The sequence below is a fragment of the Rhodomicrobium lacus genome (assembly GCF_003992725.1).
In the GTDB taxonomy this organism is placed as follows: domain Bacteria; phylum Pseudomonadota; class Alphaproteobacteria; order Rhizobiales; family Rhodomicrobiaceae; genus Rhodomicrobium; species Rhodomicrobium lacus.
In genome coordinates, this window is the sequence record NZ_RZNF01000012.1 from 227,399 (window position 1) to 458,084 (window position 230,686).

207 protein-coding genes and 3 tRNA genes (2 of these 210 cut by a window edge) are annotated in these 230,686 nt (G+C 63.0%); 91 read left to right on the forward strand and 119 right to left on the reverse strand.

Translation table 11 applies throughout. The features are described from left to right. From pufL to EK416_RS10525, 9 genes are all read right to left on the reverse strand, one after another. Positions 1-549 carry the 5' portion of a photosynthetic reaction center subunit L gene (pufL, locus tag EK416_RS10485; protein ID WP_127077443.1) on the reverse strand. Its footprint begins 276 nt before the window's first position, so 549 of the gene's 825 nt are visible here — the first part of the coding sequence; its start codon is at positions 547-549; its stop codon lies off the left edge, out of view. A 113-nt stretch (positions 550-662) separates the two neighbouring features. Next, positions 663-839 (reverse strand): light-harvesting antenna LH1, alpha subunit, encoded by a 177-nt coding sequence (gene pufA / locus EK416_RS10490; protein WP_127077444.1) that lies wholly within the window; start codon positions 837-839, stop codon positions 663-665. A 19-nt stretch (positions 840-858) separates the two neighbouring features. Then, entirely contained in the window at positions 859-1,077 is a 219-nt protein-coding gene (gene pufB, locus EK416_RS10495) for a light-harvesting antenna LH1, beta subunit (protein ID WP_127077445.1), read from the reverse strand. Between the two features lie 120 nt (positions 1,078-1,197). Continuing rightward, positions 1,198-1,473, reverse strand: a complete 276-nt coding sequence (locus EK416_RS10500; protein WP_245434117.1) for a hypothetical protein — start codon at positions 1,471-1,473, stop codon at positions 1,198-1,200. Then, positions 1,470-2,921, reverse strand: coding sequence for a chlorophyllide a reductase subunit Z (gene bchZ, locus EK416_RS10505; RefSeq protein WP_127077446.1), 1,452 nt, complete (start codon positions 2,919-2,921; stop codon positions 1,470-1,472). Before bchZ ends, EK416_RS10500 begins: the two co-directional genes overlap by 4 nt. Further along, positions 2,915-4,510 carry a chlorophyllide a reductase subunit Y gene (bchY, locus tag EK416_RS10510; protein WP_127077447.1) on the reverse strand — a complete coding sequence of 532 codons (1,596 nt, stop codon included), beginning with the start codon at positions 4,508-4,510 and terminating at the stop codon, positions 2,915-2,917. The genes bchZ and bchY overlap by 7 nt, the downstream gene beginning before the upstream one ends. A 19-nt stretch (positions 4,511-4,529) precedes the next feature. Continuing rightward, a complete protein-coding gene (locus EK416_RS10515) occupies positions 4,530-5,540 on the reverse strand; it encodes a chlorophyllide a reductase iron protein subunit X (RefSeq protein ID WP_127077448.1) in 1,011 nt (336 codons plus the stop codon). After that, positions 5,537-6,478, reverse strand: a complete 942-nt coding sequence (bchC, locus tag EK416_RS10520) for a chlorophyll synthesis pathway protein BchC (protein WP_210211013.1) — start codon at positions 6,476-6,478, stop codon at positions 5,537-5,539. The genes EK416_RS10515 and bchC overlap by 4 nt, the downstream gene beginning before the upstream one ends. Positions 6,479-6,607: 129 nt before the next feature. Continuing rightward, positions 6,608-7,759, reverse strand: coding sequence for a methyltransferase (locus tag EK416_RS10525; RefSeq protein ID WP_127077450.1), 1,152 nt, complete (start codon positions 7,757-7,759; stop codon positions 6,608-6,610). Between the two features lie 127 nt (positions 7,760-7,886). On the opposite strand from EK416_RS10525, the gene crtD reads away from it, so the two are divergent. Together crtD and EK416_RS10535 are read left to right on the forward strand one after the other, a co-directional pair. After that, positions 7,887-9,455, forward strand: a complete 1,569-nt coding sequence (gene crtD, locus EK416_RS10530; protein ID WP_127077451.1) for a 1-hydroxycarotenoid 3,4-desaturase CrtD — start codon at positions 7,887-7,889, stop codon at positions 9,453-9,455. Positions 9,456-9,586: 131 nt separating this feature from the next. Then, entirely contained in the window at positions 9,587-10,348 is a 762-nt protein-coding gene (locus EK416_RS10535; protein WP_245434020.1) for a carotenoid 1,2-hydratase, read from the forward strand. A gap of 329 nt (positions 10,349-10,677) precedes the next feature. On the opposite strand, the gene EK416_RS10545 is transcribed toward EK416_RS10535, so the two are convergent. After that, a complete protein-coding gene (locus tag EK416_RS10545) occupies positions 10,678-11,622 on the reverse strand; it encodes a fumarylacetoacetate hydrolase family protein (protein WP_127077452.1) in 945 nt (314 codons plus the stop codon). Between the two features lie 204 nt (positions 11,623-11,826). On the opposite strand from EK416_RS10545, the gene EK416_RS10550 reads away from it, so the two are divergent. Continuing rightward, entirely contained in the window at positions 11,827-12,216 is a 390-nt protein-coding gene (locus EK416_RS10550; RefSeq protein ID WP_127077453.1) for a hypothetical protein, read from the forward strand. Here the strand turns inward: EK416_RS10550 and EK416_RS10555 are convergent. The 8 genes from EK416_RS10555 to EK416_RS10590 form a co-directional block, all read right to left on the reverse strand. After that, positions 12,174-13,109 carry a DnaJ C-terminal domain-containing protein gene (locus EK416_RS10555; RefSeq protein ID WP_127077454.1) on the reverse strand — a complete coding sequence of 312 codons (936 nt, stop codon included), beginning with the start codon at positions 13,107-13,109 and terminating at the stop codon, positions 12,174-12,176. The two genes, EK416_RS10550 and EK416_RS10555, sit on opposite strands and share 43 nt — an antisense overlap. A gap of 115 nt (positions 13,110-13,224) precedes the next feature. Further along, positions 13,225-14,793: a Ppx/GppA phosphatase family protein gene (locus tag EK416_RS10560; protein ID WP_127077455.1), complete on the reverse strand. Its 1,569-nt coding sequence runs from the start codon at positions 14,791-14,793 to the stop codon at positions 13,225-13,227. 162 nt (positions 14,794-14,955) lie between these two features. Next, positions 14,956-17,181 (reverse strand): RNA degradosome polyphosphate kinase, encoded by a 2,226-nt coding sequence (locus EK416_RS10565; RefSeq protein WP_127077456.1) that lies wholly within the window; start codon positions 17,179-17,181, stop codon positions 14,956-14,958. Between the two features lie 301 nt (positions 17,182-17,482). After that, complete coding sequence (locus EK416_RS10570; RefSeq protein ID WP_127077457.1) at positions 17,483-18,184, reverse strand: HdaA/DnaA family protein; 702 nt, start codon at positions 18,182-18,184, stop codon at positions 17,483-17,485. Positions 18,185-18,193: 9 nt separating this feature from the next. Beyond that, entirely contained in the window at positions 18,194-19,330 is a 1,137-nt protein-coding gene (locus EK416_RS10575) for an AI-2E family transporter (RefSeq protein ID WP_127077458.1), read from the reverse strand. A 301-nt stretch (positions 19,331-19,631) separates the two neighbouring features. Next, positions 19,632-20,024, reverse strand: coding sequence for an MAPEG family protein (locus EK416_RS10580; RefSeq protein WP_127077459.1), 393 nt, complete (start codon positions 20,022-20,024; stop codon positions 19,632-19,634). A gap of 56 nt (positions 20,025-20,080) precedes the next feature. Next, a complete protein-coding gene (locus EK416_RS10585) occupies positions 20,081-21,145 on the reverse strand; it encodes a glycosyltransferase family 4 protein (RefSeq protein WP_127077460.1) in 1,065 nt (354 codons plus the stop codon). A 63-nt stretch (positions 21,146-21,208) separates the two neighbouring features. Further along, positions 21,209-22,588 (reverse strand): glycoside hydrolase family 3 protein, encoded by a 1,380-nt coding sequence (locus tag EK416_RS10590; protein WP_164729983.1) that lies wholly within the window; start codon positions 22,586-22,588, stop codon positions 21,209-21,211. A 126-nt stretch (positions 22,589-22,714) separates the two neighbouring features. Between EK416_RS10590 and EK416_RS10595 the strand changes: the two genes are divergently transcribed. Together EK416_RS10595 and EK416_RS10600 are read left to right on the forward strand one after the other, a co-directional pair. Next, positions 22,715-24,352, forward strand: coding sequence for a tetratricopeptide repeat protein (locus tag EK416_RS10595; protein WP_164729984.1), 1,638 nt, complete (start codon positions 22,715-22,717; stop codon positions 24,350-24,352). A gap of 20 nt (positions 24,353-24,372) precedes the next feature. Further along, the gene (locus EK416_RS10600) at positions 24,373-25,398 is read left to right on the forward strand and encodes an extracellular catalytic domain type 2 short-chain-length polyhydroxyalkanoate depolymerase (RefSeq protein WP_127077463.1); all 1,026 of its coding nucleotides are present in this window, start codon (positions 24,373-24,375) and stop codon (positions 25,396-25,398) included. Between the two features lie 24 nt (positions 25,399-25,422). Here the strand turns inward: EK416_RS10600 and EK416_RS10605 are convergent, their stop codons facing one another. After that, the gene (locus EK416_RS10605; RefSeq protein WP_127077464.1) at positions 25,423-25,971 is read right to left on the reverse strand and encodes a cupin domain-containing protein; all 549 of its coding nucleotides are present in this window, start codon (positions 25,969-25,971) and stop codon (positions 25,423-25,425) included. Beyond that, positions 25,968-27,077: a RuBisCO large subunit C-terminal-like domain-containing protein gene (locus EK416_RS10610; protein WP_127077465.1), complete on the reverse strand. Its 1,110-nt coding sequence runs from the start codon at positions 27,075-27,077 to the stop codon at positions 25,968-25,970. Before EK416_RS10610 ends, EK416_RS10605 begins: the two co-directional genes overlap by 4 nt. A 288-nt stretch (positions 27,078-27,365) precedes the next feature. On the opposite strand from EK416_RS10610, the gene EK416_RS10615 reads away from it, so the two are divergent. The 5 genes from EK416_RS10615 (at position 27,366) to EK416_RS10635 (ending at position 31,564) form a co-directional block, all read left to right on the forward strand. Then, complete coding sequence (locus EK416_RS10615) at positions 27,366-27,947, forward strand: YqaA family protein (RefSeq protein WP_127077466.1); 582 nt, start codon at positions 27,366-27,368, stop codon at positions 27,945-27,947. Next, positions 27,937-28,449, forward strand: coding sequence for a disulfide bond formation protein B (locus EK416_RS10620; protein ID WP_127077467.1), 513 nt, complete (start codon positions 27,937-27,939; stop codon positions 28,447-28,449). Before EK416_RS10615 ends, EK416_RS10620 begins: the two co-directional genes overlap by 11 nt. Before the next feature lie 780 nt (positions 28,450-29,229). Further along, a complete protein-coding gene (locus EK416_RS10625; protein WP_127077468.1) occupies positions 29,230-29,814 on the forward strand; it encodes a hypothetical protein in 585 nt (194 codons plus the stop codon). Positions 29,815-29,912: 98 nt separating this feature from the next. Next, on the forward strand, positions 29,913-31,007 hold the full coding sequence (locus EK416_RS10630; RefSeq protein WP_127077469.1) for a DUF2252 family protein: 1,095 nt from the start codon (positions 29,913-29,915) through the stop codon (positions 31,005-31,007). Beyond that, positions 31,004-31,564 (forward strand): flavin reductase family protein, encoded by a 561-nt coding sequence (locus EK416_RS10635; RefSeq protein WP_127077470.1) that lies wholly within the window; start codon positions 31,004-31,006, stop codon positions 31,562-31,564. Before EK416_RS10630 ends, EK416_RS10635 begins: the two co-directional genes overlap by 4 nt. Before the next feature lie 37 nt (positions 31,565-31,601). Here EK416_RS10635 and EK416_RS10640 read toward each other — a convergent pair whose 3' ends face one another. Next, on the reverse strand, positions 31,602-32,375 hold the full coding sequence (locus tag EK416_RS10640) for a PadR family transcriptional regulator (protein WP_127077471.1): 774 nt from the start codon (positions 32,373-32,375) through the stop codon (positions 31,602-31,604). A 157-nt stretch (positions 32,376-32,532) separates the two neighbouring features. Further along, positions 32,533-33,507 carry an NAD-dependent epimerase gene (locus EK416_RS10645; RefSeq protein WP_127077472.1) on the reverse strand — a complete coding sequence of 325 codons (975 nt, stop codon included), beginning with the start codon at positions 33,505-33,507 and terminating at the stop codon, positions 32,533-32,535. An 86-nt stretch (positions 33,508-33,593) separates the two neighbouring features. Between EK416_RS10645 and EK416_RS10650 the strand changes: the two genes are divergently transcribed. Further along, positions 33,594-33,899 (forward strand): ETC complex I subunit, encoded by a 306-nt coding sequence (locus tag EK416_RS10650; protein ID WP_127077473.1) that lies wholly within the window; start codon positions 33,594-33,596, stop codon positions 33,897-33,899. 28 nt (positions 33,900-33,927) lie between these two features. On the opposite strand, the gene EK416_RS10655 is transcribed toward EK416_RS10650, so the two are convergent. Then, complete coding sequence (locus tag EK416_RS10655; protein ID WP_127077474.1) at positions 33,928-35,118, reverse strand: molybdopterin molybdotransferase MoeA; 1,191 nt, start codon at positions 35,116-35,118, stop codon at positions 33,928-33,930. A 264-nt stretch (positions 35,119-35,382) separates the two neighbouring features. Here EK416_RS10655 and trxA point away from each other — a divergent pair, with 264 nt between their 5' ends. The 4 genes from trxA (at position 35,383) to EK416_RS10675 (ending at position 40,377) form a co-directional block, all read left to right on the forward strand. After that, positions 35,383-35,712: a thioredoxin gene (trxA, locus tag EK416_RS10660; RefSeq protein ID WP_127077475.1), complete on the forward strand. Its 330-nt coding sequence runs from the start codon at positions 35,383-35,385 to the stop codon at positions 35,710-35,712. A gap of 305 nt (positions 35,713-36,017) precedes the next feature. Then, positions 36,018-37,610: a Do family serine endopeptidase gene (locus EK416_RS10665; RefSeq protein WP_127077476.1), complete on the forward strand. Its 1,593-nt coding sequence runs from the start codon at positions 36,018-36,020 to the stop codon at positions 37,608-37,610. 279 nt (positions 37,611-37,889) lie between these two features. Continuing rightward, on the forward strand, positions 37,890-38,870 hold the full coding sequence (htpX, locus tag EK416_RS10670) for a zinc metalloprotease HtpX (RefSeq protein ID WP_127077477.1): 981 nt from the start codon (positions 37,890-37,892) through the stop codon (positions 38,868-38,870). Positions 38,871-39,099: 229 nt separating this feature from the next. Then, positions 39,100-40,377, forward strand: coding sequence for an RsmB/NOP family class I SAM-dependent RNA methyltransferase (locus EK416_RS10675; protein WP_127079721.1), 1,278 nt, complete (start codon positions 39,100-39,102; stop codon positions 40,375-40,377). Between the two features lie 28 nt (positions 40,378-40,405). On the opposite strand, the gene kdsA is transcribed toward EK416_RS10675, so the two are convergent. The 3 genes from kdsA to secG all read right to left on the reverse strand — a co-directional run bounded on the left by kdsA (position 40,406) and on the right by secG (position 43,472). Further along, positions 40,406-41,242, reverse strand: a complete 837-nt coding sequence (gene kdsA, locus EK416_RS10680; protein WP_127077478.1) for a 3-deoxy-8-phosphooctulonate synthase — start codon at positions 41,240-41,242, stop codon at positions 40,406-40,408. 134 nt (positions 41,243-41,376) lie between these two features. Continuing rightward, on the reverse strand, positions 41,377-43,005 hold the full coding sequence (locus EK416_RS10685; RefSeq protein ID WP_127077479.1) for a CTP synthase: 1,629 nt from the start codon (positions 43,003-43,005) through the stop codon (positions 41,377-41,379). 116 nt (positions 43,006-43,121) lie between these two features. Continuing rightward, positions 43,122-43,472, reverse strand: coding sequence for a preprotein translocase subunit SecG (gene secG, locus EK416_RS10690; protein WP_127077480.1), 351 nt, complete (start codon positions 43,470-43,472; stop codon positions 43,122-43,124). 223 nt (positions 43,473-43,695) lie between these two features. On the opposite strand from secG, the gene EK416_RS10695 reads away from it, so the two are divergent. Further along, on the forward strand, positions 43,696-44,415 hold the full coding sequence (locus tag EK416_RS10695) for an isochorismatase family protein (protein WP_127077481.1): 720 nt from the start codon (positions 43,696-43,698) through the stop codon (positions 44,413-44,415). Positions 44,416-44,438: 23 nt separating this feature from the next. Here EK416_RS10695 and EK416_RS10700 read toward each other — a convergent pair whose 3' ends face one another. After that, entirely contained in the window at positions 44,439-44,984 is a 546-nt protein-coding gene (locus EK416_RS10700; protein ID WP_127077482.1) for a hypothetical protein, read from the reverse strand. 37 nt (positions 44,985-45,021) lie between these two features. Continuing rightward, positions 45,022-45,813: a triose-phosphate isomerase gene (tpiA, locus tag EK416_RS10705; RefSeq protein WP_127077483.1), complete on the reverse strand. Its 792-nt coding sequence runs from the start codon at positions 45,811-45,813 to the stop codon at positions 45,022-45,024. A gap of 177 nt (positions 45,814-45,990) precedes the next feature. Here tpiA and EK416_RS10710 point away from each other — a divergent pair, with 177 nt between their 5' ends. From EK416_RS10710 to moaC, 7 genes are all read left to right on the forward strand, one after another. Next, positions 45,991-47,892 carry a peptidyl-prolyl cis-trans isomerase gene (locus tag EK416_RS10710; protein ID WP_127077484.1) on the forward strand — a complete coding sequence of 634 codons (1,902 nt, stop codon included), beginning with the start codon at positions 45,991-45,993 and terminating at the stop codon, positions 47,890-47,892. A gap of 69 nt (positions 47,893-47,961) precedes the next feature. Beyond that, positions 47,962-49,479 (forward strand): anthranilate synthase component I, encoded by a 1,518-nt coding sequence (trpE, locus tag EK416_RS10715; RefSeq protein WP_127077485.1) that lies wholly within the window; start codon positions 47,962-47,964, stop codon positions 49,477-49,479. A gap of 24 nt (positions 49,480-49,503) precedes the next feature. Beyond that, on the forward strand, positions 49,504-50,070 hold the full coding sequence (locus tag EK416_RS10720) for a SixA phosphatase family protein (RefSeq protein ID WP_127077486.1): 567 nt from the start codon (positions 49,504-49,506) through the stop codon (positions 50,068-50,070). Then, entirely contained in the window at positions 50,070-50,702 is a 633-nt protein-coding gene (locus EK416_RS10725; protein ID WP_127077487.1) for an anthranilate synthase component II, read from the forward strand. Before EK416_RS10720 ends, EK416_RS10725 begins: the two co-directional genes overlap by 1 nt. A gap of 8 nt (positions 50,703-50,710) precedes the next feature. Continuing rightward, positions 50,711-51,817, forward strand: coding sequence for an anthranilate phosphoribosyltransferase (trpD, locus tag EK416_RS10730; protein WP_127077488.1), 1,107 nt, complete (start codon positions 50,711-50,713; stop codon positions 51,815-51,817). Positions 51,818-51,820: 3 nt separating this feature from the next. Then, on the forward strand, positions 51,821-52,639 hold the full coding sequence (gene trpC / locus EK416_RS10735; RefSeq protein ID WP_127077489.1) for an indole-3-glycerol phosphate synthase TrpC: 819 nt from the start codon (positions 51,821-51,823) through the stop codon (positions 52,637-52,639). Continuing rightward, positions 52,636-53,118 carry a cyclic pyranopterin monophosphate synthase MoaC gene (gene moaC / locus EK416_RS10740; RefSeq protein ID WP_127077490.1) on the forward strand — a complete coding sequence of 161 codons (483 nt, stop codon included), beginning with the start codon at positions 52,636-52,638 and terminating at the stop codon, positions 53,116-53,118. The genes trpC and moaC overlap by 4 nt, the downstream gene beginning before the upstream one ends. A gap of 203 nt (positions 53,119-53,321) precedes the next feature. Here moaC and EK416_RS10745 read toward each other — a convergent pair whose 3' ends face one another. The 7 genes from EK416_RS10745 to clpS all read right to left on the reverse strand — a co-directional run bounded on the left by EK416_RS10745 (position 53,322) and on the right by clpS (position 65,789). Continuing rightward, on the reverse strand, positions 53,322-55,502 hold the full coding sequence (locus EK416_RS10745; protein WP_127077491.1) for a L,D-transpeptidase family protein: 2,181 nt from the start codon (positions 55,500-55,502) through the stop codon (positions 53,322-53,324). 276 nt (positions 55,503-55,778) lie between these two features. Next, positions 55,779-56,165, reverse strand: a complete 387-nt coding sequence (locus tag EK416_RS10750; protein WP_127077492.1) for a Rid family detoxifying hydrolase — start codon at positions 56,163-56,165, stop codon at positions 55,779-55,781. Between the two features lie 87 nt (positions 56,166-56,252). Next, positions 56,253-61,061, reverse strand: coding sequence for an NAD-glutamate dehydrogenase (locus EK416_RS10755; protein ID WP_164729985.1), 4,809 nt, complete (start codon positions 61,059-61,061; stop codon positions 56,253-56,255). Between the two features lie 166 nt (positions 61,062-61,227). Continuing rightward, complete coding sequence (locus tag EK416_RS10760) at positions 61,228-61,566, reverse strand: AzlD domain-containing protein (RefSeq protein ID WP_127077494.1); 339 nt, start codon at positions 61,564-61,566, stop codon at positions 61,228-61,230. Between the two features lie 11 nt (positions 61,567-61,577). Beyond that, the gene (locus EK416_RS10765) at positions 61,578-62,294 is read right to left on the reverse strand and encodes an AzlC family ABC transporter permease (protein ID WP_127077495.1); all 717 of its coding nucleotides are present in this window, start codon (positions 62,292-62,294) and stop codon (positions 61,578-61,580) included. A 787-nt stretch (positions 62,295-63,081) separates the two neighbouring features. Further along, a complete protein-coding gene (clpA, locus tag EK416_RS10770; RefSeq protein WP_127077496.1) occupies positions 63,082-65,439 on the reverse strand; it encodes an ATP-dependent Clp protease ATP-binding subunit ClpA in 2,358 nt (785 codons plus the stop codon). An 8-nt stretch (positions 65,440-65,447) separates the two neighbouring features. Beyond that, the gene (gene clpS, locus EK416_RS10775; protein WP_245434022.1) at positions 65,448-65,789 is read right to left on the reverse strand and encodes an ATP-dependent Clp protease adapter ClpS; all 342 of its coding nucleotides are present in this window, start codon (positions 65,787-65,789) and stop codon (positions 65,448-65,450) included. Positions 65,790-66,263: 474 nt separating this feature from the next. Between clpS and EK416_RS10780 the strand changes: the two genes are divergently transcribed. Then, complete coding sequence (locus EK416_RS10780) at positions 66,264-68,057, forward strand: D-alanyl-D-alanine carboxypeptidase (RefSeq protein ID WP_127077497.1); 1,794 nt, start codon at positions 66,264-66,266, stop codon at positions 68,055-68,057. A 498-nt stretch (positions 68,058-68,555) separates the two neighbouring features. On the opposite strand, the gene EK416_RS10785 is transcribed toward EK416_RS10780, so the two are convergent. Together EK416_RS10785 and EK416_RS10790 are read right to left on the reverse strand one after the other, a co-directional pair. Next, positions 68,556-69,164 carry a hypothetical protein gene (locus tag EK416_RS10785; protein WP_127077498.1) on the reverse strand — a complete coding sequence of 203 codons (609 nt, stop codon included), beginning with the start codon at positions 69,162-69,164 and terminating at the stop codon, positions 68,556-68,558. 163 nt (positions 69,165-69,327) lie between these two features. Continuing rightward, positions 69,328-69,744, reverse strand: coding sequence for an SET domain-containing protein (locus tag EK416_RS10790; RefSeq protein WP_127077499.1), 417 nt, complete (start codon positions 69,742-69,744; stop codon positions 69,328-69,330). A 200-nt stretch (positions 69,745-69,944) separates the two neighbouring features. Here EK416_RS10790 and EK416_RS10795 point away from each other — a divergent pair, with 200 nt between their 5' ends. Both EK416_RS10795 and EK416_RS10800 read left to right on the forward strand, forming a co-directional pair. Beyond that, the gene (locus tag EK416_RS10795) at positions 69,945-70,745 is read left to right on the forward strand and encodes a TlyA family RNA methyltransferase (protein ID WP_127077500.1); all 801 of its coding nucleotides are present in this window, start codon (positions 69,945-69,947) and stop codon (positions 70,743-70,745) included. Beyond that, a complete protein-coding gene (locus EK416_RS10800; RefSeq protein ID WP_127077501.1) occupies positions 70,708-72,039 on the forward strand; it encodes a class I SAM-dependent RNA methyltransferase in 1,332 nt (443 codons plus the stop codon). The genes EK416_RS10795 and EK416_RS10800 overlap by 38 nt, the downstream gene beginning before the upstream one ends. Before the next feature lie 22 nt (positions 72,040-72,061). On the opposite strand, the gene EK416_RS10805 is transcribed toward EK416_RS10800, so the two are convergent. After that, on the reverse strand, positions 72,062-72,541 hold the full coding sequence (locus tag EK416_RS10805) for an Hsp20 family protein (protein WP_127077502.1): 480 nt from the start codon (positions 72,539-72,541) through the stop codon (positions 72,062-72,064). 178 nt (positions 72,542-72,719) lie between these two features. Between EK416_RS10805 and EK416_RS10810 the strand changes: the two genes are divergently transcribed. Continuing rightward, positions 72,720-73,730 carry an alpha/beta fold hydrolase gene (locus EK416_RS10810; protein WP_127077503.1) on the forward strand — a complete coding sequence of 337 codons (1,011 nt, stop codon included), beginning with the start codon at positions 72,720-72,722 and terminating at the stop codon, positions 73,728-73,730. Between the two features lie 54 nt (positions 73,731-73,784). Next, positions 73,785-74,273 (forward strand): cupin domain-containing protein, encoded by a 489-nt coding sequence (locus tag EK416_RS10815; RefSeq protein ID WP_245434096.1) that lies wholly within the window; start codon positions 73,785-73,787, stop codon positions 74,271-74,273. A gap of 74 nt (positions 74,274-74,347) precedes the next feature. Here EK416_RS10815 and lon read toward each other — a convergent pair whose 3' ends face one another. The 4 genes from lon to tig form a co-directional block, all read right to left on the reverse strand. Beyond that, positions 74,348-76,783 carry an endopeptidase La gene (lon, locus tag EK416_RS10820; RefSeq protein WP_127077505.1) on the reverse strand — a complete coding sequence of 812 codons (2,436 nt, stop codon included), beginning with the start codon at positions 76,781-76,783 and terminating at the stop codon, positions 74,348-74,350. Positions 76,784-77,041: 258 nt separating this feature from the next. Next, positions 77,042-78,307: an ATP-dependent Clp protease ATP-binding subunit ClpX gene (gene clpX / locus EK416_RS10825; protein ID WP_127077506.1), complete on the reverse strand. Its 1,266-nt coding sequence runs from the start codon at positions 78,305-78,307 to the stop codon at positions 77,042-77,044. A gap of 279 nt (positions 78,308-78,586) precedes the next feature. Then, positions 78,587-79,231, reverse strand: a complete 645-nt coding sequence (locus EK416_RS10830; RefSeq protein WP_127077507.1) for an ATP-dependent Clp protease proteolytic subunit — start codon at positions 79,229-79,231, stop codon at positions 78,587-78,589. A 260-nt stretch (positions 79,232-79,491) separates the two neighbouring features. Next, a complete protein-coding gene (tig, locus tag EK416_RS10835; protein ID WP_127077508.1) occupies positions 79,492-80,952 on the reverse strand; it encodes a trigger factor in 1,461 nt (486 codons plus the stop codon). Positions 80,953-81,233: 281 nt separating this feature from the next. On the opposite strand from tig, the gene EK416_RS10840 reads away from it, so the two are divergent. Continuing rightward, on the forward strand, positions 81,234-82,190 hold the full coding sequence (locus tag EK416_RS10840; protein ID WP_127077509.1) for an oxygenase MpaB family protein: 957 nt from the start codon (positions 81,234-81,236) through the stop codon (positions 82,188-82,190). Between the two features lie 2 nt (positions 82,191-82,192). Here the strand turns inward: EK416_RS10840 and EK416_RS10845 are convergent, their stop codons facing one another. Beyond that, entirely contained in the window at positions 82,193-82,882 is a 690-nt protein-coding gene (locus tag EK416_RS10845) for a TetR/AcrR family transcriptional regulator (RefSeq protein WP_164729987.1), read from the reverse strand. Positions 82,883-83,028: 146 nt separating this feature from the next. Between EK416_RS10845 and EK416_RS10850 the strand changes: the two genes are divergently transcribed. The 4 genes from EK416_RS10850 to EK416_RS10865 all read left to right on the forward strand — a co-directional run bounded on the left by EK416_RS10850 (position 83,029) and on the right by EK416_RS10865 (position 86,314). Beyond that, the gene (locus EK416_RS10850; RefSeq protein WP_127077511.1) at positions 83,029-83,586 is read left to right on the forward strand and encodes an NAD(P)H-dependent oxidoreductase; all 558 of its coding nucleotides are present in this window, start codon (positions 83,029-83,031) and stop codon (positions 83,584-83,586) included. A gap of 64 nt (positions 83,587-83,650) precedes the next feature. Beyond that, a complete protein-coding gene (locus EK416_RS10855; protein WP_127077512.1) occupies positions 83,651-84,079 on the forward strand; it encodes a DMT family transporter in 429 nt (142 codons plus the stop codon). Then, the gene (locus tag EK416_RS10860; protein ID WP_127077513.1) at positions 84,076-84,408 is read left to right on the forward strand and encodes an SMR family transporter; all 333 of its coding nucleotides are present in this window, start codon (positions 84,076-84,078) and stop codon (positions 84,406-84,408) included. The genes EK416_RS10855 and EK416_RS10860 overlap by 4 nt, the downstream gene beginning before the upstream one ends. A 388-nt stretch (positions 84,409-84,796) precedes the next feature. Next, the gene (locus EK416_RS10865; protein WP_127077514.1) at positions 84,797-86,314 is read left to right on the forward strand and encodes a malonate--CoA ligase; all 1,518 of its coding nucleotides are present in this window, start codon (positions 84,797-84,799) and stop codon (positions 86,312-86,314) included. 234 nt (positions 86,315-86,548) lie between these two features. Here EK416_RS10865 and EK416_RS10870 read toward each other — a convergent pair whose 3' ends face one another. The 4 genes from EK416_RS10870 to surE form a co-directional block, all read right to left on the reverse strand. Continuing rightward, entirely contained in the window at positions 86,549-88,426 is a 1,878-nt protein-coding gene (locus EK416_RS10870; protein WP_164729988.1) for a LysM peptidoglycan-binding domain-containing M23 family metallopeptidase, read from the reverse strand. 183 nt (positions 88,427-88,609) lie between these two features. Then, positions 88,610-89,407: a TSUP family transporter gene (locus EK416_RS10875; protein ID WP_127077516.1), complete on the reverse strand. Its 798-nt coding sequence runs from the start codon at positions 89,405-89,407 to the stop codon at positions 88,610-88,612. 92 nt (positions 89,408-89,499) lie between these two features. After that, positions 89,500-90,117, reverse strand: a complete 618-nt coding sequence (locus EK416_RS10880) for a protein-L-isoaspartate(D-aspartate) O-methyltransferase (RefSeq protein ID WP_127077517.1) — start codon at positions 90,115-90,117, stop codon at positions 89,500-89,502. A gap of 32 nt (positions 90,118-90,149) precedes the next feature. Further along, positions 90,150-90,914, reverse strand: coding sequence for a 5'/3'-nucleotidase SurE (surE, locus tag EK416_RS10885; protein WP_127077518.1), 765 nt, complete (start codon positions 90,912-90,914; stop codon positions 90,150-90,152). A 181-nt stretch (positions 90,915-91,095) separates the two neighbouring features. On the opposite strand from surE, the gene EK416_RS10890 reads away from it, so the two are divergent. Then, positions 91,096-92,697: a carboxylesterase/lipase family protein gene (locus tag EK416_RS10890; RefSeq protein ID WP_164729989.1), complete on the forward strand. Its 1,602-nt coding sequence runs from the start codon at positions 91,096-91,098 to the stop codon at positions 92,695-92,697. 19 nt (positions 92,698-92,716) lie between these two features. Here the strand turns inward: EK416_RS10890 and EK416_RS10895 are convergent, their stop codons facing one another. After that, positions 92,717-93,259 (reverse strand): hypothetical protein, encoded by a 543-nt coding sequence (locus EK416_RS10895; protein ID WP_127077520.1) that lies wholly within the window; start codon positions 93,257-93,259, stop codon positions 92,717-92,719. Positions 93,260-93,662: 403 nt separating this feature from the next. Here EK416_RS10895 and EK416_RS10900 point away from each other — a divergent pair, with 403 nt between their 5' ends. Then, positions 93,663-94,100: a cysteine rich repeat-containing protein gene (locus EK416_RS10900; RefSeq protein WP_127077521.1), complete on the forward strand. Its 438-nt coding sequence runs from the start codon at positions 93,663-93,665 to the stop codon at positions 94,098-94,100. 113 nt (positions 94,101-94,213) lie between these two features. Here the strand turns inward: EK416_RS10900 and EK416_RS10905 are convergent, their stop codons facing one another. Beyond that, the gene (locus EK416_RS10905) at positions 94,214-95,410 is read right to left on the reverse strand and encodes a pyridoxal phosphate-dependent aminotransferase (protein ID WP_127077522.1); all 1,197 of its coding nucleotides are present in this window, start codon (positions 95,408-95,410) and stop codon (positions 94,214-94,216) included. A 175-nt stretch (positions 95,411-95,585) separates the two neighbouring features. Here EK416_RS10905 and EK416_RS10910 point away from each other — a divergent pair, with 175 nt between their 5' ends. The 6 genes from EK416_RS10910 to aat all read left to right on the forward strand — a co-directional run bounded on the left by EK416_RS10910 (position 95,586) and on the right by aat (position 100,958). After that, positions 95,586-96,959 (forward strand): M48 family metalloprotease, encoded by a 1,374-nt coding sequence (locus EK416_RS10910; protein WP_127077523.1) that lies wholly within the window; start codon positions 95,586-95,588, stop codon positions 96,957-96,959. Between the two features lie 46 nt (positions 96,960-97,005). Continuing rightward, complete coding sequence (locus EK416_RS10915; RefSeq protein ID WP_127077524.1) at positions 97,006-97,833, forward strand: DsbA family protein; 828 nt, start codon at positions 97,006-97,008, stop codon at positions 97,831-97,833. 97 nt (positions 97,834-97,930) lie between these two features. Next, positions 97,931-98,398, forward strand: a complete 468-nt coding sequence (gene aroQ, locus EK416_RS10920) for a type II 3-dehydroquinate dehydratase (protein ID WP_127077525.1) — start codon at positions 97,931-97,933, stop codon at positions 98,396-98,398. Continuing rightward, entirely contained in the window at positions 98,391-98,864 is a 474-nt protein-coding gene (accB, locus tag EK416_RS10925) for an acetyl-CoA carboxylase biotin carboxyl carrier protein (RefSeq protein WP_127077526.1), read from the forward strand. The genes aroQ and accB overlap by 8 nt, the downstream gene beginning before the upstream one ends. Before the next feature lie 12 nt (positions 98,865-98,876). Next, positions 98,877-100,217 (forward strand): acetyl-CoA carboxylase biotin carboxylase subunit, encoded by a 1,341-nt coding sequence (accC, locus tag EK416_RS10930; RefSeq protein WP_127077527.1) that lies wholly within the window; start codon positions 98,877-98,879, stop codon positions 100,215-100,217. Positions 100,218-100,265: 48 nt separating this feature from the next. Beyond that, positions 100,266-100,958, forward strand: a complete 693-nt coding sequence (gene aat / locus EK416_RS10935) for a leucyl/phenylalanyl-tRNA--protein transferase (RefSeq protein WP_127077528.1) — start codon at positions 100,266-100,268, stop codon at positions 100,956-100,958. Here the strand turns inward: aat and EK416_RS10940 are convergent. The 9 genes from EK416_RS10940 to EK416_RS10980 form a co-directional block, all read right to left on the reverse strand. Further along, a complete protein-coding gene (locus EK416_RS10940) occupies positions 100,856-101,287 on the reverse strand; it encodes a DUF2155 domain-containing protein (protein WP_245434024.1) in 432 nt (143 codons plus the stop codon). The genes aat and EK416_RS10940 overlap by 103 nt on opposite strands. A gap of 366 nt (positions 101,288-101,653) precedes the next feature. Beyond that, entirely contained in the window at positions 101,654-102,445 is a 792-nt protein-coding gene (locus tag EK416_RS10945) for a class I SAM-dependent methyltransferase (RefSeq protein WP_127077530.1), read from the reverse strand. Beyond that, complete coding sequence (locus EK416_RS10950) at positions 102,435-102,833, reverse strand: NADH:ubiquinone oxidoreductase subunit NDUFA12 (RefSeq protein ID WP_127077531.1); 399 nt, start codon at positions 102,831-102,833, stop codon at positions 102,435-102,437. Before EK416_RS10950 ends, EK416_RS10945 begins: the two co-directional genes overlap by 11 nt. Positions 102,834-102,921: 88 nt before the next feature. After that, positions 102,922-103,896, reverse strand: a complete 975-nt coding sequence (gene mmsB / locus EK416_RS10955) for a 3-hydroxyisobutyrate dehydrogenase (RefSeq protein ID WP_245434025.1) — start codon at positions 103,894-103,896, stop codon at positions 102,922-102,924. After that, positions 103,853-105,361, reverse strand: a complete 1,509-nt coding sequence (locus EK416_RS10960) for a CoA-acylating methylmalonate-semialdehyde dehydrogenase (protein WP_127077533.1) — start codon at positions 105,359-105,361, stop codon at positions 103,853-103,855. Before EK416_RS10960 ends, mmsB begins: the two co-directional genes overlap by 44 nt. Positions 105,362-105,551: 190 nt before the next feature. After that, positions 105,552-106,256 carry a Crp/Fnr family transcriptional regulator gene (locus tag EK416_RS10965; RefSeq protein WP_127077534.1) on the reverse strand — a complete coding sequence of 235 codons (705 nt, stop codon included), beginning with the start codon at positions 106,254-106,256 and terminating at the stop codon, positions 105,552-105,554. Positions 106,257-106,406: 150 nt separating this feature from the next. Continuing rightward, on the reverse strand, positions 106,407-108,020 hold the full coding sequence (locus EK416_RS10970) for an AMP-binding protein (protein WP_127077535.1): 1,614 nt from the start codon (positions 108,018-108,020) through the stop codon (positions 106,407-106,409). Between the two features lie 2 nt (positions 108,021-108,022). Next, entirely contained in the window at positions 108,023-108,646 is a 624-nt protein-coding gene (locus tag EK416_RS10975; protein WP_127077536.1) for a 2-oxoacid:acceptor oxidoreductase family protein, read from the reverse strand. Next, positions 108,646-110,505 carry a thiamine pyrophosphate-dependent enzyme gene (locus EK416_RS10980; RefSeq protein ID WP_127077537.1) on the reverse strand — a complete coding sequence of 620 codons (1,860 nt, stop codon included), beginning with the start codon at positions 110,503-110,505 and terminating at the stop codon, positions 108,646-108,648. The genes EK416_RS10975 and EK416_RS10980 overlap by 1 nt, the downstream gene beginning before the upstream one ends. A gap of 163 nt (positions 110,506-110,668) precedes the next feature. On the opposite strand from EK416_RS10980, the gene EK416_RS10985 reads away from it, so the two are divergent. From EK416_RS10985 to EK416_RS11000, 4 genes are read left to right on the forward strand one after another with little or no spacing between them, the layout of a single operon-like run. After that, the gene (locus EK416_RS10985) at positions 110,669-111,772 is read left to right on the forward strand and encodes an ABC transporter substrate-binding protein (protein WP_164729990.1); all 1,104 of its coding nucleotides are present in this window, start codon (positions 110,669-110,671) and stop codon (positions 111,770-111,772) included. Between the two features lie 33 nt (positions 111,773-111,805). After that, positions 111,806-112,699 (forward strand): branched-chain amino acid ABC transporter permease, encoded by an 894-nt coding sequence (locus EK416_RS10990; RefSeq protein ID WP_127077539.1) that lies wholly within the window; start codon positions 111,806-111,808, stop codon positions 112,697-112,699. Between the two features lie 2 nt (positions 112,700-112,701). After that, positions 112,702-114,486 carry a branched-chain amino acid ABC transporter ATP-binding protein/permease gene (locus EK416_RS10995; RefSeq protein ID WP_127077540.1) on the forward strand — a complete coding sequence of 595 codons (1,785 nt, stop codon included), beginning with the start codon at positions 112,702-112,704 and terminating at the stop codon, positions 114,484-114,486. Beyond that, positions 114,483-115,190, forward strand: a complete 708-nt coding sequence (locus tag EK416_RS11000) for a branched-chain amino acid ABC transporter ATP-binding protein (protein WP_127077541.1) — start codon at positions 114,483-114,485, stop codon at positions 115,188-115,190. Before EK416_RS10995 ends, EK416_RS11000 begins: the two co-directional genes overlap by 4 nt. Before the next feature lie 371 nt (positions 115,191-115,561). Here EK416_RS11000 and EK416_RS11005 read toward each other — a convergent pair. Together EK416_RS11005 and EK416_RS11010 are read right to left on the reverse strand one after the other, a co-directional pair. Beyond that, a tRNA-Gln gene (locus EK416_RS11005) sits at positions 115,562-115,636 on the reverse strand. A 515-nt stretch (positions 115,637-116,151) separates the two neighbouring features. Continuing rightward, a complete protein-coding gene (locus tag EK416_RS11010; protein WP_127077542.1) occupies positions 116,152-116,859 on the reverse strand; it encodes a DUF8198 family protein in 708 nt (235 codons plus the stop codon). A gap of 126 nt (positions 116,860-116,985) precedes the next feature. Between EK416_RS11010 and EK416_RS11015 the strand changes: the two genes are divergently transcribed. Next, positions 116,986-119,214 carry a wax ester/triacylglycerol synthase family O-acyltransferase gene (locus tag EK416_RS11015; RefSeq protein ID WP_127077543.1) on the forward strand — a complete coding sequence of 743 codons (2,229 nt, stop codon included), beginning with the start codon at positions 116,986-116,988 and terminating at the stop codon, positions 119,212-119,214. 395 nt (positions 119,215-119,609) lie between these two features. Here the strand turns inward: EK416_RS11015 and mepA are convergent, their stop codons facing one another. The 11 genes from mepA to EK416_RS11065 all read right to left on the reverse strand — a co-directional run bounded on the left by mepA (position 119,610) and on the right by EK416_RS11065 (position 131,619). Further along, a complete protein-coding gene (gene mepA / locus EK416_RS11020; protein WP_164729991.1) occupies positions 119,610-120,476 on the reverse strand; it encodes a penicillin-insensitive murein endopeptidase in 867 nt (288 codons plus the stop codon). A gap of 79 nt (positions 120,477-120,555) precedes the next feature. After that, entirely contained in the window at positions 120,556-121,293 is a 738-nt protein-coding gene (locus tag EK416_RS17755) for a hypothetical protein (protein ID WP_164729992.1), read from the reverse strand. A gap of 163 nt (positions 121,294-121,456) precedes the next feature. Then, entirely contained in the window at positions 121,457-122,089 is a 633-nt protein-coding gene (locus EK416_RS11025; protein ID WP_127077545.1) for a hypothetical protein, read from the reverse strand. 203 nt (positions 122,090-122,292) lie between these two features. After that, complete coding sequence (locus EK416_RS11030) at positions 122,293-123,903, reverse strand: hypothetical protein (RefSeq protein ID WP_127077546.1); 1,611 nt, start codon at positions 123,901-123,903, stop codon at positions 122,293-122,295. Between the two features lie 402 nt (positions 123,904-124,305). Continuing rightward, positions 124,306-124,950 carry a ribosome biogenesis GTP-binding protein YihA/YsxC gene (gene yihA / locus EK416_RS11035; RefSeq protein WP_127077547.1) on the reverse strand — a complete coding sequence of 215 codons (645 nt, stop codon included), beginning with the start codon at positions 124,948-124,950 and terminating at the stop codon, positions 124,306-124,308. Positions 124,951-124,956: 6 nt separating this feature from the next. After that, positions 124,957-127,092, reverse strand: coding sequence for a membrane protein insertase YidC (yidC, locus tag EK416_RS11040; protein WP_127077548.1), 2,136 nt, complete (start codon positions 127,090-127,092; stop codon positions 124,957-124,959). A gap of 129 nt (positions 127,093-127,221) precedes the next feature. Further along, complete coding sequence (gene rnpA / locus EK416_RS11045; RefSeq protein ID WP_127077549.1) at positions 127,222-127,620, reverse strand: ribonuclease P protein component; 399 nt, start codon at positions 127,618-127,620, stop codon at positions 127,222-127,224. A 22-nt stretch (positions 127,621-127,642) separates the two neighbouring features. Beyond that, positions 127,643-127,780, reverse strand: coding sequence for a 50S ribosomal protein L34 (gene rpmH / locus EK416_RS11050; protein WP_127077550.1), 138 nt, complete (start codon positions 127,778-127,780; stop codon positions 127,643-127,645). 146 nt (positions 127,781-127,926) lie between these two features. Further along, the gene (locus EK416_RS11055; RefSeq protein ID WP_127079725.1) at positions 127,927-129,231 is read right to left on the reverse strand and encodes a PQQ-dependent sugar dehydrogenase; all 1,305 of its coding nucleotides are present in this window, start codon (positions 129,229-129,231) and stop codon (positions 127,927-127,929) included. An 83-nt stretch (positions 129,232-129,314) separates the two neighbouring features. Beyond that, positions 129,315-130,544, reverse strand: coding sequence for a BaiN/RdsA family NAD(P)/FAD-dependent oxidoreductase (locus tag EK416_RS11060; RefSeq protein WP_127077551.1), 1,230 nt, complete (start codon positions 130,542-130,544; stop codon positions 129,315-129,317). Beyond that, positions 130,537-131,619 carry an AbrB family transcriptional regulator gene (locus tag EK416_RS11065; protein WP_127077552.1) on the reverse strand — a complete coding sequence of 361 codons (1,083 nt, stop codon included), beginning with the start codon at positions 131,617-131,619 and terminating at the stop codon, positions 130,537-130,539. Before EK416_RS11065 ends, EK416_RS11060 begins: the two co-directional genes overlap by 8 nt. A gap of 375 nt (positions 131,620-131,994) precedes the next feature. Between EK416_RS11065 and EK416_RS11070 the strand changes: the two genes are divergently transcribed. Continuing rightward, on the forward strand, positions 131,995-133,005 hold the full coding sequence (locus tag EK416_RS11070; protein WP_127077553.1) for an alpha/beta fold hydrolase: 1,011 nt from the start codon (positions 131,995-131,997) through the stop codon (positions 133,003-133,005). Between the two features lie 156 nt (positions 133,006-133,161). On the opposite strand, the gene EK416_RS11075 is transcribed toward EK416_RS11070, so the two are convergent. The 4 genes from EK416_RS11075 to mntR all read right to left on the reverse strand — a co-directional run bounded on the left by EK416_RS11075 (position 133,162) and on the right by mntR (position 136,424). Continuing rightward, positions 133,162-133,833, reverse strand: a complete 672-nt coding sequence (locus EK416_RS11075; RefSeq protein WP_127077554.1) for a hypothetical protein — start codon at positions 133,831-133,833, stop codon at positions 133,162-133,164. A gap of 276 nt (positions 133,834-134,109) precedes the next feature. Next, on the reverse strand, positions 134,110-134,910 hold the full coding sequence (locus tag EK416_RS11080; protein WP_245434027.1) for a polysaccharide biosynthesis/export family protein: 801 nt from the start codon (positions 134,908-134,910) through the stop codon (positions 134,110-134,112). After that, positions 134,825-135,667 (reverse strand): tyrosine-protein phosphatase, encoded by an 843-nt coding sequence (locus tag EK416_RS11085; protein WP_127077555.1) that lies wholly within the window; start codon positions 135,665-135,667, stop codon positions 134,825-134,827. The genes EK416_RS11080 and EK416_RS11085 overlap by 86 nt, the downstream gene beginning before the upstream one ends. A 307-nt stretch (positions 135,668-135,974) precedes the next feature. Then, positions 135,975-136,424, reverse strand: a complete 450-nt coding sequence (mntR, locus tag EK416_RS11090; RefSeq protein WP_127077556.1) for a manganese-binding transcriptional regulator MntR — start codon at positions 136,422-136,424, stop codon at positions 135,975-135,977. A 242-nt stretch (positions 136,425-136,666) separates the two neighbouring features. On the opposite strand from mntR, the gene EK416_RS11095 reads away from it, so the two are divergent. Both EK416_RS11095 and EK416_RS11100 read left to right on the forward strand, forming a co-directional pair. After that, positions 136,667-137,971 carry an Nramp family divalent metal transporter gene (locus EK416_RS11095; protein WP_127077557.1) on the forward strand — a complete coding sequence of 435 codons (1,305 nt, stop codon included), beginning with the start codon at positions 136,667-136,669 and terminating at the stop codon, positions 137,969-137,971. A 126-nt stretch (positions 137,972-138,097) separates the two neighbouring features. Next, positions 138,098-138,172: transfer RNA gene (locus EK416_RS11100), tRNA-Val, on the forward strand. 56 nt (positions 138,173-138,228) lie between these two features. Here the strand turns inward: EK416_RS11100 and EK416_RS11105 are convergent. From EK416_RS11105 to EK416_RS11130, 6 genes are all read right to left on the reverse strand, one after another. Beyond that, entirely contained in the window at positions 138,229-139,290 is a 1,062-nt protein-coding gene (locus EK416_RS11105) for a glycosyltransferase (RefSeq protein WP_127077558.1), read from the reverse strand. A 20-nt stretch (positions 139,291-139,310) separates the two neighbouring features. Beyond that, positions 139,311-140,507: a lipid-A-disaccharide synthase gene (gene lpxB / locus EK416_RS11110; RefSeq protein ID WP_127077559.1), complete on the reverse strand. Its 1,197-nt coding sequence runs from the start codon at positions 140,505-140,507 to the stop codon at positions 139,311-139,313. Between the two features lie 135 nt (positions 140,508-140,642). Then, positions 140,643-141,482, reverse strand: a complete 840-nt coding sequence (locus EK416_RS11115) for a tetratricopeptide repeat protein (RefSeq protein ID WP_127077560.1) — start codon at positions 141,480-141,482, stop codon at positions 140,643-140,645. Next, positions 141,448-142,140, reverse strand: coding sequence for a TetR/AcrR family transcriptional regulator (locus EK416_RS11120; protein ID WP_127077561.1), 693 nt, complete (start codon positions 142,138-142,140; stop codon positions 141,448-141,450). Before EK416_RS11120 ends, EK416_RS11115 begins: the two co-directional genes overlap by 35 nt. 12 nt (positions 142,141-142,152) lie before the next feature. After that, complete coding sequence (locus EK416_RS11125) at positions 142,153-143,373, reverse strand: patatin-like phospholipase family protein (protein ID WP_127077562.1); 1,221 nt, start codon at positions 143,371-143,373, stop codon at positions 142,153-142,155. Between the two features lie 6 nt (positions 143,374-143,379). Then, entirely contained in the window at positions 143,380-143,856 is a 477-nt protein-coding gene (locus EK416_RS11130; protein WP_127077563.1) for a phasin family protein, read from the reverse strand. A 170-nt stretch (positions 143,857-144,026) separates the two neighbouring features. On the opposite strand from EK416_RS11130, the gene EK416_RS11135 reads away from it, so the two are divergent. Then, positions 144,027-146,024 carry an SDR family oxidoreductase gene (locus tag EK416_RS11135; RefSeq protein ID WP_127077564.1) on the forward strand — a complete coding sequence of 666 codons (1,998 nt, stop codon included), beginning with the start codon at positions 144,027-144,029 and terminating at the stop codon, positions 146,022-146,024. Positions 146,025-146,215: 191 nt separating this feature from the next. On the opposite strand, the gene EK416_RS11140 is transcribed toward EK416_RS11135, so the two are convergent. Further along, a complete protein-coding gene (locus tag EK416_RS11140; RefSeq protein ID WP_127077565.1) occupies positions 146,216-147,169 on the reverse strand; it encodes an outer membrane protein in 954 nt (317 codons plus the stop codon). A gap of 717 nt (positions 147,170-147,886) precedes the next feature. Between EK416_RS11140 and EK416_RS11145 the strand changes: the two genes are divergently transcribed. Further along, positions 147,887-148,237 carry a hypothetical protein gene (locus EK416_RS11145; protein ID WP_127077566.1) on the forward strand — a complete coding sequence of 117 codons (351 nt, stop codon included), beginning with the start codon at positions 147,887-147,889 and terminating at the stop codon, positions 148,235-148,237. Positions 148,238-148,308: 71 nt separating this feature from the next. On the opposite strand, the gene ahpD is transcribed toward EK416_RS11145, so the two are convergent. From ahpD to EK416_RS11160, 3 genes are all read right to left on the reverse strand, one after another. After that, positions 148,309-148,842 (reverse strand): alkylhydroperoxidase, AhpD family, encoded by a 534-nt coding sequence (ahpD, locus tag EK416_RS11150; RefSeq protein WP_127077567.1) that lies wholly within the window; start codon positions 148,840-148,842, stop codon positions 148,309-148,311. 106 nt (positions 148,843-148,948) lie between these two features. Beyond that, positions 148,949-149,503 carry a peroxiredoxin gene (locus EK416_RS11155; protein ID WP_127077568.1) on the reverse strand — a complete coding sequence of 185 codons (555 nt, stop codon included), beginning with the start codon at positions 149,501-149,503 and terminating at the stop codon, positions 148,949-148,951. Positions 149,504-149,831: 328 nt separating this feature from the next. Next, positions 149,832-149,915 (reverse strand) — tRNA-Leu (locus EK416_RS11160). 163 nt (positions 149,916-150,078) lie between these two features. On the opposite strand from EK416_RS11160, the gene EK416_RS11165 reads away from it, so the two are divergent. Both EK416_RS11165 and EK416_RS11170 read left to right on the forward strand, forming a co-directional pair. Continuing rightward, positions 150,079-151,611 (forward strand): acyl-CoA carboxylase subunit beta, encoded by a 1,533-nt coding sequence (locus EK416_RS11165; protein ID WP_127077569.1) that lies wholly within the window; start codon positions 150,079-150,081, stop codon positions 151,609-151,611. After that, complete coding sequence (locus EK416_RS11170; RefSeq protein ID WP_127077570.1) at positions 151,581-152,582, forward strand: WlaTC/HtrL family glycosyltransferase; 1,002 nt, start codon at positions 151,581-151,583, stop codon at positions 152,580-152,582. The genes EK416_RS11165 and EK416_RS11170 overlap by 31 nt, the downstream gene beginning before the upstream one ends. 58 nt (positions 152,583-152,640) lie before the next feature. On the opposite strand, the gene EK416_RS11175 is transcribed toward EK416_RS11170, so the two are convergent. From EK416_RS11175 to ccmA, 5 genes are read right to left on the reverse strand one after another with little or no spacing between them, the layout of a single operon-like run. Further along, positions 152,641-153,237 carry a DsbE family thiol:disulfide interchange protein gene (locus EK416_RS11175; RefSeq protein ID WP_127077571.1) on the reverse strand — a complete coding sequence of 199 codons (597 nt, stop codon included), beginning with the start codon at positions 153,235-153,237 and terminating at the stop codon, positions 152,641-152,643. Beyond that, positions 153,234-153,413 carry a heme exporter protein CcmD gene (ccmD, locus tag EK416_RS11180; protein ID WP_127077572.1) on the reverse strand — a complete coding sequence of 60 codons (180 nt, stop codon included), beginning with the start codon at positions 153,411-153,413 and terminating at the stop codon, positions 153,234-153,236. The genes EK416_RS11175 and ccmD overlap by 4 nt, the downstream gene beginning before the upstream one ends. Further along, positions 153,406-154,203, reverse strand: a complete 798-nt coding sequence (locus EK416_RS11185) for a heme ABC transporter permease (protein ID WP_127077573.1) — start codon at positions 154,201-154,203, stop codon at positions 153,406-153,408. The genes ccmD and EK416_RS11185 overlap by 8 nt, the downstream gene beginning before the upstream one ends. A gap of 34 nt (positions 154,204-154,237) precedes the next feature. Beyond that, complete coding sequence (gene ccmB / locus EK416_RS11190; RefSeq protein ID WP_127077574.1) at positions 154,238-154,897, reverse strand: heme exporter protein CcmB; 660 nt, start codon at positions 154,895-154,897, stop codon at positions 154,238-154,240. After that, on the reverse strand, positions 154,894-155,577 hold the full coding sequence (gene ccmA / locus EK416_RS11195; protein WP_245434029.1) for a heme ABC exporter ATP-binding protein CcmA: 684 nt from the start codon (positions 155,575-155,577) through the stop codon (positions 154,894-154,896). The genes ccmB and ccmA overlap by 4 nt, the downstream gene beginning before the upstream one ends. A gap of 96 nt (positions 155,578-155,673) precedes the next feature. Here ccmA and acnA point away from each other — a divergent pair, with 96 nt between their 5' ends. Both acnA and EK416_RS11205 read left to right on the forward strand, forming a co-directional pair. Then, positions 155,674-158,424 carry an aconitate hydratase AcnA gene (acnA, locus tag EK416_RS11200; protein WP_127077575.1) on the forward strand — a complete coding sequence of 917 codons (2,751 nt, stop codon included), beginning with the start codon at positions 155,674-155,676 and terminating at the stop codon, positions 158,422-158,424. Positions 158,425-158,750: 326 nt separating this feature from the next. After that, positions 158,751-159,005 carry a hypothetical protein gene (locus EK416_RS11205; protein WP_127077576.1) on the forward strand — a complete coding sequence of 85 codons (255 nt, stop codon included), beginning with the start codon at positions 158,751-158,753 and terminating at the stop codon, positions 159,003-159,005. A gap of 181 nt (positions 159,006-159,186) precedes the next feature. Here EK416_RS11205 and EK416_RS11210 read toward each other — a convergent pair whose 3' ends face one another. Further along, positions 159,187-160,308, reverse strand: a complete 1,122-nt coding sequence (locus tag EK416_RS11210; protein WP_127077577.1) for a site-specific DNA-methyltransferase — start codon at positions 160,306-160,308, stop codon at positions 159,187-159,189. Between the two features lie 221 nt (positions 160,309-160,529). Here EK416_RS11210 and EK416_RS11215 point away from each other — a divergent pair, with 221 nt between their 5' ends. Beyond that, positions 160,530-161,264: a uracil-DNA glycosylase family protein gene (locus EK416_RS11215; RefSeq protein ID WP_127077578.1), complete on the forward strand. Its 735-nt coding sequence runs from the start codon at positions 160,530-160,532 to the stop codon at positions 161,262-161,264. 104 nt (positions 161,265-161,368) lie between these two features. On the opposite strand, the gene rimK is transcribed toward EK416_RS11215, so the two are convergent. Then, positions 161,369-162,751, reverse strand: a complete 1,383-nt coding sequence (gene rimK / locus EK416_RS11220; RefSeq protein ID WP_127077579.1) for a 30S ribosomal protein S6--L-glutamate ligase — start codon at positions 162,749-162,751, stop codon at positions 161,369-161,371. Positions 162,752-163,218: 467 nt separating this feature from the next. Between rimK and EK416_RS11225 the strand changes: the two genes are divergently transcribed. The 6 genes from EK416_RS11225 (at position 163,219) to EK416_RS11250 (ending at position 169,143) form a co-directional block, all read left to right on the forward strand. After that, positions 163,219-163,938, forward strand: coding sequence for a response regulator (locus EK416_RS11225; protein ID WP_127077580.1), 720 nt, complete (start codon positions 163,219-163,221; stop codon positions 163,936-163,938). Next, positions 163,938-165,383, forward strand: a complete 1,446-nt coding sequence (locus tag EK416_RS11230; protein ID WP_127077581.1) for an ATP-binding protein — start codon at positions 163,938-163,940, stop codon at positions 165,381-165,383. Before EK416_RS11225 ends, EK416_RS11230 begins: the two co-directional genes overlap by 1 nt. A 172-nt stretch (positions 165,384-165,555) precedes the next feature. Further along, the gene (locus EK416_RS11235) at positions 165,556-165,876 is read left to right on the forward strand and encodes a hypothetical protein (RefSeq protein WP_127077582.1); all 321 of its coding nucleotides are present in this window, start codon (positions 165,556-165,558) and stop codon (positions 165,874-165,876) included. Further along, on the forward strand, positions 165,873-166,358 hold the full coding sequence (locus EK416_RS11240) for a hypothetical protein (protein ID WP_127077583.1): 486 nt from the start codon (positions 165,873-165,875) through the stop codon (positions 166,356-166,358). The genes EK416_RS11235 and EK416_RS11240 overlap by 4 nt, the downstream gene beginning before the upstream one ends. Before the next feature lie 227 nt (positions 166,359-166,585). Continuing rightward, positions 166,586-168,373 carry a tetratricopeptide repeat protein gene (locus EK416_RS11245; RefSeq protein WP_164729993.1) on the forward strand — a complete coding sequence of 596 codons (1,788 nt, stop codon included), beginning with the start codon at positions 166,586-166,588 and terminating at the stop codon, positions 168,371-168,373. A 71-nt stretch (positions 168,374-168,444) separates the two neighbouring features. After that, on the forward strand, positions 168,445-169,143 hold the full coding sequence (locus EK416_RS11250; protein ID WP_127077585.1) for a Crp/Fnr family transcriptional regulator: 699 nt from the start codon (positions 168,445-168,447) through the stop codon (positions 169,141-169,143). Positions 169,144-169,252: 109 nt separating this feature from the next. On the opposite strand, the gene EK416_RS11255 is transcribed toward EK416_RS11250, so the two are convergent. Then, entirely contained in the window at positions 169,253-169,795 is a 543-nt protein-coding gene (locus EK416_RS11255) for an adenine phosphoribosyltransferase (protein ID WP_127077586.1), read from the reverse strand. Between the two features lie 342 nt (positions 169,796-170,137). On the opposite strand from EK416_RS11255, the gene EK416_RS11260 reads away from it, so the two are divergent. The 14 genes from EK416_RS11260 to EK416_RS11325 all read left to right on the forward strand — a co-directional run bounded on the left by EK416_RS11260 (position 170,138) and on the right by EK416_RS11325 (position 181,753). After that, positions 170,138-170,641: a TspO/MBR family protein gene (locus EK416_RS11260; protein WP_127077587.1), complete on the forward strand. Its 504-nt coding sequence runs from the start codon at positions 170,138-170,140 to the stop codon at positions 170,639-170,641. 122 nt (positions 170,642-170,763) lie between these two features. Beyond that, positions 170,764-171,555 carry an RNA methyltransferase gene (locus tag EK416_RS11265; protein WP_127077588.1) on the forward strand — a complete coding sequence of 264 codons (792 nt, stop codon included), beginning with the start codon at positions 170,764-170,766 and terminating at the stop codon, positions 171,553-171,555. A 122-nt stretch (positions 171,556-171,677) separates the two neighbouring features. After that, positions 171,678-172,238: a hypothetical protein gene (locus tag EK416_RS11270; RefSeq protein WP_127077589.1), complete on the forward strand. Its 561-nt coding sequence runs from the start codon at positions 171,678-171,680 to the stop codon at positions 172,236-172,238. A gap of 179 nt (positions 172,239-172,417) precedes the next feature. Further along, positions 172,418-173,455 carry a tryptophan--tRNA ligase gene (gene trpS / locus EK416_RS11275; protein WP_127079731.1) on the forward strand — a complete coding sequence of 346 codons (1,038 nt, stop codon included), beginning with the start codon at positions 172,418-172,420 and terminating at the stop codon, positions 173,453-173,455. A 174-nt stretch (positions 173,456-173,629) separates the two neighbouring features. Continuing rightward, a complete protein-coding gene (locus EK416_RS11280) occupies positions 173,630-174,136 on the forward strand; it encodes a universal stress protein (RefSeq protein ID WP_127077590.1) in 507 nt (168 codons plus the stop codon). Between the two features lie 117 nt (positions 174,137-174,253). Next, complete coding sequence (locus tag EK416_RS11285) at positions 174,254-174,808, forward strand: NifU family protein (RefSeq protein ID WP_127077591.1); 555 nt, start codon at positions 174,254-174,256, stop codon at positions 174,806-174,808. Positions 174,809-174,875: 67 nt separating this feature from the next. After that, positions 174,876-175,469, forward strand: a complete 594-nt coding sequence (locus EK416_RS11290; protein WP_127077592.1) for a malonic semialdehyde reductase — start codon at positions 174,876-174,878, stop codon at positions 175,467-175,469. 60 nt (positions 175,470-175,529) lie between these two features. Continuing rightward, positions 175,530-176,213 carry a tRNA (adenosine(37)-N6)-threonylcarbamoyltransferase complex dimerization subunit type 1 TsaB gene (tsaB, locus tag EK416_RS11295; protein WP_281023881.1) on the forward strand — a complete coding sequence of 228 codons (684 nt, stop codon included), beginning with the start codon at positions 175,530-175,532 and terminating at the stop codon, positions 176,211-176,213. Beyond that, on the forward strand, positions 176,206-176,703 hold the full coding sequence (rimI, locus tag EK416_RS11300) for a ribosomal protein S18-alanine N-acetyltransferase (RefSeq protein ID WP_164729994.1): 498 nt from the start codon (positions 176,206-176,208) through the stop codon (positions 176,701-176,703). Before tsaB ends, rimI begins: the two co-directional genes overlap by 8 nt. Positions 176,704-176,741: 38 nt before the next feature. Beyond that, complete coding sequence (olsA, locus tag EK416_RS11305; RefSeq protein ID WP_245434030.1) at positions 176,742-177,584, forward strand: lyso-ornithine lipid O-acyltransferase; 843 nt, start codon at positions 176,742-176,744, stop codon at positions 177,582-177,584. 2 nt (positions 177,585-177,586) lie between these two features. After that, entirely contained in the window at positions 177,587-178,993 is a 1,407-nt protein-coding gene (gene miaB / locus EK416_RS11310) for a tRNA (N6-isopentenyl adenosine(37)-C2)-methylthiotransferase MiaB (RefSeq protein WP_127079733.1), read from the forward strand. Between the two features lie 85 nt (positions 178,994-179,078). Further along, positions 179,079-180,104, forward strand: a complete 1,026-nt coding sequence (locus tag EK416_RS11315) for a PhoH family protein (protein ID WP_127077596.1) — start codon at positions 179,079-179,081, stop codon at positions 180,102-180,104. A gap of 12 nt (positions 180,105-180,116) precedes the next feature. Continuing rightward, positions 180,117-180,698 carry an rRNA maturation RNase YbeY gene (ybeY, locus tag EK416_RS11320; protein WP_127077597.1) on the forward strand — a complete coding sequence of 194 codons (582 nt, stop codon included), beginning with the start codon at positions 180,117-180,119 and terminating at the stop codon, positions 180,696-180,698. Between the two features lie 95 nt (positions 180,699-180,793). Further along, the gene (locus tag EK416_RS11325; protein ID WP_164729995.1) at positions 180,794-181,753 is read left to right on the forward strand and encodes a hemolysin family protein; all 960 of its coding nucleotides are present in this window, start codon (positions 180,794-180,796) and stop codon (positions 181,751-181,753) included. Positions 181,754-181,841: 88 nt separating this feature from the next. On the opposite strand, the gene EK416_RS11330 is transcribed toward EK416_RS11325, so the two are convergent. Beyond that, positions 181,842-182,861 carry a glycosyltransferase gene (locus EK416_RS11330; RefSeq protein WP_164729996.1) on the reverse strand — a complete coding sequence of 340 codons (1,020 nt, stop codon included), beginning with the start codon at positions 182,859-182,861 and terminating at the stop codon, positions 181,842-181,844. Positions 182,862-183,083: 222 nt separating this feature from the next. Between EK416_RS11330 and EK416_RS11335 the strand changes: the two genes are divergently transcribed. Next, the gene (locus EK416_RS11335) at positions 183,084-183,905 is read left to right on the forward strand and encodes a glycosyltransferase family 25 protein (RefSeq protein ID WP_127077600.1); all 822 of its coding nucleotides are present in this window, start codon (positions 183,084-183,086) and stop codon (positions 183,903-183,905) included. Between the two features lie 56 nt (positions 183,906-183,961). Here the strand turns inward: EK416_RS11335 and EK416_RS11340 are convergent, their stop codons facing one another. The 5 genes from EK416_RS11340 to EK416_RS11360 are packed head-to-tail and all read right to left on the reverse strand — an operon-like array spanning position 183,962 to position 189,776. Then, positions 183,962-185,074 carry an ABC transporter permease gene (locus tag EK416_RS11340; RefSeq protein ID WP_210210996.1) on the reverse strand — a complete coding sequence of 371 codons (1,113 nt, stop codon included), beginning with the start codon at positions 185,072-185,074 and terminating at the stop codon, positions 183,962-183,964. Between the two features lies 1 nt (position 185,075). Further along, positions 185,076-186,275, reverse strand: coding sequence for an ABC transporter permease (locus tag EK416_RS11345; protein ID WP_127077601.1), 1,200 nt, complete (start codon positions 186,273-186,275; stop codon positions 185,076-185,078). After that, positions 186,272-188,056 (reverse strand): ATP-binding cassette domain-containing protein, encoded by a 1,785-nt coding sequence (locus tag EK416_RS11350; protein ID WP_425376125.1) that lies wholly within the window; start codon positions 188,054-188,056, stop codon positions 186,272-186,274. Before EK416_RS11350 ends, EK416_RS11345 begins: the two co-directional genes overlap by 4 nt. Positions 188,057-188,070: 14 nt before the next feature. Next, the gene (gene hlyD / locus EK416_RS11355) at positions 188,071-189,084 is read right to left on the reverse strand and encodes a secretion protein HlyD (RefSeq protein WP_127077602.1); all 1,014 of its coding nucleotides are present in this window, start codon (positions 189,082-189,084) and stop codon (positions 188,071-188,073) included. Beyond that, entirely contained in the window at positions 189,081-189,776 is a 696-nt protein-coding gene (locus EK416_RS11360; protein WP_127077603.1) for a TetR/AcrR family transcriptional regulator, read from the reverse strand. Before EK416_RS11360 ends, hlyD begins: the two co-directional genes overlap by 4 nt. A gap of 181 nt (positions 189,777-189,957) precedes the next feature. Between EK416_RS11360 and putA the strand changes: the two genes are divergently transcribed. The 3 genes from putA to EK416_RS11375 all read left to right on the forward strand — a co-directional run bounded on the left by putA (position 189,958) and on the right by EK416_RS11375 (position 195,463). Continuing rightward, on the forward strand, positions 189,958-193,596 hold the full coding sequence (gene putA / locus EK416_RS11365; RefSeq protein WP_127077604.1) for a bifunctional proline dehydrogenase/L-glutamate gamma-semialdehyde dehydrogenase PutA: 3,639 nt from the start codon (positions 189,958-189,960) through the stop codon (positions 193,594-193,596). A gap of 98 nt (positions 193,597-193,694) precedes the next feature. Then, positions 193,695-194,858 (forward strand): linear amide C-N hydrolase, encoded by a 1,164-nt coding sequence (locus tag EK416_RS11370; protein WP_127077605.1) that lies wholly within the window; start codon positions 193,695-193,697, stop codon positions 194,856-194,858. 173 nt (positions 194,859-195,031) lie between these two features. Then, positions 195,032-195,463 (forward strand): hypothetical protein, encoded by a 432-nt coding sequence (locus EK416_RS11375; RefSeq protein WP_127077606.1) that lies wholly within the window; start codon positions 195,032-195,034, stop codon positions 195,461-195,463. Between the two features lie 68 nt (positions 195,464-195,531). Here EK416_RS11375 and EK416_RS11380 read toward each other — a convergent pair whose 3' ends face one another. Beyond that, positions 195,532-196,122 (reverse strand): hypothetical protein, encoded by a 591-nt coding sequence (locus tag EK416_RS11380; protein ID WP_164729997.1) that lies wholly within the window; start codon positions 196,120-196,122, stop codon positions 195,532-195,534. A gap of 191 nt (positions 196,123-196,313) precedes the next feature. Here EK416_RS11380 and EK416_RS11385 point away from each other — a divergent pair, with 191 nt between their 5' ends. From EK416_RS11385 to EK416_RS11405, 5 genes are all read left to right on the forward strand, one after another. After that, a complete protein-coding gene (locus tag EK416_RS11385; protein WP_127077608.1) occupies positions 196,314-197,108 on the forward strand; it encodes a LysE family translocator in 795 nt (264 codons plus the stop codon). A 203-nt stretch (positions 197,109-197,311) separates the two neighbouring features. After that, positions 197,312-199,057 (forward strand): heparinase II/III family protein, encoded by a 1,746-nt coding sequence (locus EK416_RS11390; RefSeq protein ID WP_127077609.1) that lies wholly within the window; start codon positions 197,312-197,314, stop codon positions 199,055-199,057. Positions 199,058-199,093: 36 nt separating this feature from the next. Next, a complete protein-coding gene (gene purH / locus EK416_RS11395; RefSeq protein ID WP_127077610.1) occupies positions 199,094-200,701 on the forward strand; it encodes a bifunctional phosphoribosylaminoimidazolecarboxamide formyltransferase/IMP cyclohydrolase in 1,608 nt (535 codons plus the stop codon). 286 nt (positions 200,702-200,987) lie between these two features. Continuing rightward, on the forward strand, positions 200,988-201,638 hold the full coding sequence (locus EK416_RS11400) for a helix-turn-helix transcriptional regulator (protein ID WP_127077611.1): 651 nt from the start codon (positions 200,988-200,990) through the stop codon (positions 201,636-201,638). Positions 201,639-201,889: 251 nt separating this feature from the next. Next, on the forward strand, positions 201,890-202,753 hold the full coding sequence (locus EK416_RS11405; protein WP_127077612.1) for an outer membrane protein: 864 nt from the start codon (positions 201,890-201,892) through the stop codon (positions 202,751-202,753). 113 nt (positions 202,754-202,866) lie between these two features. On the opposite strand, the gene EK416_RS17760 is transcribed toward EK416_RS11405, so the two are convergent. Continuing rightward, positions 202,867-203,385, reverse strand: coding sequence for a hypothetical protein (locus tag EK416_RS17760; RefSeq protein WP_164729998.1), 519 nt, complete (start codon positions 203,383-203,385; stop codon positions 202,867-202,869). Beyond that, complete coding sequence (locus EK416_RS17765; protein ID WP_164729999.1) at positions 203,337-203,507, reverse strand: hypothetical protein; 171 nt, start codon at positions 203,505-203,507, stop codon at positions 203,337-203,339. Before EK416_RS17765 ends, EK416_RS17760 begins: the two co-directional genes overlap by 49 nt. Before the next feature lie 221 nt (positions 203,508-203,728). On the opposite strand from EK416_RS17765, the gene EK416_RS11415 reads away from it, so the two are divergent. After that, entirely contained in the window at positions 203,729-204,046 is a 318-nt protein-coding gene (locus tag EK416_RS11415) for a hypothetical protein (protein ID WP_127077614.1), read from the forward strand. Between the two features lie 148 nt (positions 204,047-204,194). On the opposite strand, the gene EK416_RS11420 is transcribed toward EK416_RS11415, so the two are convergent. The 11 genes from EK416_RS11420 to EK416_RS11470 all read right to left on the reverse strand — a co-directional run bounded on the left by EK416_RS11420 (position 204,195) and on the right by EK416_RS11470 (position 217,490). After that, positions 204,195-205,085: an ATP-binding response regulator gene (locus EK416_RS11420; RefSeq protein ID WP_127077615.1), complete on the reverse strand. Its 891-nt coding sequence runs from the start codon at positions 205,083-205,085 to the stop codon at positions 204,195-204,197. Between the two features lie 413 nt (positions 205,086-205,498). Further along, complete coding sequence (locus EK416_RS11425) at positions 205,499-207,325, reverse strand: cache domain-containing sensor histidine kinase (RefSeq protein WP_164730000.1); 1,827 nt, start codon at positions 207,323-207,325, stop codon at positions 205,499-205,501. Between the two features lie 840 nt (positions 207,326-208,165). Further along, on the reverse strand, positions 208,166-208,567 hold the full coding sequence (locus EK416_RS11430; RefSeq protein WP_127077617.1) for a F0F1 ATP synthase subunit epsilon: 402 nt from the start codon (positions 208,565-208,567) through the stop codon (positions 208,166-208,168). Between the two features lie 90 nt (positions 208,568-208,657). Next, entirely contained in the window at positions 208,658-210,091 is a 1,434-nt protein-coding gene (gene atpD, locus EK416_RS11435) for a F0F1 ATP synthase subunit beta (protein WP_127077618.1), read from the reverse strand. Between the two features lie 313 nt (positions 210,092-210,404). After that, positions 210,405-211,265, reverse strand: coding sequence for a F0F1 ATP synthase subunit gamma (locus EK416_RS11440; RefSeq protein ID WP_127077619.1), 861 nt, complete (start codon positions 211,263-211,265; stop codon positions 210,405-210,407). Between the two features lie 21 nt (positions 211,266-211,286). Beyond that, positions 211,287-212,828: a F0F1 ATP synthase subunit alpha gene (gene atpA / locus EK416_RS11445; RefSeq protein ID WP_127077620.1), complete on the reverse strand. Its 1,542-nt coding sequence runs from the start codon at positions 212,826-212,828 to the stop codon at positions 211,287-211,289. Next, the gene (locus tag EK416_RS11450) at positions 212,828-213,385 is read right to left on the reverse strand and encodes a F0F1 ATP synthase subunit delta (RefSeq protein ID WP_127077621.1); all 558 of its coding nucleotides are present in this window, start codon (positions 213,383-213,385) and stop codon (positions 212,828-212,830) included. Before EK416_RS11450 ends, atpA begins: the two co-directional genes overlap by 1 nt. 191 nt (positions 213,386-213,576) lie before the next feature. Further along, positions 213,577-214,077: an RNA pyrophosphohydrolase gene (locus tag EK416_RS11455; protein WP_127077622.1), complete on the reverse strand. Its 501-nt coding sequence runs from the start codon at positions 214,075-214,077 to the stop codon at positions 213,577-213,579. A gap of 235 nt (positions 214,078-214,312) precedes the next feature. Then, positions 214,313-214,609, reverse strand: a complete 297-nt coding sequence (locus EK416_RS11460; RefSeq protein WP_127077623.1) for a hypothetical protein — start codon at positions 214,607-214,609, stop codon at positions 214,313-214,315. Between the two features lie 91 nt (positions 214,610-214,700). After that, complete coding sequence (locus tag EK416_RS11465) at positions 214,701-216,059, reverse strand: S41 family peptidase (RefSeq protein WP_127077624.1); 1,359 nt, start codon at positions 216,057-216,059, stop codon at positions 214,701-214,703. A gap of 6 nt (positions 216,060-216,065) precedes the next feature. After that, positions 216,066-217,490 (reverse strand): murein hydrolase activator EnvC family protein, encoded by a 1,425-nt coding sequence (locus EK416_RS11470; protein ID WP_127077625.1) that lies wholly within the window; start codon positions 217,488-217,490, stop codon positions 216,066-216,068. Between the two features lie 322 nt (positions 217,491-217,812). On the opposite strand from EK416_RS11470, the gene EK416_RS11475 reads away from it, so the two are divergent. Further along, positions 217,813-218,298: a peroxiredoxin gene (locus EK416_RS11475; protein WP_127077626.1), complete on the forward strand. Its 486-nt coding sequence runs from the start codon at positions 217,813-217,815 to the stop codon at positions 218,296-218,298. Positions 218,299-218,329: 31 nt separating this feature from the next. Here the strand turns inward: EK416_RS11475 and rnhA are convergent, their stop codons facing one another. From rnhA to ispH, 3 genes are read right to left on the reverse strand one after another with little or no spacing between them, the layout of a single operon-like run. Then, a complete protein-coding gene (rnhA, locus tag EK416_RS11480) occupies positions 218,330-218,860 on the reverse strand; it encodes a ribonuclease HI (RefSeq protein WP_127077627.1) in 531 nt (176 codons plus the stop codon). Beyond that, the gene (gene thrB / locus EK416_RS11485; protein WP_127077628.1) at positions 218,850-219,809 is read right to left on the reverse strand and encodes a homoserine kinase; all 960 of its coding nucleotides are present in this window, start codon (positions 219,807-219,809) and stop codon (positions 218,850-218,852) included. Before thrB ends, rnhA begins: the two co-directional genes overlap by 11 nt. A gap of 21 nt (positions 219,810-219,830) precedes the next feature. Next, complete coding sequence (ispH, locus tag EK416_RS11490; protein WP_210210997.1) at positions 219,831-220,802, reverse strand: 4-hydroxy-3-methylbut-2-enyl diphosphate reductase; 972 nt, start codon at positions 220,800-220,802, stop codon at positions 219,831-219,833. Between the two features lie 246 nt (positions 220,803-221,048). Between ispH and EK416_RS11495 the strand changes: the two genes are divergently transcribed. Beyond that, positions 221,049-221,687: a hypothetical protein gene (locus EK416_RS11495; RefSeq protein ID WP_127077630.1), complete on the forward strand. Its 639-nt coding sequence runs from the start codon at positions 221,049-221,051 to the stop codon at positions 221,685-221,687. A gap of 493 nt (positions 221,688-222,180) precedes the next feature. Continuing rightward, positions 222,181-222,363, forward strand: a complete 183-nt coding sequence (locus EK416_RS11500; RefSeq protein ID WP_127077631.1) for a hypothetical protein — start codon at positions 222,181-222,183, stop codon at positions 222,361-222,363. Positions 222,364-222,456: 93 nt separating this feature from the next. Here the strand turns inward: EK416_RS11500 and EK416_RS17830 are convergent, their stop codons facing one another. After that, positions 222,457-224,106: a porin family protein gene (locus EK416_RS17830; protein WP_181952139.1), complete on the reverse strand. Its 1,650-nt coding sequence runs from the start codon at positions 224,104-224,106 to the stop codon at positions 222,457-222,459. 543 nt (positions 224,107-224,649) lie between these two features. On the opposite strand from EK416_RS17830, the gene EK416_RS11510 reads away from it, so the two are divergent. After that, a complete protein-coding gene (locus tag EK416_RS11510; RefSeq protein WP_127077632.1) occupies positions 224,650-225,843 on the forward strand; it encodes an FAD-dependent monooxygenase in 1,194 nt (397 codons plus the stop codon). A gap of 63 nt (positions 225,844-225,906) precedes the next feature. Next, a complete protein-coding gene (locus EK416_RS11515; RefSeq protein ID WP_127077633.1) occupies positions 225,907-226,815 on the forward strand; it encodes a lysophospholipid acyltransferase family protein in 909 nt (302 codons plus the stop codon). A gap of 47 nt (positions 226,816-226,862) precedes the next feature. On the opposite strand, the gene EK416_RS11520 is transcribed toward EK416_RS11515, so the two are convergent. Beyond that, entirely contained in the window at positions 226,863-230,036 is a 3,174-nt protein-coding gene (locus tag EK416_RS11520; protein ID WP_127077634.1) for an efflux RND transporter permease subunit, read from the reverse strand. After that, a protein-coding gene (locus EK416_RS11525) for an efflux RND transporter periplasmic adaptor subunit (RefSeq protein ID WP_127077635.1) crosses the window boundary here: on the reverse strand, positions 230,033-230,686 show its 3' portion. The gene runs 732 nt beyond the window's last position; the window shows 654 of its 1,386 coding nt (coding positions 733-1,386); the start codon falls outside the window, past its right edge; the stop codon is at positions 230,033-230,035. Before EK416_RS11525 ends, EK416_RS11520 begins: the two co-directional genes overlap by 4 nt.

Genomic DNA, 230,686 nt, shown 5'->3' on the forward strand with positions numbered 1-230,686 from the left:
CAGGAAGAAGAACGAAATCGCGAGCATGTGGGCAGGGTTGTAGTGGAAGTGCAGATATTGATATCCGGTGTTGGATACCCAATCTAGGTGACTGAGGATGCCATAGGGAAAGCCAAAGCCCCAGGCGCCCAGGAGAACCGGACGGATGACGACAAGGGTGAGATACGCAAAGATCGCGACGCTGAAGACGATCGGCACGTGATACCCGATGCCCAGCTTGCGGCAGATTTCAACCTCGCGCAGCGCCCATGAGATGAACGCGCCGGTGGCACAGATCGTGATGAGCTGCCACAGACCGCCCTTTGCAAGGGGAGCCACACCCAAACCGTAACTGAGGTCTGGAGGAGCGATGTTGATTTTCCAGATATTGAGAGTATGCCCTTGGGCAGCCCCCCAAACGATCAAAGCCGTTCCAAGGATAGCAAAGAACAGCGTGGTGACCCCGAAAAATCCGACATAGAATGGGCCCACCCAGAAGTCGAAAAGGTCGCCCCCTACGAGGGTGCCACCTCGAACACGGTATTTTTTTTCATAACTGAGCAATGCCATCGCTCACCTCCAATTAGGAGGCGAGCCGCCGCTCGACCTCCCTTTGAAAAAGTCCCAAGAAAGCGGATGAGGCGCGACTATCCTCATCCGCCATTCTGTGTGGTCCCAACCGCTCAGCGAGCCGGAAGGGCGGAGTTCTGAGCAGCCGCAGCCGGAGCGGGAGTGTCGATCCAGTTGTAGCGGGTGGTGCTGAGGAGGATGAAGTGGATCAGGAGACCCAGGACAACCAGGAACGCGAACAGCGCGACCAGAACCCGGCGGGGATCAAAAAGAAGCCAAATGCGCCACATGTGATTTTCTCCTTATGAATTAGGCGAGATACTGGACGATGGTCAGGGCCGCGGTCTGCACGCCGTCGCCGAGGTCGGCGAGCGGGCGAGCCCAAGGACGCCAGTTCCAAGCAAGAACGTGAGCGATGATCGCAACGATGCTGAAGCCGATGAAGCTAGCAACAAAGATGCTGTGAAATTCCTTCGCCTCGCCTTCGGTCAGCCCGGTGAGCGAGACATCCCTTTCTTCTTGAGCCATAAGCTTGATCTCCGCTAAAGTGGACTCTTGCAGTTACCGCGCATTGCCCTCGCGGCCGGGTCGCCATGGCGTTCTCCGCCATGGAGTTCTTGTTGCCCGAATTCCGGGCGAAACCTTTTCCTATCGCATGAAAGCGAATGGAATACACGTATTGGCAGCCGCGCGGGCTTCAGCGAAGACGGATTTCCGCCGCGCGGCACCGCGTCGCGGGGAAACTGCACGCTTCACCAGCCCTGCCGCCAGAAAAAGCGGAAAAGTGGCGATAAACATCAGCCGAAACTCCTGCGCCTCCCGCGCCCGGATGCGGGCGTGCGTATGGCAGCCTTGAGCGGTCAGGGAAGACACGGTCTTCGTATCCTTCTCAGTCTTGCCCGATTCGAGATCCGCAGCCGTCATGCGGCCCTCCCATCGACAGCCAGTGCGCTCGTCTGGCCGAGGCGCGCCACTGTAACCCTCACTTCCCCCGCATCGCGCGCGGATTTCTCCGCTGCGTCCCTCAGCCGCTTTGCCGCCGAGATACGAACGAGCACCGGCTGCGCTTCGACGATTTCGTCGAAAAGTGCCTTGGCGTCCTCGTCCCAGGGGAGCTGGCGCACCAGGCGAGAAGGCGTCGCCTCGATCCGGTCCAGATCTTTCCCCAAGGGCAGAATATTGAAAAGTGCGTCGAACAATGCGTTGCAGACTTCCTGCACGAGGTAGGTAGCGCCAGCGTAGCCCATAAAGGGCGTTCCTGTATGGCGGCGAATGATCGCGCCCGGAAAAGAAGCGGGGATATACATCGAACGTCCGCCCGCTTCGGCCAGATACATGCGTTCGTTATACGAGCCGAACAGCACCAGCGGCGGCTTTTCGCGGATCAGTCGGCGCACTTCGTCGTTGTCGGTCTTCGCTCCCGTGCGCCGGGATACTGCGAAAGTACAAGGCAGACCCAGTTCATCCTCTAGGAAATGGCGGACGCCGCGCGCATATGTCTCGTTCGCAACGATGGCGAAGCTTGCCGTTCCGAAGAAGTCCTGCGTCACCGACCGCCAGAGATCCCAGAGCGGCTTGATGGTCGTCTGCTTCTCCCGCTCGATGAACGGTTCAGGATCGAGGCCGAGCGTCTCGCCGAGCGCGCGCAGGAACTTCGTCGTCGAGTGCAGCCCGATCGGCGCCTGCAGATAGGGCTTGTCGAGCGCCTCGCACAAGAGGCGGCCAAATTCGCGATAAAGGCAGATATTCGCATCGGCGTCGGCGAGGCGCGGAACGTCGTTGAGGTGCGTCCCCTGCGGGAAGACGAGGTTGACCTCGGCGCCGATCCCTTCCACCAGGCGGCGGATCTCGGCGAGGTCGGACGGCGTATTGAAGACGCCGTAGCTCGGCCCGATGATGTTCACGCTCGGCTTGGAGTCGGCCGCCTTCGGCCTCGCCTTGGCCTTCTTCTTGACGCCGTATTCCTTCCAGAGCCAGACGAGCGCACGGTCGGCGCTCTGCCACTGGTCTTCGTCGATCGTGCGCGGAAGGAAGCGCTGGATGTTCATGCCCTCGGGCGTGACACCGCCGCCGATCATCTCCGCGATGGAGCCCGTGACGACGACGCTCGGCATCCTGGGATCGAGAACCTTGTGGGCGCGTCTCATGGCGCCCTCGGTCCCGGTCTTGCCGAGTTCTTCCTCGGAAAGCCCCGTGACGACGATGGGAAGCTCGTGCGGGGGCAGCGCGTTGGTGTAATGCAGCACCGCCGTCACCGGCAGGTTTTCGCAGCCCACGGGGCCGTCGATGATGACCTGAAGCCCTTTGACGGCCGTGAAGACGTAAACCGCGCCCCAATAGCCGCCAGCCCTGTCGAGATCGGCGATCAGCATCCGATGGCCTCCTTCGGAAGATCGGTTGCCGACGATTTTTTCAACGGCAGTTCCTTGACCTTCGCGGGCTCTTTCGGAGCCTCATCGAACACACCGGCCTGGTAGCCCGTGCCGACGCTGCCGAAGAATGCCTTCATTTCCTCGAAGCGGGCCTTGCTGGCGATGGCCGCGTTGACCACCTGCGCGAGAGAGCCCGCGCCCGCGACGCCCATGAGCGGTCGCGCGGAAATGAGGTTGGTGAAATAGAGGCCGGGGATCGCATTCGCTTTCGCGTGCTGCACGACCGGCGTGGTGCCGATGGCGAGGTCGGGATGGAACTCGTCCACCGCAGCGATGTCCTGTTCGAGCGAGGCGCGGTATTGGACGCGAACACCCTTCGCTTCCAGCCATTCGCGGTCTGAGTCCGACCAGCGAGTCTTTGGGCAAGCCGTGCCGACATAGGGCACATCCGCGCCACTTTCGATCAGCAGGCGCGCAACCAGCAGCTCAGACCCTTCATAGCCGGAAACGACGATGCGGCCTTTTACCGGGGCTTTCGCGAGCGCGGTGCGGACGGCGGGCAGAATGCGGTTCAGCGCGGTGTCGACCTTGTCGCGCGCGATGCCGCAAAGCTCACCGATGGCTAGAAGCCACGCAGCCGTGCCGTCATACCCGACGGGCGCCGAGCCCGCGATCGAGCGGCCAGCCGCCTCGAATTCGCGGAACGACGCGGTGTAGAAGGGGTGGATCGCCGCGACGGCGGCGCAGTCGAGCGCGGAATAAAGTTCGCGCCACTCGCGCGTCGGCACGACCGGCCCGGCGGCGAGGCCGAGCGGCTCAAGCATCATGCCGATGGTGACGGGGTCGGCCGGAAACATCTCGCCGACGAGCGTGATGGTCGGCTTTTCGGAGCGTCCGCCGCGCGGCGCCTGCACGGGACCCGCTTCGGCCTCGCCGCGCGCATAGCGCAGCATCGCGCCGGAAAGCACGTCCTTCGCCTCCGCATGCGTCGGCACGCCGAAGCCCGGGACGTCGATGCCGACCACGCGAACGCCGTTGATCTCCTTCGGCAGGAGACGCAGCGGAACGCCGGAGGCGGACGGAACGCAGAGATTGGTGACGACGATAGCGTCGTACTGATCCGGGTCCGCGAGCTTGTGAACGGCCTCGCGGATGTCTTCGAAGAGCTTGCCGGTGACGAGCGTTTCCGAACTGAAGGGGACGTAGCCGACGGTGCGTTTCGCGCCGTAGAAATGAGAGGTGAAGGTCAGGCCGTAGACGCAGCAGGCGGAGCCGGAAAGAACGGTTGCCGTGCGCCGCATGCGAAGCCCGATGCGCAGCGACCCGAAGGCCGGACACATGGTCTGCGGCTGGTCGTGCGGCCCTTGCGGATAATCCTTCGCCAACTTCTCCAGAAGCTCGCTCTGGCCGGCGGCGGCGGCGGCCTTCTTCATTTCCGCGGCGCCCGCATGACAGCCGACGCCCGCGATACCGTCGACGCCCGCTTCAGTCTTGACGGCCGATGTCTCCGCAGCCGCGATCCGTCCGGCGTCGTCGTGAACGACTTCGCCGGCCGCGGCTTGTGAGGAATGGCGTTCAAGTGCTGTCATGGGAACTCGCAAAACTGCTTCAGGCTACGTCGTAGACGATTTCGAGGGAGGGCTTCTCGACGATCTCATGGCCGCGCATGTCGGCCTGCGATGCCGGTTCGAGCACGATTCCACGGCCCACCGCATCCCCTTTGAACAAATTCAGCAGACCGTCCTGCGAAAGGGGCTTCGGACGCACCGGCGGCGCTTCGGCCACGTTGGTGGCGAGCGTCTCGAAGGTCGGCCCCCAGGTGGTGCCGGGTATCGCCACGATCTGATAATTCGCGCTCTTGCGGCGCAGTTCTTCGTGCTGCGGAATCGCCGACAGGATCGGGATGCCGACCGCTTCGGCGAACGCCTGCGCTTCGCCCGTGCCGTCGTCCTTGTTGATGACGATACCGGCGACGCCCACATTGCCGCCGAGCTTGCGGAAATATTCCACAGCCGAGCAGACGTTGTTCGCCACGTAAAGCGACTGGAGGTCGTTCGAGCCGACGATGATCACCTTCTGGCACATGTCGCGCGCGATCGGCAGACCGAAGCCGCCGCACACCACGTCGCCCAGAAAGTCGAGCAGCACGTAGTCGAAGCCCCATTCGTGGAAGCCGAGCTTTTCCAGCGTCTCGAAGCCGTGGATGATGCCGCGACCGCCGCAGCCGCGCCCGACTTCCGGGCCGCCAAGTTCCATCGCGAAAACGCCGTCGCGCTTGAAGCAGACGTCCTCGATGCGCAGTTCCTCGCCGGCGGCCTTCTTCTTCGACGACGTCTCGATGATGGTCGGGGTGGCGCGTCCGCCGAACAGGAGCGACGTGGTGTCGCTCTTGGGGTCGCAGCCGATGAGAAGCACGCGTTTGCCCTGCTGGGCCATCATGTAGGAGAGGTTCGAGAGCGTGAAGCTCTTGCCGATGCCGCCCTTGCCGTAGATCGCGATGATCTGCGTTTCTTTCTTCGCCTCGCCCGAAGGCGGAGCGGCGGGTTCTTCATGGGCCTCGGCGCGAAGCTGCGCCGCTTGCCGTTCGAGGGCGTTGGCTTCGTTGGCGTCAAGGCTCATGCTAACGTTCTCCAATCTAATACCATCTTGAGACAGGCCGGATCTTCGAACGCCGTGCGATATGCGGCAGGCGCATTGTCGGCAGAAACGCGATGTGTGATCAGCCCGTCAAACGACAAAAGGCCGCTGTCCACGAGTTTCGACACGGACGCGATGTCGGCCTTCTGCCACTGTGCGGCGACCCTGAACCGCGCTTCCTTCATGAAGGCGGGCGGGAAGCTGAAGGAGAGCCGGTCGGCATAGAAACCGGCGAGGATGATTTCGCCGCCGGGCGCGAGCCGCGCCACCAGCGTGTCGATGATGCCTGAGTCTCCGCTCACGTCGCAGATGACCCGATAATCGCGGCGCGGATCCTGTTCGGGATCGAGCACCGTATATCCTTGCGCGCCATCGAAACGCGCCGGGTTCTTTTCCCAAACCGTCGGCGCCGGAGCACCGCTCGCGACCACGATCCGCGCGATGAGACGACCAAGAACGCCATGGCCGATGATGAGGTCGGCGGGAACGCCCTTGTCCGAGAACGCCGCGTGATGCGCGGTCGCCGAGAGCGCGAAAAGAATGCCCTGCTCGCCCAGGCTTTCGGCAATCGGAATGGCGCGTGCGCCCGGCATCACGATGCGTGACGCCGTGCCGCCGAAGAGCCCGCGAATTTCGCCGTAACAGTTTGCACCGGGAATGAAAACGCGCTCGCCGACCGCGATCCCGGCAGCCGGACCCGCCCATGAAATGCGGCCTACGGACTCGTAGCCCGGCACCAGCGGATAGCCCATGCCCGGAAAATGCGGCATGCGCCCGGTATAAAGAAGGCGTTCCGTGCCCGTGCTGATGCCGCTCCATTCGACGTCGACGACGACATCGGCATCCCCCGGAGATGGAAGCGCAAGCCGCCGCAGGCCGAGCTTTTCGGGCTCTTCCAGAACGACTGCGATCGTCTCGATTGGGAACTCTTGAAGGAGGGCCATTGCGCAACTAGTCTCTTCGGAAGCCGTGTCATCCTAGCTTGACCGACTTATATGTCAATTCAAACTTACACTCGTTCTAGATGTCAGAATGAGGCTTCCTAGATGTCAGAATGAGGCTTCGAGCACGCGAACGAGCAGGGGTTGATGAGTGCCGCGCCGCCTGACAGAGGTGAAACCGGCGCGCCGCAGCAGGTCGCGAAGCTGCGCTTCGGTGCGGGGTCTGCCGCGTCCCATTGCCATCAGATAGAAACTGAAATAGGCCGCGACCTTTTCAGCGCCACGCGTTCCCGCCATCGGTTCGGCCACCACCAGCACGCCGCCTTGCGGCAACGCGGCGCGGACGGATGTGAGGATTTTCAGCGCCGTGTCGTCGTCATGGTCGAGCAGCACGCGAACGAGCGTCACGACGTCCGCCCCCTTCGGCAATTCCTTCGTGAAATCGCCGCCCGCCGCTTTCGCCCGGTGAGCGAGGTTCGCCGCCTTGAATTTCGCATTGGCGAGATCGGCCACGGCGGGCACGTCGAACAGCACGAGGTCGAGGCCGGGCACGCGCCTTGCCGCCGCGCGCAGGAACGTGCCGTCGCCGCCGCCGACATCCATCAGGCAGCGATGGCGCCTGAAATCGTAGGCGTCGAGCACTTCCTCGGCGATGGCGGGCTGCGTCGCCGCCATCAGCGCCGTATAGGCTGAAACCGCGTCGAGATCCGCGCTCGTGTCGCCCTCGGCATAGGGCCAGTAGGAGGCGAGATGCGTGCCCCTGTCCGCCGTCGGCTCGCCCGCGCCATGCGCCTTCGCTTCGCCGCGCAGAAGCGCGACCGGATCGGTCAGATCGCGATAAACGAGGCCGTGATGCTCCACCATCGCGGTGAGGCCCGGACTCGCGAGTACCGCCGCGCCGAGCCGCCCGAGGCCATGACGCCCGCCGCTTCGCTCCTCCACGAGCCGCAGGGCGACCGCCGCCGTCAGAAGCCGCGCCGTGGCATCCTCGCCAAGCCCGAGCCGCCGCGCGATTTCGTCCCGCGCCAAAGGTCCGTCGCGCAGATGATCGAACAGGCCGAGCCGCACGCACGAAAGCAGCACCTGCGAATAGATGAAGCCGGAGCAGAGATCGAACAGCGCCCCCGCCTCGCGCCGCGCAATCGGGCGGGTCAGCGGAAATGTTTCGGCGAAGCGGATGAAGCGCGGGCTCGACAGCACCCGGTCGCGGAACGCAAACGCGCGATCCAGCAGCGCGGTAAAGTTGCTTCGTTTATCCAATTTTGCGATATTTCGAGAGAGAGTCACCGCGCGTGGCCTGTTCGTTCTGCTTTTTGTCCCAAGCCCTGCCGTCACTCTTGGACGGTCACCGGTCGGCGTGTCAACGCCGTTCTTGCGGGAGATACATTTGCCGGAGACTCGTGTCGTCATCGTCGGTGCGGGCATAGGCGGGCTGTCCGCCGCTGTCAGTCTCGCCGCAGAAGGTCTGGCCGTCACCGTTGTCGAGAAATTCGACAAGCCGGGCGGCAAGATGCGCGAAGTCGACGCAGGCGGAGTGGCCATCGACGCCGGTCCGACCGTCTTTACCATGCGCGACGTCTTCGAGGCGATTTTCGAAAAGGCGGGCGCCTCGCTTTCGGATTATCTCACCGTCACGCCCGCGGAAATCATTGCGCGCCACGCGTGGGAAGACGGAAGCACGCTCGACCTCTTCGCGGACGAAGGGCGCAGCTTCGACGCGATCGCGGGGTTCGCAGGGCTTGAGAACGCGAAAGGCTACCGCGCCTTCTGCCGTGAGGCAGCCGAAATCTATCACATCCTCGACCGCTCGTTCATCCGGGCGCAGAAGCCGAGCCTGCCGAAACTGATCTGGCGCGTCGGCCCCCTCGCCTTCTCCGATCTCTGGCGCATGAACCCTTACGAGACCTTCTGGAACGCCGTTTGCCGCCACATGAGCGATGCGCGGCTGCGCCAGCTTTTCGCGCGCTACTCCACCTACTGCGGTGCCTCGCCTTTCGCCTCGCCCGCGACGCTGATGCTCGTGGCGCATGTCGAGCAGCAGGGCGTGTGGCTCGTGAACGGCGGCATGCACAAGATCGCCCGCGCGCTCGAAGCGCTCGGGCGAAGGCTCGGCGTCGTCTACCGCTACGGCATGGAAGTGGCGGAAGTGACCGCCGAATTCGGCCGGGCTTCGGGCGTTCGCCTCGCGAGTGGCGAGCATGTCGCCGCCGAAGCCGTGGTGCTCAACGCCGACCCCTCTCCCGTCGCGGCGGGCCACCTGGGCCGCGATGCCGCGAACGCCACCCGCCGCGTTCCGCCTCGCCGACGTTCGCTGTCGGCGCTGACGCTCGCCTTTCAGGCGGACGTTTCGGGCTTGCCTCTGGCGCGGCATACTGTCTTCTTTCCAGCCGCACCTTATAGCTCGGAATTTGACGCTATATTCCGGCAGCGAAAACTTCCGGCCGCGCCAACTGTTTATCTGTGCGCGCAGGATCGCGACGGAAGCGGGGAGCGAAGCGGAAACGGCGCCGAACGCTTCCTGACCGTCGTCAACGCGCCTGCCCTTGTCAATGGTTCCGGCCTCAGCCTAGCGGAGATCGAAGAATGCGAGACGAAGACTTTCCGGCTGATGGAAACATGCGGCCTCACGCTTCGCCCGCTGCCGGGAGCGATGGTGAGAGCCGCGCCGCAGGATTTCGAGACGCTGCTGCCGGGGACGGGGGGCGCGATCTACGGCCGGGCCTCGCACGGGTGGATGGCTTCGTTCCAGAGACAGGGGACGCGCTCGGCGATGCCGGGCCTCTATTTCGCGGGGGGGAGCGTCCATCCGGGGCCGGGCATTCCGATGGCGGCGCTGTCTGGCGCTCTCGCATCGGAGGCGCTACTTTCGGACCTCGCTTTGCCGAGACTGTTGCGCCGAATGGCTACGCCTGGTGGTATGTCGATGCGTTCAGTTCAGACCATCGCTACGGACTGACGATCATCGCCTTCATCGGCAGCGTTTTCTCGCCGTATTATGCGAAGGAACGCCGCCGCGCGCTCATCGACCCAACGCAACATTGCTCCATCAATGTTGCGGTTTACGGGCGGGGCGCTGCGCGCTGGGCCATGACCGAACGATGCCGCCACGCGCTCGGCGCGACGCCTGAATTGCTGGCCATCGGACCGTCGAGCCTCTCGTGGGACGGAACGCGCCTCACCGTGAACATCGACGAGAAGGCTCCGGTGACGGGGCTTCCCGTGCGAGGCGTCGTCACGCTCGAACCCGAAATACGCAGCGATTTCGCCACCGACTTCGGCACGAGCGGCCGCCATCTGTGGGCGCCGATCGCACCGCGCGCCCGCGTGGAGGCGCGGTTCGACGCGCCCGCCGTATCATGGACCGGCACCGGCTATTTCGACACCAATCGCGGCGACGAGCCGCTGGAGGACGGTTTCTCTTACTGGAACTGGTCGCGCGCCGCCCTCTCGGACAGCGCGGTAATGCTCTATGAGGGCATCCGGCAGAACGGCGCGAGGTTCAACATGGGTGTCAGGATCGCGGCCGATGGAAGCGTCGGCCCGGTAGAGCTTCGCGAGCGTTGTGACCTTCCGCTGACGCGCTACTGGAAGATGCCGCGAGAAACCCGGATCGACGCAGGGCACACGGCGAACGTGCTTCAAACGCTCGAAGACACGCCGTTCTATTCGCGCTCCATGATCGCCACGCATCTTCTCGGCGAGCCCGCGCACGCAATGCACGAGAGCGTTTCCCTCGACAGGTTCCGCAAGCGCTGGGTTCAGTCGCTGCTCGGCTGGCGCATGCCGCGCGTCACGTTGCAGGGGAGTTCACGCGGCGTTTTTGGAGTGGGCCGCGATCAGGTCGAATAAAATCGGCCTGCACTGAATAATTGTGGAAACAAATCGCCGTCATTTGTTTCTACGATACGAATCGGGCTCACGATTCAATGTCCGAAACATATTGCTAGAGGCAATAAGACGATGGCGAAGAAACCAGCAGCTCCGAAACCAGCCGAGAAGCCGGCGACAGCCAAGGCCGCCGCCGCTCCGGCGAAGCCCGCTCCGAAGGCGAAGAAGGGCAAGTAAGCTCGGTTCCGATTTCGGTCGAAAGGCGGGGCGCGAGAAATCGCGCTCCGTTTCGTTTGAGGTTTCGGCCATCGTCGTCCCGCCGATTTTCCGCGAAACCGCAGCGCTCGGCATCAAGCCTCGCGGATGACGTTCCGCATCCTGCCGATACCCTCGATCTCCGTTTCCAGCACGTCGCCGGGCTTCAGCCACTCGGGCGGGGTGCGGCCCATGCCGACGCCGGACGGTGTGCCGGTGGAGATGACGTCGCCCGGCTGAAGCGTCATGCCCCGCGAAAGCTCCGCGATGATGCGCGGGATCTTGAAATACATGTCGCGCGTGTTTCCGTCCTGCTTCACGACCCCGTTGACGCGGGTCACGATCCGCACAGCGCTCGCGTCGAACTCGCCCGCGGGCACGATCCAGGGTCCCATCGGCGCGGTGCCGTCGAGGCTCTTGCCCTTGAGCCACTGACCGCCATGGCGGGTTTTCTGAAGATCGCGCGCGGATACGTCGTTGATGGCAGTGTAGCCGAACACGTAATCCAGCGCCTCGAACTCGGTAATGTTCTTGCCGCGCTTGCCGATCACGACGCCGAGTTCGGCCTCCCAGTCGATCTGGGCCGAAATTTCGGCATCGTAGGGGATCGGATCGAACGGCCCGTTCAGCGCCGCAACACCCTTCGAGAAGAACACCGGATGCTCGGGCAGCTTCTGGTTCGGATCGCGGAAGGCAGCGCCCTCGCTGAAGTGCTCCAGATAATTCCAGCCCACGCAAAAGATGTTGCCGTTCAGGCGCGGCAGCGGGGGAAGGACGCGCAAATCCGATACATTGAAACCGCCACGCGCCTCGATCGCCGCAAGCTCGCGCACTTCCGCCAGCGCTTCCGCGCCGCCCTCGATGAGCGCGCGCATGGATGTGCCGTCGAAACCGAGCGAGCGGCCTGCCTTGCGCGCCGCTTCGGCGACATCGGTCACGTGGCCGTCCGGTCGAACGATGCCGAGCCTCACGGCTCCGTTCTCATTCGCGAAGGTGAGCAGCCTCAATTTCGAATCGAGCGGCACCTCGATGTTGGTCATCTCTGTTTCTCCTCTCGTCCGGAGATTGGCGCGGCGGGTCCGCGCTATCGCTTCCAGACTTCGCGTATCGTCTGATTTTTCCTTGCACCCTCCATTTGGGGCCGAGCGGAAGCTCGTGCAATCGGGAACGAAAACGGTCGGGCCTACGCAAGACGCGCAAATTAGAGTATGTAAAGGTTCGGCTCGCCGGATTAGGGACAGCCCATGCGCGCCTTTCGTTTGCTGATGCTCCTCTTCGTTTTTCTGTGCCTCGTGCCAATTCTGGCATTGGTGGGCGCGGGAGCGGCAGCGCGTGTCGCCGGATGCGATCTCGATCCCGGGCAGCCGCTGCCCTGCCCGGTCGCTGGCGGCGACTATGGAGACGAGCTGTTTTCGGTGCTGAATTTCGGAATGCACACGGTCGAAGCGATCGCCGTCCTTGGCGCACTCATTGCAGTGTGGGTGATCGTGGAAATCGTGGCGGCTATCGGCCGTACCCCAAGAGGTCCGAGACCATCGGAACAGGACCGCGACAGCAAGGCCTCGCCGCGCCGATGGCGGAAAGGTGCCGCTCAGACCCCCGCCGCTTCGCGGAAGCGTGCACGCGGATCGTAGGGGTGCTTCTTCGCCCACTCCTGCATGAAGCGCTCAAGCTCGGGGTCTATCGCGGGCGGCAACATGATCTTCAGTGTGATGAGCTGATCGCCATGCGTGCCGGTACGCGCGTTTGTGACACCCTTGCCGCGAAGCCGCAGCACCTGACCGCTCGACGCGCCCTTCGGGATCGCGACCGTCACGCGCCCGCCGATGGTCGGAACCTCGACACGACTGCCAAGCACCGCCTCATGAAGCGAAACCGGCAGTTCCAGCGTGATGTTGTCGCCGTCGCGCGCAAACAGCGGATGGGGCTGTATCTTCAGTTCGATGAGCGCGTCGCCGGGCTCGCCGCGCCCGGCGCCCGGGCCCCCCTTGTGGCGAAGCCTGAGCGTCTGCCCGCTCTCGACACCCGCCGGCACCGTGATGTCGAGCGTCTCGTTATCGGGAAACTGCACGCGCTTCTTCACGCCGTTGACGGCTTCGAGAAAGCTGATTTCGAGGTTGTAGCGGTAGTCCATGCCGCGCATGGTGAAGGCGCCGGACGGTCCGCGTCTGCCGAACAGGTCGCCGAAGATGTCCGAGAAATCTCCGCCGCCCGCGCCGCCGTTCTGATAGCCGCCGAAGCCTTCGTATTCGCGTCCTCCGCCGCCCGCGCCGTAATCGCGGTAGAACTGGTGAGCGCGTTCATTGCCCATCGAGTCGATCTCGCCGGCGTCGTAACGCTTGCGTTTCTCCGGGCTCCCAAGCACGGCGAAGGCCGCCGACACGCGCTTGAACTTCTCCTCGGAGACCGGATCTCCCTTGTTCTGATCCGGATGCAGGTCCTTGGCGAGCTTGCGGTACGCCCGACGGATCTCGTCGTTCGTCGCGGTGCGCTTCAGCCCTAGAACAGCGTAAAGATCTTGATCCATGGAACGTCGGGTGCAGGAGTGTGTCAGCGTTGCGAACTATGCAAAGACCGTTACAGAGCGACGGGAGTCAAGCTTAACTTATCCCCGCCGGGGCCGTCCTCAACGCGGACGCGCATTATCCCCCGAACAACCCCCCGAAAAATGTCTGTTTCACATGTTTAGACACAACCACCTCCGGTTGCAACGCCATCTCGCGCGCGACGGAGCGCAGGCGCCGGCGTAATTGCTCGCCGTCGAGCGATTCGAGCTTCGTCGGCAAGGACAGCACAAGCTTGCCCTGCTCACAAAGAAGTGTCGTCTGCGGGAGCAGGCCCTTCATTCCCGCCGTCAGCGTATGGGCGAGGCGAACCGTTTGCCCGATGATCAGCGCGCGCTTCTGAAGCGGTCGCGGCAGAAGATGTGCAAGTTTCGGCATCAGCTCGCCTTGAAGCTTCCGCTCGTAGCGATGGTAGACGCACAGCGCAAGGAAGGCGCGGCCAGGGTGATCGATCCCCGCGAACGCCGATTGCGAGATGAGAACAGCGCTCTGCTCGCCCCGGTAATCGGGATGCGCGCGCCAGGAAATGTCCGACAGAAGGCAGGCCGCGTGGCGCAGGCGGCGCTCGTCCGCATGTTCGTGCTCGTTGGAACGCGCGAAGAGACCGTCCGTCCATTCGATCAGCTCGCGCCCGTGCTGGAGTGAGCGCGCGCGCATCGCCGCAACCGTTTCGCACGCCGAGAGCAGAGGATCTTCGGCGCGCTCCGCCTCGCTGAGAAGCCGGTAGATCGTGCCTTCGCGCACGCCGAACGCCGAGAAGATCACGTCGGAAGGCTGCATCTTGCGGATCAGCGAATTGAGCAGCAACGCGCCAAACGGCACCGTTTCCTCGCGTCCCGCCGACATGCCCGCGAGCCGCTTCAGCCCCGTCGGCGAGTTGTTGGCGTAGCGCGCGGTGATTTGCAGCGCCTTCCGTGCATCCATCTTGTAGCCGTGCACGGCGGAAAGCGGATAGTTCGTCTGGGCCATATGCAGCTTGGCGAGCGCACGCCACGTGCCGCCGATCGCATAGAAATTTTCGCCGCGCACATGGTTCAGCCACTCCACCGAGGCAAGCGCATCCTCGATGATGGGAATGGCTTCGGTCTTCTCGCCACGGGTTCTCTCGGCCAGCGACAAACTCCCGAGCGGCAGGGAAATCTTGTCGGACAGCGTTTCGCCATCGATGCGCACAAGCTCCATGCTCCCGCCGCCGAGGTCGCCGACGATGCCGCGCGGATTCACGAACCCCGCGCGAACGCCCGTGGCGGCAAGCTCCGCCTCTTCGGCGTTGCCGATCACGCGGATCGGGACGCCGCAGGCCTCCTCCGCCTTCGCGAGAAATTCCGGGCCGTCTTCAGCCCAGCGGACCGCTGCTGTCGCGAACGGATGAATGTCGCGCTCGCGAACGCCACAGATGTCGGCGAGCTTGCGGAAGCGCGCCAGCGAGGCGAGCGCGCTTGGCACCGTTTCGGGATTGAGGCGCTTCAGCTCGTTGAGATAGCGGCCGAGCCCGCACATCGCCTTTTCCTGAAAAAGGGGAGTTGGAGCGCGGGTGAGCCTTTCATACACGACAAGGCGGATGGAGTTCGAACCGATGTCGATGACGGCCACCGGGCGCGCGCCAGGCAACCGCCCACTTATCGAACCGAGCGTCGAATTATCCACAAATCATCCTCGTGCGCTGGGGCATGGGTTTGCTTGACATTGCTGCCCGCCTTCAAGCAGGCGCGTGCGCTTCACCCATGACACTTGTTGAAGCCCGTGAAGGCTGGAGTTTTACATTTGATCCGGCTGCCGCAGCCGGTGGCTCGATGTAAATTCTCTGCGTCAGGCATGCGGCGCCGATGCGACCGCGAAACGTCGCGGGAAATTCTGCTTGAGTGCGCCGCCGCGCCCGGAAAGGCTGGGATTGGTCATGAAATACTCATGCGCGCTGAAGGGTTCCTCGCCGGGCTTCAGATGAAAGCGCTGGGAGCTGCCATCGCTCTCGATTTTCCAGCTCTGGAGATTATCCTTCAGATTGGCGATCATGATCTGGTCGAGAACCTGTTCGTGGACGGTTGAATTCGTTATCGCGGTCATGGCCTCGACGCGCCGCTCAAGGTTGCGCGGCATCATGTCGGCGGAACTGATATACACATGCGCATCCTCGGATGGCAATCCGTGCCCTGCCCCGAAACAATAGATGCGTGAATGTTCCAGAAATCGTCCGATGATGCTTTTCGCGCGGATGTTTTCGGAAAGTCCGCGAATGCCGGGCTTGAGGCAGCAGATGCCGCGGATGACGAGGTCGACGGGTACGCCTGACAGACTCGCCTCATACAGCGCATCGATCACCTCGGGATCGACGAGCGCGTTGAGCTTCATCCAGATCGCGGCGGGGCGCCCAGCCTTGGCGTGAGCGATCTCGTTATGGATCTCCTCGATGATCCGAGCCTTGATGCCGTGGGGCGAGATATACATGCGTTCGAGGTTGTTCGGGCGGCTGTAGGTCGTCACGTAATTGAAGATGCGCGACACGTCACGGCCGACAGCCGGATCGGCCGTGAAATAGGACAGGTCCGTGTAGATCTTCGCCGTCGCCGGGTGATAATTGCCGGTGCCGATGTGGCAATAGGTGCGAAGCTCGCCGTTCTCCTTGCGCACAACCTGACCGAGCTTCGCATGCGTCTTGAGGTCGAGCTGGGTCAGGCCGTAGACCACGTGCACGCCCACCGCTTCGAGCTGCTTCGCCCATTCGAGGTTGTTCAATTCGTCGAAGCGGGCCGTCACCTCGATCATCACGGTCACGCTCTTGCCCGCCTCGCGCGCCTGCCGGAGCGCCTCCACGATGGGAGAGCGTTTCGACGTGCGGTAGAGCGTCCATTTGATGGCGACGACATCGGGATCGGATGCGGCCTGCCGCAGATATTGCAGCACCACGTCGAACGACTCGTACGGGTGATGAACGATGATGTCCTTGGCCGAGATGGCCGCGAAACAGTCATTGTCGAACTCGGCGATCCGTTCCGGAAAGCGGATTTCAAAGGGCTTGTAGAGCAGGTCCGGCCGATCGTTCACGATAAGTTGCGAGACGTCGGCGATGGCGAAAAGTCCATCGACCGGCACCACGTCGTCTCGCCCGATCTTGAGCCCGGCGATGATGAGTTCGCGCGCGGGCGCAGGCAACGACGCGCTCATTTCGAGCCTGATCACCTCGCCGAGCTGCCGCCGCACCAGCGCCTTGCGGAGCACCTTCTGAAGATCCTCGCTTTTTTCCTGAAACTCGATCTCGCTGTTCCGCAGCGGCCTGAAGAGGCCGACATGCCTGACCTTGAAGCCCGGCAACAGCGTGTGCGCGTAAAGCGCGATCAGCACTTCCATCGCGATGAAGCGGATCACGGGCTTGCCGCCCTCGCCTTCCGTCTGCGGCAGACGGATGAAGCGATCGAGACCGTTCGGGATCACGACAAGCGCATACATCAGGCGCGGTTCGCCCTCGAAATCCGAATCGCGGACGAGAGTGAGTTCCCGTGTGCATTCCAGCACGAGCACCAGTTCCTGACTCTGCACGTGCGGGAAAGGATGCGCGGCGTCCACCGCCACGGCACTCAGCGCCGAAAAAACCCGCCGCATGAAATAGATTTCGAGCCAATCCCGTTCCGCGTCGGAAATCGACGCCGCGGTGGCGATCTGGATGTTCTCCTGCTCCATCTCCTCGCGAAGCGCGTTCCAGCGCTCCTGCTGAATCGCGGAAAGCGGAACGACGGATTCGTTGATCTTGTCCACCTGCTGCTTCGGCGTCAGTCCGTCGGGCGAGACTTCAACGATCTCGGTCGCCGCCTGTTCGTGCAGCCCCGCCACGCGCACGCGATAGAACTCATCGAGGTTGGAGCCCGAAATCGCCAGAAACCGAACGCGCTCCAGAAGGGGGTTGCGGGTGTTCGCCGATTCCTCAAGGACGCGCTTGTTGAATGCGAGCCACGACAATTCCCTGTTGAAGAAGCGTTCCACGCCAAAGGCTTCTATTCTGTCCCGGTATGTGGGGGCAGGTTCGGCTTCGGCGATTTTCATTTCCATGATCTCCGTTTTGGCGTCCTTGTGACGCGTGAATTGCGCACTCAGAGCTTGGAAGCGCTTTGTGACATGACGAACACAAGACACCGAGGCAAAACGCCGGAAGGCACGTTTTGCTCGCAGCGGTCGATGGTGCGGACGTTCACGCGACGAACAAACTGATTTTGAAAAGATGACGCCGCGCCCGCACCGTCGCAAGAGCTTCTTCCGGCGGATTTGCTCGGGCAATCCGGAGACGCAAAGGCGTTGGCTCCCGCCGGCGCAGGGCGGTGCTGCGCGGCCTCCGGGGCGCGCGGCTTCAGATGCCGTCGTCCGGCTCGTCGTCCCCGCTGTCCGGTCCGCCCCCCGCCGCCTTCAGGACCTTGGCCGCGAAGCTGCGCGTGATCCGGCGGCGTTCGGCCAGCGCCGCCTTGTCGAGCAGAGACGCCACGGCATCCGCCGCCGCCATCGAGCGCTCGATGCGCTGGACGAGATAGGCAATCACGTCCGGGGCGATCTCGATGCCGCGATCGCTGAAATGCTTCAGAAGAAGCGCGGCCAGATGCTCCTCGTCCGGGGGCTGAATTTCGGCCGTTGGATAGGAGCGGATGCGCGAGCGCAGATCCGGCAGTGCGATCCGCCAGCTTCCGGGCGGCGTTCGCGCGGTCAGGAGAATGAATGAGCCGTGTTCGCGCGCCAGGTTCAGATGATGAAACAGCGCCGTCTCGGGCAGACCTGACGCGTCCACATCCTCCAGAACGAGCGGCTGCCAGGGCGCGGCCCAAATGTGACTTCCGAGAAGCGCGGGGTCGGCGAATGCCGCGTTCGCCCGCGCGCTCCAGATATGGGCGAGATATGTCTTGCCCGATTGCGGCGGGCCCCAGATGACGGCCGCAGGCGCGTGCCAGTCCGGCCATTGGCCGACGAGGCCGAAGGCGCGGCCGTTTCTGGCCGTCACGAAGAAGTCGCCCTCGTCATAGGCGAAACGCCGGGGCAGATCGAGCACGAGCTGGGATGACATCAACCGGCCTCAGCCGATGGCCGCTGTCTTGCGCGGCTTCGTGCCTTCGACCGCTTCCACTGCGGCGCTACCCTTTTGCTCGTCATAAATTTCGCTTTCCTGATATTTTCGGATCGCAAAGCGCACCAGCACGCCGATGACCGCCGCAAGCGGTACCGAGATCAGAAGGCCGGTGAAGCCGAGAAGATAACCCGACGCGACGAGCGCGAAAAGGAGCCATACCGGATGTAGCCGCACCTGATTTCCGACGATGTTCGGCGTCAGCACGTTGCCCTCGACGACTTGCCCGAAGATGAAAACTCCGACAACGAGCGCCACCATGGCGTAATCCGGCGCAAATTGAGCAAGCGCCACGCCGCCCGCGACCAGCAGCCCGCTCGTCGATCCGAGGTATGGCACGAAGCTGACGATGCCTGCGAAAAGGCCGATGAGGAGGCCGTAATTCAGCCCGATCAGGCCGAGCGTCACCATGTAGAACACCGACAGGATCGACAGGACGATGAACATCCCGCGCAGATAGCCGGAAATCGTGTCATCGACCTCGCCCGCAAGTTTGCGGATCGTCGGCGCGTCCCGCTTCGGAAGAAGGCTGTCGACGGACGCGAGCATCTTGTCCCAGTCGCGCAGCAGGAAGAACGTTACCACCGGCGTCAGAAAGAGAAGCGCGAGCGTGTTGAAGAAGGCGAGGCTGCTTTCCGCAAGGCTCCGCAGATAGCTGGCGACCACGCCAGCCACATCCTGTGCCTGCCCCTGCGCCGCGCCCGTACCCTCCTGTTGCTGAACCGTGCTCTGAATCGACTTGATATATTGCGGGTAATGCTCCCAGAGATAGGCGCGCGCGCGCTGATAATAGCCCGGCAGATCCTGCGCAAATTGCCGAAGCTGATCGACCAGCGGAGGAATGAGCAGCGCGAAGATCGCGACGAAGATCAAGATCAGCACCGCGATGATCGCAAACGCCGCCGCGCCGCGATGGACGCCGATGCGGTTAAGCCGATTGACCAGCGGATGAAACAGGTAGGCGAGCACGAACCCCGCCGCGAAGGGCATGAGCACGTCGGCGAACACCATGAGCCCCATCGTGCCGAGGGCGACGACCGCCACCCAGAACGTGGCATGCGGGGAGAGACGGATCGTATTGTCCATGCTGACGCTTTACTCCCTGAGCCTGATGGCTTTTCGCCTGGAATCCAAGCGATAGGTTTATTTATCGTCCGTTGAAGGCGCCGGCGCTGCCGCCTGTCGAAGCGAGGGCCGCTCGCATCAACGTTCGAGCCGCGGCAGAGTTTCCTTCGCTGCCTCAATGGCGCGGAAACGGAGCGGCGAACCGGCCCTGCTTGTGGGCGCGACTGTAGCGGCGCGCCCCAAAGAGGCAAGACATAAGGGGCAACACGGAGCACCTTGCGGCGACGACGCGTGGCTTTCATGCCCTCACGTTTTTGTCGCGCTATCCGAGAAGCGGCCAAAGAACCATCAGCAGCCCGGCCGTAGCCACTCCCCAGACGAGAGTGCGAATGTAGGGAACGCCGAAGGCATAAAGCGGCACGTAGGCGACGCGTCCCCAGAAATAGAGCTGCGCGCCGAGCGCGGTGGTGGCGCTTTCCCGCCCCGCGGCGTGTGCCACGAGCACCGCGGCGACGAACAGCGGCAGCGTCTCGTAAAGGTTCGCCTGCGCGCGGCCCAGCCGATCCGCTATCGGATTGAGCGGCGGCTGCCTTTCGTCCCGCGCGCCCATGTTCCATTTCGCGCCGTATTGCGCCGTCCGTGCGATGGAGAAAAGGCCGATCTGCACGATGGCCAGCACGACGGTCCACGCCAGCATCGTAAGTTCCGTGGTCATGCGATCTTTTCTCCAGCGAGGTTGTCGGCGATGGGGCGTCCGCCAACCGGACGGATCTATCGCGCGGCAACGAGGAAAGGTTCGAGGGCAGGAGCATCGCACGCATCGAGGGCCGAAAAAAGCCGCTCCCACTCCGCGGCACGGTCGTCCCAGCGGGCGAGCCCGCTCCCGGCTATGCACGCGCGATTGAGGCGAAGCCAGAGCGCGTCATCCGCGAGGACCTCGCTGGCATGCCGCGTGAAAGTCTCGGCGCTGCTGGCAAGAAAGCCGGTTTCGCCGTGGCGCACGCGCTCCTTCAGCGCGCCGATCCCGCATGTGACGAGCGGAACGCCCGAGGCCGTTGCCTCCGCGGCCGCAAGGCAAAAGGTTTCGTCGAGGTCGCCGGGGATGAGCATCACGCGCGCGGTCCTGAGTTCGGCCGCAAGCTCTGCCCGCGCGACGCCCCCGCGTATCTGCACGCCCGGTCCGGCACCGCCGATGCGCGCGGCGGCTTCATCAAGGCTCGACTGGGGGCAGAACACGTGCAATTCCGCATCGGGAACGGCCGCGCGAATACCGGGCCAGAGGCGCGCCACGAAATCGAGCCCGCGCGAGGGCCGCGAACAGAAGACGGCCTTCGCGGCGCGCGGCGTCGCGTCCGGCTCCGGCGCGAAGAATATCTGCGCCACGCCGTGGGCGATCTCCACGCGGCGGCGGTACGGCACGCGCCGGTCGAGCGTCGATGCGTGGTAGCCACCGAGCAGCACCGCCATCGGCCGATGCCAGAGGAGGGCGAGCGCATTACGCCGCTTGAGAAATTTGCGAAGCGTCGGCGGCGTATGCAGCCATGTCAGCTTGTGGCGCGCCTTGAAGCCCCAATAAAGCCGGTCCGAGTTGAGCGCGATGGCGACATCGACAGGCGGCAGATCTGAGCGGCTGTCGAGCGGTAGCCACGTCACGCCGCTCTCCACAGACGACGTCTTGAGGCGGTTCAGCGCGAAGACACGATGGCCGCGCCGCGCAAGCGCCTCCGCGAGATAAATCGCCGAGCTTTCGGTCCCGCCCAACGCGCCCGCGCGAAGCGAAGCGCCCGTATAGGCGGGATGCTTGTGGTTCGCATGCAGAATCGCGATCGTCGCCAAGGGATTGCTCGCCGAACTGTATCAACCGGCTCATACCAACCTATGGTTGCACATTCAAGCGTCTTACTGCGACGTCGTCGTAAATCCGTTGGATATCGCTGCCGCGGAGCCGCGAAGCGTGGACAGGCGCTGCGCCGACGCCTGAAGGTCCGCCAGCGCAAGCGTGCCGTTTCTCACGGCGTCGGCAATCGCGGCCGCCAGAGCCGCGCGCGTCGCCGCCGGGCTTTCCTTGCCGCCATCCACCACCAGCACGTCGCAGCCTTTGGCGAAGGAGGACACCGTTTCAGCGGCGCCCGCCGTCATCGTGAGAAGGCAGAAGCGAGGGCCCCGCACGAGGTTTTCATAGGCCGAAAGCGATGCCGTCTCATCGCCGATCGTCGCCGCGACCGGCGTGCCCGGATAGGCGACGAGGAGCGACTTCAGGGCGCGCACGGAAAGCTCGCTTTGATCCACCACCGGCACGGCAATAACGTTGGTGTCCTTGTGGCCCAGGATGAAAGTCTTGGCAAAAACGCCGGATTGCAACGGATTCGCGCCGAAGCTCGACGGGTCCGCCGCCGCCCCCGAAGGGCTGAGCGCCGGGCCGAAATTCAGGTTGAAGCCGAGATGCGCAAGGTTGAAACCGAGCGAGCGATAGGTGGAATAGGCGTACTCCGGATCGCCCCTGCCCGCTATGTCGCCAGGGGCTGGCCACGCCTCGAACTCCTTCAGTTGCGGCAGCGCGTCTTCCTTGCCGCCGATCTCACGGATCGCGAAGAAGGGCCGTTGAGCCGCGTTTCCCTGCCAAAGAAACTTCACGAGGTCGCGCAGCTGAGCCTTGGAAGCGATATTCTGCCGCGAGAACATCGCGCCTGCAATCTGGCCGGATTGCAGCATGGCGCGCATGGCTTTCGGACCGACATCGGCGGGAAGCGTGCCGGGAAAGCGAAGGAACAGCACCTTTCCCACCGCACGGTCGATCTCGGGGTCGATGGCGGGGCCAATCGGAAGCGGCGCTTCGATGGGCGCGGTCGCCGGAGCGACGGGCTTCGGCTTCTGCTGCGCCTCGGCGGTTCCGTTTGTGGCGGTGGGCCGCTTCGGTTTCGGCTGCGCTTCGCCGGCGTTGACAGGCGATGATTTCTGTTGCTGCTGCTGCGGTTTCTGCGGGGTGGTGGGCGTCGTCGTTGCCCAGCCCTCGCGGGGCTGACGCCGCAGGCGATCGAGTTCCTGCTTGAGCTTCCGCTGCGCTTCGGCGTCCGCATCGTCAGCGGATGCGCCATTGTTTTGCGCGGTTTTTACCCATTGTCGGCTATTGTCGCCGATGGTGCGCGCTTCGAGCGGTGCTTCCTTGGCGGACGCCACACCGCTATACTCCACCGCGCCGCTCCCCGCACAAGGTTTGGCGGCGATAAGGGCTAGGCCGAGAGCGAGTCCGCGCAGGATGGGAATGTTTCGATGCGCCATTGGCTCAAACGTCGCAGTGGTTTTCATTGTGTTAGCGGAATGCGCGAACAGGGTAAAGCAGGCTCTGCCGCCGTCCGGCGCGCGGGCGCGACCGTGGCTTTCGCCTCGATCCTAACCGCGGCAGTCTTGACTTTCGGTATCGCGGGGGTGGCAAGTGCCGCGCCCGACAAGACGGCGCTCAAGGCGCAGGAGGGAAGTTCGGCGCTCCTTCGCGGCCGCTACGACCTCGCCGTTACTGCCTATGACGAGGCGCTTCGCGAGGCGGGTCTACCGCCCGCTCGTCAGGCTACCATCCTTTCGGATCGCGGCGTCGCGAAATGGCGCCTGAAACAGCTTGAAGACGCCGCGGCCGACTTCACCAAGGCGGTTTCGCTCAACCCTGACTACGCGCTCGCCTGGAACAATCGCGGCAACGTCTTTCTGGAAATGAACCGGCCGGAGGACGCCTTCCGGGACTTCGACCGCGCGGTGGCGCTTTCGCCCGATTTCGGCGCGGCCTATGCGAACCGCGCCAATGCGAGCCAGAAGCTCAACCGCCAGGACGCCGCCGAAAAGGATTTCCGCAAGGCAATCGAACTGATGCCCGCAAGTTCCATTCCCCTGAACGGGTGCGGAAGGATCGCGGCTGGCTTCGGCCGCCTCTACACCGGGCTTCGCTATCTGAACCGCGCCATCGCGCTGAACGCGCAATTCGCCCCGGCCTACCAGAACCGGGCGGCGATCTACGCGGCGCTGAAGCGGAACGACGAGGCGGCGCAGGATCTCGACAAGGTGATCGCGCTCGCCCCGGACAACGCCGCGCTCTATGTGGCGCGGGGACAGGCCCACGCAAAGGAAAGGCGCTTCGCTCAGGCGTTTCGCGATTTCACCAAGGCCGTCGAAATCGCTCCGGACAACGTCCCGGCGCTGATCGGGCGTGCCTCGCAGAACCTCGAACGCAAGCGGGCCGACCTCGCGCTGGAAGACCTGAACCATGCGATCTCGCTGGACGCAAACGCCGCGGAAGCCTGGTTCTGGCGCGGTCAGGCGAAATATGGCACGGGCGACACGGACGGTGCGGACGCGGACTTGTCGAAGGCCATCGAACTTGCGCCCGCCCACGCCGACGCCTATCGCTTCCGGGGCAGCTACCGAGAGCGCGGCGGGCGCCGTGACGAAGCCATCGCCGATTACCGCAGGGCTCTCGAACTCGATCCGCTCAATCGCGACCTGCGCGACGGCTACAAGACGGCGAGCGGCGAGACGGCCGATGCCGTGGTGAAGCCTCTCGCGCCTGCCGTCGACGGCTGGGAGGTGTTCCGCTCTTCGGCCGGCCACTATACGGCGCTGAACGAACGCTATCCCAAATTGCCGGTGATCCTCGAAACGCAGGGCGACGCGCCGGCCGAGATCCTCGAATGGACGCCGCTGAAGGAAACGCTCGCGGGCATCGGCCTGTTGCGCTACCGGTCGGGCGAGAAAGGCGCACTCCCTCACGAATATGTCGCCATCATAGATCTTTCGCGCGCTCAGGTGGCGGGCATCGAGCCCTACATCACGGGTGAGGCAAAATCGAAATGGGCGTGGACGCAATATGGCGTCACGGTCACCGACACCGACGGACTTTCGAGCACCTACGACTTGAGGAAACCGAGGCAGGAGATGCCGCAGGCGGCCCGACGCGACGACAACCCGTGGACGACGGTCTTCGGTGGAGGAAGCGGCGGGGGCAACGGCGGGGCCCGGCGCGGCGGCTCCGGCATCTTCGGCTGGCTTTTCCGGTGATGTCGCTCGGGCCGGTAAAAATGGCAGCGGTGGCGTCAGCATTGGCGGCGGCAGGCTGCGCGGCCACCACCGCCGACAGTCTGCCTTCGCTCAAGGCCGATACATCGAGGCTCACCGTATCGGGGCTCTCGTCCGGCGGCTACATGGCCGGGCAGTTTCAGGTTGCTTTTTCTGAGCGCGTCAAAGGCGCCGGCATCGTGGCGGCCGGGCCGTTCGGATGCGCCATGAGCGCGGGCGCGAAGGCGATCCCCGTCTTCCCGGCGGCGCTCGCGCTGAACACGGCGCAGGCGCAGAACGGCTGCATGGCCGACTACCTTTCGTCGCTCGGCGTGCTCGACGCGAGCCGGCTGCTGGCGCAGGCGAAGAAGCTTGCGGACGCGGGCTCAATCGATCCGCTGTCGAATCTCAAGACGTCGAAGATCTACCTTTATTCGAGCGCGAACGACCGCACGGTTGCGCTCTCCGTGGTGAAGGCCGCGCGCGACTTTTATCTCGCGGCGGGGGTGCCCGAAGCGAACATCGATTTCGTCTCGGGCGGGGCTGGCGGCCATGCGTTTTCCACGGCAGGCGAGGGAAATGCGTGCGAGCTGTCCGAGCCGCCTTTCGTCAACAACTGCAACTACGATCAGGCCGGGGCGATCCTGCGTTTCCTCTATGGCGCCCTCGAACCGAAGGGCACGGCGGCGGAAGCGGATTTCGCGCTTTTCGACCAGCGCCGCTACGCTTCATCCGACGCAACGCTGGCGGATGAAGGCGTGGTCTATGTGCCGCCCGCCTGTCGCGGCGGTGGCTGCCGCGTGCATGTGCTGTTCCACGGCTGCAAGCAGACCCGCGCGCTCGTCGGCGACGCGGTGACGAAGAAGTCGGGCTTCACCGATTGGGCCGCGACGAACCGGCTGATCGTGCTTTTCCCGCAGGTCGAGGCGTCGGCCGCAAATCCCAACGCCTGCTGGGACTGGTGGGGCTACACCGGCCTCGATTTTCTCACGAAGAACGCCCCGCAGATGAAAGCCGTCGCAGCGATGGTGGAGGCGCTCGGCAAGTAGGCACCGGCGCGGCAGGCTGGCAGGCTAATCAGCTTGGCCCAGAAACGCGGCGATGGCTGGATTCTTCTTCAACTCCGCCAGTTCTTCCGGTGTCGGAAGCTGCGGCTTGTCGCGCTCGGCGTTCACCATGCACAGGAAGCCGAAAGGCTCGCCCGCGCTCGCGCGAAACTGGTGCCACGTCATCGGCGGGATGAAAACGAGATCCGGCGCGGCCACCTCGCGCACCTCCTCGCCGACGAGGCAAAGCCCGCGCCCGCGAAAGATCATCACGCCGTGCACATGGTCGTGCCGTTCGAAGGTGGAATGGCCGCCCGGCGCCATCTCAAAATAGCGAAGCTCGCAGGAAAGCTCGGGCCGCTGGAAAAGCACCTGCCGCGTGATCGCCCTGAACGGCGCGCTGCCTTCGTCCTTGTAGGCGAGAACGTCCACGCCATCCCAGCGGAAGGCGTCGTCGCCGAGGCGGGAGGGCGCCCCGGCCTCCTGTTTTGACGCGTTTTCTTCAAGCGAACCGGCGTCCGCCGCGCTTGAATATATCCTGGCGCTGCGAATGTTGGAGCGTTCGCGATCCGTCATGCCAGCGATCCCTCGAAATGGCGGACCACGCGCGCCTGAAACGCGGCGACCTCTTCCGTGATCCGCTCGCGTGCCGCGAGCAGGCTGCCGCCGATGAGGAACATCGTGTCCGCACCGTAGAAATCCAGAAGTTCGTCCACGCGCTGAAGCGTCATGCCGCCCGCCGGGCAGGGAAAACAGGGCTTGATATCCCCCCAAGGCCGGCGCGCGGCTTCCGCGATGGCGCGGCAGGTTTCGGGCGAATAGCTGAAGCGGCCGCCATAATTCGGGTAGATGGTGACATCTGCGCCGAATAGACGGAACAGCGTGCCGAGGAGGAAGGGCGGCGCGATGCGGGCCGCGCCCGCCATGGCAGGGTGCGCGATGAACGCGACATTCGGAAACAGGCGCGTCAGGCGATGGAAGTTCGACACGCCGATCAGCATCGGCTCGACGAGCACCGCCTCGCCCCCCTCCGCCTCGACCTGCGCGATCTGGTCCGCCGCCTGATCGAAGCTGCCCGAAACATTCGGCGCATAGAGCGTGCGGTGGCCCGTCTTCGCATTCGTCTCGCGCACGGCGCTGGCGACCGCGCGCACACGGTCGGCGAAGGGACTGTAGATCTGATCGGCAAGGCCGTGATCGTCCTTGATGAAGTCGATGCCGCCCGCCGCGAGCCGCGCGGCAAGCGCACCGAGTTCGTCCGGCGCCAAGCCCTGCGGCTTCAACGCGGTACAGGTGAGCGCGCGGACGCCTGCGCCAGCCTTCTCGCGAAGCCCGCCGATGCCGACATTCGGCCCGCCGAACGCCCGCGCCATGGCTTCCGGGATCTCCGCGTCGACGAGCGTCACATCCGGCATGATCGAGCTGTTGCCGAACAGCATGTTGAGAAGCTGACCCGCCTCGTAACCCGTCGTGTCGACCGCGAGGCCGATCCGAACCTCGAACAGACCGGGCGCCGCCTCGCTTATGCCCTGCACCTCGCCGACGATGTCGCGGAGAACGCCCGCGTCGGCGATGGCGTCGAGCGGCATCTCCACGCTCTGCTCGACCGCGATCGCCGCCGCTCTCGCCTCGATCGACGCCGCTTCGCTACGGACCTGATAAGTAACGCTCAGTCGGGACATTCGCCTGGTGGTCCGCTTCCCACTTTCAACCGGTTACGGCCCCTTGCGAGCAAATGCAAAAATCGCAAGGACCGCTGATACGATCCCGATGGAGCCTCTGAATTTGACAGTCGAGCCAAAGTTCGCAGGAACAGGGGATCTAATGTCAAAAATCGCTCCACCGGCCTCAGCCTTATTGTTGCACGTTTCCTGACGCAAGCGCATGCAAAGACGATTGCTCTGACGACCTTATGGACAAGCAGAGCGGGCCGGGCTATCCGGCATCAGCCTTTTTCGAAAGCTCCGCTCATGCTTCGACGCCTCTACGAAAAGACAATGCGTCTCGCCGAAGGCCCGCGTGCGCTGCTCGCGCTCGTGCTGGTGTCCTTTGCCGAAAGCTCTTTCTTTCCGATTCCCCCCGATGCACTCCTCATCCCGATGGTGCTGGCGCAGCGCGAACGCGCGTTCAAGCTCGCGGCATGGTGCACGGTGGCATCGGTGATAGGCGGGATCGTCGGCTATGCCATCGGCGCGCTGCTGTATGACACGCTCGGCAAGTGGATCATCGACTTCTACGGCTACGGCCAGAACATGGATGCGTTCCGGGCCACCTATGCCGAGTGGGGTGCATGGATCATCCTTATCAAGGGGTTGACGCCGATCCCTTTCAAGCTCGTGACCATCGCGAGCGGCTTCGCAGGTTACGATTTCTGGCTGTTTGTCCTGCTTTCCTTCATCACCCGGGGCGTTCGCTTCTTCCTTGAAGCCACGTTGCTGCATATCTATGGCGAACCGATCCGCGATTTCCTCGAACGCCGCCTCGAAATGGTGACGGCAGGGTTCGCGGCGGTGATCGTCTCGGGGTTTCTCATTGTTCGATATGTCATATAACTCCGCAACAACTCCCGGCGAACGGGCATCCCTCGACGCACGGACCGCCGCTCTCGTGATCGCGGCCGTGAGCGTCATCTCGTTGACCGCCGCATGGTCCTTCGAACTCGCCGGCTACGCGCCCTGCCCGCTCTGTCTTGAAGAGCGCATCCCCTATTATGCCGGCATCCCCGGCGGCATCCTCGCCGCATGGTTCGCCACGCGCGCGCCCAGAGTTGCCGCGCTGATCCTTGCCGCGCTGATGATCGGCTTTCTCTATAACGCGGGGCTCAGCGTCTATCACGCGGGCGCAGAGTGGAAGCTCTGGCCGGGCCCCGACACCTGCGCGAGCGACGGCACGCTTAAGCCGGGAGCGCTGCTCCAAAGCCTGAGGAACAACGCCGTCGTGCGGTGCGACGAGGCGGCGCTCCGCATCTGGGGCGTGTCGCTGGCGGGCTACAACGTGCTGGTTTCAGGCGCGCTCGCGATCGTGGCGGCCTTCGGCATCTGGCGCAGCCGCTGACACCTGATCGACGGACTCCGGCGGCGGCCGCGCCTGACAAGGCCAGCCGCCCTGTCGATGCTTCGAACGTCGATTCGCGCCGACCCGATCGAATAATCCGATGATCGGGAGCGAGAGACGCAATGTCGCATGACGACGCGAGCGCCCTCACAAGCCGCTGAAACTGAATTGAAAAATACAAACGGTTGCGCCTGGGCTTTCGCGTCGTCGTTCGTCGGCACGGCGAAGAACGAAACGGGTTTATTTACTCATATACATTATCGGGTATAGTTTTATTCCATCAAGTTGAGATGCTGTAGACAACCCATCCAATATTTCGTGAGAACTAGGATGATTTTTGTCAAATCGCATAAAGCTCGCCATGGCAACATGGCGGCTTCAACTTGGTGATCACGTCAACATAGGAGGCTTCCCATGGACCCCGTGTGGATCTGGGTTGACATCATTGTTCTTTCGGCAGTTATTTCTGTGTTCCTTCTCAACATGAAGAGCGGGATCAAGTAGCTTCCGCTCCTCCTGCTGGCCAGCAAGCCGGATGTGCCATGAAACAATCTGGCGCACCCGGTCCATTCTTTTGAGCGAGAGAAGATAAGCACGCCATAGGGCGTGAGATTTTGCGTGTCCCACTGCGGCAGTCAGGCGAATAGTTGCGGGGCGCGCAGGTAGGGGCGAGCTTTCGAACCCTCCCCCGCAATTTGAATCGAAACAGGTTAGAGCCGGGCAGAGTCCCGAAGGCTTTCGCGGCGATACTGCTCTCGACTTAGAAGCAGGGGCAGTCACATGGCAGACTCCGACGTCGAAACCCGCATTCATGAGGAATCGGTCGAGCCGCGTCAGGGCCACGTCTTGTACAAGGCCATCCCGCAGGTCGTGGTTCTCGTCCTCACGCTCGTCGGCGTCGCCTATACGAGCATGACGAGACAGGCGCTCGTCGGCTATTGGGAGTTCCTTGCGCTTATCACAGGTCTCGTCTGTGTCATCAGCGGCTGGCCGCACGCGCGCACGCGCGCCGACCGCGTGCGCCTCGTATGGACGCAGGCGCTGCACTGGACCGCCTTTCTCGTGGCCATGAACCTGCTCCTCATCTCGGACGTGCAGCGCATGCTGAGCACCGATGCCACGGGGCTGGCGATCCTTCTGCTCCTTGCGCTTGGAACCTTCGTCGCGGGGGTCCATACGCTTTCGTGGCAAACCTGCGTGCTCGGCCTTGTCATGGCATTATCCGTGCCCGCCATCGCCTGGATCGAGGAATCGGCGCTCGTGCTCGTGTTCGTCCTGCTCATGCTGCTCGTCGTGGGCACGATCATCCTCATGACGGCACGCAGGGGCCGGTCGGGCGACGACCGTCTCGGCGAACCTCTGTAAGCGGATAACGCACCGAAAACTTCCTTTCGCAAAACCTGCGGGATAGAAGGCGCGCCCGATGCTGTTAGGATGGCAGCGGAAACGGGAAGGCACGCGCAATGGCATTCGTGAGACGGAACGCTGAATACGAGAGCTGGCTTCGCACGCAGTGCGATGTGGTCGACGTCGATCTCGACAAGAAGCACAAGCGCATGGCCGAGAGCCCGTTAAGGTTCCTGCGAGCGACCTATTTCCGTTACGCCCGAAAGGTCGAGAAGCTTTTGCCCGACCTCGCTGACGCGCCGCATGTGCTGGCCGTAGGTGACATTCACATCGAGAATTTCGGGACTTGGCGCGATGCCGAGGGGCGTCTCATCTGGGGCGTGAACGATTTCGATGAAGCGGCCGTGATGCCTTACACGTTCGATCTCGTGCGGCTTTGCGTGAGCGCCGGACTTTCGCCCGATCTCGGCGATCACGCGCATGCAGCCGACGCGATTCTTGCTGGCTACGAGCGTGGCCTCGCCGAACCGGCGCCGATGGTGCTCGATGGTGACGCCTCGTGGCTGCGCCCCTTCGTTTCCCCGACGGAGAAAACGCGCGCGGATTTCGCGGCGGAAATCGAAACGCTCCCGGATTTCGATCCGCCCGGCGAGGTCAAGGCCGGTTTTGCCGAAAGTTTCCCGGAAGGTGCCGTCATCGAAGGATATGCGCCGCGAGCGAAAGGCGGCGGCAGCCTCGGCCGCCCTCGCGTCATCGCAGTGGCGACGTGGCGGGGCGGGTCCATCGTGCGCGAGGCGAAAGCTCTCGTGCCGTCGGCGTGGGATTTCGCGCACAAGAAGGAAGGATGGCCACCGCGCTTTCGCGAACTGGCGGATGGACCTTTCCGCGCGCCCGATCCTTTCCTCGATATTCGCGGTCGCTTCCTGATACGCCGCATCGCCCCGGATTCGCGCAAGCTCGACTTTGGCGGCGAAATCCCGAAGCGCCTCCAGGGGTTGTTCCTTGAGGCGATGGGCCACGACATTGGCGCTGTTCACGCAGCGAGCGGCCGGAGCGAGGACATCGCCGCGCATCTGAAGGCGCGCTCCGCAGGTTGGCTCAGCGACGCCGCCATATCTGTGAGCGATCGCACGCTCAAGGATTTCAAGGCCTGGCAAACGGCGTACAAGCCGGAGCCTGCTCCGGTGAAGGCCACGAAACCGAAAAAATGACGAAGCACCCGAAGAAAGCCGATTTTCCCGTGAGCCAGGTGCGCCGCTATCTGGAGCCGGGGCCTATCGTGCTCGTTTCTTCAGCGTGGCAGGGGGGCAGGAACATCATGACGCTCGGCTGGCAGACGGTGATGGAGTTTTCGCCGTCGCTCGTCGGTCTCATGATCTCGGCGGGAAATCACAGCTTCGAGTTGATCCGGCAGTCGCGCGAATGCGTCATCAACCTGCCGACGACGGCGCTCACCGATATCGTGGTCGGCATCGGCAATACGTCCGGCGCCGACATCGACAAATTCACGCAGTTCGGCCTGACGGCGGAACCCGCGAGCGAGGTGGGCGCGCCGCTCATCGCCGAGTGCCACGCCTCTTTCGAGTGCCGCCTCCATGACGATGCGCTCGTCGACAGCTACAATTTTTTTATCTTCGAGGTTGTGAAGGCGCATGTCGCGCCGTCGCCAAAGCATCCGGAGACGCTGCATTATCTCGGCGGCGGCGAGTTCATGATTTCAGGCAAGATCATCTCCAGGCGGTCGCTGTTTCGCCCGGAAATGTTGTAGGTCGCCGCTTCGGGGAGCAAGCGGCGACCAGGCGGGGTCAGCTCTGTTCGATCTCGCCCGCGGCCCTGTCGAGCGCGGCGGTGATCGCCCGAACGGCCTCCGGCGAGAGCGCCCCCTTCGACAGACGAACCTGAACGGCTGCCCGGAGATTGTCCATGGCGCGGATCATCTCTGGCGCGGGCTCGCCGCCGAAGCGGGCGCGGGCTTCCGCAAGCCTCCCGCGAACCGCTGCGACCTCCTGAGCGCGGGCGGCGAGTTCGGCACGCCCTTGATCCGTCAGGCTGTAGAGCTTCTTCGCGCCCTGCGTTTCGCTGACGATCAGGCCGGTTTCTTCCAGCAGCGTCAATGTCGGATAGATAACGCCCGGGCTTGGCGTATAGGCGCCGTTGAAAGCGTCTTCGATGGCCTTGATGATCTCATAGCCATGGCGCGGCTGCTCGCCGATCAGGTCGAGAACGAGCCAGCGTAGATCGCCCTGTTCCAGCGCGCGGCCGTGACGTCCGCGCCTGCCCCCGAACGGGTGATCCCGCCAATCGCCGCCATGACGAGAACCGCCACGCCTGCCATGATGCCCGAACACTTCGTCACCTCCTTCGATATGTCTGTGCGCGGCTATATCATCGAACCAGCCCCCGCGCGAGCGCCAGCGTCCGGCGAAATCGCGTTCGCCCGTTTGCGTCTCTCCCTTGTGAGCGTCAAAACGGCCGCGCGCTCGTGCGAACCAGCTCCACTTCTGGTGATGGTCGCAGCCGCGTTCCCGGCGGCGTTCGCCGCTGTTGAGACGGTCTTCAACCCCATCGCTAAACGACATGTTTTCGTTCCTTCTTCGATATATCTTATTCATTCGCACTCTCATACGCCGATCTCAGCGCGACGGCAACAAAGATATATCTAAGATAGTCGAAAAACATCGGGGCAGGCGTGGAGCCGGTCGCCCGGCATGCAGGTTGGCCGCGCTCGCCTGCGCGTCAAACGCGATAATACTCCCGATACCAGCGCACGAAGCGCGGAATGCCGACCTCGATCGGCGTCGTGGGCCGGAACCCGGTCGCCGCCGCGAGCCGCTCGATGTCCGCATGTGTCTCGGCCACATCGCCGGGCTGCATCGGCAACAGGTTGCGGATCGCCTGCTTGCCCGTCGCCTGCTCGATGCAGGCCACGAAATCGGTGAGCGGCACCGGCTCGTTGTGGCCGATGTTATAGATCTCGAATGCGGGCTTGCCCGGCTGGGCGGCAGGCGCCGTATCCACAACGCGCAGCACGCCATCCACGATGTCGTCGACATAGGTGAAGTCGCGGGCATGATGGCCGTAATTGAAAAGGTCGATGGGCCGGCCTTCGAGAATGGCTTTCGTGAAGATCATCGGCGACATGTCCGGCCGTCCCCATGGGCCGTAGACGGTGAAGAAGCGCAAGCCGGTCATCGGCAGCCCGAAGAGATGGGCGTAGGCGTGGGCCATCGCCTCGCCCGCCTTCTTGGTCGCGCCGTAGAGGCTCGCGGGCGAATCGGTCTTGTCGACCTCGGCGAAGGGAAGTGTCGTGTTCAGCCCGTAAACGGAACTTGACGAGGCGAAGGCGAGGTGTTCCGGCCGATGCGCGCGGCACCCTTCGAGGATGTTCAGAAAGCCTGTAACGTTCGAGTCGATATAGGCTTGCGGGTTCTGCAGCGAATAGCGCACGCCCGCCTGCGCGGCGAGATGCACGACCCTGGCAGGCTTGAAGCGAGCAAACGTATCGCGCACGGCTCCGGCGTCGGCGAGATCCGCCTTCACGAAGCCGAACGCTCTCTTGTCCGCGAGGTGTTCCAGCCGGGCATGCTTGAGCGAGGGGTCGTAGTAAGTGTTGATATTGTCGAAGCCGACAACCTCCTCGCCACGGGCGAGCAAGGCTTTTGCGACGTGAAAGCCGATGAACCCCGCAGCGCCTGTTACCAGAATTGTCATGCTTCGACCTGGCTGTTTGCGATTGTCATTTGAGCCGGTATGGCCCAAATTCAGTGCAGGAGCAATTTCTTCCAATTGAAATGCAGATGACCGCGCGAATTTATAAACCGGCCAAAACCGCCATGCAGTCGGGTCTTGCGAAGGCCAAGGACTGGGTGCTCGACTACGAACCCGCGTCCCCTCGCGAGATCGAGCCTCTGATGGGCTGGACGAGTTCCAAAGACATGCTGAGCCAGGTGCGCCTGTTCTTCGAGACGAAAGAAGAGGCCGTGGAGTACGCGCAGAAGAACGCGATCCCCTATCGCGTGTTCGAGCCGAATCCGCGCGCTGCGATCAAGAAGTCCTACGCCGACAACTTCAAGTATGGGCGCATCGGCAGCTGGACCCACTGACCCAGCGCAAATCTGCGTTCAGACCGCCTCAGAAATCGAGCGGGATGATCGGCACCATGCTGCCTGCATCGAGCGCGGCGGCGCAAGGCGCATGCACGATGAGGCAATCGGCGGCGGCGAACACCGAAACAAGGGAGCTGTCCTGATCGCCAAGCGGCGTAACGGTGCCGCCCTCGCGGCGTGCCCGCATGTAATGTTGCCTTGGGCCGTTGGCGGCAAGGGCAGACGCGAGCGGCATTTCTTCGACAGCATGGTTTGGAACGCGGCCAAGCATACGGTCGAGCAGCGGCTTCAGGAAAAGCCGCGCACAAACGAGCGCCGCGACGGGGTTGCCGGGCAAGCTTAGCACGCGCTGGCTCCCGAGGCGCGCCGACATGAGCGGCTTTCCCGGCCGCATCGCCACGCGGATGATTTCCATCCTCGCGCCAGCCGCTTCGAGAACGCCTTGGACGAGATCGTGCGCGCCGACCGATGCCCCTCCTATGGTGACGAGAATGTCGGCGCCGCGCGCACCCGATATGCCGGTTGCGAGGCTTTCTCGTGTGTCTCGCGCGATGGCAAGGCACCTCGCTTTCCCGCCCCAGGCTTCGATCGCCGCAGAAAGCCCCGCCGGAACGGACGACACGATCTGTCCCGCGCGAAGCTCAGCGCCGGGCTCGGCAAGCTCGTCGCCGGTCGGCAATATGGCGACCACCGGTCTGCGGCGGACCAGCAGCGTGCCATGGTTCATCGCGGCGGCGAGCATCACCTTGCGGGCGTCGAGCATCTCGCCCGCGCCGAGCATCGTCTGGCCTTCGTCGAAATCATATCCGCGTCGGCGAATATTCGCCCCGGGCGGCGCCGGTTCGAGCACCGTCACGCCGCCGCCGGTTTCGCGCGCTGCCTCCTGAACGACCACGACATCGGCACCCGCCGGAAGAGGAGCGCCCGTGAAGATACGCACGGCCTGCCCTCGCCCAACCGTCCCCGCGAAGCCGTGCCCGGCGGCTGCCTCGCCGATCACGGCAAGGTGCGCGGGCGCGTTGGCGATGTCGGCGGCGCGAAGCGCGTAGCCGTCCATCGAAGAGGCGTCGAAAGGCGTCTGCGCGAGCTTCGCGACGAGGTCCGCAGCAAGAACGCGGCCTCGCGCTTCGCAGAGCGATACGGCTTCGGCGGCGACCGGGTCGACGTCGGCGAGAATTTTCGACAGCGCCTCATCAATGGAAACCGGTTGCGCCATGAGGTCTCCCGTTCGCGATTCGACACGTGGCGACACCACGCGCCCGTCCTATTTCGGCGCGCCCCACAAGGCCGACAAGAGCGGCTTACTCCATCGGCGAAGATATCGACACGGCGCTCTTTCGCGTTGTCCCCCCAGCGTCAAATCCCTGTGCGCAAGCTCCGGGCAGGCCCCGGACATCTTGACGCTGCCGGTCACGCCCCCCTACTTTCCGGGGGAATGAATCAGCGGCCTGCCGGGCCGCGCAACACCAAGAGGCTTTCCATGGCAACCACTGCCGTGTCCGACGCATCTTTCGAACAGGACGTTAAAAAGGCCGAGCTTCCCGTGCTCGTCGACTTCTGGGCGGAATGGTGCGGACCGTGCCGCACGGTCGGCCCGATCCTTGAGGAACTTTCCGAAGAGTTCGCTGGCCAGCTCAAGGTCGTGAAGCTCGACGTCGAGAGCAATCCGGGGATCGCGCAGGCCTACAACATTCGCGGCATCCCGGCGCTGCTCCTGTTCAAGGACGGCGAGGTGGCTGGCCAGCAGATCGGCGCGCTGCCGAAAGCGCAGCTTCGCGCGTGGATCTCGGGTGCCATCGCCTCCGTCTGATCGCGCTTTGCGTCGCTTCCAGCGCGCCCCGCATGAATGAAAAGGCCGCCTCTCCGCAGGCGGCTTTTTTTTACGCCTCGGCGGCAAATGGCTGGCGGCGCGGATGCTTTATCGGCCTCGTTGCGCTCCGGGACATCCCCCTTTCGCGCGGCCGCGCTTGCCGGACAGCATCAAGCTTTCAGATATTTAATCGCAGATACGGCTTCACATTGCGAAGCTTCTCCCCAAATTCGCATCAGTTCAAAAGCGGCCCGTCGGCGAATAGCTACGGTATAGGCCGCGTTCATGCGATCTCGGAGGCAGTGATGACGGAGTCTTCTCCCGAAGTCCGGACGAACACGGCACAAAAGCAATCTAACGTTTCTGTAATTCTATCACGGCTCGGCAAGAAGAGTACGATCTACGTCTCGGCGGTGGCGCTCGCGCTCGGCGCGTTTGCCGGTGCCGCCTCGTTCGAGCCGAATCCCGCCCGCGCCTATTCGCAGGGCGAAAACGTTTCGCAGGGTGAGGGGTTACGGCAGAGGCTGCCGAGCTTCGCGCCGCTCGTGAAGCAGGTGAAACCCGCCGTCGTCTCGATCCGTGTGAAGGCCGACGCGGCGGCCAAGGCGGCGTTCGGCGATGATGAGGGCGGCCCCCGTGGCGGCAATCCTTACGAGGGCACGCCGTTCGAGCGCTTCTTCGGCCCCGGCGGCCCGCGCGGCGGCTTCGGTCCATGGGGCGGCGCGCCGGGCGGCAAGGGCGGCCCGCGTCAGCTCGTGACGGCGCAAGGCTCCGGCTTTTTCATCTCGCCCGACGGGTATCTCGTGACGAACAATCACGTCGCGCAGGACGCCGTCAGTCTCGAAGTCGTCATGGACGACGGCAAGACCTACACCGCGAAGGTGGTCGGCACCGATCCGCGCACCGACATCGCGCTTCTCAAGGTGGATGGACGCACCGACTTTCCTTACGCGAAATTCTCGCACTCGGGCGCCGAAATCGGCGACTGGGTTCTTGCCATGGGTAACCCCTTCGGTCTCGGCGGCACGGTGACGGCGGGTATCGTCTCGGCGCGCGGCCGCGATATCGGCGAAGGCCCGTATGACGATTTCATCCAGATCGACGCATCCGTGAACAAGGGCAACTCCGGCGGTCCCACCTTCAACGAAAGCGGCGAGGTCATCGGCGTGAACACAGCGATCTACTCGCCGTCGGGCGGCTCGGTCGGCATCGCGTTCGCCATTCCCGCCCCGACCGTCGAGCGCGTGGTCGCGGCGCTGAAAGACAAGGGTCACGTCACGCGCGGCTGGCTCGGCGTGCAGATCCAGGGCCTGACGCCCGAACTCGCCGACAGCCTCGGCCTCAAGAACACCGCGGGCGCGCTGGTCGCCGCCCCGCAGAGCGGAAGCCCCGCCGAGAAGGCCGGGATCAAGACAGGCGACGTGATCACCGAGGTGGACGGCGCCGAAGTGAAGGACGGCCGCGACCTTGCGAAGAAGATCGCCGACCTTGCGCCGGGCACGAACGCCAAGCTGACCGTGATCCGGGGCGACGAAACGAAGACCGTCGATCTCAAGATCGGCCAGTTGCCCGACAAGCCGACGCAGCGCGCAAGCCTCTCGGATGACGGCAAGACAGGGCTCAACGATCTCGGCATCGCGGTCGCTCCGGCGGCGGATGTAAGCCCGACGGATCGACAAGGCCTCGCGGTCGTCGGCGTCGAACCGGGCGGCAAGGCGGCGGAGGCCGGTCTCGCAGAAGGCGACATCATCCTGCGCGTCGGCGATCAGCTGGTGAACCGTCCCGGCGATCTGAAGCGTGCGCTCTCCGACGCCTCGAAGTCGGGCAAGAAGAACGCCCTCGCGCTCGTGAAGCGGAACGGCGACCAGCGGTTCGTCGCGCTGCCTGCCGTGAGCTGAACCGCTTGCATCGGCCGGCACTCGAAGTGCCGCCTCATCTCGACATGACGCCGGAACGGACGCTCCGCTCCGGCGTTTCCCGTTCGTAGGCTGACAGTTTTGCACCGTTCAGCGAGTGGGGAAAGGTCTTGCGGGAAAAGGCGGCAATACCGAAATACACTTGAGCCCGCGGGAAGCGGGCCCGGAACCAACACAAGCAATCCGTAAGAATCGGAACCGTATTTCGCGTGACGATCACGCAGAACGGCAAACCTGGACGACAAAAGGCAACGAAGCCCCATGAATTTCTTCCGCACCATGCTTCTGCTCGCCGCGTTGACGGCGCTTTTCATGGCGATCGGCTTTCTCATCGGCGGCCAGACGGGCATGCTCATCGCGTTCCTGATCGCGGCGGGGATGAACCTGTTCGCCTATTGGAACTCGGACAAGATGGTGCTCGCCCAGCAGGGCGCCGAGGAGGTGGACGAGCGCACCGCGCCCGAGCTTTACTCCATCGTGCGGCAGCTCGCGGCGAACGCGAGCCTGCCCATGCCGAAGGTTTACATCATCCACACCGAACAGCCCAATGCGTTCGCCACCGGGCGTAACCCGCAAAACGCGGCGGTCGCGGCATCGGCGGGCCTTCTGCGCATCATGAGCAAGGAGGAAGTGGCGGGCGTGCTTGCGCACGAACTGGCGCACATCAAGAACCGCGACACGCTCACGATGACGATTGCCGCCACCATCGCAGGCGCGATTTCAATGCTCGCGAATTTCGGCATGTTCTTCGGCGGCAACCGCGACAACAACGGCGGCGGCGGCATCATCAGCACGCTTCTCGCGGTGATCGTCGCGCCTCTGGCGGCCGGCATCATCCAGATGGCGATCAGCCGCTCGCGCGAATATGTGGCCGACAAGGACGGCGGCGAGATCTGCCAGCGTCCGCTGTGGCTCGCGTCCGCGCTGCAGAAGATCGAGCAGGCGGCACACCAGATCCCGAACGAGCAGGCCGAGCGCAACCCCGCGACAGCGCAGCTTTACATCATCAATCCCCTGTCCGGCCAGGGCATGGACAACCTCTTCTCGACGCATCCGAACACGGCGAACCGTATCGCCGCGCTCGTCGAACAGGCGCGCCAAATGGGCCATACGCAGGAGCCGACGGCCGCGCACATGTCTCCCGTACCGGGCTTCGAGGATGGCGCGGGCGGAAGCGGCCCGTGGCAGCAACGCCCGCGCTCCAGCCGCCGCCCGTTTGAAGTCGGGCCGTGGAACCGTTGATTATTCGGCGTAAAAGCGTGCGAAAGCGGCGATTCCTCGGGAATGTAGCGCGTCGCCGGTAGAGCGCCATTGTGCGACGCGCCGCTTTTGCTCATAAGTGCGGACCTTCAACGAAGCGAGCCATCCGCTTCGAGCCAACGCGAAAGGCCCGTTCGTGGCGCCGAAACCTTCTTCGAGACATGCTCCCGCCGATCAACCCGCGTCCGCAAGCGGCGCATCGTCCGGGCTGATGGCCCGCCGTCTCGCCGTCTACCTTCTCAAGTCGGTGCTGCACGACTACCAATCCTTCGACGAAGCCTTCGCCGGATCGTCCGCGCGCGACGCTTTCGCAGCCATGGAAGCGCGCGACCGCGCCTTCGCCCGCGCGATTGCCACCATCGCCTTGCGGCGCCTCGGCCAGATCGAGGACATGCTTTCGCGCTTCCTCGAAAAGCCGCTTTCCGCCGATGCCTTCGAGGCGCGCGCCATTCTCATCGCCGGCGCGACTCAGCTTGCGTTCATGGATGTGGCGCCGCATGCCGCCATCGGGCTGGCCGTCGAGCAGGCGAAGGCGTCGCGCTTCAGCCGCCATCTGGGCGGGCTCATCAATGCCGTTCTGCGCCGCGTGAGCGAGAACCGCGCCGCCATCCTTCGCGAGCAGGACGCCGCCCACCTCAACACGCCCGCGTGGCTCTGGCAGCGCTGGGTGTCTGCTTACGGCGAGGCTACGGCGCGCGAAATCGCAGGCGCACATCTTGAAGAGCCGCCGCTCGACCTCAGCGTGAGGGGCGACGCGGGCCAGTGGGCGGCGAAGCTCAAGGGCGAGGCCCTGCCGTGGGGGACGGTGCGGCTGTCGCACAAAGGCCGGGTGGAGGAAATCGAAGGCTACGCCGAAGGCGCCTGGTGGGTACAGGACGCAGCCGCCGCGATCCCGGCGCTGCTACTGGGCGATATCGCGGGCAAGCGCGTAGCCGATCTCTGCGCCGCGCCGGGCGGCAAGACCGCGCAGCTTGCAGCAGCGGGTGCGCAGGTGACGGCGGTCGACATTTCGGCGGCACGGCTCAGACGGCTCGGCGAAAATGCCGCGCGGCTCGGGCTTTCGGTCGAGGTCGTGAAGGCCAATGTCGGCGAGTGGCAGCCGAGAGACCGCTTCGACGCAATCCTGCTCGATGCGCCCTGCTCGGCGACGGGCACCATCCGCCGCAATCCCGACATCGCCTACCTCAAGACGGCTGAGGACATCGCCGCGCTCGCTCGCGTACAGAAGCGGCTTCTCGCGCACGCGCTGACGCTGCTTGCGCCGGGCGGCACGCTGGTTTTCGCCACCTGCTCGCTCGAACCGGAAGAAGGCGAGGCGCAGATCGCGGCGCTGTTGGCGGACCGCGCCGACGTGCGGCTGCTGCCCATCGATGCGGCGGCGTTCAATCTGCCGCCAGAGGCAGTCGCGCCGAAGGGCTGCCTTCGCACGCTGCCGTTTCATGCTGGCGGGATGGATGGGTTCTTCGCCGCGCGGCTGACGCGAAGCTAAACGCGCATGATGGCGCGCCTGCCCCGCCCTACGCTTTTGCCAGCCGGTCGAATGCCTGGAGATTGCGAAGCAGCGCTTCAAGCTCGCGGAGCGGCACCATGTTCGGCCCGTCGGATGGCGCATGGTCGGGGTCTTGATGCGTTTCGATGAACACCGCCGCGACGCCCACCGCCACGGCCGCGCGCGCCAGCACCGGCACGAAACGCCGTTCGCCGCCCGTTGCCGTGCCCTGCCCGCCCGGCTGCTGCACCGAATGCGTGGCGTCGAACACCACGGGCGCGCCCGTCTCGGCGAGGATCGGCAGCGCGCGCATGTCCGACACAAGCGTGTTGTAGCCGAAGCTCGCGCCGCGCTCGGTCACGAGCACGTTCGGATTGCCCGCCGCGAGCACCTTCGCGACGACATTCTTCATGTCCCACGGCGCAAGAAACTGCCCCTTCTTCACCTTCACCGCGCGGCCCGTTTCTGCTGCGGCGATGAGCAGGTCCGTCTGACGGCACAGGAAGGCGGGGATCTGCAGCACGTCCACCGCTTCGGCCACGCGCGCGCATTGCGACGCTTCGTGCACATCCGTCACGATGGGCAGGCCGAGGCTCTCGCGGATCTCGGCGAAGATCGGCAGCGCCGCGTCGAGGCCGAGGCCGCGCTTGGCGTTGGCGCTCGTGCGATTCGCCTTGTCGAAGCTCGTCTTGAATACCAGGCCAATGCCCAGACGGCTGGCAATCTCCCTCAGTGCCGAGGCCATTTCCAGCGCGTGCGCCCGGCTTTCAAGCTGGCAAGGCCCCGCGAAAAGCGCGAGCGGCAGCGCGTTGCCGACGCGCACGCCGCGAATATCCACCACGCTGTTGGGCGATTGCAGGGTCATGAATGGGCCTCGGTTCGAGAACGATCCGTTATGGGCGCCGCCAACGGCGTCCCGCGGCGGCATTTGACGTGAAAGAACGGCACGCCACGGCGGCTATTCCGTGGCGATCGGACAAAGCGCGCGAGCCTCCCGCCTCAGACCAGGCGGCTTTGCGCCACGGCTGCCGCGATGAACGACGAAAACAGCGGGTGGGGCTCGAACGGACGCGATTTCAGCTCCGGGTGGAACTGCACGCCGATGAACCACGGGTGATCCGGAATCTCGATGATTTCCGGCAGGCTCTTGTCCGGCGAGAGCCCCGAGAAGCGAAGGCCCGCGCGTTCGAGCTTGTCGCGGTAGGTGATGTTCACCTCGTAGCGGTGGCGATGGCGCTCGCTGATGCGCGTCTTGCCGTAGATCTCGGCGACCTTCGAGCCTTCCGCCAGCACCGCTTCATAAGCGCCGAGCCGCATGGTGCCGCCCTTGTCGCTTTCGGCGTGGCGCTGCACGGCCTGTTCGCCGGACTTCCACTCCGTCATCAGGCCGACGACCGGCTCAATCGCCGGGCCGAACTCGGTCGAGCTGGCGCCGTTGATGCCGGCCACGTGCCGCGCCGCTTCGATCACGGCCATCTGCATGCCGAAGCAGATGCCGAAATAGGGCACGCGCTTGGTGCGGGCGAACTGGACGGCCTCGATCTTGCCTTCCGTGCCGCGCTCGCCGAAGCCGCCCGGCACGATGATGCCATGGATGTTTTCGAGATAGGGCGCGACGTCGTCCTTCTCGAAAAGCTCCGAGTCGAGCCAGTGGATCTTGACGCGCACGCCGTTCTCGATGCCGCCATGGCTCAGCGCTTCGGTGAGCGACTTGTAGGCATCCTTCAGGTTCGTGTACTTGCCGACGATGGCGATGGAAACCTCGCCGTCGGGATGCTCGATGCGATGCGAGATCGTGCGCCAGACGTCGAGGTTCGGCTCCGGCGCGTCGGTGATGCCGAAGGCGGCGAGCACTTCGCGGTCGAGCCCTTCGTCGTGATAGGCGAGCGGCACGTCGTAGATGTTCGGCACGTCGAGCGCCTGAATGACGGCGCTTTCCCGCACGTTACAGAACAGCGCGATCTTGGCGCGGTCGCTTTTCGGCACCGGCAGTTCCGAGCGGCAGAGCAGGATGTCGGGCTGGATGCCGATGGAGCGCAGCTCCTTCACCGAGTGCTGCGTGGGCTTGGTCTTCAACTCGCCCGCCGCCTTGATGTAGGGCAGCAACGTCAGATGAATGAAGATCGCCTCGCGGCGCGGCAGTTCGTTGCCGAGCTGGCGAATCGCCTCGAAGAACGGCAGGCCCTCGATGTCGCCGACCGTGCCGCCGATCTCCACGAGCACGAAATCAGCATCCTCGTTGCCGGAGAGCACGAAGTCCTTGATCGCGTTCGTCACGTGCGGGACGACCTGCACCGTGCCCCCGAGATAATCCCCCCGGCGCTCCGCCGAGAGCACGTTCTGATAGATGCGGCCGGTGGTGATATTATCGTCGCGGCGGGCCGAGACGCCCGTGAAGCGCTCGTAATGGCCGAGGTCGAGGTCGGTTTCCGCGCCGTCGTCGGTAACGAACACTTCGCCGTGCTGATAGGGCGACATCGTGCCGGGATCGACGTTGAGATAGGGATCCAGCTTCCTCAATCGCACGGAATAGCCGCGCGCTTTCAGAAGCGCGCCAAGAGCCGCCGATGCGAGCCCCTTTCCGAGTGAGGAAACCACGCCGCCGGTAATGAAGATATATCGCGCCATGGACCTTGAACGTAATCCTTCGCGCGCCCGAGGGAAAGGGCGTGCTTGCGGTTTTCAACTTCTAGCGTTGTCGGGTGAGGGGCGCCGCTGCGCCGCCTCGGTCTGCCTTGCGGCGGCTACTGAGCGGGTGCTGCCGGCTTCGGAATGCTGAGCTTGGGCAAAGCCGGCGCGCTTTCGGCCGGAGCCTGAGAAGGGGCGGTCGCGGGCGCTGTGGTGTTCGTGGGCGTGATCGCCGAGGTGGGCGTCTTGCGCTGGCCGATAATGCCGAGGGTGATCGACGTCAGAAAGAAGATCGCCGCAAGAATTGCCGTCGTGCGCGTCATGACGTTGGCCGCGCCGCGCCCGCTGACGAAACCGCCGCCGCCACCGCCCATGCCGAGCGCGCCGCCTTCCGACCGCTGAAGGAGGATAATCACGATCATCGTCACGGCGACGACGATATGAAGCACAAGAAGGACGTTTGCCATTTCTCTCGACCGGTCGGGAATTTCGGAAAAGTTGCCCCATACATACCGGTTTCGGCGGCAAGATCAAGCGCGCGGGCTGATATTAGCCGGAGGTGGGCACCAATGCCCCCGTTGCCGAAGACATGGAACCGGTGTAAAAGCCGCCCATGATGACGATGTCCGCCGCACCAATGCCGGCTAAGTTTTATTGGCGCTTCCTCTAGGGAGCGGCAGGTCGTCATTCGTGACCATTGCCGCCGTGTCCGGCGCGCGCATGGTCTTTTCGTCCAGCCCTCACCTGTCACGGCGGTCCTTGAAGGGGATAGATGCGGTGATACAGGAAAACAGGGCGAGCTGGGCTCTTGAACCCGGCCGATGTGCGCTTCTCATTCACGATATGCAGCGGCATTACCTCGATGCGCTGCCGGATGCTGCGACGCGCGCCGACCTCGTCGGCAAGGTTGCGGGCCTGCGGGCTGCCTGCACGGAACTGGGCGTGCCCGTGTTCGCGTCCATTGTGCCAGAAGCGCATGGCATGCAGGAGCGAGGGCTCATGTCGGAGCTGTGGGGGCGGGGGCCGCGCGGCGAGGGCGCGAAGCTCGATCCGGCCCTTCTCGGCAATGATGCGCGCATCCGCTCCATCGCCAAACGCAGCTACAGCGCGTTCTACGGAACCGATCTCGAAGTGATGTTGCGCAGGCTTGGACGCGACAGCGTGATCATCGCGGGTCTCTACACGTCGATAGGGTGCTTCTCCACAGCACTCGAAGCCTTCGCGCGCGATATCCGCGCCTTCGTGGTGGCGGATGCGACTGCCGACATGAGCGCGGCCGATCACGCGGCAGGGCTGCGGAATGCGGCAAGGCTTTGCGCGCGCGTCCTCGATTCGGAGGATGTCCGTGCGGCTCTGTCGCCCCGTGGCCTTCGGCCGGAAGACCGTCGCGCCGCGATCGATGTGTGCTGAATCGGTTCGGCGTCGGCGTTACGCTACTGGGCGCCGACAATACCGGCCTGCGCCGGGGCGGGCGGCTTGGGCTTCTGCGCGACGGGTTTCTGTGCCTGCGTCGTCGCGCCAGCCTTCGGCTTGGGTTTCGCGGGCTGATCGGCGCCAGCCGATGCCGGCGCGCTGTCCGGACCGGCCTGCGGTTTCGCGCCCTCCTCGTCCTCGTCTTCCAGGTTCTTGAGTTGCACGAGCGAACTCGGCGCCATGCAGCGGAACTTCATCTGCTCGTCGAGATCGATATACTGACGGACGAGATTGAGGTCGGACGCGGAGAGGTTCGCCACGGCCCAGTTCGGGCCGCGCTCCATGAGGCGGTCCACGTCGAGCGCCTTGAGCGCCTGAAGATCCTGCGTGAGCTTGGCGCACAACGCCTTGTCAGCCTGCGCGGCGTTCGCCCCGCCAGCCATCGCAAGGACGACCGCGAGAGCCGCCGCGCCAATCAACGCACCTCTGCCCCCGTTTCCGGCAGGTTTCGCATCGCATGTCATCGCCAGCGCCTTTCCTGAAGCGATCAGGCCGTTGTCTCGCATCGAGCGTATCTTGTAGCGTCCTTGCATAACGGAAAGATCAACGCGTTGGAAGCGAGGCCCGCCTCTCCGAGGCGCGAGCCGCCGCAGTGACGATTTCAAGAAACGTCGCGGCCTTGAGGCTCGCTCCGCCGACCAGCACGCCATCCACCTCCGGGCTATCGAAAGTCGATGCGGCATTCGCGGGGCTTACCGAGCCGCCGTAAAGGACGCGCCAGCGCATGCCGCTCGTCTCGCGGAACCGATCCTTGAGACAGCCGCGCACGACCTCGTGGACGGCCGTAATCTGTTCCGTCGTCGGCGAGACGCCCGAGCCGATGGCCCAGACCGGTTCGTAGGCGACGATGGTGGTCTCTGGCGTCGATTCGTCCGGAAGGCTGTCGGCGAGTTGGCGGCGGCAAACGCTCGCGGTCAGGCCACGGACGTGCTCACCGCGCGTCTCGCCGATGCAGACCACGATCTTGACGCCGGCGCGGAGCGCGGTCGCAGCCTTCGCGCGCACTTCGCGGCTGGTCTCGCCATGTTCGCCGCGCCGCTCGCTATGACCGAGTATGACGGTGGTCGCGCCCGACTCCTTCAGCATCAGCGCCGAGAGATCGCCGGTAAACGGGCCTCTTTCACCGACATGGCAATCCTGTGCGCCGATCTCGACTGACGACCCCTCGACGATCTGGGATGCGGCATGCAGAAGTGTCGCGGGTGGGAAGACGGTAACGTCGGGCGCGTTCTCAACGGATGCAATGCCATCGCGGATGGCCTGTATCTGTGCGAGGTCGGGCCGCAGGCCGTTCATCTTCCAATTGCCTGCGACATATAGCTTCGGTCCGGACATAGCGTTTCTCTCGGTGGAACGGGGCGCGCGGAGGAATTTGTTGAAGCGGGCCGACCTCGCGAATCTTGATATTGCGCGCACGTTTTTATTCTCTAAATTACGGCCAACGCGAAACGTGCAAGAAATGCGCGCCCGAATCAAGCCTGCTCTGGCTTGAGCATTCAAGGACTTCAGCTGATGCATTTCCTCCGGAAAGTGGCCGTCTTCGTTCTGTTCGCCATCCTGATCGGCGCGTTCGCCATCAGCATGGGCGGCAATTATTACGGCGACCGCGAACGGCGACAGAGCGTGGCGACCGTCGGCTCCGTCAACATATCGCCGGAAGATTTCCGCCGCGCGTATCAGCGCGTTCTCGAAAATGTCAGCCAGCAGGCCGGACGGCGCATCTCGCCCGCGGAAGCGCAGGCGTTCGGCCTTCCGAACCGCGTGCTTCAGGGCCTGATCCAGGACGCAGCGCTCGATCTCGAAGCGAAGCAACTCGGCGTCGGTCTGTCCGAAGAGGGCGTGCGCCGGGGCATCACGAGCCTTGAGGTTTTCCAGGACAAGGGCGTGTTCAGCGCCGACAAATATCATCGCTTCCTTCAGAATATCGGCTACACGGCGCCCTTCTTCGAGCAGGAATATAAGGGCGATCTCGTGCGCCGTCAGTTGCGCGGCGTCTTTGAAGGCAGCGGCGTGGTTTCGAAGGCGCTTCTCGAAGCCTACAACAAATTCGGCAACGAACAGCGCACGCTGGCCTATTTCATCCTTGCGCCCGAGGCGGCGGGTGCCGTGCCTGCTCCGACAGAGGCCGAACTGCAGGTTTTCTACGAGGACCGCAAGCCGCAATTCACGACGCCCGAACTTCGCAAGGTCGCGGCGCTTGCCATCTCGCCGCAGTCGGTCGCGAAGAGCCTGACCATCCCGGACGCCGATCTGAAGGCCGAATACGCGGCCAAGGCTTCCGTCTATTCCGTGCCCGAGCGTCGCAAGCTTGAGATCATCCCCTTCAAGACGCGCGCGGATGCCGACGCAGCCTATGCGAAGCTCAAGTCCGGCGCGCGGGACTTCCTCGGCGTGGCCAAGGACGCAGGCTTCAACCAGCCCGATATCGATGCGGGCGTCGTTTCCAGGCAGGAACTCGCTGACAAGTTCGGCATGAACGACGCCATCGTGAAGGCGGCCTTCTCGACCGAAAAGGAATGGACGGCGCGGCCCGTGGACGGCCCGGTGTCGACGGTCATCATCCGCGTGCTGGACGTGATCCCGGGGCAGGAACGCAGCTTCGATCAGGTCAAGGAGCAGATCCGCGCCGACCTCGCCAAGGTCCGCGCGCAGAGCGAATTCCAACGCCTCATCAAGGCCTTCGAGGAAGACCGCACGACGGGCGTTCCGCTCGCCGACAGCGCTCGGAAACTGAATTTGCCGCTTGAGGAAGTCACGTTCGACCGTTCGGCCAATGGCGCCGACGGCAAGCCGCTGACGATCTCCGCCGTGCCCGCCGCGCAACTCGTCGATGCCGCCTTCAAATCCGATGTGGGCGTCGAAAACGAGGCGATCCGCCTTCAGGGCGGGGGCTATGCGTGGTTTGAAGTGAACGATGTCGTGAAGCCGCGCCAGAAGCCTCTCGAAGAGGTCAAGGGAGAGGTTGAGGCGGCATGGCGCGCGGATCAGGTTCGCGACAGGCTCTCATCGAGGGCTCGCGATCTCGTAGCGCGGCTCGACAAGGGCGAAGCCATCGCCGCCGTTGCGAAAAGCGTCGGCGCGACCGTCAAGACGAGCCAGCCGCTGAAGCGTAACGGCAAGGAAGACGGTCTCCCGCCAGCCGCCGTTGCACAGGCTTTCGCCCTTCCCGAAGGCGGCGCCGGTTCGGCCGCTTCGGAAAACGGCACGTCGCGCGCTGTTTTCCAGGTCGCAAAAATCACGCCTCCCGGTCCCCTTTCGGAAGAGCAGGCCAAGGGCTTGGAACAGCAACTCGCCGGTGCAATCTCGGATGACAATTTCTCCGGCTTCTTGAACAGGATCACGACGACGTCGCCGATCTCCATCGACCGCAAGGCATTCGCCAACGTGGCGGGAGGCTCGTATGACGGTGAATAGCTTTCGATGGCGTCTCTCTCTCGTTTGATTTCCCCCGAGAGACGCAATCCCAATTCCGAGAAAAATCCGATGAAGGTCGAACCTTCTGTTGCTGAGTTCACCGCCCGTTACGACGCGGGCGCCGCGCAGCTCGTCTTCACCCGCCTTGTCGCAGACCTCGAAACGCCTGTCTCAGCCATGCTGAAGCTCGGCGTGTCGCGGCCATATTCGTTCCTGCTGGAATCCGTCGAGGGCGGCGCCGTGCGCGGCCGCTATTCGATCATCGGCCTCGATCCCGACCTTCTGTTCCGCGCTCATGGCGACGTGGCCGAGATCAATACCGATCCGCTGGTCAACGCGGATGCGTTCGCGCGCACCGGTGAAGGCACGCTTCAGGCGCTACGATCGCTGCTCGCGGCCTCGCACATCGATATCCCGGCGACGTTGCCGCCCATGTCGGCGGGCGTGTTCGGCTATCTCGGCTACGACACCGTGCGCCTCGTGGAGCGGCTGCCGTCCGACAAGCCCGATCCCGTCGGCGTCCCCGACGCGCTCCTGATGCGCCCGACCGTCATGCTCATCTTCGACGGGGTGAAGGACGAGATGACCATCGTCGCGGCGGTCCGCCCGCGACCGGGCCTGTCGGCCAAAGCCGCCTATTCGCGCGCCATCGACCGGCTGACGGAAATCCAGGACACGCTCGAACAGAAAAGCGCGCATGCCTCCTCGGCAGACGGCGTCTTCGATGCGATCCCCGCCGCCACGTCCAACATGCCGGCGCAGGCTTACATGGACATGGTGACGCGCTCGAAGGAGTACATCGCCGCCGGAGACATCTTCCAGGTGGTGCTGTCGCAGCGCTTTGCGGCGCCGTTCGAGCTGCCGCCCTTCGCGCTCTATCGCGCACTGCGCCGGGTGAACCCGTCGCCCTTCCTCTATTTCCTGAACTTCGGCGATTTCGCTGTGACGGGCTCAAGCCCCGAAATCCTCGTCCGCGTCCGCGACGGCGAAGTCACCATTCGCCCCATCGCGGGCACGCGCCCCAGAGGCGCCACGGCGGAAGACGACAAGCGCCTCGCCGCCGACCTCCTCGCCGACACGAAGGAGCGCGCGGAACACCTCATGCTGCTCGACCTCGGCCGCAACGATGTCGGCCGCGTCGCCGAGGTCGGCACGGTTCATGTCACCGGAAGCTTCTTTCTCGAATATTACAGCCAGGTGATGCACATCGTTTCGAATGTCGTCGGACGCCTCGATGGGAAATATGATTCCATCGACGCGCTGATGGCGGGCTTCCCGGCGGGCACGGTGTCGGGTGCGCCGAAGGTGCGGGCGATGCAGATCATCGACGAGCTGGAAACCGACAAGCGCGGCGTCTACGCCGGATGCATCGGCTATTTCGCGGCGAACGGCGAGATGGACACGTGCATTGCGCTTCGCACCGCGATCGTGAAGAATGGCACCATGTATGTGCAGGCGGGCGCGGGCATCGTTGCCGATTCCGTTCCTGCCTCCGAGCAGGCGGAGTGCGAAAACAAGGCGAAGGCGCTATTCCGGGCGGCGGAAGAGGCGGTGCGTTTCGCCGGACAGGCCGGGCGGGGTCAGTAGCGGGGCGTTCTGGAGTAGTTTGCCATGAAGACCGTAACGCTTTTCCGCCACGCCAAATCCGGCGACAAGGACAATCCGAATATCGACGATTTCGACCGGCCGCTGAACGATCGAGGCCTCAAGGCTGCGCCGAAAATGGGAGCCGCCCTGCGCGATCGCGGCGTCCGCCCCAATCTCATCCTCTGCTCGCCGTCTGTCCGTACGCGGCAGACGCTGAAGCTGGCAGCTGCCGCCGCGTGGGACAATCCGCCGGATGAGCGCTTCGAAAAGAAGATCTACGAGGCGAGCGAACGCACCTTGTTGAAGCTTCTGCGGGAAAGCCCAGGCGACGCGGATCACGTGATGCTCGTCGGCCATAACCCCGGCTTGCAGGATCTGGCCGTGACGCTTGCTCAGCCCGGCAGCGCCGAGCGTCACGCGCTGAAGGAAAAATTGCCGACCGCCGCCATCGTCAGCTTCAATTTCGACGCTGACGCGTGGAGCGATCTGGAGCCGGGGGCGGGCCGCGTCCGCCTCTTCATCACGCCGAACACGCTTCCGTCATCGGGCCTGGGAAATACGGTTCCGCCGCATGGCCAAGGACAAGAATAATGATCATCATCATCGATAATTACGACAGCTTCACTTACAACCTCGTCCATTACTTCGGCGATCTCGGCGTGGAAACGCTGGTCTATCGCAACGACGAAAAGACGGTGCCCCAAGTCTTCGCCGAGAAGCCCGAAGCCATTGTGATGTCGCCCGGCCCGTGTACGCCCAACGAGGCGGGCATCTGCCTCGAACTCGTGCGCGAGAACAAGGGCCGCATCCCGCTGTTCGGCGTCTGCCTCGGCCATCAGACCATCGGGCAGGCGTTCGGCGGGAAGGTCATCCGCGCGCCGATCCTCATGCACGGCAAGATATCGCACATACATCATGAGGGCACGAGCCTGTTTCGCGGCCTGCCGGATGCGTTCGAGGCGACGCGCTACCACTCGCTGATCGTCGAAAGCGGCACGCTGCCCGACTGCCTCACCGCGACGGCGCGCACCTCGGATGGCCTCATCATGGCGCTCGAACACAAGGACGAGCCGACATATGGCGTGCAGTTTCATCCCGAGAGCATCGCGAGCCAGTACGGTCATGCGATCCTCGCGAACTTCCTGACGTTGGCGGGGGTCCGCTTCTCGCCGAGAAAGCCGGGGCTTTTGCCTTCCGCGCCCTCCGCAACCGTGGCAGCGTGAGGCTGACGATGACTTCGCCCGCAACAGCGCCTGTGGCTTCCCCCGCCGACCTTCATGCCGGCTTCCGTTTCGCGCTGGAAAAAGCCGCCACCGGGGCGACGCTCGGCGAGGAGGAGGCGCGCGCGGCCTTCCTCGCCATCATGCACGGCGCGGTTTCCGAGATCGAACTGGCGGCTTTCCTCGCGGCGCTGAAGGCGCGCGGGGAAACGGTGGATGAGATCGCGGGCGCGGTCGCCGCCATGCGGTCGCTGATGGTGCCGGTCGAAGCGCCGGAAGGCGCGCTCGATGTCGTCGGTACCGGCGGCGATGCAAAGGGCACATTCAATATCTCGACCGCCACGGCATTCGTGCTGGCGGGCGCCGGCGTGCCCGTGGCGAAACACGGCAACCGGGCGGTATCGTCGAAATCGGGCGCGGCCGACGTGCTCGAAAAGCTTGGCGTCACGCTGAAAATGCCGGTCGAGCGGCACGCGCGCTGCTTCGAACGAGCCGGGCTGACGTTTCTGTGGGCGCCGACGCATCACCCCGCGATGCGCCACGCCGCGCCGGTTCGGGCCGCTCTCAAACTGCGCACGATCTTCAACCTGCTCGGGCCGCTGACCAATCCCGCCAGCGCAAAGCGCATGCTGATCGGGGCCTATTCGGAGGATTGGCTCCAACCCATGGCGGAAGTGCTTCGGCGCAATGGGGCGCACCATGTATGGGCCGTGCATGGCGCCGACGGCATGGACGAACTTTCCACAACGGGCACAAGCCGCGTAGTCGAATTGAAGAACGGTACGCTCTCGACATTCGACGTGCACCCGAGGGATGCCGGGCTGCCGGAAGCGCGTCTCGACGATCTGCAGGCGGGGACGCCGGAAGACGCCGCCATCGCAATGCGCGCGCTTCTTCGCGGCAAGCCGGGGCCCTTCCGCGATATCGTGCTTTTCAATGCCGCAGCCGCCTTCATCGTCGCGGGCCGTGCGGCCGACCTTCGCGACGGTGCGGCGCTCGCTGCGGCCTCCATCGATGAAGGATACGCCGAAAAGGCACTCGACGCGCTGATCGCCGCCAGCGCCGACACTCCCGACGCCGCCAATGACGACCGGCCGAACGCGGCCGTGACAGGATAAACCATGAGCATTCTCGACCGCATCGTCGCCTACAAGAAAGAGGAAGTGGCCGCCGCGAAAGCGCAGGTTCCGCTTGCCGAGCTTGAGGATCGCGCCGCCGCCGCGCCGAGAGCGCGAGACTTCTTCGACGCGCTTTCGCGCCGCGTGGCCGTGGTCGAGCCGGCGCTGATCGCCGAGGTGAAGAAGGCCAGCCCGTCGCGCGGACTGATCCGCCCGGATTTCGACCCCGCCGCCATCGCGCGCGCCTATGAAGCTGGCGGAGCGGCTTGCCTTTCGGTGCTGACGGACGGACCGTCGTTCCAGGGCGCGCCGGCCTATCTCGTCGCTGCGCGAGAAGCCTGCTCGCTGCCGGTGCTGCGCAAGGATTTCATGGTCGATCCCTATCAGGTGACGGAGGCGCGCGCGATGGGGGCGGACTGCATCCTCGTCATCATGGCCTGCACGAGCGATGCGCTGGCCGAAGAGTTGATTGCGAACGCGAGCACTCACAACATGGATGTGCTCGTGGAAGTGCATAACGAGGACGAGTTAAGCCGCGCGCTCGCGCTCGATTCCTGGCTGATCGGCATCAACAACCGCGACCTCAACAGCTTCGATATCACGCTGGAGACGACCGAAAGGCTGGCGCGCCTCATCCCGCCGGGGCGGATCATCGTTTCCGAAAGCGGCATCTTCGCCCCGTCGGACATTGAAAGGCTCATGCGAGAAGGCGCGGGCGCATTCCTCGTCGGGGAAAGTCTCATGCGCCACGACGACGTTGCAGCCGCGACGCGCACCCTTCTCGGCCGTTCTGTCGGCCAAGGGCAGGCCGCAACCGCATGAGCGGGCTTTCCCATATCGATGGGAAGGGCGAGGCCGCCATGGTCGACGTTGCGGACAAGGCCGAAACATTGCGCGCGGCGATAGCGGAAGGCTGGCTCGTCACGGCGAGCGAAACCTTGACGCTGATCGAGGACGGCGCCATCGCCAAGGGCGACGTGCTGGCCGTTGCGCGGGTCGCGGGGATCATGGCGGCGAAACGCACCGCCGACCTCATCCCGCTATGCCACCCGCTTTCGCTTTCGAAGGTCAGCATCGCGTTTGAATTGCGCCGCGACCGTCCGGGCGTGCGTGTCGAGGCGCTCGCGAAGGCCACCGGCAAGACCGGCGTCGAGATGGAGGCGCTGACGGCGGTTTCGGTCGCCTGTCTCACGCTTTACGACATGCTGAAGGCTGCGGACAGGTCGATGACAATCGACGGTGTGCGCCTTCTGAAGAAAACCGGCGGACGACACGGCGATACGCCCGAAGCACGCTCATGACGCATTGAAAAGCGCGCCACAACTCTTCGTTGCAGCGCTGTCCTGCGGGGAAACCGGCGTAAGCACAAACACCAGCTTGGCGTCCGCCAGAAGCTCGCCCTGACCTTCAGAACGGCACCTCTTGCCTGAGCACCGGCGCCCTTCTCGAAGCGCATGCGCTTCGTGAATGAGCGAGTGCTGTCGGGGGCTGCACGCCCCCGCCGCTACCAGTCGAACGGGCTCCAGGCTTCGCGATTGCGCGGACGGGGTTGAGGTTCGCGCCCGTAGGGGTCGGCGCCGCGAAGCGGGCGTCCATATTGATCGAGCCGCTGGTCGGATGTGGTATCCCGTGCCTCGCGCTGCGGCTGGGCCGGCTCCTGCGCTACAGCAACGACGGGATCGCCCGCGAACCGGAAACTCTCTCCCTTGAGAGCACTGGCGACACGTGCATCGAGGCCGTAAAGGTCTGAAAAGTAGCGGATCTCGCCCTTTTCATCCGGCGCGGCCGTGAAATACACCATGTGAACAGGGATCGTCTTGGTGAGCTTGTTCTCTACCGTCTGACCGGTTTCGATCTGGCGGCGGATCTGCTCGGGCGTCGTTCCGTTGTCGTAAGCGAGGATGACTTCCGCGAAGCGCAGCGGATTTTGCGTGCGCATGCAGCCATGGCTGAACGCGCGCGTGGCCGAGCCGAACAGGCTCTTTTCCGGCGTGTCGTGCATGTACACGTCGTGCTTGTTCGGGAAGCGGAATTTCACCATACCGAGCGCGTTGCGCGGCCCGGCGGGCTGAATGAAGCTGTAGCGGCGCACGTCCACACGGGACCAGTCGACCGAATCGGGATCGACATCGCGTCCGTTGTAGGTCACGCGAAGACCGCCGAGCCGCTGAAGAACGCTCGACGCGCCTCCTCCGCCACCGCCGCCCGCGTTGCGCCGGCCACCGAGAAAATCGAAGAAATCTTCGACGGGGGCACTTGGCGCCGCTCGCCTGAGCTTCGGCGCGATCTCGTTGGCCTTTATGCCGTCCGGCACGCCCCATTCCGGGTTGAAGATGACGAATTGCATGTTCGCCGAAAAGGACGGGGTTTGCGAAGTTGGCTTGCCGACGACGATACGCTCCTGCAACACCATCCGGCCGCGATCGTATACGCGCGTGATCTGTTCGGGGATCGAATTCCAGACGTAGAAATCGCCGAGATTGTCCGGCATCCAGCGCCAGCGCTCCATGTTCACGATGAGGCGCATCTTCTTTTCTTCGACCGAGGCACCGACGCCTTCGTTCAAGGCCGCGCGGAGCTTCTTGTCGACGATACCGTTAACCTCAAGGCCCCGCTCCTTCTGGAAACGGTTCACCGCGACGAGCAACGCTTCGTCGTAAATCGTGTCGCGAGGCGCTTCGAGACCCGCATTGAGTCGCTTCCTGATGAGCGCGATCTGCGCGTCGTCGTCGCCGGGCTTGAACGTCTTCCCGGCGGGGATGCGGATGGATGGGGCGCCGCTGTCTGTGGCCTTGCCGAGCGCAATGAGTGCCTGGCGAAGCTGCTTGAACTGCTCGGATTTCGGATGCAGGCCGCGCAGATATGCATCGGCCTCGTCAGCCGAGGCGATGGCTTCGAGCACCGATTTCGGCACGTAGACGTGCGGCTTGCGGTCCATCGCGGGGCTGATCGACGGCGGGTCGAGACGGCCGCCCCGCGCGTGGCGCGCATATTTCAGCACGGCGAGCGAGAGCTTCACTTCGGCATCGGCGCGCGCTTCGGCTGTGGCGCCGGCGCTGTCGGGAAGCTCGAACGCTGTGGCATCGAGGCCGTAGCTGTCGGCGGCGCGGATCTCGCGAATGGTCTTGAGGGCGGCGGGCGTGAAGCCCTCGGCCGTGGTCCAGATGGGTTTGCCCTTGGCCGCGTTATAGAACGCCTTCACTGCGCCGACATCGTCGCGCGCGTCCGCCTTGCCGCCCGCGTTGGCGGCGCGCTCGACGACAAGCGGCGCAACGGCATCGCCGGCAGGCGCTTCAGCGGCAGCCGCGGGATGCGCGGGTGCGCCGGGGGCAAGCAGCGCTGCTCCATCATCCTCAGGCGGAGCGAGCGGATCGGGGATTGCGCTTTCGATCGGGGAGTCTGACGCCGCCGGGGCTTCGTGCTTCGCGGCGGCATTCTTGACGGAGGGATTGGCTGCATGCACGGCGGGGGCTTTGTGCGGCGTGACTTCCGCCTTGACGTCGTCGAGCGAACCGGGAGCGGGCGCGGCGTTTTCCGGCCCCGCTTCGGTCTGCGGCTCCGTCGTCGCGAGCGCGTCCAGATCGGCGAGCGGCGGCCGGTTATCGGCGTCCTGTGCCATCGCCTGCGGGACAACGGTCGAGAGACAGGCGATCAGCGCCAGCCGCGACGTGAAACTCAGATTCATGACAACCCTCTCCAGCCCCATCAGAACACGTTCGCCGCTTTGCCCGACGCGCGGCAGACAGCCACAACTCACAGAAAAAAGGGCAGCCGAATGCGCATTCTCGCGAACGCGCCCCAGTCGCCCACTCGTGTTTCGCACAAGTTATGCGGTAAAAGCTGACGTGGCAAGTTAACGATAGCGCAACCTTAGACATTGCCGCGCTTCCGCTTTGCCGTGCGCCAGAGGACAGGTCGCAGTTGCCGTGGTCGCGAGTCGCTGCGACCGTATTCGTGGGATTTAGTCTTTCACCGCGACGACTTCGATCTCGACATGCGCGCCGCCGGGAAGCGCCGTAATGCCGATTGTCGTGCGTGAGGGATACGGCGCCGTGAAATGCGTCTCATAAACGGCGTTCATGGCCGCAAAGTCGTTCATGTCGGTGAGGTAGACGTTCGACTTCACGACGTTGTCGAGAGTGAGGCCCGCTTCTTTCAGCACGGCGGCGATACCCTTCAGGATCTGGTCCGTCTCCGGTCCCGCCCCGCCCTCGACGAGCTTGTTCGTCACCGGGTCGGTGCCGAGCTGGCCCGACAGAAACAGCGTGTTCCCTGCCCAGACGGCACGGGAATATGGCCCGAGGGCCCTTCCAAGGCCCGGTGCATCGATAATGGCGCGACGTGTCATGGCATCCTCCCGAAAATCGGCTGTTCTTCCAACGGATACACGAGCGGGCCCCATCGGGGAAGTGCGTTTGCGCGCGCCCTTTGCGCCTTACGGCGCCGAGAGATCGCGGAACTGCGCGACGGCGACGGTGAGTTTCGCGAGCGTCAGCCCACGCCCCGAGAGTACCTCGGCCAGCCCTTCGGCCACGCGGCTCACCGCGGCTTCGTTTCGGGCGCGCCAGGCCGCGAAATCCGAGCGGCGAGCCGATTGTGCCAGAATGCTTCGCGCAAGCCGACGCTGGGCCGAAGCGAGCCCCGAGAGGCTGGCATCCACGGCCAGACGGTCGAAATGGTCGCCTTCCGCGAGCGCTTCCGACGCCGCCGCGATGTCGTCCAGATGGAACGCGTCGCGGATGGCGAAGACGACGCGCGCGGCATCTTCAACCGGCGCCTCCATATCCCCGGCCACCCGCACGATATCGAGCGCCTGCGCCAGCGGTTCGAGCGCGGCGAAGCGCCGTGCAAATTCCGGCGAAAGTCCCGTCTTCTGAAGCCGCGCCACAGCATCGGCGAGCCTCGCGACCGCCCTTTCCGGCAGGAGCGCCGCCGTATCCCCGGAGAACGCGGCGGCAAGCGCCGCGACGCCTCGCGCATAGGGCGCAATGCCCTGCTCCAGCCCGTCCCTGAAGCGGTGGTGACGCAGAAAGAAGCCCGCCTGCCGCCGCAGAAGATCGCGCGCGGTGCGATACAACCGAAGCTGCTCCGCACTGTCGATCCGGCCGTCGAGCGCATCGAGCCCTGCATGGATCGCCGGCAGATCGTAAATCGCGCTCACCGCCGCGAAGGCGCAGGCGACGGCCTCCGGCGGCTGGCCGGTCTCGTCCGTCAGCCGCACGACGAAGGTCGGGCCGCCGCGATTGACGATATCGTTCGCAAGGCTCGTCGCGATGATGGCGCGGCGCAGCGGATGCGCGTCGATTTCGGCGGCGAAGCGCTCGCGCATGGCGGGCGGAAAATAGGCCGGAAGTTCGCGGGCAAGGAATGGATCGTCCAACACCATCGACTTCACGAGATCGTCTTCGAGCACGATCTTCGCGTAGGCGAGCAGCACCGCGAGTTCCGGGCGCGTCAGCGGCTTTCCCTGCGCCGCGCGCTCGGCAAGCTGCGCGTCGGTCGGCAGTGCTTCCACGGCGCGGTTGAGGCGGCCATCCTTCACGAGGCTCTGGATCAGGCGTTGGTGGAAACCGAGTTCCGCCAGCCCGTCGCTTGCCGCGACGCTGAGCGCCAGCGTTTGCAGGTAATTGTTGCGCAGCACCGAGGCGGCGACATCGTCCGTCATCGCGGACAGAACGGCGTTGCGCTCCGGCGTGTCGATCTTGCCTTCCGCGACCGCGCGGCCAAGCGCGATCTTGATGTTCACCTCCACGTCCGACGTGTTCACTCCCGCCGAGTTGTCGATGGCGTCCGTGTTGATGCGCCCGCCCGCGAGCGCAAACTCGACGCGCCCTTTCTGCGTGACACCGAGATTGGCGCCCTCGCCGATCACCTTCGCGCGAAGCTCGTTCGCCGCCGCGCGGATCGCGTCGTTCGCCTTGTCGCCGGCCTGCTGGTCCGTTTCGGTGCTGGCGCGCACATAAGTGCCGATCCCCCCGAACCAGAGGAGATCCACGTCAGCGCGAAGGATCGCGGCCATCACGTCCTGCGGGGTCGCCTGCGCGCCGACGCCGAGAAGCTTTTGTGCGGCCTCCGAAAGCGCGATCGACTTTTCCTTGCGGCTGTAGACGCCGCCGCCAGCCGAAAGCTTCGCCCGGTCGTAATCCTGCCAGCTCGAACGCGGGCGCTCGAACAGGCGCTTGCGCTCCTCGAAGCTCGCCTCGGGGTCGGGCGCCGGATCGATGAAAATGTCGCGGTGATCGAAGGCGGCGACGAGCCGGATCTTGCGCGAAAGCAGCATGCCGTTGCCGAAGACATCGCCCGACATGTCGCCCACGCCCGCCACCGTGAACGGCGTCGTCTGAATGTCGACGTTCATCTCCCGGAAATGGCGCTTCACAGCCTCCCATGCGCCCTTTGCGGTGATGCCCATCTTCTTGTGATCGTAGCCCGCCGAGCCGCCGCTCGCGAACGCATCGCCGAGCCAGAAGCCCCGCTTCGCGGCGATCTCGTTTGCGAAGTCGGAAAACGTGGCCGTGCCCTTGTCTGCGGCAACGACGAGATACGGATCGTCGCCGTCGCGGCGCACGGTGTCGGCGGGGGGCACGATCTCGCCCTTCACCAGATTGTCGGTTAGCGACAGGAGGCTCGAAACAAACGCCTCGTAGGCCGCGATACCCTCGTCGTAGGTCGCGTCGCGGTTCGCGCCACCCGTCGCTTTCGGCACGAAACCGCCCTTCGCGCCCTGCGGCACGATGACCGCGTTTTTCACCTGCTGGGCCTTGGCGAGGCCGAGAATTTCGGTGCGGAAATCCTGCGGGCGGTTCGACCAGCGAAGCCCGCCGCGCGCGATGGGTCCGCCGCGCAGATGCACACCCTCGAAGCGCGGCGACGAGACAAAGATCTCGGCATGGGGCCTCGGCGCGGGCAGCCATGCAATGTCGCGGCTTCTAAGCTTGAAGGCGATTGTTTCGGGCGGCGCACCATCCGGCCCCTTCTGGTAGAAATTCGTGCGCAGCGTCGCCTCGATGAGCGAGGTGAGTTGCCGCAGGATCCGATCGTCATCCATCGACGGGATCGCGTCGAGCGCGGCGAAGATGCGCGCCGAAATCTCGGCCAGCGCCGCCTCGCGATCCGCATCGCCGCCTTTCGCGGGATCGAACATCGCCTCGAACAGGCGGAACAGGTCGGCGGCGATTGCGCCATGCTTGTCGAGCGTTTCGGCGACATAGGCAGCGGCATAGGTCGCCCCGGTCTGACGGTAATAGGCCGCATAGGCGCGGATGAGCGCCGCCTGCCGCCAGTCGAGCCCCGCCGCGAGGATCAGGCCGTTAAAGCGGTCGTTCGGCACGGCGTCGGCCCACACGGCGAGAAAGCCGTCCTCAAGCGCCCCGCGCCGCTCGCAGAATGCCGCCGCGTCGCCCTCGCGCAGACGGAGGTCGATGTCGTGCAGATAGAACCGCCTGGCGCCGCCATTGGCCTTCGGCGTGAGCAGATAGGTGCGCTCGGAAATCACATCGAAGCCGAGATTTTCGAGGATCGGCACGCGCCGCGAGAGCGTCAGCGGCTCGTCGAGCTGTTGCAGCGTCGCCCGCACGGCACCGGGCTCCGCGTCGGCCGCGCGATAAAGGTCGATGCCGGTCCGGTGCCCTTCCCTCAGCTTCTCGAACCGCTCGATATCCTTGAGCGCGCGGTCGGCGTCGTTGCGCTCCTGATAGCCAGCCGGAAACGCGTCCCGGTATTTCTCGATCAGCGTCTGCCCGTCGCTGCCGCGCTCGGCGAGCACGCGCGCGGAAAAGCGATCCGCCCAGGTGGTGATGATATCCTCGACCTTCGCTTCGAGATCCCGCTCGGCGGGGTCGAGCAGGTCGCCGTCCGCCTTCCATATCTCCACCTGAAGGCGCACCATCGCGCTCTCGGGATAATACGGCGTCGTCTGCTCGAAGCGGCCGTCGAACGCCTCGGCGAGCATCGCCTCGATCCGCTCGCGGACGCTCGTGTTGTGCTTCTCGCGCGGCACGTAGACGAGCACCGTGACGAAGCGACGGAACTCGTCGCGGCGCACCAGCACGCGCGGTCGCGGTGCAAGCTCGGTCTTGAGGATTTCCTCGGAGACCGTCGACAGCCGCTCCGGCGAAATCTGGAACAGCTCTTCGCGTGGGAAGGTCTCAAGGACGTTCAGGAGCGCTCGCCCGGAGTGGCTCTCCGCCGGATGTCGCGAGCGCTGAAGCACCTTCTTCACCGTGCGCCGAAGGATGGGAACGTCGTGGACGGGGAGGTTGAAGGCGCTCGCGGTGAACAGTCCCGCGAAGACGATCTGGCCCGTCACGCGGCGTTCGGCGTCGTGCAATTTGACGGCGATTGCGTCCATGTGAACGCGGCGATGAACGGTCGATTTCGCGTTCGCCTTTATGACGACCACGGGCGGCGCGTTAAGGTAATAGGCCCGGCTTTCGGGCGTCAGCACGCGGCTCGGCTCGACGCGCAGCACGATGCGGCCGGGATCGCGCAGAAGGCCGAGGCTTCGCTCCGTCTGCGGGACGAGTTCGCCGACGCGTGCGTCATAGGCGAATTCTCGAACGCCGAGAAAGATGAAGTTGTCTTCGGCGATCCAGCGCAGGAAATCGAGCCCTTCGGCGTTCGTCTGCGGCGACGCGGGCGGCGGGTTCCGTTCGATGTCGGAGATCGCGGCCTTGAGGCGGTCGGTCATGGCGTGGAAGTCGCCGACGACGAGCGCCGTATCCGCGATGACGCGGCGGAGGGCCCGGTCGATGGTTTCAAACGACGGCGCGATGCCGGGCCTTGCGATTTCGAGATGCATGACGCTTTCGCGGGCGTGGCCGTTCGGCTCGGGCGCGGCCGGTGCGAGCGCGGCAAGGACGCCGTTGCCGTCCCGCTCGACCTCGAAGATGGGATGCGCGACAAGGAAAGGCACGAGCCCAAGCTCGCGCAACTCGCCCAGCACAGAATCGAGGAGGAAGGGCATGTCGTCGTTCGCGATGTCGATGACGATGTTTTCGCCCTCGTGGGAGGTCAGGGAGCGGATCGAAATCTCCGGCGCGTGGGAATGACGCCGACGCAGGTTTTCGAAGGCCTCGGCCGCGAGCGCCGAAAACGTGGCTGCGCGATCGGAAGCGAGATCCGAGCACCCGGACTCGGCCACAAGCTGCGCGGCGAAGCGGGCGGCCAGATCATCCGCCACGAGCGGGCGTGTGCCTGCGAGGATCGAAGACCCTGCGCCCGTTCGGTCTGCCGTTTGAGACATTTGACATCTCCATAAACGATAATCAAACCGTGCGGGGCTTGCAGGAAGCCGACCGCAGTTTTGATTTTTCGCAATTTTCTTGACGGCGATACGATTGCCTGCGTCCGAGCCCCTTACATCGGCGGTTGCACGGCCATTTCCAATGGCCGAACGAAACGCGCGTTCCCTACGTTTCGAGCAAGGCGTGCGCGGCGAAAAAGGCGGCCTCGGCGGCCAGAAGTCCGACCGCGAGCCTGCGTCCGGACAGCCCGAAGGCGGCAAGCCCGGCGCCGAACGCGATGAAACGCACCGCATCGCCGACGCCCGCGAGCGCACCCGTGGGCGAAAGCAGCATGCGCGCGATGAGCGCGGCGACCAGCGCCGTCGACACGTCCTTCACCCACACGATCACCGCACTGTCCGGGTCGACGCCGCGAGACAGGAACACGCCTGCAAACCGCCATATGTCGCTCGCCGCCGTCCCGACGATGGCGAATGAAAGCCAGATCCATGTGCTGTCGTGCATCGCGGCTGCCTTTACGCTTTCCCTGCGCGCAACACCTTGCGCCGGAACAGCAGGAACGAGACGGTTCCGCCGACAAGCCCGCTCAGCACGAGGTCGAGGCTCGGCACGAGCCACATGAACACGGGCGCGAGGCAAAAGCCGATGAGGATCGGCGCGAAGTCGGCCGCGGCGCGCGCGTTGGCGGAAAGCCCCATGAGGAAATAGACGGGTGTGAGGAAGATCAGCGACGCAGCCACGATGGGCGGAAGGCGGTCGGCGATGAGATAGCCCGCCACCGTGCCAAGCGTGCTCACGCCCACCAGCATCGTCGTGAGGCCGAAATAGAAGGGTAGCCGAAGCCCGCGCGGTAGGAACGGCACCCGCCGCATGCTCTCGATCCAGAGCGTCACCGATACGAAATGCGAGGCGAAATAATCGACGGGCCGCGTCCCTCGCCCCGCACGCAGATAGGGTACGAGCGCGATTGTCATCGGCAGCAGGCGCACGCCCGTGAAAGAGACCGCCAGCGCCGCGGTCCAGAGCGGCATGCCGCGCCCGATCTGGTCGACGAGCATCACCTGCCCCGGCAGCGCATACATGAAAATGGTGGTGTAAAGCGAGAAGGTGAGGCCCACGCCATTGCCGTGGCACAGCACGCCGAAGCCCACGAAGGAAAGGCAGAGCACGGCGGCGGGCGCCCGGGCGGCATCGCGAAACGCCATGCGGAAACCGGTTTCAGTGCGTGTCATCTGGGGTGGTGTTCGCCGGCGCGGCGACGGTTGGGGAGCAAAGCAATCTGGCCTCAAGAGACGGCCGAAGCGGCCATGAACGTTCGAGCGTTATCGCTTCTGATGCGCTCGAAAGCACGCTCAAAAACGCCGGGTCGTGCCCCGCGCGGGAGCCAGTCAGGCGTTGGCGGCAGCGAGGCGACCCTGCAAACAAGCCGGAGGCACATGGGCATGCCGAGGAGCCGCCGTTGCGATATCGTTCCATAAAGACTTTGTGAGACTTTGTTACTTCATTGTCCTCGATACAGCGGCTAAAGTGAGAATACAGACTAGGGAAAATAAACCCTTGGCAACAACATGTTGAAGGAGACTTCATATGGCTAGGCTTAATTTCTCCGAGTGGGCGGCAATTGCATTGGCCACGGGACTGACGCTGATCCCGCTGGTTCCTTATGCTGGCTGACAGTCCGTCAGCACTTCGCCAATCAGACAAGAGTAACCTCCACAAGGCCGTAGAGCTTTCGCTCTGCGGCCTTCGTGTATTCGCGATTTTTTGAAACCCGGGTTTGGTAGGGCCGTGTCCTTCCTGCGGTCAGTCGGCATCGATCTACCCGGAAAAGCTGAACGGCCTTCAACTCAACGGACGGCGTCGTGGTGTGCACCCGATTCGCGGCATGGCGATAGAACGCTGGCCGGGGTTGCCGACCGCCAAGCCCACGGCCTTCACATATGAAACGCCGGGCGCAGGTCTGCGCTCCGGCGTTTTTTCCTCTCGAACGCCGCGAAACCCGCAGCGACTTTCACTCGATCAGGCTGCGCCCTTCGGCAACAAAGCCGGGCCATCGCCGTCGCCCGCCTCGGCATCTTCGATCTTGACCGGCGGCTTCGTCTCGATGACCTCGAAGGCCAGCGTCCTGTTGCCGTCCTTGGGCTCGACAACGACGCGCACCGTCCCGCCGCTTTCGAGCTTGCCGAACAGAAGTTCCTCGGCCAGCGGCTTCTTGATGCTCTCCTGAATGACGCGGGCAAGGGGCCGTGCGCCGTAATGTTCGTCGTAGCCGTGTTCGGCGAGCCACTCCATGGCTTCTGGCGTCAGTTCGATGACCACGTTGCGGTCCGCGAGCTGCGCTTCGAGCTGGAATATGAACTTCTCCACCACCTTGCCGATCATCTCGCGCGAGAGGCGGGCGAACGGGATAACGGCATCGAGGCGGTTGCGGAACTCCGGCGAGAACATGCGTCTGATCGCCTCCTCGTCTTCGCCCACGCGCTGCTGGCTGCCGAAGCCGATGGCGGGCTTCGCCATGTCGGCCGCGCCCGCGTTCGTGGTCATGATGAGCACGACGTTGCGGAAATCGACCTGCTTGCCGTTATGGTCGGTGAGCTTGCCGTGGTCCATCACCTGAAGCAGCACGTTGAACAGGTCCGGGTGCGCTTTCTCGATCTCGTCGAGGAGAAGCACGCAATGCGGATTCTGGTCCACGCCGTCCGTCAACAGGCCGCCCTGATCGAAGCCGACATAGCCGGGAGGCGCGCCGATGAGCCGGGACACCGTGTGCCGCTCCATGTACTCCGACATGTCGAAGCGCAGAATCTGCACGCCGAGCAGGCTCGCGAGCTGGCGGGCCACTTCCGTCTTGCCGACGCCCGTCGGGCCGGAGAACAGATACGAGCCGATTGGCTTTTCCGCATCGCGAAGGCCAGCGCGGGCGAGCTTGATCGCGGCGGCAAGCGCGTGGATCGCCTGATCCTGACCGAACACGACGCGCTTCAGATCGCCTTCGAGGTTGCGGAGCAGCTCCGTGTCGGTCTTGGACACCGTCTTGGGCGGGATGCGCGCCATGGTGGCCACGGTCGCTTCCACTTCCTTCACGCCGATGGTGCGCTTGCGCTTCGAGGGCGGCAGCAACATCTGCGACGCGCCGGTTTCGTCGATCACGTCGATCGCCTTGTCGGGCAGCTTCCGGTCGTGGATGTACTTCGCGGAAAGCTCAACCGCCGCCTTGATCGCCTGGTTCGTGTATTTGATGTTGTGGAAGTCCTCGAAGTAAGGCTTGAGCCCCTTCATGATTTCCACCGCATCTTCCACGGTCGGCTCGGCAACGTCGATCTTCTGGAAGCGCCGCACGAGCGCGCGGTCCTTCTCGAAGTGCTGGCGATATTCCTTGTAAGTGGTCGAGCCGATGCAGCGCAGCACGCCGGATTGCAGCGCGGGCTTCAGCAGGTTCGACGCATCCATCGCACCGCCCGAAGTCGCGCCCGCGCCGATCACGGTGTGGATCTCATCGATGAACAGGATCGCGCCCGGATAGGCCTCGATCTCCTTCATCACCGCCTTGAGGCGCTCCTCGAAGTCGCCGCGATAGCGTGTCCCCGCAAGCAGCGTGCCCATGTCGAGGGAGAACACCGTCGCGTTGGCGAGCACCTGCGGCACCTCGCCGCGCACGATCTTGCGCGCGAGGCCTTCGGCGATGGCGGTCTTGCCCACGCCCGGATCGCCCACATAAAGGGGGTTGTTCTTGGACCGGCGGCAGAGAACCTGAATGGTGCGTTCGATTTCCTTGTCGCGCCCGATCAGGGGATCGATGCGGCCGTCCTTTGCCTTCTGATTGAGGTTGACGCAATAGGCTTCGAGCGCATCGGTCGAACGCTTCTTGTCATCGGAGCCGTCGACCGTCGTCGCATCGTCCTCGACGCCGCGCACCCCGCGCGGTTCGGACATGCCGGCCCGCTTCGAAATGCCGTGGCTGATGAAGTTCACGGCGTCGAACCGCGTCATGTCCTGCTCCTGCAGGAAATAGGCGGCGTTGCTCTCGCGCTCGGCGAAGACTGCGACGAGCACGTTCGCGCCCGTCACTTCTTCGCGGCCCGAAGACTGCACATGCACGACAGCGCGATGGATCACGCGCTGAAAGCTCGCGGTCGGCTGCGCCTCGCCGTCCTGGTCTAGGACGAGGTTGTTCAGCTCCTTGTCGAGAAATTCGGTAAGTTTGGCCCTGAGCCGCTCCACATCGACATTGCAGGCTCTAAGGACGGAAGACGCGTCGCGGTCATCCAGCAGCGAAAGGAGCAGGTGTTCCAGCGTTGCGTATTCGTGATGCCGCTCGTTGGCGTATTCGATAGCGCGGTGGAGCGACTCTTCCAGGCTGTTTGAGAATGATGGCACTGCCGCACCTACTCCTTTTCCATAGTGCACTGAAGGGGATGCTGATGCTGGCGCGCGAAATTCATCACCTGGGTGACTTTCGTCTCAGCAACTTCGTAGGTATAAACGCCGCAGATCCCGACGCCTTTCTGATGAACATGCATCATGATGCGCGTGGCCTCCTCGCGCGGCTTGTTGAAGAACCGTTCAAGCACGTAGACGACGAATTCCATCGGCGTGTAGTCGTCGTTGAGGAGGAGAACCTTGTAGAGGCTCGGTCGTTTCGTCTTGGGACGAGTTTTTGTTACGACACCTGTTTTCAGGCCGTTGTCGTCCTTGAAACCGTTATTGCCCGCCATCGCAGCAACCATTCGAGACCCTATCGGAAGCCTGAACGTTTCAAGCGTCTGCCATTCTGCCTGACGCCTCCATAACGCGCGCGGAAACGAGGCCATCACCTTGCATCATCCCGTTTATCGGTTTCGTCTGTCAAGGCCCCCGAAGCCCGGCGCCACATCGAATATATGTGCTCCCCTTCACACATTGGAAGGGCGGCACCTTGTTCATCACGCAGCGGTGTTTCCAAACACTCAAGAATGCCGTCGGCCCGATCGAAATGCCACGCCCCACGTCTGGAATGGGTAAGACCGAATTAATGCCCGCGCAGGTATAGCAAGCTGAACGAACAACCTTGCATTGAGGTTGATCGCTCACGCGACGCCTTGACGCGGCGCCTTGCTGAAGACACGTTTCTGGGGTTTCACACCGCCGTGGTTCGAAATTTGCGTTTTCAATTTCCGTGGCAAAATAGGGGCTTGGCACCGGCTGAGGGGCCTCGGGTCGACATGGCATGCGCCGGTGCGCCCTTGCGTGGGACGCTTCTTTGCGCGCTCGCGGCCTTTCTCTTCCTCGCGCTTTCCAGTCCCGCCGATGCTCGCCGCAGAGCCGCCAGAGCGCCGTCTTACTCTCCGGCGAGTTCCGCCATGGTGGTCGACTTCCACACCGGGCGTATTCTCATCTCGAAGAACCCAACCGATCCGCGCTTCCCGGCGTCCGTCACCAAGGTGATGACGCTCTATCTGCTGTTCGACGCGCTCCGCGACGGCAAGCTCGCCATGAACACCAGGCTGCGCGTTTCGAGCTACGCCGCCTCGCAGTCGCCGACCAAGCTCGGCCTCGATCCCGGCGACACAATCACGGTTTCCGACGCCATCGGCGCCATCGTCACCAAGTCGGCGAACGACATGGCTGTCGTCGTTGCCGAAGCGCTGGCGGGCAGCGAGGAGGAATTCGCCCGCCGCATGACGCAGAAGGCGCGCACCATCGGCATGCTCAACACGACGTTCCGCAACGCGTCCGGCCTGCCGAATTCCGAACAGCGGACCACGGCGCAGGATCTCGTCATCCTCGCCCGCTCGGTGTTGACCGACTACCCCGAGCGGTCCCGCGTCTTCTCGACGAAATATTTCCAGTATGGCGGCGAAATCTACCGCAACCACAACACCATGCTGTTTTCATATGACGGCATGGAAGGCATGAAGACGGGCTTCACCTCGGCGTCGGGTTTCAATCTTCTTGCCACCGCGCGACGCGGAGAGAAGAGGCTCATCGCGGTGGTGCTGGGCGGATCGTCCGCCAGCGTGCGAAACGCCGCCATGCGCAATATCCTTGACGCTTCATGGCCGAAAGCCATGACATTCACCGCCGCGAAGAACGCGGGGGCGCTCGTGTCGTCTTTCGCGCCGAAACAATTCGCTCAAACCTCGCCGCAGAAACCTTCGACGGCGGCCGATCGCAAGAGCGAGAGCCGCGCACCGGAACCGCAGCGTGTCGCGTCCGCCGAGCCCGCCGCGAAGGAACCTGCTCCGGCTGCGGCCGCGCAATCGGGCGGCACGGGGCATCTGAGGCGCGTGTCGCGCCTACCCACCGCCGAACTTCAGCTCAAGCGCAAGCCCGACAGCACTTCGAACGCAATTCTTTTCTCGTCGCTCGAAAACGGCCTTGCCGTGCGCGCCACCCGCGAGCCCGCCGAGACATCAGACACCGCCACGGACGAGCCCGAGGAGGCGACGGGCCGCGCGATGGTCGATCATGGCGCGACGGCCTCCGGCGCGAAGCAGGTGGCCGTCACCGTCACTTTTCCCGCTCCCGGTGAAAAATTGCCGAAGAACATGTCGGTCCACAACAAGACAGTCCGGCTTCCCGAGGTTGCGCCTCTCGCCGCTGCCGCCGTCCAGACCGACGGAGAGGCTGCGGAAACCGCCCCTTATTCATCGCCTCGGTTGGCTTCGGCTCAAGTTACGCTTGCGTCGACTGCCGCGCCTGAACCTCGAACCATCGCCACCGCGGAAGCGACAGGCGCACGCGAGGCGATGAATCAGCCCGGCCCTTATCATGTGCAGGTGGGCGCGTTCCCCGACCACTCGCAGGCGCAACTCAGGCTTGAAAGCGTGCGGCAAGCGCTGGGGCCGGCCTTCTGCAAGTCGCATCCCGACTTCATCATGCCGGTTTCGCTGTCGAGCGGCGCGACGATGTTCCGCGCCCGCTTCGCCCGCTTCGACGACGAGGCACAGGCGAAATCGGTGTGCCAGAAGCTCAAGCGTTCCGGCATCGAGTGCATGAATGTCCGTGCGCCGTAACCTGTTCGCTCCAGGCGTCCCGCTGGAGCGCGGCATGGCGGGACTGCTGGCAGGACGCACCACGAGGCAAGAGATAGAGCGCACCTTCTGATTTAGAAAAAACGGGGAAGCTCAAGCTCAAGGCAGGCGGGCAGTCGCCTCGCGTTCTAGGCCACCCCTCCGCGCGAGGCTGCCGCGTCGTGTGGGCGCGACGCGGTGAAATCCTGGTCGCGTCAAATCGAGTCCGATTTAAACGCACGCCGATCCAGGCCGGATGACGCCCCCGGCGAGCAGCACGTCAAGCAAGAGGCGTTGGCTGCAACAACGTCTCCGCTCAATGTGCGAAGGAGTTCGAGCGGTCGGCCTGCGAGCGACTGATCAGGCCGCTAGCCTGCTCCGCTCATGATGGCCGCCCCCAGCACCTCGCGCAGATCGGCGCTATCGGTCGGACAACCCGCCGCGCCGCCTCAGCGAGGCCCGTGCAAAGTCAGCGAGACTTCGACCGGCGCCGCCGATCACTCAGCATTTCGGCTCGCAGCACTGCGGCTGCGACGGAGCCGGAACCCAGCGCGCGCCCTCGGGCTGCACGGCCACACGCTCACGGGAGAACGCGATATAGGGCCGCTGGAAATGGGCATAGTTCTTGTAGGGACGCAGCAGCACGCGCCGCTCGGTCAGCGCAACCGCATCGGGCGTCACCCGCTCGGCCCAGCGGTGTCCCCGACGCACGAGCACCTGCTTTTCGACGAGAAATTCCTGAGGCGGGACGCGCACACGGCAAACGGCGGCCTGACCGCCCACGCACTGCTCGCGCCAGATGGAACCGCCGGGCTTTCTGACACGCACGGTCACCGTCTTGTATACGGGCGGGGTCTCGTGCCACACGACAGCGCCGGCGACGGCAACCTGTTGCTGTATCACCCCATGCTGGCCCGGCCGACGGCTCACCTCGTAAACGCCCGGTTCCACCACATCCCGGCGGATGAAGGTTCGATGGACGGGCCGGAGCGGCGCCTGAACATAGCACTCCGCCCCCGCGTTTTCCGGCACGGCGACCGTCAGCACCGACAGACCGGCGAGCCCGAAGCACAAAACCCGCGTCCAGTTTTTCCTTGCAGCCGACCGCATGATTCGTCCCCGCTAAAAATTCCAACAGGAATCTATAGACACGGTTTGGGTAAATATCACGTGCCGAAAATCGATAATTTCGTTCCTATGGCCGAGCCGCAACAGCACTTTGCGCACCGGAGCCCCCGGACACGCTACATCCGGGGGCCTCTTCTGCGGGAATTTACGTGTGGGAGTGTGCGTCCCCGTTCACCTTCGTCAGGCTTGGGAACCACCCCTGGAAAGTGGAATCGAATTCGTGATAGTTGCAGGTGATTTCCTCGCCCACCGCGATGTCGCGGATGGCGTAGCCCAGATCGGCATCGGTGAAGTCGGTGTTGGGCGTCTCGCTATGATTCATGAAACGGCCGTTGTCCGCTTCAAGAACCCAGATTCCCTTCCTGGTCATATGCGGGTAGGAGTAGCGCTGAATGAAATCCTGCATATGGGCTGGCAATTCTTCGATGTCGGCCTCGGTGAAGAAAACGTCGAACTTCGGCTCCAGCCGCCAGATCACGTCTCCTTTCTTGATTGGTTCGGCAGCATAAATGCCTACTCCCTCGATCGCACTGTTCGAGAGATAGGTGCGGACAAGCATCATGGTTTGATTTCCCAAGTATTGTGTGAGGTTGGTTGCTTTTCGAGCCTGAACGGCTATGCGCTGGTTACTTCGCGCTTCACGGCCTTCTGGCGACCTAGGCCGCGAAGGAGGCAGTCTTCTCTCACATGTGCTTTTTCAACATCCTTCAGAGGATTGGAAATAGCGCTTGATCCGGTTGCCGAAGACAACACAGGGTGCCGATGATTGCGCCAAACATTGTCATTTGCAACAAGCTTAATGTCGATATTTACGAAGGTTTGGGACTGCGTGTGAAAATCCGACTCGACCATCTTCTGGTCCGGCGCGAACTGGCGGAAACGCGCTCGAAGGCGCAGGACATGATCCGCCGGGGCGTTGTCCGCGTGCGCGGACGAACCGACGTCAAACCGGGACTCGAAGTCTCTGAAGACGAACACGTTGAAGTGCTTGAAAAGATGCCGTATGTCGCGCGGAGCGCCCTCAAGCTCGCAGCGGCACTCGACGCATTCGGCCTGTCTCCGCACGGGCGAAACTGCCTCGATGTCGGCGCCTCGACCGGCGGCTTCACCGAGGTGCTGCTTGAGAGGGGTGCAACCCGCGTCCATGCGGTGGATGTGGGCCGCGATCAGCTCCATGCGTCTCTGCGTCAAAATGTCCGGGTCGTGTCGATGGAAGCGCAGGACGCGCGCACTCTTATCCCGGCGCACTTCGATGCGCCGATCGAAGCCGTGACCTGCGACGTGAGTTTCATCTCGCTCGAAAAGGTGCTGCCCGCGGTGCTGCCGCTCGCCGCGCCCGGCGCGTGGCTCGTAGCGCTGGTCAAGCCGCAATTCGAGGTCGGCCGCGACGGCGTCGGCAAGGGCGGCATCGTGAAGGACGAAAGCCTGCGGCGCGCGGCGGTGGAGCGCGTCACGGCATGCATCGAGGCGGAAGGCTGGCGCGCGATTGGCGCCATCGCCTCGCCGATCAAGGGACAGGACGGCAATGAAGAAACACTCGTCGCAGCCTCGCGCGAGCGATAGCCCGCCGAACCGCGCGGAAGCGGTGACGCTCGCCGTCGAGACCATGGGCGCGCAGGGCGACGGCCTCGCGCGGGTCGGCGGCACCGCTGTGCACATTCCTTTCGCGTTGCCGGGCGAAGTCGTGCGTGCAGAGGTGGGCGCGGACAAAAATCGGCTCATCGCGGTGGAAGCCGCAAGCCCGGAGCGGATCGCGCCCGTATGCCGCCATTTCGGCGTCTGCGGAGGATGCGCGCTCCAGCATTGGGCAGCGGCGCCCTATGACGCCTGGAAAGCCGGACTTGTGGAAGCGGCGCTCGCTCACGCCCGCGTCCGCGCGCCGTCAGTCGAGCCGCTGAAGACCTACCCCGTTTCGAGCCGCCGCCGCGCCGTTTTTACCGCCCGCAAGGAGGATGGCGCGCTTCGTCTCGGCTTTAACGCGTCGCGCAGTCACGATCTCGTCGACATAGAGGAATGTCCCATCCTGCTGCCACGGATCGCCGCCGCGCTTCCGCGATTTCGCGCGGGGCTCAAGGGCGCGATGGCCGAGCGCGGCGAAGCGAAGATCCACGTCACCGCCGCAGATAACGGGCTCGACGTCGCCATCGCCGGGCCCCGCCTTCAGACGAGCGCCCGGCACGCGATCGAGGCTGAACTTCAGGCGGCCGGCGCGATCCGGGCCGCATGGAATGGCGAAGCGATCTTCATCAACGCCCCGCCGCGGGTCGCCGCCGGGCCTGCGCGCGTGTTGCTGCCCGAAGGCGCGTTTCTGCAAGCGGTCGAGGCGTGCGAGCGCGACATGGCTGCCTTCGCGGTCGAAGCGCTCGACGCGGCGGGAGCGGCAAAGGGGCCGGTATGCGACCTTTTCGCGGGCCTCGGCGCCTTCACCTTTCCGGTGGCGACACGCGCGCCTATCACCGCCTGCGAAGACAATGCTGCCGCCGTTGCCGCGCTGTCCCTTGCCGCGAAAGAGGCGAAGGGCCTCAAGCCCGTGAAGGCGGTCGGCCGCGATCTGTTTCGCAATCCGCTCGGCTTTCAGGAGTTGAACGCTTTCGCAGCCGCCGTGCTCGATCCGCCGCGCGAGGGAGCCGAGACGCAGGCGCGCGCGCTTGCGCAGTCGAAAATTCCTGCCGTCGTGATGCTGTCGTGCAATCCCGCCTCCTTGGCGCGTGATGCTGCCATTCTTGCGGAAGGCGGGTTCGAATTGACGCGGCTCGCGGCCTTCGATCAGTTTCGCTATTCGGCACATGTGGAGGTCGCAGCGCTTTTCCGCCGCCCACGCACAAAAAAGGGCAGGCTTGCGCCCGCCCTTCGCTGAGGCCGTGAGGCGCGGGGCGGCCTTACGCAGCCGCCTCCACCTTGCGAGCCGCATCGCCCTCGATCACGCGGGGCTGGGGAGCGCCCTTCGTGATCTGGATCGTGCGCGGCTTCATGGCCTCAGGCAATTCGCGCTTCAGATCGACATGCAGAAGTCCGTTCTCAAGCGCGGCACCAGACACCTCGACGTAATCGGCAAGCCGGAAACGGCGCTCGAAATTGCGCGCGGCGATGCCCTGATGAATGTAGGCCCGGTTGGCGGCTTCACCTTTCTTTTCGCCGCGGATGGTAAGAGTACCCTCCTTCACGTCGATAGAGAGGTCGTTCTCACCGAAACCGGCGACTGCCATGGTAACGCGATAGACATTCTCGCCCAGACGTTCGATGTTGTAGGGCGGAAAGCCGCCTTCGCTTTCGAGACCAGAGAGCTGGTCAAGCACATTGGCAAGGTGATCGAAGCCGATCGCGGACTTATACAGGGGGGATAGATCAAGACGACGCATGTGTTTTCTCCTTATCAAGCGAGAAGTTTCCTCCGCCTTAAAGGCCGGAGTTTAGGTTTGCAGCCGACTGGCCTGCACCCATAAATTTATTTCGGACATCTTCGCTGTCAAGGGGTGCTTGAGCAGCGCAGTGCGCATGCGGTAGAGTTTTTCCACGAACAGCAAGGACCGCCCGTACATGGCGACTAAGGCGCCCTCACTCTCGGCCGAATTGGCCGGAATCACCCGCAATCCCGTCCCTGGCGGCGCCATCTGCGGCACCTTCCCCACGCGCGACGGCTTGCAGATCCGCTATGCGCGGTGGGACACGACGGCGGAGCGGCGCATCGGCACGGTCTGTCTTTTCCACGGCCGCACGGAGTTCATCGAGAAATATTTCGAGACCATCGGCGACCTGCGCCGCAGGGGCTTCGCCGTCGCGACCATGGACTGGCGCGGACAGGGCGGCTCATCGCGCATGCTGAGGAACCGCTCCAAGGGACACGTCGAGAACTTCGCGCAGTTCGACGACGACGTTCGCCGCTTCATGTCGGGCATCGTGCTGCCCGATTGCCCGCCGCCCTATTACTGCCTCGCGCATTCGATGGGCGGACATCTCGTGCTGCGTCTCGCTCAGACGAAGGTGTGCTGGTGGGATCGCATCGTTCTTACCGCGCCGATGATCGATTTCGCACAGACCGAAAAGCGCAAGGGAGGCATCGGCGCTGCGGCGGAAGCGCTGACGCTGCTGGGCTTCGGCGACAGTTTCATACCCGGCGGGAAGGACAAGCTTTGGGAGCGTGCGCCGTTCGAGGGCAACCCGCTGACGTCGGATCGACTTCGATACGAGCGCGCGCAGGACGTGCTCCGCGCCGCCCCGGAGCTTGGCATCGGCGCGCCGACCATCGGCTGGGTGCAGGCCGCGTGCGCTTCTATCGCGACGCTCGCCTCGACCGCCTTCATGGAGAGCATCCGCGTGCCGACCCTCATGCTCGCGGCCGGCAACGATCAAATCGTGTCCAACGCCGCCATGGAGCGTTTCGCGAGCCGCGTGAAGAACTGCCGCCTCATCGTGATTCCGGGCGCGCATCATGAGATCCTCATGGAGCGCGATCAGCTTCGTGGACAATTCTGGGCCGCATTCGATGCCTACATTCCCGGCTCGACGCTGCTTCCACGACGGCTGGAACAAGCTGAAATCGCTCTGTGACCTTTGCCGACGATGGGACGCTGTCCAGTCTCGAACGCGATTGCCAACATGCCGATGGTTCCGATGACGATTGTGCAAGCCGATTTTCGCGACCCTATGCTGACCGCCGATCAGGCTCGCGCGGCGCTCGATCTGAAGCCACACCCCGAGGGCGGCCATTATCGCGAGTTGTGGCGGGACGAGCCTCAAGTCGACGACGCCCCGCAAGCCAATAGACGGGGAGCAGCAAGCGCGATCCTGTTCCTGCTGGCTGCGGGTGAGCGGTCGCACTGGCATCGCGTCGATGCGGCGGAGATCTGGATCTGGCAGGCTGGCGCACCGCTGGCGCTTGGCATAGCCCACCCCGATGGAAGACGCGAAACGATCACTCTTGGCCCGAATGCGGGCGGCGGCGAAGCGTTTCAGGGCGTCGTTCCGGCCTTCGCCTGGCAGGAGGCGGTGAGCCTTGGCGCATGGACGCTGGTGAGTTGCATCGTGGCTCCGGCGTTCAGCTTCGAAGGCTTTGAACTCGCGCCACCCGGCTGGTCGCCGCAGACGCTCTGAACCGGAGCCGATAAAAAGAAAAGGACGAGGCGGCGGCCTCGTCCTTCGCACTTTGACTTTTCAGCAGTCGGGCATCAGTGCGGCAGGCCGCTGCCATCCGCAACCGATGTCTGGCCGATCTCCTTGATCTGCGCGGCGGCAAGCGCGGCGGCCTCGTCCCATTCGATGGGATCGAGCTTGCGGGTGAGCGCAATCGCCAGCACCTCGTCCATCCGCGCCACCGGGATGATTTCGAGCGCGTTCTTCACGTTATCCGGGATTTCCGCGAGGTCTTTCGCGTTCTCCTCCGGAATGATGACGCGCTTGATGCCCCCGCGAAGAGCCGCAAGCAGCTTCTCCTTGAGACCACCGATGGGCAGAACGCGACCGCGCAGGGTTATTTCGCCCGTCATGGCCACGTCGCGGCGAACCGGAACGCCCGTAAGGATCGAAACGATGGCCGTGACCATCGCCACACCCGCCGAGGGGCCATCCTTCGGCGTGGCGCCTTCCGGCACGTGCACATGGATGTCGCGCTTGTCGAACAGCGGCGGCTCGATGCCGAAGGCGATGCTGCGGCTGCGCACATAGGCGTTCGCGGCCTGAATCGACTCCTTCATCACGTCGCGCAGATTGCCCGTGACGGTCATGCGGCCTTTGCCCGGCATCATGACGCCTTCGACAGTCAGCAACTCGCCGCCGACTTCCGTCCAGGCGAGACCGGTCACGACGCCGACCTGATCCTCAAGCTCGGCCTCGCCGTAGCGGTATTTCTGCACGCCGAGGAAATCGTGCACGTTTTCAAGCGTGACATGCACCTTCACCTGCTTGCCGCTCTCGATCAGCTTCACGGCCTTGCGGGCAAGCTTGGCTATCTCGCGCTCAAGGCTGCGCACGCCCGCCTCGCGGGTGTAGCGGCGGATGACCTCGACGATGGCATCGTCATCGACCGTCCACTCGCCCGGCTGAAGGCCGTGGGCCTCCATCTGGCCGCGCAGAAGATGGCGTTTCGTGATTTCGAGCTTCTCGTCTTCCGTATAGCCCGCGAGCCGGATGATCTCCATACGGTCGCGAAGCGCGGGCGGAATGTCGAGCGTGTTCGCGGTCGTGACGAACATCACGTTCGAGAGGTCGTAATCGACTTCGAGGTAATGGTCGTTGAACTCGTGGTTCTGCTCCGGGTCCAGTACCTCAAGCAGCGCGGATGCCGGGTCTCCACGGAAATCCATGCCCATCTTGTCGATTTCGTCGAGGAGGAAGAGCGGATTGGTCTTCTTCGCCTTGCGCATCGACTGGATGACCTTGCCGGGCATCGAGCCGATATAGGTGCGCCGATGGCCGCGGATCTCCGCCTCGTCACGGACGCCGCCGAGCGACATGCGCACGAACTCGCGGCCCGTCGCCTTCGCGATCGATTTGCCGAGCGAGGTCTTGCCGACGCCCGGAGGGCCGACGAGACACAGGATCGGGCCCTTCAGCATGTTCGTGCGCTTCTGCACCGCGAGATACTCGACGATGCGGTCCTTCACGCGTTCAAGACCATAATGATCCTCGTCGAGCACGGCTTGCGCTTCTTCGAGATCCTTCTTGACCTTGCCTTTCACCCCCCACGGGATGGAAAGCAGCCAGTCGAGATAGTTGCGCACCACCGTCGCTTCGGCCGACATCGGGCTCATCTGCTTGAGCTTCTTCAGCTCGGCCACGGCCTTGTCCTTCGCTTCCTTGGACAGCTTCGTGTTCTCGATCTTCTCCTCGAACTCGGAGATATCGTCGCGCTCTTCGGAATCGCCGAGTTCCTTCTGAATGGCCTTCATCTGCTCATTCAGGTAATATTCGCGCTGGGTCTTCTCCATCTGGCGCTTCACGCGGCTGCGGATCTTCCGCTCGACCTGAAGCACCGAGATTTCGCTCTCCATGAGCGTGAAGACGCGTTCAAGCCGTTCCGACACGGACAGAAGCTCAAGAATTTCCTGCTTGTCGCCGATCTTGATCGCGAGGTGGGAAGCAATGGTGTCCGCGAGCTTCGAATAGTCGTCGATCTGGTTGAGCGTGCTCAGAACCTCGGGAGAGATCTTCTTGTTCAGCTTGACGTAATTTTCAAACTGACTGATCGCCGAGCGCGCGAACGCCTCGATCTCGTCCTGATTGCCGAGCGTCTCTTCGATGCGCTCGATTTCCGCCTCGAAGTAATTGTCGTTCGGAACGAAATCCTTGATGCGCGCGCGTGTCGTCCCCTCCACCAGCACCTTGACGGTCCCGTCGGGCAGCTTCAGCAACTGAAGCACGGTCGCGAGCATGCCCATCGTGTAGATGGCGTCGGGCTCCGGATCGTCGTCGCCCGCGTTCTTCTGCGCGGCGAGCAGGATCTGCCGGTCGGTGCGCATCACCTCGTCGAGCGCATTGATGGACTTCTCGCGCCCCACAAACAACGGAACGATCATGTATGGGAAAACGACGATGTCCCGAAGGGGAAGCACCGGAAAGATCTCGCCCTTGCCCGGCGCCCTGGGATTGTCGGTTGGATTCGTCATGTCGCTCTCCTCAATCCGACAGCGCAAAGGCCCGCTGTCATCATCCTGTAGCAGCCGGAGATCCCGGCCTTATGGCCGCCACCCGCGTCTCGCCGCCGCTCATCCGACAGTACATGCCGGATAAGCCGTCAGTCCATAGCGCAGTTATCAAGACGTTAATGGCCGCAGTAAAGGGAGCGCCGAAAACGGCGCTGCCTGTGCTTGGTGGGGTCCGATGAAAATAGGCTGAGACGGGCTTGCGGTTAACAAACCGTGTCATCAGGCACTCGATGATTCATCTAGTCGCTCGGCGTAAATCCGCAAGGGCTTGGCGTTCCCTTCGATCACTTCCGGGCTGATCACGACTTCCTCGACGCCTTTCAGGCTGGGAAGCTCGAACATGCTGTCCAACAGGATCGCTTCCATGATCGACCTGAGACCTCTTGCGCCGGTCTTGCGCTCGATAGCCTTGCGGGCGACGGATTTGAGCGCTTCGTTGGACAGCGTGAGCTGCACGCCTTCCATATCGAAGAGGCGCTGATACTGCTTCACGAGCGCGTTCTTGGGCTCGGACAGGATTTTCACAAGCGCGGTTTCGTCGAGATCCTCAAGCGTTGCCAGAACCGGCAGGCGCCCGATGAATTCCGGGATGAGACCGAACCTCAGCAGGTCTTCAGGCTCCACGCCGCGCAGGATCTCTCCCGTGCGCCGGTCGTCCTCCGAGGATACCTTGGCGCCGAAACCGATCGAACTCGACTTCCCACGCTGAGCGATGATCTTTTCGAGGCCGGAGAACGCGCCGCCGCAGATGAACAGGATGTTCGTCGTGTCGACCTGCAGGAACTCCTGCTGCGGATGCTTGCGGCCGCCTTGCGGGGGAACGCTCGCAACCGTGCCTTCCATGATCTTGAGCAGCGCCTGCTGGACGCCCTCGCCCGACACGTCGCGCGTGATGGACGGGTTGTCCGACTTGCGGCTGATCTTGTCGACCTCGTCGATGTAGACGATGCCGCGCTGCGCGCGGTCGACGTTGTAATCCGCCGCCTGAAGCAGCTTCAGGATGATGTTTTCGACATCCTCGCCGACATAGCCCGCCTCGGTCAGCGTCGTGGCATCCGCCATGGTGAAGGGCACGTCCAGAATGCGCGCGAGCGTCTGCGCGAGCAGCGTCTTGCCGCAACCGGTCGGGCCGATCAGCAGGATGTTGGACTTCGCCAACTCCACGTCGTTGTTCTTCGCGGAGTGATTGATGCGCTTGTAATGATTATGGACGGCGACCGAAAGAACGCGCTTTGCATAGTCCTGGCCGATCACGTAGTCGTCGAGGACCGTGCAAATTTCCTGAGGCGTCGGAACCCCGTCGCGGGACTTCACGTAGGAGTTTTTGTTCTCCTCGCGAATGATATCCATGCAGAGTTCGACGCACTCGTCGCAAATGAACACCGTAGGCCCTGCAATAAGCTTGCGGACTTCGTGCTGGCTCTTGCCGCAGAACGAGCAGTAGAGCGTATTCTTGGAGTCGTGACCCCTGCTTTCTTTCGTCATTGACCTACCTTAGCACCCACATGCCAGAATGTGGCGATGGATTGTGCCCGACTGATGACCGGAACAACCGTTCCCGGTTTATTCCGCACCCGCAAAGCCAGCGATCCACCGCCCTCCTCGCATGCTTCCCCATAGTCTTACGGCTTCTGGGGCGATTGTCCATAGCTTCGATTCGCAACTCTGCCCGAAGGCCGTCTGGGACGTTGGACTGCTTATACTTTCCAGTCCGTTAAAAATCATACCCGGACTTTCGAACGTGCCCGTGAAGCTCTAGGTCGGTCACGAACGTCCCGGATTTCCCGTTTCTTCGGCGGCGGCGCGCTTCGTCAGAACGTCGTCGATAATGCCGAACGCTTTCGCCTGCTCCGGAGACATGAAGTGGTCACGGTCCAGGGTGCGTTCAATGACTTCGTATGGCTGCCCTGTGTGCTTGACATAGATTTCATTAAGCCGGCGCTTGGTTTTCAGAATGTCCTCGGCGTGCCGTTCGATATCGCTCGCCTGCCCCTGGAAACCGGCCGAAGGCTGGTGAACCATCACGCGCGCATTCGGCAGCGCCCAGCGCATGCCGGGCTCGCCCGCGGCAAGCAGCAGAGAACCCATCGACGCCGCCTGACCGACGCAAAGCGTGGAAACGGGGGGGCGGATGAATTGCATCGTATCGTACATGGCGAGGCCGGAGGTCACATGGCCGCCCGGCGAATTGATGTAAATGTTGATTTCCTTCTTCGGGTTCTCGGATTCGAGAAACAGAAGCTGCGCGATCACGAGCGAGGCCATGTTGTCCTCGACGACCCCGGTCAGGAAGATGATGCGCTCTTTCAGTAGGCGCGAATAGATGTCGAAAGCGCGCTCGCCGCGGTTGGTCTGTTCGACGACCATGGGAACGAGCTGGCTTGTGTAGAATTCAACGGGATCGCGCATGGCGTTACTCCAGGCCGTGATGAGAGCCGAAGATGACTTCGTTCTGGGGAGAGCCCGCAGCACGCAAGGCGCGGGCGCGACCGAAGCCGGTGGCTTGTGAATTTGGTGCGGCACACGGGGTGCCACACCAAACATGGGATGATTTGAGCGGGAGCGCAACCGGTCGGTGGCGCGCGCTCATTCGAAAGCCGATCCCGTTGTCATCAACGCGATCACGATCCGTCCGGCATCATCCGCGCGAAAACTTGCGCGGCGCTGCCTTAGCCGTGCTTGTGCCCGGCGTGGTCGTGATCGTGATCGTGGTCGTGATCGCAATCGGGACCATGCACGTGCTCGTGTTCTTCTTCGATGCCGCCGTCAAGCAGGGCCTGCTCGCGTTCAAGCTCCGCCAGCGACTTCATCAATTCTTCGGGAGAAACCTTGTTCTCCTCCGTCTTCACGAGTTCGAGGACGAAGTTGATGACCTTTTCCTCGTAGACCGGTGCGCGGAGTTCGTTCAGCGCGTTCGGGTTCTTGCGATAGAACTCGATGACCTCGCGTTCCTGTCCAGGGAACTGGCGGGCGCGGTCGATGACGGCGCGGCGAATTTCCTCGTCGAGAATCTTGATCTCGTTCTGATTGCCGATCTCGGAGAGCACAAGGCCGAGGCGCACACGGCGCTCGGCGAGCTTCTGATATTCGGCGCGCGCCTTCTCTTCGGTCGAGCCTTCGTCCTCGAAGGTCTTCTTGGCCTGTTCGAGCTGACGGGTGATGCCGCGCCAGATGCCTTCGAACTCGCTCGTCACGAGGGTATTCGGCAATTCAAAGGAGTGACGCTCGTCCAGCACGTCGAGCACCGCCTTCTTGAGCTTTGCGCGCGTCGCACCGTCAAGCTCCTTCTGAAGCTGATCGCGGACCGCTTCTTCGAGCTTTGCGAAGGATTCGAGGCCCAGCGTCTTCGCGAACTCGTCGTCGGCCTTCGCGTCGACAGGCTTCGCGACGTCCTTGACGGTCACGTCGAAGACCGCGTCCTTGCCCGCGAGATGCGCCGCCTGGTAGTCCTGCGGGAACGTCACCTTGACGTCGCGCTGATCGCCCTTCTTCGCTCCGATCAGACCGTCCTCGAAGCCCGGGATGAACCGGCCGGAGCCGAGCACGAGGAACGCATCCTCGGCAGCGCCGCCTTCGAAGGGCTCGCCATCGATGCTGCCCTTGAAGTCGATGGTGAGGCGGTCGCCGGCCTCGGCGGCGCCATCCTTCGTCTCATAGGCTACATTCGCCTTGAGAAGACGGTCGATGGCGCCCTTGACGTCCTCTTCCTTGGGATCGGCGACATCCTTCGTCAGCGTGATCGCCTTAAGATCGGTGAGTTCGATCTTCGGCAGCACCTCGAAAGACATCGTATATTCGAGATCGGCCGCGCCATCGATCATGCGCTGAACCGCCTCGGCGTCTTCCGGGAGCTTGATGTCGGGCTGGAAGGCGGGGCGTTCGTTCCGCTCCTGAAGCGCCTTCGAGCTCGATTCGCCGACGGTTTCTTCCAGCACTTCGGCCATCACCGACTTGCCGTACATCTGGCGCACATGGGCAAGCGGCACCTTGCCGGGCCGGAAGCCGTTGAGCTTCACTTTGGATTTCAGGTCTTCGAGCTTCGATTCAGCCTTCACCTTCAGATCGGCGGCGGGCACGACGACCTTCAATTGGCGTTTCAGCCCGTCTGAAACAGTTTCTGTAACTTGCATTGTCCGGAATCTCGTTGGCCGTTGATCGGCGAAGTTATCGAAGCAACGGGAATCGTTGCCGCGGGCGCATTCGCCCCGCATCTGATCGTGTGAAATTGCATATCGCAGCCCAATCCACAAGGGCTGCATCAAGCACCCGTGGAAAAAACCACAACGTTCGGTCACACTTGGGCGGGCACGGGAGCGCCGCTGCGCGGACCCGTATCGACCTGAAGGTGTTATGCGGCAAGGTGTTATGCGACCGCGATTTTCGCGCTGAACCTCAGGAGCCGGGAGCATCCTTGTCGGGATCGAACGCCGTAACGGCGCTAACGTTTTTCCACGGCGCGCTCGCAAGACGCCTCGACCGGGCAAGCCGCGCGCTCCTCGAACCCGAAGACGGGCGCGCGATGGATTTCAGCCGCGCGGCCGGTGAACCGGCCCTCGGCCAGCCGACGCAGGTTTCATGGCGCGTATTCAAGAACCCGCTCACCGTCTTCATAGGCGGGGTGGCGGCCGTTATCCTCGAACTCGCGGAACCGCGCGTCCGTACCGGCGTGTGGGAGCACACGTCCTTTCGCACGCAGCCGCTGCGACGGCTGCGCCGGACCGGGCTCGCCGCGATGATGACGGTCTACGGTCCGGCTAGCGCCGCGCAAGCGATGATCGTGGGCGTCCGACGCATGCATGCCCGCGTGAAAGGCACGACGCCGGGCGGCGAGCCCTACTGCGCCGACGATCCCGAACTTCTCAACTGGGTGCAGGCGACAGCCGCCTACGGCTTCCTGCAAGCCTACCACACGTATTCCAAGCCGATCCCGCAGGCCGACCGGGACCGCTACTACCGCGAGGGGGAGACCGCCGCCCGCCTCTATGGCGCTACGCTGCCGCCCCGGTCCGAGGCAGAGCTTGACGCGGCGTTCGCAGCCATGCTGCCGCGCCTCGAACCATCGCCGATCATTTTCGAGTTTCTCGACATCATGCGCACAACACGCATCGTGCCGCCCGTGTCGCGGGCACTCACGCCCGCCGCCCATCTTGCCCAGCCGCTGTTCGTGCGCGCCGCAGTGAGCCTGACGCCGCCACGGATCCGCGAACGTCTCGGGCTTGGGCCAACTTACGGACTGCGGCCCTTTGAACGCGCGCTCCTTCATCAGGCAGCCGCGCTTGCCGACCGGATCGTGCTTCATTCGAGCCCTGCCGTACAGTCATGCCAGCGTCTCGGTTTGCCGGCCGACTTCCTTTACGCATCGCGCTGACGTCAGGCGGCCGCGAGAAAGGCGGGCAGCGCCACCTCCGGCAGCGGCTTCGCCATCACCTCGCGAATGCTCGCATCCGGCACGCCCAGCACGGAAAGCGCCGTGCTGATGATCCTGTCGGCGTAATCGTCGTCCACCTCGCCCGAAACGAGCTTCAGTGTCGCCAGCAGCAAGAGACCCGCGACGGTTTCGCGCGCCATGTCGACATCCTGATGCCTGAAGACGCCCTCTTCGATGCCCGCCGCGACGGCTCGCCGGATGAGGTCGCCGATACCGAAGCGGAAGTCATTCCCCGAGAGAACCGCGCGGATCATGAACCAACCCCACATGCGATCGGTTTTCGCGACGCGCAGCCAGACACGCACATCGTTGGCGAACGCTTCGACGCGGTCGCTTGTGAGACCGTCGAGGTTTTCATACATACCCTTCGTATGCAGGCGAAACGCCTCGATTGCCGCGCTGACGATGGCTTCCTTGGAGGGGAAATGATTGTAGAAGGAGCCGTAGCCGACGTCCGCCCGCGCGGTAATGTCCTGAATGACAAGCCCTTCGAGGCCGCGCTCGGCGACGATTTCATATGTCGCCCTCAGAAGCTTGCGGCGCGTGTCCTCCCGGCGCCGGTCGGAGCGGCTCTTCAGAAGGCGATGCGCCGAGGCACTTTCTTCAAGGGCGGGCAGTGCAGACTTGACCAATATCAAAGCTCCTTTAACTAAAGTTTATGGGACACGACTCTGAGACTTTTTTATGAACCGCGTGCATGGGCTTGGCGCCCACACCGCCGCGTGACATGATTCGCGCCCCGAAGCTCGCGCAGCCAACGCCGATCCGGAGATGAGACGTGCTTAAAATCGTCGGTGTTACGGGAAGCGTGTCCTCGCCCTCGCGAACGCGCTCTGTCGTCGAGGCGACGCTCGCCCGCGTCGGGGATGCGCCCGATGTCGAACAAACGCTCCTCGATATCGCGGAACTTCTGCCCTGGCTCGCCATCCGCTGCCGCGACGAGGCGGCGCCGCCTGTGATTCGCGCGCTTGACGCCATCGAGAAGGCGGACCTCCTCATCGTCGGCACCCCCGTCTACAAGGGATCGTATACGGGGATGCTGAAGCACCTGATCGATCTTCTCAACTACCCTGCCCTGCTCAAGACGCCGGTGGGCCTCATCGCGGTTGGCGGCAGCGACCGCCACGCGCTTGTCATCGAGCATGAGCTTCGCCCGCTTTTCGGATTCTTCGGCGCAAAGACGCTGCCCACCGGCATCTTTTTGTCCGACAAGACCATCGAGGGCGGCCGGATCATCGACGAAGCGGCAAACGCGCGCCTCGACCATCTCGTAAGCGAAGCGGTGCATGAACTCGATCTCGTCCGCCTCAGGAAAGCCAAGGCAACGACAAGTTAACGGGCCGTCCTGAAATCGCCTCGATAATGGCGGATGGCATGCATCCAATCTATCGAGGAACGTCATGATCATAAACGGCAGGCTGAGGTGGAAACTCCTCATCGGGCTTATCGCCGCGATCGCCTTCGACACGACGCTTCAAATCGTCTGGAAGACCGCCGTTCTGGACGCGCCGGAAGTCAACCTCTCGGTATCATCGACAGTGTCGGGAATTTTCGGAAATCCGCTGTTCCTCGGCGTCGTCGCCATCATGACGCTGCAATTCTTCAATTGGCTCATGGTGCTGGGTGAAGCCGATCTCTCCTATGCGAAGCCCATTGCGTCGCTTAGCTTCGCTTCCGTGCCGGTCACGTCCGTGCTGCTTCTGCACGAAACCTTCGATGCGGTTGAGGTGGCGGGTGTGATCTTCGTGATCGCGGGCGTCTTCTTCATCAGCCAGACAAAACCGCTCACAAGCGAACCCAACCTTTCATCCCGGCCCGAAGCATCATGAACGGCACCACCCTCGGAATCCTGCTCGTCGTCCTCTGCGCTCTTCTCGAAGGCATCGGGCAGGTGTTCCTCAAGAAATCCACCATGACGAAAATGCGCTGGTTCATGTGGATTTCGGCCGGCGTGATCGCGCTCGCCGCCGAGGCGCTGATCTACACCGAAGCGCTGAAGCTCCTCGATGTGAGCGTGGCCTTCACGATTTGCAGCCTGAACCTCATCGCCATCACCATCCTCTCGCGGTTCATCCTGCGCGAGGAAGTGACAAGGACGCGCTGGATCGGCGTCGGCCTGATTTTCGTCGGCGCGGCGCTGGTCATGACGCGCGCCTGACAGCCGGGTTCCGCCACCTCGGAAACCGTCGCTTCACGAGACATGCCGTCCCGAATTCGAGCATCGTCCGTTCTCTGACTCCAACCAAAAATCGCCGGAGCGGGATCCGATCGGGTTGATCCAGGCCGTCGATGGGCCATCCACATCTGCCGCGACGGACGCGGAAAAATGTCGGTTGATTGCGCTCGGACCGCAAAACGGGAGGCGCATGCACAATACGCAATCACCGGACCTTGTGTATGCAATACGTGCTTTCAAAAAGCTATATTGCATACAAATGCCGCGATCACGCTAACTTCAGAGCGTGCAACGCTTTTTAAGGAGGTGGTTGTTTCGCCACGTCATGCGTGTTTGCTAGCCTGAAAACAGGGCAGCAGGACGTGTCACCATGTCAGGAACAAACCATCTATTTTCAGAGCTGAGCGCGAATTGGGCCGATCTGGACAAGGTCGCGCTGGAGACGGGTGAAGGCCGACAGTTCCGTTACCGCGACATCCTCGCGCTGACCGCGCGGTTCGCGAACGCTCTCGTCGCGACCGGTGTCAAGCCGGGCGACCGCGTGGCCGTGCAGGTGGAAAAGTCGCCGGAAGCGCTGTTCCTCTATCTCGCCTGCGTGCGCGCCGGTGCCGCCTATCTGCCGCTGAACACGGCCTACACCGACGCCGAGCTTGAGTATTTTCTCGGCGACGCGGAGCCGACCGTCTTCATCGCCCGTCCCTCGCATGCCAACGCGCCTGCGCTTTGCACCAAAACGGGCGTCGCGGGCTGCTATACGCTCGGCACCGTAGGGGACGGCACGCTGATCGAGCTTGCCGCCGACAAGGCCGAAACCTTCGAAAATATCGCGCGCGGCCCGGACGATCTCGCCGCGATCCTTTACACGTCGGGCACCACGGGCCGCTCAAAGGGCGCGATGACGACGCACGAGAACCTCGCCTCGAATGCGCGCGCGCTCGCCGAATACTGGCGCTTCACGGACAAGGACGTGCTGCTGCACGCGCTGCCGATCTTCCACACGCACGGGCTGTTCGTCGCCTCGAACGTGATCTTCCGTTCCGGCGCGTCGATGCTGTTCCTGCCGAAGTTCGAGCCGAACGAGGTGTTCCGCCTGCTGCCGCGCGCGACAACGATGATGGGCGTGCCCACCTTCTACACCCGCCTCATCGACGACCCGCGCCTCTCCCGCGAGACGACGAAGGACATGCGCCTGTTCATCTCTGGCTCGGCGCCGCTTCTCGCCGACACGCATCGCGCCTTCGAGGAGAAAACGGGCCACCGCATCCTCGAACGCTACGGCATGACCGAGACGAACATGATCACGTCGAACCCGTATGACGGCGAGCGCGTGCCGGGTGCCGTCGGCTTCCCGCTGCCGGGTGTGGCGGTGCGCATCGCGAACCCGGAAACGGGCGAGCTTCTCGGCGCCGACGAAATCGGCATGATCGAGGTGACGGGGCCGAACGTATTCATCGGCTACTGGCGCATGCCGGAGAAGACCGCGTCCGAGTTCCGCGACGGCTGGTTCATCACGGGCGACCTCGGCAAGATCGACGCGTCGGGCTATGTGCATATCGTCGGGCGCGGCAAGGATCTCGTGATCACCGGCGGCTACAACGTCTATCCGAAGGAAGTGGAAAGCGAGATCGACGCGCTGCCGGGTGTGTTCGAAAGCGCCGTCATCGGCGTGCCACACCCGGATTTCGGTGAGGGCGTGGTTGCGGTCGTCGTGAAGACGAAGGACGCCACCACAGACGAGAAGACGATCCACGATGCGCTGAAGGTGAGGCTCGCGAACTACAAGCTGCCGAAGCGCGTGTTCTTCGTGGACGCCCTGCCGCGCAACACCATGGCCAAGGTGCAGAAGAACGTGCTGCGCGACACGCACAAGGATCTGTTCAGGAGCTGACGCCACCCGACTCGACGCGTCACCCGTCGAAAAGAAAAATCCCGTGCGCGCCGTACTGGAAGGGGACAGGGCGCGTCACGGGATTTAGGGCGAAGGGCTTTTCCCTTCGCGTTCGCGCCATCTCCCTGCCACGGGAAAACGGCGGCGAAATATTTCGGATCGGAAGACGGGGGACGGAAAGAAGAGAGGGGGCGGGAAGCGGATACCGGTTGCGCCGGTACCCGCGATTTCAGATTACGAGCCGAGGAGCGGAGCCGGATCGACGGGCTTCGCGTTCTTGCGGATCTCGAAGTGGAGCTGCGGCTGGCTCGCGTCGCCGGTCGAACCGGCCTTGGCAACCACCTGCCCGCGCTTCACCACATCGCACTTCTTGACCATGATCTCGTCCGTATGGGCGTAAGCCGTTACGAACTCGTCGGCATGACGGATCAGGATCAGATTGCCGAAGCCCGGCAGCTCGTCGCCGACATAGGCCACGACGCCATTCTCGGCGGCCTTGACGGGCGTGCCTTTCGGCACGGAGATCGTAAGCCCCTCGTTCACGCTGCCGTCCTGCTGGGGACCGAACTGCCCGATGATCATGCCTTCCACCGGCTTGCGGAAGCTTTTGCCCATGCGCGGCAGCGGATTGGCAAGCGCGGCCTCGCAGGTCGGCTCCTGCCGCGCGGACGTCATCTTGACGTCGGTCGGCGGCGCCTTCAGCGGGTTGGTCGCGTCGGCCACCTGCGGATGAGCGGGCTCCTGCGCGGCTTGTGCATCGGCGGCCTGCCGCTGCTGCGGCTCCGCAATCGGTGCTTCCGGCTTCACGCCGTTCGACGCGATTTCCTGGCGCGGGGCTTCTCGTCCCGGAATGGCAAGCGTCTGGCCCACCTTGATGAGCCGCGCGTTCGGGATATGGTTGGCTTCGAGAATCTGCTTCTCGGTGAGCCCATACCCGCGAGCGATGGCGGCAACCGTCTCACCCTTTTTCACCACGTGGCAGCCGTCGCCCTGGCAGCCGACCGGCTGAGCCTTCGGCGCCTGATCCGTCGCCATCTTCGCTGGATCTGAGCCGGGGATCAGCAAATCCATGCCCGGACGGACGTTGTTGTGCCGGTCGAGGCCGTTCGCGCGGGCGATCATGTCGACCGTGACGCCGTGGCGGATCGCCAGCGAATAGAGCGTGTCGCCGGGCTTCACGGTGACGGTCTTGCCGATGCCGCGTTCCGACGCAACCGTCGAGTTCGGCGACTTGATCTCCGTTCCATTCACGCCAGAGCCAGCGCGCGGGCCGAGCTTCGGCGTAAGCGCTTCTTCGCGGCGGCGCGGCTCATAGAAGTCGCGTTCTCCGGCGGCGGGGGCCGAAGAGTACTCGCGCGGCGCGGGCGAATAGTCGCGCGGTGCCGGTTCGGCGTAGCGCGGCGCGGGCCGTTGCTCGTAGGGCGGCGCGACCTCCGATCGCCGATCATTATAGACCGGCGGCGGAGGAGGAGGCGGTGCGTCGCGCTCGTAACGCGGTTCATAGACCGTCGGAGGCGGCGGAGGCGCCGGGGGCGTGTAATCGCGAGGCCCGTCATCGTAGGGGGTGTAGACGCGCGGCCCCGCATAGCTGCCATCGGGTAGCGGCGCCTGATTGTAGCGGCCATAACCGTCCGCCGTCTTCACGCCGTTCGCGGCCGAAGACTGCTGCTGCCCCGCAAGCGGAGGCAGATCGACGCGCGAAACCTGAAGATAACCGCCCTGCTGGGGAGTTGAGCTCGCAAGCTGGAAGCCGCCACCCTGCTGGTTCGGCTGATACGCGGCAGTCTGGGCATATCCGGTGGCGGCGGGCTGGCGCTGATAATTGGCCTGCGTCTGATAGGCCGCCTGAGTCTGATTGGCCTTTTGCCGGTAAGCGCTCTGGCTGTAGCTTGCCGAGCCGCTTCCCTGACGCGACGCGTCCGCGACACTCGAAGGCGCAGCTTGGGAGTAAGGGGCGGCCGCCGTCTCGTAGCCGCTTCCGAACGACGTTGAACTGAACCGCTCGGTTCCGCCGGAGCTGCATCCGCCCAACAGGACGCAACCGATACCGATCTTTAACGCTGCGCGTACATATGAGGGCTCGCGCTTGCCCACCGCATTTACTTTACTCATCGCAGCACACCTCACTTTCCTTAGGTTATGCGTGCGAGTGCTTAATATTGATTTAAACGGATCGACGATTATCGAATGAACCCGGCGACCCGGGATCAACGTTCGGGGTGCGGCGATCCGCGCCCTGCGTATCGGTTGGCGATCCCTTCGCTGCATCAATCGTGCGACCTGGCGCAGGCCGCGCTAATGGGCAAACGCGAGGACGGCTCGTCCCCAACCCGGCGCATAGGCGTCGAGGGCCAGCTTGACCGTCATGATCAAACAGACCGTCACGAGCATCGGCCTGACGATTGCAGCGCCCCTCCCGATAACGACTTCGGCTCCCAGACGGGCCCCGATCACCTGCCCCAGCGCCATCAGCAGGCCAACCTCCCAGACCACATTGCCGCCGACGATGAAAAAGGCGAGGGAGGCAATATTGCTGGTGAAATTCAGCACTTTCGTATGCGCGGTAGCCTTCGTCATCGTGAAGCCGAGCAACGACACGCACGCCACCACGAAAAAGGAGCCTGTTCCCGGTCCGAAAAAGCCGTCGTAGAAGCCGATGCTCGTTCCGACCAGAGCACCGAACATTGCGTGGCTCATGCGCTGGTGCCGTTCCACGTCCGAAATGTGAGGCGAGAACATGAAGTAAAGCGCACTGGCGATCAGAAGCACCGGGATCAGCGACCGAAGGAACCCCGGGTCGAGCGTTTGAACGAGGATTGCCCCGAGCGCGCCCCCGGCAAAGGTGAATGCGATCGGCACGCGGATTTCATCGAAGGAAACGTAACCCCTTCTGATGAACTTCAGCGAAGCCGAGAAACTTCCGAATGTGCCTTGCAGCTTGTTAGTAGCCAGAGCCGCCTGCACCGGGAGGCCCGCCGCCAGCAACGCCGGTATCGCCAGCAACCCGCCCCCGCCGGCAATGGCATCGACGAAGCCGGCGACAAGACCGACCGCCGTCAGAAGGACAGCGACCTCAGGCGAAAGATAGTCCATGAGCCCCTCAACGCGCTAAAGCGGGGCTCAATGCGCCGATGCCATCGCCAAGGCAAGCAGAATTTTGCGTGCCACAAGCGGCGCGGCGCAGGTCAGAGGAGCGGCACGAAGCGGACGGGAATAAGGCTCTGATAATCCACCCGGGTCTCGGCGCGGGCGACGAGCGCGATCCGCTGCGATGACGTCTTGCCGAGGGGAATCACCATGGCGCCGCAGGGGCCAAGCTGGCCCACGAGGTCGGGCGGTGCCGCGCTGACACCCGCCGTGACGAGAATCCGGTCGAAAAGCCGGTGCTCCGGCCAGCCCTTCGAGCCATCGCCACAGAGCGCGGTGATGTTGTCGAGACCAAGCGCCTTGAAACGACCGACCGCCAGCCGGTGAAGCTCCTCGTGAATTTCTATCGTATAGACATGGCGCGCCAGCCGGGAGAGGATGGCGGTCTGATACCCTGAACCGGTGCCGATTTCGAGCACATCGTGCTTGCGCTGCACGTTCAGCCGCTCGGTCATGTAGGCGACAATATAGGGCTGCGAAATCGTCTGGCCGCATTCGATCGGAAGCGCTTCGTCGGCATAGGCAAGCGGCTTCAGATTTGCGGCCTCTATGAAGAAATCGCGGGGGATGTCCCTCATGGCAGCGAGCACGCGCGGATCGGCGATGGCGTTCCGCTGCAGAAGGTAGATCAGACTTTCCAGCCGCTCGTCCATCATAAGGTTTCCCCTCCGGACGCGACTGCCACCCCCTATTTTTCGATAAAGGCTGACAGTTTCCGACAGGTTTCTCTGTGCGTCAGGTTCAGGCAAAGCGGCGTGACAGATATTGCGCCCGACTTCACCGCGTGAAGGTCGGTCCCCTCCCCCGTGATCATGGACAGCGGCTTGAACCCCAGCCAGTAATAGGGGTTGTTGCGCGTATCCATGCGGTCTTCGATGCGGAGATAGTCAGGGTCACGACGCCCTTGCTCGGTGATCTTAATTCTTTGGACACGTTCCGGTTCCCTGTCCGGAAAATTTACATTTAAAAAAACATCTTTCGGCCATCCCGCTTCCAGCAGCGTCCGAACGAGGTCGGCTCCAAGCTGCATCGGCGTCTGCCAGTGGATCCTGTCGAGATCTTCCCAGTCGACGGCGAGGCTCATGGCGATGGACGGAATGCCGAGCAGCGTCCCCTCGATGGCGCCCGCGATCGTGCCGGAATAGGTCACGTCGTCGGCAACATTCGAGCCGCGGTTGACGCCCGACAGAACGAGGTCCGGTGCCTTGTCGGCCAGCACATGGCGCACGCCCATGATCACGCAGTCCGTCGGCGTACCCTTCACGGCGAAGATTCGGTCCGAGAGTTTGCGCAGGCGAAGCGGCTCGTGCAGCGTGAGCGAGTGCGCGGCGCCGCTCTGGTCGGTCTCGGGCGCGACCACCCAGACATCGTCGGAAAGATCGTTGGCGATCTTTTGAAGAACATCGAGCCCGGGCGCTTCGATGCCGTCGTCGTTCGTGATGAGGATCCGCATGGCGGCTTTTTACGCCAAGCCCGCGCCCGCGTCACCTTCAAAGCGGCGCATCAGGTCTTTCGCCCGCTTCCTCGCTCGTCTGCCGCGCCCTGACGCAAGCTCGCCATCAGATTGCTTTCATCGTGCGCTTGAAGAATGCCGGCGCCGACAGTGGCGCGACTGCTCTCGCCCAGGGGCGACCATGCGTACCGCATCCCCGTTTCTTGCCGCGCTCGCCGCGCTGTTTCTCGCAGCAACCGTCCATCCCGCCGCAGCCCAGTTCCGCACCACCGCGCGCCTCGATACCGGCATCGTCGAGGGCGAAAGCGACTTCACGGGGCTCAGCATCTTCCGTGGCATCCCCTACGCCGCGCCTCCGGTCGGGGCGCTTCGCTGGCGCGCCCCGCAGCCGCCCCGGCCATGGGACGGCGTACGCAGCGCTACGTCCTTCGGCGCCGCCTGCCCTCAGAAGGAGAGCAGGCAGATCAAGTCCGGCGAGATGAACGAGGACTGCCTCACGCTCAACGTCTGGTCTCCCTCGCAAACCGCGAGCGAACATCTTCCGGTGATGGTCTGGGTCCATGGCGGAGCATTCACGACGGGATCGTCGCGCATGCCGATCTACGACGGCGCCGCGCTCGCAAATCGCGGCGTCGTGGTTGTGACATTGAATTACCGGCTCGGCATGCTCGGCTTCTTCGGCCATCCCGATCTGACGCGTGAAGCCGCCGCCGTTGGAGAACCCACCGCGAATTTCGGCCTTCTCGACCAGAAGGCCGCGCTCGACTGGGTGCGGCGCAACATCGCGGCGTTCGGCGGCGATCCGAACAACGTGACGCTGTTCGGCGAGTCGGCTGGAGGCATCAGCGTGCTCGCGCTCATGACGGCCCCGTCGGCGCGCGGCCTCTTTCAGAAAGCGATCGTGCAATCGGGCGGCGGCCGCTGGATCGCGCCGACGCTGTCGGCGTCCACCTCCACCTACCTCTCGGCGCACGAGATCGGCGAAACATCCGCGCGCGCCTTCAGACTGCCCCCGGACCTCGCCCTGGCGGGTCTTCGCGCGATCAACTGGCGCGACCTCGTCGCAACGCTCGGGCGCATTCCGAAGCTTTCCGACAGTTCGCCCTTCATCGATGGAGCCTTCTTCACGACGCAGATCGCGGAGGCGTTCGAGGCGGGAGAACAGGCGCAGGTGCCGCTTGTCGTCGGATCGAACAGCTATGAAGGCGTGCTGCTGCGCGGGGCCTTGAAGGTGAAGACCGACGATGTCTTCCGCGCAGTGTCCGACCGCATCGACGAGATGTCGGCGCTCTATCGCCCGCAACTCATCATGACGCCCGAAACGCTTGCCGATCACATCTGGGGCGACGCCAATTTCGTGGAGCCCGCGCGCATGATCGCGCGGCTCGCGAGCCGCAGCCGACAGCCCGTCTACCATTACAGTTTCGATTTCCAGCCGCCGCTGCTGCGCATCCTCGGCGGCACGCCGCACGGCCTCGAAGTTGTTTACGTCTTTGGAACGCTGAAAAAAATCCTGCCGATTGTCGGCAATTTCGTACACCCGCACAATCACGAGGTGAGCGAAGCGATGATGTCCTACTGGACGAATTTCGCGCGCACCGGCAACCCGAACGCGGGGCGGGAGGGACGTTGGCCCGCCTTCCGCGAGGGCAGCGAACAGACGCTCGTCTTCGGCAACGACCGCTCCTATGTCGAACGCGACCATCTGAAGGAGCGGCTCGACCTGTTCGATGGCGTGGTGTGGGACAAGCGCCCCGGCGCCACGGCGCAGGCCGCGCGCTGATCGCGCGGGCGAAGTCTGCTCACCCCGCGTGGAAGAACAGCACGTCCGGCTGGTAGGTTTCGACCACGAGCGAAATCGGCGACAGGCCGTTGGAGAGGATCGCGCGGTGGCGGAGGATCGGCGCCCGCGCGTCGGCCTCGGGCGTCCAAAGCACGTCCGACGACAGCGTGTCGCGCTGGAAATCGAGATCCTCGACCACGCGTCCGAACGGCGTCTCGGTCTCTTCGAGAAGACGGTTCATTTCGAGGGGAAGCCGCGCGGAAACGTACCAGTTTTCCGCTTCGGAAAGGAACTTGTCGCCGAAGAAGATGCGCACGAGGCGATAGCGCAGCGCATCGCCCGGCGAAACGGCAAGACGCGCGCATTCCTCGGCGGTCAGTTCGCGCCGCACGCCGTCGCGATGCACTTCGGCTGACAGAGCGGCGCCTGGAAGCTTGCCCGACGCGCGGCACCAGCGGTCAAGCGTGTCTGTCGCACTCGGATGGGAAAGAAGGCCTGCGTTAAGCCTTTCGATCAGGGCGGCGGTCGCGCCCGGACGCGAAAAGCGATTCTGAAAATTCAACGTCTGTGCTCCATTGAGGAATGTCGAGGCCCGGTCGCAGCGATGGGCGGTTCGTCAAGCCTCGCCGCTCACCATAAAGGCGGTAAAGCCCGTCCGTTCAAGGCCGAAGCATCCGTAGGGTGAGAAGGCGCGTCGCTTCGGCGCGCCTGAAAGAGGCCCGCACGATTTTCGAGATAAAGCGCAGCCGTCTTCCGCTCGCCTTGCGCTTCGAAACGCCGCAGCGCTTGCGGAATGCCGAGGCGGCGCCTTTCTATTTTTCATGGGCTTAGTCGAAAATATCATGCGCGCCGGACGGCTTTGAGAGCATCTCCGTCTCGAAACTGACAGTTCGCTGACATCGCCGATCAGCAACGCCTCACATCTGGAGGCGCAATCTCCCTAGCAGCAGCGACAGGAGGATTGCATGAGACCTGCAAAAACAGCACTGGCGGCGGCACTCGGCCTCGCGCTCGCGACCGGCGCAGCCGCGCAAGGTGGGATGGGCGGCGGCGGGATGGGCGGCGGAAGAGGCATGTGGCAAGGAGTCGTCACGAAGCTCTGCCCGGCCGAGATCGCCAGGCACTGCGCAACCGTTCCGGCGGCAGCCCAGCGCGATTGCCTCGCGGGCAAGATCAAGGAATTGCCGGAACCATGCCTGACGGCGGTCGAATCGACGGGCGCGGACCGCGGCCCCGGCTCCGGCCCGGTGGCAAGCCTCTGCATGACCGAGATCGCGAAGTTTTGTCCCGAGGTCGAGCATGTGCAGGGACAGGTCCGCCGTTGCCTGATGCAGCACAGCGCCGAGCTTGGGACGCCTTGCACGGTGGCGCTTGAAAACACCGGCCCCGCCTGGGCCCGGTGACAGCGGGAGAGGCCGCTTGTCACGCCCGACGCCCGTGCGGCCTCTCCCGCGAGCTTTCCGGGTTCGATGCGCTCCGCATGTCGGCCGCGCGAACTTTCAGCCGCGCCAAGCCTTCAGCCGCGCCAAACCTTCAGCCGCGCGGCTGCCTCGCGCATGCGCTCGAACGGCCCCGCATAGCTGAAGCGGATGAAGCGGTGCCCGTCCTCCTCGTCGAAATCGACGCCGGGGGTTGCAGCCACGCCCGTCTCATCGAGCATGCGGCGTACGAAAGCGGCGGAGTCCTCTGTGATGCCGCTGGCGTCCGCATACAGATAGAAGGCGCCATCGGCGGGCGCGAGGCGGTCGAAGCCTGCGCGCGGCAACTCCTCCAGAAGCAACGCCCGGTTCCTTGCATACACTGTCTTGTACGCTTCCAGTTCCTCGATCGCATCGAAGGCAGCAATCGCGCCGATCTGCGACGCGGCTGGCGTCGAAATGAAAAGGTTCTGCGCAACGCGCTCGAAAACCCGCACGAGCCGCTCCGGCACGACCATCCAGCCGACGCGCCATCCGGTCATGGAGTAATATTTCGAGAAACTGTTGATGACGATGGCGTCGTCCGAAAAGGCGAGCGCGGTCGCAGCCGGGGCGCCGTAGGTCAGCCCGTGGTAAATCTCGTCCGAGATGAACCACGCGCCCGCTTCGCGCGCCGTTTCGACAAGCCGGGCAAGGTGGGCCGGAGAGAGTGCGGCGCCCGTCGGGTTCGAGGGGCTGGCCAGCACCACGGCGCGCGCGCCTTGCTCGCGGAACGCGGCCGCCAGCGCATCCGGGGTCGGCGCGTAACCCGTCGCCGCTCCCGCAGCGACAGGGACCGGCGTGAGGTCGAGCACCCGCGCGATCTGGCGATAGCACGGATAGCCGGGACGCGGCAGCGCAAGCCCGTCGCCCGGATTGAGAAGAGCGAGAAACGCCAGCACGAAGCCCCCCGACGACCCCGTCGTCACAACGATGCGCGACGGCGAGACCTCGACACCGTAGGCGTCGGCGTAGTGCCGGGCGATGCGTTCGCGCAGTGCGGGAAGCCCGAGCGCGTCCGTATAGCCGAGCGGGCTTTCATCAATCGCGCGCTTCACCGCCTCGCGCACGAGGCGTGGCGCGGGCGTGCCGGGCTGGCCAACCTCCATGTGGATGATGTCGCCGCCCGCCGCCTCAAGCCTGTTCGCGTCGCGCATCACGTCCATGACGACAAACGCGCCGATGGCGCTGCGAAGCGACGGCAAAAGCCCTTCGCCAGCGGGCACCCCTTCGCTCGTCTCGTTATCTTCCACCATGGCCTTTGTCCTTTCGCGAGCCAATCCGGTCACGGATCGCACACAGCGAACCGCGCCCGTGTCATCCTTACGCCCGAATTTCACCGCCATTCTTCCTCAAAAATTTCCGTTCGATGCAGCCCCGTCGGCTCGTTAGACCCTTCGGCAAGCGGCGAGATCCGGGGTGGAAGTTTCCATGGCTTTAACACAAGCGATACCGCGCCTTATCAAACTGGCGGCTTGCGCGGCATTTTTTGCCACGGCGGCAGCCGCTCCGGGCACGGCTCAGGAGATCAGCCTGATCCGTGACGCGGAAACCGAGGCGCTCATCGCCGATTACACTGCGCCCATCTTCCGCGCTGCGGGCGTTTCCGGCAACAATATCAAGGTTCATCTCGTCAACGACAGCAGCTTCAACGCGTTCGTGGTCGATGGGCGCAACATGTTCATCAACACGGGTGCGATCCTTCAGTCCGAAACTCCGAATCAGATCATCGGCGTGATCGCTCACGAGACGGGCCACATCAAGGGCGGCCATATCACCGGCCTCAGGCAGCAGATCGCGAAGATGCAGACGGCGGCTCTCATGCTGCAGGTGCTGAGCATCGGCACCATGGTCGGGGGCGCGGCGAGCGGCAGCAGCGAAGCCATGCAGGGCGGCTCGGCGATGATGATGGGCGGCTCGCAGGTGCTGATGCGCTCGATCCTGTCCTATCGGCGCGCGCAGGAATCCGCCGCGGATCAGGCGGGCGTGGAGTTTCTGACGAAGTCGCAGCAATCCCCGGCGGGGATGCTCAAGACCTTCCGATATTTCGCGAACCAGTCGCTCGGCAACACCCGGATCGATCCGTACATCCAGACGCACCCGGTGCCCGCCGACCGTATCGCGCAGCTTGAGGAAATCGCGCGGAAAAGCCCGTTTTTCGACCAGAAGGACTCGGCGCAGTTGCAGCTTCGGCACGATCTCGTCCGCGCAAAGATCGCGGCCTATTCCTTGAAAGGCAACCCGCAGGCGATCCAGCGACAGTATAATGACAACGGCCTGCCGGCCCGCTACGCGCGCGCCATCATGAAATTTCACGCCGGCGGCTACCCGGCCGCCGCCGCCGCTCTCGAAGACCTTATAGCCCAGCAGCCGCAGAACCCTTGGTTTCACGAACTGAAAGGCACATTTCTTCTTGAAAGCGGCAGGGCGAAGGAAGCGGTCGTTCCGTTCCGCAAGGCTGTGTCCCTCGCTCCGAAGTCGGGTTTCATGCGCATCGAGCTGGCGCAGGCGATCCTCGAAAGCGGCGGCGGCAGCGCCGACGAGGCGCTTCAGTTGTTGCGCGTTGGCATGGTGGAAGAGGAGCAGTCCTATCTCGGTTACCGCCTCCAGGCACAGGCTTACGGCAAGCTGAGACGCTTCCCGGAAGCCGAACTCGCCTCGGCGCAAGCCGCGTTCCACAAAGGCGACGTGAAGGCGGCGAAGATGCTCGCCGAGCGCGCCAAGAACGGTCTTGCCGCCGGTTCGCCCGGATGGGTCAAGGCGGACGACATCGTGAACTTTAAAATGGAAAAAGTGCGTGGCTAGTCGCACCCTGCGATAGCCACCAGAAACGGAAATCCCGGAGAGCCTTATGAAAACGATCGTCAAGAGAGCCGTCGCGCTCGCCATCCCGGCGGCTATGGCCTTGTCCCTTTCCGCCGTGGCGCCGATTGCTGCCAGCGCGCAGTCGGACACGTTCACCGAGGGACAGACGCGGTCCATCGAGAAGATCGTGAAGGACTACCTCGTGTCCCACCCGGAAATCCTCCTCGAAGTTCAGGACGCTTTCGAGAAGAAGGCCGAAGCCAAGCGCGGCGAGGCCACGCGTTCGCGCATGCCCGAATTCTACAAGAGCCTGTCGAGCCTGAAATCCGAACTCGCGCCGCTGACCATCGGCCAGGGCGATGTCACGCTCGTGGAGTTCTTCGACTACAATTGCGGCTATTGTCGCCACGCTCTGCCGGACGTCGTGAAACTCCTCGACGCCGACAAGAAGATCAAGGTCGTTTTCCTCGAATATCCGATCCTGTCGCAGGGCTCGGCCGACGCGTCCAAAGTTGCCATCGCCGCAGCGAAGCAGGGCAAATATTTCGAATTCCACAAGGCGATGTTCGCGGCTGGCCGCGCCAACAAGGAAAGCGCGCTCAAGGTCGCCGAGCAGATCGGCCTCGACCTGGAGAAGGTGAAGGCCGACAGCTCTTCCGCCGAGACCGAAGCGCTCGTGGCAAAGATCGGCGAGATCGGCAAGCGCATGTTCGTGGACGGAACGCCCACCTTCATCGTCGGCGACAAGGTCAACCCCGGTGCCGCCGATTTCGACACGCTGAAACAGATCGTGGAAGAGACGCGCAAGGACGGCTGCAAGGCATGCGCCGAAGCCGCATCGGCGCCCGGTGCGAAAGAAGAGAAAAAATCCTGACGCTTTTGCGCTCCGGTACGAAAGCTGTTAACAAGAGCGCGGTCGGGTTCGCCCGGCTTGCCGCTTGTCCGTTTCGGAAAACCGTGGACCTGTCGCCTTGAAGCCCATCTTCATCCTCAACGGCCCGAACCTCAATCTCCTCGGCGAACGCGAGCCGGAGATTTATGGCGGCGACACGCTTTCGACCATCGAGGAAGCTCTGCGTAATCGTGCCGTCAGCCTCGGTTTGACCATCGATTTTCGGCAGACAAATCACGAAGGCGTGCTGGTCGACCAAATTCAGGAAGCGCGCCATGCGGCGTCTGGCCTCATTCTGAACGCGGGCGCATACACGCATACATCGGTCGCAATTCATGATGCTTTGCGTTCGCTTTCGTTCCCGATCATCGAAGTGCACCTGAGCAACATTTACAAGCGCGAAGCCTTTCGCCATCGCTCCTATGTTTCCCCGGCCGCAACCGGGGTCATCTGTGGACTTGGCGCGCAAGGGTACGGGCTCGCGCTCGACGCGGTGGCGGAATTCCTGAAGTCTTCCGCTCCAATCAACCGGAGTCCCCATGCCTGAAACGGCCCATAAATATCCTAATGAAGAGCTGATCCGAAATCTTGCCCTGCTTTTGAACGAGACGGGTCTGACGGAAATCGAGATCGAGGAGAACAACCTTCGCGTTCGCGTGGCGCGCACGCTGAGCGTGCCAACCCATCTCGTTCCCTCCGGCTATGCGCCGCCCGCCACCGCCGGCGTCGGCGCACCTGCGGGCGGACCGGCTGCGCCGTCTTCCAACCTTGAAAATCATCCCGGCGTGGTGACATCGCCGATGGTTGGCACCGCCTACCGCTCGCCTGAGCCGGGCGCACCGACGTTCGTCGAGGTCGGATCCCAGGTTCGCGAGGGCGATACGCTCCTCATCGTCGAAGCCATGAAGACGATGAACCAGATTGCAGCCCCTCGCTCCGGCACCGTCAAGCGCATCCTGGTGGAGAACGGGCAGCCCGTCGAATATGGCGAACCGCTCATGATTATCGAATAAGGCGGCAGGCTCATGTTCGACAAGATCCTGATCGCCAATCGCGGCGAGATCGCACTTCGCATCGAGCGCGCCTGCAAGGAACTCGGCATCAAGACAGTCGCCGTGCATTCCACGGCGGACGCCGATGCGATGCATGTGCGCCTCGCCGATGAGAGTGTATGCATCGGCCCGCCCGCGGCGAGCGAAAGCTATCTCAACATTCCGCGTCTCGTCGCCGCCTGCGAGATCACCGGCGCCGACGCTCTTCATCCGGGCTACGGCTTCCTGTCCGAGAACGCGCGTTTCGCCGAAATTCTCGAAGAACACGGCATCGCGTTCATCGGCCCCACGCCCGAGCATATCCGGCTCATGGGCGACAAGATCCGCGCGAAGGAAACCGCGAAGGCACTCGGCATCCCGGTCGTGCCGGGCTCCGGCGGCGCCGTCACGACGAACGAGGAAGCCATCGCCATTGCGCGCGAGATCGGCTTCCCGGTGCTGGTGAAGGCGGCGGCGGGCGGCGGCGGACGCGGCATGAAGGTTGCGCGCACGGAAGCCGAACTGCCGATTGCGCTGTCGACGGCGCGCGCGGAATCGAAGGCCGCCTTCGGCGACGACGCGCTTTATCTCGAACGCTATCTGTCGAAGCCGCGTCACATCGAAATCCAGGTGATCGGCGACGGCAAGGGCAATGCCGTCTATCTCGGCGAACGCGACTGCTCGCTTCAGCGCCGCCATCAGAAGATCCTCGAAGAAACCCCCTCGCCCGCGCTGAACGAAGCGCAGCGCAAGGAGATCGGCGAGATCGTCGCGCGCGCGATGCGCAAGCTGAAATACCGGAACGCCGGTACGGTCGAGTTCCTCTATGAAGACGGAGAATTCTTCTTCATAGAGATGAACACGCGCCTTCAGGTGGAGCATCCGGTTACTGAAATGGTCACCGGCATCGACCTCGTGATCGAGCAGATCCAGATCGCGGCGGGCGCAGGCCTCTCCTTCACGCAGGAGGACGTGCGCTTCGACGGCCATGCCATCGAATGCCGCATCAACGCGGAGAACCCGTCCACCTTCCGCCCGTCGCCCGGCAAGATCTCCTACTTCCACCCGCCCGGAGGTCTCGGCGTGCGCGTCGATTCCGGCGTGTATGCGGGCTACACCATCCCCGCCTATTACGACAGCCTCATCGGCAAGCTGATCGTGCACGGCAAGAACCGCAACGAATGTCTCATGCGGTTGCGCCGGGCGCTGGGCGAGTTCGTGATCGACGGCATCGAGACGACGATCCCGCTGTTTTCATCGCTGATTCAGCAGTCCGATATCGTCGACGGGATGTACGACATTCATTGGCTCGAAAAATATCTCCATAAGCATTAGATTAGAGGGACGGGTTCTTACGCGACGAAAGAGGCAGGTTCGCGGACAATGGGATCGCCCTCCAATCTCAGCATTGAAATCACGCCGCAGGTTCTGCTCAAAGCTTATGCCTGCGGCATCTTTCCGATGGCCGAAAGCGCCGAGGATACGACGCTCTACTGGATCGAACCGGAACGGCGCGGCATCCTCGCCCTCGACGCACTGCACGTGCCGCGCCGGCTCGCCCGCGTCATCCGGCAGGGCAAGTTCGATGTCCGCGTGGACAGCGACTATCATGGCGTGATCGAAGGCTGCGCATCCTCGCGCGCAGGGCGACGCACCACCTGGATCAACAAGCGCATCCGCGAGCTTTACGCCGATCTCTTCGAGATGGGTTACTGCCACACAATAGAGACATGGCGGGACGGCAAGCTTGTCGGCGGGTTGTACGGCGTGGCGCTCGGGCGGTCGTTCTTCGGCGAAAGCATGTTCTCCTACGAAACCGACGCGTCGAAGGTGGCGCTCGTCTACCTCGCCGCGAGGCTTCGCTACGGCGATTTCTGCCTGCTCGACACGCAGTTTGTCACCGAACACCTGCGGCAATTCGGCGCGCAGGAAATCAGCCGCGCGGCATTCCACCGGCGGCTGGAGCGAGCGCTTCAGGGTTTCGGGGCGTTCGACCGTCTCCCGGCCGATATGTCCGCCGAGGGCGTTTTGCAGCTCGTGAGCCAGACGTCGAAAGTCGGATGCTCCACCGCATGAAGCCCAGGGCTCTCCGCGAACGTCCAGCCCGTGAAGATGCGATGCGACGAGCCGTCCAGCACGACCTCGTCCACCTCGATGAATGCGCTCGTCAGAGGCGTTTCGGTGGACGGCCGCGTATAGCAGGCGCGCGGGGTGATCATCAACGCGCCGAACGTAACCGTTCGCCCCATGGGTATTTCGAGCGGCTGGACGCGGCCTGTCACCTTGTCGAGCGCCGCGAAGACCGCGACTGAATTCGCGAGCCTGTCGGCAGAGGCGGGAATGGCCTGCGCCGCGACCGCAAAACCGGCGAGGACCGTCGAAAGAGCTATCTGCCGCGCGTTCATGATCATACCGGAAAGCCTGGACAGTTGAAGCGTCCCGCGCTCGCGCCGACGCCCGAAGTTCTTGTTGCCGATCGACGTGGCCGCATTGTGAGCGCCTGCCGATCTCCCGAGCAGCCAGCGCGGCCGCTGTTCACCAATAGATCAGCTCGCGTCAGATCGAAATCGATTTGACACCGGAACACCGATCGAAACCTCACTCTGCCGCATCCGGGTCGATGCAAGATCCGGTGCCGTGAGCGAATATGATGGAACGCCACCGCGAAGGGCTTCTCGAAGGGCGCGATCTCCACTGCGAGCCGTCCGGCAGCGCAAGCGCAGCAAAAACGATGTCTCGACGCCGAAGATCGCTGAACGAACACAAGCGCCTTATCGCGGCAAAAGTCTGGCGGCGACGCGCAGGCGCACATAATCCGCCCACCAGCGCCCTTCTTCGTCGCAAAGGCTCGGCCTCAGCAGCTCGACCGCATGTGCGAGCGCCGCTTCGCGGACCTTGCCCGAGAACTGGTCGAAGAATGGTTTGCGGAACGTTGCGAGCCAGCCCTCGATGCCGGTGGGCAGCGGCGTGGGGCGCGGCACGAGTTCGATTCGCTCGCACATGAGACCGTTTTTATAGAGAAGCCCTTCATAGGCGCGCGGGCTTGGAAAATACCAGGGATGTGCGAGGGCGGGATTGCCCTGATAGAGGCGTGCCGCCGAGCGCAACGCCGTAACGATGGCAGCGACATTGCCGAAGCCGCCGAACTCGGCGACAAAACGCCCGTTCGGCTTCAGCACACGGGCGACGCCCTGAACGACATCCTCGGCGCGCGTCATCCAGTGCAGCGCCGCATTCGAGAACACAGCGTCGAAGTCACGCGGAAGGTCGATCGCCTCGCCGCTCATGGCGCGCGCGTCGAGACCGCTTGCCGTCGCCGCCGCAAGAAGCGCTTCGCTCGTATCGATGCCGAGAACCGATGCACCGCGCTCCGCGATCTTTGCGGTCAGCGCGCCATCGCCGCAGCCGATGTCGAGCACGCGCTCGCCGGGTCTGGGATCGAGCCACGACAAAATTTCCGCTCCGAGGTCGGAGACGAAGCGCGCGTTTTCCTCGTAGCCCGCCGCGTTCCAGCTCTGCTCGCCGGAGGCCGCGCGCGCATGAATTGGGGGCTTATTCGGCATTCCAGGGCTGATAATCGCCATCGCCTTTCGGACGGCGCATCTCGCCGACGAGGCTGCCTTGCGGACGATAGGCCAACGGCGTGCCGGTCAGGTTCGGCTGATGCGGCTTCTGCCACGGGCGCGAATGATAGGTATCTTCAGTCGGCGGCGTATCGACGATGTAGTGCAGCCAGCCGAACCAATCGGGGGGAACCTTGCTCGGCTCCGCATAACCCTTGTAGATGACCCAGCGGCGCGGCCTGCCAGCCGTGCCGGTCCCGCTCGCGTCCTGATAGTAGCGATTGCCTTCGTCGTCTTCGCCGACGAAGATGCCGCGCGCGTTCGTGTAGAGCTTCGTCGACAGCGTAGCGCCGTTCCACCAGGTAAAAATGTCGCTGAACCAGCCCATACATGCCCTCGGTCTTTGACCTGCTTTTACGCGAATCACAGGCGGGCGTCCACACATTCGCGGCCATGAAGGCACCCTTGCGCATCGCTCAGCCCGCGCGCGGCTTCCCGGCAAGCCAGGGCATGACCCCCGAGAAATCCTTGTCGGCGCCGCCTTCCGCGACGAACGCCTCGTAAAGTTCGGCAGCGTGGCGTCCGAGCGGCGTCTCGGCGCCCACGCTTTCCGCCGCGCGTTGGCTGAGCTTCAAGTCTTTCAGCATGAGAGGCGCCGAAAATCCGGGCTTGTAATCGTTGTCGGCAGGTGAATTCGGCCCGATGCCCGGCACGGGACAATAGGTGTCGATCGACCAGCAACGCCCCGAAGACGTGGACACCACATCGAACATGGCTTTTCGGTCGAGGCCGAGCTTGTCCGCCAGCGAGAACGCCTCGCACACAGCGATCATTGAAACGGCCAGCACCATGTTGTTGCAGATTTTCGCCGCCTGCCCCGCGCCCCGGTCACCGCAGTGAACGAGCGTCCTGCCCATGCGCGACAGGATCGGCCGCGCCGCTTCGAACGCCGCCTCGCTGCCGCCCACCATAAACGTAAGCGTGCCTGCGGCGGCGCCCGCCACACCGCCCGAAACCGGCGCGTCGAGCGACTTCAGTCCGGCATTCGCGGCCGCCTCGTGCGCCGCGCGCGCATTCTCCACGTCCACCGTCGAGCAGTCGATCAGAAGCGCGCCGGGCCGCGCCGCCGCGATGACCTCATCGTAGACGGACGCGAGAATCGCGCCGTTCGGCAGCATGGTCACAACCGCGTCGGCATCCGCTGCCGCATCGGCGCAGCTGGCCGCCATCGCGATCCCGGCGGCTTGTGCCCGCTCCGACGCCCAGGGCGTCGTGTCGAAGCCTTTCACGTCGAACCCCGCCCTCGCGAGATTGACCGCCATGGGCAGCCCCATATTGCCGAGCCCGATGAATGCGATCCGTTGCATGGCCGTTTCCTCGTTTTTTGATCTTTTGGGCGGGCGACAGTCACGACATGGTCGGAATGACGAAGCTCGCGCCTTCCTTGACACCCGATGGCCAGCGCGATGTGACGGTCTTCGTCTTCGTATAGAAGCGGAACCCGTCCGCGCCGAACTGGTTCAGATCGCCGAAGCCCGAGCGCTTCCAGCCGCCGAACGTGTAGTAGGCGAGCGGCACCGGAATCGGCACGTTGATGCCGACCATGCCGACATTCACGCGGGCCGCGAAGTCGCGGGCCGTGTCGCCGTCGCGGGTGAAGATGGAGACGCCGTTACCGTAAGGATTGTCCATCGTCAGGCGCAGCGCGTCGTCGTAGGTCCGAGCGCGCACGACCGAAAGCACGGGGCCGAAAATCTCTTCCTCGTAAATTGCCATATCCGCCGTCACATGGTCGAAGAGGCAGGGGCCGACAAAGAAGCCGTCCTCATACCCTTGCAGCGAGAAGCCCCGCCCATCGACGGCGAGCGTAGCGCCCTCCTCCACGCCCTTGCCGATCAGCCCGAGCACGCGGCGTTTCGCTTCCGCCGTAACGAGCGGGCCGAAGTCGGCGTCTTCGCTCGTATAGGGCCCGACCTTCAGCCCCTCGACCCGGGGGATGAGCCGTTCCATCAGCCGGTCCGCCGTGCCCTCGCCGAAAGGCACCGCCACCGAAATCGCCATGCAGCGCTCGCCCGCCGCGCCGTAGCCAGCGCCGACGAGCGCATCCGCCGCCTGATCGAGATCCGCGTCAGGCGCGATCAGCATGTGATTCTTCGCGCCGCCAAAACATTGGACGCGCTTTCCCGCCGCGCAGCCGCGCGTGTAGATATATTCGGCGATGGGTGTGGAGCCGACGAAGCCCACGGCCTGAATGTCGGGATCGTCGAGGATCGCGTCCACCGCTTCCTTGTCGCCGTTGACGACGTTCAGCACGCCATCGGGCAGACCCGCCTCCTGCATCAACTCGGCGAGCATCAGCGGCACGGACGGCGCGCGCTCGGACGGCTTCAGGATGAAGGCGTTGCCCGCCGCAATGGCCGGTCCGAATTTCCACATCGGGATCATGGCCGGGAAGTTGAACGGCGTGATGCCCGCGACGACGCCGAGCGGCTGGCGCATGGACCAGATGTCGATACCGGGCCCCGCGCCCTCGGAGAACTCGCCCTTCATGAAGTGGGGCGCACCGATACAGAACTCGATCACCTCAAGGCCGCGGATCACATCGCCTCTCGCGTCGGGCAACGTCTTGCCATGTTCGCGCGAGATCGCCTCGGCAAGCCTGTCCATGTCGCGATGTAGAAGCTGTACCAAAGCCATCATGACGCGGCCGCGCTTCTGCGGATTGGTCGCGGCCCAGGCGGGCTGCGCGGCCTTCGCGTTCTCCACAGCCGCGCGGATTTCCGCCCCGCTCGCGAGCGCCACCGTCTTCTCTGGCCGCCCCGTCGCCGGATTGAACACCGCCGCGAAACGGCCGGACGTTCCGGCGACGCGGCTTCCCCCGATGAAATGCCCCAGTTCCTTGTGGCCCAAAGTCATGTCGCCTCCATTTTCGGGCTGGCGTTGCTCCCGCAACCATGATGGCGCTGGGCGGATTGCGTCAGCAAGCCCAAACGCTGAGCATTCGACCAAAGCGGGGAGCGCCGGGAGGAACGTTTCCCCCGTCGTGGCCGGGTGTGAAAGAAGCGAAGATCCACGTGGCGGCTGTGTCGCCGGGCGCGGCCGCCAGCTACTGCGCGAGGCTTGCCGCCTCCTCGGGCGGGGGAAATGCCGTCCCGGCCGCAGCCGCGAGCCGTCCGACATCGGCGATCGTATAGTTGGAGCGGCCTTTCCTGCTGATGAGCCCCTCCCGCATGAGGCTGTTCAGCGCGGCGGAGGTTGTCTGGCGAGACGAGCCGACAAGGTTGGCAATTTCCTCGACGGTCAACTCTATGAAAAGCCGGATTTCGGTTCCGTCGCCTCCCAGTGCGGCGACATTCCTCCGCTCCGCCCTCGCGCGGTCGAGGAAGAAGCGAGCGAGCCGCTGCTTTATGTCCCGGAACATCAGATCCTCGATCGTCCGCATGCAGCCCATCATCGCCCGGCCGAGGATGCCAATGAGGCCGAACGCCAGGGACGGATTTTCCTCAAGCTTCTTCGCGAAGGTCGCGATGTCGGCGTAGCGGATATCGGTCTTTTCGACGGCCTCGATCAGGCAGCCGGAATGCGTGCAGAACATGTCGCCGGGGACGAGGTAGAACAGCGTCATCTCGCGGTCCTCGCCGATCAGATAGACGCGCAGCTTGCCGTGCATCACCACCAGGACGCCGTCGCGATCAAGAAGGCCCGCGCTGATGAGCGCTCCCTTCTCGTGACCTTGCGCAATGAAGCCGTCGAAAAAGGAGGCTCCCGAAGGCTTCGCGAGGATGTCGTCGATACTGAAACGCGGCGGCATGGGCTTCTACCTCGGCAGGGACTCTCTTCGCGGAGCGAAGACGGACGTCGCTTCGAGTCTTCACGCGTGCCGCGGCCTGTCAATCGCTCATCTTTTTGGGGGCCGTCTCGCCGCTCTTTGTTCCTGCCTGGCGGTGAACTGTCCGATCCATCAGCGCGACACTTTGATGCCAGCCTTCTCGCGGTCAAACACGTTTGAAAGCGTTGCTAACGCTCGTTCTCTAAGTTTGTATTTCTGGATTTTTTCGGTTGGAGTCAGCGGGAACTCATCGACAAAATCGACATAACGCGGAACCATATAGTAAGGCATCCGGCCGTCGCAGAAGCGGATGATCCCCTCGGCTGTGAGCGCCGCCCCCTCCCGCGCCTTCACGTAGATCATGACCTCATCCTCGGAAAGCTCCGAAGGAACCGCAATGGCCGCCACATCGTCGATATCCGGGTGCTGCCTGACGAGGGCTTCCAATTCCTGCGTGGAAATGTTTTCGCCGCGCCGCCGGATGCTGTCCTTGATGCGATCGACGTACCAGAACCAGCCGTCCTCGTCTTTCCACGCGCGGTCGCCCGTGTGGAACCAAAAGTTGCGGTTGTTGGAGACGGTTGCCTCCGCCATCTGGTCGTAGCCGAGCATCACGCGCCACGGATCGGCGGGCCGGAAGACAAGTTCGCCGATTTCGCCGGCAGGTAGCTCGACGTCATTCTCATCGACGATCCTGACTTCGGCGTCGCCGCGCGGCTTGCCCATGGACGCCATCTTGTCAAGAGGATCGCCGGGCAGATACATCACGATCGGGAAATTTTCGCTCATCGAGAACCACGTCACGTTCTTGAGCGCGAAGCGGGATTCGAATTTCTGGATGAAATCTGCGGGCGTCGGCACGGTGAAGCAAAGGCGAACGGGGTTGTCCGCATCGTCAGGGCGTTCCGGCTGGTTCCAGATGATGGTGATCATCGCCCCCAGCGCGGCAAACTGTGTTGCCCCCGCAGCCCGGATTTCGTCCCAGAAGCGGCTCGCGGAAAACCGGCGCGACAGCGCAACCTCGGCGTCGGTCCATATCGCCGTGTAGGAAGTGTTCCAGATCGCGTTGACATGAAAGAGCGGCAGACAGGTGTACAGGATATCGTCACGGGAAAGCGACGTGTGCCGCGTGAAAATCTCGGCCGTACCCCAGCCTTGCGCCTGGGCGGCGAGAACGCCTTTCGAGGGCCCCGTCGTCCCGGAGGTAAAGAGCACAAAATGCGGGTCCGAAAATCTCACATCAACGTCCGGCGTGGCGTCGCTTCCCTTTTCGACGCCCTCGAATCCCTGCGCCGTCACGCCACGAAAACTTCGCACCGCGGCGCCCTTCCCCCGCACGATGACGAGGCGCACATCCGTAAGGTCTTCTTCATACGCCCACAGCCTGTCGGAGAGTTCCGCTTCCACGACGACCGCCACGCAGCGAGCTTTCTGAACAAAGTACCGCAGCAGATCTCCGCGTGCGGCCGAGTTGATCGGCACCGCAACCGCGCCGATCTTGCCGAGCGCGAGTTCTATGAGCAAAAGGTCGGGCGTGTTGTCGAGCAGAAGGCCGACACGCTCGCCCTTGCGGATACCGAGGTCCGCAAATCCGTTGGCGAGGCGGTTGGTCCGCACATGCAACTCCTCATAGGAGACGCGGCTGTGTTCAAAGGTGAGAAAAGTCTTGCCGCCGTTCTTGCGCGCCTTGTCCGCAAGAATGTGTCCGACCGTCCTGTCGGTCAGCGCATATTGCTCGAATGCCATTTTCAACTCTTCGATGAATGGTAGGCTTCAATCCCGGCCCTGAAACCGTCGCGATTGCGCGCGCCGGTATCGCGGGGGGACAGGGCGAAAATCGTCTCTACGATGATGTCGAGCGAGACGGGAAGTCGGCCGGAGGCGAAAGCAGCGCCGAGCAGGATCGCGTTGGCTCCCGCGCGACTTTTCACGACATCGAAGGCAAGCCGTGTCGCCGGGATCGCGGTTACGCGCGCTACGCCCCGCGTGGCCAGATGCTGCTGGATCTCTTCCACCGAATCCGCAGCAATGGGTGCCTTCAACAGATGGTTTGGCTCGCCGTTGACACGAACAAAAGCGTCGTTCGTGATCACTTCGGTTCCGGCATTTGCGAAAAGGAGGCTCGTCCTGAAAGTCTCAAACGGTTCGAGCCCGATGATGAGATCCCCCTCGCGCGGGCGGATGCGGGGTGAAAGAAAACGGTCGCCGGTTCGGATATGAGCCGAGGTAATCGCGAAGCGATGCGTTATGGCAGGGTATTCAGTGGCTGCGAACCGAAGACCCGCGCGATCAAGCGCAGCCACAATGATTTTCGAGGCAAGAATAATGCCCTGCCCGGACTGGCCGACAATGATGATGTTGCTGTTCGTCATCAGACGGTGTCCTCGCTCGTTGCGCGCTTTTCCTTCCGCTGACGGTCGACGATGAGTGCGCAGGCTCCCGTCGTGATGACGACCGAAACGCCCTCTACCGCCATCCCCTCCTCGAAGGCCTTGCGCAGTTCGGCCACATCGTAGGCGTCGACAACGCGTAAAAAGTCCACCTGCAGGGGTTTGATGACTTCTTCGAGCGAAAGCTCTTTCGTGGGCTTTCGCGTCGCTGTCAGACCAAATGCCCCCGGATGCGGCTGGTGGCCCGTCTCCGCCGACGACTTGTTGTCGAGGATCAGCAACAGGACGTTCGCACGGTTGTAGACCGCGTTGATGAGTTCCACGATCCCATTATGGAAGAAGGTGCTATCGCCCATCACGGCGGCGATCTTCCCCAATCCCGCATGGCTGATGCCGGTGGCGACCCCGAGGCCGGCGCCCATGCAGACGAAGGTATTCGTCAGGCTTACAGGCGCGTATTGCGAAACGAAGCCACAGCCGGAGTCGCCGCAGGCGATCCCCTCGCCTGGGAGCGTATCGAGCACCTCGCGAAGAATGCGCGTCGGCGCGGTTTCCGGACAGCCGGCGCAGAACTGGCCACCGACTTTGAACGGCACGCTCTCGCGCACGAAATCGAGCGTCGCTTCGTGCGCCTTTCTCGAATCCGCCAGCGTGGATGGCCGGTCGAGGAGACGCGCAATCACCGGCTCGATGACCTCCGAGGTGATTTCTCCGGAGTACGGGATATCCTTCGTCTTTTTCCCGAGAATGCGTCCCGCGCCCTCCACCTCGCTTGCAAGTGCGCGCACCTGTTCCTCAATCACGGCCTCAGTCTCCTCGACAATAAGAAACTGCTCGTATTGGGCGAGCGTGCGCTTCACGAGAGCCGGAGGCACCGGGAGCGTAAAACCGAGTTTCAGAACGGCCACTTCCTCCTCCGCATCGAGCAGTGAAAGCGCCTCTGTCGTCTCGATGGACGCCAAGCCGGAAGTAATGACGCAAAGCGACGCTCTATCCGGACCTGAGAGTCTGTTGAACGGACAGCCGTCAGCGGCCTTCAGCACTCCTTCCTCTGTCGGCGCATCGCGCATGAGCGCCAGATAAGCGCCGGGCGCTTCGCCGTGGAACCGCTTGTGCAGCAGAGCGGTGCCGGTTTCCGGCCAACCCAGCGCCGGATAGCCGCTCCAGCCCCGCGTAACGTTTTTCTCGAACCGAGGAGCGATGCGGCGCTTCTCGTGGTCGATCGCTCCGAACGTCACCTTCCCGCGGCTGTATCCCTGGCGCACCGTGACGCGCACGAAGACCGGCATGGCGATGTCTTCGGAAAGCCTGAAGGCGTAGGCGACCATGTCCTTCACCTCCTGCAACGTCGCAGGCTCAAGAACGGGGACTTCAGCGAAGCGGGCGAGGTTACGGAAATCCTCCTCGGCCTGCGTCGTCTCCGCGCCCGGATCGTCTCCCGCTACGATCACGAGTCCGCCGACGCCCACCATGCTGGACGATGCGAGCGGGTCGAGGATCCAAGGCACACCCACATTCTTCATGAGACACATCGAACGCGTCTCGCTCATCGCAGCCCCTAGGGCGACTTCATAGGCGCATTTCTCGTTCGCCGACCACTCGACATGCATCTCCGGGAAAACCTGCGCGGCGGCCGAAAGCGCGTCGATGACATAGCTCACGGGCGCGCCCGGATAGCAGGCCACGACGCGCACGCCGGCCTCGATCGCTCCGCGAGCAATGGCGTCGTTGCAGGTCAGCACAGCCGCTTCGCCCGGCTGATCGCGCGTGAGATCGCCGCTCACGAATTTGTTGCTTGGATCGACGAGCTGATGTGAAAAATGGGAATGCTTTTTCAGCATGTGCGCCAAGCTCTTTCCTCGGATTGGAGAAACACCGGATTAATCCTCCGTGACAGCAAAATTTTTGTTGCGCCATTAAGTCGATAAAATATATCAGGTCAATACAACTCTTACCTAGTGGGGTCCCATGTCAATCAACGAGGGATGCCGACGCCTGTGGCGCTTGGCATTCTTGTTCACCATCGCCGCAGCCTGCATCGGCGGCGGCAAGGCCTGGGCGGACGAGCTTCCGCTCGGCATCTGTCAGAGTACAGCACAAGGCCCGGCGAAATTCTCTACCGCCCTCTGGAAGGGCGCGGAGATCGCGATCTCCGAGATCAACTCGCAAGGCGGTGTCAATGGCCGCAAGCTGAAACCGGTGCCTGTCGATGTCGGAAACAACGATCCGGCGCAAGCACGCCTGTCTCTCAACAAGGCCATCGACGTTGACAAGATTGTCACACTGGTTTGCTGGGGCACCAACGTCATGGTGCAGAACGGGCCGCTGATCGACGAAGCCGATATCGCTGCCTTCACCACATCTTCCGGGACCGGCGTCGTCAAGGCGTCGAAGCTGACGCAGCAGCTGGAAGCCGTCACCACGCTCTACTGCAAGGTTTCCGCCAAGCACGTCAAGGCACAGTATCCGGATGTGAAGACCTTCGCCGTGCTCTACGTCAATTATGAGTTCGGCATCGAGATGCGCGATAAATGTGCGGACGAGTTTGGCAAGCTCGGCATCACGCTCGTCGCGTCCGAGGGCCACCCGAACGCCCCGCCGGATCTTCGCGCCCAGGTAACGAAGCTGCTGGAAGCCAAACCCGATGCCATCTATCTGGCTCCGATCGGCGGCGGCACTGTCGCCCTCGGAATTCGCACCGCGCGGGAACTCGGCTTCGATGGGCTCCTCGTCACCTACGGCGCTGGCGACACGCCCGACATCTATAACCTCAAGGTTGCAGAAAAGAACTTCTTCTTTGTCGGCAATGAAGTGCCCGAGACTGCGCCAGATGTGGTGAAGCAAACAACGGCGACCTACGGCGGTTATACGCCGTTCGGCTACGAGTATGTCTGGCTGGCAGCGAAACTGATCAAGGAAGCTGGCGGCAGCGAAATATCGGGCAAGAAGCTTATCGCGAAGCTCAGGGAAGAAGGCGACATCCAAACCCCGGTCAATCGCTATATCTTCAAGGCCGACGGCAACACCAGCCGACCGCTCGCGATCTTCACAATCGCAAATGGTGGACGGAAGCTCGAACGCATCCTCTCCGCCTCGGAAATCGAGTAATCGCGAAAAAGAACGGCAGCCCGGAGCAAACTCATGACATCGGTGCATTCGGTGCTGCCGTTCATCGTCAACGGCATATCGCTTGGTCTCAGCATCTCTCTTGTGGCGCTTGCGATGGCACTTATCTGGCGAACGGCCGGAATCGTGGATTTCGGCCTGGGGGCGGTCTATCTCTTCGCCGCCTATGCCACATTCGTTCTGACCAAAATCGTTGGCTTGCCTCTCCCCGCCGCTATCCTTGGAGCGCTGGCCGTCGGCTGCGCAACATCCGTCCTTCTCTACGTCCTCATTTATCGCGGTTTCATAAAAAACCACGCGCCCTTGTTCGTAATGGTGCTCGTCGGGATTTCGTTCTTTACGGCAACGCAGAACCTGATTTCCGCCTTCGGGAGCCCTGAAAAGCGCTACGTCATCGATCAGATCCTGCCCGGCATCGAATTGCTGGGTACCCGGCTCAACGCCGCCCAGATCGCGAAGATGGCCGCAAGCCTGATCGCGCTTGTTGGCGTCGCTCTGTTCTGCACGAGAACGGGGCCGGGCCTTACCATCTGTGCTGTCGCGGATAACAAGACGCTGGCTCAAGGTGTCGGCATCGCACCCAATCGGACCTACATCTGGGTGTACGCAATAGCAGGACTGCTGGTGGCCTTCGCCGCGATCCCCGACACGCTCGAAACCGGAGTCGATCCCTTCGTGGCGATGAACCCCGTGTTTCTCGCGCTTGCAGCAATCATCATCGGCGGCCTCAACACTTTCAAAAGTCCGATCCTCGGGGCGGTTCTGCTCGGTCTCGCCTTCCATCTCGCGGTTTGGATCCTGCCCGCAACGTGGCAGGAAGTGGTCGCTTACGGTTTCGTTCTCGCGGTTCTGCTGGCCCGTCCTCAAGGTCTGTTCGGCGGTATCAATCCCGTCAGGGAGCGCGCCTGATCATGGCATACATAGTCGACGTTCTGACGCTCGCCCTCATTCTGGTTATCGCCGTGCACGGGTATATGCTCATCAAGGGGCTCGGCGGTCTCATGCATCTGGGACACGCCGTGTTTTACGGTCTCGGAGCCTATGCGGCGGCGATATTTTCCACAAAGGTACTGCCGCCGAACGTTTTCCCGTTGACCGTCATTCTCGGCGCACTTGCCGCAAGCCTCGGTGCGCTGCTGATCGGTTGGCCCGCGCTCAAGGCACGCGCCCGCTATTTCATGATCGTGACGTTCGCGATGCAACTCATCTTCGTGACGCTCGTGATCAACTTCGGCTTCACCGGCGGCCCGGACGGCCTTTCCGGTATTCCACGCTTCTCGCTAGGCACCTGGGAGCCGGGTCGGCGCTGGGTTCTCGATCTCGGCATCGCGCAGATCACTTATGCGCAGGTCAAGCTGCTGATCGTCGTTTCGTTTGCCGCCGTGTCGTTCTGGTTTTGCAGTCGCATCATTCGTTCACCCTACGGTCGCCTCGTTCGGGCCGTGCGCGACGACGAGCGCGTCGTCGAGGCCCATGGACGCAGCGCCACCCTTGTCAAGTTGTCGGTGCTGCTGATCGGGGCGGGACTTGCGGGCGCGGCTGGAGCACTCTTCGCTCATCACTTCAACTACGTCGGACCATCCCAGTTCGAACTCGACCTCACGATGCTGATGCTGGCCATGCTGATCTTCGGCGGTCAGTTCAGCCTCACGGGCGCCACTATCGGCGTCTTCGCGATGATGGGGCTCCTTGAGGGTCTACGCTTCGCGCTCGACAACTGGCTCGGGGTGCCATTCGAAATGACGGCGCCTCTTCGCCAGGCCGCCTATGCGCTCTTTCTCATCGGCGTTCTCGTCTTGCGCCCCAACGGCTTGTTTCGCGAGCGCACAGCAGAATACGTGAAGCCATCAGGCGACAGCCCGGCTGTTTTCCCGAATGCGAGAGCGGCGGCTGATCGCAGCGTCGACCCGCTTTCCGCCGGGCCGGTTCTCACATGCTCCGGCCTGCATAAATCGTTTGCCGGATTAAAGGCCGTGGACGAGGCCGGTTTCAGTCTGCACCCTCGTGAGATCGTCGCTATCATCGGCTCGAACGGCGCGGGCAAGACGACCGTCTTCAATATCCTGAGCGGGTTCGAGAGCGCGGATGGTGGCGAGGCGCTGCTACTCGGCAAGCCGATTCTCGGTCTGGCATCGCAAGACATTGCCAGGCTCGGGCTTGGGCGCACGTTCCAGGACGTAAGAATCTGGAACAGACTTACGGTCATTGAGAACATACTTGCGGCATCGCCTCATCAGGCGGGCGAAAATCCCGCTCGACTCTTCCTCACGCCGGGGCGTGTCGGGGACAACGAGTCTGACAACCTCAAGCGGGCATGGGCGCTCCTCGAACGCTTCGGACTAGGCGAAAAAGCAAACCATCTCGGCAGCGAGTTGTCCTATGCGCAACGCAAGATGCTGTCTCTCGCCCGGATCACCTCTTTCGCCCCGCATGTCGTCCTGCTCGACGAGCCGACATCAGGCGTCGACCCCAAGCGTCTCGATACCTTCCTTGGGCATATCAAGGATTTCGCGGAGCGCGATGGCCGGGCAGTCTGCCTGATCGAACACAACATGGCTGTTGTGAAGGCCGTGGCCGACCGCGTTGTGTACATGGATGGAGGCAAGGTTCTCGCGAGCGGCACGGCTGATGACGTGCTGGGAGACGCGGGGCTGATGCGGCGCTATCTCGGACAAAGGGAGGCGGTGGCGGCATGAGATTGAAGGTCAGCAAGCTTGTCACGGGCTACAATCGGGATCCAATCCTGAATGGGGTGAGCTTTGATCTCGAAGCCGGGACGCTTCTTGCTGTGCTTGGCCATAACGGTGCGGGAAAGTCGTCCCTTGTCCGTTCCCTCGTCGGACTTCTGCCTGCGTGGGAGGGGACGATCGAGATCGAAGGACACGACGTCACCACAAGGCCATCAAAGGAGCGTATTCGGGCGGGGCTTGCCGTATCATTTCAGGATGACCCTGTTTTCCCTACGCTTCCCGTAAAGACCAACCTGCGTCTTGGCGGTTATGCCCATTGGCGCGACCGCAAGCGCATCGAGCGACGCACGGAGGAAGTGCTTACCCTTTTCCCAAAGCTGCGCGTTCATTACTTGCGGCCGGCCTACACCATGAGCGGTGGCGAGCGTCGCATGCTTTCGATCGCGATGGCCCTCATGAGTGAACCGACCGTTCTTCTTCTCGACGAGCCTTCGACAGGACTATCGCCCGGCATGACCGCCCACGTGTTCGAAAGCATCGAATCGGTTTCGCGCAGCCTGGGGATTTCTGTGCTGCTCATTGAACAGAACGTGGAGCAGGCGCTTCGACACGCCGACAGAGTACTTGTCTTGAAAACCGGCAAGGTCGTTTTCGATGGGGCCCCGGAAAATCTGGCCTCGGACGCCACAGAACTCGTCATGATGTTCTAGTCATGCAGCATATAAACACAAAATACACCTTGTGAATTATCGCTATAGTTCTGAAAATGAGTTATGACTAAATGCATAGGAGCGGAACGAGAGGCAAGAATAGAAATCATAGACGTCTCAAGTGACAATCGAAATTACAGATCTAAACGCCTCGACACTCAGAGAGTTCTTCAACGAGAACGAGCGGCTTGAAACCCTGGTCTTGGAGCGTTTCTTAGTGAAAGTCGCGGCAACCCGTCACGATGCGCGCGACGACGTTTCCCCGCATCCGTCAAGCTTGCGTCACCGGGATCTGGCTGCAAAGTTCCGAGTTGATAGCCACAGCGGAAACCGAGTCTTTGCTATGGCGGCTTTCAGGCGCAACCTCGGGTTGGCTGGGGCGCCAGGACTCGAACCTGGGAATGGCGGAATCAAAATCCGCTGCCTTACCGCTTGGCTACGCCCCAATGGGTAAATTGCCAAGTTTTTGGCATTTCACGGGGTTTAACATTGATGCCACGGGGATTCAAGGGGGGACGTAGGGCGAACATCGGTTTTCTGCACCCACACTGCAAAGCAGGGCGTTTTGCCCTTGCATCGCTCAAATTTTCTCCCGCATGTTCCATTTTGTTCATGGACGTACACAGATTAATTTAGTGCCGTGGCGGTGCATCAAGCGGAGGTATTCTTTCGTCGCACCCAATGGAGCCACGATCTTGGGCAGGTCAGCAACGAATCTACCCGCAGTTTTCTTGTAATAGCGTGACGGCCTGTCGAAGCTCGCGCCTGATCCCTCGATCATCTTCCATTGAGCGCATTCGCGACGGTCTTGACCCCAAGATGCGTGCGGAGATCAACCTTCTTCAGGTCATGTAATACTGAATCATTGGGCTATTGGGCCATTCAGGTGAGGCTCCCAGCAAGAAAGATCTTGATTGCGCGCACCCGGCCAATCCGATGCAAAACGATGGGCCGACGCCGATCAAAGCGCCCCCGCGCCTTCCTTCGGAAGCCACTCGTTCATCAACTGCGTCTCGCGCTCTGTGACGCCGCGCACGAATGCAGCCGAACTGCCTTTCATGGAGTGAAAGGCATCATAGCCGCGCTCAAGGAAACTTTGCAGTTCAGCCAGCCCCGCGACCTCGGCGGGCTTCTTCATCATTGAAAGCGCAGTGCCGATGAACGGCTTGCGCGTGAGCCGGTCGAGCGAACGGCCCAGACTCGCGATCAGCGCAATCTGGCGCTCACGGTCGGCGCGGCGTCCGACCTTCTTGTAGGCCGCCACCCACTTGTCGATGTCCAACGCAAAAACGCCCTGCCCAAGCGCCTCCAGCATGTCGGTGTCGAGCGACTCCGAAATCGTATTGACCTCTATCGCATCGGCCACGGTCTCAAGCCCCGCTTCAGGCAATACAGCCTTCATCACAGGAAGGATGCGCCGAACTTCTTCCTCATGGCGGCTCAGGTCTTTGGGACCGTAGATATCGCTCAGGAAAAACGTTGCCGTCTTGGTGTAGAGCGGATTAGCCACGATGTGGGCGTGCTCACGCTGAAGACGTTCCGCCTGCCACTGCCGCAGAGCATCGCGAGCAGCTTCGCCCTGCGGCCGTGCCGCAAGCCGCGCCCTAAGCTCAGCCGAAGCGTCGAGAAGCGATTCAATGCGCTTGGCAATCTCGTTCTTGGTAGTCAATCGTTTTCCTTTGTGATGTATTTACTAAGAAACGTCGCCCATTTTGGATGATCGTTACCCGCCGGCGCATGAAGGCTTCACACAAGACGCATGAACGCAATTTAAAACCTCAAGGGGTCCCCGCCAATGTCGAAAGCGGAACGCGTCTCAGCGGTAGACACCACGTGGCTTCGAATGGACCGGCCATCCAACCCGATGGTCATTGTAGGTGTACTTATACTTGAGGGGCCGCTCGATCTCAACACGCTGGAAGACACTTTGGCCGAGCGCTTCCTTGCGATCCCCCGATTTCGGCAGCATGTCGAGACCCGTTCGAACGACTATTGGTGGGTTGACGACCCTTGGTTCGACCGCGCGCGGCACATCCAGCGCGTACGGCTTCCGGGCAAGGGCGGGCAGGCCGAGCTTCAGCGCTACATCGCCAGCCTCGCCTCGGAGCCGCTCGATAAATCCCGCCCGCTCTGGCAGATTCGTCTCGTGGAGGATTATGAAGGCGGCGCGGCGATCGTCCTTCGCGTCCATCACGCCATCGGGGACGGCATGGCGCTTGTGGGCGTCATGCTCTCGATCACCGATGGCGGCAATCGTTCGGTTTGGACCGGGACGCGGGAGCAAAAAGCCGGTTTTCGCATCCCGCTGCCCGGCCTCGGGCTTCTGAAGCGCGGCCTCGGCGCGGGCGTCGATCTCTGGAAGGAAGCCGCAGCGCTGGCGCAAAACCCCACGCAGGCAGCGCGGCTCGGCGCGGGCGTGGCGGGCGAACTAGGCTGGCTACTCATGATGCCGGAAGACAGTCCGACGCGTTTCAAGGGCAAGGCGTCCGGTAACAAGCGCGTCGCGTGGACCGATCCGATCCCGCTGCCGGAGGTTAAGGCGGTGAGCCACGCGCTTGGCTGCACGCTGAACGACATGCTGCTCGCCTCGGTCGCGGGCGCGCTCGGCGAATATCTCAAGGCGAAGGGCGACGATACCGACGGCGTTGAAATCCGCGCGTTCATACCGGTGGACATGCGCCAGAGCCACGAGGCGGGGCAGCTCGGCAACCGTTTCGGACTTGTCGGCGTCGAGCTTCCGGCGGGAATCGAGAATCCGCTCACGCGCCTCGCCGAGGTTCAGCGCCGCATGCAGGCGCTGAAGCAGTCGCTTGAGCCGCCGGTTACCCTCGGCCTGCTGGAAGTGATCGGTCACGCGCCGCAGATCGTGCAGGACCGGCTTTTCAACATGCTGATGAAGCGCGCCACCGCCGTCATGACGAACGTGCCGGGACCGAAGGAACCGCTGTATCTCGGCGGCGCGAGAATCTCTCAGATCATGTTCTGGGTGCCGCAGTCCGGCGACATCGGCATGGGCGTTTCGATCCTGTCCTTCAACGACATGGTGCAGTTCGGGCTGATCACCGATGCCGCCATGGTGCCCGACCCGGAAGCCATCATCGCGGAGTTCCGGCCGAAGTTCGAGCAGCTGCTTTATTACGTCCTGATGGGCTCCTGGGGCGACGCGGACGAGAAACCCACGCCGCTTGCTGCCGAAGCGGCGGCGGCGTTCCCGGATCGGCCGGCATCGAATCGGCATCGATCGGACGCAGACACGCTGATCGACGATACAGGTCTGAAGCGTCGCGATTTGCGGCATGACGCTGTCGAAAGCAAAACGGGGGCACGGCGGCAGAAAGGGGCATCGGCGGCCAGAGAGCAGACCCTGCCGACCGGGACCGGCGCGGAGGCGATCCCGCCTGCGGTTCGTTCGCGCAAAGCGCCCAAGGCTCCGTCCGCGTCCCAACCCGCCCCCCAAACTCCCAAAGCCAAGGACGATCCGGCCGCAGACGCGCCCGCTGGCGTCGCATCGGCAGAAGCACCCCGCGTCGCTCGCGGCCGAAAGCGGTCCGAAACACCCGATGCAAGCGAAAGGGCGCTTGCCGCCGAAGCGACGGGCGCCGCACCGCGAGCGCGCCGATCTCCCCGGGGGTTCAAGCCCGATCTCGCCGCCGCCTCTTCGGAGGCAACGCCAACTACCGCCGCGCCCGTGAGAATCGGGACAAGCGGGCGGGTCGACGACACGAGCGAGGCATCCGAAAAGGCGCATGCCCGGCGAACGGCAAAGGCCCCTTCGAGCAGATTGGACGCCGGTTCGAGGCCAAAGAGCGGGTCAAGGCAACGCTCCGAAACCATTTCGCGCCCCGGCGAAACACAAAGAGATTCCAGCCTGGTAAAAGCTCGGGCCAGCGAGGCGGCCCCGCCACCAGCCCCCGCGCCGACACCGAGAAAGGCCCGCCAGCCCGCGCGCAGTCGAAGCGGCGGGGAAGCGCCCGCGTCGCCCCCACCGAAAGCCACGTCTCGCCGAAAACTGCCGAGGAGCTGACGGGCGCCCTGTCATCGGGAAAGCGGAGCGCAACGATGGAGCGCTACGATTTCAACATCGCCTATTCTGCCTCGCGCCTGCGGAGCGCAGACGGAGCAGGGGCCGCACCGTGTTGGGCAGCCGTCCTCATGATTCAGACAAGATCGCGCCGGTCGCCCGGTCCACGGCGATGCCGTAAATCGGATACGACACGACGCTGCGGATTTCGTGCCGTCGATCAGCTTGCCCGCGTCAGATCCATGCCGATTGAAAGGAGGCCGATTTGACAACACTGGTACAGTCCGACATATCGCTGCATCGGCGCAGGGCTCCGCACGTCTCCCGGCGTCGGTCCAAGGCGCCCACGGCAACAAGGGTTCCAACCCGTCCCGCACACGCAAGGCCAGCGCCGGTCCTTATCGCGCGCCCGTCGGCCCTGCTTTTTCGGCGCTCTCGGCTGCATCGAGCAACGCCTGGCACTCGCCCGGCAGATCGGTGACGAGCATGGGCTTCGGCTTGGGCTGAGGTTTCGGCGGCCCGGACGGTTTGGGACGCGGCGCACGCAGCTTCCTGAACCATGTGTCGAGTTCTTCGCCGCAGCCGTCGTCCGCCTTGGTCGCGGGCTGCGAGACGCAGCCATGGCTGCCCGCCGGACAATTCAGGCGCACATGCAGATGGTCATCGTGCTTGTACCACGGACGAATTTTTTGCAGCCATGCGCGGTCGCCGCCTGCGCTGTCGCATAGCGCTTTCTTGATGGCTGGATGCACGAAAATCCGCGCAACCTCGGGGTAGGAGGCGGCACGCTTGACGAGCTTGGTCTGCGCGTCGGTCCAGCGTGCGGGATCGACCGCCAGCGTCGTCTGGTCGACGAAGTTGGTGGCGGCGAACTTCTCCCTCTCCTCGGCCGACAATATCCGCGCGGGCATGAGATTATACCAGAGGTCGACGTCGATGCCGCTCTGATGGCTCGCATGCCCACCGAGAAGCGGCCCGCCGATCGGCTGCGCCATGTCGCCGACGAGGATGCCGGGAAGGCCGTCGAGGCGCTTCACGTCGCGCGCGAGCGTCTCGATGTAGGAGATGAGAGCGGGATGGCCCCAGTAGCGATTACGCGACAGGCGCATCGCCTGCCAGGCATCGCCATTCACCGGAATTCGCTGCGCACCCGCGACGCAGCCGAGATCATAACGGCCAATGGCCTGCGGCGGCAGCGCTGGCGGAGCCTTGATTGCTCCAAACGCCTTTTTTGCCTCTCTGGGTTCTGCGGCTGGCGCGGTCACATTCTCCGCGCTGGCGGCAAAACAAAAGACGGCGGTCGCGAACGCGCAAAGGGCCGCGCCTGAGAGTTTCTGCTTCACGTCAGCGGCCAAACGGGGTCCAGACGGTACTGGGCGCCGGTGCCGGGGCGGACGCCGCCTCCGCTTGCGTTTGCTCCGCCGGAGCGGGAGCTTGATTGGACGGCGCCGACGCGGGGGCCGCCTGTTGCTGGGGGACGGGCCGCGCAGGTTGCTGAGGTGCCGCAGACTGTTCCGGCTTCGGCTTTTTTGGGGGCGGTGGCGATTTCTTCTGAGGCTGCTGCGCGGGAACGCCCGCGGGCTGGTTCAGGTCGATCCTGATGGGCTTTGCCTCGGTTGTACGCTGCGCCTGAGCCTCGTTCATGGTCGCAGCCTGCTGGCCCTCGCCCGGAGGCGCGACATTGACGGCGATAGCCGCAAGCATCCATTGATCGCCCGCAAGCTGGAACGCGATATCGAAATTCACCTGCTCGGGTGTTGTCGCGAAGAATCCCGTCAGGCGGAGCACCTGCCCTTCCAGCATGGCCGGTTGCGCCGTGAGCCGCGGCGGAAAGAACATGACAGGCGATATGTCGATCTTGCGATTTCGCAAGGTCGCGAATGCTTCGGCAAGCTTCGCCGGATTGTTCGTTTGCTGGAACGTGGGCGTGCCGAGATCGCGCAGCACCGAGTAATTGCCGGTGATGTTCGCCTGATTGAGCGCCACGATCGCATTGCGGATCATGAGGATCAGGCGCAGTTCGTCTGGAGACTGCGCCTGCTGCTGTCCCGCCGGCTGCGCCAGGACCGCGGCCGGGGCCATCGCGAGCGCCACCGCACAACATAGGCTCAGGCTATACTTTCTCACGGGCACACCTCGACCATCCACAGTCCGCGAGCCATTCTTAATAGCCGGGAGGCGCGACTTCAAGACGAAAGGGCCGGTGTCCGGGGTTATGCACGCCTTGGTTGCGCGCGGCCGAGCCTCAGTTCTGCTGCTGTACCGCCTTCTTTCCCGACTTCGCGCTGGCGACGGGTTTGCCCGGCGCGGGCATCTGCGCGGCCAGCGACGGCCCGCCGCTTGTCTGCCCGGCCTGCGTCGTCTGGGCGGCGACGGCTTCGACCGACACGCCGTCCACGCGCCAGACGCCGTCGATCTGCTGGAAGACGAGTTCGTACTTGATCTGAAGCGGTTGCGTGGGAAAATTGCCGATGACGCGAAGCTGCTTCTGATCCGTCAGTTCGGGCTGCTTCGTCAGGTTCGGCGACAGCACGAGGACCGGGCTGAGATTGACCCCTCTTCCTCTCAGGCCCGAGAAGATCGCCGAGAGCTTGACCTGATCGAAGCGCTCGCGAAAAAGCGGCGTTCCAAGATCCCGCAAGACCGAGTAATTGCCGGTCTGATTGGCGTGCTGAAGCGCAATGACGGTGGATTTGATCAGCATGGCGAGCTGGATGCCGTCGATGCCTGCGCCTTGCTGAGGTTTCGTGGCGGTCTCGGCAGGGCGCTTGGCGAGGGGTGCCCCCTTGCCCTCCGCGAGCGCTTCGTTCGCGCAGAAGATGGCGGCAGAGCACAGGGCGGCACGGAACAAGGCAACTCGGAACAAGGTGGATTTCATGACACGCCCGTCGCTCGAAACGACGTCCCGCATTTGATGATTGCAGCACAGTTTTGACGCGCCGTTGCCCAGACGGCGAGCCAAGCTTATGGTCTTGAAGCCTTCATTTTCGTTAGCGCGGCACAACCTAAAGATGTTTTCAGGTGTCGGTCGAACGTGGGAGGATCGCGGCGGCATACGCGGCGCGTCTTCGTCCGCGCTCGTCACCAGCCGAATGTGACGCCTGCCTTGCCCGCCATGACGCCACTACTCGCGCCGACACCGAAGCCGCCATCGAGAGCAACGAGCGTCCCCGGCCCGAACACATCGCGGCCGATGATGCCCGCACCCGAGAGGCCGAACGCGCTTTCGCCCTCGAAATTGCCCCAACCGGCCCGCACCGCGAAGCTCTGCCCCGGCGCAAAGATCGGCTGCTGAAGCGCGAGCGCAATGGCGACGCCTTCCTGCGTTTCGTCGATCCGACGGTTCGCGGAACGCAAGCCCGCATCGAGGCGACTGTTGGTGTCGGCAATGCGGCCGGCCACATCGGCGTATGTCGCGTCGACATACGCCTTGTTCGCGGCGTCGGTGGCAACCAGCGGCGTCCCGACATTATGCACGACCGCGCCGCCCATATCCGCGCTGCCTCCGCTAGCAAGCTTGAGGTCCGTAAGCGTCGTGGTTCCGGTCGCGGTCAGATCCTTGGTGGTGACCTTGTCCGAAACATCGACATGACCATCGACCACCTTCGTATAGCTCGATCCGTCTGCTGTCGTGACCGTGAGCGTCATGCCCTGAAAGGTCGCCGCGTCGCCGCTGGCATTCAGATCGATGTAATTCGTTCCACCAGGGTGTTGGATGTAGATATGGTCCGTCGTCAGCGTCCCGGTGTTGATGGATCCCGTCGTGACGGATGTCGGCGTGATCGTGGTGGTGTTCGTGCCGTTGGACACCGTGAGGTTCGACGTGCCGAAATTCGTTGCGTTGAACGTGTTCGCCGTGATCGTGTTCGTCGTGATACTGTCCGAATTGATCGCGCCGGTCGACAGAGAGGCTGAACTCAGGGTTCCGGTGGTTGAAATAGAACCCGGCAGAATCGTGCTGGTATTCGTGCCGTCCGTCACCGTGAGCGACTGCCCCTTGAAGGCCCCGCCGTTGAAAGACGAGGCGTTCACGGTTGTGGCATTCACGATACCGGTGTTTACCGAACCCGAGGTGACGGCTCCGGTCGTGGTCAGCGATGTGGCGGAAATCGCTCCTGTCGCATTGACATTGGTAACCGACAGGTTCGTTGCGCTGAAGTTGTCCACGTCGAGCGTGCTCGCCTTCAGCGTGCCCGTCGTCACCGAGGTCGGCGTGATGGTCGTGGCGTTTGTCCCGTTCGACACTGAAAGCGAAGATGTGCTCACACTGTTCGTGGCGAGGGTGCCTCCGCTGAACGTATCTGCGTAGACGGTTCCCGTCGTAACGGAAGTCGGCCCGACGGTGGTGACGTTCGTACCGTTCGACACGGAGACGCCGCCGGCTCCGAAAGAAGCGCTCGCCGCTCCATACGACGACGTTACGCCCGAACCTTGCAGTGTCGTGGTGTAACCCGAACTGTCGGTGCCGATAACCTGGCCGTTATAGAGCTGGGATTTCTTCGTATAGCTGCTTCCCCCGTTCGTCGAATTGGTGGAGGTCCAATCCACACCGCCGGAAGAGATGCTTTGCGCGTGAGCCGGCGACAGGCATACGGCTATTGCGATGGTGCTGACGCTGGCGAGAAGGGACAGGGTGAAGGCTACTGTTACTGCAGTGGGCTCCGCCGTCTTGTTTTGATTTTGACGTGCCATTACTATCTCACTCATTTTTACATTTACTTTTACAGATAACACCACGCATTACAGACCAACCGAACACAGGAAGTTTTGTGCAACTTCTGGTTGAACAATACGGTAAACGCGAAAAAAAAGACATGGGAATTGCATGCCGAGCTTGTATCGCCGTTCACCCTTACAGGTTGCCCTGATCGGCGCGCGAGGAATTCAGCGCTGCGCCTCCAAAGGCGCAAGCACTTGGCCTAACTCACTGTTTTACAAGGGATATTTGGCGATGAATTGCGGACGCGCGAGCGCTCTGCCCCGCCGTCTTTACACCAACCTCGGAAAATCGCCGGTTGTAAATACCCTTATGATCACGTTTGCGTGATCGCTTTATCTTGAGGGCAGCAAGGTTTCGCAAGTATTAATGAAAGGTTAACAAAGTTCTGCGATTGCTTTCCGCAGTTCTTCGATCCCCGAGCCTTCGACCGAAGAGGTGGCAAGGACGACGGGGTGGGCGGCGGGATGGGTCCGCATCACGGCCTCGGTCTCGCGAATGACTTGCGCCAGATCCCCGGACTTCGGCTTGTCTGCCTTTGTCAGCACGCCCTGATAGGACACGGCCGCCTTGTCGAGCAGCGTCATGATTTCCTTGTCCGACGCCTTCAGACCATGGCGGCTGTCGATGAGAAGCATCACGCGCTTGAGCTGGGGGCGTCCGCGAAGGTAGTCATGGATGAGCTGTGTCCAGCCTTTCACGAGAGCCTTGGGAGCCTTGGCGTAGCCGTAGCCGGGCATGTCCACCACATAGAGCGCATCGCCGACCGCGAAGTAGTTCACCTCGCGCGTGCGCCCTGGCGTATTCGAGACGCGCGCGAGATTGCGCCGCGACAGGAGTGCATTGAGCAGGCTCGATTTGCCGACGTTCGAGCGCCCGGCGAACGCCACTTCCGGCCGTTCGCCAGCCGGAAGCGCCGCAACATCGGTGACGCCGAGCACGAACTCGGCGGGAGCCTTGAACAGCGCCTCCGCGCGGGCTGCCAGCTCCCGCGCGTGGTTTTCCTCGTCGGTTGCCGTCATCCGCCGTTACCGGCCGGGACGACGATTGCGGCCGCTCTTGCCGCGCTGCTTGACGGACTTCTTGCTCGCGAGGTTGCCTCTTGGCGCGACGGGAGCCTGCGCAGCCGGTCGTGCGGTTGCGGAATCGGTCTGCTGCGGCTTGTCGATCACGGCCTGTTCGCCCGCGGCCGTGGATGCGGCCTCGTTAGCTTCGGCGGCTTCTGCAACAGGCGCCGTCACCTCGGCCTTTGCGGGCGGCACGGACGAAGGCTTGCCGTCGGCGGCCTTGCCAGGACGAACCGGCTCCGCCTTCGGCTTGTGAGCGGCCTCATGAGATCCATGCTTTGCAGCGCCGTTCGCGCGCTTGAGCCCGATCTGCTGGAGCAGGTCCATGGTCTTGTCCTGGCGCTTCATGATCAGCGCCTGCTGCGCGAAGGTCAGGATGTTGTTCCATGTCCAGTAGAGGATCAGGCCGGCCTGGAAGGGCGCAAGCATGAAGGTGAACAGCACCGGCATCCAGGCAAAGATCTTCTGCTGGATCGGGTCCGGCGGCGTCGGGTTCAGCCGCATCTGGAGCCACATCGAAAGGCCCATGATGAGCGGCAGCGCGCCAAGCATCAGGAAGTGCGGCGGCGACCACGGGATGAGACCGAAGAGAGTGAAGATATTCGTCGGATCGGGGGCGGAAAGGTCGTGGATCCAGCCATAGAAAGGCGCGTGCCGCATCTCGATGGAGACGAGCAGGACCTTGTAAAGCGCGAAGAACACCGGGATCTGAACGAGGATCGGCAGGCAGCCCGCAGCCGGATTGACCTTCTCCTTCTTGTAGAGGGCCATCATGGCCTGCTGCTGGCGCGGCTTGTCGTCCTTGAAGCGCTCCTGGATCTTCTTCATTTCCGGCTGAAGCATCTTCAGCTTGTTCATCGCCGAATACGACTTGTTGGCGAGCGGGAAGAACAGAAGCTTCACGAGAACCGTCGTCAGGAGGATCGCGATGCCGAAATTGCCGACATGCTGATACAGCCAGTTGAGCAGATGATAAAGCGGCTGGGTGAGGAAGGGGAACCAGCCCCAGTCGACGAGCTTGTCGAAGCGGTCGATCTTGTTGTCTTCCATGTACTGATCGACGAGCGCGACCTGCTTCGCGCCCGCGAACAGCTTGTTCGTGAAGGTTTCGGCGGCGCCCGGAGCGACCGTGACCGGATTTTCACTGAATTCGACGAAGAAATCCTTCTGCGGTGTGCCAAAGAGCCGGGCCGTCAGAGGTTTGGACTGGTCGGGAACGAGCACCGCCGCCCAATATTGGTCGGTGAAGCCGAGCCAGCCGCCCTTGTCGGAGATGATCTCCTTCGACGCGCCCTTGTTGTTATCGGCGGCGGGGTCGAAATTCTTGATCGCGGCGGAATAGGTCAATTCCTTCAGCCCCGCGTCCTTGAAGAGGCCGATCAGCCCCTCATGCAGCACGGAATAACCGAAAAGGTTCGTCGGCTCGTAGAGGCGCGCCACCTCGGCGCGAGGCCGAAGCGTGACAGGCTTGCCTGACTTGTTCTCCACCGTGTCGGTGATGGTGAACATGTAGTGTTCGTCGAGCGCGATCGCGCGCTTGAAGAGGAGGCCCTTGCCGTTGTCATACGTCAGCGTGACGGGCTTGCCGGGAGCAAGAGCGCCCGAGCCCTCTTGCTTCCACTCCGTGTCAGGGCCGGGAACGGGAATGTCGGCCTGGTCGGTATACCAGCCGGTGTAGGCATAGAAGGGTTCGGGGCTGCCCGCTGGCGAAAGAAGCGTGACCGGCGGGCTGTTCGGGTCGACCGTCTGCCGATACTGCTTCAGCACGACGTCATCGACGCTGCCGCCCTTGAGGTTGATCGAGCCGGTGAGCGAAGAGGTGTCGAACGCGATGCGCTTGGATCTGTCGGCGAGAGCTGCCTCGCGAGACATGAATTTCGGCGTCGAGGGCACCGGGATCGCCGATGACGCGCGCGGAGCAATCGCCGCGCCCGCTGGTGCGGAGGGGTCCACGCCTTGCTCGGCGGCTTTTTGCTGCGCCTCGATGGCCTGCTGGCGCGCCTTGTCCGATGCGGGCTTCATGTAGAGGAACTGCCAGCCAAGCAGCACGGAAAGCGAAAGCGCAATCGCGATGATGAAGTTTCTGTTGTTGTCCATGAACCCGCTCAGAAGAACCGTTCGATGCGCGCCACGCGATCGAAGAAAGACTGCCAATCCGTTCAGCCAAATCGCTTTAGCCGGTTCCCGACTTCGTGGGAAGACAATCCGGCTTTTGCGGCGCAGCGATCACGGGGCAGGGTTATTTTCCTTGTCGGCGCGCGCCGGCTGGCCCACTTTATGGAATGCACGCCGCATATCCGCAAGTAGATCTTCGAATTTTCTGGTCAGCGCGAAGGCGCGGCCAATGATCACGTAATCCAGATTCGGCAGCGCGGCTTCCCCGAAAGTCAGGCGAACGGCTTCCTTGAGGCGGCGTCGCGCGCGATTGCGGTCGACGGCCTTGCCCCTTTTCCTGCCGCCCTCGCCTTCGACGGCGACCGACTTTCCCGACACGGTGAATCCGAAGCGCGGACCTTGGTTTTCGGCGTCCGCGCGCGCGAGGGCCTGCATGATGAACGCAGGCGTCACCCATTTGCGGCCCTTCTGAACGCGCTTGAATTCCGCGCGCGTCTTCAGCGTTTCCATGGCCGCAGCGCTTTCGGACGGCTTAAGCCGAGAGCTTCGTGCGTCCGCGCGAGCGACGGCGCGACAGCACCGCCCGGCCCTGCTTGGTAGACATGCGGGCGCGGAAGCCGTGTTTGCGTTTCCGGCGCAGATTGCTCGGTTGATAGGTTCTTTTGCTCATGACAAGGCGCTTTCTCTCTTAAACGCCATAGATAGGGCGTTTTGGCGGCTCGCGTCAATTGCGCGATGGCGAGAAATGAGAGCCCCGGTGGATCAAGTTGCCGTTTTATTACGCCACTTGCTCACCGGGATCCGAAAAAGCCTCGGTTAATCTGCTTTCGCGCTCTGCCCCGCGCCTGCACCTGTCACACGCCACACGACATTGCCCACGTCGTCGGCGACGAGCAGCGCTCCGTCCTTGTCGAAGGTCACGCCCACGGGGCGCCCGAGCGCCTCGTCGTTCTGGCTGAGGAAACCCGTCAGCACGTCGACGGGCATCCCGTTCGGCTTTCCGTTTTCGAAGGGCACGAAGATCACCTTGTAGCCGCTCTTCGGTTTGCGGTTCCACGAGCCGTGCTGCCCGATGAACGCCCCGTTAGCGAAGGGCTTGGGCAATCTGCTGCCTTCCGCGAAGGTCAGCCCGAGTGACGCGGTGTGACTTCCGAGCGCGTAATCCGGCACAATGGCCTTTTCCACGAGATCGGGCCGCTGCGGTTGCACGCGCTCGTCGACATGCTTCCCCCAGTAACTGTAGGGCCAGCCGTAGAAGCCGCCTTCCTTCACGCTCGTCAGGTAATCGGGCGGAAGGTCGCTGCCGAGTTCGTCGCGCTCGTTCACCGCCGCCCAGAGCACGCCGGTTTGCGGCTCTATGGCCATGCCGACGGGATTGCGGATGCCGCTCGCGAACACCCGATGCTGGCCGGTCGCAACGTCGACCTCCCAGATCATGGCGCGATCCTTCTCAAGCTCCATGCCGTTTTCGCCAATATTGCTGTTCGAGCCGATTGCGACAAAAAGCTTCGTGCCGTCCTTGCTGGCGACGATGTTCTTCGTCCAGTGGTGGTTAAGCTCTCCCGGAAGGTCTGTCAGCTTCTCGCCCGCAGCCGTGATCTTCGTCTGCCCCTCCTGATAGGGATATTTCACGATCGAATTGGCGTTGGCGACATAGAAGGTGTCGCCGATCAGCACCATGCCGAAGGGCGAGAACAGATTTTCCAGGAACACCTCGCGTGTTTTCGCCTCGCCGTTCGGGCCGACGCCGCGCAGGAGCGTGATGCGGTTCGCACTGCCACGGTTCGAACCCGCCATCTTCATGACCTTGCCCTGTACCCAGTTGCGGAAGCCCTTGGCCTCCTTGGGCGGCGCGTCGCTTTCGGCCACCAGCACGTCGCCGTTCGGCAGCACATAAAGCCAGCGCGGGTGATCGAGATGGCGAGCAAGCGCCGCGACCTGTAGCCCTTCGGCGGGTTTCGGCTTCTGGCCTTCGCCCCAGCCCCTTGCGATGGCGATGTTTACCGTGGGAAGCGTGGTTTCCTGCGGCGGCGGCAGATTGGGGTTCGGCCCCATCCCTTCCGAGACGGGCGTGGCGGTCTGGCTCTCACAGGCGGAGAGCGCAACTGCGGCGAACCCCATGGCGAAGAGTGTCCTTGTCGACTTCACGGCATAACCTTCCCTATTCTTCGAGAGGAAAAGGGCTCGGAAGCCGCCATGTTCCCTCAAGCCCGGGAGAGGAAGCCAAGTGCCCCCTGTCCCGCCGCTGCCCCGGTCGAGAACGCCGCCTGCAAGAGATAGCCGCCGGTCGGCGCTTCGTAGTCCAGCATTTCGCCGGCAATGAAGACGCCCGGCTTCTTGCGAAGCATGAAGCCGTCCAGTTCCGCGAAGGGCACGCCGCCAGCCGATGAGATGGCTCGCTCGATGGGCGCAGGCGCGGTGAGCGGCAGGCGAACGCCTTTGATGAGACGTGCAAGCTCGGCCGCGTCGAGATCGGCGAGAGGCGAACCGCCCCGCACGGCTTCTTCGTAAAGCAGGCCGATGGCGACGGGTGCGAGCTTTGCCGCCTTGCGAAGATACGCCGAAAGCGTTTGCTTGCCGCGTGGCCTCGAAAGCGCAGCTTCCAGAGCCCCGGCTTCGATCCCCGGACGCAGATCGATCACAAGCTCGGCCCCGCCGTTGCGCGCAAGGCCATCGCGCAAGGCCGCCGAAAGCGCGTAGATCGCGCCGCCCTCGATGCCCGCTTTCGTGATGACAGCGTCGCCGCGCACGCTCTGTCCTTCAAACGAAAACGCGGCGCCCTTCAGCGGCTCGCCCTCGAAGCGCGCGACGAAGATGTCTGAAAGGTCCGCCACAAAGCCGCAATTCGACGGTTTGAGCGGCGTGACATCGATGCCTTGACGTTCGAAGATCGGCACCCAGCGGCCATCGGAACCAAGGCGCGGCCAGCTCGCCCCGCCAAGCGCGAGGATCGTGACATCGGCGCGAATGCTCAACGCTCCGTCGGGCGTATCGAACAACAGCGCCCCGGACTCGTCCCAGCCCCGCCAGCGGCGACGCTGGCGGAAGGCAACCCCGAGGGCTCGAAGCCGCCCGAGCCATGCGCGCAACAGCGGCGACGCCTTCATCGCCTTGGGGAACACGCGCCCGCTCGTGCCGATGAACGTTTCCTGCCCCAGCGCGTTGCACCATGCGACGAGCGCGGACGGCGGAAACGCCTCGATAGCGCCTCGCAGATGCGGCTCCGCCGCGCCGTAGCGCGAGAGAAAGCGCGATATCTCCTCGCTATGCGTGAGGTTCAGGCCGCCGCGCCCGGCGAGCAGAAACTTGCGCCCGACGCTCGGCACCGCGTCGTACACGGTCACGGCGACGCCCGCGTTCGCGAGCACCTCCGCCGCCATCAGCCCCGCCGGACCGCCGCCGATGACGGCAGCCGTCTTTCCCGTCTCACCCATAGCGCCCACTCACCTCCATGTGTCGCGCGACAAAGCGCGCGAGCGGCGGCCCGATCATGAGGATGATCAGAAAACGAATGGTTTGCAGCGCCATGACAAAGGGCACATCGACATTCGTGGACGCCGCGATGATGGCAACCGAGTCCATGCCGCCGGGGCTCGTCGCGAGATAGGCCGTCAGCGCATCGATGCCGAGCGTCTCGGTGAGAAGCCACGCGAGCAAGGCCGAAAACGCAATCAGCGACGCGACCGAAAGGAGAATCTTCGGCAGCGCGCGAAACGCATGGGCGAGGATGGCCGGCGTGAAGCACAGACCGACATTCCAGCCGAGCAGCGCATAGGTCGCCGCCATCAGCCATTTCGGCAGTTCGATGTGGACGAGCCCGGCGAGGTTGAGCGCGGACCCCGCGAGGAGCGCGAGCAGCATCGCGCCGGAAGGAAAACGAGAGGCGCGGCCGAGAACGGCGCAGACGCCCGCGAGCGCCAGCGTCACGGCGAAGGCGCGCTCGTCAACGGCGGGAAACCAGGTGATTTCCGGGTGTGGAATGCCCGTCGAATGCGCCCAGAAAGTCGCCACGACCGAGGCGAGGCTCGCCACGCAGGCCACGCGGAAATATTGCATGAAGGCGACGAGCCGCGCGTCCGCGCCGAACTCGCCCGCCATGATCACCATCGCGCCCGCTGCGCCCGGCCACGATCCCCATACGCTCGTCGTCCCCGGCATTGCACGCCAGCGGCTCATGGCCCAGCCGAGCAGGCTCGACGCCGCGATGATCGCGAAGACGACGCCAAGGATGATCGGCCATTCCTTCGCAAAGGACTGAAGGATCGACGGCGTGATCGCGCTTGCGATGAAAAGCCCCATCAGCGCCTGCGCGCCGACATACGGCACGCTCGCCACGCGGATCGTTGCGCCCTTGACGCCGAGCAACACGCCCGCCGCCATCGGCCCCAGAAACACCGCCGCCGGGATGCCCGCGAGGTCGAGGAGCGCCGCGAACGCCGCCGAAGAAAGCGCGAGCAACAGCCACTGCCGGGCTCGCGGCAGCGTTTCAAGGCGGGTGAACGGGTTCAAATGCGACACTCCCGGGCAGCATCGGCGCGGCCCAAGCCCCGCATCTACCGCGCGCTTGCGGCAAAGGCAATCCGGCGTTGGGCGTGGCCTTATCTTACGGCTCGATGCGCTGTCGATGAACCACTGCGGGAAATCAAGGTCATTGCGAAGCGGAGGTTCGGGCAGCAGCCATGCGCTTAGTCCCCAATTCTCTTTCGCGGTGTTGAAAAGGCCACGCAAGTCTCGCGAAGGCTCGCAGGCAGGGCTAATTTGGGCCGAAGTGATTCTCGGCAAGCACTCTGCCTTCGTTGCGTCTCATCCCGCTGCGATTGTGCACTGCACAATGAGCCGTTATCCTGCTCAAGCATGGCGCCCGTGCGCCGGAAGTGGAATTCGATGTCAGAGAAACCGCGTCTTTGCAGCTTTCAAAGCCTCGGTCCCAACGGCTTTCACGAGGTTGCCTATACCGAATGGGGCGACCCGCAAAACCCGCATCTCGTTTTCTGCGTGCATGGCTTCACGCGCAACAGCCGCGATTTCGATGTCCTTGCGGAAAACCTCGCCGATGAATGCCATGTGGTTTGCATGGATGTTGCCGGGCGCGGGCGAAGCGAATGGCTGCCAAAGAAAAGCGATTATTCCTTCTCGCTTTACCTCACGGACGCGGCCGCGCTTCTGGCGCGCGTCACCGCCCCGGCTCCACCGCCAACCGGCCTGAAGCGGGTTTTCAGGCGCGCCAGCCCGAAGCCGAAGCGCCATGTCGACTGGATCGGCACTTCGATGGGGGGCCTCATTGGCATGATGCTCGCCGCGCGGCGGAATTCGCCGATCCGCAGGCTCATCCTGAACGACGTGGGGCCGCTGGTGCCTTGGCCTGCCCTCATGCGCATGAAGAAAGCGCAGACCGGGCTCGGCCGCTCCTTCGCTTGCCTCGAAGATGTCGAGTTCCATCTTCGCGAAACGTGCGCTTCATTCGGTCCGCTCTCAGAAACGCAATGGCGGAACGTGACGACCAACAGCGCTATCGAGCAGCGCGACGGTTCCTACGTCCTCGCTTTCGATCCCGCGATCATCACGCATATGCGCTCTGGCGGCGTTACGGGCGTTGCCTTCGGCAATGAGTTTCTGGCCGGTGTGGATCTTTGGCCGACCTATGAGGAGATCCGTTGCCCGACGCTCGTGCTGCGCGGCGCGGAAAGCGACCTTCTGCTCAGGAAAATCGCCGATGACATGACGCGGCGCGGACCTCGCGCGAAGATCGTCGAGTTCGAGGGAATCGGTCACGCGCCGTGGCTGATGGCGGACGACCAGATTGCGGCGGTGCGCGATTTTTTGTTCGCAAGCGGTTTAAGAGCCCCGGCTGCTGAACCGGTTCGCTTGAAAAAGGTTGCGTTGCACCCGGCGTGACCTCGGGAGAATTTTCAATCGGCGCAAAACGAGGAAACGTCCGGGATTGCGCCGGACCATAACACAGCGCGTTTCCGCATCCATAAACGCTCCGGGCCGGCGGCGGCTTCGCTGGAAGAAGTCTCGCGACCGACGACCGGCCGCGAGACAGGATTTTTATCGGGCTGCGGCGATGTCGAAGCCTTCTTCCTTACAGCTCACGGTGAGAAAATCATTGATTTCCTTGACCACGCCGTTTGCGATCACGCTGAAGTTCGCGTCGACCGCCGTCGCCGACCAGATTGCGGTCTTGGCCAGAATGGGCGCCTCGATGGTGCCCCAGTTCAACTGTGCCTTGGTCGCTCGACCGTTCTCGAAGGTGACGACCGGCTCGATCGACAGCTTGACATCGTAAGCGGCGCCCTCAGCCGGGTTCTTGTTGTCGAGCTTGCAGACGATGTCATGCTTCTTCAGCTTGAGCGTTGCGGATGATTTCGAGGCGGCCTGGCCGATTGCGTCGCGGTCGAGATTGATCTGCGCCGAACACTGCGCATGTCCCCATGGCCATGTCAGCTTGTCTCCAAGAAAGCGCGCTTGAATATTGGAGCCGAGCCACGTCTTCGTGACGTTGCACGAGATGGGCGCGCCGCCCTTCGCTTCGGCGAAAGCCTGGCAGATTTCGCGCTTGCACGCCTTGCGGTCTTCCTTTTCCTTGACGAGGCGCGCCTCAAGCTCCGGCGCGAGGGCCGGGGCGGGCGCCGCATCCTCCGCCGAAGCCGGGGCGGAAACTGTCAGAACCAGCGCGGCAGCGCCTGCGAGAAGTGCGAAATTTTTTATCCAGAGGGTCATGTTCTCTCCAGGAATTGTTGAGTTTGCATGCGATGTCTGCGGATCGGGCGATGGAAGGCGATACCACGCCCCGGCACGATGAGACCGCGCGATTTCTGCGGGGAGAGCCTGGGCCAGACAGACGCCTTGGTCAGATCGCGCGATCCGCCCGATGCGTCGCAAGCAATAGACCGGGACTTGAATGCCTCCTGACGCGAGTAACCGAAAAATGTCCGCAAAGCAGGATCCTATTGAAATCAAGACAAAACCGTTCATTTTCGTCGAAGCGGTGATGCTCTAAAGCAAAGGAACCACGCTTGCAAGCGGAAGCATCTTGATGAACGTGGCGAAACCTTGCTTTACGGTGGAAGTAGACACGACGACGACATCGCCCGATTGCAGGGGCGGGTCGTCAGCGTTACCGCTGCGAATATCCGCAATATCATAGCGAATGGCTGATCTATTCCCGTCGGCAGTGCGAAAAACCGCGACCGTTGAATCGGCCAAATCGTCAGTACCGCCAGCCTGCGCCACAGCCTGGATCAGGGACAGACCGCCGACGATGGGCACAACGCCCGGCTTTTTCACCGCGCCCTCCACGGTAACGCGCTGACTGTTATACTCCTTCACGAAAACGGTAATCTGCGGTTTCTGAAGATACGTCGCCCCGAGGAGCGCGGTAAGTTCCTGCTCGATTTCGCGCGCGGAACGGCCACCCGCCTGGATCTCGCCGACGAGCGGATAGTTGATCGTTCCCGCTTCGGACACCTGCACCGTCTTCGACAGGTCCGGAACCTTGAACACGGTTATATCAAGGACGTCGAGCGGTCCGACCTTGTAGGCTTTGCTCTTCGGATCGCTCATCGCGCCATAAGTGATGGCAGCATCCTTGAGGGCATCGGCTGCGCTCGGCTGCCTCACGGGAGCGCCCCGAGCCGCGACGTCCGCTTTCGGCGCAGCGGATTCGGCAGCTGAGGGCTTGCCTGCGAGAGATATCTTTTCGGCAGACGCGTCACTGAGCGAAGAGCCGCCACACGCGCCGACGAAGGCGGCGACCATCACCGGAGCCAGAAATCCGAACAGAGCCTTGATCCCCATGTATATTCTCACTCGTGATTCCTTCCGGCTCCGGCAAACCGCCCGCACGGAGGTTCTTCAGGACGCCCAGAGGACGCGTGACGACCAGGTGATATGCCTCGGCTTCGCCGACAATCTTGGCGGCGGCTTCCCGCCCCTGAAGAAGGTCAGGGGGACGAGAATCGTTGTTGTGCGCGTCGGTTGCCAGGATATGGACGCGCCCTTCTTCGAGCATCCGCTGAGCCCAATAGCGTGGACGGCGCCCGAATCTCCCCAGAAGCGATCCGGCGGTAACCTGCATCCAGACCCCTCGCGCTGAAAGCCGTTCGATGACGTCGTATTTCCCTTCGATCCAGCTCAACCGCTCGGGATGGGTCAGGATCGGGACATAACCGGCGACGAGAATGCTGAAAAACAGCTCTTCGAGGCGTGCGGGCGCCGTGTGGTGCGGCGGCTCTACGAGGACATAAGCCGTATCGTCGAGCGCCAGGAGATGCCCGCGGCGCAGCGCATCGACGAAATCGGGAACGATATGATTGTCTGCGCCCGTAGCGATGTGCAGCGGGATGCCGGCTTCATCGAGCCCATGTTGCAGCGCAGCCGCCGATTTACGGATCTGAGGGCCGGTATTGTGATAGAGCCCGGGCGTTATATGCGGGGTACAGGCGACGCAGAGCACGCCCTGATCGACATAGGCGCGCGCCATGTCGAAAGAAACCTTCATATTGGGCGAGCCGTCGTCGATTCCGGGCAGAAGATGACTATGGAGGTCGAACATTCCGCTCAAACTGTCGTTACAAATTTCACAACTTGAGCGAACTTTATTGATTTAACGATTCCATTCAAGTCCGGCGAAGGACATGAACTGCGCTGGAGATAAAACATCCCCAGATAATATTGAAAACATGCAACCTGAAGGCGATTTCAGACGCATCATTTTCAAAATATACCACGCTTTTACTCGCAAATGTTACGCAAGGTTGTAATGACCTCAAAACTGAGGGGCGCTTGCGCAGCATCTCGCGAAACCCGCGCGCGAGCGCGGCTCACGGAGCGGATCGTTTCCAACCATGGAAAATGAGCGCTTACGCCGTCTGCTTTGCCGTGAACTCGCGAAACACATCAAGCGTTTCGCCGCTCACATGATGCTCGATGCCTTCCGCATCGCGGCGCGCCGTTTCCGGCGATATGCCGAGCGCCAGCAAAAACGCCTCCACCACGCGATGACGCTCCCGCGCCTCCGACGCCAGATTCTTTCCAAGCTGCGTGAGGAAAACGCCCCGGTAAGGCTGCTGAATCACGAAGCCGTCCTCGATCAACCGCTTCAGCATTTTCGCGACCGTGGGCTGCGCCACACCGAGGCGCTCCGCGATATCCACCTGGCGCGCCTCACCCCGCGCGGCGATCAGATCGTCGATCAACTCGACATAATCTTCCACGATCTCCAGACGATGCGCGCGCCGCGTCTCGCGGAAGCTCGCGGACTGAATGTCGGCGTCGATAAGAGGGTTGCTGTCTGTGTTCTGCGTGGACATGGCGTTAATGCGAAAAGGCGATCTGTCTTGCATCCTAGAACGGTGAGCGGGGATTCGGAATCTCTTTTGACGCGGTTCGGGCCTCGGTGAGCGCCAACTTGGCGCACCGCCACCGCGTTCCCGCATTCCATCTAGCCCTCCCTTCGCCTCACCGGAAATTGTTCTCCACGCAAACGCAAGGGGCTTGTCGAACCGCACCCGCCCATTATAGCATAGACTATACTTCATAGGGAGGTAAATGAATGGCTTCCGACGCGTCATTTCCGATCGATAATGTTCCAACCGCGGGCGGTGTTTCGCACGCCGCGTTGCGGGAAGCCATCGCCGGGAGGCGCGGACGGATCGTCACCGGATGGCTGTTCACCGGCCCCGCCGTCGTAGCCTCCATCGCCTATATCGACCCCGGCAATTTCGCGACCAACATCCAGGCGGGCGCGAAATACGGCTATACGCTCTTGTGGGTGGTGCTGTCCGCGAACCTCATCGCGATGCTCTTTCAGGCCATGTCCGCGAAACTCGGCATCGTCACAGGACGCAACCTTGCCGAACTCGCGCGTGAGCGCTTTCCGTGGCCGCTGGCGCTCGTGATGTGGATCGTGAGCGAAATAGCCGCCATCGCCACCGACCTCGCCGAATTTCTCGGCGGCGCCATCGGCTTCTCGCTCCTGTTCGGGGTTTCGCTCCTCACCGGCATGGCGGCGACCGCCGTCATCACCTACGGCATCCTGATGTTCAACGGCGAGCGCTTCCGGCGCGTCGAGCTTGTCGTCGGCCTGTTCGTCGCCGTCATAAGCATTTGCTACGTCGTCGAACTGTTCATCGCGCCGGTGAACTGGGGCGGCGCGGCGGCGGGCCTCGTAACGCCGCAGATCGCTGACGCGAACGCGCTCATGATCGCGGTCGGCATCGTCGGCGCAACCGTCATGCCGCATGCGATCTACCTGCATTCCGCGCTGACGCAATCGCGCGCTGTGCTCACATCCGATGCCGAGCGCGAACGCGTGCTGCGTTTCTCGAACCGCGAGGTGCTGATTGCGCTGGCTATCGCTGGCGTCATCAACATGGCGATGGTCATCATGGCCGCGGCGGCCTTCAACGCGGGCAACCCCGAGGTCGCCGAGATCGAGACCGCCTATCACATGCTGACGCCTTTGCTGGGTGGCGCGGCGGCGACCGCGTTCCTCGTTTCGCTGCTCGCTTCCGGCGTCTCAAGCTCGGTCGTCGGCACCATGGCCGGACAGGTGATCATGCAGGGCTTCTTCCGCCGCCGCATCCCGATCTGGCTGCGCCGCCTCGTGACCATGGTCCCGGCCTTCGCTATCGTCGCATTGGGCGTCGGCGCGACGGAAGCGCTCGTGATGAGCCAGGTGGTCCTGAGCCTCGCGCTTCCCTTCCCCATGATCGCGCTGATCGTGCTGTCGAGCGACCGCGATCTGATGGGCCGCTTCGCCAACGGCCGCCTGACAAAAATCGCGTCGATGACGGGCGCCGCCGTGATCCTGACGCTGAACGCGGTGCTGCTTTATCAGACCGCTTTCGGAGGGTGATCGGAGAAGCTTAAGCGCAGCGGCTTGCCGCGGGCCGCTTTTCAAAGAAACGCCTTGACGAATCCGGCCCGGTTCGGTGTCTATAGGCGTGCGGCGCGTCCCCGCCGGGGCGCGCTTGCGCTTTCCGCGCGTGTAGCTCAGCGGTAGAGCATCCCGTTTACACCGGGACGGTCGGGAGTTCGATCCTCTCCGCGCGCACCAGAATGCTTTGGCATTGTTTCTTCACGGTTTTTCAGTGGGTGGGACACCGCGGTTTCCTACGCCGCAGCGCTCAGCTGCGCCAGAGTTGCGGCATCCTTCTTCAAAACCGCGTCGTAGAATGAGAGCCACTGCGCCGTCACGGCGTCGGGCGTGAAATCGCGGGCGTAGGTTTCATGGCCGTTCGCGACGAGCGCCGCCGCAAGGGCGTCGTCTGCCAGCACGCGGGCGAGCGCCGCGCGCAGCGCCTCCACATCGTCGATGGGCACGAGCAAACCGTTCACGCCGTCGGTCACATGCGCGGCGGGCCCCGCGCTCATCGCGGCGACGAAAGGCGTCTTCGCGGCCCACGCTTCGAGGATGACATTGCCGAACGGCTCGTAGCGTGAGGGCAGCACGCAGACATCCGCCGCGCGCAGCAGCGCCGAGCGGTCGGTGCGCCAGCCGAGGAAGCGCACCCGATCCGAAAGGCCCAGGTCGACGGCGAGCGCCTTCAGCTCGGCTTCAAGCGGCCCGTCGCCCGCAAGCCACGCATAGACGCCCGGCAGCCCCGCTACCGCATGGAGGAACGTATCGAGCCCCTTCTTCTGATGCAGCCGCGACAGCGTGAGCAGCACCTTCGCATCGGCTGGCGTGTCGAGCGCGGCGCGATCCGCAGCGGCAAGCGGCGTGATCGTCGGAAAGGTCGGGATGTAATGCGCCCTGTCGGGCGCGACACCGTTCCTCACCATGTGCGCACGGATATCGCGCGTAACGCCCACGATGCGCTCGCAGGCGGCGAAATGCGCAGGATCGTAATAGCCGCCGAACCAGCCGATCAAGGGCTGAGCGCCCTTCGACGCGAGGCTCGCCGCGCGACGCATCCATGTCTGCACGATGTCGGGTTTCTCGCGCGCGACGAGGCGGCGGATCAGAAAGCGCTGCGCGGGCGCGAAGGGAAAGCGCAGCACCTCTGGCGCAAGCCGCACGCCCGCCGCTTTCAGCTCGCCGAAGCGGCTTTGATCCTCGCGCATCACCACGCATTGATCCACACCCGCTTCGTGCAGCTTCATGATGACGTCGCAGGCGTAGGTTTCCGCACCGCCGTTGGCCTTGCTCGTCATGATCTGGAGAATGCGCATCGGTTCGGCCTCTTTTTGCATCACGCTGCGGCGGCGCGGGCGGGTGCACCGTCGAGCACGGAAAGCACCACCTCGGCCGCTCTGGCACTCGGAGTGCCCTGCGCGAGGAACATGCGCTCGCGGATCTTCGCCAGCGCGGCAAGCTGCGCGGCCCGCTCCGGCGTATCGCCGCCAAGCAGCGGCGCGAGCGCGTCCGCGAGCTTCGGCGCGGTGCAATCCTCCTGAATGAATTCGGGAAAGGCGTTCTCGCCGAGCACGAGATTGGCCAGCACCACCGAATGCACCTTGAGCAGGAAGCGGAGCCGCGCGGCGAACGGATCGACGCGATAGGCCACGACCATCGGCGTTCCCGCCACGCCGAGTTCGAGCGTCACGGTGCCCGACGCCGCGAGCGCCGCATCGGCGAGCCGGAACGCGGTGAACTTGTCTTCATCGCCTTCGAGGAGGTGCGGCTTGTTCGGCCAGTCCGCGATGGCTTCCTCTATCATGCCGCGCACATGCGGCACGGCGGGCAGCAGCATCGAGAACGGCCCGATCTTCTGGCCGAGCGCGAGCACCGTCTCGCCGAAGGGCTGCATCAGGCGCGACACCTCGGATGTGCGGCTGCCGGGGAGTACGAGCAGCACGGGGCGCCCCGGCGCGATGCCCAGCCGGGCGCGGAAGCGCTCCGTGTCGAGGCTGTCGATCCACGGCGCGCGCTCGATCAGCGGATGGCCCACATAGCTGCACGGCGGCCCGCCGAGCCGCTCATGCGCGGCCGGCTCGAAGGGCAGGAGCGCAAGCAGGTGATCGACATAGGGCTTCATCTTCTTCGCGCGCCCGGGCCGCCACGCCCACACGCTCGGGCTGACATAATCCACGATCGGAATGTCGGGCCGCTGGCGGCGGATGCGCTTCGCGATGGGATGGGTGAATTCCGGGCTGTCGACGATGATGACGGCATGCGGATTATAGGCGAGCGCCGCGTCCACCGCGCGCCACACACGCCGCACGAGCTTCGGCAGGCGCGCCAGGATCGCGGCCGGTCCCATCACGGCGACGTCGGAAAGCGGGAAGATCGAGGCCAGCCCCGCCGCGTGCATCTCGTCGCCGCCGACGCCCGCGAACTCGAACGCGTCTTCGCCCGCTCGCGCCTTCAGCGCCTCCATGAGCTTCGCGCCCAGCACGTCGCCAGAGTGCTCGCCCGCGACGATAAAGATGCGCCTTGCCTCTGCCATGCGTCCTCCGGTCAGCTTCGGCCTCACCCTATCGCGGTGATTTCGGGCTGTCATGTGGCTAGCGGCGCAAACGGCGGGAGAACGGGGCGGCAGAGGAAGGGCGCGGCCCGCAAGGAGCCGCGCCGCTTTCGCGTCTCAATCCGCAACCTCCGCCTTCGCGAGTTCAACGTCGAGCCATTCCATGGCGTCGACCGGCTCGAATCCCGCCGCCTGCTCGTAATGCTGCGTCGCCTCGACGAGCTTCGCCTTGCCGAACAGCATCGCAAGTCCGTTCGCGTATTCGATATGCGCCACGGCGTAGTCCGGTGCGAGCTTCAGCGCGGCCTCGTAATGCTCCAGCGCCGCTTCCTTGGTCGCGCCGAAGGTGAGGCGTGCCGCCATGCCGCCGACCTTGTTCACGACGTTCGCATGGAAGGCGCCGAGTGCGATATGCGCGTCCGCGTGCTTCGGCTCGATCTCAAGCGCACGTTCGAGGGCAGCCTTGATCTTGCCGCCATGACCTTCCGCCAGCGCCTTCGCGACCGAGATGCCCTGGCTGTAGCGGCCGAGCGCCTGCGCGTAGAGATACCAGCCGTTCGCGAGGTTCGGCGCTGCCTTCTGGAGGGTCTCGGCGCGGCGGACGACATCGAGAAACAGCGCGAGCTTCGCGTCGTGGTCGCGTTCGAGATAGGTGGCCTGAATGTTGGCCGCCTTGTTCGCGACGTTCGCGCCGATGGGGCCGAGCGACGCGCCCAGCATGAACGCGTCCTCGAAATCGCCGCGATGGTAGGCCCGCCACGCATCCTGAAGGATCGCCGCCGTGTCGCCCGCGTCTCCGTCCGGCGCGAGCGGGGCAAGCGCCTTCACGAAAGCCGCGTCCGGAAAGGGCTCGCGGTCGCCGCGATGAAGCCGCGCCCAGTTCTTTTTCAGCAATTGGCTTGAATATTCGAATGCCTCACCTTCATAACGTCGCCACTTTGTTTTCTTCGCCGTCATTTTTGTTTCCTCCCATTTTTGTATAGTGCCCGGAAAGCTTGTCGAAATGAGCGCGCTCCTGTTCGCGCAAATATGGAGCGGCCAGCGAAAGACACCGTGCGACGCCTCTGGCCAGCGTGTCGCCATCCGGCTCGGCACGCGGATTGAGGACGTAGGCGTGACACAGCCACCACGTCGCAACGAAGACCATGCGCTCAGCCAGTGCGCGCGTCTCGGATGGATCGACGAGAAGCGCGCCCCTCGCCACAAGACCGGCAAGAAGCGCTTCCGCCGTCCGCGTCTGCTCCTCGATGACACGGCGTATCTGCTTTTCGATGACGCGGTGCCGGGACAGCAGCTCGATCAGGTCGCGATAAAGGAAGCGGTGCCGGAGGATCGTTTCGAAGGTGAGATGCAGGAAAAGCCAGAGGTCGTCCGCCTCGACGGCCCGTGCTCCCGGCAGCGCGAAGGTCGCTTCGATCTCGACGAGATAATCCTGCACCAGGTCGTCGACGATCCTTTCCTTCGACGGGTAGTGATAGTGCAGATTGCCGTGGCTGATGCCGACATCGGCGGCGATTGCGGACAGCGTCACGTTCGGCTCGCCGAAACGGTTGAAAAGCAGAAGCGCGGCGTTGCGGATGCGCGCGCGCGTCTGGCGTTTCGGCTTGTGCTCCATCGCGGGCCGCTCCTAAGGCCCATCTGCCGCGCGCAGCGCGGGTTCGAGCCGCGCCAGCGCGTCGGACAGCTCCTGCAAGGTCGTACCGAGGCGCCGACCGCCGTCTTCTTGCGGCAGAAGCGTGAGGGTCGTGTCGCGAAGCACGTCCTCATCCAGCGAAAGACCGTGTCTCGCGAGGATCGGCTTCAATTTCGAGGCGCGGGCGCGAAGATCGGCGCGGGTCTGCTGGTAGGCATGCTCACACAGCCGACGCCGGTCCGCATAGCTGAACACGTTGGTGAAGAAGATCATCGCGTCGTCCCGGCGCGGCTCGAACAGCACGATATCGGCTTCGGGATATTCGTGCCGGTAGCGATCCATGCCGACCTTCATGCGCGAATAGATCAGCGAGCGGATGGTTTGCGACATGATGGTGACGAAGCCGCCCTCGGCGAGGCTTTTTATATTCATGTCGGGATGAGGATCGTCTGCCTTGAACGGCACGAGCGGATTGATCGCGAACAGGAGGCGCACGCCGTCGCGCAGAGCAGCGGAGGCGTGCAGCGTCTTTTGCAAGGCGCCGTCGACATAATAGCGGCCGTCGATCAGAACCGGCGGAAAGAAGCCGGGCAACGCCGCGCTCGCCTCGACCGCGCTCGAAATGCGCACGTGGTCGAAGCCTTTCGCGCCGAAGGTGACGAGTTCGGAACGGTCGAGGTCGGTGGCGACGATATAGAGCTTGCGCTGCAGCTCGCGAAAATCGTCCGTGTGGCCGGGAGCGGCGGCCAGCCTTTGCAGATAATCGCGAATGGGCCTGCTGTCGAACAGGCCGCCCGGCAGCGCCTGCGCGAGCCGCTGGAATGACTCCACCACGCGCCGCCGATTGGTCCCGCGCACGTAATCGGCGACCGCCGACGCGAAAAGCGGCGGCAGCATCGCCAGGCGTTTGGAATACTCGCCGAACGCCGGTTTCATGAGCACTTCCGGCTCGAACGGATCGTCGGCACGCTCCGTCTCGATGAAAAGCTCGTACATGTCGCGCGGCGTGATGCCGTTTGCGAGACCGGCCGCGAAGAACGCGCCCGCGCTCACGCCGACATAGACGTCGCATTCCGTGAGGCGCAGGCCGCAAATCGCCTCGTCGAGCGCCACGAGCGCGCCGACCTCATAAATGCCGCCGAGAGGGCCCCCGCCCGCAAGCGCGACCCCCGTCCGCGGCGGCCTGATGCGACCGCTTCCAGCTTTATCGCCCATGGCGCATCAGGAATGCGCGCGCGGCGAAGCCTTCTTCGTGGCCGGCTTTTCGGCAGCTTCGGCGACGGTTTTCTTCTTGCCGCCGCTTTCCTCGTCCTCGTCGAGTTTCGCCGAAAGCTTTTCGGCGACCTTCGTCAATTCGTGCACCCGCTTCGACAACGCGTCGATGTCGTTCTTCGTCGGAACGTCGAGGCTGTGCAGCGCGCGGGCGACGCGGTCGACGAACACCTGTTCGAGCTTGTCCCACGTGCCGGTTGCCTTGGACTTCACGTCCGAGATGGCTTCCTGCGCCTGCTTCGACGTACGGTTCTGCACCGCTTCGCCTTCCTTCACGAGCGCTTCGAAAAGCTTGCCGCCTTCTTCCTGCGCCTTGGCGAAGGCACCGAGGCCCGCAAGCCAGATGTTCGCGGCGGAATCGCGGATCGTCTGAACGAGATGGGTTTCGCTGCCGTCGCCGGCGAGTTCGTTGAGTTTCTTTCCCATTTTATCCTCCCATTCCCTTCGCTGTGCGAATGGTTTTATGTATTCGTATTTATAATCTGCAGGGCCGGAAAGTCGATTGACCTCAATCAAACCATTCTAGGCTGTTCTGCCTAATCATTTAGTGGGACGGGCGACGGCGGGAGAACATGCCGCGTCCTAGGGAGGGTGCCATGATCTATTTCGTAACCGGCGCGAGCGGCTTCATCGGCAAGCGGCTCGTGAGGGCGTTGTTGTCCCGGACCGACGCGACCGTCTACTTCCTGATGCGAAGTCACGACCCGGCGCGGGCCGACGCCCTTCGCAAATATTGGGGCGTGACGGCGAAACGCGCCATCGCGGTGCAGGGCGATCTTCTGAAACCAGACCTCGGCGTGTCGGCGAAGGACACGCGCGCGCTGAAGGGCAAGGTCGACCACCTCTTCCATCTCGCCGCCATCTACGATCTCGACGCCGACGCCGAAATCGAGATGCGCACCAACATCAAGGGCACGCGCAACGTCGTCCGCTTCGCGGAGACCATCGGCGCGCGGCATTTCCACCATATGAGTTCCATCGCCGCCGCGGGACTCTATGAAGGCACGTTCCGCGAAGACATGTTCGAGGAGGCGCGCGGTCTCGACCATCCCTATTACGCAAGCAAGCACGAATCCGAAGGCGTCGTTCGCCGCGAATGCTCCGTGCCGTGGCGCGTCTACCGGCCCGGCATCGTGGTGGGCGATTCGAAGACCGGCGAAATGGACAAGATCGACGGGCCCTACTACTTCTTCGGCCTCATCAAGAAGATCCGGGGCGCGGTGCCCCCATGGATGCCGCTCGTGGGCCTCGAAGGCGGGCGCATCAACATCGTGCCCGTCGATTTCGTGGTCGCCGCGCTCGACCACATCGCGCACAAGCCCGGGCTCGACGGCCGCGCCTTCCATCTCACCGATCCGCATCCGCATCGCGTCGGCGATGTGATGAACATCTTCGCGCATGCGGGCCATGCCCCCGACATCAGCATGCGCGTCAATGTCGGGCTGCTCCGCCTCGTGCCGCCCGGCCTCAAGGCGGGGCTGTCGTCGATGCCGGTGCTGCGCCGCCTGCAGGCCGCGCTCCGCAAGGAACTCGCGCTGCCGAAGGACGTCTTCACCTTCCTCAATTACCCGACGCGTTTCGATTCGAGCGAAACGCAGGCGATCCTCGAACCGGCGGGCATCACGGTGCCGCGCCTCGACGATTACGCCGCCGCGCTCTGGGATTACTGGGAACGCAAGCTCGACCCGGATCTCATGACGGCGAAGACGCTGCGCAAGAAGCTGGCGGACAAGGTCGTGCTCATTACCGGCGGCTCGTCAGGCATCGGCAAGGCCACGGCAATGAAGCTCGCGGGCGCGGGCGCAACCGTGCTGATCGTGGCGCGCGATCCGGCGAAGCTCGAAGCCGCGCGCGAGGAAGCGGCCGCGAAGGGGCTCACGCTTCACACCTACGCCGCCGACGTGACGCACGCCGAAGAGTGCGAGGCGCTGGTGAAGCAGGTGCTCGGCGAGCATGCGCGCGTCGACGTGCTCATCAACAACGCGGGCCGGTCGATCCGCCGCGCCGTCGCCGACTCCTACGACCGCATGCACGATTTCGAGCGCACGATGCAGGTGAATTATTTCGGCGCGGTGCGCCTCACGCTCGGCCTCCTGCCGTCGATGGTGGAGACGGGCGATGCGCATGTCATCAACATCTCGTCCATCGGCGTGCTGACGAGCGCGCCGCGCTTCTCGGCCTATATCGCGTCGAAGGCGGCGCTCGAAGCGTGGACGCGCGCGGCGGCCGCGGAATATCTCGAAAAGGGCGTGCATTTCACCGTGGTGAATTTCCCCCTCGTGCGCACGCCGATGATCTCGCCGACGAAGATCTACGACCATGCCGCCGTGCTGACACCCGATCAGGCCGCCGAGATGCTGGCCGAAGCGATCCTGCACCGCCCGGCGCGCGTCGCCACGGGCCTCGGCGTGTTCGGCGGCCTCGTCGGCGCGACCGCCCCCCGGCTGGGTCTTCTTGTCAACAGCGTGCTGTTCCAGCTCTTCCCGGACACCGCGGCGAAAGGAAACGGCGCCGCGGCGGATCGCGCGCCGGAACCGCACCTCACCGCCGAGCAGGTGGCCTTCTCGACGCTGTTCCCGGGGATTCATGTGTAACGGGGCGCGGGTCTCGGGTTAACAGCAACAAGAAAGGCCCCCGCCGATGGGGGGCGGGGGCCAGAGCCCGTTCCGATCCGACTGAATCGCAATCGGGTCGGTGAAACGGGTCTCTTCTTGAAGTTCAGAGGCGGATTCGCCGATCAGGCTCCCGGAGCGCAACGCGCGCCCCGTTTCAGAAGATGGCGCGGCTATTTCAGGCCGACATACTCGCCGCCGCCGATATGGTAATTCAGGCCGACAGTGACCGCATCGGCTGTGAAGTCGACCTTTGTCCTGCCGGTGAGGGTGGACGTATAATGGCCGCCATTGTAAAGATCCGCAGATTTTCCCGGCGCCAGCGGAATTTTATATGAATCGCTGTAGTTGTAGGAAATGCTGCCGAAGTCGAAGCGTTGATATTCCGCTTTGAGCGACCATGCCGAAGTCAGCTTATATTCAACTCCCGCCCCAATGGTCCAGCCGACGAGCGTCTCGCTGTGGTCATAATCGAATTTGGAGGGAGCCCCGTTTCGAGCACAGTTGCTATCACTGCCTAACGTATTGCAGTTCTGGCCGGCATAGTTTGCCTTGAAATTCCCATTCAGGAACGCAACGCCGCCTTTGGCATAGAACAAGGTGCGATCAAAAGCGTACCCGACGCGACCCGTGATGTCGCCGTACAGATCGCCGGAAGCGGAATAGCTCGCGTCGACATCGCACATACGGTGGTCATAGACGACTTCGGTTTTCCCGCCGTCGTACTGGCCCACGCAAGCTCTTGGCTTGTTCTCCGTCTTGAAACTCTTGTTCTCGCTCGCGTCCACCTTGAGGTAGCCAATATCGCCCTCAACGCCGAACACGAAGTTTCCGCTCTGGAAGTTGTAGCCGAGTTGCCCGCCGCCCGTGAAGCTGGTGGTGTTCAGGCCGCCCTTGTATTGCGGATCGCCCACATAAATGAAGGTGTCGTCGACGTCGGCCTTGCTCCAACCTGCGCCGGCATGACCGCCGATGTAAAAGCCCTGCCAAAGCGCCGGCGCTTCGTAAACCGGTCCATCCTTCAAGCTGCGATAAAGGTCGGCGGCAAGTACCGAATTTCCTGAAACCAGAATTCCACAGAAAACAACACTACACGCAGTGCGTGCAGATCTGAAAATAGCTGACATTGTTCTCACCCGATCTACTCAACCAGCGGTTCCAAGCCCATTTCAAAAATCAATGCGCCGATCGAATCCGCGTCCACATAGTATTGAATAGCCGCAACGTATTTTTTTGCCAGAGCAACTGACTTGTATCGCCAGTTGCCTTGAACGTTCGTGACAGTTTTGTCACAAATTATGGTAAATACTTGCCGGTGGAGAATATAATATTGGACGCCGTGGAATTAATACTACTTGTGATTGTCGCCTTCTCTAATGCACGCGCGCGGGACATGATTGCCCGCGAGCTCGCAGACCAGCTCTCGTCGCCGGTTACCTCCCGACCCGACCGACGGGCAGCGCGCGCGGGCGGACGCCGCTCTCGGCAGACCTGCCGGAGAAGAACGATCCGCAGAACGGCGACGGTCGTCGCGGTGATGGTGGAAGAGACGGTTGGATTGGTCGTCAGCGTGCGCCCGGCATCAAAATGCAAGGCGAACGCGCGCGCAGGATGTCGTGGCGCGCGGGCTTGCGAGCATTGCCGCCGCCGGACACGATTGAGGAGAAAGCAAGTTGGCGAGCTACGAGCCGAGCCTTCGCCCGCAGCGGATGGGCCGAAAATCCCCCCGCCCACGAACGACACGCTTCACAAAATCGTTCCGCTCCGCATAAAACTGATTTTAATAAAAAGGCGATGCATCTCTGTCGCCGGTCAAGCGCGCGCGTGCCAACAAAGGCCAGATCATGAAGCTGCTGCAATCGCTTTTGCTTTTCACGTTCACGATGATCGCGTCGCTCATCGCGTTTACGTATACGGCGATCCACTTCCCCACGACGATGCGCGAGCTTCTCTCCGGCGCGCAGCACGTGCGCGACCAGATGCAGTCCCTTTATCTCCCGGATAACTTCATGGTGTGGGTCGATATCTTCCTTCAGCCCAACCAGATCGTACTGGTGGGCATCTCGATCGCGATGCGGTTCGTGATCGGGATCATCGGAAGCTTCGTGTCGCGCAACCGCACACCTAAGCCGACGCCTCGCAGCGACCCCGCGTCAAACGCGGGAACCAATCCAGCCTTCGGCAGGTGGGGCTGAGGCTCGTCGCTCGCATCTCGTGAGAAGAGCGCGCGCCCCAAGGCAGAGGCGCGCGCGTTCGGCATTTCGCATCAGGCCTGCGCAGGCGTGCTCGCTTCGAGCGCGACGGCGACGGATTGCACGATCGCCGCGAAGCGCACCGCCGTCTGGATCGTCTCCGAAGACACGCCGCCCTCCCGCAGAACCTTCTCATGCGCGTCGATGCACATGCCGCAGCCGTTGATCGCGGAAACGGCGAGCGACCACAGTTCGAAGTCGTTCTTGTCCACGCCCGGATTGGCGATGACGTTCATGCGAAGGCGCGCGGGCTTCGTGCCGTATTCCTTGTTCGAGGCAAGGTGCACGAAGCGATAATAGACGTTGTTCATCGCCATGATGGACGCGGCGGCCTTGGCGGCTTCGAGAGCGGCGGGAGAAAGGTGCTTCGCGGCCTCGGCCTCGAACGCCGCTGCAACCTCGCGGTTGCGCGTGGAGATCGCCGAGGCGAGCAGGAGGCCGTATTTCGTCTGCTCGGAAAGAGTCTGGTCGTTGAGCGTGGACGAGAGATTGAGCTTCACGTCCTTGGCGAAGTTGCCGAGGCGGTCTTTGATGGCGTCGATCGACATCGTGCGGTCCTGTCGGAAAGTTGGAACTGTCGGAAAGTTGACATGCAAAAGCCCGGACCGTCGCGTTTGCGACGCCCGAGCCTTGCATTTCGGAAGACGGTCGCTGTTACGCGGCCTTGAGCGTATCCCCGCCGACGGCGCGATTGCAGGGGCAGAGTTCGTCGGTCTGCAGCGCATCGAGCACGCGCAGCGTGTCGGACGGATTGCGGCCGACATTGAGGTTGTTGGCGTAAACGTGCTGGATGACATTGTCGGGATCGACAATGAACGTATAGCGATAGGCGACGCCCGCATCCGAGCGCACGCCGAGGCCGTCGATCAGCGACCCCTTCGTGTCGGCGAACTGCCAGATATTGAGGTTGTGCAGATCCTTGTGATCGCGGCGCCATGCCAGCTTGCAGAACTCGTTATCGCTCGATCCGCCGAGCACGATGGCGTCGCGGTCCGCGAACTCGCTGGAGAGGCGCGCGAATTCGGCGATCTCCGTCGGGCAGACGAACGTGAAGTCCTTCGGGTAGAAGAAGATGATTTTCCACTTGCCCGGGAAGCTGCTTTCGGTCAGCGCCTCGAACGCGCTCACGCCGTTCTCTTCGTGAAAATTGAAGCCCGGCTTCACACCTGTAACCTCGAAAGACGGCAGCTTGTCGCCAATTCCCAACATAGCGAGTTTCCCTTCCGGTTATTTAACTGTCGGATTTGATTTAACGCAAACCACGTGCCAGGGGCATTCACGTTGCGGTGCAACATGGCTGCTATGACTTAACCGCAGAGATGACCGTCTGCCAAGCGTTTCGTTTGCCAAGGCTTCGGGGCTTCGCTCGGGCAAGCGAACACGGCGACCCGACCAGCGCGGTCAATCGCGCGCTCGAGATAGCGATCCCATCGGCACGCTCAAGGCGCGCACATCCCGTGTCGGGTGCGCGGCGAATGCTGATCGAATTGTTATTATGGGGGTTTTCTTGCCGCTTCCCGGCGGGGGAAACGAAAAATGGTGCGGTCGAGAAGACTCGAACTTCCACGGGTTGCCCCACTAGCACCTCAAGCTAGCGCGTCTACCGTTCCGCCACGACCGCAGCACCCCGTCATGTAATCGCCGGGGAGCCGCTTGTCTAACAAAAGATTCTCGCCCGCACAAGCCGCGACATGACATTCCAATTACGAATTTGCGGCGATCCGCCTTCAGCGCTAGTGTGCGCCATTCTCAAGCATGCTTTCAGCCCGCATACCGGAAAAACCATGAAAGAAATCATCGCCGAACTCGAACGCCGCCGCGCCGTAGCACGCCAGGGCGGTGGTGCAAGACGCATCGAAGCCCAACACAAGCGCGGCAAACTGACCGCCCGCGAGCGCATCGAGTTGCTCCTCGACGATGGCTCTTTCGAAGAATACGACATGTTCATGGAGCACCGTTGCACCGACTTCGGCATGGACTCCACGAAAATCCCCGGCGACGGCGTCGTCACCGGCTGGGGCACGATCAACGGCCGCGTCACCTATGTGTTCGCGAAGGACTTCACGGTGTTCGGCGGATCGCTTTCAGAAGCGCACGCGCAGAAGATCATCAAGGTCCAGGACATGGCGCTCAAGAACCGCGCGCCCATCATCGGTCTTTTCGACGCGGGCGGCGCACGCATTCAGGAAGGCGTGGCTGCACTCGGCGGCTATGGCGAAGTGTTCCAGCGGAACGTGCAGGCTTCGGGCGTGATCCCGCAGATTTCCGTCATCATGGGCCCCTGCGCCGGCGGCGACGTGTATTCGCCCGCCATGACCGACTTCATCTTCATGGTCCGCGATACGTCGTATCTCTTCGTGACCGGCCCGGACGTGGTGAAGACCGTCACGAACGAGGAAGTCACGGCCGAGGAACTTGGCGGCGCCAGCGTGCACACGACGCGCTCTTCCATCGCCGACCGCGCCTTCGACAACGACGTGGAATGCCTGCTCCAGATGCGGCGGCTCATGGACTTCCTGCCGCAGAACAACAAGGCCGCCGTTCCGCATCTGCCGACGCATGACGACATCCGCCGTCAGGAGCCTTCGCTGGCGACGCTCGTCCCCCCGGACGCGACGAAGCCTTACGACATGAAGGAACTCATCACGAAGATCGCCGACGAGGGCGACTTCTTCGAGATTCAGGAGACCTTCGCGCGCAATATCATCACGGGCTTCGCGCGTCTCGGCGGCTACCCCGTCGGCATCGTGGCGAACCAGCCGATCGTGCTCGCGGGCGTGCTCGACAGTGACGCCAGCCGCAAGGCCGCGCGCTTCGTGCGCTTCTGCGACTGCTTCAACATCCCGCTCATCACATTCGTCGACGTGCCGGGCTTCCTGCCGGGCACCGCGCAGGAATATGGCGGGCTCATCAAGCACGGCGCGAAACTGCTCTTCGCCTATGCAGAGGCGACCGTGCCGAAGATCACCGTCATCACGCGCAAGGCCTATGGCGGCGCTTACGACGTGATGAGCTCGAAGCATATCGGCGGCGACGTGAACTATGCGTGGCCTACCGCCGAGATCGCGGTGATGGGCTCGAAGGGCGCGGCCGAAATCCTCTATCGCGCGGAACTCGGCGACAAGGACAAGATCGCGGCCCGCATCGCCGAGTACAAGGAGCGCTTCGAGAACCCGTTCATCGCGGCCGAGCGCGGCTATATCGACGATGTCATCATGCCGTTCAACACGCGCTACCGTCTGGCGCGCGCGCTCAACATGCTGCGTCACAAGCAGCAGGAACTGCCGTGGAAGAAGCACGACAACATCCCGCTCTGAGGGACTTTATGAGCCAAGTCACCATCGTTACCGGCCTATTCGACATAGGCCGGGACTCTCTCAATAAAAGTTTTCGAAGGCCGTTTTCCTATTACGTCGAGAATTTCAAAAAGCTTCTTTCAATCGATTATCCGATGGTGGTTTTCGGAGACGAGGAACTTCGACCCATTGCTGAGGCGCGTAAGCACGCGCCTACCTATTTCATATCCACTGATCTGAATCGCCTGCGCGAAACGGAGACTTATCCGGCAATTGTCGCGGCCCGCGAAAGACTTCGTGAGAAGTTCTCCATGCGGCCAGGCGTGATAAAGGCGCCGCAGGCAACGCTCGATCTCTATATGCCGCTCGTGTCCCAGAAAATTTACTGGCTGCGTGATGTCGCGAGGCTGAATCCCTTCGGTTCCGATCATTTCATGTGGGTCGACGGCGGCATTGCCGGGCATTTCAAGCGCTTCTCGACGAGATATTTCGAGGGGAACTTCAGGAGCAGCCTTCCCTCCTATATGCAGAACAGGATGTTCTTCGTCCTTTTTCCTATTCGCCGCGATGCCGAAGAACTTCACGGTTTCGAGAAAGGCAAATTCGACGAATGGGCTGGCGAACCTCTGGACCATGCTGTGCGCGCGGCCGTTTTCGGCGGCGATGCGGCGAGCATCGAAAGAACGGTCCCGCTCTACGATGAGATTTTGCGCGCAACGCTTGCCGAAGGGCTGATGGGCACCGAAGAAAACATCATGACCATCATGGTCTGCCGGCATCGCCAGCTCTTTGAACTGCACCGCACCGTATCGGGAATCCCGTCCGAATTCATTCTTCGCCACGACCCTCTAGGCTCGCTCCTTTTCAAGCTAGGCTGGCAACGCATCGCGCTCAAACGGGCATCGAAGCGTTACAGAAGGAGACTTCTGGAACGCCTCCATCTCCGCGAAAGAAGCGCGCCCCTCCAGGTTGATTCGCTTTCGAGCAAATGAACCGCTGATATGTGGATGGGAGGGCGAGATATGCTCGCCTCAAGCCCGGCGCCAGCCCTTATGACTGCGGCGGCGCAGCCTTCGCGGCTTTCTCCATCGCGGGCTTGAGTTTCTGCGCGATGACTTCTTCAGTGAGCGGCCCGGCGTGGCGGTACGCGATGCGGCCAGCGCCGTCGATCACGAACGTTTCGGGCACGCCATACACGCCGAAATCGATGGACACCCGTCCGGTGTCATCCACGCCGATAGCCTTATACGGGTTGCCGAGACGCGCCAGAAAACGTTTCGCCCCCTCGGGCGTGTCGCCCTTGTAGTTGATGCCGTACACCGGTATGCCCTGCCTCGCGAGGTCCGTGATCAACGGATGCTCGACCTGACACGGTGCGCACCACGACGCCCACACATTGATCAGCGAAACGCGCCCCTTCTTGAGATCGTCGGACGAGAAGCCGGGCACGGGCAATCCGGTGGGGCTCGGCGCCCCGGGAAGCGCCGCGAGCTGGAAATCCGGTACCGGCTTGCCTATCAGCACGGATGGCAGGCTTTGCGGGTCGCCGGTGCGGAGCTGGTAATAAAGCAGCGAAAGAACCGCTACAACGATGACAACAGGCAGCACGAGGCGGCGCGGCTTTGTCGGGTTTTCCGTGTCGGTCATGAATTTCCCTGTCCCTGGCCCGAGCGCCGCTTGAGCCCGCGCCGTTCGAGATCGGCGAGGCGCTTCGTTTGTCCGCGCTCGTCGCCCCATGCCCATAATGCAAGCGCAATGACGCAGAACGCCGCCGCGCCGTAGGATATCCAGATGAAAGCCGCATGAGGTCCGAGATCAAGCATTGGCAGCCTCCTCAGTCCCGGCGCGCGCCGCATCGCCGCGCACATGCCGCGCAATCAGCGCGTCGCAGCGCCGACGCAGGATTTCGGCGCGCATCGCCTTGAGATGCAGCACCACGAACAGGAGCGTGAACGCTATCGCCATCACGAGGAGCGGCCAAAGAAGCGAAGAGTGGATCGTCGGTCCGTCGGCGCGGATCACGCTCGCGGGCTGGTGCAGCGTATTCCACCAGTTCACCGAATATTTGATGATCGGGATATTCACTGCGCCGATCAGCGCAAGGATCGCGGCGGCGCGCCCCGCCCTTCCCGGCTCGTCGATGGCCTGCCGAAGCGCGATAAGGCCGAGATAGAGGAAAAACAGGATCAGCACGCTCGTCAGCCGCGCGTCCCACACCCAGTAGGCGCCCCACATCGGCTTGCCCCAGAGCGAACCGGTGACGAGCGCGAGCAGCGTGAACGTCGCGCCGATGGGCGCCGCCGCCTTGGCCGACACGTCAGCCAGCGGGTGCCGCCAGATGAGGTAGCCCGCCGACGAGATGGCGATGATGGTGTAACACATCATGGCGAGCCACGCGGACGGCACATGGATGAACATGATGCGAACCGTCTCGCCCTGCTGGTAGTCGGGCGGGGCGAGGAACGCGCCGGTAAGGCCCACGGCGAACAGCAAAAGCGTCGCGATCGTGAGCCATGGCAGCACCTTTCCCGACAGCCGCATGAAGGTTGTCGGATTGGCGAGCGTAGAAAACCACCCCGGCCGTATCGTTTCGGTGTTCGTCAGGTCTGCCATAAGCGTCTCGTCCCCACTTTGTATCTTATATAACTCACTCCAAACTCAGGCGAAGGGCAAGGGCAGCGGCAAATGGCATCGCCGCCACCGAAAACAGCGAAAGCGCCCCGAGCAGCAGGATGCTTTGCGAGAAAGCCCCCGGCGCGCCGGACAACGCACCGACGCCGAAGATGAGGAAAGGAGCGAAAAGCGGCAGGATCAAGAGCGGCAGCAGCAACGCGCCGCGCCGTAGCCCAAGCGTCAGGGCAGCCCCCGCCCCCGCGACGAAGCTGATGCCGAGCGTGCCGACCGCCAGCGTGGCAAGCAGCTTCGGCACCGCGTCGAGTTCCATGTTGAGAAGCAGCCCCGCGAGCGGCGTCACCACGATGAGCGGCACGCAGGTGGTCAGCCAGTGCGCAAGGCTTTTCGAGGCGGCGATGAGTTCTGACGGCAGCGGGCCGATGGCAAGCGCGTCGAGCGAGCCGTCGTCGCGGTCTTCCTGAAACAGCGCGTCGACCGACAGCACGGCCGAAAGCAGAAATGAGATCCAGAGGATGCCCGGCGCGATGCGAGACAAGAGCGCGAGGTCCGGGCCGAGGCCCAGCGGAATGATCGACACCGCGATGAGATAGAAGCCGAGAGCGGTCCCGATGGCGGAGCCTTGGCGCAGAGCGAGTGTCAGATCGCGGGTAAGGAGCGCGAGGAAGGCTTTCATGCCGCGAATGCCCGCCCGGGCTTCAGTTCGAGAACGGTCGCCGCATCGCCCAGCGCAAGATCGAGATGCGTCGAGACGAGCGCGATGCCGCCTTGCGCGAGATGGTCGCGAATGGCCGTTTCCAGCCGCCGCGTGGAGGCCGCGTCGAGCGAGACGGAAGGCTCGTCGAGAAGCCAGACCGAGCGCTTCGCCGCAAGCAGCCGCGCGAGGCCGAGGCGCCGCGCCTGCCCTTGAGAGAGATGGCCTGCGCGATACTCCGCAAGGTCGAGAAGGCCGAATGCGTCGAGCGCGTTCTCGGCAGCCTCCGTGTCGTCCGCGCCCGAATAGAACCGCTGCCAGAAGCTCACATTTTCGATGACCGTGAGGCGCGGCTTGATGCCGTTCGTGTGGCCGATGTAATGGAAATGCCCTTCGCCGGTCCCCTCGCCCTTGTCGTCGGTCACGACGATGCGGCCGGAATCAGCCGGGAGATAGCCCGCGATGGTGCGAAGGAGTGTCGTCTTGCCCGCCCCGTTCGGTCCGCGAAGGATCAGCGCGTGCCCGGCCTCAACCTTGAACGACAGCGCTGGCACCACGATCCGCCCGCCGCGCTGACAGGCAAGCTTCTCCGCTGCGAGGCTCGAAACCGGCGTCGCGCGAGCAGAAGCGGAACCAGAACGGGTGAGCGGGGTAATACTCACAAATGAAAATCTCGTGTCGAAGGGAGGCCGAGCCTCTCTTTATGGTACTCTGCCGCATGCCCACAAGAAGCATTTTCGCACAGATGGAGAATCGCTGTGGCTTCCTTAACTCCGCGCTCCCTCGACAGCTTCCGCAGCCGGAAAACGCTCACTGTCGATGGAAAGCCGTATGAAATTTTCTCGCTCCACGACGCGGAGGCGAACGGCCTTTCCGGCGCCTCGAAGCTTCCGTTCTCGCTGAAGGTGCTGCTTGAGAACCTGCTCCGCTTCGAGGATGGGCAGACGGTGACGGCCGACGACATCCGCGCGGTAGCCCAATGGCTCGCCGAACGCCGTTCGACGCGCGAAATCGCGTTTCGTCCGGCGCGCGTGCTTATGCAGGACTTCACCGGCGTGCCCGCCGTCGTCGACCTCGCGGCCATGCGCGACGCGATGGCGAAGCTTTCCGGCAATACCGCCAGGATCAACCCGCTCGTGCCCGTCGATCTTGTCATCGACCATTCGGTGATGGTGGACAGCTTCGGCAATGCCCGCGCCTTCGAGGTCAATGTCGACCTCGAATATGAGCGCAACCGCGAGCGCTACGAGTTCCTGCGCTGGGGCGCGCTGGCGTTCGACAATTTCCGCGTTGTTCCCCCCGGCACCGGCATCTGCCATCAGGTGAACCTCGAATATCTGGGGCAAACCGTGTGGACGAAGGACGTTGACGGCGTTGCCCAAGCCTTCCCCGACACCCTCGTCGGCACCGACAGCCACACGACCATGATCAACGCGCTTTCCGTGCTCGGCTGGGGTGTCGGCGGGATCGAGGCGGAAGCGGCCATGCTCGGCCAGCCGATTTCGATGCTGATCCCGGAGGTGATCGGCTTCCGCTTCACCGGCAAGCTCAACGAGGGCGTGACCGCGACCGACCTCGTGCTGACCGTGACGCAGATCCTGCGCAAGAAGGGCGTCGTCGGCAAGTTCGTGGAATATTTCGGCCACGGCCTCGATACGCTCTCGGTCGAGGACCGCGCGACCATGGCGAACATGGCGCCCGAATATGGCGCGACCTGCGGCTTCTTCCCGACCGACAAGGACACGCTCGCCTATCTTCACGCGACGGGCCGCGATCCGCACCGCGTGGCGCTCGTCGAGGCTTACGCCCAAGAGCAGGGACTGTGGCGTGAGACGTCGACGCCCGATCCCGTCTTCACCGATGTGCTCGAACTCGATCTCGCAACTGTGGAGCCGAGCCTTGCCGGACCGCGCCGCCCGCAGGATCGCGTCGCGCTAGGCCAGGCTGCGGCGGGCTTCTTCGATACGGTCGCCGAGATGCGCGCACCGAAACCCGGCAGCGAGGCGGCGGAGATGGTCTCGGAAGGCGCGCCGAACGGCGGCCCCGTCGAGCGCGCCGTCGCGGTAGAAGGAGCGGACTTCTCGATGGCGGACGGCCACGTGGTCATCGCCGCCATCACCTCCTGCACCAACACCTCGAACCCGAGCGTTCTCGTCGCGGCGGGCCTTCTCGCAAGGAAGGCGCGCGAAAAGGGCCTCAAGCCGAAGCCGTGGGTGAAGACGTCGCTCGCGCCGGGCAGTCAGGTCGTAACGGATTATCTCACCATATCCGGCCTGCAGGCCGATCTCGACGCCCTCGGCTTCGGCCTTGTCGGCTATGGCTGTACCACCTGCATCGGCAATTCCGGGCCGCTGCCGGAGCCGATCTCGAAGGCCATCGCGGAAAAGGATCTCATTGCCGCCGCCGTTCTCTCCGGCAACCGCAATTTCGAGGGCCGCGTGAATCCCGACGTGCGCGCGAACTACCTCGCATCGCCGCCGCTCGTCGTCGCCTATGCGCTTGCGGGCTCGATGAAGATCGACCTCACCACCGATCCCCTCGGCACCGACACCGGTGGCAAGCCGGTGTTCCTCGCGGACATCTGGCCGACATCGGCGGAAATCGCGGAGATCGTGCGTACGTCCATCACGCCCGAGTTGTTCAAGACGCGCTACGCTCACGTCTTCAAGGGGGACGAGCGCTGGCAGGCCGTCGGCGGCAACCAGACCGGCAAGACTTACGACTGGGACGACGCCTCGACCTATGTGCGCAACCCGCCCTATTTCGAGCACCTGACCGGCGACGCGCCGCCCCCCGTCGCCGACATCGAAAACGCGCGCGTTCTGGCGCTGTTCCTCGACTCGATCACCACCGACCACATCAGCCCGGCCGGGTCCATCGCGCGCACGAGCCCCGCTGGCCGCTACCTCATCGAGCGCGGCGTCGAACCCCGCGACTTCAATTCCTACGGCTCCAGGCGCGGCAACCACGAGGTGATGATGCGCGGCACCTTCGCCAACATCCGCATCAAGAACCAGATGGTGCCGGGCGTGGAAGGCGGCGTGGCGCTGCACCAGCCGGACGGCGGGCGCATGTCGATCTACGACGCGGCGATGGCGTACAAGGCGGACGGCGTGCCGCTCGTGGTCTTCGCGGGTCGCGAATACGGCACGGGCTCCAGCCGCGACTGGGCGGCGAAGGGCACGCGGCTTCTCGGCGTTCGCGCCGTCATCGCGCAAAGTTTCGAGCGCATCCATCGCTCGAACCTCGTCGGCATGGGCGTGCTGCCGCTCGTGTTCGAGGATGGCATGTCGTGGCAGGCGCTCGGGCTGACGGGTTCGGAAACGGTGACGATCCACGGACTCGGCGATCTTTCACCGCGAAGGCGCATGACGGCGGAAATCGCCTTCGCGGACGGCTCGCTGAAGAACGTCCCGCTCCTGTGCCGCATCGATACGGTCGATGAACTCGCCTACTTCCGCGCGGGCGGCATCCTGCCCTATGTCCTGCGCAGGCTTGCGGCGGCCTGACCGAGTCGGATCACGTTTTCGAGACAAGTCCCGCAGCGCGCGGGACTTTTTCGTGCAATCGCGGCAGGATTGTGCGCAATCATCCGTTCACGGCTCGAAAGCCGTCCCCGATCGCGGCAAAAAAACCAAGTATTTCGAGCGCGTTACCAAAGTGCGGGAAAGCGACAAAGAAACGCTTGCGCCTCCGAAATCCCGCTGCAACACTTGTCATATATCAAAGAACATAAGCTCGCCCGTTGCCCGCAGCTTTAGAAATTCGCGGGTGCAGGCGAAGCATTTTCGGAAAAAGCCGCCGCCAAGAAACGGAAGAACCGGGAGTGAGCGCCATGGCGCAGAGCACGAAAGCCCCCTTCGATCAATGGGTCGAGACCGCGAACAGCCTCGGCCGACAGTCCGCCTCCAGCGTCGCCTGCCCGTGCTGCGGCTCGACCTCGCTCAGCGTGCGCGATGTCGAATACGGCTTCGGCCACGATCGCGGCGTGCAGCGCTACATCTCCTGCGGCCATTGCGGCGCGTTTACGGGCGTCGCCGTGCGCCACGCGGGCGAGGTCGAGAAGCAGGCGCTTCGCGCGGCGGAATAACGCTTCCATCCATGCGGACTGGCCGGGCGCGCGACCCGGCCTTTTTTGTTCGTATGACGCGGGCCCGATGGTCCGGGTTCCGTGCGACAATCGTCCTGTCCAATCGGGGCCGATTTCACGCAGACCGACAAAGTTCGCCCCAAGGATCGGGCGGCCTCGGTCAGAGTCCGTATGCCGCCGCTCACGCCGCCGCGCGCATGCCCATGGTCTTGCGGACTTCGAGGCGCAAGAGATCGATGGGCGCGAGCCCGTCCCTCGGCTTCTCGAAATGCCAGAAGGTCCAGCCGTTGCACGCGCCGCGCCCCTGCGCCTTCGCGCCGACCGCATGAATGGAACCGCGCGTGCCGTTCCACATCAGCGACGCGTCCGCCATCACCTGCGCGCGGATTTCCGCCTTCGCATCGAACAGCACATCGCCCGGCCGCAGCATGCCGCGTTCCAGCACCATGCCGAAGGGCACGCGCGGCTCGGCGCGCTTCGAGGTGATGAGCGCGGCGGCCTTCTCGTCGCACGGCTCGATGGCCGCGATACGGGCGCTGGCCGCCGCCACATAATCCGGGTCGCGCTCGATGCCGATGAAGCGGCGCCGCAGCAGCTTCGCCACGGCGCCCGTGGTGCCCGTGCCGAAGAACGGATCGAGCACGAGATCGCCGGGCTTCGTCGTCGCCATCAGCACGCGGGCAAGCAGCGCCTCGGGCTTCTGCGTCGGATGCGCCTTGCGGCCGCCGTCGTCGCGCAGCCGCTCCGGGCCGGAGCAGATCGGGATGAGCCAGTCCGAGCGCATTTGCAGGTCGTCGTTGAACGCCTTCATCGAGTCGTAATTGAACGTCGGCCGCGCCTTCTCGTCGCGCGCCGCCCAGATCAGCGTCTCATGCGCGTTGGTGAAGCGCGTGCCCTTGAAGTTCGGCATCGGGTTCGTCTTCAGCCAGATGACATCGTTCATCATCCAGAAGCCGAGATCCTGCAGCGCCGTGCCGAGCCGGAAGATGTTGTGATAGGTGCCGATCACCCACAGCGCGCCGTTCGGCTTGAGCACGCGGCGGCACTCCGAGAGCCAGGCGCGGCTGAAACGGTCATAGGTGGCGAAATCGGCGAAGCGGTCCCACGCGTGGTCCACGCCGTCGACGCGCGTGTTGTTGGGGCGGAGCAATTCGCCGCCAAGCTGGAGATTATAGGGGGGATCGGCGAAGACGAGGTCGACCGAGGCGGACGGCATGCGCCGCAGGATGTCGAGGCAATCGCCCTGAAGAATACCTTCCGCGGCAAGGGGCGCCGCCCCGCCGGATACAACACAAGAACGCATGACTCACCACTGCAACGGATACCGGAACAGGTGGGAATTTAGCAGAATCCGACGCAAAAAGGGTTAACGAGATGGGGGAAATGTGGGCGTGTGTAATTCTGTACGAATGGCATGCGTAAGCGCCTCATCAGTTCGTTGGAGCTCGCAATAGACTAGTTGCTTAAGCTTTGACCCAGCGGTAAAACCTTGATGAAGCTGAAGCCAAATGCCGTGGTGGCCCGATGGATTTACTACTTAAGATCGCCCGCTGTCCACTTGTCGAATCATGGTATGATGATCACTTGATTTCCAATAAATGCTACGAAATATTAACCACTCAGCAAGTTGAGTTCAGTGCACACCAGATACCGGAACCTTGGAGCGGAGACATAACTAAAGCGCCGATTCTGTTCCTTAGTTCGAATCCCTCCATTGATAATAACTCAAAATATCCAGTTTGGGATTGGCCTGACGATCAAATAGAAGACTATTTCAGCAATAGATTTGGCGGACGTCAACAGTGGATTGAGGATGGCATCCGCTGCCTAAACAATGATGGTTCAAGGACTACAGTTAGATTCTGGGCAGCGGTGAAGGCTCGCGCGAGAGAGTTGCTCGAAAAAGCCCCTATGCCTGGCAAAGATTATGCTCTCACAGAAGTAGTCCATTGCAAGTCACGAAATGAAGTAGGGGTTGCTCAGGTTCTGAGCGAGTGCGTGAAACGCTACTTAAGGCCTGTATTATCCGAGGCTTCTGGAGCAAAAATTATAGTGGTGCTGGGAAATATAGCGGGTCAGACCCTTAAGCAAGAGTTCAAAATGCCCGCCAACGCGCGCATGGCTGGTCCAGTTGAAGTTGGACTAGGTAATAGATATCTAGTTTTCTTGCCTCATCCGAATTTTCGCGGCCCACGCACTTTTAGAGATTGCTTGGAACCCTCCCAATTAGAGACACTTAGAGAGGCTTTGCGGAATTAGCCCAGTCTGAACCCTTTCAGATAAATTCAGATTGGTACGCGCGCTGCGAACTTTAGTTCATGATGTTGAGCAGCTGCTATCGACGCAACTCAGAACTTTGCCCCCTAAGCTGCCTTCTTCATGCGCGAGCGCGTGCCGAAGCTCCTCTGCTCGATATAATCGAGCACGAGGCCGGCCACATCGACGCCGGTGGTGCGCTCGATGCCTTCGAGGCCGGGCGAGGAATTCACCTCCAGCAGCAGCGGCCCTTTGGACGAGCGCAGGATGTCCACGCCCGCGAATTTCAGCCCGAGCCGATGCGCGGCCTTGATCGCAAGCTTGCGCTCCTCCGCCGTGAGCTTCGCCTCGAAGGCGAGCCCGCCCTTGTGCAGGTTCGCGCGGAACTCGTCGCCCGCCGCGCGCCGCACCATCGCCGCGATCACCTTGCCGTCGAGCACGATGCAGCGCAGATCCTGCCCCGCCGCCTCGGAAACGAATTGCTGCACGAGGAAGCTCGTCTCGGCGCTGCGCAGCGCATCGATCAGCGACACGGCGGATTTGCGGTTTTCGGCGAGCACCACGCCCTTGCCTTGCGTCGATTGCAGGAGCTTGATCACGAGCGGGGCGCCGCCCACCATCTTGATGAGGTCGTCGGTGTCGTGGTGCGAGCTGGCAAACGCCGTGTCGGGCATCGGCAGCTTGTGCATCGCGAGAAGCTGATGGGCGAAAAGCTTGTCGCGGCTCTGCACGATGGACTGCGCGGAATTCAGCACGCAGGCGCCCGTCATCTCGAACTGGCGCACGACGGCGGTGCCATAGGCGGTGATCGACGCACCGATGCGCGGGATGACGAAGTCGTAATCGGGGAGCGTCTTGCCTTCGTAATGCACCGCGCTCGCGATGGACTTGATGTTCATGTAGCAGCGCAGCGTGTTGATCGGCTCGATGACGTGATCGCGCTTCTCGGTTTCCTCGATGAGGCGGCGGTTCGAGAAATTGCCGGGCTCCATGGTGAGGAGCGCGATGCGAAGCGAGCGTTTCTTCGGCTTGCCCGCCTGCTCGCCATAGACGTCATAGGAGAGCTGCGCCTGACGAAATTCCGACCATGGCAGGATGGTGGCGGATGCGCCTTCGAGAGCCGTGCGGCCGAGAAGCATGCGGTGCGCCATGGTGTAGCGGTTCGAGAGCGAAATCTCGATGGGCCATTCGCGGTCGCCGATCCTGATCGGCGTTTCGATGATGAAACGGTTTTCGGCCTGACCGTTGGAGCTTCGCACCATGCGCCGGTCGACGATTTTCGCCGTGCACCACACTTCGATGTCGTCGCTGTAGTCGGCGGGATGGACGCCGAAGCGGACGCGGGGCGCATCGATCGGACCGAAGGTTTCAATCGAAAAGGCGTGCAGCGCCGAAGTGCGCGCGCCCGTGTCGATCTTGGCCTTCACCGCAGGCAGCCCCAATTCGGGAAGCGCAACCCATTCGCGCCAGCCTAAAACGAACGGCTCCATCGAACCTTCTCCGGTTTCAGAATCGGTTGCTGTCGTAGGTTATATCAACGACTTGCGCCTGCCGCTGCACCGTCTTTCGACAGGGGGAGGGGGAGCGCTCGGACTAACGCTGCGTGCTCGTCACTTGTTCCGCGAATCGTTTCTGCCTTGCATGCTAAGGAAATCAGGCTGCGGTTTTATGACAAAAAGGGAAAAGCCGCTTTTCCTTCCAGACCGTGTCACCGCGCGCGCCCAAGTGGCCCACCCTGCAAAATGGCCTGCGGGCTCTCTGAAAATTGTGTCGCGATTTGCCGGAATTGTCCATTGGCGCGCTTTTTTACGGCTAGGGTTAGCCAAATCGTGTCTTTTGCGCAACTTTGACAAAATCAGGTTCGACAAGGGGCTCAGCCACAGCGCGCGACACCGGCCCGGCGCGTGACAGCGACTTCGCTCGCGGGCGCTTTGATCCACGCCAGAGGGAGAAGCCAATGGACACATCCACTCATATTCTCGTCGTCGACGATCACAAGGACATCCGCGACCTCCTCGCGAAATTCCTCGTCAAGCATGGCATGCGTGTGACGGTGGCGGCCGATGCGGCGGAAGCGCGGCGCCATTTGAAAGCGGGCGCATTCGACCTGCTCGTGCTCGACATCATGATGCCGGGCGAAGACGGGCTTTCGCTGTGCCGCGATATTCGCGACAGCAACAGCGCTCCGATCATCTTCCTGACCGCCGTGGCCGAAGATACCGATCGCATCATCGGTCTCGAACTCGGCGCCGACGATTACGTGACGAAGCCCTTCAATCCGCGCGAACTCCTGGCCCGCATCCGGGCCGTGATCCGCCGCGCGCAAAGCATGCCGCCGAGCCGCGACACGCCGCCCGGCGAAAGGATCAAGTTCGGGCAATTCGTCTTCGACGCCGACCGGCGCGAACTCATCGACGGCAACCAGATGGTGACGCCGCTATCCTACGGCGAACATCTGCTTCTCGCGGCGTTCCTGCATCGTCCCAACGTGGTGCTGACGCGCGACCAGCTTCTCGACATCACGCGCGGGCGCGCGGCCAACCTGTTCGACCGCAGCATAGACAATCAGGTGAGCCGCCTTCGTCGCAAGATCGAGGAGGATCCGAAAGATCCGAAGATCATCCAGACCATCTGGGGCGGCGGATACAAATTCGTCGGCACGGTCGAGCGCGTGTAATGCAGATTTTCCCCAAAAGCCTGAAGGGCCAGCTCGTCGTTCTCACCATCGCCGGGCTGATCCTAGCGCAGGCCGTCGGCTATATCGTCATCATCCGTGATCAGCAGTCCCGCATGATGAAGGATTGGCTCAACGGCATTTTTACGCGCGTCGAAACCGTGGCGAATATCGTCGATACGACGCCGTCGCAATATCACGACACCATCTTCGCGGCAGCAAGTTCGCCCGTCCTTCAGTTCTCCATCGACGATGAGGCCATTGCCAGAAAAACAGCCGACAATGCGATGGACGAGCCCGAGGGCGCACGCGAGGTATTCGGCAGCCGGGCAAACAATGTCGTCGTTGCCTATTACGATCCCTTCCGCGCGGAGTTTCGCCTGGAAACGCTCGCTCGCGGTTTTCACAGGGCCTATGAGCGGCTGCGCGGTGCATCCGACCCGAAGAGCGCATCCGACTACCCCGTTTATGCGCACATTTCGGTGCCGCTCAAAAACGGCGCGTGGCTGAATGTCGCCGTCCGGCCTCGCGGCGCGCCGACGCACGCGCCGACCCTCTTCGTTCAGTTCGTCATCATGGCGGCGATCGGCGCCTTCGGTATCATGTTCATCATGATCCGCGTCGTGCGCCCGCTGAAGGAACTGGCTGACGCGGCCACGGCGCTCGGCAGACGCGAATACACAGCAAAGCTCGAAGAAAAAGGCCCCATGGAGGTTGTGGAGACGATCCGCGCCTTCAACGACATGCAGGACAGGCTTTGCACCTTCATGCAGGACCGGACGAAGATGCTGGCGGCGCTCAGCCACGATCTTCGGACGCCGATCACGAGCTTGCGGCTTCGCGCGGAGTTCATCGAAGACGACGAAATGCGCCGAAAGATTCTCCAGACGCTGGCCGAGATGTTCCAGATGACGGAAGCCGCGCTCGCTTACGCCAAGGGCGGCGAACTGGAAGAACTGGAAGAATCGCGGCTCGTCGATGTCGGCGCGCTCGTTTCGTCGGTATGTGCCGACCTCGCGGATATGGGCGCACCGGTCGAATGCAGCGACACACCGAGCTTCAGCCTGCATTGTCGCGCCTTCGCCCTGAAACGCGCGCTTCGCAATATCGTGGTGAACGCGGTGGCCTATGGCACCCATGCGCGCGTCACAACGCAACTCGCGGGCAACGAAGCTTTGATCGTGGTCGAGGACGATGGGCCCGGCATCCCCGAGGGCGACATGGAAAAGGTCTTCTCGCCTTTCGTACGCCTCGAAAATTCGAGAAATGCCGACACCGGCGGAATGGGGCTCGGCCTTGCGATCGCGCGCGGCATCGTGCGTTTTCACGGCGGCGACGTCATCCTGAAGAACCGGGCGGAGGGGGGGCTTCGCGTAACCATCGCCCTGCCGGGCGCCTCGGTCATAGGAAAATCCTCGACGGCTGCGCTTGAGCCCGCGGGGGTTTGACGCTTCGAGGCGAGCCCGTCTGTCTCGCGAACAAAGGCGTCGTGACAGATCCGGCGTCACGGGGCCACTTGACGCTGCAAACGCCGCGCGAGGGCAACTCACGCCTCACGCTTGGCATAAGCATCGCGTGCGATAAGCGACGCGCTTGCAGTTCTGCCACCAAGAGGATGTGATGTACCAGTTTGCCTATTCTTTCATCTGCGAGGAACCGACCTCGCAGGATGTTTCGACCGCGCGCAAACTGGCAGACGCAGTCGACTTGTTCGACGCTACAAATGGCACGGAGTTGCCCTCGCACCACCGCCACGAGGCCTTGTCGGAATTCCGCAGGATCTGGATTACCGTCGCCGACGAAGTTCCGGCGGGCGTCGGCGAACGCCACGATGCGGCGGAAGTCAAGACTGTCATTCTCGAAGAGGTGGAGCGCCGCCGTTTCTCGCGCGCGAAGACCCAGCTCGCCTCGCGTTTTTTTTCCGGGAGCAGAGTCCAATGACAGCGGAGGGTGCGTTCTTCGTGGAAAGCGCCCCGGAACTGGAAGTGGACTTCGCAACACTGGAGCGGGTTCTGGGAGCCGCGCTCGGCGGCTTCGCCTCGGAACTCCGTCTTGTCGACGTGCTCGACTTCGCTGCTTTCATCCGCATTGGTCAGATTGCCAACCTGAGGAGCCTCATTCACTCCTCAGCCGAGCTTTATTTCAAACCTGGAACGATCGAGCTTTGTGAACTCGGACAAGCGCTGCTCTCGTGGTCAGCGCCACCGGAAATCCTGTTGCCCATGAGGTTTCGCCACGCGGGAGTACGCGCGTATTTTCACCTCAGGCTAGCGGCTCGGTCCGCATCGGTCGACCTTGAATCCGTTGCCATAGAGGACGACGCTGGCGGCTGCCTTGAAGCGAGGCTGAAACACGCTGTCGAAACTGCGGCCGTCCAGCGACTGCAAACCGCTTCGGCCGGGGGGAACGATGGCGCTACCTAGGGTCGCACGCTTGCGACTGCATACTGTTAGCTTATCGACGACATTGACGCTAGTGCTGTCAATTATCATAATCAACGTGCAATCTAAAGGTGGTGCGTCGCCTCCCGATGTGGGGCAATGGCTAAACTTCTTATAAAGTTTTCTTTTATGCCGCACAATGTTGACATAGGCTGTCACTCTTAAGAAAATGGCATAAGCGCTTCGCCCCGGTACCTAAAATGAAAGTGGTGAACAAGCGTGCTTGGCAATTTGAACGGCGCATCGTCACGATCATGGCTACGGACGTGGCCGACTATTGCCGTCACATGGGAGCAGACGACGAAATTACGCTGTCGCGTTTCCTGACCTATCGCGAGATAACCGAACATGTCATCCGCTCGAACAGGGGGCGCATGTTCGGCGTTGCCGGCGACTCCTGGATGGCCGAATTTTCGACCCCCCTCGATGCGGTGCGAGCCGCGATCGAAACGCAGCATGCCATCGCGCGGCGTAATCTCCCGTTGCCCGAGGAAAATCGGATCCGCTTTCGGATCGGCCTTCACATGGGCGATGTCATCGTCGATTCCTCAGGCCTCTTCGGCGACGAAGTGAACATTGCTGCGCGGTTGCAGCAAATCTGCGCGCCGGGGCATCTTATGCTCTCGGAAGCCGTTGTCCGCGCCGTGGAAGAGAAGATCAATGTCGCATTCAAACCGCTCGGACCCTGCCATCTGAAGAACATCCTCGGGCCGGTTTTTGCATTCTCCGCCAATCTCGGCCCGACAAAGGACGAAGTTTCGCCCGGCACGGCGATCCAGTCGACGCAAGACCGAGATTTGAAGCCCGCGCTCGCCGTTCTGCCTTTCGAGGTCCAAGGGTATGTGGCGGCTGATGAAACCGGCAGTGAGGCCTTGGCGGACTCTCTCGTCAACGGTCTGTCGCGGCTGCGCTGGCTTCCCATCCTCTCCCAATGGTCAAGCTTGCGGTTCCAGAATGCCAAGCGGAGCCCCTGCGAAATCGGGCAGGCGCTCGGTTCACGCTATCTGGTGGCAGGTCGCCTCAAGCATTGCGGAACCGAACTTCGCGTGACGGTCAATCTGATCGATGCAAGCAACTGTCACAATCTCTGGGGACGGACATTCTCTTTCGACGCCACGTCGCTCGCCGCCGCGCAGGACGACTTTACGACAGCCGCCGTAAGCGCCCTTGAGGTGGAACTCGAACGCGCGGAGTTCGCCCGCCTCAGCGTCAAGAAAAAGGAACAGCTGGACGCATGGGAACTCGTGCGCAGAGGCACATGGCATCTCAAGAAGCTGAACAAGAGCCACCTGGACATCGCGGCCGAATACTTCAAGGCGGCCCTCGACCGCGATCCCGGTTCGAGCGAGGCGCTGATCCAGCTCGCCACCTGCCATTTCGCGCAGATCTGGATGGATCGGAGGGAACCGGGGCTCCTGCGAGAAACCGAGGACCTCGCGCGCAAGGCGTGCCTTATCGATCCGCAGGATGCGCGCGTCTACTTCGTCATTGCCCTCGTGAAACTGGCAGCGAATGCGCCGCAGCATGCGCGCATCTATTTCCAGCGCGCAATCGAACTCAATCCGAGCTTCGCCGCGGCCCATTGCGGCCTTGGAAGCTGTTGCACTATGGCGGGCGCGCCGGCGATGGCGATCGCTCATTTGCAGCGAGCGATGCGTCTCAGTCCGTGCGACCCGCTGACCTTTCACTTTCTCGGTGAAACGGCACTCGCCTATCATCTGATTGGAGAATGGGCGGCGGCAGCCGACCATGCCGAGCGCGCGCTCCATCTTCGGAATCGATACCGCCTGGCCAGGATCGTCCAGATCGCAACCCTTGCGCGAAGCGGCGATACGGCGAAAGCCGGCGCCGAAATGGAGAAGTGGCCGCCCGCGTTCTTTCAGCGCGAGGTTGAAAGGCTTCCCTTTAAAGATAGAAGCTGGAATGCGTTCCTTATAGAAGGGCTTAGGCTTGCGGGGTGCTATGCTCATGATCGCGGCCGGGAGAAGATCGATTAGCGAAGCGGGCATGCCTCTTGAAGCTGAGGGTGCTCGTTTGGCGAACCATTTCAGGCAAAGGAGCGCGTCGCTTGCCCCATAGAATGACCAGTCTCAGGCGATGCGAAATCCTGCGCGACCTCCCCGACACGGTCATTCGCGACGTCGCGCACAGCTGCACCTGGCATTCCGTTGCGGCTGGCAAGCAGATCGTGATGGCGAACGAACGCTCACGAGACGTCTACTTCGTAACCAAGGGAAAACTCCGCGCCCTTCTCTACTCGGCGGCGGAGGGAAAGCCGGTCCTGTTCGCCAGTATCGGCGTGGACGAAATGTTCGGTGAGTTGTCGGCGCTCGACGGCGAGCCGCGTTCAGTTACCATCGAGGCTTGCAGCGACTGCACGCTCGCAATCCTCTCCAAGGATCAGTTCCAGAGGTTGGTTGAGACGCACCCGCAGTTTTCTCTTCTCATCATGAAGAAACTCGCGAGAAAAGTCCGCTCGCTTTCGGACAGGATCTTCGAATTCAGCACCCTGAGCGTTCAAGCGCGCGTTCATGCGGAACTGCTCCGCCTCGCGCTGCTCGCGGGCGAAAAGAACGGTCAGGCGCTCATTTCTCCCGCGCCATTGCTCGCCGATTTTGCGGCGCACATCAGCACTCATCGCGAGGCGGTTTCCCGTGTGCTGAGCCGCATTCAGGATATGGGCATCGCGCGCCGCGAAGGGGCTGACTTGCGGATACTCGATGTCGCGAGACTGCGCGCGCTTCACCGCGATGCGCGCGGGGAATAGCGCGCACCGGTATCGGGCAAAGCCGTCTGCCCCAACGGGACGCGGCGCTATCCATGTCAGGTGTCGATCAGCTTACTGCGTCAAATCGCGTTGCCTTGACGCAGGCCGATCAATGCCCGTCGAACGCGATCAACGCGTGTGAGCGAACGGCGTGCGCCGCAAGCTTCGCAACGCCGCCGAGTTCCGGCAGATCGATAACGAAAGCCGCTCCCGCGACCTCGCCGCCCACGCGCCTGATGAGCTTCACCGCCGCTTCCGCTGTGCCGCCCGTGGCGATCAGGTCATCGACGATCAGAACGCGCTCGCCCGGCTTCACGGCATCCTCATGCATCTCGATGATGTCGGTGCCGTATTCGAGCTGATAATCCTGCCCGACCGCGCGCCAAGGCAGCTTGCCCTTCTTGCGGATCGGTATGAAGCCGCAGCCAAGACGGTCCGCGACGGCGCCGCCAACGATGAAGCCGCGCGCTTCGATGCCCGCCACCGCGTCGATCTTTTCGCCCTCGAAAGGAGCGGCAATCCGTCTGATCGCTGCCCGAAAGCCGTCAGCATGACCGATGAGTGTCGTGATATCCCGGAACATGATGCCGGGCTTCGGATAGTCGGGGATCGTACGAACCAGCGATTTCAGATCGAGAGTGTCAAGGCTCATGCGAATCCCTCTTCCGCAACAGGCAACGCCGCCCGTTTTGCAGGCGCATCCTTGGCGTTTAGCAGATGCAGCCCCATATCTTCAATGGCTTTCGGACGACCGTTTTGACGCGCCCCGGCAAGGGGCGGAACAGGTCATCGTCCGGGGCGTTCTGCCTTTGCCGAAGTCATGAAGGGTGCCGGAAGATGTCTTACGTCATTATCGTCTCGTCGTCGCTTCTCGTTCTCGCCGCTCTCGCGGCAGCCGCCGCCGCTTCCGGTTCGGCAAGAAAGACCGCTCGCGCGGAGAAGCCCAGGCGCTGAACACGGTGCGCGCGCTTACGGGGAAACAGGCAGGATCGACATGACGTTAACGATCATCGTAACCGTGGCCATCGTTCTGGTGGTTTTCATTCTGGGCGGCATCGCGAGCCGCCCCGGCGAGTGGTATCGCAACCTCAAAAAGCCGTCGTGGAATCCGCCGAACTGGGCGTTCGGCCCGGCGTGGACCATCATATTGTCGTTGGCAGGCGCGGCGGGTGTCTTTGCATGGACGGCGGCAGCCGATAGCGCAGAGCAAACACGCGTCGCGGTGCTGTTCGCGATCAACATCTTCTTTTACGTGATCTGGAGTCCGCTGTTCTTCGCGGCCAAGCGGCCGGATTGGGCCTTGGCCGAAGTTCCTTTCCTCTGGCTCTCCATCCTGGCGCTCGTAATCGGCCTGCGCGACATCTCTCCCACGGCGTCATGGCTCCTCGTGCCTTATCTGCTTTGGGTTGCCTTCGCCGCCTTCCTGAACTGGAAGATCGTGCAATTGAACGCACCCTTCGGCTCGAAGGCCGACGCGTCGCACGCGCTTCATAGCTAGCGCCTCTTCCGGCGGGGATGCTTCATAGCCCCCCGCCAACGGCGTTTCTTCGCGCGGGCGGTATCCTTTTCGCTTGAAAACGCTGTAAACCTGTTCGGAGTCCCGCGAACAGGAACACTTCCATGACATCGGCCCCAGCGTCATACGCTCCCGCGATCATCCTTGTTGAGCCGCAGCTCGGCGAAAACATCGGTGCGGCTGCACGCGCGATGGCGAATTTCGGACTGCGGGAGCTTCGCCTTGTGGCGCCGCGCGACGGATGGCCGAACGAAGCGGCGCGAGCCTCGGCGGCGCTGGCGGTGGAAATCGTCGATGGGGCGCAGCTTTATCCAGATCTCGCCGCCGCTGTGGCGGATCTGCACTATATCGTGGCCACAACGGCACGAAGCCGCTTCCTCGCCAAGCCGGTGCTGGCCCCCGACACCGCCGTCAGCGAAATCGCGGAGCGGCAGGCCGCCGACCTCCGTTGCGGCGTTCTCTTCGGCAAGGAGCGGACAGGGCTCGAAAACCCGGACGTCGCCATCGCCGACGCGATCATGACGGCGCCGGTCGATCCTGCTTTCGCCTCGCTCAACCTCGCGCAGTCTGTGCTTCTCTTCGCCTATGAGTGGCGCAAACTTGTGAACCCGCATTCGCTCGGCCGGACGCTGCCGGACGCACCGCTCGGCGCTGGCCACCGCTTCAAGGCAAGCCGCCCGGCCGAGCGCGGTGAACTCATCGGCTTCTACGAACACCTCGAAGGCGAACTCGACCATTGCGGCTTTCTCTTCCCGCCCGAAAAGCGCGAAACCATGGTCAACAACATTCGCACGATGTTCGCCAGAATGGCGCCGACGGAGCAGGAGGTGCGGACGCTTCGCGGCATCGTCGCGATCCTCCGCCGCGGACCGTGGCAGGGCTCCAACAAGGCGTGACCGGCCTGCAATGAGGCCATAGTGTTGCCGCGTTTCTCCCGTTGCCATGAAGCGGGGTTTGACGCGCCGAATGCCGGTGGCAAGGCGCAGGTGTTCAGTCAATCAGGGGATTCGGGGCCAGCATGATTTTGCGATCGATCATCTTCGCTGCCACATTGCTTGCCACGCCGATTGCGGTCGCGCAGACGCAGACGGCAAAGGGCGAGATCAGCGACAAGACACTCAAGACGCTGAAGGCGCTCGCCTGGCAGTCGCTGCCGAACAAGATCATGCAGCCGGACAAATCGGTGACCGTGATCGACAAATCCGATCCGTCGAAGATCGTCATCCCCGACGCCGATGCGCGCGAAGTCATCCGCGCCGCCTATCTCAGCGCCAGAGCCCAGAAATGCGACCTTCAGGAACTGGTCATCGCAAACCGCGATGCCCTGCTTCTGCGCGAAAAGAAGACCGGCAAGTGGTCTTCGAGCCAACTTCAGTACATCAACACGCTTCACCTTTTCACGGTGCAGCTTCTCGTCGGCAAGGTGGAAGTCGTCGATCAGGAAGAGGCTGCCAAGCGGGGCGATCCGGCCACCGCGCCGATGCCCCCCGCGAACACCGTCAATTGCAACGAAAAAGAAAAGCAGGATATTTCATCCGCCGTCGCGGCGAATGAGAAGCTCGTTCTCGGGAAATCCTGATCCGCTGACACGGTCGAGCTGAGCCGGGGACGGCTTCGCTCGACAGGCGTAACGCTGGCCATCGACGGCAGAATACGCTTCGCCGTGGCGACAGGGCGCTGGCGCGACACAGCTCGGGCTTGCATTTTGCCTTCGGTGCGGCTCATAACAACGCCTCGATCATCAAGGCCAGCACCACAATGAAAGAGCTTGTGTTTTCCGGCGTTCAACCGACCGGCAACCTGCATCTCGGCAACTATCTCGGCGCGATCAAGAATTTCGTCGCGTTGCAGGATCGGACCGACTGTATCTATTGCGTCGTGGATCTGCACGCGATCACGGTCGCGCAAAATCCCGCCGACCTGAAGCGCTCCACCCGCGAAGTGACGGCTGCGTTCATCGCAGCGGGTGTGGACCCCAAGCGGCACATCATCTTCAATCAGTCGCAAGTGAGCGCGCATGCGGAACTCGCCTGGGTTCTGAACTGCGTCGCGCGCATCGGCTGGCTGAACCGCATGACGCAGTTCAAGGACAAGGCGGGCAAGGATCGCGAAAATGCGAGCGTCGGGCTTTACGTATATCCCGTGCTGATGGCGGCGGATATTCTCGCCTATCGCGCGACGCACGTGCCCGTCGGCGAGGACCAGAAGCAGCATCTGGAGCTTTCCCGCGACATAGCGCAGAAGTTCAACAACGATTTCGCGGAGACGATCGCGGCCGAAGGCTTCAGCGACGGCTTCTTCCCGCAGCCGGAGCCGATCATCTCCGGCCCCGCGACGCGCGTCATGTCGTTGCGCGACGGCACGAAAAAGATGTCTAAGTCGGACCCGTCCGACCTGTCGCGGATCAACGTGGCCGACGACGCCGACACCATCGCGAAGAAGATCCGCAAGGCGAAGACCGATCCCGAGCCCCTGCCGACCGATCCGAAAGGCTTCGAGGGACGTCCCGAAGCGGAGAACCTCGTCGGCATCTATTCCGCGCTGTCGGGCGACAGCGTGGAGAAGATCCTCGGTGAGTTCGGCGGTTCGCAATTTTCGGTGTTCAAGAACGCGCTTGCCGACCTTGCCGTGGCGAAACTCGGTCCCATCGGCGACGAGATGAAGCGCATTTCGGCTGACGCCGCCTATATCGACGCGGTGCTTGCGGACGGCTCGGAGCGAGCGGACGCCATTGCCTCCGAAACGCTGCGCCACGTGCGCAACATCGTCGGCTTCGTTTCGAGGGCGCCGCGATAAAAATCGCTCGCCGTCGCATCGACGCCCCGGTCGGGGACACGGCGAATCACGGTTTGCCTGAGAGCGGTCCGTGATAAGCTTTGCTCCGGGCGACGCGCAAAGCCCGGAAACGAGAACCGATTTCCGCAAGTTGGAACATGCAAGGGCGACGCCGTTCCAGCAGAGGACGCAAACATGGCGAACCGTGAGCCACGCGATCTTTTCACCGGCGGTCACAAGCGAAAATTCCTCGTCGTGGTGGACGAGTCGCCGGAGGGAGAGACAGCGCTCTATTACGCCGCGCGCCGGGTGCACCGCACGGGCGGCGGCCTTTCGCTCCTGTTCGTGATCGAACCGATGGAAATGACGCATTGGCTCGGCGTCGAAGAGACGTTTCGCGAGGAGCAATATCACAAGGCACGTGCCGTTTTCCGGCTGCGCGCGCGGAAACTGAAAACCTGGGGCTTCGAGGAAATCTTGCCTGAGGACATCATCCGCGAAGGTCATCTCGCGGATGAAATCGTGAAGCTCATAGACGAGGATCGCGAGATCGGCATTCTCGTGCTCGGCGCCTCGACGGACCCCAATGGACCGGGACCGCTCGTGTCGTCGCTCGCCGGCGCGAAGGCAGGCACCTTTCCGATTCCCATCACCATCGTGCCCGGCCATCTCACGCTCGAAGAAGTGAACGGTCTCGCCTGAGGCGAAGCGGAGTTTCCGACTTGAGCAGTCGGATTTTCTCTTGAAAGGCGGGCGCAACCCTGCCTAATCTGGCTCATGGTTGAAGGCGCCGGGGGACGGGCGCAAAAGAGGAAAGACATGTTCATTCAGACAGAGATGACGCCAAATCCGGCGACACTCAAATTTCTGCCGGGCCGCACGGTGCTCGAAGAGGGTACGCGCGAATTTCTCACGAGCGACGACGCGGAAGGGGTTTCGCCACTGGCGGCGCGGCTGTTCGATATCGAAGGCGTCACCGCCGTGTTCCTCGGCTCGGATTTCGTGTCCGTGACAAAGGATCGCGGCGACTGGGACAGTCTCAAGCCGCCGGTCCTCGGTGCCATCATGGAACATTTCATGTCGGGTCAGGCGGTGCTCTCTGACGAGAGGCGCGTCGCGGAAGACGAAGATTTCGATGCCGCCGACGAGGAAGTCGTCTCGACCATCAAGGAGTTGATCGAGACGCGCGTGCGCCCCGCCGTGGCGAACGATGGAGGCGACATTACCTTCAAGGGGTTCCGCGACGGTATCGTCTACCTCAAGATGCAGGGCGCGTGTTCCGGCTGCCCGTCCGCGACGGCAACGCTGCGGCACGGCATAGAAAACCTGTTGAAACACTTCGTCCCCGAAGTTCAAGAGGTCCAGCCCGTCTAGTACTTCGATTCGCGATCCTCTATATGTTGTGCTGTCCTGTATCCAAGCACACAATAAGAGGGAACGCATGGGGCGCCCCATCGCTGCGGAATGCCTTGATCAGATTTTTCTGAAGGCCCGTACGCATACAAAATGGCAGGACAGACCCGTCGCGGATGACATTCTGCGGCGGATCGTCGATCTGACCGTCCTTGGGCCGACGAGCGCCAATCAATCGCCCGCGCGATTCGTCTTCGTGAAGTCCCCTGAAGCCAAGCTCCGCCTCATCCCGCTTCTCTCCGAGGGTAACCGCGCGAAGACGCTCGCCGCACCCGTCTGCGCGATCATCGGTTACGACCTGAAGTTCTACGAACACCTTCCGAGACTTTTCCCGCACGAGAACGCGAGGGCCTGGTTCGAGGGCAACGACGCCGCCATGCTCGAAGCGACAGCGCTTGGCAACGGCACGCTTCAGGGCGCCTATTTCATCATTGCCGCGCGCGCCCTCGGCCTCGATACCGGCCCGATGTCAGGCTTCGATCAGACCGCCGTCGATCGCGAGTTCTTTGGCGGGACGGAGATCAAGTCGAACTTTCTTTGCAATCTCGGCTATGGTGATCCGGCAGCGCTACGCTCGCGTTTACCTCGCTTTGCCTTCGATGAGATTTCTGCAACCTTATAGTGTATTCTGCCCTTCCTCCTTAAGCCCTTCCCGCCAGAAACAAGATTGTGTCCTTCAGTCGTGAGAGTTTTAGCAATTGAAACAAGCATGGGCCGCACCTCGGTCGCAGTGACAACTGCGCGGCAAGGTGAGGCGGTACGCGTCAAGAGACTTGAAAGCGTGCGAGGTCAAGCCGAGCAACTCATCCCGCTCATCGGATCGCTCATGGCGGAAGCTGGGCTGGCTTTCGCCGGCCTCGACCGCATCGCGGTGTCCGTCGGCCCCGGCGGCTTCTCCGGCATCAGGACCGGCGTTGCGGCGGCGCGGGCTTTCGGGCTCGCCGCAAAAGTCCCCGTCGTGGGCGCCACGAGCTTCTCGATCATGGCGGCAGCGTTCGAGAAAGCCGGACATGCGAAGGGCCCGTATGGTCTGGCTGCGCCTGCCGGCGTGAACGCGGTCTTTTGCCAGATTTTGAAGCCGGGTCGTGAAGCCGTCACGGAAATCGTGACCCTGCCTCATGCCGAATGCGCCGCTTTCTTCGACGGCAAAGCCGATGTCCTAGCGGGGCCCGCCGCCACCGCGCTGATCGACGGCGGGTTTGTCGCCCTCCCCTTGGCCGACCCGGATCTTTTCCCGGACGCGCTTTCGCTGGCGGAGCTTGCCTTCACCCTGAACCCTGCGCACGATATGCCCACACCGTTTTATGTTCGTCCGCCCGACGCCAAGCCGCAGACGCGCAATCTCATCCCCCGCAAAGATGAGTAACGGCGCCGACGTCCCGATCGACCTTGCTTCACCAGCGGACGCGGCCGCCATCGCGGCGCTGCACGCGGGAGCCCCGCCGCCCGGCTGGCCGGAGTCCGACTTCGCCGCAGCGGCGGTCGACGCAAATCGCGCCCTTCTCAAAGCGACGAATCACCGCCGCATCTGCGGCTTTGCGTTGTTCCAGTTCGCCGCTGACGAAGCGGAGGTGCTGGCCATCGCGGTGGCACCGGAGGCCCGCAGTCGCGGCCATGCAACGCGGCTGATGCGGGCCGCGTTCGAACTTTGCCGCGAGCGATTCACTGCTTGCATTTATCTGGAAGTGGCGGAAACTAATCGCGAAGCGCGCGGCCTTTATGAAAAACTCGGTTTCCGCGTCGTCGCGCGGCGAGATAATTATTACCGGCACGAAAGCTCTGCGTCCGAAACGGCTCTCGTCATGAGGCTGGATATAGCGCGTTCGGCCGTTGACCCGGAGATAAGCAGTCCGTAATGAAGCGATCATTGAACGCGCTCGGATATGAAGGCGGCATGGATACTCTCGTTTTTCACGGTTTCATGATGCGGCTGCTCGGCTCAATTCGGGCGTCGGTGCTCCTTGCCGCGTTCCTCGCGGTGACGCTGCCGCTGATGCTCGTGCAATGGGTGTTCCTGAAGCTTGGCCTCAAGCAGGCCAAGACGCTGCCGAACGGTTATCACAAGCTCGTCTGCCGCATTTTGGGCATCCGGGTGCATGTGGAAGGCAAGCTTGCCGCCGATCGCCCCGTGCTGCTCGTCTCGAACCATATTTCGTGGCTCGACATTCCGGCCTTGTCGACCGTCGCGCCCTTGAGTTTCGTGGCCAAGGCCGAAGTGGGCGTGTGGCCGTTCGTCAGCCTCCTCGCCAAGCTGCAACGCACGGTGTTCGTGGACCGTACGCGGCGCACGCTGGTCAAGGACAAGGCGGGCGAGATCGCCGAGCGTCTTGCCAAGGGCGACACCATCGTGCTGTTCGCGGAAGGCACGAGCAGCGACGGCAACCGCATCCTGCCGTTCAGAAGCTCGCTTTTCTCCGCCGCCTCGCTTGCGCCGAATGCCGCCAACGACAACGGCCCGGACGCTGTGGTGCAGACCGTTTCCATTGCCTACACGCATCTTCACGGGCTGCCGATCCTTCGCCATGAGCGCCCGCTCATCGCCTGGTATGGCGACATGGACATGATGAGCCATGCCTGGAATGTGCTGAAGAGCGGTCCGATCGATGTGACCGTTCGCCTAGGGGAGCCGGTGCGTCTGGCGTCGCTGCGCGACCGGAAGGCGCTTGCCGCGTTCTCGGAAGCGCAGGTCCGTCAGTCTTATGTCGAGCAGGTGACGGCGCGTCCGCGCGCGGCATGAGAATGCACGACGCTTGCGCCCCCAAGACTGAGAAAGACACGCGGCCCGTAGCCGAGGCGCCCGAAAAGCGCGTGTTCATCAAGACGTTCGGCTGCCAGATGAACGTCTATGACAGCGAGCGAATGGCCGACACGCTGGGGGCGGCCGGTTTCGCCGAGACCGGTTCGCCCGAAAACGCGGATCTCGTCATTCTGAACACCTGCCATATCCGCGAAAAGGCCGCCGAAAAGGTGTTTTCAGAGCTTGGCCGCATGCGCGTGCTTCGCGAAACGCGCCGTGAGCAGGGCGGTGACATGATGATCGCGGTTGCCGGCTGCGTCGCGCAGGCCGAGGGCGAGGAAATAGCCCGACGCGCGGCAGTCGACATCATCGTCGGCCCGCAGAGTTATCATCGCCTCCCCGAACTGATCGAGCGACGCGCCGGCAACCGCGGTCCCGTCATCGAGACCGAATTTCCCGCCGCCGAAAAATTCGCGAGCCTGCCCGCGCCAAAGCTTCGCGCCGCACCTGCCGCGTTCCTCACCGTGCAGGAAGGCTGCGACAAGTTTTGCACGTTTTGCGTGGTGCCATACACGCGCGGCGCGGAATATTCGCGGCCTGTCGCACAGATCATCGAAGAAGCGAAGCGCCTCGCCGAGCGCGGCGTGCGCGAAATCACGCTCATCGGGCAGAATGTCAATGCGTGGGCCGGTCAAGGGCCATCCGGGAAGACCTGGACGCTGGCGGACCTGCTTCGGGCGCTCTCCGAAGTCGACGGGATCGCGCGCCTTCGTTTCACGACGAGCCACCCGAACGACATGAGCGACGCGCTCATCGCCGCGCATCGCGACCTGCCGAGGCTGATGCCCTATCTGCATCTGCCTTTCCAGTCCGGCTCGGATCGCATTCTCAAGGCGATGAACCGCAAGCACCGCATGGAGGATTATCTCCGCCTCGTGGATCGCTTGCGCGATGCGCGCCCCGATCTCGCCCTGTCGACCGACATCATCGTCGGCTTTCCCGGCGAGACGGACGCCGATTTCGAGGACACCATGCGCATCGTGGAACGCGTCCACTTTGCGCAGGCTTACTCTTTCAAATACAGCGCGCGTCCCGGCACGCCCGCCGCCGACCGCCCCGGACATGTCCCCGAAGATACAAAGTCGCAGCGTCTCGCCAGCCTGCAGGCGCTTCTTTTCGCGCAGCAGACCGCCTTCAATTCCGCCATGGTGGGGCGAACGCTTGCGGTTCTATGGGAATCGCGCGGGCGCAATGACGGACAGGTCGTAGGCCGCTCTCCTTATCTTCAACCGGTGTATGCGGAGGGCGATACGGCGCTGATCGGACGCATCACCGATGTGGAAATCATGGCCGCAAGCCAAAATAGTCTTCGTGCTGTCATAAAAAATCTGGACGAAGACGCTACATGAAGAGACAATACTCCAGAGAGCGCTCGGCAGGCGAAATGCGGAGAAATATTTTTTGCCCGGTGTCGACATACCGCCACGGCGATCGATGACCGCAAGCTCGCGTCAGGCATGGCGCGCCGGCTCGAAACCGTCGCAATCGTCCCAATCCCTTTACCGGATTGAAATCACGTTCGACGATAACCGAAAGCTTGCCGATGTGTTGGGCGAGTTCGATGCGAATCTCGCCCTCATCGAAAACAGGCTCGGCATTCGCGCGGTGGTGCACGGCAATGTGGTCGTGCTCGACGGCGACAAGGAAACGTGCCTTCACGGGAAGACGGTGCTCGAAACGCTGTACGGCCGCGCCAAGGGCGATGGAACCCTGACGCAGGGCGATGTCGAAGGCGCGATCCGCCACCTGACAGGTGCCCCAGGGTCGGGCGGCGCCGGGCTTGCGGTGCCGCAGCCCGTGCCGAACGTCGGCGAACTCAAGACACGCAAGCGCACCATCGTCGCGCGTACGCCAGCGCAGTCGAACTATATCAAGGCTCTTCAATCCCGCGAACTGGTGTTCGGCACCGGCCCGGCGGGCACCGGCAAGACGTACCTCGCGGTCGCCTATGCGGCGGGTTGCCTCGAACGCGGCGAGGTCGACCGGCTGGTGCTTTCGCGTCCGGCCGTGGAAGCAGGCGAACGCCTCGGTTTCCTGCCCGGCGACATGAAAGAAAAGGTCGACCCATATCTTCGCCCGCTCTACGACGCCCTTTATGACGTGCTTCCGCCGGAGAAAGTGGAACGCGGGCTTGAGACGAAGATGATCGAAATCGCGCCGCTCGCCTTCATGCGCGGCCGCACCCTCGCGCATTCCATCGTCATCCTCGACGAGGCGCAGAACTGCACTGTCATGCAGATGAAGATGTTCCTCACCCGTCTCGGCGAGGGCAGCCGCATGATCATTACCGGCGACCCTTCGCAAATCGATTTGCCTCCCGGCCAGCATTCGGGGCTTGCCGATGCGCTCGGCGTGCTCGATGGCGTGGAAGGAATTGCGCACGTGGCTTTCACGCGTGCAGACGTGATTCGCCACCCGCTGGTCGGGAGAATTATTGAAGCTTACGAAACAAAGCGCTAAATTAAGAAGGCCATGACACCGCCATTGACAGTTTCCGACTCGAATACCTCCCCGGACCCCGATCCGGGTGCGGCAGCCGAACCTTACCGAATAGGCACGGATATCTCGATCGAAGACGATCGCTGGGTATCCGTTGATGGGTTGGAAGACCTCATCCCCAAGCTCGTGGCCGAGACGCTGCGCGAGGCCGGCCTGACGCCGGAGAATGCATGCGTGAGCATTGCCCTCATGTCCGGCGAGCAGGTTCGTTCTCTCAACAGGGTGTTCCGGGGCAAGGACTCCGACACCAACGTGCTTTCGTTCCCATCGCCCGAAGCCGCGCGCGCCGCCGTTCTTGACGACGAGCCCGCGTTCCTTGGCGATGTGGCGCTGTCCTACGACGCCGTCGCGGGCGAGGCGCAAGCACAGGCGAAAACGCCTCTTCAGCATTCCGCTCATCTCGTAGCCCACGGCGTTCTCCATCTGGTCGGTTTCGATCACGAGGGCGACGCCGATGCCGACGCAATGGAAGCCGCCGAGCGCGTCATCCTTGGCCGTTTCGGCATTCCCGACCCTTATCGGGACGATACGAACACATCCGCTCACACACTCTGACCTCTTCAACAGGGCCCACTCACCGCAAAGCCATGCCTCCACAAATATTGCTCGAAACGGGGAAATCGAAACCTTCCGCTGGTTGGTTGCAGCGGATGGCGGCCAATCTCGGCTTCGCCAGCAACGAGACGTTGCGCGAGACGCTTGAAAGCGCCATCGCCGAAAGCGTCGCCGAAGACGACAAATCGATGTCGCAGCAGGAGCGCATGATGCTCCTCAACGTCCTGGGCTTCGGCGAATCGAAGGTTTCCGAAATCATGCTCCCGCGCGCGGACGTGGTGGCGGCGGAGGAACAGCAAACAGTCGGGGACCTGCTCGCGCTTTTCGCGCAGGAGGGCCATGCCCGCATCCCCGTCTACCGCGAGAGCCTCGACGACGCCATCGGCATGGTCCACATCAAGGACGCGATGGTGTGGGTGATGAAGCACGGCGCGAAACAGGGCCAGGTCGACCTGAGCCAGGATGTGCTCAAGACGACTATCGCGGATTCGAAACTGGTCCGCGAGGTGCTGTTCGTGCCGGCTTCCATGTCGGCGCTGGCTCTGCTCGCGAAGATGAAGGCGAAGACCACGCATCTCGCCATCGTGGTCGACGAGTTCGGCGGCACCGACGGCCTCGTAACCTTGCAGGATCTCGTGGATTCCATCGTGGGCGACATCGCCGACGAACACGACGATGCGCAGCAATTCTCGATCGCGATCAAGGACGAAACCTTCATCGCCAGCGCCCGTGCCCCGATCGAGGATGTCGAGCAGGTGCTCGGCCTGTCGCTCGCCACGCCGGGCGTGACCGACGACGTGGATACGCTTGGCGGCCTGATCCTCGCAATGGTTGGAAGCTTCCCGAAACGCGGGCAGCTCATACACCATCCCTCGGGAGTGACGTTCGAGATCGTCGAAGCCGGGCCGCGCCGCCTGCATACCGTGCGGATCTTCAAACAACGCGGGCTCAACGGGCCGGAGAAGCCGCTTCTGCTGCCCGCGCCAGAGGGCGAGAACAGCCTTGGCGGAGAGCCTGCCTCACGCGCAGACCTTCGCGACGCGAGAGCGGCTTAGCAGACGAGACAAGTTCCGGTCGGGATGTTGTCAGTTCCCGACGAGTTCAGGGCGGAAAACTCTCTCCGCGTGGCCGGGTCGGACGTTTTCACGAGCGTCGTGTGGACAGTCTCTCGAACAGCGCTTCCCACTCAATTGCGCGCGCATCCCATGTCGCGATGGCGCTGTCCGCCAGGCATGCGCGGTGCATCCTTGCCCACAGCGCGTCGTCGGAAAGAAGCGCGGCGCTGCGCGCCACGAACTCGTCCCTGCCCTTCACGACGAAACCGGTCTCGCCGTCGCGGACACGCTCGCTGAGCGATCCGGCCCCGAGCGTCACCACGGGCACCCCCGATGCAATCGCCTCCGCAGCGGCAAGGCAATAGGTCTCATCCCTGTGCCCGGGAATGAATTGGATTCTCGCGTTCTCCAACTCCCGCACAAGCGCATCGCGCGCGATGCTTCCGCGAAACAGGACACCATCCGGCGCGGCCTTGGCGGCATTCGCGTTGGCCTGGTGAGCCTTCGGCGCAAACACGTCGAACCTGGCGTCGGACACCCTGGCGCGCACTTCCGGCCACAGACCGAGAAGCCAGTCGAGACCGCGATAAGGCTGCGAGGTGAATATGGCACGGGGCTGCGGCGCCACGGCAGCGCTTTGCTCACGGTGAAAAGCGCCCGCGATACCATGATGAATGATGCTTCGACCGCTGGATGGGAGCCAGCGCGGGACGTGGCGGGCGTGATATTCGCCCAGAAGGACGATATGGGGGCGCGACTTCAACATTGACAGCACCGAACCCTGGCGGAGCTGTCGGAAGCCCTTCAGCGGATTGTGCAGCCAGAGGATGGGCACGCGGAACGAGGCGGTCGAGAAAGCCTTGGGCGCCGCAACGGAAATACCGATGTCCCCCCGGGTTTGCGCGCCAGCGGCGTCCATCGGCAGATATTCGACGCCGAAGACGTGCCTCGGCTCCGCAACGCGGTTAAAAACACGCACATCATGCCCGCGCTGCGCCAGAGCTTCCGCCAGATGGACAACCGAGCTTTCGGTCCCCCCCATGGCACCCGTTCTCAGCGTCTCGCCCGTGTAGATGCGAGCCGGATGCAGGAAATCGATCAAGTTCATGGCGGCTCGCCTCCCGTCTTGCATCCCTTCTTATGCGGGAGTTATTCTTTGCGCTAGTGAAGTCGCGAGCGCCATTTATTAAAAAAAGCAAAAGTGCTGATCGGAGTGCGCGGCGCGGCGGGCCGCATAGGCCACCTTTCTATTCTTGCAAAAGATCCCTTGAAAGAGCCTTGGTAATCTCGGAAGAACATTGCGTTCGAACTTTCACAGCGACGGCGCGTCATGTCCTTGATGCCGATTTTCCTGCTTAACCTCGACAGCGCGCCCCACCGCCTCGCCGCGATGAAAGAGCAGCTCGATGCGCTCGGCCTTGCGTTTGAGCGCTTTCCCGGCGTGGCCGGCAAGTTGCTGAGCGTGGAAGAGCTTGAGGCTGTCGCACCGCCGCGCCTCTGGGAAGGACGGCCCCGGCGCACTTCGGGCGAGATCGGCTGTTTCCTGAGCCACCGCGCGCTTCTCGAAACCGTCGTCGCGCGAAACCTGCCCCTCGCCTGCATTCTTGAGGACGATGTGCGCCTTTCGCCCGATTTCGCGGCCATCCTCAACGCCGCGCGAAATCTTCCCCCGCAGGTCGACGTGCTGAAACTGGAAATCGCGATGCCCCGCGCGAAAATTCCCTTTATCCGGGTTTCCGCATGCGCGGGCCGCGACCTTGTCTTTCTGCCGTCGGATGGATGGCCGGGAGCCGCCGCTTACATCGTGACGCAGCGCGGAGCGAAATCTCTCCTGGCCCGCATGCCGGTGATGATCGCCGCTTACGACCGTCAGGCTTTCGACCCACCGGCCGCCGACCTCGCGATATTCCATCTGTTTCCGCTCCCCGCTGTCCAGGAAGGAGAAAGCGAGATGGGACGCGCCCCAAGGCCACCGAAGGCGCCAAAGCCGCGCCGCTCGCCCGCGCGCGTGCTGCGCGACGCCGTTCGGAAAGGACTAAGGTCTGCAAAAAGGCGCGCCGGGCACCTCTTTTTCCAGATAAATCTCCTCGGTATCAAAAAGGCCCTGTTCGGGCGCCGCATCCGCAAGCGCGCAGATCTCGTTCGCGTCTGAGGTTCGCATCACGAATGCGGGTCTGGCGAAAGCCACGTTCAGCGCGCGGGACCGGGTTACGAAATTTTCCGCCGGAACAGCCACCCCGCCGCCGTCAAGGTGAAGACCGCGATGAACAGCATTGGCCAGATCCGTTCGGCCACAAGCGCCATCGGCATGTCGCGCAGGAAAACGCCGCGCACGATCACCAGAAAATGCGTGAGCGGGTTCATGAGCGCGACGGGCTGGAGCCAATCCGGCATGTTCTGCACGGGGCTCGTGAAGCCCGACAGCATCATCGCGGGCATCATGTAGACCATTGCGCCCAGCATCGCCTGCTGTTGCGTCGACACGAGCGAGGAAATGAAAAGGCCCACGCCGATGATAGCGAGCAGAAAGACCAGCAGCCCCGCATAAAGCACCAGCGGCGAACCCAGCATGGGGATATGGAAGAACTGCGTCACGATGAGCATGATCGCGGTTGCGAGCACGAAGCCGACGATGAGCCCCGGCACCGCCTTGCCGATGAGGATTTCATGCGGCTGAAGCGGCGACACGAGAAGCTGCTCGAAAGTGCCGAGTTCGCGCTCGCGCGCCACCGACATCACCATGATCATGAGCACGGTCGTCATTGTGAGCGTCGCAACGAGGCTCGGCACCATGGTTGTGGCATAGTCGCGGTTCGGGTTGTACCAGGAACGCTCGACAACGGTGCTGATATCCGGCGGGGCGGTTCCGCCCATCGCCTGATCGATGGCGAACTGGCTCACGATGGTGCCGATATAGCCGTTCAGGATCTGCGCGGTGTTCGATTTCCGTCCGTCGAGGATCACCTGCACGGTCGCCGGCTCGCGCGCAGCCACCTGCCGCGAAAAATCCTGCCCGATGCGGACGACGGCGACGACGCGCTGGCTGTCGATGACGGGCACGATTTCGCGATCGCTCTTGAGCCACAGGATCGGCGCGAAAGCGGACGAACGCTCGAAGCGGTTCACAAGCTGACGCGAGGTTTCGCCCCAGTCTTCGTTGAGAACCGCGATGGAGGCATGCTTGACCTCCAGCGTCGCCGCATAGGCATAGAGAAACACCTGCATCAGCGGCGGTATGATGAACGCGATGCGTGCCTTCGGGTCGCGGAAGGCGGCGAGCAGTTCCTTGACGATGAGCGCGAACAGTCTCGGAGGCAGCATGTCAGTCGAGCCTCATTTTCGAGTATCGCGCCGTGAGCAGCATCAGGACGAGGCTCATGAATGCAAGGATCAGGATCGAAGGCACGAGGACCGCGGCCACATCGCCCGCCAGGAAGATCGTCTGAAGACTCCGCACATAGTATTTGGCGGGGATGATCGCCGAGAAGGCCTGCAACGGCCCCGGCATGCTCGAAATCTCGAAGATGAAGCCCGAGAAGAACAGCGCGGGAAGGAAAGCCGTGATCATGGCGATCTGGCTCGCGAGGAACTGCGACCGCGCCAGCGAGGATATGAGAAGCCCGGAACTGAGCGCCACGAGCAGGAAGGCGGTGGAAGCTCCAAGCAGCGCCAGCACGGAACCCCGCATCGGCACGTCGAACACGAAGATGGCGAACAGCACCGAGACCGTCATCGCGCAGAGCCCGAGCACGAAGTTCGGCACCACCTTGCCGACGAGAAATTCCGTCACGCTCGCGGGCGTGGCCAGCAGCGCCTCGATGGTGCCGCGCTCCCATTCGCGCGCAACCACAAGCGCTGTCAGAAGCGACCCGATCATCATGAGGATCAGCGCGATGGAGCCAGGCACGAGGAAACGGCGGCTCTCAAGCTCGGGGTTGAACCAGAAACGCGGGTCGGTGGAGATGGGCGCCGCGCCTTCCGTGCCGCCGGATACCGCCAGCTGTGCCAGCCAGCTTTGCCAGGCGCCCTGCGCGTAACCGTTGACAAGCGAGGCGGTGTTCGGGTCCGTGCCATCGGTGATGATCTGAACCGCGGCGGAGTCGCCCCGGCCGATCCGCTCCGAAAAGTCGCCCGAAAGCACGATCACGCCTTCGAGGCGCGAGGCGGTGAGATCGTCGAGAAATTCGCGCCGGTCGTGCGCGACCTTCACCCGGAACCATGGCGTGTTGGTGAGCGAAGCCTCGAACCGCGCCGTCTCCGGGGTCGGCTCCTCGATGACAAGGCCGATGCGCATCTTCGTCACGTCGAAGGATACGCCGAAGCCGAACAGGAACAGGAGAAGGATCGGCAGAACCACGGCGATCACGAGACTGCTCGGATCGCGCACGATTTGCAGCGTCTCCTTGCGGATCAGCGCGTTCATGCGGCGGAAGCGGCCGCTGCGATCGCGGAGCGCGGCATCCGCTTGCTTCGGTGCGGCCAAAGGGGCCGCTTCGCCGGGTCTGTGTTCGAGCGTTGTCATGCCGCCGTCCCGAGGCGCGAATTCGTGCCTTCCGCCCGCTGGCGCTGGCTATCCTGCTCTTCGACGAGCGCAATGAACGCGTCTTCAAGCGTCGGGTTGGGAAGCTCGGCCGTCCTGACCCGCGCCTGCAACGCGTCCGGCGTGTCGAGCGCGATGCAGCGGCCGCGATAGATCAGCGCCACGCGGTCGCAATATTCGGCCTCGTCCATGAAATGCGTCGTTACCATCACGGTCACGCCGCCCGAAACCATGGCGTTGATCGTGCCCCAGAACTCGCGGCGCGTGATCGGGTCCACGCCGGATGTCGGCTCGTCGAGGAAGAGAACAGGCGGGTTGTGCAGGATCGCCGCCGCGAGCGCGAGGCGCTGTTTGAAGCCGAGCGGCAGTTGTCCCGCATTGGCGGCAAGATGCGGGCCGAGGTCGAACGCGGCGATGGCGCGCTCGATGGCCTCGCGCTTTCCCTGTCCCGTAAGCCCGTAGGCGCCGCCGAAGAAGTCGAGGTTCTGTCGCACGGTCAGATCGCCATAGAGCGAGAATTTCTGCGCCATGTAGCCGAGGCGGGAGCGAGCGGCCGCCGGGGCGCGGTAGAGGTCATAGCCGTCGACGCGGGCGGTGCCGGACGTTGGGCGCAAGAGCCCGCACATCATCTTGAAGGTGGTGGACTTGCCCGCGCCGTTGGGGCCGAGCAGCCCGAAAATCTCGCCGCGCCGGATGGAAAAGGAAATGTTGTCCGCGGCGGTGAAGCTGCCAAACTTGCGTGTCAGGTCCAGCGCTTCTACGGCAGGCCCGTCGCGGTGGCCGATCCGTCCGGCGGACTTCATTTCGCGCGTGCGTTTCGGCTGGCCGCCGAGCATGACGACGAACGCATCCTCGAAACGCGGTTTCGCGGGCGCGATGGTGATCGGCGCCGCCGCCTCGATCTCCTCGGGCTCGGGCGGCGGCGCGCCTTCCTTCGTGACCAGGCGCACGGCGGCGCCCTGTAACACGCCGTCGATGATGTCGGGCCGCGCCAGCGCGCGTTCGAGCACGACGCGCCGCTCCGCGCCCGCCCCTTCGAGCAGGAACACGCGGTCGCCGATGCGCGCCGTCATCGCCTTCGGCTCGCCCTGATAGAGCAGCTTGCCCTCGTTCAGCACGATGACCTCTGCGCAGTTCTCCGCCTCGTCGAGATAGGCCGTCGTCCAGACGACCGCGACGCCCTCGCCCGTCAGTTCGTGAACCATCTGCCAAAGCTCGCGCCGCGAAATCGGGTCGACGCCCACGCCCGGCTCGTCGAGAAGCAGGATGCGCGGCGCCTTCAGCATGGCGCAGGCAAGCCCGAGCTTCTGCTTCATGCCGCCTGACAGCGCGCCCGCGAGCCGGTCGGTAAAGCGCGCTAGATCGGTGAAGGCGAGAAGGCGCTTGAACGTGTCCTCGCGCTCCCTGCCGACCACGCCGCGAAGGTCTGCGTAAAGCGTGAGATTTTCGAGGACTGTCAGATCTTCGTAGAGGCCGAAGCGCTGCGGCATGTAGCCGATGGACTGGTGCAGCGCGATCGAGTCGCGGATCGTGTCGAACCCGCAAACGGTGAGCGAGCCCGACGTGGGCGTCAAAAGCCCCGCCATGAGCCGCATCAGTGTGGTCTTGCCCGCGCCATCCGGCCCGGCGACCCCCGTCACCTGCCCGGGCTTGATGGCAAATGAAAGCGTGTCGAGCGCGGGCGGTCCGTCGGGCATGAAGCGTTTGACGAGGTCGCGCGCAATCGCCATCGGCGGGATATCAGGCCCTTCCGCTTCAGTGATGACGCGCCCGGTCGTCATGGCGCGGTGCTCGCAAGAGGCGTCGCCTCGGAGGCGGGCGCGGCAAGCTCCACCGTGACCGGCATGCCCTGGCGCAGTTCTTCATCGTTGCCGTCGACCACGACGCGCAGACGATAGACGAGCGAAGTGCGAAGCTCGTCGGTCTGGACCGTTTTCGGCGTGAACTCGGCCGCCGTCGATATGAAGCCGATCTTTCCCCGATAGACCTTTCCACCCGGCGTGTCGGTGTGAACCGTGACCGGCATGCCCGGCCTGATGCGGCCGAGGTCCGGCTCGGTTACATAGGTGCGAACCCAGACGGGATTGGTAAGGCTCACCACGAAGACGGTCTCGCCCGCCTGCACGATCGCGCCGACCTCGCGAACGCGCGAAAGCACGGTGCCATCGCCGGGCGCGATCAGGTCCGCGTCGGCGAGCTGCCGCTCGATGGTGGCGATGACGGCGTTGCGCTCGTCGAGCTGCGCCTTCGCATAGACGATGTCCTCCTTGCGGTAGCCCGCTTCCTGAAGCCGGAGCGCCTCGCGCGCGGAATTGAGCTGCGCCTCGGCCTGCCGCTCCGCCGCCTGCGTGTCGTCGAACACTTTCTGCGACCCTGCGGGCGTCTTGAGCAGCGACTCGGCGCGCTTGCGCGTGATGGTGGCATTCGCAAGCGTCGCCTCGCGTTCGGCCACCGCCGCGCGCGCCTGCGCGATTTCCTCGACCCGGTAGCCCGCCTTGAGCTTCGCGTAGTTCGCCGCCGCCTGATCGGCCTGTGCGCGCATCTGCGCCAGCGTTTCGCGGAAGTAGATCTTTTCGAGCGACGCGAGCGTCTGTCCGGTGCGGACCCTGTCGCCCTCATCGACGGCGAGCGTTTCGATGCGTCCGGCAACCTTGAAGCCGAGGTTGACCTGCCGGACCTCGACATTGCCGTGGAGGCGCAATTCGCCGGTGTCGCGATGGCTCTCCCTGTACCACCAGTAACCGGCGCCCGCCGCGACGACGGCAAGCACGATGAGAAGGACGCGTTTCATTCCGGCTTCTCCTTCACGACAAGCGGTTTGTTTCGCTCCACCAGACCGAGCAGATCGCGGTGAGCGTCGATCGCCGTCGAGACGTCGATCGGATCGAAACGTCCGAACAGCGACCGCCAGATGACAACGCCCAGCAGCGGCCAGAAAAACAGCTGGGGGCATTTTGCCAGCGCGTCGCTACCAAGTTCCCCGCGCTCGAAGCCGCGCGCGGCTACGGCGCGAATTGCCGCGAGCCCGTGCGAAACCACCTCGCGATGATGGAACTCGGCGATGCGCGGAAAGCGCGGGCCTTCCGAGATGAGGAGTTGCAGCATCTTCTCGCGTTCCGTCCCGAGAATTTCGCTCTGAAACAGTAAAAGGATGCGCTCCAGAATGATCGGCGCGGGCACATCGGGCAGCATCGCGATGGCGTTGATCCGCGAAAGCAGGGGACCGGCGAAGCTCAGCAGAAGCTGCTCGAACAGCGCTTCCTTGTCGGGGAAATAGAGGTAGAGCGTGCCCTTCGCCACACCCGCCTTGCGGGCCACATCGTCGAGGCGGGCTGCGGCGAAACCTTTATCGGAGAAGATCTCGAAGGCGGCGGCGAGGATGGCCGCGCGGCGCGCGTCGGCCGATGGCCTTTTTCGCTCCGGCGCGGACTTGTCCCCTTCGAACGGGGAGGCCGTGTCTTCGGGGGGTTCGTCCTGTGCCATGGCAACGCTCAATATGACTGACTGTTCAGTCATATTATCGTCATTCAGGGCGCAAGCAAACGGCTTTCTCGCCTCGCCGGTCTTGTTGCCTGCGACAAAACATCAAATATCCGAAGCGGTGCTTTGCCGCAGCGCGCCTTGTGCAGCGTCGCGGGCGAAGATCGCGAGCGCGGAGGTCGGCATGAACATCATGAACCAGGTTTTCGATTCCGGGTCTGGCGCCGCTCTTCGTGAGGAAATCCGCAAGGTCACCCGCTTGCCGGAGCCGGAGATTGTTCCACCACTCGTCAGCCGGGCACGGCTTGATCCACCCACGGCGGAGAGGGTTGCCGCTCTGGCGCGCCGCCTTGTTGCCGAGCTTCGCGCGGAGAAGAAGGACGGCTTCGGCGTCGAGGCGCTGATGCAGCAATTCGCGCTGTCGACCCGCGAGGGCGTGGCGCTGATGTGCCTTGCCGAGTCGCTGCTTCGCATCCCCGACGCCCGGACGCGCGATCACATCATCCGCGACAAACTCGCAAAGGGCGACTGGGGAGCGCATGCGGGCAAAAGCTCGTCGTTCTTCGTGAATGCGTCGGCGTGGGGGCTGCTCGTCACCGGGCGGCTCGTCTCCGCGCGTGAAGCGGAGGGCTTCGGCGCCGCACTCAGCCGTGCGATGGCCAAGGGCGGCGAACCCGTGATCCGCAAGGCGCTGGATCTCGCGATGCGGCTCGTCGGCCGCCAGTTCGTCACCGGGCAGACGATCGAGGAAGCGCTCGATCATGCCGCGCCTTTCGAGGCCAAAGGCTTCAGCTATTCCTTCGACATGCTGGGCGAAGCGGCGATGACCGACGCGGATACGCTCGCCTATCTCGCATCTTACGAACACGCCATCCGCATCATCGGCGAGCGGCGGCGCGGGCGGAGCATTTATGCGGCGCCGGGCATCTCGGTGAAGCTGTCGGCGGTGCATCCGCGCTACACCTACGCGCAGATGGACCGCGTCGGGGCTGAACTTTACCCCCGCCTTCTGCGTCTGGCGACGATGGCGGCGGAGCGCGGCATCGGCTTCAACATCGACGCGGAGGAAACCGACCGGCTGGAACCGTCGCTGGATCTTCTGGAACGGCTCGCGTTCGAGCCGGCGCTTCGCGAATGGCAGGGCCTCGGCTTCGTGGTGCAGGCTTACCAGAAACGCGCCGCGCCGGTGATCGACTGGGCGATAGACCTCGCGGAGCGTTCAGGCCGCCGCATCATGGTGCGGCTGGTTAAGGGCGCATATTGGGATAGCGAGATCAAGCGCGCGCAGGCGGACGGGCTGGCGGGCTTTCCGGTCTTCACGCGCAAAGCCTATACCGACGTGAGCTATCTCGCCTGCGCCAAGCGGCTGCTTGCGGCAGGCGAACGCGTATTTCCCCAATTCGCCACGCACAACGCACATACGCTATCGGCGATCTACCACCTCGCGGCGCCCGATTTCCGCGTCGGCGCCTATGAATTTCAGTGTCTGCACGGGATGGGCGAGGCGCTTTACAGCCGCGTCGTCGGCGAGGGGGAACTTGATCGCCCGTGCCGCATCTACGCGCCCGTCGGCACGCATGAAACGCTGCTCGCCTATCTCGTGCGGCGGCTTCTCGAAAATGGCGCGAACTCCTCTTTCGTCCATCAGCTCGTCGACGAGCGCGTGAGCGTCGACGACCTCATTGCCGACCCCGTGGAGGAGGCCGCCCGGCTTGGCGGCGCTCCTCATCCCGAAATCGCCGCGCCCGCCGATCTGTTCGCGCCGCGCCGGAACTCGCGAGGGCTCGATCTTGCGGACGCCGTGGAGCGAGACGCCTTTGCGCGCGCTATCGAGGCAAGCCGGGCCATGACGTTCCGCGCCGCGCCCACGACATTCCGCGCCGCGCCCATTTCAGCCGACGCGGCGAAAGACGCGGGCCCGCCGCGCGCCATCGTCAATCCGGCCGACCCCGCCGACATCGTGGGGCATGCCGCCGACGCGACCGCCGCCGACATCGAGGGCGCACTCGTGCAAGCCGCCGATGCGGTCCCACGCTGGGCCGCGACGCCCGCCGCAGACCGCGCTTCCATGCTGGAGCGCGCCGCCGACCTGATCGAAAACGCTCGCCTCAGTCTCGGCGCGCTCATCGTTCGCGAGGCGGGCCGCACCATGCCCAACGCCATCCCGGAAATACGCGAGGCAGCCGATTTCTGCCGTTACTACGCCGCCGACGCGAGGACCCTCGCAGCGGCACCGCTCGGCCCGATTGCATGCATCAGCCCCTGGAACTTTCCGCTCGCCATCTTCACCGGCCAGATCGCGGCGGCGCTCGCGGCGGGCAACACCGTGCTCGCCAAGCCCGCAGAGCAAACGCCGCTCGTCGCCGCTGAAGCCGTGCGCATTCTCCACGAAGCGGGCATTCCGCAGGATGTGCTGCACCTCTTGCCCGGCGCTGGCGATGTCGGCGCGGCGCTCATTTCGGACGCGCGTGTGAAGGGCGTCGTCTTCACCGGCTCGACATCGGTGGCGAAATCCATCGAACGCACGCTCGCCACGCGCGGGCCAGTGCCGCTCATCGCCGAGACGGGCGGGCAGAACGCCATGATCGTCGACTCGTCGGCACTGCCCGAGCAGGTGGTGGCGGACGTGCTCGCTTCCGCCTTCGACTCCGCCGGACAGCGCTGCTCCGCGCTTCGCGTGCTGTGCCTTCAGGACGAGATTGCCGACGACATTCTCGCCATGCTGCAAGGCGCGATGGCCGAGCTTCGCGTGGGCGACCCGGCGAAAATCGAAACAGACATCGGCCCGGTGATCGACGCGGAGGCGCGCGATGCTCTGGCGAATTACATCGAAAAGAAGCGCGACCGCGTGCTCTGCCAGACGCCGGTTCCCGCCGAAGCAAGGGGCACCTTCATCGCGCCGACGCTCATCCGTCTCGACCGCATCGCGGAGCTGAAGCGCGAGGTGTTCGGCCCGGTGCTGCACGTGTTGCGCTTCCGCCGCGAGGATCTGGCCGCGACGCTCGACGCGGTGAATGCGACCGGCTACGGCCTCACGCTCGGGGTCCATTCGCGCATCGACGAGACGCAAGGCTCCGTTGGGGCGCGCGCCCAAGCGGGCAACATCTATGTGAACCGGAACATGATCGGCGCGGTGGTGGGTTCGCAACCCTTCGGCGGCGAGGGGCTGTCCGGCACCGGGCCGAAAGCGGGCGGGCCGCTTTATCTGCGCAGGCTCGCGAGGGACGCGGCACCGCCCCGGCTTGAAGGCGCACGCGACGAGGAGAAGCTTGCGGCATTCGATGCCCTCGCCACATGGGTCCGGTCCGGCGCGGGCGGTCTCCTCGGCACGTCGGACCGCGCGCTTCTCTCCAGCGTGTTCAGCGTCTATCGCGATGCGACGCCGTTCGCGCGTGAAGTGACCCTCCCCGGCCCTGTCGGCGAGGAAAACCGGCTGCTCTTCCAGCCGCGCGGGCGCGTGCTTGGCGTGGCCGAGACGGTTGCCGAGTTGCTTCACCAGTTCGGCGCCGCACTCGTCACCGGCAACGAATTCGCATCCCTCGACATCAAGGCGGCTCACGCGCTCTGCGATAAGCTACCGGCAGCGCTCGCTTCGCGGTGTTCCATGGCGCCCTCGATCCGGGGGGTTGATATTGCGGCGGTTCTCGCCATCGATGAAAGGGCGGCAGAAGCGGCGCGCGCGGCTTCCGAGCGCGAAGGGGCAATCGTGCCCGTGCTGCCCGGTCCGCCCTACCCTCTCACGATGCTGGTTCGTGAGAAGACCGTTTCGACCAACACGGCGGCGGCGGGCGGCAATGCAAGCCTGATGGCGCTCGGCAAATAGCCCGTCGAATCTTATTAAAAGCGACGGTCCGGCACAGGCGGGAGCATTAAGTCATCGGCACTACGCTCCGTCATTCCGCAGAAATCGGAGTGTGTCTCATGAAGCCTCGCGCCCTTGCCCTGTTCGCCGCCGCGTTCGCGCTGACATCGGCGGGAACGGCGTCTCCCTGCACACGCATCCTTTTCACCGGCGAAGACAAGACCGTCCTTACGGGCCGCACGCTCGACTGGATGGAGGACATGGCGTCCGACCTTTGGGCTTTCCCGGCAGGGCTCGAACGCGACGGCGCCGCCGGACCGCGCTCGCTGAAATGGACCTCGAAATATGGCAGCGTCGTCACCGCGAGCTATAATGCGGGCAGCGGCGACGGCTTGAACGAAAAGGGTCTCGTCGCGAACCTGCTTTATCTCGCTGAGGCGGATTACGGATCGGCGGACGGCCAGAAGCCGCTTCTTTCCAACGTCGCCTGGGCGCAATATGCGCTCGACAATTTCGCGACGGTTTCGGAAGCCGTCGAGGCATTCCGCAAGGAGCCGTTCACCCTTCTCGCGCCGACCTTCCCGAACGGCTCGGCGTCGACCCTGCATCTTTCGCTGTCCGACGCCTCGGGCGATTCCGCGATCTTTGAATATGTCGGCGGCAAGCTCCTCATTCATCACGGCAAGCAGTACACGGTGATGACGAACTCGCCGACCTACGACAAGCAGCTTGCAATCAACGAATATTGGGAGGATGTCGGCGGCTATGCCTTTCTGCCAGGCACCAGCCGCGCTTCCGATCGTTTCGCGCGCGCCTCGTTCTTCCTGAACCGCCTGCCGAAGAAGATCGACCCGAATTACATCAAGAGCGTGCCGGACCAGAGCTTCGAAAATCAGGCCGCGGCCAGCGTGCTGAGCACAGTGCGCAGTGTGAGCGTGCCGCTCGGCCTTGCCGCGAGCAAGGACGAGCCGAACATCGCCTCTACGATCTGGCGCACGGTGTCGGACCAGAAGGACCGCGTTTACTTCTTCGATTCCGCCACGCGCCCGAACACCTTCTGGGTCTCGCTCGACAAGCTCGACCTGAAGCGCGGCGCGCCCGTGAAGAAGCTCGCGCTGGCGAACGGCGAAATCTATGCGGGCGAGACGGCGGGCGAATTCAAGGACACAGCGCCGTTCAAGTTTCTTGAGGCGACGGCAACGGCTCGCGCCGATGCTGGCGAGAAGCGCAGCGATACCGCGAAACGAGAACGCACAATGCCACGTGGGGAGCGGCTGCGGTAACGGGCAGTCCGTTATGTCGGACGCACAATTCCGCGTTTCTCAATGCACTGTTCAAACCGCTCCATATGCTGTGACTATCCCCTTGATATTTTTGGCAGTTATGGCAAAAAACACCGACAAAGGCCAATAGTAGTTGCGTCTCCGGCCCGATTCTCGCGATGATGGATATTGCCATGAGCGATAAAGCTGTACGCATCGTTACATCAGCTCCAACCGAACTCAATCGTCACGATATATCCGACGAGGAATTGGAAATGTTTCGGCATTGGAGAACCGACCATGTGCAATCATACGGGCAAACCGCATTAGGCGGAATAATCGGTTCCGTTATCCCCGCATGTCAGGCGTTGTTCGATGCTTTCGTTTCGCACGTCGTAAAACCGATGGATATAATTGGACTTCTATCTATCATCGTTCTAACGGCTTCCGCGGTTGGTTTTGCGTTATGCTGGATCATTGATTCAAAACGTGTCAGAGATTACAATGCCAAAATAGAAGAGATAAGAAATAGAACAAATAAAAAGATTGAATATGTAAGTAGATCGCCAATGAATGATGAACCGTTGCCAACTAATGGGCGCCTCAAAAAGCAAAAAATGGTTTAGATCCGACACCTTTCCGATTCTGAAAAGGTGTTTAGTCCAGCATTAAACGCGGAACTGTTTCCCGCGCCTCACTCCTTTGAAAAGGAGTGCCAGACGCCATCCGGGCTGATCTCGACGCGATACCAGGCATATTTTCCGGCCGCCGCCATCTCCTTCACGCGGGCGGGAGGGAGGAAGCGGTAGATCTCCACCTCCTGGCTCGGCGTCAGCTTGTCGAGCGAAAGCGCGGCGTGATAGGGCCACACGATCATCTCGTCCTTCGTGCCGGGGTTCCTGATCGCGTAGCCCGTCGTCAGAAGGCTGTACAGAATCGCGAGCATTTCGCGGCCATTGCCATCAGCCGAAGCCCCTTTCAGATAGGCGATCCGGTCCGGCGTGCGCTCCTTCGCGAACACCGGGGGCAGTTCGTTCATGTCGATCGGCAGGCGCAACGCCTCGATGTCGCCGCTCGTCGCCGCCTGCATGATCGCCTGCCGCATGCGCTGCACCGGCTGAGGCAGCCTTGTCGCGTCACGCCCGAATTGCACCTCGGCGGCTGGTTGAGCCGCAGATGCCGCGCCGGCATTCTGCGAAAGCGCGGGCAGAGCGGCAAATGGCATCAGCAAAACCGCGAGCGCCACCGCGAACGTCCCCGGCAGCGGACATAAGCGCCCTCTCATCCTAAAGAAAATTGTTTTCGGCGATGCTTTCACGTTCGTCTCCTGTTGCATGACGTCCCCGTTTCACGGCATGCATGTGTGCTTGCGGGCGCGGCGAATCCGGTGTGACCTCGCGGGCGTTTTTGGGCGCGAGAATGGCGGAAACGCTCCTTCTCGTGACACGGGTCTTATCTAGAGCTAGAAGCGGGCCTATGTGGGCAGAGTCGATCATCGATCCGACACGATTTGCCATCATCGGCCTTGTCATCGGCGTGCTGATCGCGGCTCCCGTCGGGCCGGTGAACATCGTGTGCATCCAGCGGACGCTGGAGCGAGGTTTCTGGGGCGGTTTCGCCGCGGGCCTCGGGGCGGTGCTTGCCGACGGGCTCATTGCGTCGGTGGCAGCCTATGGTGCAACCGCGATTTCCGGCTTCATGCGCGAGCACCAGCTCAAGATCGAGTTGGTTGGCGGGGTCATCCTCGTCGCCTTCGGCCTCAGCATTTATCGCGCGCAACCGACGATCGTGGCCACAGCGACAACCAATATCGCGCGCCTGAGACGGCTTTCTAATACGATCCCGCCCTTTTTCCGGCCAGCACTGCGCTTTCGCATCTGGCGGATCATCCCGCATCTCAACATCGTGCCGCAGACATTCTTCCTCACCATCACCAACCCCGGTGCGATCCTCGGTCTGTTCGCGCTGTTCGGCGGCGCCACTTCCATCATGGGCGGCATCGACACCTGGGTGCAGGCCGTAACGGCGGTCACATCCATCATGACGGGAAGCCTGCTGTGGTGGATGGGGCTTTCACGCCTTATCAGCCGCGTGCGCCACAAGCTGACCGAAAGCCGCCTGAAGCGCATCAATCAGGCGTCGGGCGTGGTTCTGGTCATCTTCGGGCTGGCGCTCTTCGCGCAGTTCGCATACGGCCTGGCGGGCCATCGCTTCGGCGATACGGACCCTTCCGCGATGAATACGCTCCTGATAGCCTTCCCAAGACGTTAGATCCGCCCGCGTTGAAGCGGCTCCGATTTGCCGATGAAAGTGCGGATGAAGATTGAAATCAGGTGGACAACGGGAGAATGTCGTCCGCTTCGACAGACGAATCATGCATCCGTTTAGCTGATGCTTGAAAAATGCGCTGGTTGTTTGCAGGCTTGGTATAATCAAGCCTTGCTTACGCGAGGGCGGATCGCCTAAAAAAGTTAATGATGCCACCTCAGATGTCAGATCAGGCGCGACTTGCCGCGCTCGCCGTGAACAGGGCGGGTCGGTCCGCGATCCGGCTTGCGTTGAAATCGCCTTTCTCGCGCTGGATGTCCGGTGTTCCCGCCGCCTATCACCTTCTCATCCTGCCGCACGATTTGCGCACGGGCGACCCAAGCTTCGCGGTCGAGCTTTACGACGGCTATTTCGGGCTGGCGGGAGCGACCGCGCCCATCGGGTCCGAATCGCCGTTCCGCGTCATGCCGCCGTCGGTTCCATGGCAGAAAGAACTTTACGGCTTCGGCTGGCTTCGCCACCTGCACGCCGCCGAGGATCAGATCGCCCGTGAGAAAGCCCGCAAGCTCACGCTCGACTGGATCGCCTTCGCGAACAGTGCGCCGCCGCTCGGCCGCGACCGGGACATCACCGCGCGGCGTGTGATCGCGCTCCTCTCGCACGCGGCCTTCCTGCTCGACGGCGCGGAGCCGGACTTCTACGACGCCGTGATGCGCATGCTGTCGCGCGACCTGCACGATCTGACCGTCGTTTATGGCGACGGCTCAGGCGTGCCGAAGCTCAGGGCGCTGACCGCGATCCTCCTCGCCGGGCTTTGCATCGCCGAACACGAAACCTACCTCACGTCCTATCTGCCAGCGTTCTCGGCGGAACTCGACCGACAGATCCTCGAAGACGGCGGCCACGTCTCCCGCGACCCGGGCGAACTCATCGAAATCCTGCTCGAACTTTTGCCGCTGAAGCAGTGCTTCGTCGCGCGCCAGCTCGAACCGCCGGAAAAGCTCTACTCCGCGCTGAAACGCATGCAGGCCATGGTGCGCTTCCTGCGCCTCGGCGACGGCAGCCTCGCGCGGTTCAACGGCATGGGACCGACCTTCCTCGATCAGGTTTCCGCCGTTCTCGCCTATGACGATATGGGTGCCACCTTTCCCGACCTCCACGCGCCGAATTCGGGTTACGCCCGGCTTGCGGCGGGCGACGTCGTCGTGATCGCGGATGCGGGCGCGCCGCCGCCCCTGCATCTCTCGGCGCGGGCGCATGCCGGTTGCGGCGCGTTCGAAATGAGCGTCGGGACAGAGCCGCTGATCGCCAATTGCGGAGCACCGCAGGATGAAACGGGCGACTGGTACGTCGTTTCGCGATCCACGGCAGCGCATTCGACGCTCAGCATCGACGATCTGTCGTCTTCGCGGCTCATCAAGGCGCAGGAAAGTTTCGCGGGGCGCGAACTGTTCTGGCTGTCGGGTCCGCGCAGCGTCCAGCACGAGATCATCGAAAACGCCGCCTCCATCGGGGTGCGCATCGGCCATGACGGCTATCGCGAGCGCTTCGGCATGAACCACCGCAGGCAGCTCGCGCTCCACAAATCGGGCCATGAATTTGCCGGCCACGACCAGCTCGTGCCTGCCAACCAGACCGCCATCGAGGCGGATGCCCGCTTCGCGATCCGCTTCCATCTGCATCCGCGTGTCGCGGCGCAGCTTTCGCGCAATACGAATGCCGTCACGCTCACCTTGCCCTCGGGCGCGACGTGGCGCATGGTGGCGGAAGGCGCCGACCTCGACATCGAGGAGAGCATTTTCTTCGCAGATCCGATCTGCCTTAGACGCTCTCTTCAGATCGTCCTCAAGGGACCGTGCTCGGCGGCAACGTCCGTCCATTGGAAATTCGAGAAGGTGGCGCAGCAGCAGAAGCCCATCATTCAGGGCGCCCATCCCCGCCGTCTCGTCTGATCTTGATCTTCTCTCGCAGCATCACACTTACGAGCCATGTCCGCACAATCCACGAAACCGCAAGTTTTTCCGGTGCGCCGCGCACTCATTTCCGTTTCCGACAAGTCGAACCTTGCGGAATTCGCCAGGAAGCTCGATGCACTCGGCATCGAGATCGTCTCCACGGGTGGCACTGCCGCCTTCCTGCGCGATAATGGCATCGCCGTCGTGTCGGTGTCCGATGTCACGAAATTCCCCGAGATCCTCGAAGGCCGCGTGAAGACGCTGCACCCCGCCATCCACGGCGGCATCCTCGCCAATCTCGAACAGTCGAGCGCGCGCGAGGCGCTGGCACAGCATAACATCGCTCCAATCGGTCTCGTGGTCATCAACCTCTATCCTTTCGAGGAGACGCTCAAGAAGCACGCGGCCGACTTCGATACGATGATCGAGAACATCGACGTCGGCGGTCCGGCCATGCTGCGCGCGGCGGCGAAGAACCATAATTGCGTGACGGTCGTCACGGACCCGGCCGATTACGAGGCGGTCGCAGCCGAACTTTCCGGCGAAACGCGCGGGACGAGCGACGCAACGCGCCGCCGCCTCGCGGCCAAGGCCTTCGCGCGCACCGCCGCTTACGACACCGCGATTGCGACGTGGTTCGCCGGGCAGACCGGCTCCGCGGCATCGTCCCACACCATCACGGGCACGCTGAAGCAGAGCCTGCGTTACGGCGAGAATCCGCACCAGAAGGCCGCTCTTTACGAATCGACCGAACGGAACGGGCCGGGCATCGTCGGTGCCGAGCAGGTGCAGGGCAAGGAACTCTCTTACAACAATCTTACCGACGCCGACGCGGCCTTCGAACTGATTTCGGAATTTCCGAGCGGCGAGCCTGCGGTGGCCATCGTCAAGCATGCCAATCCGTGCGGCGTCGCGCTGGGCTCGTCACTCGTCGAAGCGTACAGGAAGGCGCTGGCCTGCGATCCGGTCAGCGCATTCGGTGGCATCGTCGCGTTGAACGGACGTCTGGAAGAGGATGCTGCCCGCGAAATCCTCAAGATCTTCACCGAAGTCGTGATCGTGCCGGAGGCGTCCGACGCGGCGCGCGCGGCATTCGCCGCAAAGCCGAACGTGCGGCTTCTGGTGACGGGCGGCTTGTTGCCGGTCGCGCGTCAGCCCTATTTCCGCTCGGTCGCCGGCGGTTTCCTCGTGCAGGATGCGGATGTCGGCGGCTTCGAGGGCAAGACGCTGCGGACCGTCACGAAACGTGAACCGTCCGAGGTCGAGCGCGCCAACATGGTTTTCGCCATGCGCGTCACGAAGCATGTGAAGTCGAACGCCATCGTGTTCGCGAAGGACGGCGCCACGATCGGCATCGGCGCAGGGCAGATGAGCCGGGTGGACAGCGTTCGCCTCGCCGTGTGGAAGGCGCGCGAAGCGGCCGAGCACGCCGGGAAAAATCCCGACGAGGCGTTGAAAGATACCGCCGTCGCTTCGGACGCGTTCTTCCCCTTCGCGGACGGTCTGCTCGCCGCTGCCGACGCAGGCGCGACGTCGATCATTCAGCCGGGTGGCTCCATGCGCGACGAGGAAGTGATCCGCGCCGCCGATGAACGCGGCCTCGCCATGGTGTTTACGGGCGTGCGACACTTCCGGCACTGATCGCCAACGGTCCGCGCTCGCGCAATCGCAGTCACTCTCGATATCTTCGCTGCCTCGCATGCCCGCGCATGCGAGGCAGTTCGGTTTTATGCGAGATACTAAATTTTCACGAAAAGTTTCGCGACCGAGCGGTTTTTGCGAAGCCTGCCTTTATTCGCAACGCTGCTTCGGTTTTCGGAGCTTGCGCTTGAGAGTGTTTTCTTTTTTTATCATTGATGGCCGTGATCAATTGTCTCGCGCCATTTTTGTAACTTGTTTCCCGGCAGTTTCAACCTAAGTGCCTAGGTTGCATGCTTCAGCACTAACGGTGTTTGATCCTTTGATTGATGTCTCTCTCGATTCCCTTTTGGGGTCCGCTCTCGACCAGTTTAACGCAGGGTTCGCCGCTTCGCTCGCCAATGGCGAAGTCGTCCATGCGAACGCGGCTGCGCGTTCCATGGCCGACGCGGGCTGGCCTATTCGGATCGAAAACGGTCGCTTGCGCGCTGAGGACGCCGAGCGCACCGCGCTGCTGTTGAGAGCGATTTTCGAGGCGGCGCAGGCGGCATCACGGGCGAACGAAAAGCCGTTCGATCGAGAGTTGTCCCTCTCGTCGCCTCTCAATCGAGGCGCCATCGCCATTGCCATGATCCGTCCACTCGACGCACAACTCGATGGTCGGCCCATGGTGGCGATCCACATTGCCACTTACCCCGCGCAGAGCAATAGCGCCCTGCCAGTCGTTACGCAATGCTACGGTCTGACCAAGGCCGAGGCGCGGGCGCTCGAACACTTCGCGAAAGGGTGCTCCGTAACGGAGGCGGCGGCGGCGCTGTCACTCTCCGTCAACACCGTGAAAACGCATCTGCAGAATATTTTCGCCAAGACGGGCGCCTCCCGGCAGAAAGATCTGATGAAGATCGTAGATGATCTCCGGTCTCCCCTCGCTCATTTCTGACGCCGGAAAGCAACCTACAATCATTCTTGCGTGCACCGCCCGTCACTGTTGCGAGAAATCAACAAACTCGCACAGCCGACAACAGCAAACCATTGCAGCAAAAGATCTTTTCTTCGCCTCACCAGAAGGAGGCACCTGCAAAAACCTCAATTCACTAAAAATACAACTTTAAGTTTAGCTTGTTTGCGAGTATCGCAAGAAAAGGCGTTCGGCGTTGATTCTACTGGCAACTCAAGCGAGAGAAGAGAGAAATGGCTCTCAAGCATACGATTCTGGCAGGCGCCGCCGCACTTGGCGCAGCGGCAATCGCTGCGCTCCCGGCTCATGCAGACGGCATCCCCGCCAGCTATAAGGATATTGCGCCACCGCCGCCGCTTTGGACGGGTTTCTATGTCGGCGCGCATCTGGGCGGCGGCTGGACCGATATCGACCTGGGTCGAAACCACTACGACTATTGGCGGGACGCGGACAATTTTACCCGCTACGACTACAATGGCGGCTTGAGTGGATCGGGCATCTTCGGTGGCCTGACCCTCGGCTATAATTGGCAGTTTGGCCAATGCTGCAACTACATCTACGGCATCGAACTTGACGTCGGCGGCTGGCGTGATGACGCGAGCAAGACATTCTACATCGATGACGACCGTGGCGGCCTCGATCCCAACGCCTCCACTCGCATCCGCTTCACGAGCAAGGGCGGCTTCTACGGCGACATCACGGGGCGCCTCGGCTATGCGGCGGGCAATACGCTGATTTACGCGAAGGGCGGCTTCGCGTGGCTCAACAACTCGGTGCGCGCCGGTATTCTTCGCGAAAATGGCAACGCCTACAACTACGACTGGAGTTCCACGACCGACAACGGCAATACGCTTGCCGGATGGACCGTCGGCGGCGGCCTTGAGTACAAGTGGAATTACAATTGGTCCGTGAAGGCCGAATATCTGTACTTCAATTTCGGCGAGCCGAACGTCGGCGGCGCGTGCTGCTATACATACCCTGGCGAAACGTTCAGCCGCTATAAAGCAGACTTTAAAGACATCGGCGATCTGACGGCCAACTCGTTCAAGCTCGGCGTGAACTATGCTGTCTTCACGCCCCCGGCTCCGCTGAAGTAGCGATCGCGGGAACAACTCGGCAAATTCTGCCAAGCGCCGTGGGTCTTTGACGTGCGGCGCTTTTCTGGCGCGAACGATCAGCCTGCCTGCGCCAGATCGATGAGGAAAATCGATCAGTCGCTGACGATTTCGGGCGGCGGCTCCCGGTGACCCGCTAAATAGAGAAGGGCCCCGAAGACGCCGAAAAGAAGGAAGATCGGAAGCACAAGGAGCGGTTCCACAACCCCGTTCCAGAGGTATGAGGGCGCGTTATCGAGAAAAAACCGCTGCACCGCTTCATGAGTATCGGGAGCGCGATCAAGTTGCGCCGAGAGTGATGTGAGAGGAAGGGCACGGCCCGGACTGCCGACCAGCCGAATGCCGTCGTAGACGAGCGCGGCGAAAGCGCCGATCAAGAGCGTCAGTCCTGACACACGTAAAAACAGCATCGCTTCCATCCTGATCTGGCCAGTTTTGTAATGCCGACGGGCAAAGGACGCAACCGCCGGGACACGCTGGTGTTTGTTAAGAAGATCCCACGATTTGAGTAAACTGATGCACTCCGCGCCCGGCCTTGAAGCCAGGCCTCTGGCTGCGGCGCAGGTCAGTTTATCGAGTTTGTCGGGGCGACTGCGAGCTTCAATGCGAGCCATTCGTAAGCCTGCGCCATGTCTTCGAGGGCGTTCTTCAGCCAGATCTCGTCAAGCGCTTCAGCCTGTGCGCGCGTCTCTTTCGCGCGGCGAATGAGGGTGTCGGGCGTATGCTCTTTCGACATTGTCTTCATCCTCCCTTTGAAGGGCGCATGCTGCACCCATCTTGACGCGCGCAAAAGCGCGATGTGAATAAATCGTTAAGAGCTTCGACGCGGAAAGCGCTCCCGGCCTTGAGCGCTGCTTCTGCAGACACGAATTCACGCAATACAACTTTAGCGACAATCTGTACAAAACGCTTAGGAGCATGTTAGGTAAACAACAGCAATTGCGAGCGAGGGAAAAAATGCGCAAAGTTGCTTTTGCAGGTCTGGCCGCCATCGCGGTCTCTCTTTGGATGCCGGCGCAGGTTTTTGCGTGGTCGACCGAACCCGTCCAGCAGAACAGTGACGCCGCAGCCGCTCTCAACGACGACGACAAGCTGAAAGCGCTTCAGGACAAGGTCGACGGCAAGAGCGAATTCAAGAGCGGTTTCTACGTTTCGGGCGGCGCGACCAGCGGCCTGTCCGAGAGCCCCTTCGGCTTCCAGCAGCAGAACTCGGCGAGCAGCGGAGTGCCTTACGGCTATTCGCCGATGCCCGGTTTTCGCGGTATTTCTCGCTGAAGCCATCGCAGCTTCGTGTGATCGCCTGCGCCGCGCCGAAAAGCGCGGCGTTTTCATGCGTGCGTGGCGCAGGCGCGGCGCTCTTGCCTCGGCTTCCGCAGCGTCGGCGCAAGCGGCTTTCGACATGACGCTGTCGCTCTCGGCGCTTCTACGCTTCGTCTGCGATGAATGTGCAGACCACCTCGTTGCCGCAGCCCACGTAGTCCACCGAACTGAAAGACATCCTGCGCGCCGTGGCGATCCCGCGTCCGTGCGGATGCGTGGCCCGTTCTGGGCTTATATCGAGATAGGGCCGCCAGTCGAACCCGGCCCCCTGGTCGCGAATGCGCACCCTAAGCGTCATGCTGTCCGTCTCAAAGCTGAGCCAAGCCCATTTCTCGCGGTTCTCCGGCAGGGCAAGCCGATGCTCGATTTCCTCCTGCAGACGCCCTTGAAGCATGAGGCGCGTCTTTTCCCGATAGGTGATGCCGAGATTGCCGTGCTCGATCGCGTTTGAAAGCATCTCGTGCAGGCCATAAATGGCCGCTTCGGGCTCGGGGAAACAATTGGCGATGAGGAAAGCGAGGCTGCGCGCCTCCTGCGGGGTCCGGAAGCGGAAGCGGGCCTGTTCAAGAAGTCCCATCAAGGTGCGATGCTGTGCGACCTCCTCGCGAAGCCGCCGCTTCTGCGCGGCATCCCGAAGTGCGGCGCCGACAATGGCGAGCAGCATCTGATCTTCATAAGGCTTTGTGAGATAATAATAGACCCCCGCCCTGATGCCCTGAAGGATCTGGTCGCGCGCCGTCGCGCCCGTTTGCATGATCACCGGAATATCGGCGAGGTGCGCATCCTTTTTCACCGCTCTCAGCACTTCGATACCGCTCATGCGCGGCATCATGCGGTCCAGCAGAACGGCATCGATACCGGGCGTGTCGTGAAGACGCTTGAGCGCGGTGTCGCCGTCGTCGGCTTCCACGACATCGTAGCCGCCTTCGCAAAGAAGGTCGCGCAGGATGTCCCGATTCAGCGCATCGTCGTCGACATAAAGGATCTTGCGCATTTGAAATCCGCGAACCAGCGATGAAGTCCGAAGGCGGGTAAGCGCCCTCAGTCTAAGGAACTACAAAAAACTGAAGACGCCCTGAAGGGTTCCATGGATTGGGCGAACGATGCGCGGGAATGGCTCGGATGGCGGGGGGAAGCACGCACTGCCGCCCCAGCCTCTTTCGGCCGTTCCGCGCCGATATCATTGCGCCGTGCGCGGAAACGATCGTCTTGCCAGATCGACGGGCCGAGCGCGGTTCCCCCGATCAGGCAGAGTGAGCCACTGTTCGCCGGGTGAGCGGCTCTCCCGCGACGGCATGGCTGCTGACTGCTTCGAGGTAGCGGGTTCAACCATTTTCGTCAGAAACGGATGAAAATAGAAAGCCTGGAGAAAGCGAGTTCAACGATAAATCTGCGCCTGGCCCGAGATTAGTCGCCCCCGCGCAGGGAGTTTTCAGGGCTTGCTGCCGGTTCTCCCGGCCGGGATGCTGCAACCCGACTGTCGCGGCCTCTCGGGATCACGAAATGGATCGAAGCGCCCAATTCCGAAGGGGCCGCCCAGATGCGGCCGCCGTGCAGCCGAACGATTTCCCGACATATCGTCAAACCGAGCCCCGAGCCACCGGCTCCCGTATCCGTCTTGCTGCTTTGGGTGAATTTATCGAACACGCGATCGAGTTCGCCTTCCGGGATGCCGATGCCGTGGTCCTTTATGTGACAGTGAATGGCCTCGCCGCCGTCTGGCATGACTGCGTCGGCAAATGTAACCGTGATGGTTGCCCCCCTTGGAGAAAACTTGATCGCGTTTGAAAACAGATTGACGAAAACCTGCATCATCCGCCGCGCATCGAACACCGCCTCAACGTCGCCGGTTTGCGCCTCAAAACTCAAGCAGAGAGCCTTGTCTTCGACAAGTGAGCCGAGTTCGACCCCGGCTTTGCGGGCCACACTCATCAGGCTTCCGCGCTCCTTGTGCAGATCCGACCAGGCCGATTCGAGCTTCGACAGATCGAGCAGCGCATTCAGCATGCCAAGCAGGCGCTCGCCCGCTGTCTGTATGTTCGTCAGGCACTTCTCCAGCCGGGCCTGATCTCCTCCGCGCGCCGCTTTCAACCCGAACGCGCCGTAGTTCAGGATCGCATGCATCGGCGTCCGGAATTCGTGGCTCATATTCATCAGAAACGCGGTCTTCAGCCGGTTGGCCTCGTCGGCTTGCTCCTTCGCCGCTTCCAGTTCGGCGTTGATGTCTTGAAGCCGCCCGCGCTCTGCCGCCAGAGCCGCGCTCGTTCGACCAAGCTGGCGGTGACGGCGTCGCAGGCTATCGTTTGCCAGCGCGAGCCTGCGGCTTCCATCGTAAAGAGCGACTTCCCGTTCCACGCGACGACCGATCTCCCGAACGAGAACCCAGCTCAGCGTGAGGAGGAGAGCCAGAACACCGGCGCACAGCACCCCCAGCTTCGCCACGCTGCTGTCGACGGACGCATAAACGTCCCGCTCGGCGATGCCGGACATGACGAGAAGCGGATAGTCGCCGACCTTGCGCCAGCGGAAAAAGGTGTCGGAACCGTCCAGCGGATTACGGGCGCGTTTGAGCCCGGCGTCCTGACCGCCCGTAAGCCCCTTCAAGTCAGGGTACACCGTTCCCAAAAACGCAAGGTTGGACTCCTGCCAGTTCGCAAAAGAGGCACGGATAACACCATCGGTGCCCAGAACCATCAGGCTGCCGCTCTTACCGATGTTGATCGACCGCTGAAGCGTCGTCAGCGATTCCGGCGAAAGCGAGAAAACGATAATGCCCGCAAGCTTTCCGTCCGGGCCCTCCACGCGGTCCGTGATCTGGATCGTCCACTGCCGCGAGATGCGGCCAATCACCGGCTTCCCGAAATAAAGCCCCGGCCGACCCTCCAAATGGACGCGTATGTGGTCGCGGTCGGACAAGTCTACCGGCTGCGGGTCCTGGCTGAGAGACGACGAAAGCAGCTTTCCGTCCGGCCCGACGAAAGAGATCTGCACCGTGGTTGAGGCCGTGGCCAGAGCGGGAAGGTACGTTCGCCAGTCGGCGAGGTTGAGGCTGGTTCCCTGCGCTGCGAGTTTCGGCTTCAGGAATCGAATCGCGCTCGCAACCATCTCGACGTTCAGGCGCGCCTGCTCTTCGAAAGCGGCCGAGAGGGTCGAGACATCGTTCCAGGCCCGGCTTTCCGCATAGGAACGCGCCTCGTTCACGACGGCGCAGAAAAAAAGGATGGTACCTATCACGACACCGCATGCGGAGATCGCGACCGCAAGCCTCAGCCTGGCGCCCGAACGCCGTATGCGGTGTCGCCTGTCAAGCCTGAGACCGTGCCGCTTACCCGCCATGGTGTGTAAATCGAGACTTGAGGGTGTATTTCGCGTCCGCTGTCGGGGAGGATCGATTGAGGCGGGCACGTGCAAGGGAGGGGGAATGAAAGGATCGGTCGCAACGCCCGGCGGCTGGCTCTCGCGCACTCGCCGGATGCTGTCTGCAACCTCCGAAAGACGAGAGCGATTGCGTCGAAGCGCGACGCGGTGCGCAGAAATGTCGCCGTAGCGGGCAGCGGCCGTGGCAGCCACTCGCCGCATATTCCAAAGCTGAACGAGGCGTGTTCAAGCTTCGCTCCGAAGCGGCGCCGGGTCGGCTCGATATCGTCGTCTCTCCAAAAGCACCCGACCTTGTCCCATACGCCCACGCCCAAAGCGCGACGAGGCTTGTCTCGCTTCCCATTCCTACCCGCTCCGCGCACGGCTATCCGCTCTGCTTCATATGCTTAGCTGAAGCTGCGCAGACGTCCAGCCTTGAAACGACTTTTTCTCCACACAGTAAAAAGCGTTTCTGTGAACTTTTGAAGATTATTGTGATGCCGCGGTTAATCGAGCGACGGTGCGGCTACCATCGGGATCGGACCGGGCTTGATTGTCGATGCGCGCTCCATCGGCGCGCGTGGCGCGACGAGATCCCGGCCATGTCGACAGAGCCGGACAAAAAAAAAGCGCGCGGGAGTTTCCTCCCACGCGCGAACACTGTGCCTTGCCGAAACCGACACGCGCATCGAAAGCTGCGTGCGGTGCCGACGCCACTTAAAGGGCCAGGCGTGCTTTCAAGGTCTGCAAGCGCTCCAGCCGATCCCATGACGAGATCTTGCGAGCGTCGTCCTTCGCCTCGTCGAGTTCCTGCTGAGCCTGCGCGATCTCGTCCGTCAGGACAGCCCCCGTCAGCTCTTCGAGCGGAATGGCGAATTCAGCCAATACGGTCGCCTTTTCGGGCCCGACATCGGCAAAGCCGCCACGCAGGAAGAACTGCTTTTCGCCGTCCTTTGCGCGCGTCGTCAGGATGCCGGGGCGTAACTTGAGAATAAGAAGGCCACGTCCCGCCTGCGCAGAAAGGTCGCCTTCCTGCCCCGGAAGCACAGCCTCAAGCACATCGGCGGACAAGAGCCGCTTATCCGGCGAAATAAGTTCGAAATGAATGGTATCGGCCATCTCGGTCCGTTCTCCGGCGCTGGTCCGTAAAAATCCGAAGGCCGCCCTGACACGCGCGAAACGACGCGTGCGAAGGCGGCCGTTACTGCCTTAGGCCGCGGCGGCCAGTTCCTCGGCCTTCTTGATGGCCTCGTCGATGGTGCCGACCATGTAGAACGCCTGCTCCGGCAAATGATCGTAATCGCCTTCGCAGAGACCCTTGAAGCCTTTCACCGTGTCCTTCACGTCGACGAGCACACCCGGCTTGCCAGTGAACGCTTCGGCGACGTGGAACGGCTGCGACAGGAAGCGCTCGATCTTGCGGGCGCGCGCCACGGTCCGCTTGTCCTCTTCTGACAGTTCGTCCATGCCGAGGATCGCGATGATGTCCTGAAGCGCCTTGTAGCGCTGAAGGATGGCCTGCACCTGACGAGCGACCTTGTAATGCTCCTCGCCGACGATGCGCGGCTCAAGCGCACGGCTCGTCGAGTCGAGCGGGTCGACCGCCGGATAAATGCCCTTCTCCGCGATCGAGCGCGAAAGCACCGTCGTTGCGTCCAAGTGAGCGAACGAAGCCGCAGGCGCCGGGTCGGTCAAGTCGTCGGCGGGCACATAGATGGCCTGCACGGACGTGATCGAGCCTTTCGAGGTCGACGTGATGCGCTCCTGAAGCGCGCCCATGTCGGTCGCAAGCGTCGGCTGATAACCCACGGCCGACGGGATACGGCCGAGAAGAGCGGACACTTCGGAACCCGCCTGCGTGAAGCGGAAGATGTTGTCCACGAAGAACAGCACGTCCTGGCCCTGGTCGCGGAAATATTCGGCTACGGTGAGACCGGTCAGAGCCACGCGGGCGCGCGCTCCGGGGGGCTCGTTCATCTGGCCGAAAACCAGCGAACACTTGGAACCCTGCGCGGAACCGCTCTCGTGCGGGTCCACGTTCACCTTGGACTCGATCATTTCCCAGTAAAGGTCGTTGCCTTCACGGGTACGCTCGCCAACGCCCGCGAACACGGAGTAACCGCCGTGGCCCTTCGCGATGTTATTGATGAGTTCCTGAATGAGCACCGTCTTGCCGACGCCCGCGCCGCCGAACAGGCCGACCTTGCCGCCCTTCGAGTAAGGCGCAAGCAGGTCGACGACCTTGATGCCGGTGACGAGCACTTCCACTTCGGTCGACTGATCGACGAACGACGGCGCCTGCGCATGGATCGGGCGGCGCTGGTTCGACTTGATCGGACCGGCTTCGTCGATCGGCTCGCCGATGACGTTCATGATGCGGCCGAGCGTCTCTTCGCCGACGGGAACCGAGATCGCTTCGCCGGTGTCGGTGACTTCCTGACCGCGAATGAGACCTTCGGTCGAATCCATGGCGATGGTGCGGACGGTGCTTTCGCCGAGGTGCTGGGCAACCTCAAGCACAAGGCGGCTGCCGTGGTTCTGTGTCTCAAGCGCGTTCAGGATCGACGGCAGCGGCCCATCGAACTGCACGTCCACCACGGCGCCCGTGACCTGCCTGATACGGCCAACTCGTCTATCGCTCATCTTGTCTTCCCCAAAACCGGTCCATCTTTGTCAGATGCGACGACGAACTCCGAGCGTCCGATGCCGCACTCAATTCATTTCACGCCGCGCAACCCTTACGGGTCGCTTGCTTCGGCTGCCTCCCTGGCCGGTCGCGGGACCGACACGATAAGCACCCCTCGCGACGGACGCCGCGCCGGGAGCCGAAATCCTGCGTTTCTACAGGCCGCACCATCTGAATAGGACGGAAACGGCCCAAAAACAACAGCCGAAACAAACGCGTTGCCCGGCGGAGCGGCGCGAGCGCGGACGCACGCGCCTTCGGAACCGGAGGCTAGACCGCCTCCGCGCCCGAGATGATTTCGATCAGTTCCTTCGTGATCATCGCCTGACGCGCGCGGTTATACTCAAGCGTATAGCGGCCGACCATGTCGCCCGCGTTGCGCGTTGCGTTGTCCATCGCGGTCATCTGCGACGCGTAGAAGCCCGCATTGTTCTCCAGCAGGGCGCTGAAAATCTTCGTCGCGAGCGCGCGAGGCACGAGGTCGATCAGGATTTCCGCTTCGTCCGGCTCGAACTCATAGTTCCCCTCGGTCGCGGTGAGTTCCACCGGGAGAAGCTGGCTCGCCTTCGGCTTCTGCGTGATGATGTTCTGGAACTGCGAATAAAAGAGAGTGGCGACGTCGAATTCGCCTGCCTCGAAGCGCTTCGCGACACGCTGCGCTATATCGAGCGCATGGACGTAGCCGATCTGGCGCACGCTCCGCAGGTCGATATGGTCGATCATCAGCTTGCCGAAATCGCGACGCAGCACGTCCGCGCCTTTGCGACCGATGGTGATGATCTTGACGGACTTGCCTTCCGCGAGAAGCTGGCGGGCGTGGTCTCGGGCAAGACGGGCGATATTCGAGTTGAACGCGCCTGCGAGCCCGCGCTCGCCGGTGGCGACCACGAGCAGATGCGTTTGCGTCTTGCCGGTTCCCTGCAACAGCAGTTGCAGGGGGCCGCTCGGTATCGCCTTGCCGCCGAATTTGCCGAGGATCTGGTCCAGACCCTCGGAGTAGGGACGAGCCGCTTCGGCCTGGTCCTGCGCACGGCGCAATTTCGCGGCGGCCACCATCTGCATGGCCTTCGTGATCTTGCGCGTGGCCTTAACCGACGCGATGCGGCCTCTTAGGTCTTTCAGGCTCGGCATTGGTGTCTCCGCTGGGCCCGATTACGCCGAGAAGCGCTTCGAGAAATCGGTAAGGATGTCCTTAAGCTTCTGCTCCGAATCCGGCGAAAGCGCCTTGGAGTCGCGGATCGTATCCAGCAGGTCCTTGTGCTCGTTGCGGAGCAGCGTCAGGAACTCGCGCTCGAACTCGCCGACCGACGAAACCGGGATCGGATCGAGGAAGCCGCGCGTGCCGGCATAGATCACCACAACCTGCTCTTCCACCTTGAGCGGCGAGAACTGGGGTTGCTTCAGAAGCTCGGTGAGGCGCGAGCCGCGAGCGAGAAGCCGCTGCGTCGCGGCGTCGAGGTCGGAACCGAACTGCGCGAACGCCGCCATCTCGCGGTACTGCGCAAGCTCGCCCTTGATGGCGCCCGCAACCTGCTTCATGGCCTTGATCTGCGCGGACGAGCCCACGCGAGACACCGAGATGCCGACGTTCACCGCCGGACGGATGCCCTGATAGAACAGATCCGTCTCAAGGAAGATCTGGCCGTCGGTGATCGAAATCACGTTCGTCGGAATGTAGGCGGACACGTCGTTCGCCTGCGTCTCGACGACCGGAAGAGCGGTCAGCGAACCCGAACCATGATCCTTGTTGAGCTTCGCCGCGCGTTCCAGAAGGCGGGAATGCAGATAGAACACGTCGCCGGGATAGGCTTCACGTCCGGGCGGACGACGGAGCAGCAGCGACATCTGGCGATAGGCCACAGCCTGCTTCGACAGATCGTCATAGATGATGAGCGCGTGCTGGCCGTTATCGCGGAACCATTCGCCGATCGCGCAGCCAGTATAGGGCGCGATGAACTGCATCGGGGCCGGATCGGAAGCGGTAGCCGCGACGACGATGGAGTATTCCAGCGCGCCCTGCTCTTCCAGAACCTTCACGAACTGAGCGACCGTCGAGCGCTTCTGGCCGACCGCCACATAGATGCAGTAAAGCTTCTTGCTCTCGTCGCCCGTGGCGTTCACGGACTTCTGATTGAGGATCGCATCGAGCGCGACGGCGGTCTTGCCGGTCTGGCGGTCGCCGATGATCAGCTCGCGCTGACCGCGGCCGATCGGGATCAGCGCGTCGATCGCCTTGATACCCGTCTGCATCGGCTCTTTCACGCTCTCGCGGGGAAGAATGCCGGGCGCCTTGACGTCAACGCGACGCTTTTCGGTGTACTGGATCGGACCCTTGCCGTCGATCGGGTTACCGAGACCGTCCACCACGCGGCCGAGCAGGCCCTTGCCGACCGGCGTCTCCACGATGGCGCCCGTGCGCTTGACGGTGTCGCCTTCCTTGATGTTGGTGTCCGAGCCGAAGATAACCACACCGACGTTATCGGCTTCGAGGTTCAGCGCCATCCCGCGGATGCCGCCCGGAAACTCGACCATTTCGCCGGCTTGGACGTTATCGAGACCGTAAACGCGAGCGATACCATCGCCCACGGAGAGCACTTGCCCAATCTCGGAGACTTCTGCTTCCTGACCGAAATTCTTTATCTGTTCCTTCAGGATCGAAGAAATCTCGGACGGGCGGATTTCCGTTAGCTCCATCAGCTGGCCTCTTTCATCACCTTTTCGAGGTTTTTCAATTTCGTACGTAAGGACGTATCGATCATCTGGCTACCGACGCGGACGACAAGCCCGCCGAGCAGCTTCGAATCCACAATCGCCGTAAGCTTGGGCGTCTTGCCGAGCTTCTGCCGAAGCGTGTCGACCAGATCCTGCGTCTGGGCCTCGCTCAGCGGGACGGCGGAAATGACTTCAGCCTCGACCTCGCCGCGCTCCTCGGCAGCAAGCGAGCGGAAGGCCGCGATCACGTTCTCGACGGCGAAAAGGCGCCGGTTCTTCGCGAGAACGATAAGAAAGTCGCGCGCAAGCCCCTCGATCCCCGCCGCCTTGAGCACGGCCGAAAGGCCCTTTTCCTGCTCTGCGATGGAGAATGTCGGGTTCAGCACGAGGCGACGAAGGTCGTCACTCTCGCGCAGCGATTTCTGGAAAATTTCGAGAGAAGCTTCGACGCTGCCGACCGCGTTATCCGCGCGTGCCAGATCGAAAAGCGCTCCTGCGTAACGTTCAGCTACCGTCGATCCTGCGATGGTCCGCGCCAAGACGTGCTCTCCAACAGTCAAAGAGCCGCCGAACGCGAAGAGCGTCGATGCATGCTCTGAAATAGGTGATTAAATGTCCGGATTTGAAGCCCGGCTTATGCCTGACGCGCTTCTAGCATAGACCCTTCACGCATTGCAACCCGGTGCAGCGAATTGAATGATCGTTTTTCGCCTTTGCGAAAGACCATTCCTCATGGAACGAGAAGTTCAGCAAATTCAGCGAAAACCGCCTCATACGCAGCGCGCTTGAAACCCACGATCTCGTCGATGACTTCGGCTGGCGTCGCCCAGCGCCAGGAATCGAACTCGGGCTTGTGCCCGTCGAGCTTGAGATTCATCTCGGATTCGTCCCCCGTGAACAGCATCGCATACCATTTCTGCTGTTGTCCCCGATACTTACCCTTCAGGGCCTTGCCGACGGATTCGGACGGAAGGTCGTAGTAGATCCAGTCCCGCGATTCCGCGAGGACCGACACGCTCGTCACGCCCGTTTCCTCGTAAAGCTCGCGCAACGCGGCTGCCCTGGGGTCTTCACCCTTGTCGATCCCGCCCTGCGGCATCTGCCAGCGCCGATTCGCCTCACCCGAAGCGAAGTCTTTCGTGCGGTGACCGATCCAGACGCGGCGTTCGGCGTTCAGAAGCACGATCCCGGCGCAGAGCCGGTATGGAAGAGTGGAGGGTTGGATGAGCATCGCGGTTGTTCCTTATGATGCTGCGGGGGGATTGTCGGGCGGATGTCGCTCCCGAAATGCGGGCTCTCCTGTTCGAGGCGTCTCGTTCACTGTAGCAAGATCCGTTCGCTCGAACGCGCTTCGAGCCGTTGTCTGGCTGTCGGCATGGGCCGAGTGACGCCGTCGGGGGACACTATCTCAACGATACATATGAAAGGGCAGGATTTCCGCGATCAAACGAGTCCCGGAGGTGGGCTTATCGCGGCGCTTCCGATGCGGCCCCGCTGGAATAGTTGAGTTGAACGGGAGGACGCTCGGGAAGAACGGGCGCGCTTCCCGCTTCCGCGCGCCCATCCGCGGGCGCCGTGTCCCCTGCTTCACTTGTTGCGGCCTCAACCTTTGGCATGTTGACCTGGCGCGGCATGTGCCGCGTATCGATCGGGATCACCAGACTGATGTCGTATTCATGCCCGGGATCGGACAAGGCGAACCATGTGATTGCCCCTCCGAAAAGCGTGAAGAAAAGCCCGGCGACGATCAAAAGCGTTCTCATTGAGCACCCCTGTGCTTCGGCGAAAGCAAAAAAGGCTCACGCTCTCGCATGAACCTTTTCACTATAGGATCGCAGACGCGAATGCGAAAGTTTAATTCGGAACTTCCGCCGCCGCCGCTGCCGCCGGGGCGGCAGCATTCTCGACCTTCTTGGCCACTTCGATCTTCTTTCCGTGCAGAAGGTCGATAGCTGCCTTCAACTGCACGTCCTTTTCCTTCTCCTTCGGAACATAGGAGATGCTGCCGGAAGCCTCCTGCGCGCCCTCGTTCTTGAGATGCCCGCGCAGGCTCGCCTCGCCCTTCGGCGTGAAGGATGCCATCTGCTGCTTGAGATCGTCGGGAAGTTCGGGTTCCACCAGATAGTTCGGCGAAATGCCCGTTGCCTGGATCGAGCGCCCGGACGGCGTGTAATAACGCGCCGTCGTCAGACGAAGGCCGCCATTTGCGCCGAGCGGGATCATGGTCTGAACAGAGCCCTTGCCGAATGAGCGCGTGCCGACGACCTCGGCGCGCTTATGATCCTGCAGAGCGCCCGCCACGATCTCCGAAGCGGAGGCGGAACCGCCATTGATCAGAACGACGATGGGCTTTCCATCGGTCACATCGCCGGCCTTGGCACTCGCGCGGCTCGACTCGCTTGCATTGCGCCCCTTCGTCAGCACGATCGCGCCCTTGTCGAGGAAAGCGTCGGATACCGCGATGGCTTGATCGAGAAGACCGCCGGGATTGTTGCGCAGATCGAGGACATAACCCTTGAGCTTCGGCCCGATGGTCTTTTTGAGATCCTCGATACCCTGCTTCATATACTCGTAGGTGTGCTCGCTCTGGAACGTCTTGACCTTTATCCAGCCGACATCATCCTCGGCGCTGTATTTCACCGGATTGATGCGAACGATGTCACGCACGACGCGCGTCTGGATCGGGGCGTTCGCACCCTTGCGCATGATCGTGAGCATGATCGGCGAATCGACCGGCCCGCGCATCTTCTCCACAGCCTCGTTGAGCGACAGCCCCTGAATGGATTCGCCGTCGAGATGGGTGATGTAATCGCCCGCCAGCACGCCCGCACGATCGGCCGGCGTGTTGTCGATGGGCGAAATCACCTTGACCACGCCATCTTCCATCGTGACTTCGATGCCGAGCCCGCCGAACTCTCCACGGGTCTGGACCTGCATGTCCTGGAATTCTTTCGGCGTGAGGTAGCTCGAATGCGGATCGAGCCCCTGCAACATTCCGTTGATCGCATTCTCGATCAGTTTGGTGTCGTCCGGCTTCTCCACATACTCAGCGCGGACGCGCTCGAGCACTTCTCCGAACAGGTCGAGCTGGCGGTAGATTTCCGCGTTCGCAGCGATAGCCTGATCCCGGCGCGTGGATTGCAGTATGAAAAAGCTGGCTGTGCAAACCAGCGCAACAAGAAGAGCACCGAGCGCGAGGTCGGATTTGCGCATGTATATTCAACCTTTTCCTCCCGCGGACCACCACGGTGCGGGATCGACAGACTGCTGATCTCTACGAAATTCCACGTAGAGTGATGGGCGTTTCGGCGTCATCCCGTCAGCGCGGGTCTCAGTGCCCATCGCTGCCAGGGGTTCGCCGGCGAGAACGAATTGACCCTGCTCGACCTCGATCCGCTCCATGCCTGCTATTACAACATGATAGCCCCCACCGGCATCGATAATCAAGAGTTGACCAAAAGAGCGGAACGGCCCGGCGAACAAAACCTGACCGTCGCAAGGCGATATGACCTGCGCTCCGGGGCGCGACTCTAGGTGAATACCCTTCGATGGGGTGCCATCTTCGGTTGTTTGCCCGAAGTTGACAAGCGCTTTTCCCTCCACCGGCATGGGCAGGAGACCTTGCGCCGCAGCAAAGGGGATCGACGGTTTCATCCGTCCGCCTTGAAGTGCAACCCGCGTTGCATCCGGCTTGAGTTCGCTCGACTTGCTGGCGGCTTCATCTTTGCTTGCGGCCGCGCTGACGGCTGGAAGCATGTCTTCAAGGCTCTTGATCCCGGCCACGTTGATCTTTGTCGCGCTGCCCAGTCTTTCCAGAGTGGCGGCGTTCGCCTGGATCTGCTCCCGGTTCTCAGCGAGCAGAAGATCGAGTTGCCCCTTGATCCTGACGTTCTGCGCCTGCTCGTTCCTCCTGCGCTGTTCCTGAAGCGCGGCCTCCCTCTCGGTTGCTTCCAGCGCATCGACATCAGCCGTGAGCTGAGCGGCCAGCTTCTCGACGTCAGCGTAAAACGTCGCGAGGACCATGCCGCTGCGGATCATCTTCAAAGCGTCGCGCGTGTGCGTGATGAGAAGCGGCGGCGGCTGGCGCGAAAGCCCCTGCATGAGAGCAAAGAGCGCAGAAAGCTGCTGGCTCTTGGCCTCGAGCTTCGTCCGCTGGTCCTTCATCTTTTCGCGTGTTTCGGCGAGTTGTGCCTCAAGCTCCGAAAGGCGCTTCTCGGACAGCCGCAGCGAGCGCGCCGTCTCTACGAGCCGCGCCTGAAGCCGCGCGCGGTTATTCGCCAGCGTGCGCTTGTCCCGTGACAGTTCGCCCTGGCGCGCCTTTAGCTCTTCGAGACGCGTCTTGCGGCGGATGTAAAGCTCGCGCGCCTGCTCGATATCGAGCTTCGCCTCGGCGGACCCCTCCTTGCCTGAGCGACGGTTCGGGTTGATCCGGTTCTCGATGCCCTTGTTTGCGGGCCTGGGGGTTCGAGCCCTGGGGCCGGCCTGCCTGGGGGGGCGCTGCGGAGGTATCTGCGCGCCCGCTTTTTCGGCGTCGCCGGATCCGAAAATGTTGCTGATCAGGTCGTCGGCGGCACGGGCAGCCTCGGGCAAGCACGCCAGAAGCACGCCCCAAAAGACGAACAGAACGAAAGACCGTCGTGCCAATCGCCTTCCCCCAAACAATGACGCAATGCGGCGCGTCCGGTTCTCGCACCGGGATTGGCGCGAAAGTATGAGCCGACGCTGTAAGCGGCAACATCTTTTGGACCAAAGCGAGGCTTTCCACCACCTTCGCCGAAAGTCGGATGTGCGGGTTGGTCTTGCGCGGGCTGGCGCGCGTTCAAGTCATCGTGAAGCGGCATCCGGCGGATTGTCGGGAAATGCCCTGCTTCATACGTGGCTACCGGAAGGGTGTGTTCCGACAATGCGCGGCACGCTTCTTTCAAAGCGCAAGTCCGCCACCCCGAGGCGGCGCAGAGGAGAAATCATGACGATCGCACCCGGCACTCACCTCCCCCATGCGAAATTCAAGATCATGACCGCGTCCGGCCCGGCCGATGTTTCCACGGACGAGCTTTTCGGCGGCAAGAAAGCCGTGCTCTTCGCGGTTCCCGGCGCTTTTACGCCGACATGCAGCCTCGCGCACCTGCCCGGCTTCATCGAGCACGCGGACGACTTCAAGGCGAAGGGCGTCGACGTGGTGGCGTGCACTGCCGTGAACGACGTGTTCGTGTTGGACGCGTGGGCAAAATCCACCGGAGCGCAGGACAGGATCGTGTTCCTCGCCGACGGCAGCGGCGATTTCGCGAAGGCGACCGGGCTCGATCTCGACGCGGGCGCGTTCGGCCTCGGCCTGCGCTCGAAGCGCTACGCCATGCTGCTCGAAGACGGTGTCGTGAAAGCGCTCCATGTCGAGGAGAACCCCTCCGTGGCGGAGGCTTCGAGCGCGGAGAAGTTACTGGCGGAGCTTTAAGCGCATCGCCGCCGCCGCGACCGGCCGCAGACTAAACGGCATCATCGGGCAGAGAGACGGAAGCGCCGCCACCCTTGATGATATCTTTCTGCTCGATGATATCTTTCTGCTCGGCGATGGCCTTCTGCGTGAGCTTGTCGGCGCGTTCATTCAGCGCGTTGCCGGCGTGGCCCTTGACCCAGTGCCAGCGCACGTCGTGACGCTGCCGCGCCGCGTCGAGCCGCTGCCAGAGTTCGGCATTCTTGACGGGCTTCCTCGCGGCGGTTTTCCAGCCGTTCGCCTTCCAGCCGCCGATCCATTGGGTGATGCCGTTGCGCACATATTGGGAGTCGGTGAAGAGATCGACCTCGCACGGGCGCGTCAATTCTTCGAGCGCCTTGATCGCGCCCATGAGTTCCATGCGGTTGTTGGTGGTGAGCGGCTCGCCGCCCCAGAGATCCTTCTCGCGGCCCTTGTAGACGAGCACCGCGCCCCAGCCGCCGGGACCGGGGTTTCCGTGGCAGCCCCCGTCCGTATAGACGACGACCGCGCCCTCGCGCGGGGCTTCGGCCTCAGAGGCCATAGGCGCCTGCGTGCTTCACGCCGTCGTGAAAGGCGAGCTTGCGCCAGTATTCCATCGGGTCTTTCCGTTTCACGAAGGCAGTGTCCGGCGTGTTGAACCAGTCGAAGGCGCGCGTAAGGAAAAAGCGGATCGCCGCCCCACGCGCGAGGAGCGGCAGCGCGGCCACCTCGTCCGCTTCCAGCGCGCGCACCGAATTGTAGCCGGCGAACAAGGCGCGGGCCTTCGTGACGTTGAAAGCGCCGTCCACTTCGAAACACCACGCATTCATCGAGATCGCCAGATCGTAGGCGAACAGGTCGTTGCACGCGAAGTAGAAATCGATCAGGCCCGACACACGATTATCGAGAAAGAAGACGTTGTCGGGAAAAAGGTCCGCGTGAATGACGCCGCGCGGGAGGTCAGTCGGCCAGTGCGCGGCGATATCGCCGAGATGGCGTTCGAGCGATGCGGAGATCTTCGGCACGAGCCTGTCGGCAAGCCCTTCTATGCTCGCAAAAAGCTCCTGCCAGCCCCTCACCGACAAAGCGTTGTCGCGGTTAAGCGCAAAGTCGCGTCCGGCCAGATGGAGGCGCGCGAGAGCTTCCCCCAGCGAATGGCAATGAGCGGGCCGCGGCCGCCTGAGGGAGTACCCCGGCAGGAAAGTGACGAACGCCGCCGGCCTGCCCGCGAGCGTCTGAAGGATGCGCCCCTCGCGGTCTTGCACCGGCAACGGGCAATTCACCCCCTTCTGCGCGAGATGCTCCATGAGGCCAAGAAAAAATGGCAGGTCGCCCGCAGCCACACGCCTTTCATAGAGCGTGAGGATGTACTGGCCCTTGTCCGTCCCGAGATAAAAATTGCTGTTTTCGACGCCTTCCGCGATGCCCTTGAAGGCCATCACTTGTCCGATGTCGTATTTCGCCAGCAACGCGTCGAGATCTTCGACCGAAACTTCGGTGTAAACAGCCATGTTACGCGTTTCGCGCTGCGCTCACTGCGCGGCGGCCTGCTGGAGCGCGCGGGGGATCTTGAAGATCACGTCCTCGGTTGCCGTACGTACGATTTCGACGGTGACTTCGTAGCGCGCCTTGAATTTCTCGATGATTTCGTCGACGAGCACCTCGGGTGCCGATGCCCCGGCCGTCAAGCCAAGCACTCCGATGCCTTCGATGGTGTCCCAAGGAATTTCCGACGCCTTCTGCACCAGCATCGCCTTCGGACAGCCCGCCCGCACCGCCACTTCCACGAGCCGCTTTGAATTGGAACTGTTGGGGGCGCCGACGACGAGAATGGCGTCGCACTTGCTGGCGATGGCTTTCACCGCGCGCTGCCTGTTCGTCGTGGCGTAGCAGATGTCTTCCTTGGCCGGCCCCTGAATCAGCGGGAAACGTGCCTTGAGTGCGGAAATCATCTCGATGGTATCGTCAATGGAAAGCGTCGTCTGCGTGATATAGGCGAGCTTCGCCGGATCGCGCGCTTTAAAATTTTCCACATCCTTGACCTGCTCGATCAAGGTGACGGCCCCCTCCGGAAGCTGGCCCAGCGTTCCGATCACTTCCGGATGGCCCGAATGACCGATGAGGATGATTTCAAGGCCCGCCTTGTGATGGCGTTCAGCTTCGAAATGCACCTTGGAGACGAGCGGACAGGTGGCGTCGAGATAGAAGAAATTGCGCTTCGCGGCCTCCACGGGCACCGCCTTCGGGACGCCATGCGCCGAGAAAATAACCGGCGCGTCGGTGTTGGGAATCTCGTTCAATTCCTCGACGAAGATCGCGCCCTTCGCTTCGAGGCTCTCGACGACCGTGCGGTTGTGGACGATTTCATGACGGACATAAACCGGCGCCCCGAATTTCTCGATCGCCATTTCCACGATCTGGATGGCGCGATCCACGCCTGCGCAAAACCCTCTGGGCGCGGCGAGGAGAACTTCAAGGCGTGGTTTTTCCGTCATCAGGTCCATCTCCAGAACTGAGCGATCGCAAAAGGCGTGCGGAACTCCGCAAAAAGGTCAAATTTGGCAGGGAAGGGGAGCGTCGAAGCTTGCAGCCCTCTCTCCGGCTCGTTAGGCTCGCGGCGCGCGCTCGAAATCCGGTGCCATGTTGTAGCAATAATGAGCGCGACAAACCATAAAAAAGCAACGCTACTCAAAGTCGCGGGCTCTGAGGGAAGCGTTCAAACCTTTGGTAAAGAAGGAACGATGGGGCATATGAGGGGGTCTTTAACGGCAGTGTCGCGGCTGCTCGGTTGCGGTTGCATCGCCGTGTCGGTAAGCGCCTGCGGGCTGTCGCAAATGCCGTCCATCGGCGATGGCGGTATCTTCTCAAGCAAGAAGGCGGAGCCATCGTGGACCCCGATCATCACTGAAGACAGTATGATCACGGCGGCGCGCACGAACTCGGACGGCCCGGTGGAAATGGCGGCGGCGGCGGGATGCCCTCCCCTTCAGGTCGAGGGCGGCCAGCGTTACGTGACGATCTATGAAAGCAACCGCATCGGCGATGCGTCTGCGGTCATCCATCGCGCGGAAATCACGAAGACGGCGCGCGAGTGTCAGGCAACGTTGGGTGTGGTGCAGGTCAAATACGGCCTCGCCGGCCGTGTGCTTCTCGGCCCCAAGGGCAAGCCGGGCGCTGTCGCGCTCTCCATCACGATGCAGGTGCTCGACAAGGCGAAGAACAAGGTCAAGTCCGAGACGTTCAACGTCTCCGTGAATATCACCACGCAGAACCCGATTTCATACTTCGCTCTGGTGCGGGATGTCGCGATTCCCGTCCGCGACGGCACGACCCCGCAAGATTACACGGTGTCGTTCGCCTTCGAAAAGAAGGGCCCGGGAGCGGCGTAAGAACGAGTATCTTCTTCGGCGTCAGGTCAATGCCTGCTGGCACTCTGCGGTCGTTCGCCTTCGAATCGCGAAGGGCCGTAGCCGGTTCTATGGTGGCCGCGCTCACACAAATTCGGGTTTCAGCGATTCGCTTTCGTGCATCCTAGCGCCGCTGTCCACCTCCTATCCAACAGCGAATCAGATGCTTTTGCACAGCTTACCCACGGTCCGCCCACAAAAGTGTGCCGCGACAATGTGTGTAACTCGGTGAACAGCGGGCAAAACTACGATTTTGCTCTGGACCAAAGCGCCAGACCTTGCGCGAGGGTGCCGAACACCCGCAAGATATAGCAATGGCACAAAAACAAACGCCACCAAGGGAGCAACCTTGGTGGCGTCGCGTTTAGCGCCCTAACCTATGGATGCTGGCTCGGACCCAACTGATAGAACTTCTATGGTCATCTATAGATACAGCGAGGTCAAGCCCGTCATCCTTCATATAAGGAAAACGGGAATGATTTTCCCCTCTAATCACGGAAAACGTTGGAGTTTCGGCGAGAAGGTTGAAGTGCGGCGCTTGTTTGCTGAAGGGGTTTCAATTGAAACCATCGGCCTAATGCTCGGGCGCACACCGAAATCTGTCGAAGCGAAAGCCAGTGAAATTGGCGCGGTGAGGCCTGAAAACTTCGCTCGATAAACGAAGGGATGGCGTTGCGTTGGCGCCATCCCTTCGCAGACGTAACGAAGCCGCCCTCACGGGCGGCTTGCACTTTCTCAGGCTGCTGTACCGTCAGAATTTCAGACGGGCGCCGGTGTAGAACGCATCCCAGTCTTCCGGCGCGCGGCGCTCGGTATTGTTGAAGCCGGTCGTCGCCGACGCACCGGTCGTGCTGCCGACCAGGGACGTCGAGGTCGTGATGCTGGCATTGTAGTGAAGATAATTGCCATAGATTTCCATCGCCGCGCCGTCGAAGGCCTGCGTCACGCCGATGCCGAAGCGGTCGACGTTCGAGTCCCGGACGCGCGTCGTGCTGAGGGTGTTGCCATTGGCGGAATTCCACACCTGGAAATAGACCGCCGCTGCAGCGAAATCGTCGTAGTTGCCGTATTCCGCATAGATTGTCGACGCGCCCACCTCGAAGACACGTTTCGTGATACCGACCTGCGTGTACCAGTAGGTCGCATCCTTGTTGAGAGGCTCGACCGGCGAGTTTTCGATGTGACGCGTGCCTGCGACAATGCTGCCGTAGAGACCGGTCGGCAGATGGATGACCGAGAGGTTACCTTCCACGACTTCGATATTAGAATTCACGCGGTAACGCGCGCCGCCATATATGTTGTTGGCGTTCGAGATGAGTTGCGACGCGGCCACGCCACCGCTCGGCCCCGCCGTCATGCTTGGCTGGTTTGACTGATCGCTACCCTGATAGATCGAATTCGCCGCCCAGGGCGCGCCGAGCGTCAGCGAACGCTCGCCCCACCATTGATAGCCGATCCCGCCCGCGACGCGAATCGAGTTCCACTCCTTCTGATAGCGGAGCGCCGCGTCCCAGAAATCGTTCTGTCCCCAAGCGAATGAAGCGATGAAGCCGCAGATCGTCGGCGAGTCGTAACGGAGCGCCTCCATGCGCTGGCTGTCGAGCGCGTTCGACAGGTTATTCCAGACCAGGCCGCCCGGTGCAAAGGTGACGACAGTCCCCGAATTGGTGGCGCTGAGGGTCGGCGCCACGGTTCGCGTGGAGTTGGGGAGAGCGCCGGACGTGGGCGCGGTCGTCACGAAAGTATTGGTTGTCGTGTTGAACCAGGAACTGGTCGGCAGCGTGTTGTCGCGGATGAAGAAGGCGGCGGCGTGGTAGTTCTCGACGTTGCTGAAACCGCCGCCGAGATTGATGAGCGTCAAGTCTTTCGTCGCGGTGTTCTGGAAGCCGAGCGAGACGCGTCCGAACGTTTCGTTTTCGACGAAGAAATTTTCCTGACGAATGCGGAGCGCCGTCTCGATATTGCGGTTCTGCTCGGTGAGCTGATCGACCAGATTCGACGACGCATCGCGAAACTCGTATTCCATCAGGAACCCGGCCTTCCAGTCGGGCGCCATTTGGCCGACACCTCTCATCCGGAAACGGGTTGAAGCGAAGTTGTTGTCCTCGACGTAGACATCGCTTTGCTTGCCGTCGTTCCAGAAAAGCAGGATCTTGTCGACCCAGCCGGAAAGTTCGAGCGAAACCTTGCGGTTGCCTTTGCGAACAGTGGTCACCTCCAGTTCCGCGACGCGCTCTTCGAGGTCGGCGCAGCAATCGCCGCCAAGCGCAGACTGTGTAACCTTTTTTTCCGGCTTCGCATCCGTATCGGCCGCCATCGCAGGAAGCTGAGCGCAACTCAGCACAACGCCAAAGGTTGCAACGCAGATAAGGCTCGTTCTGCTCACGAGTCCGCCGATCATCTGTTTCTCCCTTCAAACCCAAAATGCGTTGGGCAAATACGGGCTTATTGGCGGGAGAGCTGTGCGCCACCGCCTCCTTTTCTTTCGAGCCGCGAGGCCCCACTCGTGCTGAGACAAACTGGATTGGCCTGCGATCTTTCGATGGCCGTTACTACTTTTGGTTGCTATCCGAGTCTTACCCATTCGTAAACAATGCAACTTAAAATTGAATTTAACTTGCGGGCATTTGTGGCGCATGCGCAACGACGAGTTCGACAGCGCAACCTATGTTAAATTTTACTTGTAGTGAGTTGTGTTGGATGACGGCCGCGATGCAACTCAACATCATTCATACTTGCGGGCATCGATCATCCGCTCAACGCATCAGCGAAGCGGGTTGTAGTTCGCGAATCGGATCGATGAGGCCCCTCATCGTGAAACCTGTTTCGATTCGGGGTCTTCTCCCGATACGCGTCGCCTCGCGCAAAGATGATCGGGAGGGCGTTCCCGGTTTCAGGTCCGGTGCGATAAGCTGCGCGGCAGTCGTCGAACAGGGAGCGAAAAATGAGCTTCACACAGAGGTCCGATGTCATCGTGGTCGGCGCTGGTCCTGCGGGACTTGCGGCGGCAATCGGCTGCCGGGATGCCGGCCTGACCGCAACCGTCGTAGACACGTCGCCCGCTGCGTCCGCTCGTGCCGCGACCGGGCGCAGTGCCGCTCTCTTCAACACGACCGTCGCCTTTCTTGCGCGGCTTGGAATATGGGATCGCTGCGCCCCGCATGCGGAGCCGCTCCGGGCGCTCCAGTTCATCGACGACACGGGGCGCCGCTTCCGGGCGCCTGACGCGCTTTTCGAGGCCGCCGAAATCGGCGAGGAGGCTTTCGGCTGCAATATCGCCAACGCCGATCTCGCCCGCGTTCTGAAGGAGATCGCCGAAGAAATGGGCATAGCGATTCTTGCGCCGGGCCCGCTTCGCTCATTCCATGAATCCGCAACGCGCGCGATCCTCACCTTCGAGAGCGGTGTCGAGCTTTATGCACCGCTCGCCATTGCCGCGGACGGCCGAAACTCGGCCACCCGCGAGGCCGCGGGGATACGCGCGCTGACCTGGTCCTACGAGCAGACCGCCATGGCCGCCAGCTTCAGCCATGCACGCCCGCATAAGGGGCTATGCATCGAATTTCACCGGAACGGCGGACCGTTCACGCTCATACCGCTGCCCGGTAACCGGTCGAGCTTCGTCTGGACGGAGCGCACGGCCGAGGCCGCGCGTCTGGTGGCGCTCGACGACGACGCCTTCGCGCGGCAGATGGAAAAGGCGTCGCACTACGCGCTCGGTCGCATCTTCGATCTCAGCCCGCGCGGGGCTTTCCCGCTTTCGGCACTCATGGCGCGCGAGTTTGGCCGCGCGCGCGTGGCGCTTGTCGGCGAGGCGGCGCACGCGGTGCCACCCATCGGTGCACAAGGACTCAACCTCGGCTTTCGCGATGTGGAAGCGCTGCTCGGCCTTCTCGTGAACGCAAAGACGGCGAACGGGGATCTCGGCGGCGAAGATCTGCTGCGCGACTACTCGGCGGCCCGTCGTGCCGACATCGTCAGCCGGACGCTCGGCGTCGACCTCCTGAACCGCAGCCTGCTGTCCGGCTTCCTCCCGATGCAAGCGGCGCGCGGCCTCGGCCTCTATGCGCTCGGCGCGATCGGGCCGTTGCGAAGGGTCTTCATGCGGCGCGGCATGGCTCCCGCCGGTCTCGTTTAGGCTTGACGGCTCGGTTTGCGGCTGCAAGACAGGCGGGAGGCTTCTTACCGCGCGTTCCCCATCATGTTTCTCGATCTCCGTCAAAGGCTGGAATACGGCGCCGTTCTGGCCATCGCGGCGATTCTCCGCGCGATGCCGCTCGATGTGGCCACGGCTTTTTCTGCGCGCGCCTGGCGCTTCCTTGCACCGAAGACCCACCGTCAGGCCCGGGCGCTGCGCAATCTGGCCAAGGCCATGCCGGAGACGACACGCGCCGAGCGCGAGGCCATCGTGGACGAGATGTGGGACAATCTCGGACGCGTCATGGCGGAAACCTTTCTCATCGACAGACTTCTGAATGATCGCTCGCGTTTCGCGATCGAAAACCCGGAATTGCTGGAGCAGTACCGCAGCGAAATGGGGCCGCTCGTCGTCGCGGCGCCGCATATGGGCAACTGGGAAATCGCGATCCTGCCGCTTCTTTCCATCGGCGCCAACACGGCGGGCGTGTATCGCCTCGTCGAAAACCCCTATGTCGACCGCTACATCCGCAACAAGCGCGCGCAGCTTTATCCGGGCGGCCTTTTCGCCAGCAAGAGCAATGAGGGTCTCGCAACAATCATGCGCATCGCCACGCATGTGCGAAGCGGTGGCGCGCTCGGCATGCTGGCCGACCTCGCGGATTGGGGCGGCGTGCAGGTGCCGTTCTTCGGCCACCCCATGTATGCAACGGTAGCGCCCGCGTGGCTTGCCCGGCGCGCCGGTACGCGCCTCGCCGTGGGCCGCTGCATCCGCATCGGCAAGGAGTCGCGCTTCTCCATCGCGTTCAAGGAGCTTGAGGTTCCGCGCACCGGCGATGCGAACGAAGACATCAAGGTGCTGACGGCCGCCATCCAGCGGGAGTTCGAGGCGTGGATCCGCGAGCACCCCTCGCAATGGATGTGGTCCAACAAGCGCTGGCCGGAGGCCGCCTTCGAGGGCGTGCACCATTGACGAGCAGACGGCAGCCTGCCGCCGCCTGCTCTTCTCTTCGGTTGCGGCTATGCGTCAAGTGCGGCGCGCGCCGATGTCGCCATGGCCGGTGTCGCAGGCGCTGGGCCGCCGCTCGGTAGTCCCCAGCCTTTCACGAGCCCATAGATTGCCGGGATCACGATCAGCGTCAGCGCGGTTGACGACACCATGCCGCCGATCATCGGCACGGCGATGCGCTGCATCACCTCCGACCCCGCGCCGGTGCTCCAGAGGATCGGGAGCAGCCCGCCCATGATCGCAACCACCGTCATCATTTTCGGCCGCACGCGCTCCACCGCGCCAAGCATGATCGCGCGGTGAAGATCGGCCTTCGTGAGCGGCGCGCCTTCCGCCTCGCATTTGCGACGAACCTCGGCGAGCGCATGGTCGAGATAGATCAGCATCACGACGCCGGTTTCCGCCGCAACGCCCGCGAGCGCAATAAAGCCGACCGCGACCGCAACCGAAAAATTGAAGCCGAGCCACCACATCAGCCACAGCCCGCCCACAAGCGCGAACGGCAGCGACAGCATCACGATCAGCGTTTCCGCGAGCCTGCCGAAGTTGAGGTAAAGGAGCAGGAAGATGATCGCGAGCGTGAGCGGCACGACGATCTTCAGCTTGGCGATGGCCCGTTCCATATACTCGAACTGGCCGCTCCACTGCACATAAGTGCCCGTCGGGAGCTTCACCTCGCCAGCCACGGCCTTCTGCGCCTCGGCCACATAAGAGCCGATGTCGCGGCCCTGCATGTCCACATAGATGTAGACGGCAAGCTGCCCGTTCTCGGTGCGGATGGCGCTCGGTCCGCGCGTGCGCTCGACCATCGCCACCTCGCCGAGCGGCACCGCGCCGCCCGACGCGAGCGGGATCAGAACGTCGCGCGCGATGGTTTCCGGCTGGTCGCGCAGGTCGCGCGGATAGCGGACGTTGACTGTGTAGCGCTCGCGCCCTTCCACCGTCGTCGCGACCGCCTGACCGCCAAGCGCCGCCGCGATCACATCCTGAAGGCTGCCGACGAGAAGGCCATAGCGCGCGAGCGCGTCGCGGTCCGGCGCGATGTCGAGGTAGTAGCCGCCGATGACGCGCTCCGCATAGGCGCTCGTCGTGCCCGGTACGTTGCGCACGACAGTCTCGATCCGGCGCGCCACCGTGTCGAGTTCGGCGAGGTCGCGCCCCATCACCTTGATGCCGACCGGCGTGCGGATGCCCGTCGCCAGCATGTCGATGCGCGCCTTGATGGGCATCGTCCAGGCGTTCGACACGCCGGGGAATTGCAGCGCCTTGTCCATCTCCGCCGTAAGGCTTTCGAGCGTGACTCCCGGTCGCCATTCATCCTTCGGCTTCAACTGGATGACGGTCTCGAACATTTCCATCGGCGCGGGATCGGTGGATGTTTCCGCGCGCCCCGCTTTCCCGAAGACGCTTTGCACCTCGGGGAAGCTCTTGATGATGCGGTCCTGCGTCTGAAGCAGTTCCGCCGCCTTCGTCACAGAGAGGCCCGGCAGCGTCGTCGGCATGTAGAGCAGCGTGCCCTCGTTCAGCGCGGGCATGAACTCGGAGCCGAGCTTCGATGCCGGCCACCAGCTCGCGCCGAGGACGACGAGCGCGAGCAGCACCGTCAGCGTCTTCGCGCGCAGGACCAGCCGGATCAGGGGGCGATAAACGAAGATCAGCGCGCGGTTCACCGGGTTCTTCCGCTCGGCGATGATGCGTCCCTTCACGAACAGGATCATGAGCACCGGCACGAGCGTTATGGACAGCATCGCCGCCGCCGCCATGGCGAAGGTCTTCGTGAAGGCGAGCGGCCCGAACATCCGCCCTTCCTGCGATTCAAGCGTGAAAATCGGCAGGAACGACACTGTGATGACAAGGAGGCTGAAGAACAGCGCGGGGCCGACCTCCTTCGCCGCATCGATGAGGATGTCGAGGCGCGGTTTCCTCCCGCCGTCGCGTTCGAGGTGCTTGTGCGCGTTCTCGATCATCACGATGGCGCCGTCGATCATCGCGCCGATGGCGATGGCGATGCCGCCGAGACTCATGATGTTCGCGCCGAGGCCAAGCCCGCGCATGGCGGCGAAGGCGATCAGGATTCCGACCGGCAGCATCAAAATGGCGACGAGCGCGCTGCGGATGTGCAGCAGGAAGATCACGCAGACGATCGCGACCACGATGCTTTCCTCGACGAGCGTCGATTTCAGCGTGTCGATGGCGGCATGGATGAGGTTCGAACGGTCGTAGACGGGGATGATATCCGTTCCGGCGGGCAGAGCCGTGGCCAGTTCCTTGAGCCTCGCCTTCACGTTGTCGATCACGTCGAGCGCGTTCAGCCCGACGCGCTGGAGGATGGTGCCGCTCGCCACCTCGCCCTCGCCGTTAAGCTCGGTGATGCCGCGCCGCTCGTCGGGACCGATTTCGAGGCGTGCGACGTCGGCAAGCGTAACCGGCGTCCCGCCGTCCACCTTCACCACGATGCGGCGCAGGTCGTCCAGCCCGCGCAGATAGCCCCGCCCGCGCACGACATATTCGAACTCGGAAAGCTCAAGCGTGCGCCCGCCCACATCGGCGTTGCTGGCCTTGATGGCGGCGCGGATCGTGTCGAGGGAGATGCCGAGGTCGCGCAGTCGCTGCGGGTCGACCACCACATTATATTGCCGCACGAAGCCGCCAGCGCTCGCGACTTCGGCCACACCGCCCGCCTTGGCAAGGCCATAGCGCAGCGTGAAATCCTGAAGCGAGCGCGCCTCCGCGAGGTTCAGCGTCTTTGAATCGACGGCGTATTGATACACCCAGCCGACGCTCGTCGCGTCCGGCCCCAGCGTCGGAGCGACGCCCTGCGGCAGCCGCCCCTGCGCCGCGTTCAGATATTCGAGCACGCGGCTTCGCGCCCAGTAGATGTCGGTGCCGTCCTCGAAGATGACATAAACGAAGGACGCGCCGAAGAAGGAAAAGCCGCGCACGACCTTCGATTTCGGCACGGTGAGCATCGCTGTGGTGAGCGGATACGTCACCTGATCTTCCACCACCTGTGGAGCCTGCCCGGACCAGGGCGTGTAGACGATCACCTGGGTGTCGGAGAGGTCGGGGATGGCGTCGAGCGGCAAGTGACGCAGTGCGTAGATGCCGCCCGCGCCCGCGATGAGGGTTGAGACGAGCACAACGAGGATGTTGCGCGACGACCATTCGATGAGGCGTGCAATCATTGTCCGCCTCCCGCGTTCGCGGCGGCGAGGCCCTTCAGCGCAGCCTTGAGGTTGCTTTCCGCGTCGATGAGGAAATTCGCCGAAGTCACGACCTTCTCACCGTCACGGAGGCCCTTCTTTACCTCCACAAGGCCAATGCCTCGCTGGCCGGTCTCCACTTCGCGCGGCTCGAACCGTCCTTCGCCCTTCTCGACCAGCACGACGCGGCGCGCCCCGCTGTCGATGACCGCGGTTTCAGGCACTGCGATCACCGGCTTGCCCGCACCCGCGCCGATGACCACGTCGGCATACATGTTCGGTTTCAGGAGCGTGTCGGGGTTCTGAAGCTCGATGCGCACGCGAAGCGTCCGCGTCTCCTTGTTTAACACCGGATAGACCATCGCGATGGTGCCGCCATACGCCTTGCCCGGAAGCCCGCGCGGCGTCACCGTAACCGGCTGGCCCGCCGCGACGAGCCCGATGTCGCGCTCGGAAACGTCCGCCAGCACCCACACCACGGACAGATCCGCGATGCGAAACAGCACGTCGCCCGCCTTCGCCTGCTGACCTTCCACCACGTTGTGCTCGATCACATAGCCGTCGCGAGGCGCGGGCCACGTCACGGTGAGCGAGCCTTGCCGGGACTTTTCGATCTGGCGGACGATCTCATC

Coding starts and splice junctions, on each gene's coding strand:
- pufA (WP_127077444.1), bottom strand. CDS start 839: ATGTGGCGCATTTGGCTTCTTTTTGATCCCCGCCGGGTTCTGGTCGCG.
- pufB (WP_127077445.1), bottom strand. CDS start 1,077: ATGGCTCAAGAAGAAAGGGATGTCTCGCTCACCGGGCTGACCGAAGGC.
- EK416_RS10500 (WP_245434117.1), bottom strand. CDS start 1,473: ATGACGGCTGCGGATCTCGAATCGGGCAAGACTGAGAAGGATACGAAG.
- bchZ (WP_127077446.1), bottom strand. CDS start 2,921: ATGCTGATCGCCGATCTCGACAGGGCTGGCGGCTATTGGGGCGCGGTT.
- bchY (WP_127077447.1), bottom strand. CDS start 4,510: ATGACAGCACTTGAACGCCATTCCTCACAAGCCGCGGCCGGCGAAGTC.
- EK416_RS10515 (WP_127077448.1), bottom strand. CDS start 5,540: ATGAGCCTTGACGCCAACGAAGCCAACGCCCTCGAACGGCAAGCGGCG.
- EK416_RS10535 (WP_245434020.1), top strand. CDS start 9,587: ATGACCGAACGATGCCGCCACGCGCTCGGCGCGACGCCTGAATTGCTG.
- EK416_RS10545 (WP_127077452.1), bottom strand. CDS start 11,622: ATGACCAACATCGAGGTGCCGCTCGATTCGAAATTGAGGCTGCTCACC.
- EK416_RS10550 (WP_127077453.1), top strand. CDS start 11,827: ATGCGCGCCTTTCGTTTGCTGATGCTCCTCTTCGTTTTTCTGTGCCTC.
- EK416_RS10555 (WP_127077454.1), bottom strand. CDS start 13,109: ATGGATCAAGATCTTTACGCTGTTCTAGGGCTGAAGCGCACCGCGACG.
- EK416_RS10565 (WP_127077456.1), bottom strand. CDS start 17,181: ATGAAAATCGCCGAAGCCGAACCTGCCCCCACATACCGGGACAGAATA.
- EK416_RS10570 (WP_127077457.1), bottom strand. CDS start 18,184: ATGTCATCCCAGCTCGTGCTCGATCTGCCCCGGCGTTTCGCCTATGAC.
- EK416_RS10575 (WP_127077458.1), bottom strand. CDS start 19,330: ATGGACAATACGATCCGTCTCTCCCCGCATGCCACGTTCTGGGTGGCG.
- EK416_RS10580 (WP_127077459.1), bottom strand. CDS start 20,024: ATGACCACGGAACTTACGATGCTGGCGTGGACCGTCGTGCTGGCCATC.
- EK416_RS10590 (WP_164729983.1), bottom strand. CDS start 22,588: ATGGCGCATCGAAACATTCCCATCCTGCGCGGACTCGCTCTCGGCCTA.
- EK416_RS10600 (WP_127077463.1), top strand. CDS start 24,373: ATGGCAGCGGTGGCGTCAGCATTGGCGGCGGCAGGCTGCGCGGCCACC.
- EK416_RS10605 (WP_127077464.1), bottom strand. CDS start 25,971: ATGACGGATCGCGAACGCTCCAACATTCGCAGCGCCAGGATATATTCA.
- EK416_RS10610 (WP_127077465.1), bottom strand. CDS start 27,077: ATGTCCCGACTGAGCGTTACTTATCAGGTCCGTAGCGAAGCGGCGTCG.
- EK416_RS10615 (WP_127077466.1), top strand. CDS start 27,366: ATGCTTCGACGCCTCTACGAAAAGACAATGCGTCTCGCCGAAGGCCCG.
- EK416_RS10620 (WP_127077467.1), top strand. CDS start 27,937: ATGTCATATAACTCCGCAACAACTCCCGGCGAACGGGCATCCCTCGAC.
- EK416_RS10625 (WP_127077468.1), top strand. CDS start 29,230: ATGGCAGACTCCGACGTCGAAACCCGCATTCATGAGGAATCGGTCGAG.
- EK416_RS10630 (WP_127077469.1), top strand. CDS start 29,913: ATGGCATTCGTGAGACGGAACGCTGAATACGAGAGCTGGCTTCGCACG.
- EK416_RS10635 (WP_127077470.1), top strand. CDS start 31,004: ATGACGAAGCACCCGAAGAAAGCCGATTTTCCCGTGAGCCAGGTGCGC.
- EK416_RS10640 (WP_127077471.1), bottom strand. CDS start 32,375: ATGTCGTTTAGCGATGGGGTTGAAGACCGTCTCAACAGCGGCGAACGC.
- EK416_RS10645 (WP_127077472.1), bottom strand. CDS start 33,507: ATGACAATTCTGGTAACAGGCGCTGCGGGGTTCATCGGCTTTCACGTC.
- EK416_RS10650 (WP_127077473.1), top strand. CDS start 33,594: ATGACCGCGCGAATTTATAAACCGGCCAAAACCGCCATGCAGTCGGGT.
- EK416_RS10655 (WP_127077474.1), bottom strand. CDS start 35,118: ATGGCGCAACCGGTTTCCATTGATGAGGCGCTGTCGAAAATTCTCGCC.
- trxA (WP_127077475.1), top strand. CDS start 35,383: ATGGCAACCACTGCCGTGTCCGACGCATCTTTCGAACAGGACGTTAAA.
- EK416_RS10665 (WP_127077476.1), top strand. CDS start 36,018: ATGACGGAGTCTTCTCCCGAAGTCCGGACGAACACGGCACAAAAGCAA.
- htpX (WP_127077477.1), top strand. CDS start 37,890: ATGAATTTCTTCCGCACCATGCTTCTGCTCGCCGCGTTGACGGCGCTT.
- EK416_RS10675 (WP_127079721.1), top strand. CDS start 39,100: ATGGCCCGCCGTCTCGCCGTCTACCTTCTCAAGTCGGTGCTGCACGAC.
- kdsA (WP_127077478.1), bottom strand. CDS start 41,242: ATGACCCTGCAATCGCCCAACAGCGTGGTGGATATTCGCGGCGTGCGC.
- EK416_RS10685 (WP_127077479.1), bottom strand. CDS start 43,005: ATGGCGCGATATATCTTCATTACCGGCGGCGTGGTTTCCTCACTCGGA.
- secG (WP_127077480.1), bottom strand. CDS start 43,472: ATGGCAAACGTCCTTCTTGTGCTTCATATCGTCGTCGCCGTGACGATG.
- EK416_RS10700 (WP_127077482.1), bottom strand. CDS start 44,984: ATGCGAGACAACGGCCTGATCGCTTCAGGAAAGGCGCTGGCGATGACA.
- tpiA (WP_127077483.1), bottom strand. CDS start 45,813: ATGTCCGGACCGAAGCTATATGTCGCAGGCAATTGGAAGATGAACGGC.
- EK416_RS10710 (WP_127077484.1), top strand. CDS start 45,991: ATGCATTTCCTCCGGAAAGTGGCCGTCTTCGTTCTGTTCGCCATCCTG.
- trpE (WP_127077485.1), top strand. CDS start 47,962: ATGAAGGTCGAACCTTCTGTTGCTGAGTTCACCGCCCGTTACGACGCG.
- EK416_RS10720 (WP_127077486.1), top strand. CDS start 49,504: ATGAAGACCGTAACGCTTTTCCGCCACGCCAAATCCGGCGACAAGGAC.
- EK416_RS10725 (WP_127077487.1), top strand. CDS start 50,070: ATGATCATCATCATCGATAATTACGACAGCTTCACTTACAACCTCGTC.
- trpD (WP_127077488.1), top strand. CDS start 50,711: ATGACTTCGCCCGCAACAGCGCCTGTGGCTTCCCCCGCCGACCTTCAT.
- trpC (WP_127077489.1), top strand. CDS start 51,821: ATGAGCATTCTCGACCGCATCGTCGCCTACAAGAAAGAGGAAGTGGCC.
- moaC (WP_127077490.1), top strand. CDS start 52,636: ATGAGCGGGCTTTCCCATATCGATGGGAAGGGCGAGGCCGCCATGGTC.
- EK416_RS10745 (WP_127077491.1), bottom strand. CDS start 55,502: ATGAATCTGAGTTTCACGTCGCGGCTGGCGCTGATCGCCTGTCTCTCG.
- EK416_RS10750 (WP_127077492.1), bottom strand. CDS start 56,165: ATGACACGTCGCGCCATTATCGATGCACCGGGCCTTGGAAGGGCCCTC.
- EK416_RS10755 (WP_164729985.1), bottom strand. CDS start 61,061: ATGTCTCAAACGGCAGACCGAACGGGCGCAGGGTCTTCGATCCTCGCA.
- EK416_RS10760 (WP_127077494.1), bottom strand. CDS start 61,566: ATGCACGACAGCACATGGATCTGGCTTTCATTCGCCATCGTCGGGACG.
- EK416_RS10765 (WP_127077495.1), bottom strand. CDS start 62,294: ATGACACGCACTGAAACCGGTTTCCGCATGGCGTTTCGCGATGCCGCC.
- clpS (WP_245434022.1), bottom strand. CDS start 65,789: ATGGTTGCTGCGATGGCGGGCAATAACGGTTTCAAGGACGACAACGGC.
- EK416_RS10780 (WP_127077497.1), top strand. CDS start 66,264: ATGGCATGCGCCGGTGCGCCCTTGCGTGGGACGCTTCTTTGCGCGCTC.
- EK416_RS10785 (WP_127077498.1), bottom strand. CDS start 69,164: ATGCGGTCGGCTGCAAGGAAAAACTGGACGCGGGTTTTGTGCTTCGGG.
- EK416_RS10790 (WP_127077499.1), bottom strand. CDS start 69,744: ATGATGCTTGTCCGCACCTATCTCTCGAACAGTGCGATCGAGGGAGTA.
- EK416_RS10795 (WP_127077500.1), top strand. CDS start 69,945: ATGATTGCGCCAAACATTGTCATTTGCAACAAGCTTAATGTCGATATT.
- EK416_RS10800 (WP_127077501.1), top strand. CDS start 70,708: ATGAAGAAACACTCGTCGCAGCCTCGCGCGAGCGATAGCCCGCCGAAC.
- EK416_RS10805 (WP_127077502.1), bottom strand. CDS start 72,541: ATGCGTCGTCTTGATCTATCCCCCCTGTATAAGTCCGCGATCGGCTTC.
- EK416_RS10810 (WP_127077503.1), top strand. CDS start 72,720: ATGGCGACTAAGGCGCCCTCACTCTCGGCCGAATTGGCCGGAATCACC.
- EK416_RS10815 (WP_245434096.1), top strand. CDS start 73,785: ATGGTTCCGATGACGATTGTGCAAGCCGATTTTCGCGACCCTATGCTG.
- lon (WP_127077505.1), bottom strand. CDS start 76,783: ATGACGAATCCAACCGACAATCCCAGGGCGCCGGGCAAGGGCGAGATC.
- clpX (WP_127077506.1), bottom strand. CDS start 78,307: ATGACGAAAGAAAGCAGGGGTCACGACTCCAAGAATACGCTCTACTGC.
- EK416_RS10830 (WP_127077507.1), bottom strand. CDS start 79,231: ATGCGCGATCCCGTTGAATTCTACACAAGCCAGCTCGTTCCCATGGTC.
- tig (WP_127077508.1), bottom strand. CDS start 80,952: ATGCAAGTTACAGAAACTGTTTCAGACGGGCTGAAACGCCAATTGAAG.
- EK416_RS10855 (WP_127077512.1), top strand. CDS start 83,651: ATGATCATAAACGGCAGGCTGAGGTGGAAACTCCTCATCGGGCTTATC.
- EK416_RS10860 (WP_127077513.1), top strand. CDS start 84,076: ATGAACGGCACCACCCTCGGAATCCTGCTCGTCGTCCTCTGCGCTCTT.
- EK416_RS10865 (WP_127077514.1), top strand. CDS start 84,797: ATGTCAGGAACAAACCATCTATTTTCAGAGCTGAGCGCGAATTGGGCC.
- EK416_RS10870 (WP_164729988.1), bottom strand. CDS start 88,426: ATGAGTAAAGTAAATGCGGTGGGCAAGCGCGAGCCCTCATATGTACGC.
- EK416_RS10875 (WP_127077516.1), bottom strand. CDS start 89,407: ATGGACTATCTTTCGCCTGAGGTCGCTGTCCTTCTGACGGCGGTCGGT.
- EK416_RS10880 (WP_127077517.1), bottom strand. CDS start 90,117: ATGATGGACGAGCGGCTGGAAAGTCTGATCTACCTTCTGCAGCGGAAC.
- surE (WP_127077518.1), bottom strand. CDS start 90,914: ATGCGGATCCTCATCACGAACGACGACGGCATCGAAGCGCCCGGGCTC.
- EK416_RS10890 (WP_164729989.1), top strand. CDS start 91,096: ATGCGTACCGCATCCCCGTTTCTTGCCGCGCTCGCCGCGCTGTTTCTC.
- EK416_RS10900 (WP_127077521.1), top strand. CDS start 93,663: ATGAGACCTGCAAAAACAGCACTGGCGGCGGCACTCGGCCTCGCGCTC.
- EK416_RS10905 (WP_127077522.1), bottom strand. CDS start 95,410: ATGGTGGAAGATAACGAGACGAGCGAAGGGGTGCCCGCTGGCGAAGGG.
- EK416_RS10910 (WP_127077523.1), top strand. CDS start 95,586: ATGGCTTTAACACAAGCGATACCGCGCCTTATCAAACTGGCGGCTTGC.
- EK416_RS10915 (WP_127077524.1), top strand. CDS start 97,006: ATGAAAACGATCGTCAAGAGAGCCGTCGCGCTCGCCATCCCGGCGGCT.
- accB (WP_127077526.1), top strand. CDS start 98,391: ATGCCTGAAACGGCCCATAAATATCCTAATGAAGAGCTGATCCGAAAT.
- accC (WP_127077527.1), top strand. CDS start 98,877: ATGTTCGACAAGATCCTGATCGCCAATCGCGGCGAGATCGCACTTCGC.
- aat (WP_127077528.1), top strand. CDS start 100,266: ATGGGATCGCCCTCCAATCTCAGCATTGAAATCACGCCGCAGGTTCTG.
- EK416_RS10940 (WP_245434024.1), bottom strand. CDS start 101,287: ATGAACGCGCGGCAGATAGCTCTTTCGACGGTCCTCGCCGGTTTTGCG.
- EK416_RS10945 (WP_127077530.1), bottom strand. CDS start 102,445: ATGCCGAATAAGCCCCCAATTCATGCGCGCGCGGCCTCCGGCGAGCAG.
- EK416_RS10950 (WP_127077531.1), bottom strand. CDS start 102,833: ATGGGCTGGTTCAGCGACATTTTTACCTGGTGGAACGGCGCTACGCTG.
- EK416_RS10960 (WP_127077533.1), bottom strand. CDS start 105,361: ATGACTTTGGGCCACAAGGAACTGGGGCATTTCATCGGGGGAAGCCGC.
- EK416_RS10965 (WP_127077534.1), bottom strand. CDS start 106,256: ATGCCGCCGCGTTTCAGTATCGACGACATCCTCGCGAAGCCTTCGGGA.
- EK416_RS10970 (WP_127077535.1), bottom strand. CDS start 108,020: ATGGCATTCGAGCAATATGCGCTGACCGACAGGACGGTCGGACACATT.
- EK416_RS10975 (WP_127077536.1), bottom strand. CDS start 108,646: ATGACGAACAGCAACATCATCATTGTCGGCCAGTCCGGGCAGGGCATT.
- EK416_RS10980 (WP_127077537.1), bottom strand. CDS start 110,505: ATGCTGAAAAAGCATTCCCATTTTTCACATCAGCTCGTCGATCCAAGC.
- EK416_RS10990 (WP_127077539.1), top strand. CDS start 111,806: ATGACATCGGTGCATTCGGTGCTGCCGTTCATCGTCAACGGCATATCG.
- EK416_RS10995 (WP_127077540.1), top strand. CDS start 112,702: ATGGCATACATAGTCGACGTTCTGACGCTCGCCCTCATTCTGGTTATC.
- EK416_RS11000 (WP_127077541.1), top strand. CDS start 114,483: ATGAGATTGAAGGTCAGCAAGCTTGTCACGGGCTACAATCGGGATCCA.
- EK416_RS11015 (WP_127077543.1), top strand. CDS start 116,986: ATGTCGAAAGCGGAACGCGTCTCAGCGGTAGACACCACGTGGCTTCGA.
- EK416_RS17755 (WP_164729992.1), bottom strand. CDS start 121,293: ATGGCCCCGGCCGCGGTCCTGGCGCAGCCGGCGGGACAGCAGCAGGCG.
- EK416_RS11025 (WP_127077545.1), bottom strand. CDS start 122,089: ATGAAATCCACCTTGTTCCGAGTTGCCTTGTTCCGTGCCGCCCTGTGC.
- EK416_RS11030 (WP_127077546.1), bottom strand. CDS start 123,903: ATGGCACGTCAAAATCAAAACAAGACGGCGGAGCCCACTGCAGTAACA.
- yihA (WP_127077547.1), bottom strand. CDS start 124,950: ATGACGGCAACCGACGAGGAAAACCACGCGCGGGAGCTGGCAGCCCGC.
- yidC (WP_127077548.1), bottom strand. CDS start 127,092: ATGGACAACAACAGAAACTTCATCATCGCGATTGCGCTTTCGCTTTCC.
- rnpA (WP_127077549.1), bottom strand. CDS start 127,620: ATGGAAACGCTGAAGACGCGCGCGGAATTCAAGCGCGTTCAGAAGGGC.
- rpmH (WP_127077550.1), bottom strand. CDS start 127,780: ATGAGCAAAAGAACCTATCAACCGAGCAATCTGCGCCGGAAACGCAAA.
- EK416_RS11055 (WP_127079725.1), bottom strand. CDS start 129,231: ATGGGGTTCGCCGCAGTTGCGCTCTCCGCCTGTGAGAGCCAGACCGCC.
- EK416_RS11060 (WP_127077551.1), bottom strand. CDS start 130,544: ATGGGTGAGACGGGAAAGACGGCTGCCGTCATCGGCGGCGGTCCGGCG.
- EK416_RS11070 (WP_127077553.1), top strand. CDS start 131,995: ATGTCAGAGAAACCGCGTCTTTGCAGCTTTCAAAGCCTCGGTCCCAAC.
- EK416_RS11075 (WP_127077554.1), bottom strand. CDS start 133,833: ATGACCCTCTGGATAAAAAATTTCGCACTTCTCGCAGGCGCTGCCGCG.
- EK416_RS11080 (WP_245434027.1), bottom strand. CDS start 134,910: ATGGGGATCAAGGCTCTGTTCGGATTTCTGGCTCCGGTGATGGTCGCC.
- EK416_RS11085 (WP_127077555.1), bottom strand. CDS start 135,667: ATGTTCGACCTCCATAGTCATCTTCTGCCCGGAATCGACGACGGCTCG.
- mntR (WP_127077556.1), bottom strand. CDS start 136,424: ATGTCCACGCAGAACACAGACAGCAACCCTCTTATCGACGCCGACATT.
- EK416_RS11095 (WP_127077557.1), top strand. CDS start 136,667: ATGGCTTCCGACGCGTCATTTCCGATCGATAATGTTCCAACCGCGGGC.
- EK416_RS11105 (WP_127077558.1), bottom strand. CDS start 139,290: ATGCGCATTCTCCAGATCATGACGAGCAAGGCCAACGGCGGTGCGGAA.
- lpxB (WP_127077559.1), bottom strand. CDS start 140,507: ATGGCAGAGGCAAGGCGCATCTTTATCGTCGCGGGCGAGCACTCTGGC.
- EK416_RS11115 (WP_127077560.1), bottom strand. CDS start 141,482: ATGACGGCGAAGAAAACAAAGTGGCGACGTTATGAAGGTGAGGCATTC.
- EK416_RS11120 (WP_127077561.1), bottom strand. CDS start 142,140: ATGGAGCACAAGCCGAAACGCCAGACGCGCGCGCGCATCCGCAACGCC.
- EK416_RS11125 (WP_127077562.1), bottom strand. CDS start 143,373: ATGGGCGATAAAGCTGGAAGCGGTCGCATCAGGCCGCCGCGGACGGGG.
- EK416_RS11130 (WP_127077563.1), bottom strand. CDS start 143,856: ATGGGAAAGAAACTCAACGAACTCGCCGGCGACGGCAGCGAAACCCAT.
- EK416_RS11135 (WP_127077564.1), top strand. CDS start 144,027: ATGATCTATTTCGTAACCGGCGCGAGCGGCTTCATCGGCAAGCGGCTC.
- EK416_RS11140 (WP_127077565.1), bottom strand. CDS start 147,169: ATGTCAGCTATTTTCAGATCTGCACGCACTGCGTGTAGTGTTGTTTTC.
- EK416_RS11145 (WP_127077566.1), top strand. CDS start 147,887: ATGAAGCTGCTGCAATCGCTTTTGCTTTTCACGTTCACGATGATCGCG.
- ahpD (WP_127077567.1), bottom strand. CDS start 148,842: ATGTCGATCGACGCCATCAAAGACCGCCTCGGCAACTTCGCCAAGGAC.
- EK416_RS11155 (WP_127077568.1), bottom strand. CDS start 149,503: ATGTTGGGAATTGGCGACAAGCTGCCGTCTTTCGAGGTTACAGGTGTG.
- EK416_RS11165 (WP_127077569.1), top strand. CDS start 150,079: ATGAAAGAAATCATCGCCGAACTCGAACGCCGCCGCGCCGTAGCACGC.
- EK416_RS11175 (WP_127077571.1), bottom strand. CDS start 153,237: ATGACCGACACGGAAAACCCGACAAAGCCGCGCCGCCTCGTGCTGCCT.
- ccmD (WP_127077572.1), bottom strand. CDS start 153,413: ATGCTTGATCTCGGACCTCATGCGGCTTTCATCTGGATATCCTACGGC.
- EK416_RS11185 (WP_127077573.1), bottom strand. CDS start 154,203: ATGGCAGACCTGACGAACACCGAAACGATACGGCCGGGGTGGTTTTCT.
- ccmB (WP_127077574.1), bottom strand. CDS start 154,897: ATGAAAGCCTTCCTCGCGCTCCTTACCCGCGATCTGACACTCGCTCTG.
- EK416_RS11205 (WP_127077576.1), top strand. CDS start 158,751: ATGGCGCAGAGCACGAAAGCCCCCTTCGATCAATGGGTCGAGACCGCG.
- EK416_RS11210 (WP_127077577.1), bottom strand. CDS start 160,308: ATGCGTTCTTGTGTTGTATCCGGCGGGGCGGCGCCCCTTGCCGCGGAA.
- EK416_RS11215 (WP_127077578.1), top strand. CDS start 160,530: ATGGATTTACTACTTAAGATCGCCCGCTGTCCACTTGTCGAATCATGG.
- rimK (WP_127077579.1), bottom strand. CDS start 162,751: ATGGAGCCGTTCGTTTTAGGCTGGCGCGAATGGGTTGCGCTTCCCGAA.
- EK416_RS11225 (WP_127077580.1), top strand. CDS start 163,219: ATGGACACATCCACTCATATTCTCGTCGTCGACGATCACAAGGACATC.
- EK416_RS11230 (WP_127077581.1), top strand. CDS start 163,938: ATGCAGATTTTCCCCAAAAGCCTGAAGGGCCAGCTCGTCGTTCTCACC.
- EK416_RS11235 (WP_127077582.1), top strand. CDS start 165,556: ATGTACCAGTTTGCCTATTCTTTCATCTGCGAGGAACCGACCTCGCAG.
- EK416_RS11240 (WP_127077583.1), top strand. CDS start 165,873: ATGACAGCGGAGGGTGCGTTCTTCGTGGAAAGCGCCCCGGAACTGGAA.
- EK416_RS11255 (WP_127077586.1), bottom strand. CDS start 169,795: ATGAGCCTTGACACTCTCGATCTGAAATCGCTGGTTCGTACGATCCCC.
- EK416_RS11260 (WP_127077587.1), top strand. CDS start 170,138: ATGACGTTAACGATCATCGTAACCGTGGCCATCGTTCTGGTGGTTTTC.
- EK416_RS11265 (WP_127077588.1), top strand. CDS start 170,764: ATGACATCGGCCCCAGCGTCATACGCTCCCGCGATCATCCTTGTTGAG.
- EK416_RS11270 (WP_127077589.1), top strand. CDS start 171,678: ATGATTTTGCGATCGATCATCTTCGCTGCCACATTGCTTGCCACGCCG.
- trpS (WP_127079731.1), top strand. CDS start 172,418: ATGAAAGAGCTTGTGTTTTCCGGCGTTCAACCGACCGGCAACCTGCAT.
- EK416_RS11280 (WP_127077590.1), top strand. CDS start 173,630: ATGGCGAACCGTGAGCCACGCGATCTTTTCACCGGCGGTCACAAGCGA.
- EK416_RS11285 (WP_127077591.1), top strand. CDS start 174,254: ATGTTCATTCAGACAGAGATGACGCCAAATCCGGCGACACTCAAATTT.
- EK416_RS11290 (WP_127077592.1), top strand. CDS start 174,876: ATGGGGCGCCCCATCGCTGCGGAATGCCTTGATCAGATTTTTCTGAAG.
- rimI (WP_164729994.1), top strand. CDS start 176,206: ATGAGTAACGGCGCCGACGTCCCGATCGACCTTGCTTCACCAGCGGAC.
- olsA (WP_245434030.1), top strand. CDS start 176,742: ATGGATACTCTCGTTTTTCACGGTTTCATGATGCGGCTGCTCGGCTCA.
- miaB (WP_127079733.1), top strand. CDS start 177,587: ATGCACGACGCTTGCGCCCCCAAGACTGAGAAAGACACGCGGCCCGTA.
- EK416_RS11315 (WP_127077596.1), top strand. CDS start 179,079: ATGACCGCAAGCTCGCGTCAGGCATGGCGCGCCGGCTCGAAACCGTCG.
- ybeY (WP_127077597.1), top strand. CDS start 180,117: ATGACACCGCCATTGACAGTTTCCGACTCGAATACCTCCCCGGACCCC.
- EK416_RS11325 (WP_164729995.1), top strand. CDS start 180,794: ATGGCGGCCAATCTCGGCTTCGCCAGCAACGAGACGTTGCGCGAGACG.
- EK416_RS11330 (WP_164729996.1), bottom strand. CDS start 182,861: ATGAACTTGATCGATTTCCTGCATCCGGCTCGCATCTACACGGGCGAG.
- EK416_RS11335 (WP_127077600.1), top strand. CDS start 183,084: ATGTCCTTGATGCCGATTTTCCTGCTTAACCTCGACAGCGCGCCCCAC.
- EK416_RS11340 (WP_210210996.1), bottom strand. CDS start 185,074: ATGCTGCCTCCGAGACTGTTCGCGCTCATCGTCAAGGAACTGCTCGCC.
- EK416_RS11345 (WP_127077601.1), bottom strand. CDS start 186,275: ATGACAACGCTCGAACACAGACCCGGCGAAGCGGCCCCTTTGGCCGCA.
- hlyD (WP_127077602.1), bottom strand. CDS start 189,084: ATGAAACGCGTCCTTCTCATCGTGCTTGCCGTCGTCGCGGCGGGCGCC.
- EK416_RS11360 (WP_127077603.1), bottom strand. CDS start 189,776: ATGGCACAGGACGAACCCCCCGAAGACACGGCCTCCCCGTTCGAAGGG.
- putA (WP_127077604.1), top strand. CDS start 189,958: ATGAACATCATGAACCAGGTTTTCGATTCCGGGTCTGGCGCCGCTCTT.
- EK416_RS11370 (WP_127077605.1), top strand. CDS start 193,695: ATGAAGCCTCGCGCCCTTGCCCTGTTCGCCGCCGCGTTCGCGCTGACA.
- EK416_RS11375 (WP_127077606.1), top strand. CDS start 195,032: ATGAGCGATAAAGCTGTACGCATCGTTACATCAGCTCCAACCGAACTC.
- EK416_RS11380 (WP_164729997.1), bottom strand. CDS start 196,122: ATGAGAGGGCGCTTATGTCCGCTGCCGGGGACGTTCGCGGTGGCGCTC.
- EK416_RS11385 (WP_127077608.1), top strand. CDS start 196,314: ATGTGGGCAGAGTCGATCATCGATCCGACACGATTTGCCATCATCGGC.
- EK416_RS11390 (WP_127077609.1), top strand. CDS start 197,312: ATGATGCCACCTCAGATGTCAGATCAGGCGCGACTTGCCGCGCTCGCC.
- purH (WP_127077610.1), top strand. CDS start 199,094: ATGTCCGCACAATCCACGAAACCGCAAGTTTTTCCGGTGCGCCGCGCA.
- EK416_RS11405 (WP_127077612.1), top strand. CDS start 201,890: ATGGCTCTCAAGCATACGATTCTGGCAGGCGCCGCCGCACTTGGCGCA.
- EK416_RS17760 (WP_164729998.1), bottom strand. CDS start 203,385: ATGGCTCGCATTGAAGCTCGCAGTCGCCCCGACAAACTCGATAAACTG.
- EK416_RS17765 (WP_164729999.1), bottom strand. CDS start 203,507: ATGTCGAAAGAGCATACGCCCGACACCCTCATTCGCCGCGCGAAAGAG.
- EK416_RS11415 (WP_127077614.1), top strand. CDS start 203,729: ATGCGCAAAGTTGCTTTTGCAGGTCTGGCCGCCATCGCGGTCTCTCTT.
- EK416_RS11420 (WP_127077615.1), bottom strand. CDS start 205,085: ATGCGCAAGATCCTTTATGTCGACGACGATGCGCTGAATCGGGACATC.
- EK416_RS11430 (WP_127077617.1), bottom strand. CDS start 208,567: ATGGCCGATACCATTCATTTCGAACTTATTTCGCCGGATAAGCGGCTC.
- atpD (WP_127077618.1), bottom strand. CDS start 210,091: ATGAGCGATAGACGAGTTGGCCGTATCAGGCAGGTCACGGGCGCCGTG.
- EK416_RS11440 (WP_127077619.1), bottom strand. CDS start 211,265: ATGCCGAGCCTGAAAGACCTAAGAGGCCGCATCGCGTCGGTTAAGGCC.
- atpA (WP_127077620.1), bottom strand. CDS start 212,828: ATGGAGCTAACGGAAATCCGCCCGTCCGAGATTTCTTCGATCCTGAAG.
- EK416_RS11455 (WP_127077622.1), bottom strand. CDS start 214,077: ATGCTCATCCAACCCTCCACTCTTCCATACCGGCTCTGCGCCGGGATC.
- EK416_RS11460 (WP_127077623.1), bottom strand. CDS start 214,609: ATGAGAACGCTTTTGATCGTCGCCGGGCTTTTCTTCACGCTTTTCGGA.
- EK416_RS11465 (WP_127077624.1), bottom strand. CDS start 216,059: ATGCGCAAATCCGACCTCGCGCTCGGTGCTCTTCTTGTTGCGCTGGTT.
- EK416_RS11475 (WP_127077626.1), top strand. CDS start 217,813: ATGACGATCGCACCCGGCACTCACCTCCCCCATGCGAAATTCAAGATC.
- rnhA (WP_127077627.1), bottom strand. CDS start 218,860: ATGGCCTCTGAGGCCGAAGCCCCGCGCGAGGGCGCGGTCGTCGTCTAT.
- thrB (WP_127077628.1), bottom strand. CDS start 219,809: ATGGCTGTTTACACCGAAGTTTCGGTCGAAGATCTCGACGCGTTGCTG.
- ispH (WP_210210997.1), bottom strand. CDS start 220,802: ATGGACCTGATGACGGAAAAACCACGCCTTGAAGTTCTCCTCGCCGCG.
- EK416_RS11495 (WP_127077630.1), top strand. CDS start 221,049: ATGAGGGGGTCTTTAACGGCAGTGTCGCGGCTGCTCGGTTGCGGTTGC.
- EK416_RS11500 (WP_127077631.1), top strand. CDS start 222,181: ATGATTTTCCCCTCTAATCACGGAAAACGTTGGAGTTTCGGCGAGAAG.
- EK416_RS17830 (WP_181952139.1), bottom strand. CDS start 224,106: ATGATCGGCGGACTCGTGAGCAGAACGAGCCTTATCTGCGTTGCAACC.
- EK416_RS11510 (WP_127077632.1), top strand. CDS start 224,650: ATGAGCTTCACACAGAGGTCCGATGTCATCGTGGTCGGCGCTGGTCCT.
- EK416_RS11515 (WP_127077633.1), top strand. CDS start 225,907: ATGTTTCTCGATCTCCGTCAAAGGCTGGAATACGGCGCCGTTCTGGCC.
- EK416_RS11520 (WP_127077634.1), bottom strand. CDS start 230,036: ATGATTGCACGCCTCATCGAATGGTCGTCGCGCAACATCCTCGTTGTG.